This is a genomic window from Citrobacter sp. Cpo040, assembly GCF_030332915.1.
Taxonomy (GTDB): Bacteria; Pseudomonadota; Gammaproteobacteria; order Enterobacterales; family Enterobacteriaceae; genus Citrobacter; species Citrobacter portucalensis.
Window position 1 is genome coordinate 284,090 of record NZ_JAOWGX010000034.1, and the last position, 230,686, is coordinate 514,775.

Sequence of the window (230,686 nt, forward strand, 5' to 3'; positions counted from 1 at the left end):
CCATGCAGCGGGGCTGGCACGATGATTGTTTCACTGGATAATCTTTACCATTCTGAGTTCTCTTTTCTTCCTGCGAGAAGCGAAAAAGGCGATCTTGAATTCGTCGATATCATCACCAGTTTCGCCAGTGCGCATGGGGATGTGCGTATACCCACCGAGCTGGTCCTACCTCGGATGTCAGACGACGAACAATGTCGTTTATTTGTAGAAAAACTAGAATTAATCGAAACGTGCCAACATTTTTTTATTCAGCGAAAAGTATCCGCCTGGATTAATTTAACGCCAGCAGTTGCTAATACTTTATTATCAGATACTGAACTTGCTTCACAAGTTGAACGATTTTCATTTCTGGAGCTGACTATTAATGAAAGCTATCCGGAGTTAAACAAAGGTAAAGATAATCCAATATTGGCCGCACTTGCTGCGCGATTTCCATTAGTCCTGACAAACTATGGTTCTGGCGGTATATCAACCCGGGCAATTTTTGACGGCCTGTTCAAACGCGTCGTGCTGGATAAAAACTTTGTTCAACAAAGGATTGCACATATTTCGTTTGAACCGTTTATGCGGGCTATTCTGGCGCAACTATCGCCCAGCTGTGAGTCAATAATCATTAGCGGAATTGATACACAAGAGATGCTGGAGCGCGTCTTGCCTGTGGGATTTAGTGCCATGCAGGGAGGATTGTGGCCTGCGGTGCCTCCTGCGCAGATAATTTCGCTCGCTAAGATATAACCCTTTTATTTGCTGGTGTTTAACAGCCTATTAACAGTCTACACTAGAGGCAGGAGGCCCTATGACCCTGTCTTTTACCACTCGCTGGCGTGATGAACTACCAGCAACCTATACCGCGCTTTCACCCACCCCTCTGAAAAACGCGCGCCTTATCTGGCATAACGATGCGCTGGCGGAGCAATTAGCAATTCCTGCGGCGCTATTTGATATTCCGACTGGTGCAGGCGTTTGGGGCGGCGAATCGTTGCTTCCCGGGATGTCGCCTTTAGCCCAGGTTTATAGTGGGCATCAGTTCGGTGTCTGGGCTGGTCAGCTTGGCGACGGACGTGGGATCCTGCTGGGCGAACAACAGCTCGCGGATGGTTCAACGTTTGACTGGCACCTGAAAGGCGCCGGACTCACGCCGTATTCCCGCATGGGGGATGGGCGTGCCGTGCTGCGCTCGACCATTCGTGAAAGCCTGGCCAGTGAAGCGATGCATTACCTGGGAATACCGACCACGCGGGCATTGTCGATTGTCACCAGCGACACGCCGGTTTATCGCGAAACGGTCGAAGCAGGGGCGATGCTCATTCGCGTGGCGCAAAGCCATATGCGGTTTGGCCATTTTGAGCATTTTTACTATCGCCGAGAGCCGGAAAAAGTGCGCGAGTTGGCTGACTTTGCGATTCGCCATTACTGGCCGCAATGGCAGGAAGAAGCCGATAAGTATCAGCTGTGGTTTAACGATGTTGTCACGCGTACTGCGACGTTAATCGCTGACTGGCAGGCGGTAGGATTTGCACATGGTGTTATGAACACGGACAACATGTCGATTCTGGGTCTGACGATGGATTACGGTCCATTCGGTTTTCTTGATGATTACGTGCCTGATTATATCTGCAACCACTCTGACAACCAGGGGCGATACAGTTTCGATAACCAACCGGCTGCCGCGTTGTGGAACCTGCAACGTCTGGCGCAAACCCTGTCGCCGTTTATCCCGGTCGAGGCGCTAAATGATGCGCTGGACAGTTACCAGCTGGCGCTATTAACTCGCTATGGTCAGCGGATGCGGCAAAAGCTCGGCTTCTTTAGCGAGCAGAAAGACGATAACGAACTGCTTAGCGAACTGTTTAGCCTGATGGCTCGAGAAAGAAGCGACTATACGCGAACGTTTCGCATGCTCAGCGAAACGGAGCAGCACAGTGCGCAATCTCCGTTGCGTGATGAGTTTATCGACCGCGCAGCATTTGACGACTGGTTCACGCGGTATCGCTCGCGCCTTCAGCAAGACAATATTGCCGATGCAGTCAGACAAACACAGATGAAGGCGGCAAATCCGGCGATGGTATTACGTAACTGGCTGGCGCAACGGGCGATTAGTCAGGCAGAGCAGGGGAATTACGCCGAACTGCATCGGTTGCACCAGGCGTTGCGTACCCCGTTTGCCGATCGCGATGACGACTATGCCAGCCGTCCACCTGACTGGGGCAAACGGCTGGAAGTGAGTTGTTCAAGCTAAGGGGCCAGAAATACCTGCGGGGAGGCGTTGGCCGGATGCTGGCCAACGTGTACCTGAGCACCGTACCAGCGCTTCAGATCATCGGCCTGTAACACAGTTTCCGGTGTTCCCTGCGACACCAGCCTGCCGTTGTGCAGCAGCACTATTCTGTCTGCCCACAGTGCGGCGAGGTTCAGATCGTGAAGCACAATGCACACATGCAGCTCACCCGAAGCGGTTAGCGTTTTTAGCATGCGCAACAGATGCTGCTGGTGGTAAAGATCCAGCGCGGAGGTCGGTTCATCAAGGAATAACCAACCGCGAGGCGCACCGTTGTACCAGAGTTGCGCCAGCGCACGGGCTAACTGCACTCGCTGTTGCTCGCCGCCGGAAAGCGCGGCGTATTGCCGGCCTGCCAGAGGCGTACATCCGGTCATCTCCATTACCTGTGCAATAAGCCCAGGTTCCGGTCGTTGGGTCCAGGGCGCGCGACCCATCGCGATGACGGCCTCTACCGGCCAGTCAAATCCCAGTTGCGTTTGCTGACGCATTACCGCCCGGTGTCGCGACAGCATTTGGGTAGGCCACTCCTCCAGCGGTTTGCCCGCCAGCACGCAGCGCCCGGTAGCCGGTTTCAGAAAACCGGTCAGCAAGCGTAGCAGAGTGGATTTCCCCGCACCGTTTGGGCCGATGAGCGCCACCAGTTCACCTTTTGTAAGGGCGAGTGATACGTCGTCGATCACCGCTCTGCCAGCTACGTGATAGTGAAGCCCTTCAGCGATGAAATGTTCAGCCATGCGGTCCTCGCTGACGAAAAATAAGCCATAAAAACCACGGTGCGCCGAGAAGACTGGTCAACAGACCGACCGGCATCTCCGCAGGCGCAACCGCCGTACGGGCCAGCGTGTCGGCAATCAGCAATAAAAACGCGCCCGCCAGCACGGAACCCGGAATAACGGCCCGATGGTCTGAGCCGAGCCACATACGTATTAAATGTGGGATGACCAACCCGATAAAGCCAATCACGCCGCTTACCGCCACGGCTGAGGCAACCAGTAATGCGCTACAAAGCAGCAAAATACGCTGGATTGTACGCACATCAACGCCGAGATAATGCGCCTCTTCCTCCCCCAGCTGCAGAAGATTCAGCGCCGGAGCAAGTCGCCAGATGATCAGCACTGTCGGGATTGTCAGTGAAGTGACAGCCAACAGTGTGGACCACTGCGCGGCCCCCAGACTTCCCATTCCCCATAGCGACAGCTGGCGCAGTTGCGCATCATTACTGACCCACGACAAAACGCCAACCGCCGCCCCACAGAGCGCGTTAATGGCAATGCCGACCAGCAGCAGGCGTGAGAGTGAACCGTCGCGCTGTTGGCTGAGGATAAAAATCACTACCGTTGCCGCCAGCGCGCCGAAAAAAGCGGCCAGCATTGGAGCATACAACATCAGCAGCGCGGGCAAGGAGACAGGCAGCACCACCCACAGGGCCACAGCGCAGGCGGCGCCGCTGCTTATTCCCAGTAATCCAGGGTCTGCAAGTGGATTGCGAAACAGCCCCTGCATCACGCAGCCAGCGAGCGCCAGAGAGCCGCCAATTACCAGCGCCAGCAGGACGCGGGGCAGACGAATCGTGAGCCAGATTTGACGCAATGCCTCATCGTCATCACGCCAGAGCAGACTTACCGGCAGGCGCAACGCGCCAAAACCGGTAGCCAGAACCGTCATTACAAGCAGCATCAATGCCAACATCCACAACGAACAGGTGATCCGCCGGGACATCAGGGCAATTGCTCCGCTTTAGCACGAAGCTGCAAAATAGCCTGTGGCGTGCGAACGCTGAAGCCCAACAGCGCCATATCGTCAACCTGCAACACCTGTTTATTCCTGCCGGCAGGTGTTTGCGCAAGTCCTGGTAGCGCCCACAGGTTTGCCTCGCCACCCATCGCCTTAACACCTTCTTGTGAAATCACTACCAGATCGGGCTGGCTGGCAATGACGCCTTCTTGTGACAGCGGCTGATAGCGATTAACGCCCTGCATCGCGTTGCGTAGACCAGCGGCACGAATCGCCGCATCGGCTCCGGTTTGCTGGCCCGCCGCCATCGCGGTCATCCCACCATGATTGAGAATAAACAGCACACGTTTATTAAGTTCAGATGACGGGAGCGTCGCCAGTTCCTGACGTAACGTTGCGCGCAGCGTTTCGCCGTCGGCCTCCCGATGGGTAGCCTCGGCGATAACCCTAACTTTTTCATCAATCGCGTTAAGATCGTTGCTTGCTGGGATCGTGACAACCCTGACGTTGCTCTGCTCGATCTGTTTTAACACCAGAGAAGGCTGCGCCTGCGCGCTGGCAAGGACCAGCGTAGGGCGTGTGGCAAGGATCCCTTCTGCGTTGAGCTGGCGCAAATAACCAACATCAGGTAACGCGGTTGCCGCAGCAGGCCATTGGCTGGTGCTGTCTCTCGCCACAAGGGAGGGTTGTGCTCCCAGTGCGTATACGATCTCGGTGACATCGCCACCGAGGGCAACAACTCGTTCCTCGGGTGCAGCCAGTGCGGCGAAGGGCAGCAGCGCGATCAGGGCCAGCAGTTTTTTCATGCGGCCAGTCCTTTCGGCGTTAGCGCGTCAATCTGTGTGCGCCATTGCGTCTGTTCCGGCTCGCCTTCCGTACGTTGACCATACAGTTGTGCGATTTGCGTACCGTCGGCAGCAAACAGTTCCAGACTGGTGACGTGACCATCGGCGGTCGGTTTGCGCGTTACCCACGTTTCGGCCACGCTCTCTTCCAGCAGATGCAGGGTAAAGGTTGGGTTGAAGATGTTTAGCCAGCCTTTCATCGGTACCAGTTTTTCAATCACGCCGGTAAAAATCTGTACACAGCCGCGATTACCCACAAAAACCATAATTTCGTTGCCATCCTGACGCGCGGTGTCGAGTAACTGCGCCAGTGCGCTATTAGAAACCTTACAGGCCAGATCGTCGCCCACCAGATTAAACGCTTGTTGACGGGTGAGTTCATGGCGTTTCAGCAGACCGAAGAACTGGTGGACATCGGTCATCGCTCGCCACTCTTGATCGACGGTCTGCGCATCGACCGTGACGGCGGCAGGCGCAGAATTGTTGGCGGGTTGCAGTGCCAGCGGCGGGTTTTCTGCAAAGATGAAACGGGTCAGCAACGCTGCCCATTCCTCAACGAGGGTATTTTGCGTGGTATAGACCTTCAGCAGCGCATCTCCCTGATGGTCGAAGAACTGAATGCTCTGACGCTCACCATGGGCGGTTGTTTCGCTGATATGAAAGGTACTGGCCCACTGATTCAGGAACAGACGCAGATCGAGGGCGCGCGGATTGAGAACCAGTCCGACATGACCGTTGAGGTGCTGATTGGTAAAAGCACCTACCTGCTCATGTACTGCGTATTCATTGCGGCAAATACATTTGGTTTCGCCAACTGCTTCCAGTGCGCTGAGAATTTCACGCACTTCACCACGTAAGCGCCAGGCGTCGTGACCGACGCGAGCAAAGGTCAGTTCGGCTTCGCTAATATTCATCAACCCCGCAATATCACGTGCGTATTTGCCAGGATTTTCTTTCTTCAGTTCCAGCCAGCGTGTGTAATGATTCATTGTCTCTTCCTTCCAGATTGCGGCCCCGGCGAACCGGGGAAAAGTGATTACCACTGATAACTCACGAAAATTTTGCCATTACGACCATCCTGCGGAATGCCTTGCGGTGACCAGTACTCTTTGTCGAAGGCGTTGCCCAGTAGCAGCATGGTGGTCATGCCTTTCAGCGCTTGTTGGCCCTGATAGCTCACGTAGAAATCGTTTACCGCATAGCCGGGCTGTTTAGCGTAGGTGCTGCTGATATGCGTTGAACGGTCAGCAAATGTCCCTATCCAGCCGACAGAGAAACCGCTGTGCGCAACCGGCACATTCAGTTTGCTGGTGACGGTGTCAGGGTTAATGCTGGAAATGTATTCGCCGGTGTCAGTATCTTTTCCGCGTGTGCGGTTATAGGCCATGTCGAGGCTGAACAGGTCGGTGGAATATTTCGCCATCACGTCCCAGCCCCAGATTTTGGCGTTGGGTACGTTATAGGACGTGGTTGTCGCAGCGGCGAAATCGACGCTGGTGGAGATGTAATCTTTCGCTTTGGTGTCGAAATAGCTGGCTTTAAATTCGAGCGCGTCGCTCGCCATCAGAAGATCGTCAAAGCGCAGGCCAAATCCGTATTCCCGTGTTTCGTTGGTTTCCGGGCGCAGGTTAGGGTTCGGCACCCAGTAGTTGGTGTAAAAACGACCAATCGAAAAGTGTTTCGCATCGTTATACATCTCGCCCATAGTCGGGGCACGGAAAGCCTGAGCGTATGAACCGAACAGCATCAGCCAGTCAGTTGGCGCAACCGTTAATCCGGCGCGGGACGACCATTTATCGGCATCGACATCTTCATAGCCGTCGCTGCTGCCGCGATAAGAGTCATAACGGGTACCGCCCAGCAGCGTAACCGGCAGGTCGCGCAGGGTGATTTCATCCTGTAGCCAGCCGGAGCTGAAATCGATCTTAGCCTCCGGGAAGCCAGTTGTTGCTCCTCCCGGTTGTTGTTCCTGACGATAGTATTCACCGCCGTAGGTCAACAAGTGAGATGCAAAAGAGTCGGTAAACAGGCGGCTGCGGTTGTCGATCTTCCCGCCTTTGGTGGTTTGCTTGCGAAATTCGCCAGTGTTATCTGCGTTCTGAGCATTAATGCGCGCTTCGGACCAGTAGATACGGGCGTCAGCGTTCAGCCAGTCATTGTCCGCCGGAGCGAGCGAGTAGGTCAGCTGTGCATCTCGCTGGATCGTTGAACGGTTGGTCATCGGATTGCTGGCATCTGCCGCGCTGGTCTGCGGGTTTTTAGGTTCCCGGGCGTCATTGTTGTAGTAACGCAGCGAACCGGCCAGCGTCTGGGCGCTGTCAATTTTCCAGCTACCTTTCGCCAGCATATTATTAATTGCTTCGTCATTCGGCGCAGTAGTACCGTCACTCTGGCGTAAATCACCGCGATCGCGGCTGGACCAGGCAAGCAGTCCGTCCAGCGTATCGGTACGGCCATACGTGCTGGCACCCATGCCGAGACTGTGATCGCCGGTCGCCGCGGTACCGAACACGCGATAACCACTGTTTTGCCCGACTTCCAGTAGATCTTTGGCATCTGCAGTGTCATAGGCGATCACGCCGCCTAGCGCGCCGCTACCGTACAGTAGTGCGGAAGGGCCACGCACGACTTCGATGCGTTTGATAAGCGCCGGGTCGAGGAAGGTACTGTTCAGGTGTCCGGTGTCGGTTCCCTGGCGAACGCCGTCAACCAGCACCAGAACGCCGCGTCGATCATACCCGCGCAGATTCACGTCCTGGCCGTTGGTACGGCCCGTACCATCAAGGGTCAGGCCCGGAACCTTACGTAACAGGTCGGCAGCTGAGCTGGCGGTTTGGTTTTCTGGTGCAGTGGCGTCAATGACGCTGACCATCATCGGTGCTTCAAAGGCGCTACGGGCATTGCCGGTGGCGGTAACGGTCATATCCTCGACCGCCGCATAGGCGACGGCGGGCAGGTTACCGATAATCGCCAGCGCCAACAGCGATGGGCGCAGGGAAGCGGTGTGCAGGTAAGGCATAGCAACTCTCCATTAGGAAATCGAAAAGCGCTGGCTGCCTGGGTATGACCTGGGTGGCTGGCGAAATGTGTTGTTTATTTAGTCAGAATGAGTTTTCCGGCTTGTGTCTGGCGCAGCAGGTAGTGCTGACCATCATGTTCTATGATCACGCGTCCTTCGTTACCAAGCAGGGTTTTACTGTCAATTCGTCGGTCGTTTGGCGCGACGGAAGGCGGTGTTTTGTCTTTTGCAGGCGTTGCCGTTGTGTTATCCATACGTGACATAGTGTTTAAAAATAACAATCAATGTAACAATGATAATCATTATCATCAAACTGCAAATTTGCGGCAAGCGTTTTTGTGAAATAATTGTGACGAGAACGTTTTTTGCGCAATAAGAAAGGGAAAAACAAGGGATTAGCGCCGGGCAAGCTGATATTGCCCGGCGAACAGCATTAAAAACGGCTATCAACCGCAGAGGCGAGTTTTTCAACCAACAGTTCGGTATCTTCCCAGTTCAGGCACGGGTCGGTAATGGACTGACCGTAAACCAGCGGCTGGCCGCTAACGATTTTTTGCGTACCTTCACGCAGGAAACTCTCCGCCATAATCCCGGCAATCGCCGTCGAACCATTGCGAATTTGCTGGCATACATCATCACAAACGTCCAACTGACGGCGATGCTGCTTCTGGCAATTGCCGTGGCTAAAATCGACCACCAGATGCTCAGGCAGGGAAAATTCGTGCAGGGTATCGCAGGCGGCAGCAATATCTTCAGCATAATAATTCGGCTTTTTACCGCCACGCATGATGATATGCCCGTAAGGGTTACCGCTGGTCTGGTAAATGGTCATCTGGCCGGTTTTATCCGGCGAGAGGAACATGTGACTGGCGCGGGAGGCGCGAATCGCATCGACGGCGATGCGCGTGTTGCCATCCGTTCCGTTCTTAAAGCCGACCGGGCAGGAGAGCGCGGAGGCCATTTCACGATGGATCTGACTTTCGGTGGTGCGCGCGCCAATAGCTCCCCAACTGATTAAATCGGCAATAAACTGGCCGGTCACCATGTCGAGGAATTCAGTCGCCGTGGGGACGCCCAGTTCGTTGACCTGCAACAGCAGTTTTCGCGCCAGTTCAATACCGTGGTTTACACGATAACTGCCGTTCAAATCCGGGTCGGAAATCAGGCCTTTCCAGCCTACGACGGTGCGTGGTTTTTCAAAATAGGTACGCATCACGATTTCCAGACGCGCCTGGTGCTTAGTGCGCAGCGCCTGTAATCGTGTCGCGTATTCCATCGCGGCATCAAGATCGTGAATCGAGCAGGGACCTACGATCACCAGTAAACGGGGGTCTTCACCATTTAAAATTTTTTCTATCCGACGTCGGGAGTCCGTAACATGACGGGCGACGGAGGATGAAACAGGATGCCGTTGCGCAAGCTCTGCTGGAGTGACCAGGTTGTCAATACGCGCAGTACGGAGTTCATCGGTTCTGTTCATTACTTGTCTCAGAAATTTGTTGCTTCAACGGCAGGACTACCGGGAAGTGATGTACATCACAATATCACACTCATCCTGCCTGGTGGCGAGCATAATAACAAAAAATCGAACCAATGCACTAGCATTCTAGTACATGCGACGATTCAGTCCCATGATATCGAGGATCTTGGTAGCAATCTCTTCTACCGAATAATTGGTACTGTTCAGCCAAGGGATCTGGTTTTTCCGGTACAGCGCTTCTACCTCAGCGACTTCCATACGGCACTGACGCAGCGAGGCGTAACGGCTGTTCTCACGGCGTTCTTCGCGGATGGCCGCCAGGCGCTCAGGGTCGATAGTCAGACCGAACAGCTTATGCTGCAACGGCTTGAGGGAAGTGGGCAGTACCAGATTATCCATATCATCGGCAATAAAGGGGTAGTTGGCCGCGCGGATACCAAACTGCATGGCCAGATACAAACTGGTCGGGGTTTTGCCGCAACGGGAAACGCCGAGCAGGATCACCTGCGCCTGATCGAGGTTGCGCAACGAAATACCGTCGTCGTGGGCGAGGGTGTAGTCAATGGCAGCAATGCGCGCGTCGTACTTGTTGAGGTTACCGGGATTCAGACCGTGCGTGCGATGGGCGATAGGCGTAGGGTCGAGTTTCATCTCGTGTTGCAGTGGGGCAACCAGCGCCTGCACGATATCCTGACAAAATCCTTCGCTTTGCAGAATGATCGAGCGAATTTCCGGCAGGACGATGGAGTAAAACACCAAAGGGCGCACGCCAGTTTGTTGGTAGATCGCGTCAATCTGGTCTTTAACCGCGCGCGCACGACTCTCATTTTCCACAAACGGCAGCGTAATGCTGCTGATCGTGACCGGAAATTGCGACATCACCGCGTGACCCAATACCTCGGCGGTGATGGCCGTACCATCAGAAATATAAAATACGTGGCGATCAACAGCATTATCCATTTTGCTCATCCTGGGGCAGATATAATTCTCTGAAAGCATAAATTAAAATTCGCCAGAAGCGAATATTGCTGCATCTATTTTATAAAATGAAACGGTATTTTTATATTTACTGAAAAGTACATTTCATTTTTCGGAACAAATGTTTATACCGGTCTTTTTTGTGGTGATCCCGTGTGGCTCGCGGGTTTGCGCAAATGCGGAAACAATCTGAAAAAATAAAAAATAAAGTTGCTTGAACGATTCACCGTTTTTTTCGCCGGAGTAAATATGCCAAGATAATTACGCAAAATTGAGTTTCCTAACCTCGTTCATATATAAGGATTGTTCGATGTCCAACAATGGCTCGTCACCGCTGGTGCTTTGGTATAACCAACTCGGCATGAATGATGTAGACAGAGTTGGAGGCAAAAATGCCTCCCTGGGTGAAATGATTACTAACCTTTCAGGTATGGGTGTTTCCGTACCGAATGGTTTTGCAACGACCGCCGATGCGTTTAACCAGTTTCTGGACCAGAGCGGTGTAAACCAGCGCATTTATGAGCTGCTGGATAAAACGGATATCGACGATGTCACTGAGCTTGCGAAAGCCGGGGCACAGATCCGCCAGTGGATTATCGACACTCCTTTCCAGCCCGAACTGGAAAATGCCGTCCGCGATGCCTACGCGCAGTTGTCAGCGGACGATGCCAATGCCTCTTTTGCCGTGCGTTCTTCCGCTACCGCAGAAGATATGCCAGATGCGTCATTTGCCGGTCAGCAGGAAACCTTCCTCAACGTCCAGGGATTTGATGCCGTACTGGTTGCCATCAAACACGTATTTGCCTCGCTGTTTAACGACCGCGCGATCTCTTATCGTGTTCACCAGGGCTATGACCACCGTGGCGTCGCGCTCTCTGCTGGCGTTCAGCGGATGGTACGTTCTGACCTCGCGTCCTCAGGCGTAATGTTCTCCATCGATACCGAATCCGGTTTCGACCAGGTTGTCTTTATCACGTCCGCCTGGGGCCTGGGCGAAATGGTCGTGCAGGGCGCCGTTAACCCGGATGAATTCTACGTGCACAAACCGACCCTGGCGGCTAACCGTCCGGCGATCGTCCGTCGCACAATGGGATCGAAAAAAATCCGCATGATTTACGCGCCGACCCAGGAACACGGTAAGCAGGTGACCATTGAAGATGTCCCGCAGGAACAACGCGACATTTTCTCCCTGACTAACGAAGAAGTGCAGGAACTGGCTAAGCAGGCGGTGCAGATCGAGAAGCACTACGGTCGTCCAATGGACATCGAATGGGCGAAAGACGGCCATACCGGCAAGCTGTTCATTGTTCAGGCGCGTCCGGAAACCGTGCGTTCTCGCGGTCAGGTGATGGAGCGTTATACGCTGCATGCTCAGGGTAAAATTATTGCTGAAGGTCGCGCCATCGGCCACCGCATTGGCGCGGGTCCGGTTAAAGTCATTCATGACATCAGCGAAATGAACCGCATCGAACCAGGCGACGTACTGGTTACCGACATGACCGACCCGGACTGGGAACCGATCATGAAGAAAGCGGCAGCAATTGTCACTAACCGTGGCGGTCGTACCTGTCACGCGGCAATCATTGCCCGTGAACTGGGGATCCCGGCCGTGGTGGGCTGTGGCGATGCGACCGAGCGCATGAAAGATGGTGAGAAGGTAACCGTCTCCTGTGCCGAAGGCGATACCGGTTATGTTTACGCTGACATGCTCGACTTTAGCGTGAAGAGTTCCAGCGTAGAGACCATGCCGGATCTGCCGTTGAAGGTGATGATGAACGTCGGTAACCCGGACCGGGCTTTCGACTTCGCCTGTCTGCCAAACGAAGGCGTCGGCCTGGCGCGTCTGGAATTTATCATCAACCGCATGATTGGCGTACACCCGCGTGCGCTGCTGGAGTTCGATGACCAGACGCCTGAGCTGCAAAATGAAATTCGCGCCATGATGAAAGGTTTCGATTCTCCGCGTGAATTCTATGTCGGTCGTCTGACGGAAGGGATCGCGACGCTGGGTGCGGCGTTTTATCCAAAACGCGTCATCGTGCGTATGTCGGACTTTAAGTCCAACGAATATGCCAACCTGGTCGGCGGTGAGCGTTATGAACCGCATGAAGAGAACCCGATGCTGGGCTTCCGTGGGGCGGGCCGTTATGTTGCCGACAGCTTCCGCGACTGCTTCGCGCTGGAATGCGACGCAGTAAAACGTGTCCGTAACGACATGGGCCTGACTAACGTTGAAGTGATGGTACCGTTTGTACGTACCGTTGCCCAGGCGAAAGCGGTGGTGGAAGAGCTGGCACGCCAGGGGCTGAAACGCGGCGAGAACGGACTGAAGATCATCATGATGTGTGAGATCCCGTCTAACGCCTTGCTGGCCGAGCAGTTCCTCGAATACTTCGACGGTTTCTCCATCGGCTCAAACGACATGACGCAGTTGGCGCTGGGTCTGGATCGTGACTCTGGTGTAGTTTCTGAACTGTTTGATGAGCGTAACGACGCGGTGAAAGCACTGCTGTCGATGGCGATTCGTGCAGCCAAGAAACAGGGTAAATACGTGGGTATTTGCGGCCAGGGACCTTCTGACCACGAAGACTTCGCAGCCTGGCTGATGGAAGAGGGGATCGACAGCCTGTCGCTGAACCCGGACACCGTCGTACAAACCTGGCTGAGTCTGGCTGAACTGAACAAGTAATATCATGCCTTATCCGGCCTATTCAACGTAGGCCGGATAAGATGCGTTAGCATCGCCATCCGGCGCTTTATCCTGTAATACTCTCCACGCTCAAACGCTGAATAATATCCTGACGAAGCTGGTATTTTTGTACTTTACCGGACGCCGTGCGCGGTAATTTCTCCACGATCACAATGTGCTCAGGGTATTTGTACTTTGCCACTCGCTTGCGGCTAAAAAAGGCCACCACTGATTCCAGCGACAACGAATGATGTGGAGGTTTTAGGACCACGTAAGCACACGACCTTTCACCTAAACGTTCATCCGGCATCGCGACAACACAGGCATCGTGAATGCGAGGATGCTGCAATAAAATATCCTCAACTTCGCGGCTGCTGATGTTTTCTCCACCGCGGACAATGATATCTTTTTTCCGTCCGGTGATTTTGATGTACCCCGCATCGTCCATTCGGCATAAGTCGCCGCTGTAATACCAGCCGTCTTGATCCAGCGCGCGGGCGGTGAGTTCGGGTTCATCGAGGTAGCCCATAAACACATTGGGACCACGCGAAGCTTCTTCACCTTCTACCCCCGCGGGCAACGTATTGCGTGCTTCGTCGACCACTTTAATTTCGACGCCTGCAGCAGCATATCCGTCGGTATTCATCATGCGAGAAAGCGAATCATCGAGATTGACCAGCGCATGCGGTGAACTCTCTGTCGAGCCATAAATGCTTAATAATTTTATGCCGAGCTGCTGGCAGTCACGGGCAATCTTTTGTGGAATGGTTGTGCCCCCACATAAGAAAAAGCGTAGCGATGAGAGGTCGCGTGGCCGTTTTTCCATGCTACACAACATGTCGTAGACGAAGGGCGTTGCGCCGAGCACACAGGTACAGTGTTGTTGCTCCAGCAGTTCAAGACAGGCGATTGGGGTGAAAATGTCTAACAATACGCTGCGTGCGCCGATTAAAAACGGTGCGGTAACGCCATGCAGAAAACCGGTAGCGTGTCCCAGTGGTGCGGGCATCAAAAACACATCCTGCCAGGTGAGATTGAGGCGGGCACAATAGGCGCGCTCGCTGGCAAGGATGTTGTTGTGGGTCAGCATTACGCCTTTTGGCATTCCCTCGGTACCGGAGGTAAACAACACCGCCGCCAGTTCATCGGCGTGAACATTAATCGTCTGGGTTAAAGGCGGAGCTAAAAGCAGTTGACTGAGCGCCAGCGAGGTAGTTGCCGGAGCCAGTTTATCCACGGCAACGATCTGTTGCAGATGCGGCAACTGGTTTTGTAAGGGGAGGATCAGATCGACCGGTCGGGTTTGTTTAAACAGCGTCGGTGCGAAAAAAATCTTCGCTTTGCACTTATTCAGCACCCATACCAGCTCTGCTTCACGCCACGCTGGCAGCAGCGGTACGGAAACGGCCCCGGTTTTCAGGCAGGCCAGGTAGATAATCGTAAACTCGCACCAGCCCGGTAACTGGAAGGCAATGCGATCGCCGGGTTGAATACCGCAGGCTAAAAACCAGGTTGCCAGACTGCTGGCCGCGCTGTCGAGTGCAGCATAGGTGTATGAAGCGCCATGGTTATCAACCACGGCGATTTTATCTGGCATGGCTCTGGCAGTTTGGTTCCAGTAATCGCCAAGCGAAGCATCTCCCCATAAACCCTGTTGCCGCCAGACTTCGCGGCGTTCGGCGTTAAACGTTAGTGTGATACTCATGAAGTTATTCCCAGGATGATTTCGGCATACATCTGACCGGATGGCCGGCGTGGCCGATCCGGTGTACTACAGGCAAAATCCATTAGCCGTAGCGAAAATCAACGCCAAATGTTCCGACCGGATATTCCCATTGGTCGAGGATTGTGTCGCCGCACAGTACTCGACACGTTCCGCACTCCAGGCAACCAGCAGAATCAAAATGAATGTTTCCACTCTCGTCCTGCTTATACAGCCCGGCGGGGCAGGCTTTCAGCAGCTTGCGAAATTCATTAAGGTCTGGATGTTCGGCCAGGATGATGTGCGGGTGGCCTTCATCGACATTGAATTTATTGACGCCCAGTTTGACGTCAACGTTAACGGTATTGTCCTGATTCATAGTGCAGTTGCCCCCTTGATACCGTCTTTCAGTAAGTTCATCAGCCCGATTTGTTTTGCGTGGGACATAATCATCTTGCGAACCGGTTGATTTGGACGTCCGTCAACGGTGAACATATCGCTCATGATGTCGGCCACCATACGCGGATACTGAGTGAACAGCCGTGGGTTTTCCATTAACGCCGGGATCTTGCGAAAATGCTGTAAATCACGCATCACACAGCCCTGTTCGAGCGCGCGCTTGTAGCCCATCAGGCTGCTGGCAGAGAAATCCTGGCGTTCTTTTGCTGCAATAGCTGTTTGGGCAGCGGCTTCTGCGGAAGCGATGGCCAAATCCATACCTCGCACCGTGAAACCCAGGTTCAAACAGAAACCGGCGGCATCGCCCACGATCATCACACCGTCATCGACCAACTTTGGAACCATTGCCAGACCGCCTTCCGGCACCATATGCGCGGAATATTCCAGTAGTTCTCCACCGGCAATCAATGGCCGAATAGTTGGATGTTGTTTAAAGTCTTCCAGCATTTGTGGAATGCTTTTTGTGGCATGGGCAATATCCCCCAGACCACACACCAGACCCAGAGAGATGGAGTCCTGGTTGGTATACAAAAATCCGCCTCCCATCAACCCATCAGACGGTGAGCCTGCAAACAGCCAGGCCGCGCCTTCATTACCTGAAAGATTGAAGCGATCTGCAATGACCGCTGGAGGTAAGCCGATCAGCTCTTTTACGCCAACGGCATAGTGATGTGCAGAAGAGGGCGGAACCATCCCCAGGGACCGCCCCAGCATAGAGTTGACGCCATCGGCAAGGATGACAATATTGGCTTCCAGGATATCGTCACCGGCCTGGACTCCGGTGACCTTATTACCTTCGCGGATTAGGGCATCGACGCGCACGCCGGGGATGAACTGCACGCCAGCTTGTTCCGCCTTATCCATTAGCCATGGGTCAAGTCTGTTACGCAAAACGGTATACGAATCCTGCGTTGGTGCGTCAGCTTTTTCACGATGGAAATCGAGAGTGACGGCGCTTTCTTCGGTCAGAAAAGAGATTTTTTCGCGGGTGACTTTACGCTCGAGCGGCGCTTCCTGCGCGAACCCCGGCATGATGCGCTCAAGACTATGTGCATAGAGTCTTCCGCCGGTCATATTTTTACTACCTGCACTGTTTCCGCGCTCGATGACCAGTACGTCCAGTCCGGCCTGAGCCATCACGTAGCCTGCAACCGTACCCGCCACGCCAGCACCGACCACAATGGCATCAAATTTTTCATCTGACATGCTTTATGCTCCCTTCCCGCTGCGAGGGCAGCGGGATATGTGCGTTAAATGTGGGGGTTAGCGGCTGAGATGCTCGATAAGAGCCGGAACGACTTTGTAGATGTCGCCGACCAGTCCGTAATCGGCGTAATTGAAAATAGGGGCTTTCTTATCTTTGTTGATGGCGACAATGACTTTCGCGCCGTTGCCGCCGACCATATGCTGAATTTGTCCTGAAATGCCGAGGGTGAGGTAAAGGTCCGATTTCAGTAACACGCCAGAAACGCCGATGTAGCGTTCGCGTTCCATCCAGTTTTCGCCTTCGGCAATCGGTCGTGAACAACCCACTTCTGCACCCAGTACAGATGCCAACTGGTGCACCATATCCAGATCGTTTTGCGCAACCAGGCCGCGGCCCACACCCACCACACGTTTGGCTTTGCTGAGATCCACGCTGCTCACGGATTTGGCGCGACGTTCCTGGCACATAATTTCATGGTGCGGTGCGATGTAAGGTGCAGAGACTACAGGGCAGGTATGTGAAGCATTAGCCTCTACCGGTTCAAGTACGCCTAGGGCAAGGGTGATAATTGCCTGAGTTGTTTTGATTTTTTCTTTGCCGAATGCCAGGCCACCGTACATACGGTGTTCTGCGAACAGTGAGCCATCATCAAGCGTTACCGACGTGGCGTCATTTACCATCGCTGCATTGAGCTGAATACTTAACCGCGCACCAAGGGATTTAGCGCGTTTAGTAGCTGGCATCAGCAATAGCCCGGTATGTTCTTGTATCAGGGCGGTGATGGTCTCGGCAAAATTTTCAACACGCTGTAAACCAGAGGTTGCTTCAAGCACGACTATCTCATCGGCACCCAGAGGTTTAACCTGATTGACCTGTTCGTTGCCTTGTACAATAAGGTGCACCTGTTCACCCCACAGGCGTGCGCCGGCCATTAATTCTGCATAGCGTTCTACGTTATCGCTGAACACCCATACGTTAGCTAATTTACTCATGATAATTTCTCTCCGTTGGGCTTAGTTCAGGGCTTTTTTCAGATGCTCAGCCAGCTCGGCGATGGCTTCTGCTGAGTCATTTTCCAGAATGATGTGCTTACGTTCTGTTTGTGGCGGAACGGTGAGGCTCACCAGTTCTGCTAACGGTGAGGCAGGTGTCCAGCCAATATCGCTGGCTTGCCACGGTGTGACCGGTTTTTTACCTGCGCCCAGAATGGCTTTCATCGAGGGAATACGCGGCGTGTTGATATCCGAGGTTACGCACAGCACGGCGGGGAGCGACAGTTCAATCACTTCAACTTCGTCTTCCAGCGTACGTTCAACCACAATGCGATCGCCGTTACGTTGGATGTTGCTGACGGCGTTAATCACTGGAAGTTGTAAGAGTTCGCCAACCAGTAAGCCAACCTGCTGGGCGTAGATGTCTCCAGACCCTTCGCCGAACAGCATCAGGTCGAATTCAATGTTTTTGGCCGCGCAGGCCAGCGCCTGAGCCGTGTCTCGCGGTAATGAATGCTCCAGTTGGGGATCCTGCACCATAAACAAACTGTCCGGCCCGCGGGACAGTACGTCTTTACGCACTTTGGAGTTTTGCAGTAGCGAGCCGCCAACCGTTAAGGCGACAATTTCATCACCTTCCGCACTAAGTTGCGTCGCGGCCTCTATTGCATTCAAATCAAACTGACTGATTTTGGCATCGGCCCGGTCAAAGTTAAGCGAACGTTCTGGGGTAACAACAATGTCCTGTTCTTCAGGCACCAACTTAAAGCAGGTTATTAGTTTCATGGCATCTCCAGTGATTCTCGTGTGGATGATGACGGGGAGTGACATCATCAACAGTAGGGAAAATTGACTGAAAATAGTGTGCGGCAGAGGGGGACCGTTTTCGACGGGGCAATCTGTTTTCATTCCCAACAATCTTGCAAAAAAAAGGACTTTAGGAATGCTGAATTTATGAACGTAAAGACGACGTCGGGTGTTAAAGTGATAAATATGGAAATAAAATCGAGACGTTTTTTTGAGAAATGGATCATATTTTTATCCGTTTCTGCACGCACTTTGTTTCTGGTGTGTAAATTATTATTGCTGACTTAATAACATTTATACTTTCCTGTTATTTTAAAATAAAAAAATTTGCGCGAGCAGCGTGCTGAAGTTGGTGGTGTCATCTTGCAGACGACGCAAATAATTTTGTTTCGCCTGGACAGAATAACGTTGTATAACATCATCATCGTTTTTACTTTTCAATATTAACTATCCGCAAAATTACTGCCTTTCGGTGGAGGTTGTCATGTATCAACGCTGTTTTGATAATGCCATGGAGACCCTTTTTGAACAGGGAAAAACCCCGAGATTTTCGCGATTCGTCATCAGTGATGATCCTAACTGGGAGTCGGGCCATCATGTTCATGACAATGAAACAGAGCTTATCTATGTAAAAAAGGGTGTCGCGAGACTAATTATCGACTCTTCGCTGTATGTCGCACATGCGGGTGACATCGTGGTGATAGAGCAAGGGCGGTTACATGCGGTTGCTTCCGATAGCAGCGCGCCTGCAACCACTTACACCTGTGCGCTCTACGGTTTTCGTTTCAACGACTGGCAGGAGAACCAACTCTTGCAGATGCACTCGTGTCCGGTTATTAGCGTTAGCCAGGGCAAAGAGGTTATTAAAAGTATCTTTAATGAACTGAGTGTTATGATCCCGCAGAGCAAGAATAACCTGACGTCTTCCGCTTATGACGCCTTTGCTTATGCATTAACCGTTTTATATTACGAAAACTTTAAAAATGCTTATCGTTCTGAGCAGGGATATATTAAAAAAGATATCTTAATTAAAGATGTGTTGGTTTATTTAAATAACAACTTCCGAGAGAAAATTACGCTGGAACAGTTGTCTAAGAAATTTCGAGCCAGCGTGAGCTATATCTGTCACGAGTTTACTAAGGAATATCGTATTTCGCCGATTAATTATGTGATTCAGCGGCGAATGACAGAGGCAAAATTTGCCCTGACGAATACGGAGTCCTCGTTGGCAGAAATTTCATGGCGGGTAGGGTATGAAAATGTCGATCACTTTGCCAAACTCTTTCAGCGGCATGTGGGTTGTACTCCCAGCGATTATCGTAAGCAGTTTAAAAATAATCTTGTAGAACAAGAATGTTTGATGCCAGAAATATGATTCACCTGGCACGTGCCGGATAACGCATTTGCGCTATCCGGCAAGCATTACTGCTTACTTATTCTGATAATCTTTCAGGATTTGGCGACCCGCGACGTAAATCATGATTTCATCTGTACCACCGCCAATGCGTTCACAGCGGACATCACGCCAGAAGCGGGAAACGCGTGCTTCGTCGGTGTAACCCAGTCCACCCATAATCTGAATGGCGTCATCAATCACTTCCATTGCAGTACGTGCACAATACAGTTTTGCCAGCGCTGCACTGGTGCGCAGAGACTGTTCCTGATCGGCCTGCCAGGCGACTTTTAACACCATATTGCGCATGTTATCGATTTTAATCGCCATCAGCGCCAGTTTTTCCTGGATCATCTGATTGTGACCAATTGGCTTACCGAATGCGATGCGCTGGTTGGCGTAACGGGCGGCATCTTCGAAGGCGCATTCAGCAAAACCGGTACTGCGTGCAGCGTTGATCAAACGTTCCATTTCGAAGTTGTACATGACGTTGAGGAAACCCATGCCTTCCTCTCCGACCATATCGCTTTCGTCCACTTCGACGTCATCAAGATAGACTTCGCAGGTGCTGAGCATATGCCAGCCGATTTTATGCAGCGGATTAACCTTAATGCCGGGTTTCTTCGAATCGACCCACCACAGCGTAAAAGCTTTTTTCGGATCTTTTGGCTCCGGATCGCGGGCCAGTACCAGCATATATGGATACTCTTTCGCGCCGGTGATAAAGGTTTTTTGCCCGTTGAGATAGACCTTACCATTTTTGCGAGTGTAGCTGGTGGTCGCGCTGTTGTTGTCGGAGCCAGCTCCCGGTTCGGTTAATGCCAGCGCATACGCTGGATCGCCCGTTTCCATGGTGCTTTCTGCGGTCTTACGCAGCTGTTCGGCGGATCCAAAACGACGCATACTGTGAATACACTGACCGTTAGTGATCAAAAAAGCGGGTGCGCCGCATTTTGAAACTTCCATCAGCGCCAGCATCTGTGTGACGTAATCCGCCGGGATGCCACCAAACTCTTCCGGAACGCCCAGCATCGAAATACCGTTGTCCGCCAGGGCACGCATAAACTCTTTTGGGTAGGTCGCCGTCTGATCGCAGGTACGGAAATATTCTTCCGGGAAATTGCTGGTAATCAGTTCTCGAATACTGGCAAGTAGCAGTTCTTGTTCTTCAGTTAAAGAAAAGTCCATCATAGTACTCCTTTTAATTGGCGGCGTCGGGTAACACAAAACCCATCGAGGCATCGATAAATAATCTTTCGTCCATCAGTTTCAGATTTGGCGAAATAATTGGCGTGAAATCCATCTTGTCCAGAATGTCTTCCTGTAAAGAGACTCCCGGTGCAATTTCGATTAAATGAAGACCATCTGCTTTTAACGTAAATACAGCGCGTTCGGTGATGTAACGCACATCAAGTCCTCGTTCGAGGGCAATTTTTCCGCTGAAAGTCACTTCAGGCAATTCGTTGACGAATTTTTTCACCCGACCTTCCTGCACGATATTTAACTTACCGTCCGCAACTTCCGTTTTCAGACTTCCGGCAGTTAACGTGCCGCAGAAAATAATTTTTTTGGAGGTGGCGCTAATATCGATAAAACCGCCGGTACCCATGATTTTGCCATTGAATTTGTGTACGCCGACGTTGCCGTGGCGATCCACTTCAGCAAAACTTAAATAGCACACATCCAGCCCGCCACCGTGATAGAAGTCAAACTGGGAGGTCATATCCAGAATGGCGCGGGTGTTGACGTTGGCACCGAAAGCAATACCTTGAGAGGTGATGCCGCCAATCGGACCCGTTTCGACTGTCAGAATAAAATCGTCAGCACAGCCTTCTTCGCGCGCGACGAGGCCAATGCCATCGGCAATCCCTACGCCAACGTTGCCGACAGCACCTTTGCGCATTTCAAACAGGGCGCGTCGGGCCACCAGTTTACGCTGATTGAGCGGCAGGGGAGTTTGCTGGCTGTCATCGAGAACAAAATCGCCAGAGATAAAGCGGTTAACCGGCGCGCCACCGTACAGTTGCGTTTGGTCGGGGTCGATGACCACAATATCGACCAGATAGCCGGGAATACGCACCGATTTCGGATGCAACGTGGCTTTCTTCACCATCTTTTGCACCTGCATCATAACGATGCCACCGTTATTGTGTACGGCCTGGGCAATCACCAGTGCATCAAGATACATCACTTCATCTTCAAAGGTGGCGTAGCCTTCACTGTCGCAAGTGGTGGCGCGAATAAAGGCGATGTTTGGCGCAATGGCTTTGTAATACAGGTACTCTTTGTTATCAATTTCCACCAATTTGATCAGATCTTCGGTGGTCACTTCATTCAGCTTACCGCCCTGTTGGCGAGGGTCAACAAATGTACCGATGCCGATATCACTAAGGATCCCTGGCTGGTGAGCCGCCGATGCACGCAGGGTTTGGGTTAATACGCCCTGAGGATAGTTATAGGCGGAAATTTTATTTTGTTCAGCCAGATCGGAGATTCGCGGTGATTGTCCCCAGTGGCCGCATAATGCCCATTTGACTAAACCTTCCTGTGCCAGTGGACTAATTCCCCGGCCGGCACGGTCACCCAGACCTGTAGGACTAATCAATGCTAAATTTCGTGGTGACTGAGAAATTTTATATTTTTCAGCCAGTGCGTTAATTAATGTTGTTGCTTCGAGAATACCCCCGCCTGCACCTAATACACAAAGAGTTGCTTCATCAGGAATATAATTGACTGCATCTGCAGCGGATAATACGGGTACCCGACCATCTATACGATTTGGCCTTGAAAATTTCATGTGAACTCCAGATTATATGCGTGCGACTACCTGTCGCTATATTCGACAATAATATTGTGAGTTATTTAATAACGCTTAATTACCGGCCAGATATTCGTGGTTAGACGAATATCTGGGGTAGGGCATTACTGATATTTATATGGATATATCTGTAATTAAGCCTGATGCAATATTGTCAAAACAGTACGCAGGTCGGTGACCGAAATTTGTCCTGGTGCGGAGGCTTTTTTTACTGCCCCAAAGGTTGCCGCTGAACCGAAAACCTCACCAGACAAACGTGAAATCACCCCTGTTTTAGCCATCGACATGGTGATTATCGGGCGATCGGCATAGCGTTCTTGCATTTCCAGCGTGGCACTAAGCAGCGTCAGAACATCCGTTTTATTTTGCGGCATCAAGGCAATCTTCGGGATATCTGCGCCCAGCTCCTGCATTTTACGCAGGCGCTGGACAATCTCTTCCGCGGCTGGTGTCTTATGAAAATCGTGATTAGACATAATCACAAAGACATTTTTCGCGTGCGCATGCTCGACGGTCGCTTTGACCAGTTCGTCACCGGTAAACAGTTCCAGATCGATCATATCCACCAGACCGCTGTCTACCGCCGCGCGGTTAAGTGCAATATAGTGCTCGACAGACAGAGCCTGTTCACCGCCTTCTTTGGCGCTACGGAAGGTGAAAAGCAGTGGTTTGTCAGCCATCACATCGCGGATGGTGCGCGCAGCTTCCAACACAGCCTCAATGGAAGAGACATCGGTGAAATGGTCTACGCGCCATTCCAGAATGTCGAAATCCGCTTTGCGATAGGCCAGTGCTTCGCTTTTTACCGTTGCGATGTCTTTACCCATCAGCGAGACAATGATCTTCGGCGCACCCTCGCCAATAACGAGGTTTTTTACGGTTACGGTTTTCATTGATTACCCTTTAACTATTGTACAAATGCTTGCCTGTCAGGCGGCAAAACCCATAACCTGTTTCACATACTCCAGTGGGAAATCTTTCCCGGTCCAGAGCTTGAACTGTTCAGCCCCTTGCCACAACAACATGCCGTAACCATCAATTGTTTTGCAACCAGCACTTTGTGCCTGCTGCAATAATTTGGTCATATGCGGGTTGTAGACGCATTCGGTTACCAGCAGTTCCGGACGCAGCAGGGAAGCGTCGGTCACGAGAGATTCATTTTCCAGCGGCTTCATGCCGACTTTAGTGCCGTTGGTCAAAATATCTGCGCTGGCAAGTGCGTCAGCAAAAGCCTGGCGATCGGCGAGATCGATAACGGTGACCACGCAGTCGGTGTTTTCATTGACGCGTTTGGCAAACTCCTGCGCTTTGGCAAAAAACTCATCCTGGCGGTTAAAGAGTTTAATTTCTTTGATGCCTTCAATCGCTGCCTGTGCACCAATGGCCGTCGACGCACCGCCTGCGCCCAACAGTACCATGGTTTTACCTTTGATATCGAAACCACTTTCCTTAATTGCACGAATATGGCCTGTGCCATCGGTATTGTAACCACGCAGGTAACCATCATCATTGACGATAGTGTTAATTGCGCCGACCAGCTTGGCTGCAGGCGTTAATTCATCAACATACTCACATGCCAGCTGCTTGTTGGGCATTGAGACCCCGGTACCCCGCATCTTTAAGGCCTTCAGCCCGGCAATGGCATTAGCAAACGTTGAGTTATCAACTTCAAATGCCATGTAAGTGAATGACAATCCCGCTTTTTCTAATGCCTTATTTTGCATTTCAGGCGACAGACTGTGTCTGATAGGGTAGGCCATCAAACCAATCAGTTCATATTTTGCAGTTACGTCCATTTAATACTCCTTCTAAACAATTTATTGAAAATAACGCTCGCCCAACCGCACATCATTTTTGGGGATATCAAATACGCGGTAGTAACGAATAAAGACGATGATGGCGGTGACAAAAGCCAACAGAGCAAATGCAAGGTCCAGCAAAATAATGTATTGCAGACCAATGTTAGAGAGGTATCCGGTGATTAATGGGATAATAAAGTTGGCTACGCCACCCATCATCATATAAATACTGGTGACTTTGGCTTTGCTCTTGGGAAAGAACTCTGACATCACCGAGACACCGAGCTGTAAAATACCGCCAGCGGCAGAGAATCCAATGAGAAATGAACCTGCGTTACATACCAGCGGAGATGGGTATAAATAAATGACGGCTGCGGTGATGGTTGCCAGTCCGGCGTTAAATACGTTTGCCCAAATAGGTCGTACCCATTTTTTCAACAGTGCGGCAAAGATAAATACGCAGACCAACGAACCCATACTGTAGTAAGAGATTGTTTTTAATGCGTCGGATTCTGCCATACCGGCAAAGGCCATCGCATATTTCGGCATCCAGACCACGATGACGTAAAAAGTCGAAAAGGCAGCAACACCAAACATGACGGATGCCACACCTTCCAGCCAGACCAATGGTTTACTGTTCATCTGTGGCAGATCTTTCGCGATGCCGGCATCCACCATCTGGCTGGGGAAACGACTTTTTAGCAGCATCAGGGTAATGACTACAAACAACGCTCCCGGGATAATGACCGCATAACCGTACCAGATATGGTTGAGCAGCATGGTGCTGACGACGATGGGGTAGATCATCTGCCCAAACGAGACCATAGCTTTCACCAGGATAACGGCTGAGCCAGAGGCTTTAGGGAAGCATTCCATTAACGCCGGGTACCCACCGGTATCCAGTGCCGAGTTTGCCACGCCAACGCAAACGGCCAGAATAAAGGCAATCATCAGATTAGGGCTGGCGGGAATACCGAAGAAGAACAGTATATAAAGAATAGCCCCTAACAGAATGATAGCCCGACGACCAAATTTATCTGAGAGCACGCCAAAGAATAAGATGCTCACTAGTCGCCCCAGACCAATGCCTGAAATTAAATAGGCAATTCCTGCATTGTCGGTGGAAAACTTTTCTGCAAGAGAGGTCATATTTTGCGCCAGTGTAATGACGCTAATGCCGTGTAGGAAATAACTTAAATAAATACAGGTTATCGCCAAAAGAAATGGCGTATTAAAGGTCTTGCTTTGAGACATTTTCACAACTCCTTGCGGATTTTAAAATTGTTCTGTGCTCGTCGATATTGTTTAAATTGCGGCGACCTTGTAATTAATATACCGGGCAGCAGCCACAGAGCCTACATAGCATGGCGTTTAAGTTACCAGGTATATTGCATAACACACTGTGAAATTGAACTCTGCCAGCCGGTGTTTTGTTGATGTTTTAAAACATATGCCAATTATTTTGCAGAAGGGGGGAACAATATTGCATCCACGCTATTCTACGGCTTGTACCATTTTTAGCTGATGCTTTGACGCGATGTGGCTGCGATAACCAATAAACAACGCCAACAGGAACCCAACAGCGGCTATACCAGTATCAAACCACATGATGTGAGCAATACTGGTTTCTGAGAGTTTTGCTGTTATCAATGGAATGGTGAAGGTCGCAATGCTGCCCGCGCTGTAGTAAATCCCGGTCGCTTTGCCCTTCGCATGCGGAAAGCGTGCGGCCATGAGCGTTAAACCGATTTGCACAACGCCCCCAGCGGAAGAAAAACCGATGACAAACGCAAAGATAATGACCACGTAGGGTGTCGGATGCAGACAAACCATCAACAGTGCGGCAAATGAGATAAACGTATACAGCATCAGCATCGATGTCGCGCGTTCTGCTTTTCGCGCCAGCGGGGCGGTGATCAGCACGCACAGTAGAGAGCCGCAGGTATAAATGCTTAACAGTTTGATAGATAATGTATAGGACATTCCTGCGACAAACTGTCCGTATTGCGCCAGCCACTGGCTTACCAGGTAAAATGTTGCCATTGCGATGTAGCCGTATAGGGTGTAACTGGCAAGGTCGAGCAGGGAGCAACGATGTTCAGGTTGTGCGGTTTCTCGTTCAGCAGGTTGTGCCCGGATGACGGTATGAGGCCCGGGGTGTGGCGGAAACCGACAGCGAAACAAAAACACGCCGTTGAGTATCATAACGGCAGCCGCCAGCAGGAAGGACCAGCCAAACCAAAGTTCGCTCCACACCAGCAGGCTGATGATCATCGGCAGCAGGAACTGACCGCTGGAGACGAAGGCTTTTATCAAAATATTGGCTGTGCTGGGGGAACGGGGGAATGCCTCCATCAGGCTGGGATAGGTTCCGGCATCGAGAAAACTGTTTGCCATTCCTGCTAAAAAACCAAAAGCATAGGCAAGAAAAATACTGTGAGTATTGATGATGCCAATAAAGAAAATCAGGTAGCAGGTCATACCAAGGATAATGAATGGTCTGCGACCGTAGCGATCGGAAAGCATCCCTGCCACTAATAAAACGCTTAAGCGGCCGATACCGAGTGAGGAAATAACAATCGAGACGCCCGCAGCATTGGTTTGCCACTGTTGTTCCAGCGAAGACATATTGAGGCTCATCAGAATGACCCCCATGCCGTGCACCAGGTAATTTAGGTACAGCCCTATCGCAGTGGAGAAATAGGTGTTTTTCATAATGTGTTACTCAGCGAAGAGGCTAAATAGGTATGGCGTTGCAATCTCTTAACACATACGCTCGAGATCGTGAGCATAGAGTTCAACGGCAGCCGACTGATAGATTTTCCAGTCGAGAAAACTATCGTGGTGATAAACCGCCTGAAAAGCGTTCAGATCGGGGAAAAAACGCATGGTGTTATTACCGATACGATTATTTATTTTGTCGATAATTGCATTAATTCTTAACTTCCTCCTTGCTTTCATTTCTGAACAAATGCGGATGATGTCTTCTGGAATTTCTCTTTCACCCTTTTCCCATTGCTGCCAGGCGGCAACATTGTTATCGCGCGCGATATACCTGGCGCTTTCTTCCACCGTCATAGCAAAAATATGGCGGATCGCCTGTAGTTCTAATGCGTTCATTATTTGGTCACTTCATAAAAGACGGTGGAATAGTAATAACATTGCTGTGGATATTTCTGCTTGAAGAGAGTCACAGTATTTTGTGCAATATTATTTGTTGTACGCCGAAGGAAGAGGAGGTGTGTTGCCCGGAAAGGCTGGAGGATTGGCTGTGTGAAGGACAAAAAAAGCCCATCGTGGGAGATGGGTAACCAGAGATAACGAGGCTTACAGTGAAAATCTAGAGATCATGAGGCTTAGCTATGAACACAAAAATTGCACACTTGCAGCACTCCGTAAAGAAAGGATACTTGTGGCGTCAGCGGCACGGCAAAAACACGATAGAGATTGCCTTTCAAACGACAGAGCCTGCGAAGGCAATAGCACGTTGTGCAATGCTAACAATCCGCTTCCTTCAACTGCACCCTAAGCGTGTCTATCAATAACCCACCCAATTCCACCCTTTGTTTTTACACTCCTTAGAATCTCTTACAGAAAATCATAGCAAGAACAGGGCTTGTCGGTTCGGATGTGTAGTTTATGGTAATCTACAATCACCTATACATATCAATGTGTTAGCCTTCTCTCCGTCTTGAGATTGTATTACTGTTGTATGTTAAGCCTGTTCAGGCCTCACCATTGCCTGTGCTACATGATAATTCTGGTAGAATTGCTATATCCCTTATGTATCAAGGTCTTGGGCTCATCTTGTGTGCTTGCTGTGTGCTACCACCATCAGCTTTGTATTCTTTCTGTTCTATTGTTTCCGTGTTGGCCTTACAGGCGGCCTGAAGCTACGAGGGGGCTTAGAACTTATAGGGAGGCTTGTAAGAGTAATAAGGAGATTTATAAGACTATGAGGGAATTTATAGGGCTTTCCCGGCTGCAATTAATGGATGGTTTATAAGGATTGGCTTAGTCTGTAACACCATCTTTTCTCTTTTCAGTGCCTGTCAAAGGAAGAAATAAGGCTATAAGTGTGTGATTTGTCTGTAAATAACTACGCGATGCCCACATATCTACCGTATACCTTGCCTGTTATCTTTCAGCTAGTTAGCAGAGCTAACACACGTCTACAGGCTGCTTCTCTATCGCGTAAGTGGTAATAACTACCTAGTAAAAAGAAACATTAATAAACATATTTCACACATGTTATATCCGTTATAACTTCCGTGTAATTGTATACGGTGAATTAAGAAATGGACTCTGATTAGAAGGTGTGAAGGGATTAGTAACTTAATAAATTCTTAATGTATTTGTGCTGAATCTGTGCCTGTTGGTTTACACGAATATACATTAGGAGTTTAATTGCAGCCCATTTCATAGGCTTTAGATTTGGCCTATTTTCCATCACTATTTTGTAGTGGTGTTTGTGTTATATAGATAATAAAGGCATTCAGAATGAAGCGTTTTTTACTCACGGCTATTATTGCGGGTTTACTAGCTGGTTGTGTTAATGACATTCCTAGTAAGTATGACCACTCTACTGTTAATGGTTCCAATATGACTAAAGCAGAGTTGGTAGCAAAGCTTGGTATCCCTAGCAGAACAATGAAAGTAGATGAACATATCACCACCTATCAGTGGGACAGTAATCAAGGTAGCTCATCTGTAGGCCACTCTCAGAGTAACTCTATTGGTGGTGCTTATGGTGAGTCTCAATATAACTATGGTGGTGAGGTTGATTCCGCTGCTATTGGTAGTAGTTACACTGTAGGTGATAGTACAGGTGATGTTACAACTCACGTTTGTGCATACTCAGCAGCCATTGATAACACAAGTAATAAAGTAGTATCAGCAGACTTAGTAGGCACTGTAGATAATAAGTGTCTATCACACTTTGAAAACATGCTGACGTTAGATAATGTGGCTGTGACTAAACATAACGATATGGAATCACATGATGCTAACGTCCGAGATTACGCCCCTTGGTGGGTGTTAATGCCATTAGGTGGTTTGTTCGTTGCTATTCATAACCATCATGCTGTAGCAAAAGAACTTGAACCAGTACGATAATAATATAGAGCCTCTTTGATAGAGGCTTTCTTTTAAGGTGATTGTATGCCTAGTGCTAAAATTCAATACTACAGTAAGGAATCTATTAACCTCATCCAGATGAAGAGGGATGATGCTTATATTGTGACAATGGCTAAGAAAGTGTATTACTTTGCTTACTATGCAAAGTTGAGGGCTGTTAAGCAAGCTATCAGAGGCGCTAACCAAAAGAACATTAAAAGCCTTAATAAGATATATAAAGATTTGTTATTTGACCTCAGGCAAGCTGAAGGTTCATATGTGATGGCTGGAAAGGCATTAAAGAACTACAACCAAACTTTATATGTTTTAAAGAGACATGAAAAGTTATTGATGCAATCTGTTAGAGAAAAGTGATTAATAATGAAAAAGATTTTATTAGCTGTTATGGCTTGCTCTATATTGGCTGGCTGTCACTCAGAGAATAAAAAAGATTTTACAGGTGTCTATGTCTGCTGGACTAAAGGCGCTAAAAAAGAATCTGATATAACTCAGAAGCGAGTATTAACCATCTATGATAGTGGTGCTCATGCTCTGGATAATAACGGGGTGCATCTTTCTTTAGATTGGGCTAACGCTCGTGATGATTTAATAAATTCACCTGATAGACAGAATGTGTATTTGCAATATGAAAAAATGGTTGATTCTGTTTCGCTAGATTACAATCTGACTTTTGATAAGGGTGGTAATATAACTGCAATGGTGCAGAGCACTGATATCAGTAATTCAGCTAATAGCACTTTATATCAGATGGACTGTGAACAGGTGAGCAAATGAAAAAGGTATTAATAGCGGCTATCGCCTGTGCTCTGCTCTCAGGCTGCACCAGTGGAATAGCAGCAGCTACACCAGAGCAAGTACAGAGCCTCGTGGCAAGCGAACAGGCACACGCCAACTTAACACTTAACACCAGAGGGACGAGAGAAGATGCAGCAGGAAGCCGCACAAGCCGCTACAGCGAATGAGGAACGTAAAGCAGGGGAACGGGAACAAATAGAAGATGCCCGTAGAGCCTGTGAAGCTGTTCACCCTCTGCTAGCTAGTGATTGTGATTAAAACGCTGCTAGTGACTACCTGATGGGGGGCAATGTGAAGAAGTTGATATTAGGTGTTTTACTGTTGTCTGCTTTTGGTGCTAATGCTGCTGACCTGACATATATAACTAAAGCAGATTGTGATAATGGCTATTCCGCTATCTACTCTGAGAATATAGCTAATGAACAAGAGAAGATAGTGATAATTCATAACAATAAGGCAATAGCCCATAAAGAAGGATTTGATATTTCTTCTTCTGTAACTGAATTGGATGGTGTTAAACATCTTCAAGAAGTAATAATGATGAATAATGCAAATAATGCATCTTATGCTCTTGTTTATGAATTTCTCTATAACGAGCCGGATAATGCGGTAGATAAAGGTGTTATTCAGGCTACTTCAAATGGCGTAACGCAAGTAGTAGTTCAATGCAACATATCAACTATTTCACCAGAGTAATTTAAATTGAAAATTCTATTAGCAGTGTTATTAGTATGTCTGTCAGGTTCAGCTTTTGCTTGTCCTAAAGGTGAACACCCCCACGGCGGTTACGGTAGCCACCATAGAGGGGGTTGGTGTTCTTATGATAATGGGAACTATTAAATGTTTAACCCTGAAATAAAATATCAGCCACGGCGTTTACCCGTTGAACAAAGAATAGAAAGATGTAGAGACAGGATAAAGGTAATAGAACACGAGCTAGCAAAAGAACGCCGGTTACTATCTCTCCTATTTGAAGAGGAAAGGCTAGCTGCTTTACCACCTGAACCTGTATTAAAAAGTCAGTCTATGACGCCTAAATTCATAGGTGCTGAAAAGGATGCAATGATTCTATTAGAGGAATGCAGGGAGACAGCACAATCATTAGGGTTAGATGCTACTATCTCTGATAAGTGGAGCAAGCACTATCCTGAAGCTAAGAGACAGGGGGTTTATATGGATGTAGCATATAAGGCTAACTTTTGGTTAGAACAATTGAAAGCTACTAAACGTTGATTAACATGAACGGCTGACCCTGGCCCAAAATCAATGCAGTGCTAAATCAGAGATCTTCGTCTTTTTGCAGGCTCCGGATAAATTCAGCCGGAGTCATGTCATTTAATGATGAATGTGTCCTCTCATGATTATATTCTCTGCGCCACTTCTCGAGTTTATCCTGCGCATCTTCCAGCGACAGGAACCAGTGAATATTCAGGCATTCATCCCGCAGGCTTCCGTTAAACGATTCAATAAACGGGTTATCTGTCGGTTTTCCGGGGCGGGAGAAGTCCATCGTCACACCGTGTTCATACGCCCATTTATCCAGACTTTTCGAGATAAACTCGCTACCGTTATCTGTTTGAATACGTACCGGCAGACGATTATCCAGCACCCGCAGTGCTTCCATTACCCGGACCACATCTTCACCCTTCAATGATTTTCCGGCATGGATCGCCAGGCATTCCCGACTAAAATTATCCACTACAGTCAGCGCCCGGAAGCGCCGTCCATTAAACAGACTATCCGACACGAAATCCATACTCCAGCACTGATCGATGTACGTCAGGGACGGACGCTGCTGACGGTGTGCCACACTGATTATGCCTGCGGGGATGTTTCCTGCGCAAATTCAGGCCTTCCAGACAATAAATCCGGTGTGTTTTCTTATAGTTAATTAGCCAACCTTCTCGTTGCAGCAGAACGTGAATGCGCGGACAACCGTAGCGTATTCGTGTTTCCGCAATTTCCTTGATGCGCAGCGTTATTGTCCGATCGTCACGCCGACTCTGCCAGTGGTAGACAGTTCTGCTCTGCATCAGCAATCCGCATCCCCGACGGACGCTGATACGGTATGCCTCTCGCAGGAAATGTACCGCCTGGCGCTTCTGAGCCGGCCTCAGAACTTTTGCTTCAGTACCTCCTGCAGCATCTCCTTGTCCAGACTCAGATCAGCCACCAGTTTCTTCAGCCGCTGATTTTCATCCTCCAACTGCCGCAGACGCCGCAGCTCGGTCACGCCCAGACCGGCAAATTTTTTCTTCCAGTTATAAAAAAGTGGCCTCAGAAATACCCATCTTTCTGCAGACTTCCCCGACGCGGGTGCCGGTTTCGGCCTGTTTCAGTGCAAACGCAATCTGTTCTTCGGTATAACGGGTCTTTTTCATGGCAATGCGCCTCTCAGTGAGATGGAAGAAAGACCGAAGACTTCAGTTTAGCCTGGTACTGTTTTCAGGGAGAAGATCACCCCGTGAAGTGATTTATGATTAAAGTTAGTTTTGTTTTTGGTTAAAAAATGAACATGTGAGTGCTTTGGAAAATTACTGTAACACTCACCTGATTTACGCTGGTAGCACACAAATGGTACACAAACGGCACACAGGTAATCGCATACCCTCAACGTGCTACATCCCTTAAACGCCGCCATTGCTGGTTCTGGTGCCAAAATCAGGACAAAAAAAAGCCCATCGTGGGAGATGGGCAAAGACTACACACAGCAATTCGTTGTTTCACTCAGGGGATTTCCATGCTTATAAATCAATGTGTTGATCTAAAGCCATGAGCTAATAGTAGGCATAGTGATTTTTTACGTCGATCAGATTCATCTCAATAGTTTAAAAACTGTAAAGAATTTGCGACACAAATGATTATTTAAAGAAGGGCGAGGTTGGGTCTAATCCCGCAAGAGGGAGGATTGATTAGTATTGTTAAACAATCAGGCGGCGCTGCCGCCTGATGTTGGATTACTTATTGCGTTCGATTTCAGCAATTTCTTCGAGGATTTCATCCGGATTGGTACCTGGCGCAGGGGCTTCGTTTACCCAGGCGGAGAACAGACGCCAGGAAACGGCCAGCACTACTGGACCGATAAACAGACCAATCATGCCGAAGGCAATCAGTCCGCCGATGACCCCGGAGAGAATCAGGATCAGTGGCAAATCAGCCCCCATACGAATCAGCATTGGTCGAATTACGTTATCCAGTGTTCCGACCACGCCGCTCCACACCAGCAGCACTGTGCCCCAGGTGGAATCCCCCGTCCAGTATAGCCAGATAATGGCCGGAATCAGCACTGGCAACGGCCCCAGTTGCACCAGACAAGACAGTATCATCAATACCGCCAGCAGCGTGGCGTAAGGCACGCCGGTTACCGCCAGACCAATACCCCCGAGCACTGCCTGCACCAGAGCGGTGACCACAACGCCCAATGCGACGGCGCGAATGGCTTGCGCAGCCAGCAGAATGGCAGCATCGCCACGTTTAGAGGCAAGACGGCAGGCGAAGTGACGAATACCTAATGCGACCTGTTCACCGCGCCAGTACAATAGGGCACTGAACAGCAGCATCAGACCACAGTGCATCATAAAGCGGCCGATATGCGCGGCCTGACCGACAAACCAGGTGGTGGTGGTACCGATATAAGGACGAACTTTGGCCATAATGGCCGAACCGCCCATATCCAGTAAACTGTGCCATGCGCCATACATCTTGGCACCCACCAGTGGAATGCTGTTCAACCATGCCAGATCCGGTAGCGTCATATCACCTGCGGTTACGGCATGGATCAGCGGCCCGCTGCCATCGACGATACTGTTAACCAGCAGCGCGATAGGGATGATGAACAACAGCACTAACAACAGTGTCATCACCAGTACGGCAAGTGAACGACGTCCCCAGAGCAATTTTTGTAAGCGTAGCAGGATAGGCCAGGTCGCAATGACAATCGTGCCTGCCCAGGCAAAACCGAGGATAAAGGGTTGCACAATCCAGAGACAGGCCACAATCAGGATGGCTAAAAACAGCACCGATAGCAGCACTTGTGCAATATCCCTGGGCTGACGGAAATTTACCATAAATACTTTTCACCTTTGTCTTTGCGCCAGAACGTTGACGCGACGTGAACACGTTAATCACACTCTATAATGATGAGCAATTTCAGCGGTTTTGAACAGGCGGATTCTGCCTGTAAATCTGCTGAGCGTATTAGAAAAAAATGTGATACAACAAACAAAGCAACACGCAAACGATTAAATTCACAACACAGACCGCAGGAAAGGGTCACTATAATGATTCCACAAATTTCTCAGGCGCCAGGTGTCGTTCAACTGGTGCTCAATTTTTTGCAGGCGCTGGAGCAGCAAGGATTCACGGGTGATACGGCAACGAGCTATGCCGATCGTCTGACAATGTCGACGGATAACAGTATTTATCAGCTGCTTCCTGATGCTGTCGTTTTCCCTCGTTCAACCGCAGATGTGGCGCTAATCGCCCGTCTGGCGGCAGAACCGCTATTCTCTTCGTTGATTTTTACCCCGCGCGGCGGCGGCACCGGGACTAACGGTCAGGCGCTGAACCAGGGCATTATTGTTGATATGTCCCGCTATATGAGCCGCATTATTGAAATCAACCCGCAAGAAGGTTGGGTGCGGGTAGAAGCCGGGGTGATAAAAGACCAGCTTAACCAGTTTCTGAAGCCATATGGCTATTTCTTTGCCCCGGAATTATCCACCAGTAACCGGGCAACGCTCGGCGGGATGATCAACACCGACGCATCCGGACAAGGTTCGTTGGTTTACGGTAAAACCTCCGATCACGTGCTGGGTATCCGCGCGGTGCTGATGGGCGGCGATATTCTTGATACTCAGCCAATGCCGGTCGAACTTGCCCAAACGTTGGGTAACAGCAATACCACGATTGGCCGTATCTATAAGACCGTTTATGAGCGTTGTCGCGATAACCGACAGCTGATCATGGATAAATTCCCGAAACTTAATCGCTTCCTGACGGGTTACGATCTGCGGCACGTCTTTAACGATGAGATGACCGAATTTGATTTAACCCGCATTCTTACCGGCTCTGAAGGTACGCTGGCGTTTATCACCGAAGCCCGCCTTGATATCACGCCACTGCCCAAAGTCAGACAGTTGGTTAACGTTAAGTACGATTCGTTTGATTCGGCGTTGCGTAACGCGCCGGTGATGGTGGAAGCGCGCGCATTGTCGGTAGAAACCGTCGACTCCAAAGTACTCAATCTGGCGCGTGAAGACATCGTCTGGCACTCGGTAAGCGAACTGATTACCGATGTAGCGGATAAAGAGATGCTGGGCCTGAATATTGTCGAGTTTGCCGGTGACGATGAAACCTTGATTAATTCGCAGGTCAGCGCACTCTGCGAACGCCTGGATGGGTTAATCGCTCGTCAGGAAGCGGGCGTTATTGGCTGGCAGCTATGTACTGAACTGGCGGGCGTCGAACGAATTTACGCCATGCGCAAAAAGGCTGTCGGTCTGCTGGGCAATGCAAAAGGTTCTGCGAAGCCAATTCCGTTCGCCGAGGATACCTGCGTTCCTCCGGAGCATCTGGCTGACTATATTGCCGAGTTTCGCGCGCTGCTCGACAGCCATGGTCTGAGTTACGGCATGTTCGGCCACGTGGATGCTGGCGTGCTGCACGTCAGGCCGGCTTTGGATATGTGCGACCCGCAGCAGGAAGTGCTGATGAAACGCATTTCCGATGATGTCGTCGCGCTGACGGCAAAATATGGCGGTTTGTTGTGGGGGGAGCACGGGAAAGGTTTTCGTGCGGAATACAGTCCGGCGTTTTTCGGTGATGAACTGTATCGTGAACTGCGCAAAGTGAAATCGGTGTTTGATCCGCAAAACCGGCTCAACCCCGGCAAAATCTGTCCACCGGAAGACGTTGATGCGCCGATGATGAAAGTGGACGCGGTGAAACGCGGAACGTATGACCGTCAAATCCCGCTGGCCGTACGCCAGGAGTGGCGTGGGGCAATGGAGTGTAATGGCAACGGGTTATGCTTTAACTTCGATGCGAAAAGCCCCATGTGTCCGTCGATGAAAATCAGTCTTAACCGTATCCATTCTCCGAAAGGGCGAGCTACGCTGGTACGTGAGTGGCTGCGTCTGTTGGCCGATCGCGGGATCGATCCTATGCAACTGGAAAAAGAGCTACCGGAGAAACGCGCCAGTTTACGCACGCTGATTACCCGTACCCGCAACAGCTGGCATGCACGCAAGGGCGAATACGATTTCTCGCACGAAGTAAAAGAGGCGATGTCAGGTTGCCTGGCGTGTAAAGCCTGTTCCACACAGTGTCCGATTAAAATTGATGTGCCGGAGTTCCGCTCACGCTTCCTGCAACTGTACCACACGCGTTATCTGCGCCCGTTGCGCGATCATATGGTGGCGACCGTTGAGAGCTATGCACCGCTAATGGCGCGGGCGCCTAAAACGTTTAACTTCTTCATCAATCAGCCGCTGGTGCGAAATCTGGCTAAAAAGCACATTGGAATGGTTGATTTACCGCTGTTGTCTGCGCCGTCGCTGCAACGCCAACTGGTGGGGCATCGTTCTGCCAATATGACGCTGGAACAGCTCGAATTACTCAGCCTCGAGCAAAAAGCCCGCACGGTGCTGGTGGTACAGGATCCGTTCACCAGCTATTACGATGCGCAGGTGGTGGCTGATTTTATACGTCTGGTAGAAAAACTGGGTATGCAGCCGGTACTGCTGCCGTTTTCGCCAAACGGCAAGGCGCAGCACATTAAAGGCTTTTTAAACCGTTTTGCCAAAACGGCGAAAAAGACATCCGAGTTTCTTAACCGGGTAGCGAAGCTGAATATTCCGATGGTGGGTGTTGATCCGGCGCTGGTGCTTTGTTATCGCGATGAATATAAGCTGGTGCTGGGAGAACAGCGGGGTGATTTCCATGTGCTGCTGGCCAACGAATGGTTATCAAAAGCTGTGGAAACACAGCAGTCAGTCGCTGTTGGCGGTGAACCGTGGTACTTCTTTGGCCACTGTACCGAAGTGACGGCTTTACCGGGCGCGCCTGCACAATGGGCGGCTATTTTTGCTCGCTTTGGCGCAAAGCTGGAGAACGTCAGCGTGGGGTGCTGTGGTATGGCTGGCACTTACGGTCACGAAGTGAAGAATCACCAAAACTCATTGGGGATCTATGAGTTATCATGGCACCAGGCAATGCAACGATTGCCACGTAACCGTTGTCTGGCTACAGGGTACTCCTGTCGCAGCCAGGTTAAACGCGTTGAAGGTACGGGCGTTCGCCACCCATTACAGGCACTGCTGGAGATTATAGGATGATCTGGAAACGTGAAGTCACACTCGAGGCGCTTAATGCCATGGGTGAAGGAAATATGGTTGGGTTGCTCGATATTCGTTTTGTGCACATTGGCGACGATACGCTGGAAGCTACGATGCCGGTGGACCATCGCACCAAACAACCCTTTGGTTTGTTGCACGGCGGTGCATCCGTGGTGCTGGCGGAAAGCATTGGTTCGGTAGCTGGGTACTTGTGTACTCAGGGTGAGCAGAAAGTGGTGGGCCTGGAGATCAACGCCAACCATATCCGTTCTGCACGGGAAGGGCTCGTCAGGGGCGTATGTCGCGCGTTACATACAGGTTCTCGTCACCAGGTGTGGCAAATAGAAATCTTCGATGAGCAGGGGCGATTGTGCTGCACGTCGCGTCTGACGACCGCAATTTTGTGATGCATATTGCTTTTGGTCATTATCTGCACAGGGAATGGTGTTATACTGTGCAGGTTTTGAACACAAGCGAGGATGATATGTCTACCCAATTAGACCCTGCCCAACTGGCAATAGAATTTTTACGTCGTGATAAAACCGATCTTTCACCGGCTCAGTACCTGAAAAGGCTGAAACAGCTTGAGCTGGAGTTTGCAGATCTGTTGGCGCTCTCTTCCACTGAACTGAAAGAAGAGATCTATTTTGCCTGGCGCATGGGCGTTCATTGATTCCGGTATGCTTATCGTAACGAAACCCCGACACGCGTTCGGGGTTATTTTTTGCCTTAAATCTTTATTACCACTTCATCTCGCCGCTGTTAACTTTTGCACTTAGTTCCAGCGAGCTTACGTCTGCAAGGCCTGGCCATGCTGCCGTCATTGTTTTAATCACATAATCCGATCCTTTTTTCGCCTCTAGCGCCTGCTCAAACGACTGCAAATAGTCCTGGGTGAAGCGAATAGCTTTATCACCGGTTGGGCGGTCGCCAATGTAATGACCCGGTACCACCTGAGTGGGCTGTAAGCTCTGCATTTCGCTCAGTACGCTACGCCATGCACTACGTTGTTGTTCAGACTGTGTGTCCGCCGTCCAGACGTGAATACCTGAAGCCACGCCTGTGCCGCCAATAATGGCTCGATTCGCCGGGATCCAGATATACGCTGCATAATCGTTGGCGTGACGCAGTTCCAGCGTTTCGTCATCAACCGTGAACTGCGTTTGCGTAGTCGCCTGCGGAACGGTGAGCGATGTTGGTGCGCCGTCCTTCATTTGCGGGCCCCAGAACTGCAGCTTGGCCTCTTTGGTGGCGCGGATATGGTCTACCACCTGCGGCGTTGCCAGGACTTTTACCTGTGGGAAGGCCTCAACGATGGGCTGCAAACCAAAATAGAAATCCGGATCGCCGGAGGTGATCACAATAGCCTTCAGCGTTTTACCGCTGGCTCGAATGATTTGCACCAGTTGTTCGCCATCTTTGGTACTGAACTGGGCGTCAAACAAAATCGCCTCTTTTAGGCCAGACACCAGCGTCGAAGAAACCGGGAAAATAGCCTTATCCTGTGGATTATAGACGTCCAGCTGTAGCGGCGCGGCGAAAGCTGAAGACGCAAACAGAGGTAACAGCAGGGCCAGAGTTTTAACTTTCATACCAGGTAACCTTGTGCAGGAAATTGTCTTTTGATAGTTCCCGTATTTTAAGGATATTCGGATCTGTTAGAATTCCCTCATTAGGACATGCTGAGTTTCATAAAACGATCGGATGGGAACAATGGACAGAGTGATGGCGGCAACGGTATTCAACCATATCTGTGATTTGGGTAGCCTGAGCGCAGCCGCGCGTGCGTTGGGGCTTTCCCGTCCGATGGTCAGTCGTTATCTCGACGAGATGGAAAAATGGGCAGGCGCAAGGCTTATCCATCGCTCATCGCGTCGTTTGACGATCACGCCAGCGGGTGAAGAGGCATTAGTGAAAACACGTTCTCTGGCGCAACTTTCGCTGGATATTGGTGCCGCCAGTGCCGCGCAAATTCCCTCCGGCACGCTACGTGTAGCCTGCGCCCATTTTACCGCGATGCATATTCTTGCTCCGGTTCTGCCGACGTTTATGGCGCAATATCCGCAATTACGTATTGAGGTGGAGATCAATAATCAACCGGTAAGCCTTGTGGGGGAACGCATCGATGTGGCGATCCGCATAACAGATAATCCAGAGCCAGGGACTATTGCCCGTCGGTTGGGCGACTGTAAATCGGTGCTTTGCGCGTCTGCAGATTATCTGCATCAACATGGCACACCTGAGACAATCGACGATCTCACACGGCACAATTGCCTGTACTACAGCGGTTTTGCCGGACAATCCTGGCACTTTTTGGATCCTCAGGGGCAGTCTGTCTCCGTTGCAATCAAAGGGAATTTGAGTGCAGGGATCTCTTCGCTGCTCTGCGAGTCGGCGGTGTCAGGAATGGGGATCGCGTTGGTGCCAGAGCTGGAGGCGCGGGAAGGGCTGGAGCAGGGAAAGCTAATTCGATTACTGCCAGAACTTCAACCTAAATGCCTGCCGATTTATGGTTTATACCTTTCACGTGAACATCAACCCGCAGGGCTACGCCTGCTGCTGGACACGCTCAGTGAGGCACAGCGTTAAATATGTGATTGAACGCGTTTATAAAATAGTCAAACCGCAATTAGTGTTAAAAAAAACTAATCGGTGTATGAGATTCTTCTTATCGCCCCTTCAAGAGCTAAGCCAATATGAGTGCCGGAGATAAGCGCCGGATGGGGCCGGAACCCTTAAGCCTGCCAGCAAGCAGACTTAAGGGTTTTTTGTTGTTTGTTTATTATTTGAATTGTTTTTCCCTACCTTCATCCCCACCTATCCCTTAAATAGACATTTTCTATACATCTTTTGTCATTTGACCTGACTGCACGATTGGATTTTCATAATCCATTGTTAATCAATGCATTGAACATAATAATCCATCCCTGTAAACCCTCGCTGCAGGGTCTATGCTTAGTAAAAGTAGTCAGAAAGGGCGATTAACCCGAATGCCCCTGCTGTTGAGGGGTTGAAGTGATAATCATTATCACTAACATGGTGTTATAGCTTAAAAGCTAGTGACTCGAGGTAACTCTATGGAATTGCATTCAGGAACATTTAACCCGGACGATTTTGCCTGGCGTGGGCTGACGTTAACGCCAGCGGCTGCGGCGCATATCCGTGAACTGGTGGCAAAGCAACCTGACATGTTGGGTGTGCGTTTAGGTGTGAAGCAAACAGGGTGCGCGGGATTCGGTTACGTGCTGGATACCGTCCGCCAACCCGAAAAAGACGATCTGCTGTTTGAAACGGAGGGCGCCAGACTTTATGTGCCGTTGCAGGCGATGCCGTTCATTGACGGTACAGAAGTCGATTTCGTTCGCGAAGGATTAAACCAGTTATTTAAATTTCATAACCCGAAAGCCCAGAACGAATGCGGCTGTGGCGAAAGTTTTGGGGTATAGGCGGTACTATGTCTCGTAATACTGAAGCAACTGACGATGTCAACACCTGGGCTGGCGGGCACCTTAATTACAAAGAGGGCTTCTTCACCCAACTGCAAACCGATGAGCTGGCAAAAGGGATCAATGAAGATGTCGTGCGCGCGATTTCGGCAAAACGAAATGAACCTGACTGGATGCTGGAATTTCGCCTGAATGCCTTTAAAGCGTGGCTGACCATGGAAGAACCACACTGGCTTAAAGCGCATTACGACAAACTGAATTATCAGGAGTATAGCTATTACTCCGCACCTTCCTGCGGTAACTGCGATGAAACCTGTGCGTCCGAACCGGGAGCGGTACAGCAAACGGGCGCGAATGCATTTTTAAGCAAAGAGGTTGAGGACGCATTCGAACAGCTTGGCGTGCCGGTACGTGAAGGCAAAGAAGTGGCGGTTGATGCTATTTTCGACTCGGTATCGGTAGCGACCACCTATCGCGACAAACTGGCGGAGCAGGGCATTATTTTCTGTTCGTTCGGTGAGGCCATTCACGATCATCCTGAGCTGGTAAAACAGTACCTGGGCACGGTTGTCCCCGGCAATGACAATTTCTTTGCCGCGCTGAATGCGGCGGTGGCATCTGACGGCACGTTTATTTATGTACCGAAAGGCGTACGTTGCCCAATGGAGCTGTCGACCTATTTCCGTATCAATGCGGAAAAAACCGGGCAGTTTGAACGCACCATTCTGGTTGCGGATGAGGGCAGCTACGTCAGCTATATCGAAGGCTGTTCAGCCCCGGTGCGCGACAGTTACCAACTACACGCGGCGGTGGTGGAAGTCATCATTCACAAAGATGCCGAAGTGAAATACTCCACGGTGCAAAACTGGTTTCCCGGCGATGGCAATACGGGCGGTATTTTGAATTTCGTCACCAAGCGCGCACTCTGCGAAGGCGAAAACAGCAAAATGTCGTGGACGCAGTCGGAAACCGGCTCGGCCATTACCTGGAAATACCCAAGCTGCATTTTGCGTGGCGACAACTCGATCGGCGAATTCTACTCCGTCGCGCTGACCAGTGGACATCAGCAGGCCGATACCGGCACCAAAATGATCCACATTGGCAAAAACACCAAATCGACCATTATCTCGAAAGGGATCTCCGCCGGACACAGCCAGAACAGTTATCGCGGCTTAGTGAAAATCATGCCGACCGCTACTAACGCCCGCAACTATACCCAATGCGACTCGATGTTGATCGGTGCGGATTGTGGGGCACACACCTTCCCGTATGTGGAGTGTCGTAACAATAGCGCCCAGCTTGAACATGAAGCCACCACGTCGCGTATTGGTGAAGACCAGTTGTTTTACTGCCTGCAGCGCGGCATCAGTGAAGAGGATGCCATTTCGATGATCGTGAATGGTTTCTGTAAAGACGTGTTCTCTGAACTGCCGCTAGAGTTTGCTGTGGAAGCGCAAAAACTTCTCGCCATAAGTCTTGAGCACAGCGTCGGTTAAATTTTAAGGAAAGCACATGTTAAGCATCAAAGATTTACAGGTCAGTGTGGAAGATAAGGCGATCTTGCGTGGGTTGAGCCTTGAGGTTCGACCCGGAGAAGTTCACGCCATTATGGGACCAAACGGTTCGGGGAAAAGTACGCTTTCCGCAACTCTCGCTGGACGGGAAGACTACGACGTCACTGGCGGAACGGTAGAGTTCAACGGCAAGGATTTACTGGAACTGTCGCCGGAAGACCGGGCCGGTGAAGGGATCTTTATGGCATTCCAGTATCCGGTGGAAATCCCTGGCGTCAGTAACCAGTTTTTCCTGCAAACGGCGCTGAATGCGGTGCGGAGTTACCGTGGCGAAGAGTCGCTGGATCGATTCGACTTCCAGGATCTGATGGAAGAGAAAATAGCGCTGCTGAAGATGCCGGAGGATTTGCTCACGCGCTCGGTAAACGTCGGTTTCTCCGGCGGTGAGAAAAAACGTAATGACATTCTGCAAATGGCCGTGCTGGAGCCTCAGTTATGCATTCTTGATGAGTCAGATTCCGGGCTGGATATTGATGCGCTGAAAATCGTTGCGGATGGCGTGAACTCGCTGCGTGACGGGAAACGCTCATTCATTATCGTCACTCACTATCAGCGGATCCTGGACTATATCAAACCCGATTTTGTTCACGTTCTCTACCAGGGGCGAATTGTGAAGTCCGGTGATTTTACGCTGGTCAAACAACTGGAGGAGCAAGGTTATGGCTGGCTTAGCGAACAGCAGTAACGTGCTGCAACAGTGGCATCATCTGTTTGAGACGCAAGGGGAGACACGCTCACACCATGCGCAGCAGCACTTGCAACAGATGCTGCGTCTGGGGCTGCCAACGCGTAAACATGAGGACTGGAAATACACGCCGCTGGAGGGATTAACCAACAGCCAGTTTGTCAGTCATGTCGCTGAGATAACGTCAGCCCAATGTGCAGCGTTGTCGCCGACAATTGATGCTGTACGACTGGTGTTTGTTGACGGGCAATTCTCTCCGACGCTCAGCGACAGTACAGACGGTAGCGGTTTTGATATTACCATTGACGATGCTCGTCAGGCGCTGCCAGCAGCTATCCAACCGGAAGTGTTTTTGCACCTTACCGAAAGCCTGTCCCGTAGCGTAACGCACATTCAGGTGAAGCGTAACCTACGCCCCGCGAAACCGCTGCTGCTGCTGCACATAACCCAGGGGCTGGCGGGCGATGAGGTGAATACGGCGCACTATCGCCTGGAGCTAGCGGAAGGCGCAGAAGCCACCGTCATTGAACACTATGCCAGCCTCAGCGAGCGTCGCCATTTCACCGGCGCACGCTTAACGATGAACGTCGCGGCAAACGCCCATTTGCGCCATATCAAACTGGCGTTCGAAAATCCGTTTAGTCACCACTTCGCGCATAATGACATTCAATTGGGCGCGGATGCTACTGCCGTTAGCCACAGTTTCTTGCTTGGTGATGCGGTATTGCGCCATAACACCAGTACGCAGCTTAACGGTGAAAACACCACGCTTCGGCTGAACAGTCTGGCGATGCCGGTGAAAAATGAAGTCTGTGATACACGGACCTGGCTTGAGCACAACAAAGGGTATTGCAACAGTCGCCAGCTGCATAAAACGATTGTCAGCGATAAGGGACGAGCGGTCTTCAATGGTCTGATCAACGTCGCCCAGCACGCCATCAAAACCGACGGTCAGATGACCAACAATAATTTGTTGCTCGGAAAGCTGGCGGAGGTGGATACCAAGCCACAGCTCGAAATTTACGCCGACGATGTGAAATGCAGCCACGGGGCGACGGTAGGACGGATCGACGACGAACAGATGTTCTATCTGCGTTCGCGAGGGATCGGCCAGCAGGATGCTCAACACATGATTCTCTATGCGTTTGCCGCTGAGCTGACGGAAGCCCTGGGCGATGAAACGCTGAAACAACAGGTACTGGCACGGATCGCCCAACGCTTGCCGGGAGGCGCAGCATGACATTTCCCATTGAAAAAGTACGGGCTGACTTTCCGGTCCTGACGCGTGAAGTGAACGGTTTACCGTTGGCGTATCTGGACAGCGCTGCCAGCGCGCAAAAACCCAATCAGGTGATTGATGCCGAGGCCGAGTTTTATCGTCACGGCTATGCGGCGGTCCACCGCGGTATTCATACGCTGAGCGCCCAGGCCACGGAAAAAATGGAAAATGTGCGCAAGCTTGCCTCGTTGTTTATTAACGCCCGCTCAGCGGAAGAGCTGGTGTTTGTTCGTGGTACGACGGAAGGCATCAATCTGGTGGCGAACAGCTGGGGCAGCAGCAATGTGCGAGCGGGCGATAACATTATCATCAGCGAAATGGAGCACCACGCCAATATTGTGCCCTGGCAGATGCTGTGTGCCCGCGTAGGGGCAGAGCTGCGCGTTATTCCGCTCAATGCCGATGGTACGTTGCAGCTGGAGACGCTGCCGACGCTGTTTGACGATCGTACGCAACTGCTGGCGATTACCCACGTTTCTAACGTGTTGGGTACTGAGAACCCGTTATCGGAAATGATTGTGCTGGCGCATCAATACGGCGCAAAAGTGTTGGTGGATGGCGCACAGGCGGTGATGCATCATCAGGTGGATGTCCAGGCACTGGATTGCGATTTTTATGTTTTCTCCGGGCATAAACTCTATGGACCAACCGGTATTGGCGTTCTGTATGCCAGAGAGTCGCTGTTGCAGGAGATGCCACCCTGGGAAGGCGGTGGTTCAATGATTGCGACGGTGAGTTTGAGTCAGGGAACAACGTGGGCTAAAGCCCCCTGGCGTTTTGAAGCCGGAACGCCAAACACCGGAGGTATTATCGGACTCGGCGCGGCTATTGAGTATGTTTCAGCACTGGGGCTTACTGAAATCAGCGAATATGAACAGTTCATGATGCGCTATGCGTTGGAGCAACTGGCGGATGTGCCGGATTTGACACTCTACGGACCGGATAACCGCCTGGGTGTGATTGCATTTAACCTTGGTAAACATCACGCCTTTGACGTCGGCAGTTTTCTTGATAACTATGGAATAGCCGTGCGGACGGGGCATCACTGCGCTATGCCGCTGATGGCCTACTATAACGTTCCTGCTATGTGCCGGGCGTCGATTGCAATGTACAACACCCATGAAGAAGTGGATCGCCTGGTAACGGGCCTCAAGCGTATTCATCACTTACTGGGCTAACAGGGAGGCGTTATGGCTGCGCTACCGGATAAAGAAAAGTTGTTGCGTAATTTTCTGCGTTGCGCTAATTGGGAAGAGAAATACCTGTACATTATTGAGCTGGGTCAGCGTTTGCCGGAATTAAACGACGACTTACGCTGCCCGGAAAATAGCATCCAGGGATGTCAAAGTCAGGTATGGATTGTTATGAACCAGAATGGCGAAGGGATTATTGAATTACAGGGCGACAGTGATGCGGCAATTGTGAAAGGACTTATTGCCGTGGTATTCATTTTGTATGATCGCATGACGGCCCAGGATATTGTGAATTTTGATGTGCGTCCGTGGTTTGAAAAAATGGCGCTCGCACAGCACCTCACGCCGTCTCGTTCACAAGGGCTGGAGGCGATGATTCGGGCTATTCGCGCCAAAGCCGCAACTCTTAGCTAAACTGATAAAACACGTTAACTTTCAGACCGACTTGAAAGCGTTCGTGTAAGGCAACGCAGTGACTCGTAAGCCGGATTGGGCGCTCGCCGCCGTCCGGCAAGAACGCCAGGGGGGTGAGTGAGTATGAAACGCGCGTCTGTTATTACGTTAATGCTAATCGGCGCTTACAGCGCTATTCAGGCCGCATGGGCGGTCGATTATCCTTTGCCCCAGGCGAACAGCCGCCTTGTTGGGCAAAACCAAACCTACACCGTGCAGGAAGGCGATAAAAACCTACAGGCGATAGCCCGTAAGTTTGATACCGCTGCCATGCTGATCCTTGAAGCCAACAACACTATTGCCCCCGTACCTAAACCCGGAACCCTGATTACTATTCCCTCACAATTACTGCTGCCGGATGCACCACGCGAAGGCATTATTGTGAATCTGGCGGAACTGCGTCTGTACTACTTCCCGCCGGGAGAGAATATTGTTCAGGTATTCCCAATTGGTATCGGTTTGCAGGGGCTGGAAACGCCGGTAATGGAAACCCGGGTTGGGCAGAAAATCCCAAATCCTACCTGGACCCCTACACCAGGCATCCGTAAACGCTCTCTGGAGCGCGGCATCACATTACCGCCTGTTGTACCTGCCGGGCCAAATAACCCGTTAGGACGCTTTGCACTGCGTCTGGCGCATGGAAACGGTGAGTATCTGATCCATGGCACCAGCGCGCCGGACAGCGTGGGCCTGCGTGTGAGTTCTGGTTGTATTCGCATGAACGCGCCGGACATTAAAGCACTGTTTGCTCAGGTCCGCACAGGCACGCCGGTCAGGGTGATTAATGAGCCGATAAAATATTCGATTGAGCCGAACGGCATGAGGTATGTCGAAGTGCATCGACCACTGTCGCCGGAAGAGGAACAAAACGTCCAGACCATGCCGTATGTGCTGCCAGCCGGCTTTACCCAGTTTAAAGACAATAAAGCAGTGGATAACAGTCTGGTGGAAAGGGCGTTGTATCGTCGCGCAGGTTATCCGGTCACCGTCACTGCCGGGCAAGCATCGGTCGCGAGCAATGGGCCAGAAGTGAAGTCTGCGCAAAATGGCGTGCCGGGAGGAGATGCTGAGGTGCGCGCTACGCAATAACAGGGAAGGGGAATTCAGAGCAAAAAAAATGGCGCACAATGTGCGCCATTTTTATTACACAGATACTATTACTTGCGGTATTTAGTAGCTGCGTTGTCCAGACGCTGGTTAGCGCGAGCTGCGTCATCTTTAGCAGCCTGAACGTCGGAACGCATTGCGTTCACGTCGTTGCTCAGCTGGTCAACTTTAGCGTTCAGAGTCTGAACGTCAGAAGACAGCTGATCGATTTTAGCGTTGCTGGAGCAACCTGCCAGCAGAGTAGAACCCAGGATTACCGCGCCCAGTACCAGTTTAGTACGATTCATTATTAATACCCTCTAGATTGAGTTAATCTCCATGTAGCGTTACAAGTATTACACAAACTTTTTTATGTTGAGAATATTTTTTTGATGGGAATGCACTTATTTTTGATCGTTCGCTCAAAGAAGCATCGAATTGTGCAAAAACGGCTAAAAACCCGAGTGAAAACAGAAAGCTTCCATCGGATTCATCTTAGATAATCACGGATTAGATAGTGAAATCCGATTTGATTTTTTATTAATTGTGGCTATCGATAAAATAAAAAAAGCGCCACCAGGGCGCTTTTTTAAGCAAATTAATTCGCGATGGAATTATTACAGCACGTGAACGGATGCGGTGTTGGTGGTGCCGCTCGGAACCAGTGCACCAGAAACCATAACCACAACGTCACCTTTTTGAGCCAGACCGCTTTCCAGAGCGACTTCTTTACCCAGACGATAGAAATCATCGGTAGAGCTGATTTCTTTAACCACCTGTGCAACAACGCCTTTGCTCAGCACCAGCTGACGCGCGGTAGTTTCGTTGGTGGTCAGCGCCAGGATGGTGGCATCCGGGAAGTATTTACGTACTGCGCGAGCGGATTTACCACCCTGGGTTGCGACGACGATCAGCGGCGCGTCCAGTTTTTCAGCAGTTTCAACCGCGCCACGGCAAACGGCTTCGGTGATGCGCAGTTTGCGGCTGTCGTTGTTGAAGTCCAGACGGCTGGTCATCACACGGTCAGTACGCTCACAGATGGTCGCCATGATGGTAACGGCTTCCAGCGGGTATTTACCTTTTGCAGACTCGCCAGACAGCATTACTGCGTCGGTACCGTCGAGGATGGCGTTCGCTACGTCACCGGCTTCAGCGCGGGTCGGACGCGGGTTTTTGATCATGGAGTCCAGCATCTGGGTCGCAGTGATAACGACTTTACGTGCACGGATACATTTTTCGATGATCATCTTCTGCGCGAAGATAACTTCTTCAACCGGGATCTCAACGCCCATATCGCCACGCGCAACCATGATGCCGTCAGACGCTTCGAGGATTTCATCGAAGTTGTTCAGGCCTTCCTGGTTTTCGATTTTGGAGATGATCTGGATGTTTTCGCCGCCGTGCGCTTTCAGGTGCTCACGGATTTCTACGACGTCAGAACGTTTACGGATAAAGGATGCAGCAACGAAGTCAACGCCTTGCTCGCAACCGAAGATAAGGTCCTGTTTGTCTTTTTCAGCCAGGGCTGGCAGTGCGATGGAAACGCCCGGCAGGTTAACACCTTTGTTTTCGCCCAGGTCGCCGTTGTTCAGCACTTTACAGATAACTTTGTTACCTTCGATGGCGGTAACTTCCATGCCGATCAGACCATCGTCAACCAGAACGGTGTTGCCGACAGACAGATCTTTAGTGAAGCCTTCGTAAGTTACAGCAACGATTTCGTTGTTGCCTACGACAGATTTGTCGGTGGTGAAGGTGAAGGTCTGGCCCGCTTTCAGGGAAACGTCGTTACCGCCTTCCAGTTTGATGGTACGGATTTCCGGACCTTTGGTGTCGAGCAGGATTGCGGCTTTCTTGCCGGTTTTGCTCATAACGTTGCGCAAATTCTTGATGCGCTGACCGTGTTCTGCGTAGTCGCCGTGGGAGAAGTTCAGACGCATGACGTTCATGCCCGCGTCCAGCATTTTGGTTAACATCTCTTCGGATTCGGTTTTCGGACCGATGGTGCAAACAATTTTCGTCTTTTTCATGACAGTCTTAGTCTTTAAGTTGAGAAGGATATGGAAATCTGGCTCCCATCGCGCACGGATGGGAAGCTAAACCTGAGTTACGAAAGTTGTGATGCCTCGCTCTAAGGATAGGTGACATCGAAAAAGCGTGCAGAGGAATGTGTGCTTGTGTTTCAGCCCAACGGGATGGTGAGTTCTGTAGTCGTTGAGTTTTACAGGTCAATGTGCTGAAACCATTCAAGAGACAATTGGCGCGCATTATACGCTGAAAATTATCAAAAAGGAAAATGGAAACAGCGTTTCAAAACACTTCTGTGCAGTTTTACAAAAATTATTCATTAATTTGTTCATCGGTATGGATAAAGAGGTTATTCGGCGTTGCGATTTGTTGCGCAACAAACAGCATTTAACATCTCGATGGCTACGTTTTATATCGTTGACGTCGATACAGTACTATATTCCTAAAAGTTATATCAAATTCGTTTTAATTCATTTTAAAAGCCAATTCCACTGATTACACTCGTTTGGACATCCATACTGCTAAACAGCTAAAAGCGCTAGCAGAAGAACAATAAGCAGCAGCGGATACCTAAACGACATGATTGTCCTGAAAAATATTTCGAAAGTGTTTACGCCAGGCAGGCTTGCCATCACCGCTGTCGATAACGTCAACCTGACGGTTGAACAGGGGCAGATTTACGGCATTATTGGTTACAGCGGGGCAGGTAAAAGCACCTTAATTCGTTTGCTCAATGGTCTCGAAAAACCAACCTCCGGCAGCGTGACGATTAACGGCCACGATATCTCGGCCGCCAGTGGGGAATCGTTACGCCAGGCGCGACTGAAAATCAGCATGGTGTTTCAACACTTCAATTTGCTGTGGTCGCGGACCGTTAGCGAAAACATTGCGTTCTCTATGCAAATCGCCGGTGCGTCCAAAGCGTCCATCAAAGCACGGGTTGCTGAACTGATTACGCTGGTTGGGCTGAGCGGTCGTGAAAATGCGTATCCTTCCCAGCTCAGCGGTGGGCAAAAACAGCGTGTAGGAATTGCTCGTGCGCTGGCGAACAATCCAGATGTCCTGCTGTGTGACGAAGCCACCTCGGCGCTGGATCCGCAAACTACCGATCAGATCCTCGATTTACTCCTCGATATAAACCGTCGCTTCAAATTGACCATTGTGCTGATCACTCATGAAATGCACGTGGTACGCAAAATCTGCGACCGCGTCGCGGTAATGGAAAACGGCAAGGTCGTTGAGGAAGGTGATGTGCTCAGCGTCTTTACCCATCCTCAGCAGCCTATTACCCGACAGTTTGTTCGTCAGGTGAGCCAGTACACCGAAGAAGACGAGTTTAATCCGCAGCTGGCAAGCGAGTTGGGTGGGGTGGTTATCAAATTAACCTTTACCGGGCAACGTACCCATCGGCCTGTGGTTGGGGAATTGACCCTGCGCTATGGCCTGCCGTTCAACATCTTGCACGGCAAGATGACGCAAACCGCACACGGCGTGTTTGGTCAACTCTGGGTGCATGTGGTGGCCTCTGAGGAACAATTGAACAATATTTTGGCCGACCTGCGCCAGAGCGACATTGAAGGCGAGGTGATTCAACATGGCTGAAGAACTGTTTCCCCATCTGAAGTGGGATCAACTGTTAGCGGCAACCCAGGAAACGCTGTATATGACAGCTCTTTCGGGGGCGGCGACCTTTATCCTGGGCATCGCGCTTGGCCTGGCATTGTTCCTGACAGCGCGCGGCGGATTGTTCCCTAATCGTGCGGTATATAGTGCTATTTCACTGGTGGTGAATATCTTTCGTTCGATCCCATTCATCATTTTGATCGTGCTGCTGATCCCGTTTACCAAAGCGATGGTAGGCACCATTCTCGGCGCCAATGCCGCGTTGCCTGCGCTGATCGTGGGGGCCGCGCCGTTTTATGCACGTCTGGTCGAAATCGCTCTGCGTGAAGTGGATAAAGGCGTTATTGAAGCGACGCGTTCGATGGGCGCACGGCTGAGCACACTTATTTTTCGAGTTTTACTGCCGGAATCCTCTCCTGCTCTGGTGTCCGGGATCACCGTGACGCTAATTGCGTTGGTTAGCTACAGCGCGATGGCAGGGGTAATTGGTGCCGGTGGTTTAGGGAATTTGGCCTATCTGGAAGGATTCCAGCGCAACCACAGCGACGTCACGCTGGTGGCGACGGTGACGATTTTGCTCATTGTCTTCATCATCCAGCTTTGCGGCGATGTGATCACCTCTCTGTTAGATAAACGCTAATAAAATACGGAAACCATAATCATGAAAAAATCACTGACGTTACTCGCCGCAGCAACCTTAAGCGCCCTGAGCTTTGCCTCCTGGGCTGATACTCTGACCGTTGGCGCGTCTAACGTGCCGCATGCGGAGATCCTTGAACAGGCCAAACCGATTCTGGCGAAGCAGGGGATCGATCTGGAGATTAAACCGTTCCAGGATTACATTCTGCCGAACACTGCGCTGGCTGGCCGTGAGATTGACGCCAACTACTTCCAGCATATTCCGTACCTGAACAGCGTGATTAAAGACCATGCAGGCGATAAAACGTATGACTTCGTCAGCGCCGGAGCGATTCACATAGAGCCGATTGGTATCTATTCGAAAAAAGTGAAATCACTTAAAGATCTGCCGGAAGGCGGCAAAGTCATCATGCGTGACGCGGTATCTGAGGAAGGCCGTATTCTGTCGATTTTCGAAAAAGAGGGGGTGATCAAGCTGAAGCCGGGCGTGGATAAAGTAACCGCGCGCATTAGCGATATCGTCGAAAACCCGAAAAAGCTGAAGTTCCTGCCAAACGTGGAAGCCGCGCTGTTACCGCAGATGTATAACAACGACGAAGGCGATGCGGTGGTGATTAACGCCAACTACGCCATCGATGCCGGGCTGGATCCAGTGAAAGATCCTATTGCCGTTGAAAGTGGTGAAAACAACCCGTATGCCAACATCATTACCGTGCATCGTGGCGACGAGAAGAAAAAGGATATCGTAGCGCTGGTTGATGTCCTGCATTCAAAAGAGATCCAGGACTGGATCCGTACTAAATATAAAGGTGCGGTGATCCCGGTAAACAACTAATCTGCTTTTTGCCGGGTGGCGGCAGTGCTTTATCCGGCCTACGATGTCCTGTAGGCCGGGTAAAACGCGTTCGCGATGCCATGCGGCACCAGAGCTACACTCGCTCAATTCTCGCTGGCAACCCCTGACGCACCGACGCACCCGACACCCAGTCAAGCCAGGTATTGGCTACCTGTCGGGTTGGGTCCGCAAAACCCAACTCGTTGAGATTAATCCCCGACTTAATCTGCTCATCAAACGCCATCGGCTCACCGTCGAGAGTATGCTGTGCCGCACCCATTTCTTTATGTCCGTAACCATGTTCAATGGCGATGACACCCGGCATGACGCCATGCAGCAGGCTTATCTGCGCTTGCGCCTGACCGCCTGGGGTAGTGATACGCACGATATCGCCGTGTGCTAAACCATATAGCTGACCATCTTGTGGATTGAGCGCCACCAGATTAACCGGCTTCAGATGATGAAGGCGTGGGATCACCGCCGTGGCGCTGGACATGGTATTGGATTTGAAGGAAATCAGTTTCAACGGCCACTCTTGTTCCGGGAACAACTCCTCGACCGCACGTCCATCTGACAGACGTGATGGATACCAGGCCGGGCAGCCGCTGTAGCGCTCGCCAGTAATCGCATGGCGGTGCGCGGCGACGTTCGCATTCCAGATTTGGAGCGGTTTTTCCCAGGCATTGCCGACGCGGTTATCAACTCGCCCGCTGTTGTCCGGCGCAAAGCGCCCGCCGCGGGAGTAGATAAACCCCACTCGGCTGATTTCATCGGTTTTCAACGTTTGGGTCATCACAGGCATGATCCGCTGGACCCCGGTCAGCGCTATGTCTTCCGGCTGTGCTTCAGCAACCGGAGCTTTGCCCATAAACGCTATATTGGCCGCGAGACGCAGGTAGTAATCTTCCGCACGGTTCAACGGATAGTGATTACCTTGCGGATCGGTAATTGCATTGTCGCCGAATCCAGGTAGCCCGATGCGCTTTGCCACTGCGATACAGAAAGACTCCATCGAGGCCGGTTGACCGTCAGCCGTGAGGCTGGTCGCCGATCTGACAACTGGCCAACGCGCGGTGGTGGCTTTGCTGGCCACGCCCGCCCACGGAGCGCTGAATCCCCAGCTTTCGAAGTTGTGGGTATCCGGCACGATGTAATCTGCCAGCGCCGTGGTTTCGTTCATAAAGGCGTCAATGGCAATAAACAGCGGCAGACGAGCAGGCTCCTTGAGCTTTTCTTCCGCCACGCCGCGTAACCCCGCAATGCCGTAAAACGGGTTGGTCATGTTGGAGATCCAGGCTTTCAGCGGATAAGGGTAACCTTCAAGCGCCGAGACGAGGAGTTCGGTAAGCTGACCGGCGACAAACGGATACCACGGCGCTTTAGCCGGGAAGGGCGATTGCCCGGCAGCCACCTTATTGCGGTACTCTTCCGAAGACTCATAAGCGGTTTTACTGCGCGCGATGCTTAACCCTTTCGGTTTTACCTTCCCGGCGAAGCTGTCCATGTTGTAGCGCGGACCGTCGGTGGCGCCATTAAACTTGCCGCCGCCGACGAACACGCCGCCTTCAAGACTAAGGTTGCCAATCAGCGCATTGAGCATCATCACCGACCAGGCGTTATAAAATCCATTGCCTGCCATCATTCCGCCGTGCGTGATCACCGCCGCTTTACGACCGTGGCGGGTGAATGCGTCGGCCAGAGCGGCAATGTCTGCTTCTGACACCCCACACTGCTGGCTGTACTGCGTTAGCGACAGTTTCTCTGCGGACTCACGCAGACACTGGAAGCTGCTTTTTACCGTTACTGTCTGCCCGTCGGCCAGCGTCACTTCACGGGTAACAAACAGCTGAGCGCGCGGGCAACTGCTGGCGGCGACAATCTCACCGGCCTCGTTGACGACCACCGGCTCCTGGGCTGCGTTTGCACTCAGATGGGCGAGGGTCAGGTGTTGTCCGGCAAGCGTTGGAATTTCATCGGTAATCACCAGATGCGTTGCATTAGTCCAGCTTTTTTCTCCTGCCTGCTGCATGGCCTGCACGCCGGGAATGGCGAGATAATCAGCGTTATAGCGTTGTTTATCGATAATCCAGCTTATCATCCCCATTGCCAGCGCGGAGTCGCTTCCCGGTCGTACGGGCTGCCAGTGGCCGCGATCGTCAGCCAGCACCGTGGTTAATGGCAGGGCTGGCGCCACCACAACATAGCGGAAGTCGTCACGTAAACGGGCGCTGGCCAGCTGGCGGGCCTGGCGCTTAAACGGGTTGCCGGATTGCGCCGGAGAGGTGCCTATAAACAGTGCGAATTCGACGCTATCCCAGTCGGGTTTTACGTGGGTATTTTTATCCAGATCGCCCATTAACGCACCTGAACCGGCCCGATAGGCCAGACCGCAGTAAGCGCCATGAGCGCCGAAGTTTTTACTGCCGAAACTGTTCAGTGCGAAGCGACGTAAAAAGGTATCACGTCCTTCATCGCTGGTATTGGTGACCAGCAGTTGATTGGATTTTGGGCCAAAGCCGGGATGTTTCGCATCAAGCGGTGTAGTGGGATCGTGGATGGCTCTCAGACCATCAACGTGGCCTTCACCAAACAAATCGCCACCTTCCACCACCTCTTTGATCAGCTGTTCGAAGCTGATGCGCTGCCATTTTCCTTCACCGCGTTTACCGACGCGCTTCATAGGCTCCAGAATACGTAGCGGGCTGTACAGACCTTCGAGTAAGGTTGCACCACGGGCGCAGGCGGTAGAACGTGCGTCAAGACCTGACTCCCCGGTCAACTGTTCCATTGCCGTGGCAAAGGGGACAGAGGCGTCTATATGGTGCTCGTGCGACAACGGATGATAAGGGTTGCCCGCAATGCGCAGCACTTTGCCTTGCTCAGTGTCAACGCGAACCCGTACACCACACTGCGTCCAGCAACCAAAGCACTGCGTCATCGAGATCACCTGCTGCGGGTTTTGCTGCCAGTGAGGCCGGGCGTTGGCTTCGGGGATGAGCGCGTTGGCAAAAATGCGGTCACGGGTAATTTTGCCCGAGGTTCCGTCCAACAAACCGTCTATCGCGCGCTTTGCCACATCCCGATAACTCAGGCCAAAAGTCACCATGCCACCTACGGCAAGGCCGACTTTAAGCCACTGACGACGGGTTAAATTAGCCATGTTGCATTCTCCTTGCGATCGCGTTCAGGGCTTCACGAACAATAATAATCAGTGCTATCCACAGGCCGAAGGTACCCACAATAGCCAGCCAGCCATCGGTGCCGCCGGGCAGGGTATAGGGATTAAACTGCGCGTTAAATTTCGGTACGGTCTGCACCTGGATGAGTAACGTCCAGCGCATTAGCCAGCACAGCGCCATAGCGCTAAAAGCGAGTAATATGCGCAGCGGTAGCGATAAGGGGTAACGTACAACCAACCCGCAAAGAGCAAGCGAAACAAGCCATAGCGCAACCCAACCGATAGCGTAGTGTTGTGCTGAAGAGGCAACATCCAGCCACTGACGGATAGCCGAACCGGAAAGCGTATTCCCACTCGCCCAGATCGCCACCACGATAGCCAGCGCGATCAACGTGACCATTTGCCCCCACGCTAGCTTACGCGGTAGTGCGTCCTTGCTATTTGTCGTGGCAATAAGCAGGGCAAGAAATGTTTGCAGTGCGCTGAGGAACATCGCAACCGGAAAGGCGTAACTGAACCAAATGGGACGCGCCTGTACCACCGACACTTCACGGCCGGTGTAAACCAGCAATCCGATGGCGGACAGCGCGCTACCAAGTGCTAACCATTTTGTGACGCTGTAACTTTTTAGCGTTAGCCGTTTCACATGCTGCGCCAGAAACCACAGACCTAAAAAACCGGTAAACAGCGGTAAAAACAGCGCGCCCCACGGCATCCAGGACCATGGCGTCGGATACGCATAGAAGTGCCAGACGCGGGCGGTTTGGTGTAGATCAGCGGTCAGCGCCAGCGGCGCGGTAATCGCGCAGGTCAGGGCGATTAGCAGCGTCAGATTCTCCAGGTCTGCCGTTTCTTTTTTGCGCCAGTGGAGAACGCATGCGAACAGCGCGGCGCAGGCGGCAATGCCGATGAAAAAGAAATATTGTACGGCCCAGGGTAACCAGCTTACGTCCTGGGGATGGGCCAGAACCTCGTCGATAATCAGTGAATGGTTCATTTAAACCTCCTGCCAGAGAGCGGGTTGAGCACGTCCCATCAATGGGGTAACAAACGCCTCATCCAGCCCCAGATAGAACACGTGAGGAGACGTACCGCTTTCCGGCTTCAGGACTTTGATGGCGTCATGGTGCTCATGCAGCATTTGCGAAATGCGGCTGTGCGGATCTTTAATATCGCCAATGATGCGCGCGCCGCCAACGCAGGATTCCACACAGGCCGGGAGCAGCCCCGCTTCGAGGCGGTGAACGCAAAAGGTACATTTATCGGCGGTTTGCGTTTCATGGTTGATGAATCGCGCATCATAAGGGCAGGCCTGCACGCAATAGGCGCAGCCCACGCAGCGTGTGTTGTCGACCACCACAATGCCGTCTTCGCGTTGGAAAGTGGCTTGTACCGGGCAAACGGGCACGCAAGGGGGATTATCACAATGGTTGCACAGTCGCGGCAGCAGGGCGTTGGTAACGCTTTGCTGGCCTTCAATCTGTACTTGATACTGGTTGACGAGGGTACGAAATTCGCCCTGTGGCGTCTGGTTTTCAATGGCGCAACTGACGGTACAGGCCTGGCAGCCGATACAGCGTCGCAGGTCAACCAGCATGGCGTAGCGATGCTGTTGTGAGCCTTCGTGGCGTTCAGGCGAAAAGGGAAATTGCGCCTGAGCCAGCGGAACCAGTGATGCGCCAGCGGTCAGGACGCCCAGTCGCTGGAGAAACTGCCGTTTACTGCTGTCCATATTTTCTCCCGTCACGATGCAACAACGAAACATTGGTCACGCCGTTGATTTGCGTGTGATGAATAAAGAATCTCAATGATTTACAGTGTAAAAATCGTGACGGGGTATACTCTATTGTGGTTAACCACATACCCGGCTTGTTGTTGATCTAAAACAACATAATTGACAGGGATAATTGAGTGGGACGCAACGTAGTAAGATGTCTGACGGTACTGGCGTCGCTGTGGATGCTAAGCGGCGCGGTCAGGGCGCAGACATGGAACATTGGCGTTTTGGCGATGCGCGGGGAGGTTTCTACACGTAATCACTGGCAGCCGCTGGAAACCTTGTTGAATCAGCAAATCCCCGGTGAGCAGTTTCATATTCAACCGCTGGACCTGCGGCAGATGCAGGAGGCGGTGAATCGTGGAACGGTACACTTTGTGGTCACCAATCCGGCGCAGTTTGTCCAGCTTAACAGCCGCTCAGCGCTACGCTGGCTGGCGTCGTTACGATCCACCCGTGGTGGGAAAGCCACCAGTAACGTGATTGGCAGCGCCATTCTCGTCAGGCGCGACAGTGGGTTAACCTCCGCACACGATCTGATCGGCAAAACGGTTGGCGCCATTGATGCTCAGGCGTTTGGCGGCTATTTGCTGGGATATAAAGCGCTCAGTGATGCCGGTCTGCGCCCTGAACGTGATTTACGTCTGACGTTTACCGGATTTCCCGCCGATGCCTTACTCTATTTATTACGTGAAAAAGCCGTGCAGGCGGTGATCGTGCCGGTGTGCCTGCTGGAAAAAATGGATGAAGAAGGCCTCATCCGTAAAACCGATTTTATGACCGTGTTGAATCATCCGACTTCAATTCCCTGTTTAACCAGTACGCCGCTCTATCCGGACTGGTCATTTGCCGCACTACCTGCAGTGAGTGACGAGCTGGCCGATCGCGTCACGCGGGTACTGTTCAATGCACCGCAAAACGCGACGTTTCGCTGGGGCGCGCCCGCCTCGACCCGTGAAGTAGAAGCGTTGCTGCGCGACGTCCGACAGCATCCGCAGCAGCGTCAGCTGTGGCTGGATGTCAAAAGCTGGTTTATTCAACACCGACTGGCGATGGGGGGCGTGGTCATCGTATTGCTGTTGCTTACGCTCAATTACATCTGGGTGATGCTGTTGGTTCGCCGACGTGGCAGGCAGCTGGAGCGAAACAACGTGTTGTTGCACAAACAGGAACAGGCGCTGGAGACTGCCCGCCAAATGAGCGTGCTGGGGGAGATGACCTCCGGTTTTGCCCATGAACTCAATCAGCCGTTGTCTGCTATCCGTCATTATGCCCAAGGCTGTCTAATTCGCCTGCGTGGTCAGGATGAGCAGCATCCGTTGCTGCCCGCGCTTGAGCACATAGACGCCCAGGCACAACGAGGAGCCGATACGCTGCGCAATCTCCGACAGTGGGTCAGCCAGGCACAGGGCAATCCGGTACTCTCCGATGACTGGCAAGCCATCAACGTTCACGATGCTATCCATCACGTCTGGCAATTACTGCGCATGCCCCAGCAATTCCCGGCAGTAACGCTGCACACGCAGGTTAGCAAGGCGTTAACGTTGATGCTGCCAAGCGTTCTTCTTGAGCAGGTGCTGGCTAATCTGGTACTCAATGCCGCCCAGGCAGGCGCTACGACGGTATGGTTTAGCGCCCTGCACAAGGATGGTGGCGTGTGTATTCAGGTGCAGGATAATGCCGGAGGCATTGACGAGGCTCAGTTGTATCAGGCGTTTCAGCCGTTTATGACCACCCGTAAAGAAGGTATGGGACTAGGACTGGCAATTTGTCAGCGACTGGTGCGCTACGCAAACGGAGATATTGAGATCAAAAATCAGCAGGCCCCGGACGGTAAAGCGGGGGCGAGAGTGACATTGTATTTTAAGCCAAATCAGGAAGGAGGCCGTAGTGGCGATAATTCATCTGCTGGATGACGACATTGCCGTTACCCAGGCCTGTGCGTTTTTATTGGAAAGTCTGGGATATGAAGTGTCTTGCTGGGAGCAAGGCGAGAAATTCCTCGCCGAGGCAAATCTGCACCAGGTGGGCGTACTACTGCTGGATATGCGTATGCCGGTACTGGATGGGCACGCTGTGCATGAAATCATGCGTCAGAAAGCAAGCACGCTGGCGGTGGTCTTTCTCACCGGGCACGGCGATGTGCCGATGGCGGTTGAGCAAATGAAACGTGGCGCGGTCGATTTTTTGCAAAAACCCGTGTCAGCCGTGCCGCTTCAGGCAGCATTAGAACATGCCTTGCAGGTCTCGGCAGCGGCGTTCTCGCGACAAGAGATCATCTCATGCTACCAACAACTTACGCCAAAAGAACGGGAACTGGCGCATCTGGTAGCAAAAGGGTTAATGAATCGGGAAATTGCTGATGCCATGAATATTGCCGTGCGTACGGTTGAAGTGCACCGGGCGCGGGTGATGGAAAAAATGCAGGCAGGAAGTCTTGCTGAGCTCGTTAATCGACTTCAGAGAATTCAGTAGAATGATGACATTTATTTGATTTTCATTGAATTTTGTCTAAATCCTCAGAGTGATATATGCTGTTGGTTTGAGTTAATGACGAGCGGGCAAAAATGGGAAATCAGACGAAAGACGACGAGTTGTACCGTGAAATGTGCAGAGTAGTCGGTAAAGTAGTGCTGGAAATGCGCGATCTGGGACAAGAACCTAAGCATATCGTCATTGCGGGAGTACTGAGAACCACCCTTGCTAACCAGCGCGTGAAGCGCAGTGAGTTAGAAAAACAGGCTATTGAGACCGTAATTAAAGCATTGGCCGGTTAATTCATAAAAAGAGGACCGCAGAAATTTTTTGCCGTCCTCTTATTCTCGATACGTTAATCTATCAATCTATATAATTTATCTCCGTTAATAATTGGTTGTAGAGAACTATAAATCGATATGTATTTATTTATATATCGGTGGCCGTACAGTATTATATTTGAGAGAGGGTTCACAAATATTTGTAATTTAAATAGGCTGCTATTTCACTCTATTTCTTAATGATAATAAATCTCACTCCGCATTAATTATATCCCTTCCGTTTTTTAATTGATGACGATCAAGACTATGCATGCTGAATAACCACATTATTTCTGCGCCTAACCCTAAAGGATTAGATTCATTCAGTTTAACCACCGTCATTTACGCCATCAGGTTAGGGCAAAAATTTACGTGTTGTTGGCAACATTAACCGCCCGATATGGCTTGAGCTGCGCTGGTTTAAATTAGCCTGGATGTGTTGCTACCACAGCATTTGCGAAGAGGATGCGAAATAAATGAACCAGGTTGATCGTCCATTTTTAGATTGTGGTTTAACGCGACTAGAATTCCTGCGGATATCAGGGAAAGGACTGGCGGGATTAACGATTGCCCCCGCGCTGTTATCCCTATTTGGTTGTAAGCAGGAAGATGTCGATAGTGGGACCGTGGGGCTTATCAATACGCCGAAAGGGGTTCTGGTGACCCAGCGAGCCCGCTGTACAGGCTGTCACCGCTGTGAAATATCCTGTACTAATTATAACGATGGTGCCGTAGGGACCTTCTTTTCCCGGATAAAAATCCATCGCAATTTCTTCTTTGGCGATGATGGCGTCGGGTCCGGTGGTGGGCTGTATGGCGATTTAAACTATACCGCTGATACCTGCCGACAATGTAAAGATCCGCAGTGCATGAAGGTCTGCCCAATTGGTGCAATTACCTGGAAACAGGAAGACGGTTGTATTGCGGTGGACCATAAACGCTGTATTGGCTGTAGCGCGTGTACCACAGCCTGCCCGTGGATGATGGCGACCGTAAATACCGAAACGAAAAAGTCCTCAAAATGTGTGTTATGCGGGGAATGCGCCAATGCTTGTCCGACTGGAGCATTAAAAATTATCGAGTGGAAAGATATTACTGTTTGATAGATAACAGGCATACCTGATTCGCGCCATTAATTGCCAAAAATACTGCAGTTTTAGATCAAAAAGCTGCCTGAAGAATGGCGGGTATATCTATTAAACCTTCTTGCAAAGGAAAACATGATGGCTAATGGTTGGACAGGTAATATTTTACGGGTCAATCTCACCACGGGTAATATCACCCTTGAAGATTCCAGTAAATTTAAAAAATTTGTCGGTGGGATGGGCTTTGGTTATAAAATTATGTACGACGAAGTCCCGCCAGGCACCATGCCTTTTGATGAAGGGAATAAACTGGTTTTTGCCACCGGACCATTGACGGGGTCAGGCGCTCCCTGTAGCTCCCGCGTCAATATCACCTCCTTATCGACGTTTACCAAAGGTAACTTAGTCGTAGATGCCCATATGGGCGGTTTCTTTGCTGCACAAATGAAATTCGCCGGTTACGACGCCATTATTATTGAAGGCAAGTCCGCATCACCGGTCTGGATCAACATCAAAGACGATAAAGTCAGCATCGAAAAAGCCGATTTCTTGTGGGGCAAGGGGACTCGCGCCACAACCGAAGAGATTTGCCGGATTACCAGCCCTGAAACCTGCGTTGCCGCTATTGGGCAGGCGGGTGAGAATCTGGTGCCACTGTCCTGCATGATCAACAGCCGCAACCACAGCGGCGGTGCAGGTACGGGTGCGGTGATGGGTTCTAAAAACCTGAAGGCCATTGCGGTAGAAGGGACCAAAGGCGTCAACATTGCCGATCGTAAAGAGATGAAGCGTCTCAATGACTACATGATGACCGAGCTTATCGGCGCCAACAACAACCACGTTGTGCCAAGCACCCCGCAGGCCTGGGCAGAATACTCTTCGCCAAACTCGCGCTGGACAGCCCGTAAGGGACTTTTCTGGGGCGCGGCAGAAGGGGGGCCAATCGAAACCGGTGAAATCCCGCCGGGAAACCAAAATACGGTGGGTTTCCGTACCTATAAATCGGTGTTCGATCTGGGTCCAGCCGCAGAAAAATACACGGTCAAAATGAGCGGCTGCCATTCATGCCCTATTCGTTGTATGTCGCAGCTCAATGTCCCGCGGGTGAAGGATTTTGGCGTGCCGAGTACCGGCGGCAACACCTGCGTGGCGAACTTTGTTCACACCACCATTTTCCCCAATGGCCCGAAAGATTTTGACGATAAAGACGATGGGCGAGTTGTAGGGAACCTGATCGGATTGAACCTGTTTGACGATTACGGTATCTGGTGTAACTACGGCCAGCTGCACCGTGACTTTACCTACTGCTATTCGAAAGGCGTCTTTAAACGCGTGCTGCCAGCCGCAGAGTACGCGGAGATCCGTTGGGATCAACTGGAGGAGGGCGATCCTAACTTTATCAAAGATTTTTACTATCGACTGGCGCATCGCGTGGGGGAACTCAGTCATCTTGCGGACGGTTCGTATGCCATTGCTGAACGCTGGGATTTGGGCGAAGAGTACTGGGGTTATGCCAAAAATAAACTGTGGTCGCCGTTTGGTTTTCCGGTCCACCATGCAAACGAAGCCTCGGCGCAGGTGGGGGCGATCACCAACTGTATGTTTAACCGTGACTGTATGGCGCACACCCATATCAACTTCATCGGTTCCGGTTTGCCGCTGAAATTACAGCGCGAAGTGGCGGGTGAGTTATTTGGGTCGCAGGACGCCTACGACGAAACCAAAAACTATACCCCAATCAATGCCGCCAAGATCAAATATGCCAAATGGACGCTGCTGAAAGTCTGCCTGCATAACGCGGTTACGCTGTGTAACTGGGTTTGGCCGATGACGGTTTCACCACTCAAGAGCCGCAACTATCGCGGAGATTTGGATCTGGAAGCGAAATTCTTCCAGGCAGTCACCGGTGATGAAACCACGCAGGCGAGTCTGGACCTGGCCGCTGAACGCATCTTTACCCTGCATCGTGCCTATACGGTCAAACTGATGCAAACCAAAGATATGCGTAATGAACACGATCTCATCTGCTCCTGGGTGTTTGATAAAGATCCGAAAATTCCGGTCTTCACCGAAGGCACCGACAAGATGGACAGGGAGGATATGCGCCAGTCACTGACGATGTTCTATCAGGAAATGGGCTGGGATCCCGAGTTGGGTTGCCCAACGCGTGAAACCCTGAATCGACTCGGACTTGAAGACGTGGCAGCCGATTTGGCTGCGCAGGATTTGTTGCCAGCGTAAGGAACGCGAGATGACTAACGTGAGCAACGTTCAGGCACCCGTTGAGGCGCTTCCTGACGAGGTTGATAGCCAAAAGAGACACTGGCTACAGGCGTTTCACCCGCCGGTCGAGCGGGTGACTGCGCCGCAGGTTCAGGAAGCCGCCAGCCCGGAGTCGATTGTGGCAGATTTTATCCGCCAGCATTCGGCATCGGGGCACCTGGTGGTGCGCAGCGTGTTTCTGCAGCCACCTTATTCGGTTCCTGAAACCGATCTTAGCGCGCTGCTGGATACGCTGTGCCAGGACGCGAATGACGCGGATATCACCCGTGTGCAGGGTGCGGAAGATGTCTATTTCTACTCAACGCAAACCATGACGGCAAACTACGCCGACATGTGCGTGCAGGTGGTGGAAAACGACATCTGTCGTGCGATTGCCGAGGCGGTACGCTTCGACGGTCGTACGTATCCTCGCCCCTATAAGGTCGCCATGTTGACGCAACCGCCGTACAGCTTTGAGTCTCAGCAGATTTCAGCGGCGCTCACGGCCATGGAAACGCACCCTGATTACGCAGATATACGTACTGTGGAATCGTCAAATGCGGAGCCTTATTTGTTCAGCGAACGTTTTATGAGTTATGGCAAAGCGTACGGCCTTTGTGAATGGCTTGAGGTTGAGCAGTATCAGAACCCCTGAAATATTCAGGTTGATGTCATGGAATGTGTGGACGACCACTGTCACAGCATTAGAGGATAACCCGATGTCCTTCACCCGACGAAAATTTGTCATTGGCATGGGGACGGTGATTTTTTTTACCGGCCCAGGTCAAAATCTGTTAGCGAGTACCAGGAGCCCTAAAGCCGTTCGTTACGTCATGATTCACGACGAATCACTGTGTAACGGATGCAATATTTGCGCTCGTGCATGCCGGAAAACCAACCATGTACCTGACCAGGGCAGCCGTTTGTCGATAGCGCATATTCCGGTAACCGATAACGACAACGAAACGCTGTATCACTACTTCCGTCAGTCCTGCCAGCATTGTGATGATGCACCTTGTATTGAGGTGTGTCCGACCGGTGCCTCCTGGCGAGATGAGAACGGTATTGTGCGAGTAGATACGTCTTGCTGTATTGGCTGCAGTTACTGTATTGGCGCGTGTCCTTATCAGGTGCGCTATCTCAACCCGCAAACCAAAGTGGCGGATAAATGCGACTTCTGCGCTGAATCTCGGCTGGCGAAAGGTTTCCCTCCGATTTGTGTTAACGCTTGCCCGGAACATGCGCTGATTTTCGGTCGTGAAGATAGCCCGGAAATTCAGACCTGGTTGCGAGAAAACAAGTATTACGAATATCAACTTGCAGGCGCCGGGAAACCCCATCTGTATCGTCGGTTCGGTCAACATTTGATTAAAAAGGAAAATGTATGAACGCGTCGCAGAATGCCGAACAGTTTCACGCCCAGCTTGCACAGTATGTTCCCCTGTTTTCACCGGACTACTGGCCTGTGTGGTTAGTCGTTGCCGGGTTAATGCTGGTGGGAATGTGGCTGGTGCTGGCGCTTCACGCCATGCTGCGCTTTCGGGCGGCGCATAAAGCGTCGGCAGGGCACGGTGAGAAGGTCTATTTATATTCGAAGGCTGTCCGCCTGTGGCACTGGTCGAATGCACTGTTATTTCTGTTGCTTCTGATCAGTGGCCTGGTCAATCACTTCTCTGCCGTTAGCGCACCGGTAATGAAAAGCCTGCTTACCGTTCATGAGGTCTGCGGCTTTTTGCTACTTGCCTGCTGGATTGGTTTTGTGCTGATCAACCTGATTGGCGGCAACGGACATCACTATATTATTCAACGTCAGGGCTGGATCGCTCGTGCGCAAAGACAAACTCGTTTTTACCTGTTTGGCATTATGCAGGGCGAGTCACACCCATTTCCGGCCTCACCTCGCTCTAAATTTAATCCGTTACAGCAGGCGGCCTATGTTGGCGTGATGTATGGTTTGTTGCCACTGCTACTGATCACTGGATTGTTATCGCTTTACCCGGTAGCTGTCGGCGATCTGTTCCCCGGAGTGCGTTACTGGCTGCTTCAGGCGCACTTTGCGCTGGCAATAGTCAGTCTGTTTTTCATTTTTGGGCATCTTTATCTCTGCACTACGGGGCGCACGCCGGGCGAAACCTTTAAGTGTATGGTGGATGGCTACCACCGGCATTAAGCGATGATGATTACGCGAAGTGACTTACGGGCCTGGCGTGTTGGGCCCGTCATGTACCGCTGGTTTCTACGTGCGTTTCCCGCAGGAGGAAGCTATGCCGATGTTCATCGTGCGCTCCAGCGGGAAGGGTATACCGATTGGGCAAATAGCCTGGTGGAATACGGCTGGTTAAAATGGCGGGAAGAGGCGAGTTTTGCTCAGCAGGATATTGACGCAATGGGGAATATTTCCTGTGAGCAAGCCGCGGGGGAAACTAGTCGTCCGTTGGCGAGTGCGGAAGATTATGCCCGATTTAGCTGTGCGGGTGACAACGTTAAAATTGCCAGCGCCGGGTATGCTGCACAGATCGCCTGTGCCGGTTACAGCGCACGGATTGGCTGTGTAGGCTATAACACGCATATCGGCAGTTCAGGCGATCGCGGGCGAATAGCGATTGCGGGAAACTCGGCGCGTATCAGCAGTGTGGGCGACGGAACGCGTATCGCCAGTACCGGCATGCGCGTACGTATCAGTTCGCTCGGCGACCGAAATCGGATTGCCAGTAGCGGTGATTTAACCCAACTGGCCTGTTTTGGCGCAGAGGCGAAAATCGCTAACTGCGCGGACAATATCCACATTATTGCCAGCGGAGAGAACGCTGTTGTTGCCAGTACCGGTGCTGTCGACTCGATAATTCTTGGTCCCGGCGGATGTGCGGCGCTGGCTTATCATGATGGCGAAAGAATGCGTTTTGCGCTTGCCGTTGAAGGGGAAAATAACATTCGGGCGGGCGTGAAATATCGGCTCAACGAAGACCATCAGTTCGTGGAATGTTGAGCCGAGAGGTCATTTTAGTGCGAATCGGCGCTGGGTGATTTTTTCAAGGCTAAAGCACAGCAGGTAATAAACCAGCCCGGTAAAGATAAAAATGGCGGCGGGGTAAATTTGCACCCGGCTGTTAACCTGACCGGCAACTGTCGTGAGTTCCGGCACGTTAACGATAAACGCCAGTGACGTGTCCTTCAGCAGCCCAATAAAAATCCCTGTCAGCGACGGTAGTACGTTACGCAGCACCTGCGGCAGCAAGATAAGCCACAGGGCCTGATCCGGGCGAAAACCCTGAACGACTGCCGCTTCATATTGCCCGCCAGGCAGTGCGCTAATTCCAGCATACACCGAGTGCATCACCGAGGCGGCGGTGAACCATGCCAGCGCCAGCGTCACGGTAACGGCACCGGGCAGATCGCTTCCGGTCAGCATGGGTAGCAAATACCACATCCAGAAAATCACAAAGATGAGCGGAATGCCGCGAATAAATTCCGCCCAGATAAACAACCCGTTGCGAACCGCGCCCGGAAATCGCCAGGCACAACAGGCAAGAACGATCCCGCCAGGCAGCGCCAGCAAAGCCGCACCGATAGCCATCAGCAAAGTGAGCAGGACGCCACCGGGTTGCCCCTCAGCTACACGTCCCCACAGGAGATAGTCAAGATTGTCGGTAATGACCGAAACATTAGCGATCATGCAGTATGCTCCTGACGCTGAAGATGCGCATTCTTATCTTTGACGATTTACCCGACGCAGACTGCGGGCCAAGACGGGTAAGCAGCATACCCAGAACGATGCCGGTAAACAGATAGAGTGCAGTGCCAACGGCAAAGGCTTCCAGCGCGTGCGCGTTGTAGCTCTCAATTTGCCGTACCTGGTAGGTGAGCTCAGCAAATCCAATACCGCTGGCAAGCGAGGAAAGCTTCATCAGGTTGAGATATTGCCCAACAATCGGTTGCCAGGCGTTTGCCAGCCCCTGAGGCAGCAGAATGTGACGAAATATCGCCCAGGATGAAAACCCCTGCGCCACGGCAGCCTCGCGTTGTCCGGCAGAAACAGCCTGTAAACCCGAAGCGATCTCTTCGACCAAAAATGCTGAGGTAAATACCCCCAACCCCCATGCTGAACAGATAAATTCCGGCGTTAACCACCAGACATCACCCGGCAAAATTGACCATGGATGATCGGCATTGATAAAGCTAATGACGTTACGGGGTAGCCAGTTCCAGGCGGCAAAATACCAGAACATCAGTTGCACCAGTAAAGGCGTGTTGCGAAACACCGAGACCCACACCCCGACCATCGCTTTAGCGAGACGATTGCCCGTCAGGCGCAGGCCGATCAGTGAGATGGCAATGAGCGTGGCGAGCACAATACCTGCCAGCGTCACCCAGAGCGTGGTGAGAAAACCGGAAATTATCCATTGCAGGGGTTGCCCGCTCAGCACCCCCTGCCAGTCCATTGCATGCATTATGACGATGACTCCTGGTGTAACGGGTCGAGCACTTTTTTCAGGAAACGCTGGGTTCTCGGGTGCTGTGGTCGGAGGAAAAAATCCTCAGGCGCGGCCACTTCCAGAATATCGCCACCATCGATGAAAACCACCCGATCGGCAATTTCGCGGGCAAAATGCATTTCGTGGGTCACGACGATCATGGTGATACCGCTGTGGGCCAGATTTTTCATTACCTGTAATACCTCGCCGATCATTTCCGGATCCAGCGCGGAAGTGGGCTCATCAAACAGAATAATTTGTGGCGACGAAGCCAGTGCGCGGGCGATGGCCACGCGCTGCTGCTGCCCACCGGACAACTGCGCGGCATAGGCGTTGGCTTTTTCCGCCAGTCCCACTTTTTCCAGCAACTCAAGTGCCCGACGATCCGCTTCCGTCTTCTTCCAGCCGTGAACATATTCCAGCGCCAGTGCGATGTTCTGCAGCGCAGTCAGGTGCGAATAGAGATTGAATTGCTGAAATACGAAACCGATACGGCTGCGTAACTGGCGTAATGCCGCCCCGCGCAACTGACTAATCGGTTTACCATCAATGAAAATTTCGCCACCGCTGAGCGACTCAAGCTGGTTGATAAGACGTATAAGAGTGGATTTTCCTGAGCCGGAAGGCCCCAGAATAGTCACCACTTCACCAGGTTCAACTGCCAGGCTGACGCCGTTAAGTACGGTATGAGCGTCATACTGTTTAAACACATTGTGCAGTTTGACGCTTGCCTGACCCAATTGGGTAGAATCCGCAGCTGAAGCTGCGGAACGATGAAAAAGAGCTGAGAGCATATTACTGGGCTTCTATTTTAAAGGCGCGGGGCTGCGGATTTTTGGTTTCAGGGCCGAACCACACATCATAAATTTTTGCTGCCTGACCGGTAGACTCCAGCTTCAAAAGTTCATCGTTGACGGCTTTTAACAGCGCGGGTTCGCCTTTTTTCACCCCCACGCCGATCTCTTCTTTGCTCAGCAGGTCCGGCAGAATTTTGAAATCAGCTTTATCCGGCGCAGCGCCTAATAAACCGGCCAGAATCGTACTGTCCTGGGTAATGGCCTGAACATTGCCGTTGCGTAGCGCGGTTAACGCCAGCGGGATATCGTCGTAGGCCAACACGCGCGACTGCGGGAAGCGCTGATGTAACGCCTGCTCACCGGTAGTCCCTTTTACTGCACCGATTCGCGCTTTGCCGTATTCATCGAGCTTATCCGGAGATTTTGCTGGCACAAGGAACTGCTGGCCGGTAACAAAATATGGGACGGAGAAATCTATTACCTGCGCCCGTTCAGGTGTAATCGTGATATCCGCGACGATTAAATCAGCTTTACCGGATTGTAATAACGGAATGCGGTTTGCCGGATTGGTCGCGACCAGTTCCAGTTTTACACCCAGGGATTTGGCCAGCGCTTCTGCAAAATCGACGTCGTAGCCGACAATCTTATGGGTTTTGGCATCAACTGAACCGAACGGCGGATTGGCGTCGAATGTCGCCACTTTGACTACGCCTGCGGCTTTGATATCGGCCAATTGGTCGGCCTGAGCCTGCGAAACGCTAATGCCAGAGGCCAGTAGCACGCTGAGTGCCAGAAGTGTTTTTTTAGCGCTGTGAATTTTCATTGCCATCATTGTATGAAATCCCTGTAGTTTTTGGTTTGTGCTTTTTACGCTCCCATAACTTACGGTTGGGACAAAATAAGAAAAAATTCTTATCTATATACAAAATGTTATTAGTGAAGGATGTGTTAATAGCGGGTGAAAATAATGCATGAGTGAAAGGTAAAATCGTGCATAAGCCTGGTAATAATTCGCATTTGGTTTTTGTGTGAGAGCACGCTTGAATAAGGTTGAGCTGTGCTAATGTCCAGAAATGCTACTGGAATACCCTCCGGACCTGTACCATATGTCACAACAGGTCTGGAGTGGGGATAAGCATGCTGCGTGATAATTTTAATGATCTCTATTATCTCATTATCGTTGCCCGCGAGCGGAGTTTTACGCGGGCTGCGGCAAAGCTCGGGGTCTCGCAGTCAGCGTTAAGCCATGCGATACGTGGACTCGAAGAGCGGCTGGATGTACGGCTTCTGACCCGCACCACGCGCAGCGTTGCGCCGACCGAAGCCGGAGAACGGCTTATCAACAGTATCAGCCCGCGTTTTGATGACATTGAAACAGAGCTGCTGGCATTAACCGATGTTCGTCAGCGCGTGGCCGGTAACATTCGCCTGACGCTGGGCGAACATGCATTGCAATCTACCGTCTGGCCCGCGCTGGAGCCGTTTTTGCAGGCTTACCCTGATGTGAATGTGGAAATGACCATCGACAATAGTCTGACGGATATTGTGACTGGCCGCTATGACGCGGGTATTCGGCTCGGTGAGCAGGTGGCAAAAGACATGGTCGCCGTCAGAATTGGCCCGGACTGGCGTATGGTAGTGGTGGGGTCACCGGCGTATTTTGCTCGTCATGGTAAACCACTCACCCCACACGATCTGCAAAACCATAACTGCATCAACATGCGCATGCCGACGTTGGGCGGGCTATATGCCTGGGAATTTAGCAAAGGCGGACAAGATTTGCGCGTGCGGGTTGAAGGGCAGCTTATTTTTAACAATCTCCCCCCACGGATTAGCGCAGCGATTGCTGGAATGGGGCTGGCTTTTGTGCCGGAAGACACTGTCGAACAGTCGGTGACTGACGGTGCGCTGGAAAAAGTGCTGGAGGACTGGTGCGAACCTTTCCAGGGCTATTATTTGTACTACCCCAGCAGAAAACAGCATACCGCCGCCTTTGCCCAACTGATTGAGGCCTTACGGTATACGGGTTGAAGTGGGTGGGGTTAACAGGCGATAAAAAACCGGCATTGCGCCGGTTTGGAAATCAGATTTTGCAGGCGTCGCCGCAGTCATTATCAGCAATAATTTCCTGCGCTTTCTTGTCTGCATCTTCCAGACGTTCAGCGTTACGCTCTTGCGCTTCTTCCAGTCCATCAAAGACCAGATTATCGAGATCAATTTCCATCATTCACCTGCTCAGGTTCAGCGTTTAACATCACGTTATTATATTGCAAAAATGTTGCTTAACAGCAGCGATTCTTGCTACTTAGCATCATCCCTAAATCAGTTGCGTATATTTTTCCGGCAGCGTGGCCCACAAATGGCGGTTTGCCGCGCTAAGTATTATATCGCGCATGCATTCACGCGCCGTAACGCCCTGGCGCAGGCGTATGGCTTCCAGTAACAGGCGATGCTGCTCTACGGCGTGTTCTGTTTCCCGCACTGATGACTCCTGCGTCTGTTTAAACGACAGCATCATGGCTGCTGAAAGTGCGTTGCCAATCGACATCAAAAATGGGTTATGACAGGACTTGAGTAGTGCGGTATGAAAGGCTAGATCGCCTTCCTCAAATAGCGCAATCTGATCCTGCTGCTGTCCGCGCAACATCAACGTCCAGGCTTCTTCAATGGCAGCCAAATCGCGGGCTGTCGCGTTGGCGGCGGCCAGAAAGGCGGCGTTAGGCTCAAACATCAGGCGCGTTACCACCAGTTGCTCCGCGACATCAGGTGAAATACCCACTTCCTCCATCCAGCCCAGCACGTCCGTATCCAAAAAACTCCAGAGTTCGCGCGGATTGACCGTACTGCGCCGCTTAGCCTGGATGGACAGCAAACCTTTTGCTGACAGGACATGCAGCGCGTTTCGTACAGAGGTCCGAGATGCCGAATATTGCACGGCAAGCTCATTTTCGCCGGGGAGCATCTCCCCATCGCACAGGGTTCCGCGGATGATTTTCATCGCCAGATCGCGAGTGATCGTTTCAGAGATGGTGGCCAGGGAGGTCGTCATAGTCTGCCTTGAAAATTTGAGAGTTCCTCATTGTACGCACAAAACAAAGCGTTACGAATACAAAACAACAATTCTTGTCCTTTCAGATAGTGAAAAAAAACGTTTTATTTCACTTCACGATCGCGCTCACAGATCGCTCTGGTAAAATTAACTACATTCTTGTCATACAAGATTTGATGATTGAGGCTACAAGATGAAAAGGGAGTGGATCGCAATCGACTGGGGAACGTCGAATTTCCGCGCATGGTTAATGGCAGGGGATGATGTACTGGACAAACGCAATGCCAGCTACGGTCTTCTTCACGTCGAGCCGGGGCAATTTGATGCGACGTTAAAAATGTTACTTGGTGAGTGGATTGCTGAGGGAACGCCAATGGTTGCAATGGCCGGGATGGTGGGTTCGCAGCAGGGCTGGTATGAAGTTGACTATTGTTCGTTACCCGCCAGTGCCGATAGCTTGCTTGCGCACAGCAAAAGTTTCATGACCTCCTGGGGCAGCAAAGCATGGATTTTCCCTGGATTGCGTAAATCCCCTTCTGGTGACATGCCTGATGTAATGCGCGGTGAAGAGGTTCAGCTTCTGGGACTGTCTTTACTCGAAGACATCGATAATTTCCATGCGATTCTACCCGGCACACACAGCAAACATGCCCGGATGCAGCAGAGACAGATCGTTGATTTTTCGACTTATATGACCGGTGAGCTTTTTCAGGTGCTGATTTCGCACTCGCTGCTTGGTCGTGGTCTTCCTGATGCGGCGGCTGATGACAGCGCATTTTTACTCGGGGTGGAAGCATCCCGACGCCACGCGGCGCTAAGCCAACTCCTTTTTTCTACCCGAACGCTGCGTCTATCGGGTGAATTATCTGCTGAATCAGTCAGTGACTATCTCTCCGGTTTACTGATCGGATTGGAGTTTTCCACTGACAACATCAGTCCTGTCTGGCTGGTGGGTAGTGCGGCATTAACTCGCCGCTATCAGATGGCTGCCAACGCATTTGGTATTCAGACACGCTGCGTCGAGGGCGATCGCTGTTTTATCGCCGGAATGCAGTCTCTTCAACAACGTCTAACAGAGAAACGCTATGGATAGTTTTGACTTTGCCACGATGTGGCAGAAAACGCCGCTTCCGATGATCGCGATTTTACGCGGTCTGAGGCCAGAGGAAGCAGCGGAAATTGGTGATGTATTGCTGGAGGCGGGCTTTACCTGGCTGGAAGTACCGCTAAATTCACCGCGCGCGTTGGATTCTATCTCGCTGCTACGCGAACGCGTCGGCATGCGTGCTATCGTCGGCGCGGGTACGGTACTGACGACAGAGCAGGTTGATAGCGTCGTCGATGCGGGCGGGCAGGTAATTATCTCGCCAAATATGAATCCCTCGGTGATCCGCCGCAGCAGAGATCGAGGGGCTATCAGTTTACCGGGCGTCGCCACGCCGAGCGAAGCGTTTACTGCCCTGGACGCTGGGGCCAGCGGTCTGAAATTTTATCCTGCGGAAATGATCTCCCCGGACATACTGCGGGCTATGTGCGTGGTATTACCGCCTCACGTAGTTTGTATGCCGGTCGGTGGTGTTTCTGCCGAGGCGCAACAACTACAAAGATGGTGCGAGGCGGGCGCGAAAGGTTTTGGCTGCGGCGGAGGTTTATACCGCGCGGGCACAGAGTGCGAACAGGTTCGGCATAACGCGTTGGCCTATGCTCAGGCATGGCAACAGGTTAATAGCAGAGCGCAGTGCCAATAACAACTTAAGAGGCTGAAAGATGAATACGCGTACCCTCGATATTGAAAATAAAAATGCGGTTTATCGTAAAGTGACCCGACGGCTGATCCCGTTTTTAATCCTGTGTTATTTTTTCGCATATCTCGATCGTGTAAACGTGGGCTTCGCCAAACTCCACATGCAGGATGCGCTTAATCTTAGCGATACAGTGTATGGAATTGGCGCAGGTATCTTTTTTATCGGTTATTTTATTTTTGAAGTACCGAGCAACTTGTTGATGCAGCGTTTTGGTCCCCGTTTCTGGATTGCGCGCATCATGGCCAGTTGGGCAGTGTTGTCGGCACTGACGATGTTCGTTACCACGCCAACACAGTTTTACGTAGTGCGTTTTTTGCTTGGCGTAGCAGAGGCCGGTTTTTTCCCGGGTATTGTTTACTATTTAACCCTGTGGTTTCCCTCATGGCGTTCGGCGCGCACACTCGGGCTGTTTATTCTGGTGACACCGTTATCCACTATTATCGGTAGCCCGCTCTCCGGACTGATCCTGAAAATGTTTGAAGGTGTCGGCCATCTGCATAACTGGCAGTGGTTATTCCTGGTAGAGGCTATCCCTTCATTCCTGCTGGCCTTCGTGGTGCTGCGTTATCTCGATAACGACGTGAAATCGGCGAAGTGGTTATCTGATGATGAAAAAGCGTTGATTGAGCAAGATCTACAAAAAGATCTGCTTGATAAAGTCGCCGCTAACGCGGGAATGCCGCAGCATAGTTTGTCCGCCATGTTCCGTAATCGCTTCGTCTGGCTGCTGGCGCTGATTTTCTTCAGTTTCAACATTGGCTATTACGGTATTAATTTCTGGCTTCCGTCGATTATCAAAAGCTCTGGCGTACAGGATGATTTTGCTATCGGTCTGCTGGCAGCGGTGCCCTATATCTTCGGTGCGGCCTGCATGTTGTGGAATAGCCGTCACTCCGATCTGAAACAAGAACGCCGCTGGCACATTGCGATTCCGGCGATAGTCGGGGCCATTGGTCTGACGTTCAGCGCGCTAAATGAAGGCTCCACGTTCTGGATGATGGCATGGATTTGCGTAGCAATGTCCGGCACGTTATCGCTGATTCCCACCTATATAAGCCTGCCAGGTACATTGCTTTCCGGTACGGCAGCGGCGGCAGGTATCGCGTTAGTGAACTCTATTGGCAATCTGGCTGGCTTCTTTGGCCCAACCGTTCTTGGCTGGCTGAAAGACACTACCGGCAGCACCAGCAGCGGACTGTATATTCTGGCGGGGTTTCTGGTACTTTGCGCACCGCTTATTTTCCTCATTCCGGCACGGTTGATTAACCCTCGCGATCGTCAAGCCATGAAACCGGCAGAAAATAACGTATTAACGAAAAGAGGTCATATATGAGCAGTTGTGGCAGCGGGTGCGCAGGTTGCGGTGGCGAACACTTCAATCCGATCCTCAGTGGTGATGACGGTGCTTTAAAGCGCGCCTTGTATAAATCGATGGGTCATACGGACGAGCAGTTGCGTCGTCCCGTAATTGCTGTAGTGAATAGCTATACCAATGCGACGGCAGGACACGCCAATTTGAATGAACTGACCGCGCATGTGTTAAAAGGCATTGATGAAGCAGGCGGAGTGGGGATGGTGTTTGGCACCATTGCCCCTTGCGACGGTATTGCCGAAGGACACCTGGGTATGCGCTATATTCTGGCGGCACGCGAAATCATCGCCAGTTCGATCGAAGTAATGATGCGGGCCCACCGCTTCGATGGCATGGTGTTGCTGGGATCGTGCGACAAAATTGTCCCCGCTATGCTGATGGCTGCTGCGCGCCTTGATCTTCCGGCTATTCTGGTGAACGGTGGGCCAATGTATCCTGCCGAATACAAAGGTAAACACTGGGATGGCAATATCGTCACCGAAGCGATTGGCTGGAAACGTCGCGGTGAAATTGATGAGGCCGAGTTCCGTCATATTGAAGATATCGCCGAGCCGGGGCACGGCTCCTGTACCATGTACGGTACCGCTAATACGATGTGCTGTATTGCGGAAGTGCTGGGTATGAGCTTGCCTGGGAGTAGTATGCTGCCCGCAATTTCACGCGAACGCCGCGAGTGCGCCTTTGCGACAGGAATGACCGCGGTGGATCTGGTAAAGCGCGGTGTGAATGCGCGACAAATTATTACACGCGAATCCATCCGCAATGCGATGGCCTATCTGTTGGCGACGGGCGGCTCCACCAACGCCATTCTACATCTGCAGGCTATTTATTATGAAGCCGAGCTGGGTCATCTGCCGCTGGCCGAATTTGATGCGCTGAGTCATCAGGTACCCCTGGTTGCTTCGCTCTATCCGGCATCGGAATACGATATGATCGATTTTTGGGAGTCCGGGGGAGTTGCGGCAGTTGAAAAAGAGATCGCTAATTTACTGGATCTCAATTGCCTGACGGTTAACGGACAGAAAAAAGGGGAATGGTTGATGAATGTTCCCTCTACTCGACGCCCGGAAGTTATCCATACTCTGGCCATTCCGGTACGTAATGAGTCAGGGGTTGCTGTCCTACACGGCAACCTGTCACCGATGGGTTGTGTAGTGAAACCCGCTGCTGTTCCGGACCATTTAATGATCTTCACCGGGCCTGCGGTGGTGTTTAACAGCGAAGATGAGGCCGTTGAGTCAATTCTCTCCGGTGATATTCAACCGGGTAGCGTATTGGTTCTGCGCTATGAAGGACCAAAGGGCGGACCGGGTATGCCGGAGATGTACAAGCCGATGAAATTCCTTGAAGGAATGAATCTCTCTGACTCCTGTGCGTTGATCACCGATGGGCGTTTTTCCGGTTCGAACCGCGGGTTGTTTGTGGGACATATCTCTCCAGAAGCCAGCGACGGAGGCGTTCTGGCACTGGTGGAAACAGGTGACTCAATCAGTATTAATATTCCGCAGCGAACATTGACGTTGAATGTAGCGGATGCCGTGCTGGATGAGCGTCAAAAAGGCTGTCATCTGGTGCATAAAGAGGTACCTCGTGGATTCTTGCGACTTTATCGTCGTTGGGCGTTACCGGCGGCGCAAGGCGCGGTACTGGCAGACAGAGAGGATTTGTCATGACAACGGTTACAAAGATTCAGGGCGTTAATCCCATTGTTGCAATGCCGTTTACGCCACAGGGTAAAGTCGATTTTACGAGTTTTCGCCGTCTGCTGGCCCACCTTTCGGACGTGGGTGTTAACGGACTGACGCTGTTTGGTATTGCCAGTGAGTTTCCGAAGCTCGACGACAGCGAACGGTTGCAGTTGGCGGAAATTTTTATTGCTGAATTAGCGAATAAAAGTGTATTTCGTGCACTGTCGGTCACCGATCACAGCACCGATCTGGCTGTTCGCCGTGCGCGGCGCTATCAGAGTATGGGGGCCGACGCACTGATGCTGCTTCCGCCATTCTTCCTGCAGCCGTCTCTTGCCAGCGTACAGGCGCATATCGCGGCGGTGCTGGAGGCTGTGACCATTCCTGTAATGGTGCAGTACGCGCCGGGAGAAACTGGATTTCCGGTCACTGCAGTTCAACTAGCTGAGATGGCTAAACGCTATCCACATGCAGTGTTTAAGATTGAATGCAATCCGCCAGTGGAGTACACCCGTGAGTTTCTACAGTACGCACCAGAGGCTCATGTGCTAAACGGTTATGCCGGTTTGTATATGCTTCAGATGCTTGAGGTAGGGGGCAAAGGTGTAATGCCTGGCTGCTCGTTTAGCGAAATTTATGTGCGAATTTATCGTCACTGGCTGGCAGGGGAACATCAACAGGCGGTGCAATTACATGAGGCGTTATTACCATACATTCAGCGCTGGATGCAGCACTGTGAGTATATTATCCAGGTTGAAAAGACAATATTACAACGACGCGGGATTATTGCTGATGATTATTGCCGCAAGCCGGGGTGGTCATTAACGAATGACGATGTAAACCACATTGATAGTTTTATTTCACAGTTCAATTTGTCGGCATGAGTAATTTGCAATAGAGGTATGAGCAAAACGTTTTAACCGTATGCTATGCACCGGATCGAACATCTTGATCCGGTGCAACTGTACTATGCCTTAAAGCATCATTTCTGTGTCTTCACCGCCACTCACATCAAATTTAATTGTTAATCATCTGTTTCTGTTATCTCGTAACCATCCGATTTTGTAGTAATGTGATGCGCGATAATTTTTAACAAATCTGCGACAAATTCACTATACATATAACTTAATATCTTTTATACATTAATTGTTCAACCCTGCGACTATTCCACAAAAGAGAAAGCAATATGGAACAGACACCTGATAAGAAAAACGATAATTTTCAAAAAGATGGCAAAGAACAGTTCAATCGCTCGATCGGTCTTATTTCAAACTTTGCGTTGGGTTTTACCTACCTGTCGCCGCTTACCGCCGTCTATTCGCTGTTTGCGCTGGCCGTAACGCTGGCGGGGCCGCCCGCAGTATGGTGGATTTTAATCGTCGCATGTGGGCAACTTTTGGTTGCATTGGTGTTTGGTGAGGTCGCTTCCCAGTATCCGATAACCGGCGGGCTTTACCCCTGGGCCAGAAGGTTGTGGGGCAAGAAGTATGCGTGGATCGCCGCCTGGATCTACCTGTGGGCTCTGGTGGTCACCATTACGTCGATCGCGGAATATACATCAACGTTTGTTGAATCACTCTTCCACTATGGTCAGACGCCGGCCACGATGTTGGTGACTTCCGTCCTGCTGCTGCTGTTGATGATGGCCGTTAATATGTCCGGGACTAAAAATCTGGCCCGGGTGGCGAAAATTGGTTTCTGGTGTGAAATTGTCAGCGTGATCGCGCTGGGGATTTATCTGCTGATTTTCCACCGTTCGCAGCCGTTCTCTGTGATTTTTGACTCGATGGGCGTGCTGGCTCATGACGGCAGCTACTCCACCGCATTTATGTCTGCTGCGCTGATGGGGCTGTTTATGTTCTTTGGCTTTGAGGCCTGCGGTAACGTTGCGGAAGAGGTGCAGAATCCAAGTAAAAAGATCCCGGTGGCGATGATTTTAAGCATCGTATTCGGCGCGATTTCCGCCATTATTTCTGTTATGGGTTATTTGCTGGCATCACCGAATCTGGTCAGCATCGTGAATGGCAAAACGTCCGATCCGATCCCGGCAATCCTTAATGAAGCTCTGGGCGAAACTGGCGCGACTGTCTTTATCGTCGTTGCAATTATCGCCATGTTGTCGTGCATTTTGTCTCTGCAGGCTGCGTTAAGCCGTCTTATCTTTTCTTTCTCCCGCGACAGAATGCTGCCGGGAAGTGAATGGATGGCCAAAATCTCTAAAAATGGTGTTCCGGATAATGCCATGGTCGTCAGTTGCCTGCTGCCAGTGATCATCTGCGTTTGGGTTTATTTCCAGCCAGATAACCTGTCGCGTATCACCGCGTTTGCTGTTATCGGGATTTACATCTCGTTCCAGATGGTTGTGCTGGCCGCGCTGCGTCAGCGTCTGAAAGGCTGGAAACCGGCGGGAGAGTGGACCATTGGCGGTTGGGGCGTAATCGTGAATGTGCTGGCGTTAGCTTACGGATTGTGCGGGATCTGGTTACTGGCGCAACCGGCAGACAGCAGCGACTTCATCGATCGTTGGACGGTTCTGTTCGGCCTGGCGATTGTTGTTGGCTCGGGGCTTATTTATATGTTCCTGACCCGTCCGTTTGGTCGTTCAGCGGCGCCGGAAAACGACGCCATTGCGTACGCCAATAAGCTCAATATGGGGCAGGATAACTAAAAACTCAGGGCCTTCGGGCCCTTAGTTTTGATAGTGATAAAGGATAAAGTAGTCGCTCTGATACACAACGGTACTGTTTGCAGGTGACAGCAATTCACCCACGCGAAAACGTGGCCAACTGGAGAAAATGATCCTGTTTTCCAGATTAGTCAGAATCACATAGTCAGGATGGGCATAGGAAAGCAGTTCGGCTTCTATCTGACTGACCAGCAGATCGACCGCGGCAACACCGAGAAACTGATCGTTGTAGTAGACCGGGACGGCTGACGTTAGGGTATAGGAGATATTGCAAATATAGTCGACGTAGGGACCGTGGATATAGGCTTTGCCAGCCGGAGGAGAATGCTTAAACCACTCAAAGGTTCTGAAGTCCAGTCGTTGTTGCGTGGCCTGATCCAAATCCAGATGCGCCTGGCTCAAACCATTGTCTTTCTTATACCACCACTCCAGCAACCAGTACTCTTTTGTGGTTGCGGTACTCTCAATATGGCTGGCGAATCCCGCCCCTGAGCAGTAATGGTTGTTATTGAGCGTGCGCTTGATGTGCTGTTGAACGGTGGATCTGACTGAGGGGTCGAGAACGACCTCGGCTGAGGCCTTTTGTACCCCTGAAATCGCCTCATGGATGCTCCTCGCCAGCGCAACGGTAGAATCTACGGTAGAAACAGTAATGTCATCAATTTTACGAATTAATGCGCTTAGGGATGTCGAAGAGCTCATTGTCTGTCCTGCCTTCACTGATTGTCAGTTCGAGTTATATTTCAGCTTTTTTTCAATAAGGTAGTAGGTAAACGTGTCGATGATCCGCGTGGCAAACTGTACTGATTCTGCCTCGTTGTGAGCAGCCAGCGCATCGGCCAGCGCCGAATAAAGCGCGATAATTTCTGCATGAATACTGTCTGTGCGATAAAGTATCGCCACCAGCGATGCCCATTCAGCCTGAACCTGCAGCTCCTGATTGGCCAGTCGCGCTGAATGCGAACTGGCGGCAATCGCCAGCAGACAACGCATATCGGCCTGGGTCATTAGCTCAGGTGAGTTTGCCTTTCTGAGCACCTCGACAAACTCGCGAAATTTGGCGATATCCGCACCGGTCATTCGCCGGGAAGCCAGCCTCGCGCTATGGCTAATAATGGCGCAATGCATTTCACCCAGATCGGACAGATAATCCGTACTGATCGCCTTGAACGGATGCAGGGCGCTATTTTTGCTATCGATATTTTCGCAAACGAAGCTCCCGCCATTACGACCACGAACCGTATGGATAAGATTATTAGCCCGAAGCGTGTTTAGCGCTTCTCTGATAGTGATATGTGAGACACCCATCATCTTTGCCAAATCAGTTTCGTTGGGGAGCTGTTCTTTTGGCTCCAGCAACCCCGTGATAATGGCATTTGAAAGGCGTTGGACTATCTGGTCTGAACGACTGACCTGCCCGATAGGCGCAAATATGACCGCGTGAGTAATCATAATCTTTTCTGTACTCAATTCCCTGAAACAACGACCATTTTTAACACATGCCCGTCGGGCAAGGAAGGTAAGAATGGCCGAGTTATTTTACATGCCTGGGCGCAACGTCACTGCACAAGCGGATGTGTGTCCCGATAACCTTATGATGAGCTGGGCGTAACGCGTCAGCTGGCAATAAAAAGCCTCATCCTGCAAATGTGAAAATTAAGTTAAAAATGCGAGGCTTATCATAGTGTCAATGTTGCGCATTTGAAAAAATTTTACAATATATATATTACATAAGATTCTTTATGTATTAATTGGCAGGAGACAAACGTGAAAACCCTGAAGCATTTTATTAATGGGCACTATGTAGCAGGCAGTAGCGAAGATAGCTTCGAACTGGTGAGTCCGGTTGACGGTGAAACGTACGCAATATCTCCCAACGCTAACGAGGCGGAGGTAGAGCAGGCTTACTCAGCAGCGGAGGCGGCGTTTAGCATCTGGCGAAAATCGACGCCGGCACAGCGGCAAAAGGCGTTATTGCGGCTGGCCGATGAGATTGAACGCAACGTTGAGCGACTGGTAACCGCGCAGAGCCAGGAAACCGGTCAGCTTCGCCATTTTATTGAGAAAGAGGAGATCGCGGCATCTTGCGATGCCATCCGCTTTTTTGCCGGTGCAGCGCGCTGTCTTGAAGGAAAGGCGGCCGGAGAATATTCCGCAGGATTTACTTCAACCATTCGTCGTGAACCGCTGGGTATTGTTGGGCAAGTGACGCCGTGGAACTACCCGTTCATGATGGCGGTGTGGAAGATTGCACCAGCGCTGGCGGCAGGCAACACGGTGGTGTTAAAACCAAGCGACACCACGCCAGTTAGTACGCTGCTGTTGGCTGAACTGGCCGCACCGTTGTTCCCGAGAGGGGCGTTTAACGTTGTGTTGGGCAAAGCCAGCACTGGTTCGCTGGTGGTTTCAAACCCGAAGGCTTCATTGGTTTCTATTACCGGTTCGGTCCGTGCGGGTTTGCAGGTTGCGGCTTCGGCGGCGGCAAATCTGACCAGAGCACACCTGGAATTGGGCGGGAAAGCGCCCGCAGTCGTGTTCGCCGATGCAGATATGGACAAGGCGATTGCGACGATTACCACAGCAGGCTTTTTCAATGCCGGGCAGGATTGCACAGCGGCTACGCGGATTCTGGTAGAGCAATCTATCTACGCTGAGTTTCTGGAAAAACTGATCCAGAAAACAAAAAGTATCAAATTTGGGCCGCCAGAAGATCAAAATGCACTGTACGGCGCATTGAATAGCCGGAATCAGCTGGAGCAGGTGAAAGGCTTTATTGAGCGTTTACCGGCACATGCAAAAATTGAAACCGGTGGGCGCGCAGGATCTGGTCCAGGTTTCTATTTTGAGCCGACGATCGTCTCCGGATTACATCAAAATGATGAAGCTATTCAGTATGAAGTATTTGGCCCACTAATGACTATTCAGTCGTTTTCTACTGACGAAGAGGTACTACACAAAGCGAATGATGTGGAGTATGGTCTTGCCGCCAGCGTCTGGACCAGTAACCATGGTCGCGCCCAACGCTTCAGCATTGACCTCGATTTTGGCACGGTGTGGATTAACAATCACATTCCTCTGTGCGCCGAAATGCCGCATGGCGGGTTCAAAAAATCGGGGTACGGCAAAGATCTCTCATCTTATTCACTCGAGGAATACACTCGGGTGAAACATATCATGTGCGACATTTCTGAATAGAGAGGATTACGATGAAAACATTAAAAATCGCGGTGCTTTCATTAGTGATGTTCTCGGGCTATAGCCTGGCAGAAAGTACATCGCTGAATACGGTAAAAGAGTATATGGCAGCGTGGAATGCGCATGATGCTTCACGAGCCGCTCAATTTCTTGCTGATGATGCGGTTTATTATGATGCCGCCGCGGGAGAACCGATAAACGGCAGGGAAAAAGCAGAAAAAGAGGTTATCGGCGCTTTTATTAAGGCGGTTCCAGATCTTAGCTGGAAAATGGTTGGAAAACCCGTCTACGACGAAGATACCGTGGCCTTTCGTTGGGAATTTTCAGGCAAAAATAGTGGTGAATGGGCAGGGAGTCCGCCGACAAATAATCCGATCAAATTTGAAGGCGTCAGCTATATTCATGTTAAAGCAGGAAAAATCACCTGGCAGGGTGATTATTATGATTCTAAAAAACTGGATGAAGAGTTAAAGCCAGTGAAGTAGTTGGCTGTACCCCTTTATTAATATGAAGGGGTATCTCTCTTATTTGTGTCGTATTAAAGGCAGTGTGTAGCAATAAGGAAAAAAGTTAATGGCAATTACCAGACGTGATTTTCTCAACGGCGTCGCGGTGACTATTGCGGCGGGACTTACCCCGCTGGAGTGGGTCAGGGCGGCAGGAAAGGGAAACGCATTTATAGATGGAAATTATTATCCTCCTGCGCTGACGGGGCTACGGGGTAATCATCCTGGATCGTTTGAAATGGCGCATGCGCTAGGTCGCGAGCATAAACATTTTGATTTAAACGCTCTGCCCGTTGAGGAAGAGTACGATCTGGTGATTGTGGGTGGCGGTATTAGCGGGTTAGCTGCCGGTTGTTTTTGGCGTCAAGTTGCCGGGCAAAATAGCCGGATCCTGATCCTCGATAACCATGACGACTTTGGTGGACACGCCAAACGTAATGAATTTACCAGCTCGGGTAAGAAATTACTCGGTTATGGTGGCAGCGAAGCATTCCAGTCACCTGCGCATAATTTCAGCCCTGAAGTACAAAAGTTGATGGAAACCGTGGGCGTCAGTGTCACGCGGTTAAAAGAGAGTTTTGACGTAAACTTCTACCCCGACTGGCAGCTCAGTCGCGGCGTTTTCTTCGACAAGAAGAATTTTGGCGAAACCAAAATCGTCAGCGGCGATCCGGGCCGCGCGGTATCTGATGATATTCCGCCGGACAGGCTCAATGGGCGTAAAATTGAAGACTTTATCAATGATTTTCCGCTAAGTGAGAACGACAGAAAAGCGCTGATCGACCTGCACGTCCGGCCCGGTGATTACCTGCCGGGGATGACGGTCGATGAGAAAATGGAATGGCTGGATACCCACAGCTACAGTGAATTTTTGGCAACAAAAGTTGGTTTGAGCAAAATGGCGCTGCTCTATTTCCAGCAGCGTTCCAACGACTTCTTTGCTATTGGTATTGAAGGTATTTCCTGTAGCGATGCCCGTGCGTGCGCCTTACCCGGCATGGAAGGGATGGGGTTACCGCCGCTGGACGGTGAGTCACTGGCCGACCTCGAAGAGCCGTATGTTTACCACTTCCCGGACGGTAACGCCGGGTTAGCCCGTCTGTTAGTCAGATATATGCTGCCGGATGCGCTACCGGGCAACACGATGGAAGACTCTGTCCTCGGCAGACTACATTACGAAAAGCTGGATCTGCCGGAAAACACCACGCGCCTGCGCCTGAACAGCACGGTGATTAATGCGGCCAACGTGCAGGATGGCGTGGCGGTGACCTATCTGCGTGACGGTAAAATGCACCGTGTGCGCGGTAAGAACACCATCATGGCAGGTTATAACATGATGATCCCGTATCTGGTGCCTGAGATGCCGGAACAGCAGCAGGCGGATCTTAAACTGAACGTGAAGGCACCGCTGGTGTACACCAACGTGGTGGTCAAAAACTGGCAGGCGTTCAAACAGCTTGGCGTACATGAGTTTTATTCTCCGGCGGCACCTTATAGCAGGGTCAAGCTCGACTATCCGGTCAGTATTGGTGGGTATCAACATCCGGCCTCCCCGGACGATCCGATGGTCATTCATATGGTCTATGTGCCGACCTATCCGGGTAGTAACCTGTCGGCCAGAGAGCAGTTCCGTCTGGGACGAGCCTATTTGCTGGGGACCACCTTTGCGGCGCATGAGGAGATGATTCGCTCCCAGTTGCAGGAGATGTTTGGCTCAACCGGATTTGATAATCAACGCGATATTGCCGCCATTACGGTTAACCGCTGGGCGCATGGCTATGCGTACTACGCCAACTCGCTGTTCGATGATATGGATAAGATGCCAGAAATTATCGAACGGGCGCGTAAGCCAGTCGGTCGCATTGCCATCGCTAACTCCGATTCTGACTGGAGTGCTTATGCCCATACGGCAATCGATCAGGCATGGCGTGCGGTTAATGAACTCAAGGATATGGGGTGATCTATGCGCAATGTAACCATTCTCGCCGCCTGTTTATTTACTGCTTCGGTTTCCGCTGCTGAATCTAACGGTGAATACATCGCGCGAATTTCAGACTGCGTCGCCTGTCACACCGCTGAAGGTGGTGCGGCGATGGCGGGGGGCAAAAAGTTTCCTACTCCGGTGGGGGATATTTATTCGACCAACATTACCCCAGACAAAACGCAGGGTATTGGAAATTATTCTTACGAGGATTTTGAAAAAGCCGTACGGCAGGGGATTGCCAAAGATGGTCATCCGCTCTATCCGGCTATGCCTTATCCCTCCTATGCAAAACTTTCTGACGAGGATGTTAAGGCGCTGTATAGCTATTTTATGCATGACGTCACGCCGTCAGCACAGCCCAATAAAGAGAATGCTATTCCGTGGCTACTCTCCGCCCGCTGGCCGCTGCATATCTGGAACTGGCTGTTTACCGACGCGCCAGTGTCGGCTGTAGAGGGCGCGAAAACGGATGATAATGCTGCCATGGTAAAACGGGGTGCTTATCTGGTGGAAGGCCCCGGACACTGCGGTTCATGCCATACCCCGAGAGGCATGGCGATGAACGAAAAAGCGTATACTAATGCTGATGCCGAATACCTGAGCGGCGCGATGATTGACGGCTGGTATGCACCGTCGCTGCGCGGCACCGGTATGTCTGAGCAGGAGTTAAAATCGCTGTTGCTGACCGGTAAAAGCAAGCATGCCGCGGTTTCAGGTTCGATGGCTGAAGTCGTCACGCAGAGTACACAGTATCTGACCGACGAAGATGCCACGGCGATCGCCCAATATCTGTTGAGCCTGAAAAGTGCGAAGCCTGAAACGGTACGTGCTGCGGCGACTACAGCATCCTGGTCGAATTCACCTGAGGCGGGCAAAGTGACCTATAACCGCTACTGTTCAACTTGTCACGGTCTGGAAGGGAAAGGTACGGATGATAACGCGCCTTCTTTAGTTAACAATCCACTGGTGATGGTTGATGACCCGACACCGCTGTTCAGAGTGATTGCCCACGGCGCAGAAACACCGACAACGCGTGGCAGCGTCTCCTTTAAGATGCCTGCCTACGGTGGCTTGTTAAGCGACAACGAAATGCGCGACGTGATTAACTACGTGCGTAAAAGTTGGGGTGAAGGGAATAGCGAAGTAAGCCAGGAAGACCTGGCTGGCGTTAAAAAAGCGTCACATTAAACAGTATGCCGGAGAAGGTGCTTGCACCTTCATCCGGCAGTGCTTACACGGTGTTTACCCTGATAATATCCACGAGTCGGGTAAACGCCGCCGTCATTTCATGCTCTTCAATACTGGCAAACCCCAGCAGCAGGCCGCTGCGTTTCCCTTCATTTACGTAATAGCGTGACAGCGGGCGCACCAGCAACCCTTGCGCATTCGCCTGTTGGGCAATGACCGCATCATCGCTCCCGGCGGGTAACTGTAAGATCATATGCAGCCCGGCGTTGCTGCTGAAGGAACCAAGAAAATGTTCACCAAGTTGGCGGCTGATAAGCTCTACCAGCATCTGGCGACGACGACTGTATAGCTGACGCATTTTCCGAATGTGTGCCGCGTAATAACCCTCGCGAATAAACTCCGCCAGTGCGGCCTGAATCAACAGATGCCCACCACGATAGAGGTCGTTATGAACCTTTTTCAGCGGAGCGGCTAACGATTTAGGTAGCACGACATACCCGAGTCGCAGTGCGGGATAGAGTGTCTTACTGAATGTCCCGATGTAAATGACCGGTGTCTCTTCTTCCAGCCCCTGCAAAGAGGGAATCGGCTGGCCGGAAAAGCGGAACTCACTGTCGTAATCATCTTCCACTATCCAGCTTCGCGTTTCACGTGCGCGAAAGAGAAGTTGCCGGCGGCGGCTCAGACTCATTACCGAACCGAGTGGGTATTGATGTGACGGTGTCACAAAAATAAGTTTTGGCGGTGTTTCACCTGCATCCGGCGGGACCATGCCTTGTTCATCAACCGGAATAGCCGAAAAATTAACGGCATTGATGCGAAGAATATTTTTGATTCCCCAGTAGCCCGGTTCCTCAATCCAGGCGTGATCGCCAGGGTTGCATAAAGTCCGGGTCACCAGATCCAGGGCCTGGTGAATACCTTCAGTAATCAGAATTTGCTCCGGTGAGCACCGTACGCCGCGAGCGGTGCGCAGATAGTCTGCCAGTGCTTCTTTTAGCTCATTCACGCCGCCTGTGGCATCGTAAGTGAGATACTCCGGGCGCAGTCGTCTTGCCAGCCTGTCCTGAATTTTCTTGAGTACCCGGTGCGGGAAATGCTCTACATCAGGTACGCCTGGAATAAATGCCCCCCACTGGCGGGGACTGGCGCTGGCATTACCTAACAGCTCAAGGCAGCGGGCGGATAAACGGGTGTGATCTTCCTGAGCGGCAGTAACAGGCTCTTTGTCAGGACGCAGGTCTAGATTGTCCAGCACGCTGTCGGTCACAAATGTGCCGCTGCTGGTACGCGCGGAAATATACCCTTCAGCTTGCAACTGTTCGTACACCCGCAGGACGGTATTGCGCGATAGCGTCAGCTCTCCTGCCAGGTCACGCGACGGAGGCATTCGGGTGGCCGGTTTCAGGCTACCTTCGAGGATGCAACTACAAATGGCGGCATACAGGCGGCGATGTAGTTTTTCGTCAGTCTGCTGATTAAATGCATGCTTGATCACATCTCCGGCAAGTGAACGCATTTGGATCCTTAAAATAAAACGATTTGGCTCTCGATTAAAGTACCAGACGGCGTCTAAATTTAAAGGGTAATTCAACCGAAATGTATTAATGGACAAGGTGTAGAGAATGAACAATAAAAACCTGCAACAACGTCGTCTGGATGCCACCCCGCGTGGCGTGGGTGTGATGTGTGATTTTTATGCTCAGTCGGCAGAAAACAGCACAATTACCGATATCGAAGGCAATCAGTACATCGATTTTGCCGCCGGGATTGCCGTGCTGAACACCGGACACCGCCATCCTCGCCTGGTGCAGGCAGTCGAAGCGCAACTTCAGGCTTTTACCCATACGGCTTATCAGATTGTCCCGTACGAAAGCTATGTGTCTTTGGCTGAGAAAATCAACGCCGTTGCGCCAATCGACGGCAAGCGTAAAACCACATTCTTCACTACCGGGGCTGAAGCGGTAGAAAACGCGGTGAAAATTGCGCGCGCGCATACCGGCCGTCCTGGCGTTATCGCATTTGGCGGTGGTTTTCATGGGCGTACTTACATGACGATGGCGTTAACCGGCAAGGTGGCACCCTATAAAAAAGGTTTCGGCCCGTTCCCAGGCTCTGTTTACCATGCGCCGTATCCTTCTGAATTGCAGGGTATTTCCACGGCGGATTCCCTAAAAGCGATTGAGCGTCTGTTTAAAGCCGATATCGATCCAACCCAGGTTGCGGCGATTATTTTCGAACCCGTCCAGGGCGAAGGGGGCTTCGTGGTGGCACCGCCAGAATTTGTGGCTGCCATCCGCCGTATTTGCGACGAGCATGGCATCGTGATGATCGCTGATGAAGTACAAAGCGGGTTTGCCCGTACGGGTCAGCTGTTTGCGATGGATCATTACGCCGATAAAGCGGACCTGATGACCATGGCGAAAAGCCTTGCGGGCGGCATGCCGTTGTCAGGCGTCGTGGGCAAAGCCGAAATTATGGATGCGCCTGCGCCAGGTGGTCTGGGTGGAACCTACGCCGGAAACCCGCTGTCGATCGCGGCGGCCCATGCGGTGCTGGATATCATTCGTGATGAGCAGTTATGCCAGCGTGCGGCGGCTCTCGGTGAACAGCTGCGCGCCGCTCTGACAGATGCACAAGCAGGGTGTCCTGAACTGGCCGAAGTGCGAGGTTTAGGCTCTATGATTGCTGCTGAATTCTGTGATGCAGCGACAGGAGAACCCAACGCTGCCGCCGCACAACGCGTGCAGAAGAAAGCCCTTGAGCAAGGATTACTGCTGCTGACCTGCGGTCAGTATGGCAACGTTATTCGTTTCCTTTACCCGCTGACAATTCCGCAGGATCAGTTCGCCAAAGCGCTCGATATTATCAAAGCAGCAACCAAGTAATTCGTTAGTTGTCATTTACCCAAAGCCGACGGTCGTCATCACCGTCGGCTTTATTATTGTTGGCATAAATTGATCTTCCTCGTGTGTAGCGCGGTATTTATCGCGAATGGGTTGCCAGGCCTCTCGTTATATAATTTAATACATATCGTTTTTACTCCTCTATTCAGATGGTATCCCATGTTAACTTTCCGCTCTTTTGTGCTGGTTTGCGCCAGCATGTTGTTTGCGTTTTCTGCTCAGGCCGACCGAACGATCACCGATCAGCTTGGTCGACAGGTCACGATTCCTGACCACGTGGACAAAGTGGTCGTGCTGCAACACCAGACGTTGAATATTCTGGTCCAGCTCAATGCCCAGCAGGACATTGTTGGTGTGATGTCGAGCTGGAAAAAGCAGCTCGGGCCTGAATTTGCGCGCTTTATGCCGACGATTACTACATTGCCGACGCCAGGCGATCTCACCAGCGTGAACATCGAAAGCCTGTTGGCGATTCATCCGCAGGTGGTTTTTGTCGCCAACTATGCGCCCGCGGAGATGATCCAGCAGATTCAGAACGCCGGTATTCCGGTCGTGGCTATCTCGTTACGCAAGGATGCCACCGGGCAACAGAATAAAATGAACCCGACCATGGCCGATGAAGAGCAGGTCTACAATGAAGGGTTGAAGCAGGGTATTCGCCTGATCGCTGACGTGGTTGGGCGCAAACCGCAGGCCGAAACGTTAATCGACTACGTTTTTGCCGCGCGGGCAAAATTCAATGCGCCGGTTGCGACAATCCCGGATGAGCAAAAAGTCCGTATTTATATGGCTAACCCCGATCTGATGACTTACGGCTCCGGGAAGTACACGGGATTGATGATGCAGCACGCGGGGGGATTAAACGTGGCGGCTGCCAGTGTGAAAGGTGCCCGTCAGGTTGCGCTGGAGCAGGTATTAGCGTGGAACCCGCAGGTGATTTTTGTCCAGGATCGCTATCCGCAGGTGGTAACTCAGATCCAAAACGATCCGAACTGGCAGGGGATTGATGCGGTGAAAAATCATCGCGTCTGGTTGATGCCTGAATATGCCAAAGCCTGGGGCTATCCGATGCCGGAAGCGTTGGCGATCGGTGAACTTTGGATGGCCAAAAAACTGTATCCGGATGCCTATAAAAACGTGGACGTTGATGCGCAGGCCAAGGACTACTATCAACGTTTTTATCGTGTGAACTGGCAGTCTGATGCAGCTAAGTAACCGTATTTTGCCCCAGCAACCGCTCTTAATCGTTGTGGTCCTGTTGCTGGGCGTCAGTTCGCTATGCCTCGGACAGTATCCGCTGTCGTTAAGCGAGGTGTTTCACCACCTGACACACTATAGCGACGCTGAAGGAATAGGCAGCCAGGTTATCTGGACGGTCAGGCTACCGCGTATTTTGATGGCACTGCTGGCGGGGGGCGCGCTTGGGTTATGCGGCGCGACGCTGCAAGGGGTATTTCATAACCCTCTGGTCGACCCGCATATTATCGGCGTGACGTCGGGGGCGGCTTTTGGTGGAACACTGGCCATCCTGCTCGGTCTTTCGCCCTGGCTGATGATGGGATCAACGTTTTTCTTTGGTCTGACAGCGTTGATCCTGGTGTATGCCATTGCTGCGTTACAGGGGCTGGAGAATACGCTGGTATTGATTCTGTCGGGTATCATTTTGAGCGGTTTTTTTGCCGCGCTGGTGAGCCTGATCCAGTATCAGGCTGATACCGAAGAGACGTTACCTAATATTGTGTTCTGGTTGCTTGGCAGCTTTGCGACGGCCAACTGGCATAAAGTGCTGCTGTTGGCGGTTCCGGTCGGTATCGCCGCGACGGTTTTGTACCAGCTACGCTGGCGGATAAACCTGTTGTCGCTCAATGACAAAGATGCCAGAGCACTGGGTGTAGCGGTGGTTCCTCTGCGACGCAGTGTTTTGGTGTGCTGCGCATTTTTGGTCGCTGCTCAGGTGGCGGTCAGCGGCAGTATTGCCTGGGTTGGATTAGTGATTCCGCATCTGGCGCGTTTGCTGGTGGGGGTTGATCATCGTCGTTTACTACCGTGCGCCTTCTGGTTGGGGGGCGGATTTATGATTGTGGTGGACGATATTGCTCGCACCCTGATGCACGCGGAGATACCGTTGGGGATTATTACCGCATTGTTCGGCGCGCCGTTGTTTGCTTTCTTACTCATTCGTACCAGTCGTCGGGAGAAATCATGATACCTGCCGCACTGCGTGTAAATCAGCTTACTTATGGGTATCGTACACCGCTATTTGAGCCGCTAACGTTCTGTTGCCAGAAAGGTGAGATCTGGGCCGTGCTGGGACGCAACGGCTTGGGTAAAAGTACACTGCTCGATACGTTAACCGGCACGCTGCCTGCTTTAGGCGGGAATATTGAAAATAACGGTGGGATAGGGATTGTGGCACAGCATAGCCATCTGCCGTTTCCGTACACGGTCAGCGACGTGGTGCTGATGGGGCGAGCACAGCACGTGAAGCTGTTTGCGCAACCCAGTCCGCAGGATCAAAAAAGAGCAATGCAGGCGTTAGAGCAGTTGAATATCGCGCATCTCGCCTCCAGCTCATTTGGCTCACTTTCTGGCGGGCAGCAACAGTTGGTGATGATTGCCCGGGCTCTGGTGACGGAGTGTCAAACGCTGTTACTGGATGAACCGTGTTCCGCGCTGGATCTCGCCAATCAGCAGGTGGTGCTCCAGCTCATCAGCGATCTGGCCCATCAACAGGGATGCAGCATTCTCTTTTCGACCCACGATCCGCTTCATGCGTTACAGGTTGCTTCCCATACTTTGCTGCTACTCCCTGAAGGAAAATGGCGGGCAGGGCCCACGAACAGCATTGTGACGGAGGAGAATTTATTCCTGGCCTATGGCTTAACGCTGAGAAAACTCAGCGTGGAGAACTACCAGACGCCGTTTATCGCACCGTTGTTTTCTATTCGTCGTTAAGCGTTAAGAATCCGGCGGCGCTAAGAAATTCCTGCCCGCCGCGGGAGAGTATGAATTCAACCAGCGCCATGACTTCATTGGATGCATCAAGCACCGCCAGTTGGTATTCGCAGCGAATATTGTGCTCATCGGGAATAGCCACGTAATGTACGTCGGGCATCGCGCGCAGCGCGTGTGCGTAATGCGCGTAACCGATAAACAGATCGGCCAGTCCCTGGCGCAGTATCCAGGCACTCGCCAGTTCACCTTGCGGGATTTTTATCGTATCACGACCACCCACCAGCGGGATTGCCCGTGCGCGAAGCTGTTGCCCGAGTCCTGCTTCCAGTACATCCATATTGTCGAAAAATGCCCAGGTATAGTCTCCGGAAGGGTCGCAGCCGGGCGTTGATGTACCTGGTCGCAGCGTTGGGTCGCGGAGTAAATCCAGCCAGACACCGGTTCGGTTGCTGACAAGGCTCAGTTTGTTCCAGCAAAAAGTGTGCGTAGAGAAGGCAATATTACGTGCTAACAGGTTTTGCGGATGTTCCCGGTTAGCGGAGGCAAAGAGCGCACACGGTTCTCCCGCTTCAATACGTTCACGCAATAAACCGGCCGGACCATATTCAACCTTAACGTCTATTCCACTCATGCGCGTGAACTGGCTTATCAATGGCGTAAATGCAGGGCGCAAACTGCCTGCGGCTAACAGGAAGATGGAAGAGGGCATGGTATCCGATCTCTGGCGAATGACATTATGCGAAGAAGATGAATGATACGCGTTGAGCATGGAATTTAGAATGATTTAGCGCAGTGCTATTGAATCATCAAGGGAAATGATAAAACTGACGGATACAAACTGAAGATAAAAAAATAGTTTTGAAGTTAAATAGCACCAAATCAAAGGGATATGATTTGGTGCGTCCGAGTGGACTCGAACCACCGACCCCCACCATGTCAAGGTGGTGCTCTAACCAACTGAGCTACGGACGCAAAATGGTGCGTTCAATTGGACTCGAACCAACGACCCCCACCATGTCAAGGTGGTGCTCTAACCAACTGAGCTATGAACGCAACGTTGTAGGTGACAACGGGGACGAATATTAGCGGCACAGACCGAATGAGGCAAGAGGGAAATAGCATTTTTCTTCCTGATCTCACGCGATTGCAGAGTAATTAAGCAAGTTGATTATATTTTGTTGATTTTGCAGCGTGTTTTTTATTCAGACAGCGAACTGGGGCATACCAGGGACGGTTTGAATTACAGAGGCGCTCAGACTTTAAGCAATGTAAGGATGGTGGTTTCTATTTTCTCTGGGGTAGTGAAGGGGGCAAATCGCTTAAGCGGCTTGCCGTCACGCCCGATCAGGAACTTAGTAAAATTCCACTTGATCCGCCCACCCAGCACGCCGGGTAATTCGTCTTTCAGGTAACGAAATACCGGGTGCGTAGCGGCACCGTTGACTTCCACTTTCTCAAACATCGGGAAGCTCACACCGTAGTTGATGTGACAGGTTTGCGCGATTTCGTCGGCTCCACCGGGCTCCTGGTTACCGAACTGGTTGCAGGGAAAACCAAGCACCACCAGACCCTGCGCGGCGTACTTCTTGTAGAGCGCTTCGAGGCCTGCATATTGTGGAGTGAAACCACAATGGCTGGCGGTATTAACCACCAGAACCAGTTTGCCAGCGTAGTCAGTCATACAGATGGGCTGGCCATGCAAACTGGTGGCAGTCAGTTGATGAAAGGGGGCCATGCCAGAATCCTCAAATAAGATAGCATTACTCATGTTGCCCGCGAGTGACAGGCTTAGCTGCGTATCTATTTATTATGATCGCAACTGCAGGATTAATAAACTTGCCATTGGTGCAGGGCAAAAATAGAAATTCTCTGCGGTTCGGTTATGGACATTCCATAATTTATATTAACCAACCTGACGAGCGTTCCATTCGTCGCGCGTGATTTCCCAAAGTTCAGAATCCAGCAAACCGCTGACATACTCTTTCTTTTCCGTCTTGATAAGCCGCATGCCGCTACTGTCTGAAATACGTTTGGAACGGATATTGAGAGAGGCTTTCGGCGCACGCAATACCGTCTTATTTAACGTATTAAACCAGTAATCCGTAGCGACATTACTGGCCTCACGCATAAAACCCTGCCCCTGATATTCCGGAGCTAACCAAAATCCACGGTTATTATCCTCAACGTCATAAAGGCAAATTAAACCTATGAGAGCGTCAGGGGCCTCACGGAGTCTGATAGTCCAGATCCACGCAATCCCTTTTTCCATATCAGGCAGGGCAACGTTATTGACGTAATTCTCCGCACCGTTATCAGGATAGGGCCAGGGTACTGAGGAGACCATATAGCGAACTATCTCCCAGCGGGGATAAAGCACCTGAATCTGCGAGGCATCTTCGGCTTCTAATGGTTTTAACAGCAAGCGTTCCGTATGGAGTATTGGTATTTTCATATGCACTTTTCCTACTCGATCAAGATAAGAGGATCAATGTGGGGAGGATTTTGAAAAAATATTAATAACCAGAACCCCAGCACAAATAAGAAGCATACCTGCGATCGCCGGAAAATCTAGCTTTTGCCCACTTACCAACCAGCCCAAAAGGCTGATTAATACGATTCCAGCACCTGACCAAATTGCGTATGCAATACCCGTTGGAATGGTCGACAGGGTCTGGGAGAGAAGATAAAAGGCTGTGCAGTAGCACACAATAGTCGCTACAGATGGCCATAGGCGTGTGAATCCGTCAGAGAACTTCATCAGAGTTGTACCTATGACTTCAGCTACGATGGCCCCGGCAAGGAAAATGTATGAATTCAAAATCTGACCCCATGTGACAATCTAAAGCAAATATCGTATCACAAAGGGTTGGGGGAGTTTGAACACAGCAGTTATCCGCCCAAGACTTCGAAGCTGCCGTACTTAACTCATAGCGATTAGATTTCCGTTGGTGAGTTCTCCTGCCAAGAGCAAAAGAAAACTCCGGCTGATAATGCGATGGACATATCCATACAACGCAGATCTGTTTGGGCAAGTCTTGATGGGGATGTCGTTTCCTTGATAAACATAAAACCATGCTTTTCGTAGAAAGTTTGCGCGTTTGGTGTTGAGGTCAAGGTTAACTGTTTCAGCCCTCTTTTAATCGCCTCATTACATTTATAGATTTATCATGAAACGGTTTCGTTTCAACATCGTTGTTTTACAAAAGAGGGAAGTCCATTACTGGCACGGAGTTGACAAGTTACCATTATGAGCAGTGAGCAGATAATCGACTCTTGATGAGTCGATTATTCAATGCAAACGGGGCATAGTAATTCATTCAGTACAGGATTATGCAGCTCAATCAATCGACACAAAATAATTGTAAGGTCACAAATATGACGCCTACATTGCAAGGATCTCTTGTCACGCTCCGTCCTCTGCTTGAGACAGATGCTCAGCTATTGATTGATGCGGCAGCGGATGGGGAACTCTGGTCTCTGCCATTTACGGTAGTTCCGTCTGCTGACACCGCAGATTTGTACATTCAGAAAGCCCTCAAGGGGCAGATCGAAGGCACAGTCATGCCGTTTGCTGTAACGCTTTTGTCCGATCAACGTGTCATTGGATCAACACGTTTCTGGAAGATTGATAGAGAAAACCGAAAGCTCGAAATTGGTCATACCTGGTATTCACAAAGCTGGCAAAAAACAGCTGCAAATACCGAGAGTAAACTGTTATTGCTGCGGTACGCCTTTGAGCAACTGAAGTGTGTTCGCGTTCAGTTTACGACTGATGTATTGAATGAGCGCTCGCAGGCTGCCATTCTCCGTATTGGTGCGATCCAGGAAAGCATCATCAGAAATGAACGAATTATGCCTGATGGTCGAAAACGTACTTCCATACGGTACAGCATAATTGATGATGAGTGGCCGCAGGTTCGGACCAACCTTGAGCACCGCCTTTCCAGCTACAGGAAAGAGAAATAACTCGAGGTTTTGCGGACAGAAGGTCTGCTGTGAGCGAACAGCGGTCGTTACCGACACCAGCGGATTTTCATTAATGTAGCACTTCAAATTGGTAGATAACTTGAATCAGGTTCGATTTCGTCACTACATATGGAAAATAAAGAGTTGATGTATAATTATTTTTTCTGATGTTAATTCATTCTAACCTGAGCTCCAGAAATCATTCTTAACGACGAAAGGCCATACAATGAATATCGAAGCATTTGCTTTTGGCACCACCAACTGGGGTGAAGTCGAAAAAACAGAACATCCTGGGGAAACAGGCATAGCCTACTGGCGCACACAATTTTTTGGCCACAAGCCGAACCAAATCCGTGTGCGAATGGTTGAATATACCCCAGGCTACCTTGCGGATCATTGGTGCAGTAAAGGTCATGTCCTTTTATGCCTGGAGGGAGAACTCGAAACACTGCTCGCAGATGGCCGCAAATTCACTTTAACTGCGGGGATGAGTTATCAGGTTGGTGATAACGCAGAACCACATCAGTCCAGAACGGAGACAGGAGCAAAACTCTTTATTGTGGACTGACGGATTCGTCGTTGTTGCGTTTGCGATGTCCGCTCCTGGTTCTGAGCAGTCGTATGAGGAGGTACTGTTTTTCACGTGAGATTTGAATAGTTGAAGGCCATAAGTACTGATGATGAGAGGCTTGAATAACCTGTGTGGTTTTGGAGTGGTTTTACCCCACTTGAAGCGTGATTTTGGGGGCATCTTTAGGAGCAGGGACATAAAAAGGGACACATTAATAGCTGCTATAACCCGCTATCAACTGTCCCTGAGGTTGTTTATCGCACTGATTTATAAGTATTTTTAGTTTTTAAATGATTATATTTTGTTAATTTTGCAGAATGCTATTTACTCAGGCTGTGCGCCGGGCGAGTCGCACCTGATTGTTAAACTGCGTGATGTTTTGCATTCCTACGTGCTGGAGTCACTTAAATAATTACACAGCAACTTCCATAAGTAATGAGCAGCCGGTGTAAAACGATGATCGGAGCTACGCAATATATGCCACTGACACTCTCTGGCAATATGATGATCAATCGGTATTGCCGTCAATTCCCCAGGATAAGAATTTGCATTAGCGGTTTGTTCTGTCATAAAAGCAATCCCCAGTCCCGCACGGCACAGAGCTATTGCGCTGGTAAACAGATTACAGCAGTAGGATGGCCTGAACATAATCGCTTCATCGCGAAACATCGCAGTGAGATATCGCTGAAGCCCAAAATTGTCATGCATAGCAATCAGGCGATGCCGGGAAAGTTCCTGAAGCGTTACTTTCTTTAAACCAGAAATAACATGATCCTTCCTGACAATGGCACAAATGGCTCCCCGGTTATAGCTATATCGTTTAAGTGCCGGTTGCCCAACGGGACCAAATCCCACGGCCATATCCACTTCACCTCTTGCAATGAGTTCCATCGACGTTTCCATGTTGCCAGAAGTGATATCTACAAACACATTCGGGTAGATTTGGGCAAAATCGCTCACGACGTGGGTAATGATTTCCTGGACCATCCCTTGTCCAACGCGCAGCGTAACTGTCCCTCCACGCATATGGCGCATATCGCTGAGTTGCCGCTCAAGTTCATTGCGTTTTTGTTGAGTAATAGCGTAGTCATCAGCCAGTAATCTTCCCGCCTCGGTGAGGACAACGTTACGTCCTCTTTTCTCCAATAATGGCAGCTGTATTGTTCTTTCCAGAAGAGAGATTTGGCGACTGACAACCGAAGGGTTAAAGCCAAGGATGTCGGCGGCTCTGCGGATCCCACCGTACAATCCGACCATATATAAATAACGGATCGCTTTTTCTGGATAGGTGCTCAATGTCATGTTTTTGCCATTATTGTTGACCTGAAAGCAACAATAATAGCATAGGAGCCTGATTCTTTTTCAACCGGGATTCATCACATACTAATGCTAAATACCTATGCGGAGAGTGTGGCAATGAAGAGCGTTGTTAATTACTTACAGAAACATACTGACCTTATCATGGAAGATATCAGCGATTTGGTACTGGCTGAGTCTCCTTCAACTGATAAAGCTGCTGTTGACCACTGTGGTGACGTTTTAAAAGCTATTTTCGAAAAGCGTCTGGGTATACAGGCTGAAACTGAAAAACAGACACATTACGGTAACCAGTTAAAATTTGTTCTGGGAAAAGAGGGCCCGCAAACCACAATTTTGGGGCATTTTGATACGGTCTGGGATAAAGGGGTACTCTCACTTCGCGAAGAAGAGGGGAAATGGTATGGCCCGGGGATCCTCGATATGAAAGCCGGGATGATTCAGTCTATCTGGGCGGTTCGTGCGTTAAAAGAGAGCGGGCAGCTCGGTGGTAAGCGCATTGTTTTCCTGTGCAATAGTGATGAAGAACTCGGAAGTCCAAGTTCGAAGGAATGGATTATCCGTAATGCTACAGGATCTGAGCAAGTATTGGTTGTTGAACCGGCGACAACTCATGGTGATTTAAAAATTGCCCGTAAAGGCACTGGCCGCTACCGCATTGCTATCACAGGTCTTGCTGCGCATGCAGGCAATAATCCAGGTGAGGGGGTTAGTGCTATTGAGGAAATGGCTTTTCAGATCCTCAAATTGCGAGAGTTGAATGATCCTGAGCGCGGTACCACCGTTAACGTTGGTATTGTACGGGGTGGCAGTAGGGTCAATGTCGTCGCGGATTCTGCCGAATTAGAAATTGATACCAGAGTGGAAAATCAGTCAGAAGCTGCACGGATCCATGATGCTATCACCCGTTTGACACCTCATTTGCAGGGTAGCCAACTCAGGATTGAAGGAGGGCAAACTCGCCCACCGATGGAACGTTCTTCAGCTTCCGAACAGCTATTTGAAAAAGCGCAAAAGATTGCGGAAATACTGGGCATTACGATTACCGCTAAATCGGCTGGAGGTGGTAGTGATGGAAACTTCACCGCGGCGTTAGGTATTCCTACATTAGATGGCCTTGGTGCGACAGGAGCCGGTATCCATGCGCTCCATGAGCATATATTACCCGAAAATATCGTTACCAGAACCGCATTGGTTGCTGGAATGATGCTTAACGATATTAATTCTGATGATGGGGCATAATTTTAGCTAAATACATCATGCACACTCAACGACATTATTGTTTGTTATCCTCATGTAACCACTGTGGCTATATGGATTATTGATATCTTGACGAATAAATAACAGGAAATATCCATGAGTGCTTTTATTATTGCGATAGTTATTACTGTCGTTGCGGCTTGGTTAATTATCAAGAATTACCAGCCGCAAACTGTTTTGCTGTTAGCGGGGCTTTCCTTGTTAACAATTACAGCCATTTTCTACCCTGAAAAAAGTATCTTATATGGAAATGCAAAATCCACAGGGTCTGTCTGGATTGATATATTTGCTTTTGTAAAAGGTTCATTATCAACGCAGGTAGCAGGGATCGGTTTGATTATTATGGCGGCCGGTGGTTTCGCCAGCTATATGGATCATATTAAAGCTTCAAAGGCCATGGTTGATGTCTGCATTCGGCCGCTGGAGACTTTAAAAGCACCTTACCTGATCCTTGCCATCGGCTACATTTTTGCGCAATTGCTCCATGTTGCCATCTCCAGTGCAGCGGGCCTTGCAATGTTATTGCTGGTGACATTTTTCCCGGTCTTGGTTCGACTTGGGGTAAGTAAGGCTGCTGCCGCGGCCATGATTGGCATGTGTGCCTTTATGGATCTTGGGCCGGCCGTTGGCACCGCGAACTTAGCTGCTGAATATGCTGGCATGGAAACAGCACTGTATTTTGCTCATTATCAGATGCCGGTAGCTGCGGCGGTGATGGTTGTCGTTTCTATATTAATCTATTTTACGGCGAAATATTTTGACAAAAAAGATGGACATGTTGTTGCGTCACAACGTGCTGTGCCTCCCGAGATTGCTGAAAAAGATGACGCGCCAGCACCTAAGTTCTACGGGTTATTGCCCATTTTTCCTGTCGTTCTGGTACTGGTGTTCAGTCCGTTGGTTGTTGATACCATTAAAGTAGATGTCGTGACTGCAATGGTTATCGGAACTATTGTCGCCTTTATTTTTGAGCTATGTGTAAAACGAAACTTTAAAGAGTGCTGCAAAGGAGTACAAGTCTTCTTTAAAGGTATGGGGAGTATGTTTACCAGTATCGTTTCATTACTGGTATGCGCCGAAATTTTCGCACAGGGATTACAAAAAATTGGTGCAGTGGATTATTTACTCGATGCGACACATAACGCTGGCTTTGGTTTCACCAGCATGACGATTGTAATGGCATGTTTGGTCGGGGTAACGGCCGTACTGACAGGGTCGGGGGTTGCAGCCTTCTTTTCATTTGCCGGTATGGCGCAGTCTATTGCAACAAAATTTGGTATGAACGCCGTACATATGCTTCTGCCAATGCAACTGATGGCTGGGATGGGACGCGCAATGTCGCCTGTTGCCGGTATTATTATTGCCGTCAGTAAATCGGGTGAGTGTTCCCCATTTATGATCGTGCGCAGAACGGTCATTCCGGCACTTGGTGGAATCATAACTATGCTAATCGCTAATACGCTAATTTCCAGTATGTAAGAGTAACTGAATACGGAAGGTTTTTATCTGGATGAACACTATGTTAAATGAAAATGTAGATAATTTGCTCTATATTCCTTACTCAGGTTCTGTTCTACTCGAATCTCCTCTTCTTAATAAAGGAAGTGGTTTTAGCGAAGAGGAACGAGTGATATTCAATCTGGAAGGGTTGCTACCCAATGCAGTTGAAACAATTGAAGAGCAATCCCATCGAGCATATCGCCAGTTTAGCGATTTTAAGTCTGCTATTGCACAGCATATCTACCTTAGGAACATTCAGGACACTAACGAAACACTATTCTATTATCTGGTGAATAAACATTTAGCAGAAATGCTACCTATTATTTATACACCTGTTGTTGGCCATGCATGCGAACATTTTTCTGATATTTACCGTAGGGCCAGAGGGTTATTTATCGCATGGCCGGATCGCCATAAAATCGATGATATATTGCACAATGCCACGAAACAGCATATTCGTGTCATCGTCGTCACCGATGGTGAACGGATCCTGGGACTTGGGGATCAAGGTATTGGCGGCATGGGGATTCCAATCGGCAAACTGTCTTTGTATACCGTCTGCGGTGGTATAAATCCGGCAAATACATTACCCATTCTGCTGGATGTTGGAACCAATAATTCTCAACTGCTAAATGATCCTCTTTATATGGGATGGCGTCACCCAAGAATTACCGGGGAAGAATATTTTGAGTTTGTGGATATGTTCATAAACGCGGTTAAACGTCGATGGCCTGAGGTCCTACTGCAATTCGAGGATTTTGCTCAGCAAACGGCACTTCCTCTTTTGGAGCGATACAGAGATGAGATGTGCTGTTTTAATGACGACATCCAGGGAACTGCTGCCGTCGCGCTAGGATGTTTAATGGCGGCAAGCTCAGTCTCCGGTCGTTCATTATGCGAGCAAACAGTTGTATTTCTGGGGGCCGGATCGGCTGGTTGCGGTATTGCGGAGCATATTATTCAGCAGATGATCGCTGAAGGCTTGTCTGAAGTGGAAGCTCGCGCCAGAATTTATATGGTGGATCGGTTCGGATTGTTGACTGATGACCAGGCAAACCTTCCACCTTTTCAGCGACAACTGTCACAGCCTCGAACGATCGTCGAAAGCTGGGGTGTGGAAAGCGAAAAAATGACGCTGATGGATGTTGTTTGTCACGCACATCCTACGGTGTTGATAGGTGTTACCGGCCAACCAGGCTTGTTTAGCGAAGCTATTATTAGGGAAATGTACAAGTACTGTAAGCTCCCAATAATCATGCCGTTATCCAACCCAACTTCGCGGGTCGAGGCGAGGCCGGAAGATATTATTGAATGGACAGATGGAAACGCCATTGTTGCAACGGGAAGTCCATTTAATCCCGTAATATACAAAGGGAAGGAGTATCCCGTTGCACAATGTAATAATGTTTACATCTTCCCTGGTATTGGTCTAGGGTGTCTGGCAAGCCGCGCCACACGAATTACAGAAAATATGTTAATAACGGCAAGCCGAACGTTAGCCTCTTTTTCGCCAATGAAAAGCAATAAAGATTCTCCATTATTACCGGATATAAATAATATTCAGGAGGTAACAAAGGCCATTGCCTTTAGTGTTGGTATTGCAGCGCAACGCGATGGCGTAGCCATTCGTATACCGGAGGAATCATTACGAGGCAAAATTGACGAGATTTTTTGGCATCCGCAGTATCGTCAATACAGACGGACCTCATACTGACGCTAATCAACCTCCTCTCTGGAGGGGGATTGACGCCACTCATCGATAGGGAGGTTGGATTTTGACACAATGCATCTTATTCTCAACGCAAGACACCCTTGCTGACCGATGGCGAAGGTCATGGGATATTAACCCGTTACTCAGGGAAGGCAGCAATGACAGATTATTGGTGGAAAGACCTGGTTGATCGTAATAACCAGTGGCAAGGGTTGGAACTGATCTTCAAAGAAAATCAAAGAACTGAGCCAGCGATGGAAATGCTCAGTGGCCATTTTGGGCGTATGGCATTGCAGCTCGCCGGAGAGCCGTTATTCTGGGCTTCAATGCTTGAAGATCATTCCGGCGTTTGGCTGGTTTTTAATGCAGATCATCCACGGAGCCAGGAGATATTACCTGCGGTAACTTCTGAAGATATTGAACGGATAAAAGCCAAAGGCGAGCAGGTGCGGATCGGCGAATGGTGCCGGTATTTTGTTCGTCAGTTAATGAATGCGCCAACACCATTACTCTCACCGCAGCGTTGGTTGATAAGACCGATGTTACCGATTCAATGTTCATCGCGCTATTCCAGTCCCCAACCCATTGCGTTAGAAAACTGGCGTTTCTCAGCGCCAGAAAGCACTGAAAATATTAACTGCCAATGGACGCTGTACGTTGAAGATTTCCCTGATCTGACGCAGCCGGAAAACGTCAGATTGGTTGACTGGTGGTGGGGCGGTTATTTGCTGCGGGGGCGTTATGCCATTCAACCCAATACGGGGAGATTAAAATGGTGGCGTAAAAAATGCCGAGAGGGGACGTTGCCGCCGATACTGGTCTGGTATATCGCCGGATTAGGATCTTATGTGATCCTTGATGGGCATTATCGATTACAGGCGGCGATCGAAGAGCAGATCCCCCCTTTATTTCTGGTGTTGAGCGAGCTTAATGAAACGGAATATCCTGCCGATGCTGCCCATCAGGCGCGTATCGTTCAGTCGCTGGAAAAGCAGCTGGCTAACAACCCCAATTACAGTGTCAATGCGGTAAATCAGACGCTGATTAGTCTCTATGACAGACGATATCTTTACGCGTCAACGCATAGCCGCGCTACTCTCGGTGAGGGAACCCAATGGGCTACGGAGGTGGAACGTTATCTGCAAAAACATCATCTTGATGCGTATCGGGACAAGATTTTTCAGCGGGTTAAAGGAGATTGATTTTTACCCTAAATTTTTTCGATAAAACGCGAGCCAGCTTCTGATAACTCCCGGCGGTGGCATTCAGACGGGAGTCATCGTTACTTATCGCTCCTGTTGCAACTCGATATCAGAACACCGGCAAACCCAGTCCTTGCTTCACTTCTCTTAATGTCTGCTGCGTAATCTCGTGCGCCTGCTCGCTTCCTTTTTTGAGCATCGCCATCAGCATGCCTTTATCCTGAATGTAGGTTGCACGCCGCTCGCGCATTGGCGCGATGAGTTCTTGCAAGCACACTTCCAGCTCGTTTTTGCATGTCCGGTCACCCAGTCCACCCCGTTGGTAATGCGTTTTCATTTCCGCCACTTTTGCTTTATCCGGATGAAAAGCATCGAGGTAAGTGAATACCATATTGCCGTCTATTTGCCCTGGGTCGGACACTTTCAGATGATTAGGGTCGGTGTACATTGCGCTGACCGCGCGGTGAATGGTTTCTTCGCTGGCTGACAGGAGCAATGTGTTACCAAGCGATTTTGACATTTTGGCATTTCCGTCGATCCCTGGAAGGCGGCTGGTTTCACTCAGCAGCGCTTTGCAGTGCGATAGGACGGGGGCCGGTAACAGGCTATTCATCTTATGCACTATCTCATTAGTCTGTTCAATCATTGGCAACTGATCGTCGCCGACGGGAACGACTTCGGCTTTGAAGGCCGTAATATCTGCCGCCTGACTGATGGGATAAACCAGAAAACCAACCGGTAACGAGCGGGCGAACCCTTTCTGCGCAATTTCGTTTTTGACCGTAGGATTACGCTCCACGCGAGCCACGGTGACGATGTTCATATAAAGCGCGGTTAACTCTGCGAGAGCAGGCAGTGCAGATTGCAGACAGATGGTGGTAAGTGACGGGTCTATTCCTGCGGCAAGATAGTCGGCAAGTACTTCGGGAATATTGTTGCGGATCTTTTGCGGTGTGCTGCCGTTATCGGTTAACCCTTGTAGGTCAGCCACCAATATAAACTGCTGATAATCGTGTTGCAGCGTGGCGCGCTGGCGCAATGACCCCACATAATGGCCAAGATGCAGCGGGCCGGTGGGACGATCGCCAGTGAGGATGATGGTTTTATTGTTCATGTAAGACTCCTTAGTCATAAAACCGAAAGGGGTCTCTAAATGCAAATAACCGCCTTTCGGCGGTTATTTAAAATGAGGAAAACACATTCTGACCGCCTTTAAGAAGGCAGCCACCACAGGTTGTGATTAAAACCGTTGATATCGTGTTTTGTGTTCATCCAATTAACATACCACCTGGCGTAGAGGTAAAGCAATGCCCGAAGTGCTGGCTCATATCAGCTCGCTTCCAGCATGCCAAAGCTCACAATGCGCGAACGACCTAACTCTTTCGCGCGGTACAGTGCGACATCTGCGGCGCGTAACAGGTTGTCGCTCTGGGCATGCTGCGGGTAACTGGCGACACCTATAGAGACATCCACGTGTCCAATATCGGAAACGCCAAAGCGCAGCGACAGTTCGCGTACGCCGTTGTAGATTTCCGTAGCAAAGCGGTTAGCGGCCTGTTCATCCGTATTGGCCAGCAGTACCAGAAACTCTTCACCGCCGTAGCGGAAGGCCATGCCGCTGTCGTGGACAACGCGCTGAATAGTCGCAGCGATACTTTTGATTACGCTATCGCCTGCCTCATGGCCAAAGCGGTCATTAATACTTTTAAAATGATCGATATCGATCATCAGGCAACTGATCGGTTCTTTGTTACGCACTGCCTGGCTCATCTGGGTACGCAGTGTATCTTCAAGATGATGACGGTTGCGCAGTCCGGTTAGCGGATCGTAGAGCGCTTTCTCCAGCAGGGCGTCACGCAGACGCTGGTTGGCTAATGCGAGGCCGAGTGCTTCTGCCATCAGCTCCAGATATGCACGGGAGGGGGCGGAATGATCGCTAAGGTTCTGGAATGAGAGCAGGCCGATGGCTTCGCCCTGGGCAATCAGCGGGACGCACAGAGTGTGGTGCTGGCATGACTCTGGCAGATGGTAGCAGGCGATATCGGGTTCACCTTGTACCGGAGGATGACTCTGGCCGCGGCGCACAGCCCAGCATTCGTCCGGGTGGAACGCATCCGCTTTACCCTGCGGAGAAAGCCATTGTGCAACGCAGCGCATTTGCCAGGGTTCCTGGTCCAGTATGTAAAGCCGCCCGGCAATACCTGGAGCAATATTCGGTGCAAACAGCTCTGCCACATTGATGACATCGGCAAAACTCTCGCAACCCTGCAGACGTTGCGTCATGCGCGCCAGCAGATCGCGGATTGCCCAGTCTGCATCTCGCTCTTTCTCCAGTCTCTGACGCGCCAGACCGTTCTCGCGAAATATCCGGATCGCCTGTGCCATGTCGCCTATTTCATCTATCTGGTTAAAACTGGGCGTCTCAACGGCATAATCCTGCGATGCGAGACGGTTTACGACATCGCTCAAACGCACGACGGGGCGCAGGACGCGACGCTTTAAAATGAAACCGAGAACGAATAAAAACAGCAGCGCCGTCAGACCGACCATCACTTCAGAGGCCGTCCGCAGCATGCGGGATGACTGGGTTGCATCTTCAATCGTATTACGTACGCGGTTATCGAGCAGTTGGCGGAAATGATCTATCCGGTCCTGGGCGCGTTCCAGTTCCTGTTCATAGCTTTTCCCATAGAGCAGGGCAATAGCCTGCGACTCTTCTGCGCGCGCGATGCTGGCAAACGCCGCAGCTTGCTCGTCCTGCAGGGCATCAACAATCTGCAGCCCTTCGTGCAATAGCGCCAGCTCTTCATCCGTTGCTCCAAGGTCCTTGAGCTTCGACAGACGATGCTCAACAGCTTTCAGGGACGTTTCTTTCTGACGGTAGGCGTCAAGCACCTCAGGATCTTTTGCAATAACATAGTCGCGTGCCAGGTCGGACAGCGACCAGGCATCGAGTTCGACTTCTTCGGTAAGTTGATCGAACTGATAACGCTGTTCTACCACCTGGCGTTCTGTGTTATCGGCGCTGGATGCCATCAGCATGACAACGCCTGAAGCGATGGTCAGGCATACCGTCGCGCTATAGGCCCAGTTGGTGATTGTGGCAATTCGCACTGATTAGTTCCTTCTGCGACGATTAATGAATACGCATGATTGCAATTATAGGAAACGCATGATTTTGCGTGAAAATAAAAAAGGCGGTCCCGAAACCGCCTTCTGTTATCGTCCTGCAATCATAAATCTGGAGGATTTTTTCCTTCTTCCATAAAGGCTTCGTCGATTCCTTCCACGTTACCTTCATGGTCACGCCCGGAAAACAGGTTCCAGCAGGTTATGAATAGTGCAGCAATCAGGGGGCCAATCACAAAGCCGTTAATGCCGTAGATCTCCATGCCGCCGAGAGTGGTAATCAAAATCAGATAGTCCGGCATTTTGGTGTCTTTACCTACCAGCAGCGGGCGCAGGATATTGTCCACCAGCCCAACGATAATCACGAAGAAGCCAACGATAAACAGCCCTTGCCATAGCTGGTGGGTGGCGAACAGGAATATTGCTGCAGGTACCCAGACGATCGCTGAGCCCACGGCAGGCACGAGGGAGAGAAACGCCATCAACGCCCCCCACAGAACGCTGCCGTCGATATCCACAATTGCAAACGCGATGCCGCCAAGAATACCCTGAACCAAAGCGACGACCGCCGTGCCCTTAACGGTTGCCCGCGTCACGCCGACGAATTTGGCAAACAGGTGCTGTTTGGCAAAATCAGAAAGGGGTAATGAGTCCAGAATCTGGCGCACCAGATACGGTCCATCCTTCAGTAAGAAGAACAGCAGATACAGCATGATGCCAAAACTGATAGCAAAGCCGAATGTGCCTTTCCCGATCAGAAATGCACTGCCAGCAAGGTACTGCCCGCCTTGCAGCACGACATCGGACAGTTTTTTCTGGATCTGCGCGACATCATCCAGATTGTGTTCTGCCAGAAATCCTCTGGCCCAATCAGGAAGGTACGAAAGAATAGAAGTGACGACTTCCGGGAACTGCGTGTCATTCTGTTGCAGTTTGGTGTATACCACGTTCAGTTCAATGGCCAGCGATGACAGGATTACCATCAGCGGGATAAAGACAATCAGACAGATAATGGCGATGGTAATCAATGATGCCAGCCCGTTGCGTTCGCCAAGCGCGCTACGCAGTCTGTTTTTTACCGGGTTAAAGATAGTCGTTAATATCGCGGCCCACAAAATGGCGGAAAAGTAGGGGGACAATACATCGAAGAACGCCCAGGTCACGAGGGCAAGTATGAAAATGAAGAAACCTTTAGTTAGTCCGTTAAATCGCATTAGTGAACCCTGTAATGAGAAACAGTCCCGACTATAGAACCGTTCAGGGGATTTACCAACTTTAGCAGCAGATATTTAGAATAAAGATGTTGCACTAAGGCTACATTCTTATTGTCCTTGCTTCACTGGCGGGAGAGCTATCCTCGCCTCCGAAATCAATTTCTCCACTGCTTCAAGAGGGATACTCTCTTCGTAGCAGGTCAAAAAGAAATCTTGTGTAACGTCAGAATAGAAAACTTCAGCCACTTGCCGTAAAGGAGATGTCTCACTGACAGATAATTCCAGATACATGCCATCACGTAGCACATCGCTTCCTCGCCTCAGTTCAAACTTAATCTTAGACATATACGAATTCCTTCTTTTCAACGATACTCTTATGTCTTGACTTCAAATAAGCAGCGTTATTACAGCTCTTCAGGCAGATTTAAAATCAACGTCGCATAATTTTTCGATATCCAAACTGCACCTTAATCAGTCCGGCGCATGGCAGACAGCCTCAATATTATGGCCATCAGGTGCAATGACAAATGCGGCATAGTAGTTTTCACTATAGGAACGTAAGCCAGGTGCTCCGTTATCCTGGGCTCCCGTGCGCAAAGCAGCATTGTAAAATTCATCAACTTGCTGCCGGGTTTTTGCGACAAACGCCAGATGCAGAGGAGCCGGCTTGTCATTCGTCTGGAACAGACAAAGTGAAACATTCTCGGAGCCCATTTCAACACCGTAGCTTGGTGTGCCTTCATCGATGAGTTCTACGCCAAGCGGCTGAAGCGCGTTGAGAAAGAAAATTTTACTTTTTTCGTAATCACTTACACCGATTTTCACATGATCGAACATTCTTTATTCCTCATGAAGATATGAACAAATAAAGAGTATATAAAGAGATTGAAGTCGCATTCACGTAAGAACCTGTCAATGTGATGAACATCAATTTAGAGATCTATATATCTACAGTACCTGCCTTTGCTGTTTTAATTGGATTCTTTGATTGCCTGGTTTGTATCCCGCCTAAATATTCATTAGGAATGGCACGATTATGGGGGATACTTACACTTGCATCTATCAGTTCAACTCACAGCAGATAACTTACGCTATGATTTAATAGTGAAACCGTCATTTTTTCCCGAAAAGGGTCGTCAATTAACGAGGGGGTCGCTATGAACACTCAGCCTGTCATCGGGATTAGTGGATGTTTAACTGGTTCAGCCGTGCGATTCGACGGTGGGCATAAACGGATGGGGTTTGTGATGGACGAGCTGGCTCAGTGGGTGACTTTCAAACCTGTCTGCCCAGAGATGTCCATCGGTTTGCCTGTACCACGTCCCGCTTTGCGTCTGGTTCAAACCGCCCAAGGGAATGTCCGCATCTGTTTTAGCCATGAGCCTGGTGAGGATGTAACCGATAAAATGTCCGATTTCACCAACTCATATCTTCAGGGACTTGGTGGCCTCTCGGGTTTTATCGTCTGTGCTAAATCACCGAGTTGCGGTATGGAAAGAGTGAGACTGTATGACGAGAAGGGAAATCGTGGGCGAAAAGAAGGGACTGGTCTGTTTACTGGCGCGTTAATGGAAACCTACCCGTGGTTGCCAGTCGAAGAAGATGGCCGCTTGCACGATCCGGTGCTGAGGGAGAACTTTGTCGAACGCGTGTTCGCATTGCATGAGCTTAATAGGCTGCGGGCCAATGGTCTTACTCGCCATGGCTTACTCAACTTTCACAGTCGCTATAAGCTCCAGCTTCTGGCTCATCACCAGGCCGGTTACCGGGAAATCGGCCCATTCGTTGCCTCGCTTCACCAGTGGGATGATTTGGAGGCTTTTTTTGTTGTCTATCGTGAAAAGCTCATGACGATCCTCAAAAAGCCCGCCTCACGGAAAAATCACACCAACGTATTGATGCATATCCAGGGCTACTTCCGCGAACAGTTGAACACCCGCCAGCGCGGAGAGTTACGTGACGTTATCCTCAACTATAGCGGTGGGCTGCTGCCAATATTGGCGCCTCTGACGCTACTCAAGCACTATCTGGCTGAATACCCAGACAGCTATCTGCTTACCCAGAACTATTTTGATCCTTATCCGAATGATTTAGCGCTACGGTTGATGATCAAATAGTCTGAGAGCGATTCAACCGTTTCTGATTTTCTCATCGATACAAGGCTGAGGTTTACCAAACAGATATCCTTGGGCGAAATCGCAGCCCAGCGCCTGAAGGCTTTTTAGTTGTTCCTGCGTTTCAACACCTTCAGCAACAGCCTTCATATTGAGGGATTTCGCCATGCCGGTGATCAGTTTGATGATATTAAGCGCATCTTCCTGTGTGGATATTGAATGGACAAACGACTTGTCTATTTTAATTTTATCGAAGGCAAGCCTGCTCAGGCGCGAAAGGGAAGAATATCCGGTACCAAAATCATCGATGGAGATTTTTACACCCATGGCTCTGAGTTTATTAAGTGTATTCATCGGCGTCGTACTCTCAGTGAAGAGAGAGGATTCTGTTACTTCCAGTTCAAGACGATCGGCTGGGAGTCCAGTTTCTTTCAGAATAGACAGTACGATACCGACAAAGGCTTTGCTGCTTAGCTGGACAGGAGAGACATTCACTGAAATTTTAGCCGGAACCGCCCAACAAGCCGCTTCCCGGCAGGCAATTTCAAGCACAGCTTTCCCCATCTCATTAATCATTCCGGTTTTTTCAGCAACAGGAATAAAGTTATCCGGCGACAGGAGGCCCTTTAGAGGATGGAGCCAACGAATTAGGGCTTCATAGCTATAAATTTCCTGGCTGAAGGAGTCAACAATGGGCTGATAATAAACCACGAATTCTTTGTTCACTATTGCCAATGCCATATCATGCTCAAGCGTTCTGCTTTCTTGTAGCTTTTCTAACATTCGTTGTCGGAAGACTTTTATCTTACCAGAGCCTTCACCTTTGGCTTCATAAAGGGCCAGATCGGCAAATTTATAAAGATAGTCGGAACGACGTTCAGTGTCTGAGATAACAATGCCAACACAGGTGGTTATGTTGATAATCGTGTTATAAATAGTGTAGGGCTGGCTGATAAAGTCACATATTTTCTGGGCGCGCGAAACGGCGTGGCTTTCTGTCAGGCCGCTTGAGAGAAACGCAAATTCATCTCCACCCAGGCGATACAGCGTATCCGAGGTAAGGCTCATCGAAACCAGTCGGTCTGATATCTGGCGTAGCAACATATCACCGGCATCATGACCATACGTATCATTTACCTCTTTGAATCGATCTAAATCAAACAACATCACAGTCACAGAATCGTGATTTTTTTCTGCTCTCTCAATTGTTTTATTTAAATCGCTCCAGAATAGCTGACGGTTATTCATCTCGGTAAGAGAGTCATGGTAGACGTCATATTCTAGTTTAGCATTCTGCATTTGCAGTTTTTCTTTAGATTTCTGCAGTTCTTCGGCAAGACTCTTGACCTGCAGGTGCGCCCGCAGAATATTTCTGTTTTGATAGAAAATGAGCACGCCCAGAATCGCACTCAGTATTATCAGCAGCACAGAGGTTGCAGAATAAATATAGTACAGCGTCTGAATTTTTTGGTTGGCGTTATTGATCGAGTTAACATCTTTGTTTAACGCACCAGATGAAAGACGACCCAGTGGCGCATCCAGAGTATGCATTTTTTTCAGATAAGCCTGGAGTGCTGAACGGTTCATTTTTTCTAGATTAACATCCAGAAAATTAAGGGTATTTTCAAGTTTTACCGCCAGTTCACGGTGAGCTATATTGCTTTCGATGTAGCGCCCCAGGTCACCTTCTTTTATCAAATCACTCTGGCTAAGCATAATGTCGAGGCGCATGCGTACATCATCGAGATTCATCGTATCATCGATAGTGTAAAGACCAAGCAACGATTCAAATCGGTAATATTGTGATACCAGCTGAGCAGCAGACCAGGAATCGGTGTAGTGAGTCAGTTTCTGTAACTCTTGTTGCCGTTCATGCACGAGGAAAGAGATATACCCGGTAGATATAAAAAGAAAAAAGATGATGCCAGCCAGTATTCTGTTCATGATGTTCCTCTGAACGCTTACTCAATATCCATACTACTGACCTGCCATGCAGACCTTGAATAATAAATCTGATTATTCAGTTCTGGCATGCTGTCATAGGGGTACACAATGAATAACGGGCCTTTGTCACGGATGCGCATATATTTTCCGTTGATTTTTAACGCAAGGATAGCATTGTATTTTTTGAAATCACTAAGAGGGATAACGGTGGTGTAGTCATTGAGCGCAGTGACCTTAACAACAGAGCCGTTCGCCCCGACATAATCCATGAGCTTTTGTAGCGGAATACCCGTAAAGGTAGTGCGTCCATTATACCAGGGGGAAGTGGTCTGGAAACTGACCATGCCCAGCTTCTCAAGGCTGGCGGTATCAAAAATGGCTTTCCCGTCTGCATTTGTATTTTCAATATTACCCGACAGCGTTAAAAGCACTTTACCGGTGGGCCTGGAAAGTTCACCTGCCCATAGCTGGGTGGAGAGTACAAAGCTTACCAACATGATCATTAACCGCATTCTTACCTCACCAATCAGCCGGATGTTAAAGAATTATAATTTAGATATCACGCTATTTATATATATTGCATGGGTATTATTGGTGTAATAACTTCAATAGCTTTTTAACTCTTTTAAATCAGTGAGTTAGTTGTCGCTTGTTCTGCTGTGGTGCATTAAAAATGCTGGTGTGTTATTTGAGTAAAGCTAAATTTCACTATGTATGTACAAAAATAAATCATCTATTTACTCAGTGCCAATAAATACGCACGAAAATAAAGGTTTATTTTTTCACTGCAGCTGGATTTGGTTGTTTACTGGTGGGTAACTATATCGGGCACGAAGCCGCTTTTAGTGGAGCGGGAGCGCTTCGTGTCGGGAATCAAGGACAGAAATTCTATACGCGGCAAGTGTGGTCTATCTGAACCCGTTTATTCTCTCGCCTAAGCTGACTGGCGAGCATACAGATAGGCGGTGGCCCTCGATACGCCCAGATGCTGCGCTACTGTGTCCATAGATTTGCGTACGTTCAGCAAACCGTCCTGGCGTAATTGTTGAATCAGCAGCTTACGGTCTTGAGGTTTAAGGGCTCGGGCCGTCGTCGCGCGTTTAGCGGCAAAGTCATCAATACGCTGGCGGATGACTTCATTACTGCCGGGATCGATATGTTCCTTAATGGGGGAATTTTCAGTTTCAGTAAAACGCGCAAGAGCACTCTGCATACCACGGAACAGCGTCATATCGACATTCAGGCAAAGTGCCGCTACGTATTTGCCGTCTTCGTCCTTGATGCCAATGGAAGTACTTTTCACCGGACGGCCATCGGCAAACTGATTACTGTAGTTCGCAATGATGCTGGGAAAGTCAGGTGATGCGATTCTCGCCAGGCCAAGCTCGGTTGCTGGCTGGCCAGGTTGACGTCCGGAAAGATTATTATGGATGGACAAAATGGCATGTTCTGGATTTTTGAGGTCATGAACCACCACTTCGCAAAACGGAGAGAAGGTCTCACTCAATCCCCTGGCGATAGTATCAATTTGGCTGAGAAGCGAGTTATTGTCGGTTTTTGGCATGCCAGTCTCCTGCGGTGATGTCTGTTGCCATGATTGCGAGCAGTTTACAGTGACCTGGGAGCGTTTTTCCAGACAGGAGTGTAAAGACAGTAAAAGTAGGGTATCTGCATGGCAGATACCCTGTTTATCATCCGGCCAGAAATTCACTGTAGCGACTGATATCCACGTTTCCACCGCTGATGATAATGCCGATTTTCTTGCCGCGAAGCTCAGCTTTACGCGCTCTGGCGGCAGCAAAACCCAAACACCCGGTCGGCTCAACGACGATTTTCATGCGTTCAGCGATAAATTTCATTGAGGCGATTAACTCAGCGTCTGAAACAGTCAGAATATCGTTCACGTTTTGCTTGATAATCTGAAACGTATAGTTCCCGAGATGTTGAGTCTGGGCACCGTCAGCAATGGTTTTGGGCGTATCGACATGAACTATTTTGCCGCTACGAAACGACTGTTGACCATCGTTACCCGCCTCAGGTTCGACACCATAGATGATGCAGTCAGGAGACAGATGTCTGGCCGCCAGGGCGGATCCTGAGAGCAGGCCGCCACCGCCCAGACACACGAAAAGGGCGTCTAACTGACCCACCTCTTCAATTAGCTCTTTTGTGGCGGTGCCCTGGCCTGCGATCACGTGCGGATGGTCGTAAGGGGGGATCAGCGTTAACCCCTGTTTCTCTGCCAGGTCCCGACCAATTTTTTCACGATCTTCAGTATAGCGATCGTAAGTTACCACTTTTCCGCCATAGCCTTTCGTCGCCGCAACTTTGGCCGCCGGGGCATCATGCGGCATGATAATTGTTGCTGGAATACCCAACAACTTTGCTGACAGGGCAATGGCTTGCGCATGGTTGCCGGAAGAAAATGTCACGACGCCCGCAGCGCGTTGTTGTGGCGTGAACTGGCGTAGCGCATTCATAGCGCCGCGAAATTTGAAGGCGCCCATTCTCTGGAAGTTTTCGCACTTAAAGAAGACTTCCGCGCCAAATTCTTCATTTACCGTTCGGGAGGTCATCACCGGCGTTTTGTTGGCATAATCTGCGATGCGCTCTGCCGCAGCGGCAACATCGTTATAATCAGGCAGTGTCATTTCAGTCATTGTTGTTCACCTGTATGTTGTTAAACGTCACGCTTGCGGGGCCAACGCAATAGCTTCAACTTCCAGCGCAAAACCATAATGAAGTTCCGCAACACCTGCTACTGCACGGGATGGACGGAAATCACCGATCCACTCTCCATAGATTTTGTTAAACGTCGGCCACTGGTTCATATCCGTCACATAGACGCGAACAGACACCAGATGCTGACGCGATACCCCAGCACCAGCCAGACAAGCATCAATATTCTTGAGTACCAGCCGGGTTTGATCTTCAAAAGAAGCATCCGCTTTTTTCTCGCCGTCGAAAGTGACCGGCAACTGCCCGGAAATGAACACGAATCCGCCAGCCGTTGTACTGTGCGAGTAATGACCTGCTGGCGGGAAGCTTCCAGCAGATGAGTTCAGTGTAATGTCCGCGGTCATATGAGAATCTCCAGTCGCAGTTTGTGATTCATTTTGTATAAAATAATACTGTTTGTATTATTTTATACTCCTTCATAGTTCGTTCGGCCAGCGATAGTTTTCGCTAACGCTGATTTTGTGAACTACTGCAAACGTGGCACAGGCTAAATCACTGTCCTGGAGCGGTGACGGGGATATCGCTGTTGAAAGGGGAAAGCAGGGGGAAATGAAGAAACGCCCCGGGAGGGGGCGTCTAAGGCAAAAGTTTAGCTGATATGACCGTGGTTAATTTTACTTAGCGGTTCATTGATATCGAAGATTTTGAACGTTACTTCCTCCACACCCAGGTGCTTCAGGCGGGCGGTATGCTTTTTGATATAGGTCTGAGCGGTGTCTTCGTCCTGGAACAGGTAGATGCCTCCCGCTTCGTGATTTGCTTCGTTCTCGGTCCAGATTTTCCAGATGAACCCCGGCTCCTGGTTGATTGATTCTGCCAGTTCAACGAGCTGATTCGACATCTCAGCCCCAAACGGACCATGAAAATCAAAGTGTATCTGCACGAGTTTGTTCGACATAAATCCTCCATGGATTGGTTATTGCGGGTAAGGCTGCTAGCGCAGCAGCACTTTACCGGTCAGATAAGTTATCGCCTGGCCACTGATATAAACACGCGTTCCTGCTAACTGACAGCGTAAATCCCCGCCGCGTTCAGAGACCTGGCGCGCCAGCATCTGTGTTTTATTCAGTTTTGCAGCCCAGTATGGGATCAGCATGCTATGTGCCGAGCCTGTGACTGGGTCTTCCGCGACGGCTTCACCCGGGCAGAAGAAACGGCTGACAAAATCGTATTTCCCGTCACCCGGCGCGGTGATACACACCATTTTCCCCAGCGGAAGCATGGCGTGGATGTTGGGGCGCACAGCCTCAACCTGCTGTTGATTTTCCAGCACCACCATGTAGTCGCGTGCCACGCGCACCTCTTTGTATTCGGTGATGCCTAATGTTTCCAGCAGTAAAGCAGGTGGCACGACAGATTCGCTTTGCCAGGCCGGAAAATCAAGCGTCAGCCATTCACCGCTGCGCGTGACCGTCAGCGGTCCCACAAAGCGGGTGGCAAATTGGATTTTCGTTTCCGGGTAATTCAGATGTTCAAAGATGACATGCGCGGCGGCAAGCGTGGCATGTCCACAAAGATTGATTTCTCCCTGAGTGGTAAACCAACGCAGCTCAAAACCATTCTCATTGGCGACAAAAAAAGCGGTTTCTGACTGGTTATGCTGCTGCGCCATCTTTAATAATGTTTCATCGGGCAACCAGTCCGTGAGCGGACAGACTGCTGCGGCATTACCGCTAAACGTCGTGGTGGTAAAGGCATCCACCATGTAAAAATCGATTTGTTGCACAGAGTAACCCTCTCATCGCACTCAGGATAAATCACACTCTACCATGCCAGTCATTGTGTCAGCGCCCCGATTCGCCACTGCGGTGAAAATTCGTTATCATCCGTGCCCACACTTCATTCTGGCCGCCTGATGTCTACGATCCTCGATACCTTTATTGCCCCGCCTTGCCATGACGAGATAGAGACCCTCTATCAGGACGAGCATCTGGTGCTCATCAATAAACCCAGCGGACTGCTTAGCTTGTCGGGGAGAAATCCGCAGAATCTCGATTCGGTACATCACCGCCTGGTACAGATTTACCCTGGCTGCACGCTGGTACATCGGCTAGATTTCGGCACTTCTGGGCTGATGGTAGTCGCTCGTAACAAGGCTATCAACGCTGCGCTTTGCCAGCAGTTCAGCCAGCGTACGGTCACTAAGGTGTACAGCGCGCTGTTATGCGGGCATCTGGAAAACGACGAAGGGGTTATCGATGCAGCGATTGCTAAAGACCCGGCGCTGTTTCCATTGATGTCAATTTGTGCTCTCAACGGCAAACCCGCACGCTCGCGCTATCAGGTTGTCGAGCGTTTTTATCATCGTCAGGAAGAGGGGACGTTGCTCCCCTTGACGCGGGTGCAACTGACCCCTGAAACCGGGCGCACCCATCAACTACGGATCCATTGTCAGCAGTTGGGACATCCTATTTTGGGGTGCGATCTGTACGGTGGACGTCTGCTGCCGGGGACTGAACAAACGTCACGGCTGATGCTACATGCCAGTGAACTGCATTTCAGGCATCCCATTAGTGAAGCGTGGATGAACGCTAAAAACGCCAGCCCCTTTTGAGGCGAAAAAAACCGCCTGGCGGCGGCTTTTATGAGGTTATCGCGCAGCGCGTTGTAAAATAACCGCTGACGGCTGGCGTTGTAGAAACCGCATCCGCAGCATCATCAGTATCGCCGCTGAGGTCAGGCCGATAATAAAGCCCATCCAGAATCCCGCCGGTCCCATCCGGTCAACTACCAGATCGGTAAGCGCCAGAATATAACCGCTCGGCAGACCCAGCACCCAGTATGCCGTAAAGGTAATAAAGAAAATGGAACGCGTATCTTTATAACCACGCAGGATCCCGCTGCCAATAACCTGGATAGAGTCCGAAATTTGATACACAGCGGCCAGTAACATGAGCTGAGCCGCCAGGGCGACAACTTCCGGGTTATTGTTATAGAGCAGGGCAATATGCTCGCGGAATGTCACGGTGAAAATTGCCGTTACGACCGCCATGCACACACCAACACCCAGACCCGTTCTGGCTGCGGTTTGCGCATCCAGCGTGGAACCCTGGCCCAGACGATAACCGACACGAATGGTGACGGCGGCAGCCAGAGACATTGGCAGGACGAACATTAACGAGCTGAAGTTCAGTGCGATTTGGTGTCCGGCTACGTCGACAATCCCCAGTGGAGAAACCAGCAGCGCGACCACCGCAAACAACGTCACTTCGAAAAATAACGCCAGCGCGATAGGTAAACCCAGCTGTACCAGACGCTTCATTACTGCGGTGTCAGGTTTCTGGAAACCACGCTCATTACGGATATCGCGCATTGAACGCGCACGTTTGATGTAAGAGAGCATGGCGATAAACATCACCCAGTAAACCGCTGCTGTTGCCACACCACAACCCACGCCACCCAGTTCCGGCATGCCTAAATGCCCATAGATGAAAACATAGTTAACCGGAATGTTCACCAGCAGGCCGAGAAATCCCATCACCATCGCCGGTTTAGTCTTGGCTAATCCTTCGCACTGGTTACGGGCTACCTGGAAGAACAGATAACCCGGTGCGCCCCACAGCAGGGCACGCAGGTAGCCAACGGCTTTATCCGCCAGTGCCGGGTCGATGTTATGCATGGAGCGAATAATGTACCCCGCATTCCATAGCACAACCATAATCAGCACGGAGACGCTGCCCGCCAGCCAGAATCCCTGACGTATTTGATGAGCGATACGGTCGCGGCGTCCGGAACCATTGAGTTGCGCAATTACCGGCGTTAACGCCAGCAGTAGTCCGTGACCAAACAGAATGGCCGGTAGCCAGATGGACGTACCAATGGCGACTGCCGCCATATCCGTCGCGCTGTATCCGCCCGCCATGACGGTATCAACGAATCCCATTGCGGTTTGAGCGATTTGCGCAAGAATCACCGGAATTGCCAGAGCTAATAACTGACGCGCTTCACTTACATACTTTTGCACGTGTACACCACTATATTGTTGTTATTTGAGAGACTAAAAAAGCCGCCTTATATGGCAGCAAGGAGAAAAAGCAGGGGAAATTTCAGTCTATTGTAGCGAGGAATACGTAATTCTCCAGTGAAAAAACAGGCGCTGGTGGCGCATTGCTGGCAACCTGAATTTCCACCTGCTATTGTGCTGTGCAGAGATGTCTTAATTGAGTTCAGGAGTAGGAAGTATGTTTACGGGTATTGTGCAGGGCACCGCAAAATTGGTGTCCATTGATGAAAAACCAAATTTTCGTACGCATGTTGTGGAGTTGCCTGAATATATGCTGGATGCGCTGGAGACCGGTGCATCGGTTGCCCACAATGGGTGCTGCCTGACGGTCACCGAAATTAACGGTAACCAGATAAGCTTCGACCTGATGAAAGAAACGCTGCGTATCACCAACCTGGGCGATCTGAAGGTTGGAGATTTGGTTAACGTTGAACGTGCGGCAAAATTCAGTGATGAGATTGGCGGACATTTAATGTCGGGCCATATTATGACCACTGCCGAAGTGTCGAAAATTCTGACCTCGGAGAATAACCGTCAGGTGTGGTTTAAAGTCCAGGATCCGTCGCTGATGAAATATATCCTGTACAAAGGATTTATTGGTATTGACGGTATCAGTCTGACGGTCGGTGAAGTGACGCCGACACGTTTCTGTGTGCATTTGATCCCGGAAACGCTGGAGCGTACGACGCTTGGCAAGAAAAAGCTGGGCGCACGGGTTAATATCGAAATCGATCCCCAAACGCAGGCGGTGGTTGATACCGTTGAGCGTGTCCTGGCGGCGCGTGAAAGCGCCATCAGCAACATAACGGGCGAAGCGGGAGCCTAAGCCTGAGAGTAAAGCCCCCGTTGCTACGGGGGCGAAAAAGATTAGCGGGGAACGCGCAGACCGTGTTCAACACCGCGGGAAAATACCACCTGCCATAGCTGAATATCTCGAGCACGAAACGCCCCGGCGCAGGCGTTCAGATAATAGCTGAACATCCGTTTGAAACGTTCGGTATAGTTATCGGCGATTTCAGGCCAGGATCTCATGAAACGCTCGTGCCATGCCATCAGCGTCGTGTCGTAATCCGCGCCAAAATTATGCCAGTCTTCCATCACAAAATGCGGTTCGCTGGCGTTGGCAATCTGGCGAACTGACGGCAAACACCCGTTTGGGAAGATATACTTATTGATCCACGGATCAACGTTATTGTCGGTCTTTTTGGATCCGATGCTATGCAGTAAAAAGAGACCATCCGGTTTTAAATTACGATCGACCACCTCAAAATAGGTGGCGTAGTTCTTCGGTCCAACATGTTCAAACATGCCGACGGAGACAATGCGGTCGAATTTGTCGTTCAGGTCGCGATAATCCTGCAGCAAAATGGTGACATCCAGCCCCGCGCAACGTTCCTGTGCCATTTTCTGCTGTTCTGCCGAAATGGTCACACCCACCACGCTCACGCCATATTGCGATGCCATAAACTGGGATAAACCACCCCAGCCACAGCCAATATCAAGCACCCGCATTCCTGGCTTCAGTTGCAATTTTTCAGCAATCATTTTGAGCTTCGCCTGCTGGGCAGATTCCAGAGTGTTGGCATCTTTCCAGTAGGCGCAGGAATACTGCATATAGGGGTCAAGCATGCGGGTAAAGAGATCGTTGCCCAAATCGTAATGTTCTTTGCCGACCATCCACGCACGTTTTTTGGTCTGTAAATTGAACAGGCGAGCCGTGGCGATACGTAGCGTATCTTTAAAGTGGCGGGGGAGTTGGTTTTCAAGACCGGCGCGCAAGACTTTACTAAAAAACATGTCCAGCCGGTCGCATTCCCACCAGCCATCCATATAACTTTCACCCAACCCTAACGATCCTTCCTGCAATACGCGTTTGAAAAAATCGGGGTTCTTTACTCGAATATCAGCCGGTGCAGGGCCATTAATAGCAATACCTGCACGGCTCAATAATTCATTGGTAATGCGGTACCAGTCATCATCCGGTACGCTGACGTCTTCTATACATGATGAACTCATAGCTTCTCCATCACTGGTCGGTGATCAGAACCTTAAAACAGCGTAGACGCTTTTTTGGGCTTTGTGAGAAATCTCACGGAATTAATCCGCGAATCTATAATCCGACGTAGAACAGAGGAAGGGAGAAACCCTTGCCGAAAAGGCCATCCGTGGTAAAACGGGAACGTTCTTGTCCCCGTTAACGCATTAAAATTATCGTTTTTTTAACAACTGTAAATCAGTATATGCCTGAATTTTTGACGATTCAACCGATAATTGTTAGCGGGCTAACTAAATGCCCGCAACCATTATTAGTGCGACTCTCCGTGGGCAACTTGCGCACGATCATCTGTTTGCGGGGCGTCAGTTTTCTGCGATTGCATTTTGTAACCCACTGCAGCCAGCAATACTGTTGTCAGCATAACGCTGGTGGTGGTGAGCAGCGGGGTGGCAATCAACCAGGAAACGACAAGGCTTGCCAGGAAGCATAAACCCAGTTGCAGCGTATTCTGCAATGCGGCTGCGCGTCCCGTGGCCTGTGGGAAAGGGCGTAATGCCTGCGCGACAACGATAGGGTAGATCGCGCCGTTCGCAATCGCCATAACGCAGAATGGGATCAGGATTTCAGCCAATGCAACATGATGAATAAAGCCGGTCGCCCAGGTGCCTACAACGCTGAAGGCATACAGAATGAGTAACCAGGGCAGCAGCTGACGACCCTGCCATTTTTGCAGCGCTGCACGACAGCCGTAACCACCAATTAAGAAGGCGATAGTTTGCGGAACATAGCTCAGACCAATCACCGCTGGGCTATAACCCATTTCGCTGAGGATGAACGGGGAACCCGTCAGCCATGCGAAAAAGCTCGCGGAACAGGCGGCATAAATCAGCACGTTTCCACGGTAAGTTTTCGAGCGCAGCAAGGTGGCGAAAGTCAGTTTATCCTGGCTGTCATCGCGCGCTTTAGCCGTTGGCTTTAGACGCAGAGCCGGAAGCATCAGAATCAGAGTAATGGCAAACAGAGTGGCAAAAATGGCCTGCCAGGAAAAATGTACCAGGATCCAACTACCTAATAGCGGGGCGAGTGCAGGAGATAACCCGACCAGCGGCATAATAGTGGCAAAGATGCGGTTTACTTTTTGTGAAGGATAATAATCGGTAACCAGCGCTTGCCAGATAACCGATGCCGCACAGACGCCAACGGCCTGAACAAATCGCAGTACCAGCAGACCAGTGGCGTTTTCAACCCATAGCATGCCCAGACTGCCCAGTGCGAAGATAGATAAACCCAGCAGCAAAATAGGCTTGCGGCCATAGTGGTCAGAAAGCGGCCCCCACAGCAGTTGCGCGACGGCAAACCCCGCTAAGAACAAGCTCAGGCTGGCGCTGACGGCAGATGCAGGTGTTTGCAGATCGGACTGAATAGCAGCAAAGGCGGGTAGATACATATCCGTTGCCAGAAAACCGAGCACGCTAAGACCTGCCAGCCAGACTAAAAACCCTTTCCCAGGTTGCATCATCATTTCTCTTTTTTAGCAGTAGAACAATGCCGCTGAGTGTAGTGAGTGTAATTCTCGCTGTGAAACGCTAATATTTGCTTACTGATTTCAAATTTTTTGCAGGCAGAATATGTGGTCGGAATATTCACTTGAAGTGGTTGATGCGGTTGCGCGTAACGGCAGTTTTAGTTCGGCCGCGCAGGAGCTGCACCGTGTACCTTCGGCGGTAAGCTACACCGTGCGCCAGCTGGAAGAGTGGCTGGCGGTGCCACTTTTTGAGCGACGCCATCGGGATGTGGAATTAACGCCTGCCGGGGCATGGTTTTTAAAAGAAGGCCGCTCTGTTATCAAAAAAATGCAGATCACGCGCCAGCAATGTCAGCAAATTGCCAACGGCTGGCGCGGACAGTTGGCGATCGCCGTCGATAACATTGTCCGCCCGGATCGTACCCGACAGATGATCGTGGATTTCTACCGTCACTTTGATGATGTGGAGTTGTTAGTTTTTCAGGAAGTGTTTAACGGCGTGTGGGACGCACTGTCTGATGGGCGTGTGGAGCTGGCCATCGGGGCCACACAGGCCATTCCGGTCGGGGGGCGCTATACCTTCCGCGACATGGGAATGCTGAGCTGGAGCTGCGTGGTAGCCAGCCATCATCCACTAGCGTCAATGCCTGGACCGCTAAGTGATGACACGTTGCGCAACTGGCCGTCACTGGTGCGCGAAGATACCTCCCGAACATTGCCGAAGCGTATTACCTGGCTGCTGGACAACCAAAAGCGCGTCGTCGTGCCGGACTGGGAATCTTCTGCGACCTGTTTGTCCGCGGGATTGTGCGTGGGCATGGTACCGACGCATTTTGCCAAGCCGTGGATCGATAGCGGTAAATGGGTTGCGCTGCAACTGGAGAACCCTTTTCCTGATGCCGCATGCTGCCTGACATGGCAGCAGAACGATACGTCACCGGCATTGAGTTGGCTGCTGGACTATTTAGGAGATAGTGAAACGTTGAACAAGGAATGGCTGCGGGAGCCAGATGAGACTCCCGCACAACAGGCTTAACGGCGGTAATCGCGGAACGGACCGTCGGCAACGGAGCGACGCTCAACCAGGCGCGGATGCACCTCGATAGACTGTGACTCTTCACGTTTATTCACGATACGGTCTAACAGCATGTTGAAGGCCGTTTCACCCAGTGAATCCTTCGGCTGGTGAATGGTCGTCAAGGCCGGCGTGAAGAAGCGGGCGTTGCGCACGTTGTCGTAGCCGATGAGTGAGACATCCTGCGGTACGCGCAGTCCCATTTCGTCAGCGGCGCACAGCGCACCCATTGCCATAATATCGCCACCGCAGAAGACCGCGGTCGGACGATGAGACTGCGACAGAATTTGCTGCATGGCGCGGTAGCCGGATTCAGGCTCAAAATCGCCCTGGACAATCCAGTTTTCAGGCACTTTAATCAGCGCTTCTTCCATCGCTTTCATAAAGCCAGCCAGACGCCCGGCCCCGGTGTTACGTTCCATTGGGCCAGGGATCACGCCAATCTCACGATGACCGCGTTCTACCAGATACCGGCCCGCCATGTAACCGCCTTCGAAGGCGTTATCAATGACCGTATCAGTAAAGTCGGCTTTTGCTTCGCCCCAGTCCATGACGACCATCGGGATATGGCGATACTCTTCGAGCATCGAAAGCAGCGACTCCGGATACTCAGAACACATCACCAGCAGACCATCAACGCGCTTTTGCGCCATCATCGACAGATAAGCCTGCTGTTTTTCGAGACTGTTCCATGCGTTACCCAGGATCAGGGTATAGCCTTTCTGGAAACAGTTTTTCTCAACGGCTTCGATAATTTCGGCGAAATAGGCCGCTTCGCTGCTGGTCGCCAGCAAGCCGATAGACTTGGTGTGATTTACCTTCAGGCTGCGGGCAACTGCGCTCGGAGAATAGTGCAGTTCTTTGATTGCTGCCCAGACAGCATTACGTGTTTCTTCCGCGACAAAGCGCGTCTTGTTAATTACGTGTGATACGGTTGTAGTGGAAACGTTTGCTCGCTTCGCTACATCTTTAATTGTTGCCATTACATCTCACTCCAGACCATATCCTAAGCTCCTGAGAATACTCCAGGTAAACGTTTGCCTTTACACACCCTTATCGCAACGTAAGGGTTGCGGCACGCCGGGAAAACGACACGGAACGTCAGGAAGGGGTCAATGGCCGGTACGCTAATCAAGTAAGCGTGGAATTTTGTCTGATCTTAACGAAAAGGGGAAGAGTTAAAAGCAGTTATCAATATAAATCGTGAGAGATTTTTGCTTTCAAGTGTGTAAAAATGCGCAATATCACTTTTTGTGTGGGAATAAAAAGGAGAAAACTTGATGAGCACCGATCTGAAATTTTCGTTAGTGACTACCATTATTGTTCTGGGTTTGATCGTCGCGGGTGGTCTGACCGCAGCGCTGCATTGATTTCCCCGAGGGAGTTAGCTCTCCCTCATCCCTTCGACTCGTTTTTCCCCTCCATTGTTTGCGAATAAGCAAAAGTCTTTTGCAGTTTTGTTAACTTTATTAATTTTGCGATCAATGTCATGCTTTTGACTCTTATTTTATGTCGTGCCACGGCTCGACGATATGGAGTCGAAATATGAAAATCAATTACCCTTTACTGGCGCTGGCAATCGGGGCGTTTGGTATTGGCACCACCGAGTTTTCGCCAATGGGGTTGTTGCCCGTCATTGCCAAAGGTGTGGACGTCTCGATTCCGGCGGCTGGCATGCTGATCAGCGCTTATGCAGTAGGTGTGATGGTAGGTGCACCGCTGATGACATTGCTGCTGTCTCATCGTGCGCGACGTAATGCTTTGATATTCCTGATGGCGATTTTCACGCTGGGTAATGTTCTTTCGGCTATCTCGCCGGATTACACCACGCTGATGCTATCGCGTATTTTGACCAGTCTTAACCATGGAGCCTTTTTTGGTCTCGGTTCTGTGGTTGCAGCCAGTGTGGTACCCAAACATAAGCAGGCCAGCGCCGTGGCAACGATGTTTATGGGGTTAACCATCGCCAATATTGGCGGCGTTCCGGCGGCGACCTGGCTTGGTGAAACCATCGGCTGGCGCATGTCGTTTATGGCCACTGCGGGGCTGGGTGTCATTGCGATGGTCAGCCTGTTCTTCTCATTACCCAAGGGTGGAGCAGGAGAGCGCCCGGATGTCCGCAGCGAACTGGCGGTGTTGATGCGCCCACAGGTGCTGTCGGCGTTACTGACTACCGTACTGGGTGCAGGGGCGATGTTCACGCTGTATACCTACATCTCGCCGGTTCTGCATACTATCACTCATGCTACACCGGCATTTGTTACCGGGATGCTGGTGTTGATAGGCGTTGGCTTCTCGATCGGTAACTATTTTGGCGGCAAACTGGCTGACCGTTCAGTCAACGGTACGCTGAAAGGCTTTTTACTGCTGCTGATGGTTATTATGCTGGCCATTCCTTTCCTTGCGCGTAATGAGCTGGGAGCGGCGGTCAGTATGGTGGTCTGGGGCGCGGCGACGTTTGCGGTCGTTCCACCGTTGCAGATGCGTGTGATGCGCGTTGCCAGCGAAGCGCCTGGATTATCATCGTCAGTCAATATTGGCGCGTTTAATCTGGGGAACGCTCTGGGGGCTGCGGCCGGTGGGGCGGTGATATCTGGCGGCCTGGGCTACAGTTTTGTACCGGTGATGGGGGCGATTGTGGCGGGTCTTGCGCTGCTACTGGTGTTCATTTCCGCAAGAAGACAGCCTGAAGAGGCTTTCACTACCGCGAATTAATGCAAAAACGCAGAAGGAAGTCCTTCTGCGTTATCTTTTTTATGCTGCGAAGTTCTTCGCAACAAATTCCCAGTTCACCAGTGCCCAGAAATGTTCCAGGTAGCCTGGACGGGCATTGCGATAATCGATGTAGTAGGCGTGTTCCCATACGTCAACGGTCATCAGCGGCGTCGCGTCGGTGGTCAGCGGAGTACCTGCGTTGGAGGTGGAAACGATAGCCAGTTTGCCATCCGTTCCTTTAACCAGCCAGGTCCAGCCAGAACCGAAGTTTTTGATAGCGGCATCGGTGAACTGCGCTTTGAAATCTGCAAAGCTGCCAAAGGAGGCGGCAATTGCATCAGCCAGTTTACCGGTCGGTTCACCACCTGCGTTTGGTGCCAGGCAGTTCCAGTAGAACGTGTGGTTCCATACTTGTGCTGCGTTATTGAATACACCGCCTTCAGAGCTACGAACGATCTCTTCCAGTGATTTGCCTTCAAACGCCGTGCCTTTAATCAGATTGTTCAGATTGGTCACGTAGGTTTGATGGTGTTTGCCATAGTGATATTCCAGCGTTTCGGCAGAAATGTGCGGTGCCAGAGCATCTTTGGCATACGGTAATGCAGGTAATTCAAACGACATTGCTTCTCTCCTTATTATTTATATTGAGTACACACAATAGCCTCATTGTGAGTAAGGATAGGGTAGCAAATTGAAAGGTTATGCAAAAGAAGAACTTACCCTACAGCATGTTCTGTAGGGTAAGTTTTTAGCGAATTGTTTTTGGCGTCATTACCCGACGAGCGCCCACATAGTGGCGCTGCCAGTAATCTTCGCTCAGAGAGGTGATTTGAATTTCCTGCCCGCTGCGCGGTGACTGAATAAACTTACCGTTGCCGACGTAGACGCCGACGTGATCGGCTGTTCCGCGACCCTGGGTACGAAAGAATACCAGATCGCCATTTTTCAGTTCGCCACGTTCAATTGGTGCGGCATCACGCAGATGGTACATTTCATTCGCGGTACGCGGAATGCGGAACTTCACCAGATCTTTATAGGCGTAATAAACCAGACCGCTGCAGTCAAACCCGGTTCTTGGCGAGGAGCCGCCCCAACGATAAGGTTTACCGATTTGGTTCATCAATGTGGACATAGCGGTTTTAGTAGCTTTCTGCACTTTCACTTTATGTGCGTCAGCAAGCGTAGTCGGTGCAGTGGTTTTCACCTTCACGCAGCGTGGTTTATGACCTTTGCGCGGTGTGCATTTTTCCGTCCAGGTAACGGCTGCGGTTTGTGCTGCGGCAGTTTTACCACGGCGATTTGCAGTTTTAGTCGACTTTGCCGGAGTGGCTGTGCGTTTTTTAGAAGAGGAAGCGGTTTTGGTGCTGGTTTTGCTGGTGGTCTTTGTCGCCGTTTTCTTGCTGGTCTTTGTTGTTTTTTGGCTGGTTGTTGCGCTTTTCTTTTTATCTACCGTCTTGAGTGGGTGAGTACTGGTAGGTGTCGTCCTGGCCTGCTTGGAAGCATGAGCCATAGGCGTAAAAGGCAGTGTAGTAAAAAGCAAAGCACAGAGCGTGATCGAGATTCGGTTTATCCGCGCCACTGAGCAGTCCTCTGGTAAGGCAGGTCTATCGTGCCTGCGTGTGATTTTCAAAACTTGATGATTCTAATCTATAGAAAGAGGGAAAGTTAATAGCTTTTTTTGTTTAAAACTATGTTTCGTAACCGACCGCAAAAAAAAACAGCAATTAACGTTTGAGTTGGTGAACGGATAATCAAATCCACATGTTTGAAGGGGATAAGTGAGATTGTGAATGCAACTTTTAGCGTCAGGGGATAAAATAATAACGCGTAATGAAAATGTTATTTTCCGTTGCCTGTCTGACCCGTTACAATGTCAGACTACTGCCGTAAAAGAAGTTTAAGGAAGCAAGATAATGAGCACCACTATCGAAAAAATCCAGCGCCAGATCGCTGAAAACCCGATTCTCCTGTACATGAAAGGTTCCCCTAAACTGCCAAGCTGCGGTTTCTCCGCACAGGCTGTGCAGGCGCTGTCAGCCTGTGGTGAACGCTTTGCTTACGTTGATATTCTGCAGAACCCGGATATTCGCGCCGAACTGCCGAAATACGCAAACTGGCCGACCTTCCCGCAACTGTGGGTTGATGGTGAGCTGGTTGGCGGTTGTGACATTTTGATCGAAATGTACCAGCGCGGTGAGTTGCAGCAGCTGATTAAAGAAACAGCAGCGAAATACAAAACCGAAGAGCCGGACGCTGAGTAATACCAGCAGAAGTAAAAAAGCGACCTGAAATGGTCGCTTTTTTTATGTCGCCGTTACGCTTCTTCAGGCACGGGAAGAGGCCAACCGCCGAGACGTTTCCAGCGGTTAACGATTTCGCAAAACAGCACGGCCGTACGTTCGGTGTCATACAGCGCCGAGTGCGCCTGATTCCCGTCAAACTCCATTCCCGCCGCCAGGCACGCTTTTGACAACACAGTCTGCCCCAGTGACAGGCCGCTTAATGCCGCCGTATCAAAGGTGACAAATGGATGGAACGGATTACGTTTGAGCGAGGCGCGTTCTGCCGCCGCCATCATAAAACCGTGGTCGAACGTAGCGTTATGCGCCACCATGATTGCCCGATTGCAGCCGCTGTCTTTAATGCCTTTACGCACCATTTTGAAGATGGCATGCAAAGCATCATATTCGCTGACCGCACCGCGTAGCGGATTGTTAGGGTCAATACCGTTAAAGGCGAGCGCTTCCGGTTGCAAATTGGCACCTTCAAACGGCTCTACGTGGAAATGTAACGTCGTGTCCGGCATCAGCCAGCCTTGTTCATCCATTTTCAGTGTGATGGCGGCAATCTCAAGCAGCGCATCGGTTTTGGCATTGAACCCTGCGGTTTCGACATCAATGACGACAGGATAAAAACCACGAAAACGGTCACACAGACCGGAAAGTTGAGCGTTATCGGACATCTGGGTCTCTTAATACGGGAAAATTGCAGCGCGTATTATGGCAAAATGATGAGTATAAAACTATGGGCACAGACGATCTGCGCCCGAGGGGGTGATTAATCGCCCAAGCCGCGCCCGGCGTCTTTCTCTTCGATCAACTCAATTTTGTAGCCGTCCGGATCTTCAACGAACGCAATCACTGTGGTGCCGCCTTTTACTGGACCTGCTTCACGCGTTACGTTACCGCCATTCTGGCGAATACGTTCACAGGCTTCAGCCGCGTTGTCTACGCTCAGGGCGATATGGCCATAGGCAGTACCCAGATCATACTTGTCGACACCCCAGTTATAGGTCAGTTCGATTACTGCTTCACTGGTTTCAGGACCGTAGCCGACAAAAGCCAGAGAGTACTTGTATTCAGGGTTTTCGCTGGTACGCAGCAGCTTCATGCCCAGCACGTTGGTATAAAACTCGATGGAACGCTGCAGGTCACCCACGCGCAGCATGGTATGGAGTAAACGCATCTTTTTCCCCTTCGAAAATGGCTAATACATTCAAAATGTTGTTTTAGTATAGCGGCGTTGTTACGCCGCTATCAATGGCAGAACGGAGATTGTGACGTTAGAGGGTAGGATAGTCGGTGTAACCTTCCGCGCCGCCGCCGTAGAAGCTCTCGGCACGTTGCGGATTCAGTTCTGCTTTGCGTTGCAGACGCGCCACCAGATCCGGGTTAGCAATATAGGCGCGACCAAAAGCAACGGCGTCGATCAGACCTTTCTCGATCAGCGCTTCTGCTTTTTCTGGGGTGTAAGCACCAGCACCAATGATAGGGCCGTGGAAGCGCGCGCGCACTTTTTCGCGGAACGCATCGGAATACGGCTCGCCACCGGCCCAGTCCGGCTCAGACATGTGCAGGTAAGCGATTCCACGCTTGCCCAATTGTTCAATCAGATACAGCGCATCGGCTTCTTCGTTCGGACCATTGTCTACGTTCTGGAAAGTGCCAATCGGGGAGACGCGAATACCAATGCGATCGGCACCCCATTCTTTAATACCGGCATCAACCACTTCCAGCACCAGACGCGCACGATTTTCGACGCTGCCACCGTATTGATCGGTACGCTGGTTAGACGTTGGCGACAGGAACTGGTGCAGCAGGTAGCCGTGGGCAGAGTGCAGTTCAACCATATCGAAACCCGCTTCGCGCGCATTTGCTATCGCCTGACGGAAGTCATTAACGATGCCCGGAATCTCTTCAGTTTCCAGCGCGCGTGGCATTGAGGTATCGGCACGCGTTGCCAGGCCGTTTTCATCGCGCAGCGAGGTGCGGGTTCCAGCGCTAATCGCAGAAGGTGCAACTGGAGCTTGACCGTTTGGCTGCAGACTGGCGTGAGAGATGCGTCCAGTGTGCCACAACTGGACAGCAATATGACCTTGCTCAGCGTGTACGGCAGCAGTGATTTTCTTCCATGCGGCAATTTGCGCTTCGCTATGTAAGCCGGGTGCTCCGGCATAGCCTTTCGCCTGTGCGGAAATCTGCGTCGCTTCGCTGATGATAAGCCCCGCGCTGGCGCGTTGACGGTAATACTCGGCCATCAGCGGAGTAGGGATGTCGCCAGGCTCAATACTGCGCAGACGCGTCAGTGGCGCCATAAATACGCGGTTTGCTGCCGTAATAGCACCCACTTTCAGTGGGGAAAACAGTTTTTCAGATGACATGTGGCACTCCTGAATAGACCGGTCGTCTAGTAATAAAGAAAATAAAAACGCCTGTTAAACGGCAGGCGTTGTGATGATGTTTTTAACGTGCGCCAGCGCGTTTTCCAGCGGAGTGGCGCTACGAGAAATCTTGGCCTGCAGGTTTGCGCCAAGCCACAGCGCATACAGTACCTGCGCCTGCTGTAACGACTCGCCAACAAAGGACAGACAATGGCTGGCCTGACCTTTCTCCAGCGCCTGCGCTAACAGCACAATAATGTGCCGCGCGCCTTTATCCATCGCAGTGCGCATATCTTCTGACAGATCGCACACTTCGGCAGACAGTTTTACTGTTAAACAGCCGCTAATAATGCCGTGCTGACTAAACTGATTCAGGGTTTCCTGATAGTAGGCCAGAATGCGGTCGCGATAGTTTCCCGCTCCCGTATCAAAGTGCGTAGCCAGTCGCCGATGATAGGCCGCATAGTGGCGTTCCAGCATCGCGACACCGAACGCTTCTTTAGAGCGAAAATAATGATAAAACGAACCTTTGGGTACTTCAGCGGTTTTCAGTAGTTCGCTTAAACCCATGCCGGTGAAGCCGCGCTGCATACACAGCAGTTCGCCAGTCGCCAGCAGATGTTCGCGTGTATCGTGTTCAGTGATTTTGTTCATGAAAAGGAGTGTAATAGACCAGTCGGTCTAATGCAATAGCGCTTGCGAGAAATTCAGTTAACGTCTTCAATAAGTATATCAATCTTATTAAAGGAGGGGATGTGGCCGAACAGCTGGAGTTTTTCCCCGTCCAGAGCCCATGCCGTGGAATATGTCAGTCTGACGAACGCGGCTTTTGTCGTGGCTGTTTTCGCAGTCGGGATGAGCGTTTTAACTGGCAAAAGATGAGCGATACCCAAAAGCAGGAAGTGCTGCGGCTTTGTCGTCAGCGCCTGATGCGTAAATTACGTGCAAACAAAGCCAACCCTTCGGAAGAACCGCAACAACCTTCACTCTTTTAAAAGCGTAATTGCGTATACTCGAGGCACATTCACTTAAAAGGAAGCTGCTATGGTTCAGCGTATTACTATTGCGCCGCAAGGCCCGGAATTTTCTCGCTTTGTGATGGGGTACTGGCGCCTGATGGACTGGAATATGTCCGCGCGCCAGCTAGTCAGCTTTATTGAAGAGCATCTGGATCTTGGCGTGACCACCGTCGATCACGCCGATATTTACGGTGGATACCAGTGTGAAGCGGCGTTTGGTGAGGCAATGAAACTGGCTCCGCATTTGCGTGAAAAAATGCAGATTGTGACTAAATGCGGGATCGCGACGACGGCGCGCGCGGAAAATGCGCTGGGCCACTACATCACCGACAGTGCACATATTATTGCCAGTGCAGAAGAGTCGCTGAAGCTGCTGGCGACCGATCATATTGATCTGCTGCTGATCCACCGTCCCGATCCGCTTATGGATGCTGACGATGTCGCCGACGCTTTTAAAAAATTGCACCATAGTGGCAAAGTGCGTCACTTTGGCGTCTCCAACTTCACCCCGGCACAGTTCTCATTGCTGCAATCGCGTCTGCCGTTTACTCTGGCGACCAACCAGGTAGAAATTTCACCAGTACATCAGCCGCTCCTGTTGGATGGTACTTTAGATCAACTGCAACAGCTGCGCATTCGCCCGATGGCCTGGTCCTGTCTCGGCGGTGGTCGCCTGTTTAATGATGATGCTTTCCAGCCTTTACGTAATGAGCTTGCTGTGATCGCTGAAGAGTTGAATGCGCAATCTATTGAGCAGGTGGTATACGCCTGGATTTTACGTCTGCCGTCTCAGCCGCTGCCGATTATTGGCTCAGGAAAAATAGAGCGCGTACGTGCTGCCATTGAGTCTGAGTCGCTGAACATGTCTCGCCAGCAATGGTTCCGCATTCGTAAAGCGGCGCTGGGTTACGACGTACCCTAATCGCGTTTTTGGCGCATCTCCGTTCAAAATTGTGTCACTGGTTTACACTTAACAATCAGACACCTTTTGGACGGAGGTCTTATGAAGCGTTTGAGTTTGGCCATCATCACTCTACTCGCCTGTGCAGGTGCGCAGGCTGCCAGTGAAGAAAAAGTGACGATGAATCTGGTCACGTCGCAAGGCGTCGGCCAGGCGATTGGTACGGTCACTATTGCTGAAACCGCAAAGGGGCTGGAGTTTACGCCCGATCTGAAAGCGTTGCCGCCAGGTGAACATGGCTTCCATGTGCATATGAACGGCAGCTGCCAACCCGCGATTAAAGAAGGGAAAGCCTCAGCCGCAGAATCGGCTGGTGGCCATTATGATCCGCATCAAACCGGCAAACATGAAGGCCCGGAAGGTGCAGGTCATATGGGCGACCTGCCGCTATTGGTGGTGAATAACGACGGTAACGCCACAACGCCGGTCGTTGCGCCGCGGCTTAAAACGCTCGATGAGGTTAAAGGTAAGGCGCTGATGATCCATGTGGGCGGCGATAATATGTCCGATCAACCGAAACCGCTTGGCGGTGGCGGAGCGCGCTACGCCTGTGGTGTTATCAAATAATCAACGACTGAGAGTGCCCGGCGGCGGCGCCTGTTCGAGTTGTGAAAGCGAGCAGTGTAGCCGCCAGACCAGTGCCGACAGTTCCTGCGCAGCGGGTTGATGATGGTGGGCAAGCGTATCGCAGATGCGCTGTAGCTCATTCAGCGTGGCATTAAGTGGTCGTTGCTGGACGCCACGTTCGCTCATGACATCGCGCAGCAGCGAGATACACACGTCCCTGACGCGAGCCAGCGGATCGGAACGCGCCTCCCAGGTGCGCAGTTGCCACACCACGTGCGAGCAGTTCAGCAATACGACCCCCCAACGTAGTAACCAGCGTCGCGCCAGCGCATCCTGACTGTTGCTGAGCTGGCTGACGTAATGATAGGTCAGCGATTCAAATTCGTTTTCACTCAGTGATGGATGTCGGCTGAGCTGATCGACAAAATCCCGGCGCAGGGCGCGAATATGGCGGCGACTTTTCCGTGCATCCGATCCGGGCCGCAGAATGGCGAAGGCCAGCCATGACAGCGCCACGCCGGTGATTTTCGCCATATTGTCATTCAGGAAATCAGCAAAATCATATACCGGCGGATTGGTCACCGCGATAAACGAACCCATAAATACAATCAGCTGCCCCCAAAGACCTGCCAGGGCAGGCATTTGTAGCTTCAACAGTTGCATGGTGGTGAGTAGTGGGAAGAGAAAGAGAATAAACTGCCAGAGGTCGGAAATTTGCACCATCAGGCCAAACTTAACCACAAAGCTAAATAGCGACAGTAGAACCAGCGTACGCATCAGCAAAGAAAGCGACTTGAACGGTGTGGCAACGGCGGAATACAGCACACTGCTGATCGCGGCGAGCGTGAGTGCGCCAGAGCCTGATTCCCATTGTGCACCAATGCTCCATGCGCCGATAAGCATCAAAGTGCAGAACGTACGCAACCCGCTCCAGATAGCTTCCGCATTATCGGTATGACGGGCAAGTCCCGGCGTGCGGGCGATATTAATACGCTCGGCGGTAACACCATTTTCCAGTAAATGCAGATAATGACTGCTGCGCAGGTAGAGCCGACAAAAATAACGCAGTCGTTGCCAGAAGGCGACGTGTCGATAGTCGCGGGCATCGACGGGCCGCAGCGGGGCAATAATACATGCGACGGTGTAGCTATTCGCATTGGATTTTATTAGTTCGCTGAGCAACTGCTCGATGATTTCCCGGGTGTTGGACGGGGGATTAGGCCAGTTCAGCAGCATCCTGCGCAGACTGGAAATCACGCTGGTCATCCGTAACTGCTGGTGCAACAGCGAATTGAGCAAAGCATTCTGGCGACGAAAGCGGTAATGACTCCAGAATGCCTGAATACGCAGCAGGTTCATGGTCAGAATCTGCCCGATAACACCTTCATGGGCTGTGCGAATGGCATCCGTGGTTTCTGGTTGCCAGAGTAGACTGGCATGTTCCAGTAAACGTGAATGCATGTTTTTCAATGCAGTCAGTAACGTGGTGCCATCGGAGGTGCTGGGCAGGATCATCATCATCACGCCGCCACACAGGATACCGACGATGACTTCACACACGCGTGCCTGCGCGATATCCCATAACTGCGTAATTTCCACGGTATTGACCATGGGAAACGCAATGATCGCCGCCGTATAACCCGCCAGTTGAAAGGCGTAGGCAACGTTATTGGTGAAGTGCGCGCATGCCCAGGTACAAAAACCGATCCACACTGACATGCTCAGCAAAAACAGCCACGGCTCATTGAGAGTATGACCGGCAATAATCAATGCGGCGGTGGCTCCCAGTAGGCTACCCGCCACGCGACCCAGACTTTTGCTGATAACCCCGCCAACGGTGGGAAAACTAACCACCGCCGCCGAGGTCATCGCCCAGTAGGGCTCGTCCAGATTCAGATAATAAGCAAAAGTTAACGCCAGACACATCGCAATGGTGTTACGCAGCGCATAACGCCACTGTGCCGCTGTGGCTTTAAACCACGGCAAATTGCCTGGTGTCAGGCGGGGCAGTTTCATTTACGCTGGCCGATGGATACGCTGCAGGTTGTACCTGACACAAGCGTGACCTCCCGCGGCAAGGCGTCGAATTCGATGCGTACCGGGACACGCTGCGCCAGACGCACCCACGGCACGTTGGGTTTGATGTCGGGAATCAGGCCGGAATCACTTTCCACACTTTGATCGTAGATGGCACGGCCAATACTGGAAACGTGACCCTGTAACTTTATATTGCCGCTGTAGAGCGTAATCGTCGCCGGTGCGCCTTCTCGAATATGGCGCAATTTGGTTTCTTCAAAATACCCCATCACATAAAAAGAGTGACTGTCGACAAGGGCAAACAGGGGCTTACCGGTTGAGGCGTAATCACCGGTACGGGTAGACAGGTTTGTGACCCAGCCCGCCACGGGGGATTTGACCACCGTTTGCGTCAGTTGCCACTGGGCCTGACGCAGACTGGCTTCTGCTGCTTCAACGCTTGCCTGCATGGCTTTCACGTTGAGATTTGCGGTATCCAGATCCTCGGCTGAGATGTAATTTTGCGATAAATGACGGCGGCGGTTGGCTTCGTTATTGGCTTTCGCCAGGTCAGACTGCGCTTTTGCCAGTTGCGCTTGCGCATTCAGTTCAGCAATGTGAAATGGCGTCTTGTCGATAATAAAAAGGACATCGCCTTTATTCACAAACTGGTTATCTTTTACATAGAGTTCGCTAATGCTGCCTGACACCTGCGGCGTGATGCTGACCTGCTCAGCGCGTACTTTGCCATCACGTGTCCAGGGCGACTGCATATAGTAATTCCACATCCACCATCCGGCGAAAACTGCGATTGCAGCGACTATAATAGTGGAGAAGTATTTAACGGTTTTAAGCGACATAATCACCACGCTATCAGCATAACAAAGGCCAGACATACGCAAAGCGTAAAGAGTGACAGATCCATTAGCAGGGGATGCCAGATTTCGCCGGAGTAAATCCAGTCGCGCAGCAGGCGATGAACAACCAGCCAGAGAATAAATCCTGCTACAATCGCCTTGAAAACAGGAGGAAAGTAGACAGATGCGCCGATCATTAAATCTTGTAGGGGCAATCCTGTTGCATTAAACATAAACTTCACGGGCAAAATCCTTGGCGGAAGAGAGCATTGCTATAGGTTTAGCAAAAAAGGGACAATGAGTCTCCGTAACGCATAATGTCTGAAAAAATGTCAGCCGGTAAGCAAATTTGGCAATACATTTGTTTTGGGAATACAAATGCTGCACACTATTCTAAAATCAGCACAATAACTTAGCAAGCTAATTATAAGGAGATGAAATTGGAATCGCCATTAGGTTCTGATCTGGCACGGTTGGTGCGCATTTGGCGTGCTCTGATTGACCATCGCCTGAAACCTCTGGAGTTGACGCAGACGCATTGGGTTACGCTGCACAACATTCATCAGTTGCCGCCGGATCAATCGCAGATTCAGTTGGCTAAAGCGATTGGCATCGAGCAGCCTTCGTTGGTACGTACGCTTGACCAGTTGGAAGAAAAGGGACTCATTTCACGACAGACTTGCGCCAGCGATCGTCGAGCTAAGAGAATTAAACTGACAGAGAAGGCTGAGCCGCTGATCGCTGATATGGAAGCGGTGATCAACAAAACACGTGGAGAAATTCTGGAAGGGATTTCAGCTGAGGAAATTGATCTGCTGATTAAGCTGGTTGCCAAACTCGAACACAATATTATTGAACTGCAGTCACAGGGTTGAAACGATAAGTTACGTGTGGCCAGAGCCTGACCACACGTGAATTCGATTAGCGTGGAGACACGGTAACCTGGCTGCCGTTGTTAGCCATAACAACGCGCTGGCCGGCTGAAAACTTGGTCGCACCCTGTTTCTGAACCACCATGATGGTATTACCATCATCCTTACGGATTTCCAGTTCCACACCCTGGGTTTTATTCATCGCACCTTGTACGCCCTGACCCGCTACGCCACCGGCAACTGCGCCTGCAGCCGTCGCTAATGAACGACCCGTACCGCCGCCGACGGTGTTACCAAGGAACCCGCCGAGTACCGCACCACCAATAGCACCAATCACGTTTGCGTCATCGCCACCCTGGATTTGCACCGGACGAACATGAACAATCGTACCGTAGGTAACGTTCTGAACTTGTTTCGCTTCGGATGCGGTATATACGTCGCCTGAAAGGCTGTCATTGTTAACGCAACCCGCTAAAGATACGCCCATTAATGAAACAATCAGCACACGTTTAATCATTTACAAATCTCCTTTGTCACCACGAAACGCTAATAAAGCACCCTTCATGGCTAAATTATATGGCATTTGTGAGCCTGAGGTCACATGTTCTACTGGAACAATATGAAAATCTTAACCGAAATCGGATCAACCGAGTATAAACGAATCATTCATGTAATTGATGTAATTAAACGATCATTGTAATGATTAGCCACCAAAAATCATTAAGGAAGCATGGCATTAGTCGACACTTTATGGTTGAGTGTCAAGGCTAATTTGCTTAAAAGGATGACCTATGAAATCGGGCCGTTTTATCGGTGTAATGTCTGGAACCAGCCTTGATGGCGTCGATGTTGTGCTGGCGACAATAGATGAAACGATGGTTGCGCAGCAGGCGAGTCTGACCTGGCCCATCCCCATTCATGTTAAACAAGCGATACTGGATATCTGCCAGGGGCAGCAGCTTACACTTTCTCAGTTTGGTCAGTTAGATGCACAGCTCGGTTATCTATTTGCTGAGGCGGTGAATGCGCTGTTGGCGCAAGAAAAATTGAAACCGCAGGATATCGTTGCGATTGGTTGCCACGGGCAAACTGTGTGGCATGAACCGAACGGTGCTGCGCCGCACACGCTGCAAATTGGTGATAACAACCAGATTGTCGCGCGTACCGGGATAACCGTAGTCGGCGATTTTCGTCGACGTGATATCGCCCTTGGCGGGCAGGGTGCACCGCTCGTTCCCGCGTTTCATCAGGCACTGCTGGCACATCCAACGGAACGGCGAATGGTGTTAAACATCGGCGGGATTGCCAATCTGTCTCTGCTTATTCCGCAACAACCCGTTCGCGGATACGACACTGGGCCGGGCAATATGCTGATGGATGCATGGATCTGGCGGCAATGTGGCCAGCCCTACGACAAAGATGCGCAGTGGGCTATTTCAGGAACGGTGATCCTGCCGTTGCTACAAAATATGCTTAACGATCCTTATTTTTCCGCGTCTGCGCCGAAAAGCACCGGCCGTGAGTATTTTAATTACGGCTGGATAGAGCGTCATCTGGCGCAGTTTCCGGGAATTAGCCCACGAGATGTGCAGGCGACGCTTGCCGAACTGACGGCAGTAACCATTTCAGAGCAGGTCTTATTAAGCGGCGGCTGTGATCGACTCATGGTATGTGGTGGTGGCAGTCGTAATCCGCTGCTGATGATGCGTCTGGCGGCATTATTACCGGGTACAGAGGTTACCTCTACCGATGAAGCTGGGATCAGCGGTGATGATATGGAAGCGTTAGCCTTTGCCTGGCTGGCGTGGCGAACGCTGGCCGGATTACCGGGAAATTTACCTTCTGTGACGGGGGCGTCAGAGCCGAGTGTTTTAGGGGCAATTTATCCTGCCAATCCACGAACTCAGAGTTAACTGAAATTATTCAGCGCGGTATGCCGGTAAACTAAGGATATTAGGGAGGGTGCCATTACCCTCCAGGACCAGGAAAGTCTTCAGGATATGGCTATGAAAAAACTGTTGTTAGTGTGTCTGCCCGTACTGCTTAGCGGTTGTAGTGTGTACAACCAGTTTGTCGAGCGTATGCAAACGGATACGCTTGAATACCGCTGCGACGAAAAACCGCTGACCGTGAAGCTGAACAATACCCGCCAGACGGCAAGCTTTGTTTATGATAATCAGCTATTGAACCTCAAACAGGGCGTGTCGGCATCAGGTGCACGTTATACCGATGGTATCTACGTATTTTGGTCTAAAGGCGACGAGGCAACGGTCTATAAACGAGACAGAATTGTGCTAAATAACTGTCAGTTACAGAACCCGAAGCGTTGAGATTTTCACCTGGGCGGCGCACAATAGCGTCACCCACTGACAATCCGTAGCCCAACATCATGTCTGATAACGACGAATTGCAGCAAATCGCGCATCTGCGCCGTGAATACACGAAAGGCGGTCTTCGCCGCCGCGATCTTCCCGCCGAACCCCTTGCGCTGTTTGAGCGCTGGCTGGGGCAAGCCTGTGATGCCAAACTGGCCGATCCCACCGCAATGGTCGTTGCGACCGTCGATGAAAATGGTCAGCCGTATCAGCGTATCGTGTTACTCAAGCATTATGATGACAAAGGGCTGGTGTTCTATACCAACCTTGGTAGCCGTAAGGCGCATCAGATCGAGAAAAATCCACGCATCAGCCTTTTATTTCCCTGGCATACGCTGGAACGGCAGGTGATGGTGATCGGCAAGGCAGAGCGTCTTTCCACACTCGAAGTGGTGAAATACTTCCACAGTCGCCCACGCGATAGTCAGATTGGCGCCTGGGTCTCAAAACAATCCAGTCGGATCTCCGCGCGCGGTATTCTCGAAAGCAAATTCCTCGAACTGAAGCAGAAGTTTCAGCAAGGGGAAGTTCCTCTGCCCAGTTTCTGGGGCGGCTTTCGCGTGAGTATTGAACAAATGGAGTTCTGGCAGGGCGGTGAAAACCGTCTGCACGATCGTTTTTTATACCAACGCGAAGATAACGCGTGGAAAATTGATCGCCTGGCCCCCTAAAGATGCAAATTTCTTGTTTTAAGCGCTGGTGCTGATCAATCCGGCGCTTTATTCTATGTTTCTTTCGCATCAGGCGAAAAGTCGTGTACCGGCAAAGGTGCAGTCGTTTTATACATGGAGATTTTGATGGCAAGCAGTAACTTGATTAAACAATTGCAAGAGCGGGGGCTGGTGGCCCAGGTGACGGACGAGGAAGCGTTAGCAGAGCGACTGGCGCAAGGCCCGATCGCGCTCTATTGCGGCTTCGATCCTACCGCTGACAGCTTGCATTTGGGGCATCTGGTTCCATTGTTATGCCTGAAACGCTTCCAGCAGGCAGGCCATAAGCCTGTTGCACTGGTAGGTGGCGCAACCGGTCTGATTGGTGACCCGAGCTTTAAAGCCGCCGAGCGTAAACTGAATACCGAAGACACCGTGCAGGAGTGGGTGGACAAAATCCGCAAACAGGTTGCACCGTTCCTCGATTTCGACTGTGGCGACAACTCGGCGATTGCTGCGAACAACTACGACTGGTTTGGCGGTATGAACGTACTGACTTTCCTGCGTGATATCGGCAAACACTTCTCCGTTAACCAGATGATCAACAAAGAAGCGGTTAAGCAGCGTCTGAACCGTGACGATCAGGGGATCTCCTTTACCGAGTTTTCTTACAACCTGCTGCAGGGTTATGACTTTGCCTGCCTGAACAAACTGCACGGCGTGGCACTGCAGATTGGTGGTTCTGACCAGTGGGGTAACATTACTTCGGGTATCGATTTAACCCGTCGTTTGCACCAGAATCAGGTGTTTGGTCTGACCGTTCCGCTGATCACTAAAGCTGATGGCACCAAATTCGGTAAGACGGAAGGCGGCGCAGTGTGGCTGGATCCGAAGAAAACCAGTCCGTACAAATTCTACCAGTTCTGGATCAACACCGCCGATGCGGACGTTTATCGCTTCCTGAAATTCTTTACTTTCATGGACATTGAAGAGATCAATGCGCTGGAAGAAGAAGATAAAAACAGCGGTAAAGCGCCGCGTGCCCAGTATGTTCTGGCCGAACAGGTTACGCGTCTGGTTCACGGTGAAGAAGGTCTGGTCGCGGCAAAACGCATTACCGAAAGCTTGTTCAACGGCAATCTCAGCGATTTGAGTGAAGCAGATTTCGAACAGCTGGCGCAGGATGGCGTGCCGATGATCGAGATGGACAAAGGTGCCGATTTGATGCAGGCGCTGGTGGACTCCGAGCTGCAACCTTCTCGCGGTCAGGCACGTAAGACCATTGCGTCAAACGCGGTAACCATCAACGGTGAGAAGCAGTCCGATCCGGAATATTTCTTCCAGGATAGTGATATCCTGTTCGGGCGCTATACCTTACTGCGCCGTGGCAAGAAGAACTATTGTCTGATTTGCTGGAAGTAAGATTGAGTTAGCAGGGGCGTGGGAAACTACGCCCCTTTATTTTTTCAGGGTTGTGGTAAGTAAAATGAAGAATATCCTCGCCATCCAGTCCCACGTTGTTTTTGGTCATGCGGGCAACAGTGCAGCAGAATTTCCGATGCGTCGTCTTGGCGCAAATGTCTGGCCGCTGAATACCGTTCAGTTTTCAAACCATACGCAGTATGGCAAATGGACCGGTTGCGTTATGCCGCCGAGCCACCTGACTGAAATTGTTCAGGGCATTGCTGATATTGATAAACTCCAGACCTGTGACGCAGTACTGAGCGGCTATCTTGGCTCAGCAGAACAGGGCGAGCATATTTTGGGTATTGTTCGCAAAGTAAAAGCGGCAAACCCGCAGGCAAAATACTTTTGTGATCCGGTGATGGGACACCCTGAAAAGGGGTGTATTGTCGCACCCGGAGTGGCGGAATTTCATGTACGCCATGCGCTCCCGGCTAGTGACATTATTGCCCCGAATCTGGTTGAGCTCGAAATTCTGTGCGAGAATGCGGTGAACAATGTCGACGAGGCCGTTGCAGCAGCGCGTGAACTGATCGCTCAGGGACCAGAAATTGTACTGGTGAAGCATCTGGCACGCGCAGGTATCAGCACCGACCGTTTCGAGATGCTGCTGGTCACCGCTGAACAGGCGTGGCATATCAGTCGTCCGTTAGTCGATTTTGGCGCACGTCAACCGGTTGGTGTGGGTGATGTGACGAGTGGCTTGTTGCTGGTGAAACTGCTGCAGGGCGCATCTTTACAGCAGGCGCTTGAGCATGTAACTGCGGCGGTGTACGAAGTGATGATTGCCACTAAAAATATGCACGAGTATGAGCTGCAGGTTGTGGCCGCACAGGATCGTATCGCGAAGCCTGAACACTACTTTAGTGCAACTCAGCTGTAATTAATGCCCGATGGCGCTCACGCTTATCGGGCATATTTTAGCTGTAGGCCGGGTAAGTGCCACCCGGCAACAACTATTAATTTAACCCTTCTGCTTTCAGCGCTGCGGCAACCGCCGGGCGTTCAGCCATTCGCGCCATATAGGCGTCAATATTACTTAATCCTGCCATATTCAGCTTAACCGCATAGGCCCAACGCAGTACGGTAAACAGATATGCGTCGGCGATGCTGAAGCGCGGGCCGCAGATCCATTGGTTATCTTTCAGCGAGTCGTTCACATACTGCATTTTTTTCTCCAGCAGCGCGCGAACGGTTGGCTTGAAGTCTTCCGGCGTATCGGGACGGAACAGTGGCGTAAAGCCTTTATGCAGTTCAGTCGCAATGTAGTTAAGCCATTCGATGGTTTTGTAACGGGAGAGGCTGCTGGTAGGGGCAAGGAGCTGGCGGTCTGGCACACTGTCCGCCAGGTATTGCATGATGGCAACACCTTCGGTAAGTAGCGTACCGTCATCCAGCAGCAGTGCGGGAACTTGCCCTTTTGGGTTTACCGCGAAAAAATCATCGCCATTTTCCAGACGTTTCTTCATCAGATCAACACCATCCAGCGTGAAATCTTTACCGCTCTCACGAAGTGTGATGTGGGAAGCGAGAGAACAAGCGCCCGGTTTGTAGAACAGTTTCATCGGTAACTCCTTTTGGCTGAGGTATATCGTATGGTAGTGCTACCTCAGGCAAAAAAAAAGCCGCTAACAACAGTTAGCGGCCTGAAAATGAGTTTCCCTGAGAATTACGCTGTCGCGGCCTTAGAGGCTTTCTCATTGACGTCATCGTCCTGAGTCATACGGTTCAGTTTCGGAGCCGTCAGCAGCATCAGAACAGCGATAACAGCCGTCGCAACACCAATCTGCAGGAACACACGACCGTAGACTTCAAGGGACATCAGTGGGTCAGTCACGTTCTCTGGTACAGCCATCATGTTAGCGACGTAGCCACCGATGATGTTTGCACCGGCAGTGGTCAGGAACCAGCTACCCATGATGAAGCCCATCAGGCGCTGCGGAACCAACTGTGCCACCATTGCCAGACCCAGACCGGAGATCATCAGCTCACCGATACTTTGCAGGCCGTAGCAGATAATCAACCAGTTAACGGAAACGATGCCCGCATCGGTAGCGAATTTCGCGCCCAGCGGCAGGATCAGGAATGCACCGGAACACAGCACCATACCAATCGCAAACTTGGTCGGCATCGGCAGGGTATCGCCCATTTTGTTATAGATAGCGGCGAGGATTGGGCTACCAATGATGATCCAGAACGGGTTCAGTGCCTGGTACTGTTCAGGTTCGAAAGCAATGCCAAGAATAGAGTGCTCAACGTTACGAATCGCAAAGAAGTTCAGTGAGGTCGGCATTTGGCTGTACAGCACGAAGAAGATAATCGCTTCCAGCATCAGGATGAAGGCGACGATCATTTTACGACGCGCAGCACCGTGCATGGTGAAGGCTTCTTTACCGAAGATGAACACGATACCCAGCGCAATGACGCCCAGAACCATACGTGCGATCTGCTGGTTGTGCAGCAACCAGGTTGCAATCGCGATCAGTACCACAACGCCAGCAATGGTCAGCAGCAGGTTACGGAAGTTGATCGGTTCAAAGTCCGGTTTAGAACCGTACTGTTTAACCCAACGCTGGCAGAATGCGAAGTTAACAACGGTAATCAGCATACCCACGACGCTCAGTGCGAACGCGGTGCTCCAGCCGTAACGCGCAGCTAACCATGGCGTTGCCAGCATAGAGAAGAATGAACCGATGTTGACGGACATGTAGTACATGGTAAATGCACCATCAAGACGCGGGTCATCTTTGGCATAGCAGGTAGAGAGCAGGGAGGATGGGTTTGCTTTAAACAGGCCGTTACCGACCGCGATGGCCGCCATGCCCATATAAACGATACCCGCATCGTGGCCTGACCATGCTACCAGCGCATAACCGATGGCCAGCACAACGGCACCCAGCATAATGACACGTTTTGTTCCCAGAACTTTATCACCTAACCAGCCGCCAATGGCAACCAGACCGTACACCAGAGCGCTAAAGGACGAGAAAAGGGTGATGGAATCCGCTTCTGACATACCCAGCTGTTTAACCAGGTAGACGGCCATAATCCCTTGCAGGCCGTAATAACCAAAACGTTCCCACAGCTCAATAGAGAAAATGAGATAGAACGCTTTTGGTTGTTTGAAGGCGTTTAAACTTACGCTTTCTGTTGGTTTATTGTTTGCAGTAGACACTTTTACCTCTTTTTTTACATCCCATATCAACGGGGGTGTTCAGGTACGTGATGAGTCAAGTTCATCCGTCCGATTGTTATAGTGGGAGGGGAAACGGCAAGTAATGTTCACTATCTTGACCCTTCAGACAAGTGGTTTGTAATAATCTGTTACATATATCATGACTGGTGAAAACGTCGGGGCTGTGAAATGTTATCTAGCGTTAAATTTCTTCATTTCTAAAATGGCAGATTTTTACACTGTTTAATCACCGCCAGAACCGCAATGTGGCGATATGTTCTGCTATTTAAGGTTGAATCCAGTGATATAGGCCATTATCTGAAAAATAGGCAGTGTAATGTTTTGTTTAGAAACTGTGCAGTTGGGTCATCTAATTGTCACCTTAACTAAAAAATAAAAATTTATTAACATTGTGTTGGCTGGATGATCTGGATCACGTATAGATAGAAATTTCTTTTGCTAAAAAAACGATTAACCTGCTCAGGTGTTAATTAACAAGAATATTGCATTAGATATGAGCAATTGGATGGCATCATTGTCGGGAAAATAAACGCTGGGGAGTGCATAACTAATCGTTATGTATGTAAGGGGCGAGGAGGATGCCCCGGCAGCATTAGATATCGACTTTCTCTTTGAATTCGCAGAGATCTTCAATAATACAGGAACCACAGCGCGGCTTTCTGGCGATGCAGGTGTAGCGGCCATGAAGAATTAACCAGTGATGGCAATCGACTTTAAATTCACTGGGTACGACTTTCAGCAGCTTCTCTTCAACCTGCTCGACGTTTTTACCCGGGGCGAATTGCGTGCGATTACAGACGCGAAAAATGTGGGTATCTACGGCGATAGTGGGCCAGCCAAAGGCGGTATTTAACACTACATTAGCCGTCTTTCGCCCAACTCCAGGGAGAGCTTCTAACGCAGCACGGTCTTCAGGCACTTCACCATTATGTTGCTCCAGCAGAATGCGGCAGGTTTTAATTACGTTTTCCGCTTTGCTGTTAAACAAACCGATTGTCTTGATGTAGGACTTAACACCTTCAACACCGAGCTCCAGCATCGCAGCAGGCGTATTGGCGACGGGGTATAGCTTAGCCGTCGCTTTATTGACGCTGACATCGGTCGCTTGTGCGGAGAGCAAGACCGAAATCAACAGTTCAAACGGCGATGCAAAATTAAGCTCGGTTGTCGGATGCGGGTTGTTATCCCGCAGGCGCGTCAGTATTTCCAGACGTTTTGCTTTGTTCATTACGCATTCCCTGTTTCACCCGCGGGACTGTCCACGACAGCCGCCTCGGCACGACGTTTCTTCATTTTCTCATCAATCAGATACTTCACCGCCAGCATCAGACCCAGGCCAATAAACGCGCCCGGTGGCAGCATGGCCAGCAGAAACGGCGTATCAGTATGGAAGATCTCAACGCGCAAGACTTTGGCCCAGCTACCCAATAAACCGTCTGCACCATCAAACAGTGTACCGTTACCAATTATTTCACGCAGCGAGCCCAGAACAAACATGGCACCTGTTGCGCCCATGCCGATGGAGAAACCATCAAGTGCGGATAGCGCAGGGCCCTTTTTGGCGGCGAATGCCTCTGCACGACCAACAACAATACAGTTGGTCACAATCAGCGGGATGAAGATGCCCAGAGACTGATACAGGCCGAAGGCGTAGGCATTGATCAACATCTGTACCGCACTCACCACGGAGGCGATAATCATGACATAAATCGGAATACGAATTTCTGGCGGTGTCCAGCGGCGAAGGGCTGAAATTGTCAGGTTGGTCAGCGTCAGGACGAGCGTAGTCGCAAGTCCAAGCCCCAGCGCGTTCGTGGCGGTAGAGGTGACGGCCAACAGCGGACACATCCCGAGTAGTTGCACAAGCGCGGAGTTATTTTTCCATAACCCCTGGACAATCACGTCTTTAATTTCGCTCATGGTTATTCTCCACAGGCGCTAAGTTGAGGGAGTTGCGCAGGCAGCGTCTGCGCATACAGGCCGGCACGTTTAACCGCGTTAACCACCGCACGAGGTGTAATGGTTGCGCCAGTAAACTGGTCAAAGTCGCCGCCATCTTTTTTCACTGCCCAGTGAGAGGTGTTATCCGCAGAAATTGTTTTACCGCTAAAATGGGTGATCCAGTCGGACAGTCGCAGTTCGATTTTATCGCCCAGACCAGGCGTTTCATGGTGTTCGGTAACCCGCGTACCCAACACGGTACCCGTGAAATCGACACCCACCAGCAGTTGAATCGCCCCGGAATAACCATCTGGCGCCGTAGCTTCAAGAATCGCAGCAACAGGACGATCGTCCTGGCGGGCAATATATACACGGTGCGTACCTTTGCCTAACGCCGGCGCATTGACCAGATAACAACTTTCAGACAAGTTATTATTGTAGCGATTGCCAGGCAGAACCTGATCGAACAGCGTTTTTTGCTGTATCGCGGCCTGTTCATCAATGGTTGACTTGGTTAATTGATTGATTGCTGCGGTTAACCCCGTTGAGCCCGCAGCAAACAGCGCCAGTGTAATACCGTGTTTACGAATCGTTTTCAGCATATCTAGTCCTTAGCGATGTCCGTACACGCGAGGGCGGGTGTAATAATCAATCAGGGGAACCGTGATATTTGCCAGCAACACGGCAAAAGCCACGCCATCAGGATAACCACCAAAACTGCGTATCAACCACACTAACAGGCCCGCAAGCGCGCCAAAAATCAGACGACCACGGTTGGTTGTTGATGCTGTAACGGGATCGGTAAGAATAAAGAACGCACCTAACATCGTCGCGCCGGAAAGCAAGTGCAACTGAGGCGATGCCAGTGAGTCTGGCGAAAAAATCCAACCTAAAGTGGCGCAAACAGCGAGCGACAGCAGGAAGCTAACCGGGATATGCCAGCGAATCGCTTTTTGCCATAACAGCACGATACCACCAACCAGCCAGGCAAGGTTCACCCACTGCCAGCCAGCGCCTGCCAGCATGCCGCTGTAGATCGGGTATTGCATCACCTGCTCAACGGTACGTCCGGCATGCAGGGATGTCTTAAAGGTATCAAGAGGTGTTGCCTGACTGATACCATCAATACCCATACGCAGCGAATTCATATCCCCTCCGCTGGCGGTATGCCCGTTAAAGATAACGTTCAGGGCGTCAAAGAAACCAGGCACCGTGGCCGCAATTTCATGCGGCGGCAACCAACTGGTCATCTGTACCGGAAATGAGATGAGCAGCACGACATAGCCAATCATGGCAGGGTTAAACGGGTTCTGCCCGAGCCCGCCATACAGCTGTTTCGCAATGATAACCGCAAATACCGTGCCTAATACCACCATCCACCATGGCGCGAGGGGCGGAATACTGACGGCCAAAAGCAACCCAGTGAGTAACGCAGAGTTGTCTTTTAAAATTGCCACAATGGGTTGTTTACGCAGTTTAAGCACACCCGCTTCGGCAGCAATAGCGCTGATGGCAGCGAGAACGATCTGGAACAACGTGCCCCAGCCGAAGAACCACAGCTGAGCGGCAATCCCCGGCAATGCAGCAAGTAACACCAGCATCATGATACGCGACGTCTGGCGCTGGTTATGGGTATAAGGGGAGCTTGCTATTCTGAATACCATTTATTCCTCGTTTACAACCTGCTGCTGTGCGGCTTTCTTTGCCTGAGCGCGTGCGATGGCGGCCGCGACGGCGGCTTTACGTGGATCAACCGGCTCGGCTGTTTCGGCTACCGCCTGCTGCTCTAGCTTGCGGGCTTTGGCGCGGGCGATTGCCGCTTCGACGGCGGCTTTACGTGGATCAACCGGCTCGGCTGTTTCGGCTACCGCCTGCTGCTCTAGCTTGCGGGCTTTGGCGCGGGCGATTGCCGCTTCGACGGCAGCTTTACGCGGATCAATCGGTTCGACTGTTTCTGTTACCGCTTCTTGTTTAAGTTTGCGGGCTTTGGCGCGAGCGATTGCCGCTTCCACGGCAGCTTTACGCGGATCAACGGGCTCGGTTGTTTCTGTTACCGCCTGCTGCTCGAGCTTGCGAGCTTTGGCGCGGGCGATTGCCGCTTCCACGGCAGCCTTACGCGGATCAACCGGTTCGGCCGTTTCTGTTACCGCTTCTTGCTCAAGCTTGCGGGCTTTGGCGCGGGCAATTGCCGCTTCCACGGCAGCTTTACGCGGGTCTGTACCCGTGCTGCTGCCTTCACTTTGCGGCGGGTTTTCCTTACGGGAAGCACGAGCTTGCGCCTTACGCGCCTCGCGTGCGGCAATCACGGCGCTATTGTCAGGTTTTTTACCTGCCTGAATGACCACCGGTTGCAGCGCCTGAGCCTGCTTTTCTTTTACGCGAGCCAGCGCGGCGGCAATGGCATCATGATCTTTGGCCGCCGGCTGAGCAGCGGCGCTCTTATGGCGTTCAAGACGTGCTGCTTTTTCACGTTCAAGGCGCGCCTGTCGGGCTTCAAACCGAGCTTTTGCTTCTGCGGCGCGCTTTTCTTCCTGACTAATGGCGTAAATCTCGGCTTTTTCCTGACGGAAATACTGTACCAGTGGAATATTGCTTGGGCATACCCAGGCGCAGGCACCGCATTCAATACAGTCGGCGATATTGTGGGCCGTCGCTTTGTCGTGCTGTTGCCCTTTACTGAACCAGTAAAGCTGTTGTGGCAGGAGATCGGCCGGACAGGCATCGGCGCATGCGCTACAGCGAATGCAGCCTTTCTCTTCTGGCGTTTCACCCATTTCACTGGCAGAGGGGGCCAGAAGACAGTTGGTTATCTTCACCACCGGGACATCCAGCCACGGCAGCGTAAAGCCCATCAGCGGCCCGCCCATAATCACCATCTGGTCGGCGGAAGGGCAGAAGCCCGCATCGTTGAGCAGATGACGAACCGGCGTACCTAAACGCGCCCAGACGTTGCCCGGACGACTGACTGCTTCACCTGTTAGCGTCACGACACGTTCGGTGATCGGCTCTCCGTCGATTACTGCACGTTTAATTGCATAGGCGGTTCCGACGTTTTGCATCAATACGCCGATATCAGAGGAGCGTCCGCCGTGGGGAACCTGCTTGCCGGTCAGGATTTGTGTTAACTGCTTGGCCCCGCCGGACGGGTACTTGGTGGGGATCACGCGTAGGCTAATGTCGTGTGAATCAGCCAGCACCGCGCGCAGCATAGATATTGCCTGCGGTTTGTTATCTTCGATACCCAGGAGGATCTCGCGTGGCTGAAGAATGTGCGCCAGGATGCGGATACCTTCGACGACCTGAGCGGCACAGTCCTGCATCAGGCGGTCATCTGCCGTAATGTACGGCTCGCATTCGGCGGCGTTAATGATCAGCGTTTCAATTTTATCTCCGCCGCCCTGCAGTTTAACGCCGGTGGGAAAACCTGCGCCACCCAGCCCGGCGACGCCGTACTGATGAATACGCGCAATCAGCTCTTCCCGGCTGTGGGAGCGATAATCGGTCCAGCCGTCTCGCTCAATCCAGCGATCTTCGCCATCGGCGTCTATGATGACGCTCAACTCAGCCAGTGCCGAAGGATGCGCGGTGGAGTGCGGGGCAATGGCAACAACGGTGCCTGATGTTGGCGCATGGACTGGAAGCATTTTGCCTCGTCCGCGGGTTAAGGGCTGACCACGCAGCACGGTGTCACCCACGTTTACGCACAGTTCACCCTCCGCACCAATATGTTGTTTCAGCGGAATAACGAAACGCGGCGCCAGCGGAACCTGTCGCAACGGCGTTCCGTTTGACTGGGTTTTCATTTCTGGTGGATGAATGCCGCCATCAAAGTCCCAGATTTTATTTTTTCTGAATGCAGAGAATAACTTAAACATGTTGTTCCACGGGAATGATGCGCACAGGGATGGTGTTTAAATCCCATTTCCAGCTATCGGGTGTCTCGGCTACCGGGCGTAATTCAATACATTGCGTCGGGCACGGGTCAACGCACAGGTTGCACCCGGTGCAGAGATCGCTCATTACCGTGTGCATGGCGCGGGTCGCGCCCACGATGGCATCGACCGGGCAGGCCTGAATACACTTAGTACACCCAATACAGTTGTTTTCATCAATGACCGCCAGCATTCGCACCGGCGTAACGTCTTGTTCATCGCCATCAATAGGCTGCGGATCGACATTCAGCAGGGCGGCAATTTTTAACATCACCGCTTCGCCGCCGGGGGCGCAACGGTTAATTTTTTCACCCTGAGACCCGATCGCTTCAGCGTAAGGATGACAGCCCGGATAGCCGCACTGGCCACACTGGCTTTGCGGGAGAATTTCATCAATTTTCTCCACGACCGGATCATCTTCAACGGCAAAACGTCGTGAGGCGTACCCCAAAATAGCGCCGAACGCCAGACCCAGTAGACTCACTGCGGCAACGGCAATCCAGATAGCATTCATTACAACTTCACCAAACCACTAAAGCCCATAAAGGCCAATGACATTAAACCAGCGGTAATCAGCGCAATCGCATTGCCGCGAAACGGCGCTGGGACGTCCGCCACGGCGAGGCGTTCGCGGATCGCGGCGAACAGTACCATCACCAGCGAGAAGCCGACGGCGGCGGAAAAACCGTATAGCGCCGACTGTAAAAAGTTATGGCCGAGGTTGATGTTCAGTAGCGCCACACCTAACACTGCGCAGTTAGTGGTGATCAGCGGTAGGAAGATCCCCAGCAGGCGGTACAGCGCAGGGCTGGTTTTGCGCACAACCATTTCGGTAAACTGCACGACGACGGCGATAACCAGAATAAAAGCCAGCGTGCGCAGATAGATGAGATTGAGCGGAATTAGGATCCAGGTATCAATCAGCCAAGCGCAGATGGATGCCAGTGTCATGACAAACGTCGTGGCAAGGCCCATGCCCATTGCGGTTTCCAGTTTTTTGGAAACGCCCATAAACGGGCAAAGGCCCAGAAACTTCACCAGTACAAAGTTATTGACCAGTACAGTTCCGACAAACAGCAGCAGGTAATCAGTCATTTTTCGGCCTGAAATAAAAAGCCGCCTATTATCTGACAATCTTCAACAGGCGACAACAGGTTAACTGTAGGGTTATTACGGGTTCACAAACGTCGATTTAACGCGCTGCGATCGTTTAAAGTAGGGCACCAACAGTGCTGCAGCCAGTAATGGGAACAGCAGTTGGCGCACGGCAAAAGCGTCTGGGACGGGTGAAAACGCAAACGCTTTAATCGCCAGCAACACGGAGATCAGCAGCCACAGAATGTAATGCTTAGGCACACAGGCTCTGCGTTTGAAAAACGCAATCGTCAGCCACAGTGTGTAATACCACATGGCGATCGCGGTAATAAAGGAGACGCCCCATAACAGCAAATTGGCCGTACTTTGCTCACCCAGCGTTTTGAAGGTTTGTGGTGTAGCCAGCGCAGTGACATAAAGTAATAACGCCAGCGAAGCGCTCAACAACGCGACTAACAGCCAGGCCAGTGGCCCAAGTAGCCAGCCTCCGATACGTTGTGCCGGTGTTGTAGTCATCTCTTCTCCAGGTTTACGCGCGCAATCAATCATGCCATTCATTTTGGGGCAATTATTATAAAGCTTTTAACGTTGAGCGCTACTTTCTTCTTTATTGCACGTAATGCCAGACTGATTTAGGTACCTGACCAACATCAAACAGACGACCTCCGGAGATAAGCTCCGCACGGCGATGGTCTGCGGCCCGGTACATATTGATAATGTCGTTATCGTCGGTGAGCGTGTAGTTAAGATGGTCGAACAGTTTTTCCAGACTTTCGAGCGAACTGATTTTGCGGAATTTTAATAAGTAATCCTGAACGGTCATAAATGCAGATCCATATTAATAAAATAATACCAACGGAGTAGAAAATATAAAAATAAACAACGAGCACAGGTAAAAGCGCATTTACGTGCAAATGTAAGAAGAGTGTTCATACCTGTGAAAAATCAGGCGCTATGCGCGTCTTGAGCAAGGGTAACGCGCTTAGCGATCGCTGGCAATATGCAGCGGAGCGGGACGCGGCGTAATTCGCTTTTTTTGACAGAAAGCGATCTTTTACCGGCAGACCCTGCAACTACCAATGTTAATTGCCGGGCAATAAAAGGCTGCTGATGCTTATTTCTTCTGCACTGCCGCAACGGGCTCTGGTGGCTGGTAATTGTCAATATGATTGGCAACACCCAGCAGGATCACGGAGACGGCGAGAACAATCCAACCTGTTAATTCAATAAGACGATTCATTACTGATGACATTTGCTTTGATTTATCCATAAACACAGGCTGCAAATGTTACTAATCTCTCATTAATACAGCAAGATGATTGGGAACGTTTTCTACCTCTTTTTCGCTGCAAGTTAAGCATAAGTGGCATATGTTTGACTTAAGTTAAAAAACAACCTTTGTAGCGCAAAGGTTATTAAACTATTGAGACGTTGCAAGGTATGGTGTGAAATAGGTCAGTCCTGAATTGAGAGGCAATAACATGAGTGACAACATCCGCGTTGGGCTAATTGGCTACGGTTATGCCAGCAAAACCTTCCATGCCCCACTGATTGTGGGCACGCCGGGTCTGGAACTGGCTGCAGTGTCCAGTAGTGATGAAGCAAAAGTGAAAGCAGACTGGCCTACGGTGGCGGTTGTTGCTGAGCCTAAGCATCTTTTTAACGATCCAAATATCGACCTGATTGTGATCCCCACGCCAAACGACACGCACTTTCCGTTAGCGAAAGCAGCGTTGGAAGCGGGCAAACATGTGGTTGTTGATAAGCCCTTTACCGTGACACTGTCACAAGCACGTGAGTTGGATGCGCTGGCACGTAGCCTGGGGCGTGTGTTGTCTGTATTCCATAACCGTCGCTGGGACAGTGATTTTCTGACGCTGAAAGCTCTGCTGGCGGATGGTGTTTTGGGTGAGGTAGCGTATTTCGAATCCCATTTCGATCGTTTCCGCCCACAGGTTCGTGACCGTTGGCGTGAACAGGGCGGTCCGGGAAGCGGTATCTGGTACGATTTAGCACCGCATCTTTTGGATCAGGCGATTAATCTGTTTGGTTTGCCCGTCAGCCTGACGGTAGACCTGGCCCAGTTGCGTCCGGGCGCGCAGGCGACGGATTACTTCCATGCCATCCTGACGTATCCGCAGCGTCGTGTGATCCTGCATGGCACCATGCTTGCTGCTGCAGAATCGGCCCGTTATATTGTGCACGGATCGCGTGGCAGCTATGTGAAGTATGGCCTTGACCCACAGGAAGAGCGTCTGAAAAATGGCGAGCGCCTGCCTCAGGAAGACTGGGGATATGATATGCGCGATGGCATATTGACCCGATTAGAAGGCGAAGAGCAGGTTGAAGAAACCTGGCTAACCGTACCGGGCAACTATCCGGCGTATTATGCTGGCATTCGTGATGCGCTAAACGGCAACGGTGAAAACCCGGTACCGGCGAGACAGGCTATCCAAATTATGGAGCTGATTGAGCTGGGTATAGAATCTGCGAAACATCGTTCGACGCTGTGCCTTGCCTGATTAGGTAAATGGCGCAAGGCGATACCTTCCTGGCATCGTATCCGGCCTACAATGAAAACCAACGTAGGCCGGATAAGCGTTAGCGCCATCCGGCACTTTACCTGTTACGCTGCGGAGACTTTCTCGCGCAAGGCTCGTTTTTCTTCGTTACTCAGGAATGCCATTTCCAGACCGTTGATTTGGGCCTGACGTATCTGTTCGCGCGTTAACCCTGCCGCGGGTGCGGCAATGGTGTACTCGTGAATAATATCCACACCCTGAACAGCCGGGTCGTCCGTATTCAAACTGGCGATAACGCCATGCTCAAGGAACGTTTTCAGCGGATGGTTCGCTAGTGAGGCAACGGTGCTGGTCTGAATGTTTGATGTCAGGCAGGATTCGATACCGATACGGTGCTCGGCGAGGTAATCCATCAACGCACGATCTTCAACGGCTTTAACGCCGTGGCCAATACGTTCAGCGCCTAGCTCTTTAATGGCCTGCCAGATGCTTTCTGGTCCCGCGGCTTCGCCCGCATGCACGGTAATACGCCAGCCGGCGTCGCGTGCCTGGTTGAAGTGAGACAGGAACAGGCTGCCCGGGAACCCCAGTTCGTCACCGGCCAGATCCAGTGCCGTAATATGGTCTCGGTGGGCTAACAGCGCATCCAGTTCCTGCAGACAGGCGGCTTCGCCGAAAGTACGACTCATAATGCCAATTAAGCGAGCTTCGACGCCAAAGGTCTTGCAACCCTCGCGTACGCCTGCGATGACGGCTTCAACCACACCTGCAACCGGGAGCTGATGCGCCATCGCCATGTAGCCAGGGGAAAAACGCAGTTCAACATAGTGCAGACCGTTACGTGCTGCATCCTCAATATTCTCAAACGCCACGCGACGACACGCATCCAGCGAGGCCAGTACCTTTACGCCCCAGTCGAGCTTGGATAAAAAGCTCACTAAATCTGGCTCAGTTGATGTGACTTGCACATGAGGGATCAGCGTTTCCAACGTTTGTGCCGGAAGCGTTAAGTTGAACTGACGACCCAGATCAAGGATCGTTTGTGCACGGATGTTACCATCAAGGTGGCGATGGACGTCGGTCAGGGGGAGGGAAGTATCAATCATGGTCGCACTCGTGTATTTAGGTAAAGTGCAGGCCATTATACAACAGAAAAATGTTCCTCTAAAAACTTTAAAAAAAGCAGTGCAGAGTTCGGGGTTATGGGGAAGCAAGTATCGCCAAATTGTTGACCATGCTGTTAGCGCACCAACAGAGTAGTGTTCCGACTCCCTGATCCTTGAGACCGTATCACGATGCTTATGCCTTGCGGTGGTAAGACGGGCGTAAAATAATCAATAACGCATTTCCTGCAGCATGTGTGTAATAAGAGGATTTCATTTTTTAAGATTTTTTACCTCGTTTTTATTTAATTACTACCTGTCAGTGTTATTTTATTCAGATATTTATTGAGTAACATTGCTAATAGCGAAAAATGGACACTTTCCAGTTTATGAATGTGCTGCGAAGTATGTTATAAAAACACAATAACTACTGAGGGTATTAATAAAGTGAAAAGTGTAAAGCTAATTGTCAGTACAATGTTCTGTGGAAGTTTGCTGCTGGCAACTGCGCCTGCGCATGCGGCGTATAAAGCGGATGAAACGCATGTAATCCAGTTTAAGAAAGGTACAAGTGGTGCAGATATCAAGGGGACAATTACGGGTGATAAAACAAAAGATTATACGTTTGTCGCCAAAAAAGGGCAGACCATGCAAGCAGTTCTGAAAAGCGCCTGGCCTCATCCTTTCATGAGTATTATTGCACCGGGCGAACAATTCATTTTTGATGGCATGATGAGTGGTGATACTTATAAAAATACGCTGCCTGCCAGCGGTAAATATACCATCAGAATATATCAAAAAGGCGCGGCGAAGGATGAGGGGAAAACCAACGCATTCCAGCTGCACATGAAAATTACCAACTGATCATGAGGAAAAGATCGCCCAGGTGGTGATCTCTTCCTTTGCTATTAAACTTCTTCGCCAGAATAAGCCACAACGCAATTACGGCCTCGGTTTTTTGCCATATACAGGGCGCGGTCTGCGCAATCAGCTAGTTGTTCGGGGGCTGAACGGTTGTCAACCGAGGTTACGATACCCAGGCTGATGGTGATGATGCGTGGAAAATCACCTTTAGTCGTGGCCTGAGTTTGTTGTTCTACGTGTTTTCTGATTCGCTCTGCGATGTTAAATGCTGCATCAGCGTTAGTTTCAGGTAGCAAAATAGCAAACTCTTCTCCGCCAATACGCGCCACGATGTCGTTACGCCGACTCAGTCGCTGCATAATTTCTGACAGTTTAATTATCACTCTGTCACCCTGCAAATGTCCCCAGGTGTCATTGACCGACTTAAAGAAATCAATGTCGCAAAAGACAATGCTCAGGGGGTTATGGGTCGCTGTCATTTTAATCTCATTGCTGAGTGCGTTATAAAAATAGCCACGGTTGAAAAGTCGGGTCATCGGGTCGCGGACTGAGTTTTCATAGGATAATTCATAGGCCTGACGTGAGGCTTTGTAGCGCTTGAAAATATCAGACATGAGCACGATCATCACGGCCATTGCGCTAAGGCACTCCAGGCCTCTGGCTAGATACCATCCAGCGGAGTCTATATGCGTGTACTTCAGTATAATGATGACACTTAACAGATTGCTCAGGGCAACCAGTGACATACTTACCCAAAACTGTGTTTTTAGCCGGGTTAATTTTGCCCCTAACAACATAATGCTGGTCCACAATATGATCAGGATATAAATAAAACTCCCACGCCAGGGGCGCAACCATTCGAATGTATCTGTATCAACTAACTGAAAGGCGATTGGCGTAACGCGAATGGAATAGAGGGTAGCCATTACCAGGTGCACTACGCTCCACACGTAAGTTGCATAAATTATTGTTTTGCTGCATTTTCCTTTTTTATGCTTGAATCTGTACAGATAATATGTAGCAAAAAACAACCCCGTAATTAACATATTTCTCATAAAATATAAAACAGCAATGTCGTTGTAGATAACACCGGGGAGGCCGTTTTTATAAAAATAAATATAGAGGGCAAGAAATAAAAAAAGACCCGAGCAATAGAATGCGCAGGCCAGGGGTAAAAGATATTTTTTGCGCCGATAACTCATGTAATTCATCGTCATAAAGCACCCAGTCTGAATGTGCAATACACCAGCAAAGGTTGCAATAACCGGGTAAAAAGAGAGGCTATAACGCTGATTACTAAAAGGGATATACCAAAGAAAATGGATGTCGTTAGGGACAGGAGTAAAAAAAAAGTTAAATTCTTTCTGTGAATGTTTATTTGTGTTGTATTCATGATTTTTATGTATATAAAACAGCGCTATATTTCGGCTATCTTCTCAGCTTTGTATTTTGTCTTTTTGATTTTTATTGCTGTTGATTTTGACTGGCAGGAAAAGTCAGGGAGGAATTGGTATTAAAAAAACGATAAAAAACAGATTTGTTTTTTTATATAAGGAGTTGCGCAATGAGTTCTTCATTGCGCAAGACTATTTAACGTATTGTGCGGATGGCGTTAATCAACCCCTTAACGCCTTTTTCAAGTTTGGAACGTGGACATCCGGCATTGAGGCGCACAAAACCGCGTCCTTCTTCTCCGTATGTGTATCCGGGCATGATGGCGACTTTCTGCTGATGGATGAGTGCTTCCTGCAGTGCGTGGTCATCAAGGTTGAATGGACGCAAGTCAATCCATGCCAGATAGGTGGATTGCGGAACCTGCCAGTTCAGTTCGGGGAATGCGTCATTCAGCTCGTGCGCGATGTAATGCAGGTTACTGGCAAGATAATCACGCAGCGCATCAAGCCAGCTAGCGCCCTGTTGGTAGGCTGCGATATGTGCGCTAAGCGCGAGCACTGCAGGTGAGGAAAGACCATCCCGACCCTTTAACGCACTGAGGTAATCGTTGCGACTCTTCTCATCCTCAATAATCCCGTAAGCCCCGGTTAATGCCGGAATATTGAAGCTCTTTGAACCGGAGGTGAACAGCGCCCAACTGTCGCGCGCGACGTTACTCCACGGGATGTGCGGCTGGTCTGCCCATACCATATCCATATGGATCTCATCAGAAATGACTTTTACACCGTGGCGCTGACACAGTTCCGCCATGGTTTCCAGTTCATCGCGCGTCCATACCTTACCGGTTGGGTTGTGCGGGCTGCAAAGCAGGAGAATTTTGCTTTCAGGCCGGGACAGCGCTTTTTCTAGTGCAACCATGTCGCAAAACCAACCGTCAGCGCGTTTTTCAAGTCCGACAGCGCATACCTGACGCTGATTACCTTCAATCGCTTTGTAAAACGCGTCGTAAGCCGGCGTATGAATAACCACCGCATCACCCGCAGAAGACCACTGGCGGATCAGCTCCGATACCATATAGATGACCGAGGGGCCATAAACCAGCGACTGAGGATCGATTTGGGTATTATGACGCGATAGAAACCAGTGGCTAATCGCCGCCAGAAATTCATCATTTTTCCAGCGACTGTAACCCAAAACGCCATGTGACAGGCGCTGAGCCAGCGCCTCCAGAATGCAGGGGGCGGTGGCAAAATCCATATCGGAGATGGTGAACGGCAGCAGGTCGGCTGAACCAAAACGGTCGGCAACGTAATCCCACTGGGTACACCAGGTACCATGCCTGTCCACAACTTTTGAAAAACCAAACATATTGTTGTCCTTAAGCCTGTACGGTGTTCATCAGAACTGCGATCTCGTCTTTCACTGACTGGACCTGCGGACCAATAACAACCTGAAGATTATGCTGATTGAGTTGCACTACGCCAATGGCGCGATTGTCCTTCAGTGCCTGTACGTTCACAAGCGACATATCCTTCACTGACAAGCGCAGACGGGTAATGCAGTTATCAAGGCTGACAATGTTTTCCGCACCGCCCAGCGCCGCCAGAATGGCAGGGACGTTGTAACCGGATTTACCCGGTGCTCCCGCCATGACTTTTTCGATATTGCTGGCAATTTCGACGTCCCGACCCGGGGTCTTGAGATTGAAGCGTGTGATGGCGAAACGGAAGATCACGTAGTACACCGCGAACCAGATTGCAGCCACGACAGGGACCAGATACCACTTGGTAGAGAGCCCGTGCAGAATGCCGAATACCACAAAGTCAATCAGGTTACCGTCCGTGTTACCGATGGTGACGCCTAACACAGCCATCACGGTGAAACCAAGACCGGTCAGCAGGGCGTGGATTACATACAAAACAGGGGCAACGAACAGGAATAAGAACTCGAGTGGTTCGGTTGTACCGCCGATCACGCAGGCAATGAGACCAGAAATTAACAGCCCTTTAATTTTATGACGATTTTCAGGGCGAGCACAGTGGTACATAGCGAGCGCTGCCCCCGGCAAACCCCCGAGGAACGCCGGCATTTTACCCTGCGACAGGAAGCGGGTTGCGCTTTCAGAGAAACCTTGTGTTGTCGGGCAGCTCAGTTGAGCCTGGAAAATAGTCAGTGCGCCGCTCACGCTGTGACCGCAGACTTCCTGCGTGCCGCCAGCTTCGGTGAAGCGAATGAGCGCCACCAGAATATGATGCAGACCAAACGGCAGCAGCAGACGTTCACCGGTACCAAACAGCATTGGACCAAATTCGCCCGCGCTGTTGATGATGTGGCCGAGCCCGTTAATGCCCATGGCGAAAACCGGCCAAACCAGGGGAATGACCAGGCCGACCAGTCCCATCACCACCGAAGAGATAATTGGTACAAAGCGGGTACCGCCGAAGAACGCCAGTGCATCCGGCAGGCGAATGTTGTGGAAACGTTCATGCAGCATCCAGACGATGATCCCGGCAATAACAGCGCCGAGGATCCCGGTGTCGATCGACTGGATCCCCAGGATATTCTGCACGTTGTTGGCCTTCAGGATCGCGGCATCGGTGGTAGGCAAGATACCTTTCGCGGTTAACCAGAAGTTGACGGCAAGGTTCATCACCGCATAACCAACAAAACCGGCAAATGCCGCTACGCCTTTGTTCTCGCGGGCCAGGCCGAGAGGTATGGCAATACAGAACATCACCGGTAAGAAGCTAAACGCAAATGAGCCTACTTTGCTCATCCAGGTAAAAATAGCCTGCAGTACCGGATTACCCAATGCCGGAATCAGCGTTAAGACATCATGACTACTTAACGAGCTGCCGATCCCTAACATGATCCCGCAGAATGAGAGCAGAGCCACGGGCAGCATAAAGGTTTTGCCCAACTGCTGGAAAAATTCCCATAACGTAATTTTTGGTGTGGTTCTCGTCGTCATCAAACGACTCCTCGTAAAAGCTAGCTGACTAATGATGGCGAGAAGATAAAACGTTTTACCTAATTTTAGTGCGGTATAAATCACATTATCGAACGATAATAGGGCGTATAAATATAAGTGATTGATAAAACGTTTTATCCGTCACGTTATCAGGGAGTTTTCCGTTTTTATGGCTATAGCCAAAAAAATAACCATCCATGATGTTGCGCTGGCCGCGGGCGTTTCGGTTAGTACCGTCTCATTGGTGCTCAGTGGAAAAGGCCGTATTTCATCCGCGACCGGCGAACGGGTGAATGCCGCTATTGAGCAACTGGGGTTTGTGCGTAATCGCCAGGCATCAGCGCTGCGTGGCGGCCAGAGCGGGGTAATTGGTTTGATCGTGCGCGACCTTTCCACCCCGTTTTACGCCGAGTTGACAGCGGGTCTGACGGAAGCATTAGAAGCGCAGGGGCGCATGGTTTTTTTATTACATGGTGGCAGAGATGGCGAACAGCTGGCGCAGCGTTTCGCTATGCTGCTTAATCAAGGGGTTGATGGTGTGGTGATCGCCGGGGCTGCCGGCAGTAGCGACGACCTTCAACAACTGGCCGCCGATAAGGGGATTCCGGTAGTGTTTGCGTCTCGGGCCAGCTACCTGGATGACGTTGACACCGTCAGGCCTGACAACATGCAGGCAGCGCAATTGCTGGTTGAACATCTGATACGCCATGGGCATCAGCGCATCGCGTGGTTGGGGGGGCAGAGTTCTTCATTGACCCGTGCAGAGCGTGTCGGCGGCTATTGTACGACATTGCTAAAGTATGGTTTACCGTTTCATAGCGACTGGGTGCTGGAGTGCTCATCCAGCCAAAAGCAGGCCGCAGAGGAGGTGACTGCGCTGTTACGTCGTAACCCAACGATCAGCGCAGTGGTGTGCTACAACGAAACCATAGCAGTTGGCGCCTGGTTTGGCCTGATGAGAGCAGGGCGTCAGAGTGGTGAAATTGGCGTAGATCGCTACTTCGAACAGCAGATCTCGTTAGCCGGGTTTGCCGATGTAGCGGAAAATGCACTGGACGATATCCCCATTATTTGGGCCTGCACGCCCGCGCGTGAAATGGGTTATACCCTTGCTGAGCGCATGCTACAGCGCATTGGGCACGATGATGGTCATTCACGTAACTTAACGCTTTCCGCCCGGCTGGTGGTGGCAAAATAAAAAAGGCCCGATAAACACACGGTTATCGGGCCTGTTGTCACGCGTATTTACTGTTGCGGAATAGCCGGGACATCCGGCTCGCCGAGAGAAGGCATACCGAACATACCAACAAACTCATCCAGCGACATTTTTTGTCCGTTTAACGTAACCTGGCCGTTTGCATATTGCAGGCTGGAGCCGATGACGTTGTCCTGCATCGTTGTAATACGGAACATCTGACCCATTGCCGCCAGGCCATTCACCTGTTGCTTCGCCAGATCGGCCGCTTGCTCCTGCTGATAGCCTTCAATTTTGGCAATCTGCGTCATGAACTCAGTCGCCATATCAACCGGAATCGTCAGCTTAGCATCCAGTGATTTGACCGAACGATCCACTTCCTGAGCCAGCGTTTGTGGTTCCTCAGTATTTGCTGTCGGATCTTTTAGCAGCAGTGACAGATTAAATGCGGTTTCACCTTTTGCATTTTTCCAGCTCAGCGGGGCAATGGTGATAGCCGGCTCGCCTTTCATCAGAATCGGCAGCGCATTGAAGAAGGCTTCAGTGACTTTTTGCTGATAAAGCTCAGGATTTTGTACCACATCAATCTGCGCCATCAGTGCCTTGGTTTGGGCACTATATTGCTGACTGAACTGGTGTAGTGCTTCACCGTCAATCTGGCCAACTTTCAGCGTCAGTTTACCGCTACCCATATCCTGACCCTGCAATTTCAGACTGTTCAGCGTGTAATCCAACTGGCTGTTGACAGTTTTACCGTCGTTGATCAGATCGGATTTACCATCAATACCCATGCCTTCCAGAACCGCCAACTCTTTACCTTCGACGGAAATCGACAGTTTATCGAGTGACAATTTCTGGTCGCCGATGCGCTCACCAAAGCTGGCAATACTGCTGGAACCCTCAGTTTTCAGGTTATTGAAAGTCATTTGTACTTTCTGGTCATACTCGTTGACCGCATTGACCACACCGCTTTGCGCATTGCCTGTCAGCGAGACAGCATTACCTTCTTTGTCTGCTGTAAACTGGAATTCCCCGCCGCTGAAGGCTACTTTTTCGTCGCCTTTCTCATAGTTCAGTGGTTTGAGGGAGAGATCGGAACGGGTATCGCCGCTGTAGCTGATACGGGAGTTAATGACAAATGGCGACTCACCTTTGGCAATATCAAACAGCGGTTTGGTAACGTCGTTATTGACCAGTGTCGTTTTCACGGAGGCCATAGCCGGGACCAGATTCAGTGATTTCAGTTGCGCCAGCGGGAATGGACCGTGATCGACGGTTTCATTCAGGACGATACTTTGCCCCGGTTTTAGCCAGGAATCTGCCTGCCCGGCGATTGGTTTCACCACCAATTGCAGTTGGCTATTGAACACCCCGCGCTGGTAGTTTTGATAATTCAGTTCAATGCCCGCCTCAGGGGAGAAACGTTTTAACTGATCGTTTGCCTGTGTCACCATCTCGGCGAGATGCGTTTCAAGTTTCTTACCTGTGTACCAGGCGCCGCCCGTCCAGACGATACCCAGCGCAACCACCACACCCGCAGCTACCAGCGATTTTTTCATTTCGATATCCATAAAATAAAACCAGGCGTTTGAAGACGCCTGGAGGAGTGACATGTCTTTAACTCACTACAGCTTAGCAAGAGTTGTTAAAAATATCAGTATCTTGCTATAGCTTGTTATAAACCCGGGCTAAACGACCTGCGCCACTGATGTTAACCGGCGATTCATTCGCGCCAATAAAGGCCGATTCACCCGGTCGCAGAACCAGACGTTGCTCGCCTTTGCTCAGCACGGCTTCACCCTCGATGCAGAACAAAATGGCCGCACTTTGCTGGCTGATATCTGCGCCACTGGTAGTAAGCTCATGCAGGGAGAACGCAAAATCGTCAACCGGGATCGGGAAGTCCAGTTCGCCATCAGATTCAACCGGCGTGGTCAGTAACTGGTTTGCTGGCTTGGCGACAAACTTCACGTTGGCGACCAGTTCCGGGATATCAATATATTTTGGCGTCAGTCCGGCGCGCAGCACGTTGTCCGAGTTAGCCATCACCTCAAGCGCCACACCTTGCAGGTAAGCGTGCGGGGTTTCGGCAAATAAGAACATAGCCTCGCCTGGATTGAGTTTCACCACATTGAGCAGCAGCGGGGAGAAAAGCCCACTGTCGTTCGGGTAGACGTCAGCGATCAGACGGATGGTTTGCCAGGGTTCACCCTGCTGGCTGTTCAGCGCCGATTTCAGGATCGCTAACGCATGGGATTTCTCCTCATCCTGCATATTCAACAAGCTGGCGAAAAGATAGCTCAGACGTTCCGCACTCGGTTCTTCCAGGAAATGTGCAATAGCCGGATGTGCGGCGGAAACGGGTTGTAACAATGAAACAATGTCAGAGAACTCGCGGAATGCGTTCATCGCCAGGAAAGGCGTCAAAGCAAATACCAGTTCTGGTTTGTGGTTAGGATCTTTGTAGTTGCGCTCGGCGGCATCCATCGGGATCCCCGCGGCGTTTTCTTTGGCAAATCCAATTTCAGAATTGTGTTTGTTAGGATGAACCTGAATCGAAAGCGGTTGAGCAGCGCAGAGTACTTTAAACAGGAAGGGCAGTTCACCAAAACGTTGCGCTACGGCTTCGCCTAGCAGTGCGGATTTATCGTGCTCGATAACGTCGCGCAGAGCAACCGTCTGACCGTCAGCGCCCAGAACCTGCGAACTGCTTTTCGGATGCGCGCCCATCCACAACTCAGCCATCGGTTGCTGAGTGGGGTTGGCAATGCCATAGAGTTCCGTTAACGCCGTTTTACTTCCCCAGGCGTAGTTCTGCACTGAGTTGATGAGTTTTTGCATTATCAAGCCCTGTTTCAATGTTGAATTTTCTACGGCTATTAAACCAAGAAACCCTGAGGGAAGTAACCTGCACATGTAAAAAGTCGTACTTGTCTCAGTTTTTGTTAAAAAAATGTGTAGGATATGGTGACTCGCTTTTAATACCCTGAGTAATTCCGGTTGCAGAAAGCTCTTCCTTCTACAACCGGATCTGCGGCAGGGAAGCAGGGCAATGGAACATCTGCCCAGAGAATAACCAGACCGAGCAGTAAGTGAGAGCACAATGTCAAACAAACCCTTTCATTATCAGCATCCTTTCCCCCTCAAAAAGGATGATACCGAATACTATCTGCTGACCAGCGACTATGTCTCTGTTGCCGAATTTGAAGGGCAAGAGATTGTTAAAGTTGCACCGCAAGCCTTAACCCTGCTGGCTCGTCAGGCCTTTCATGATGCGTCGTTTATGCTTCGTCCCGCACATCAACAGCAGGTAGCTGATATTCTGCGCGACCCGGAGGCCAGCGAAAACGACAAATATGTGGCCCTGCAATTCCTGCGTAACTCTGACATCGCGGCAAAAGGCATTTTGCCGACCTGTCAGGACACCGGAACTGCGATTATCGTGGGTAAAAAAGGTCAGCGTGTCTGGACCGGTGGGGGGGATGAGGAGGCGCTGGCACGAGGCGTCTATAACACCTACATCGAGGACAACCTGCGCTATTCACAAAACGCAGCGCTGAATATGTATAAAGAGGTGAACACCGGTACCAACCTGCCAGCACAAATCGATTTGTATACCGTCGACGGCGATGAATACAAATTCCTGTGTATTGCCAAAGGTGGTGGTTCGGCGAACAAAACCTATCTGTACCAGGAAACCAAAGCGCTGCTAACGCCGGGCAAATTAAAAAATTACCTGGTTGAGAAAATGCGTACGTTGGGCACTGCGGCTTGTCCGCCGTATCATATCGCGTTCGTAATCGGTGGAACATCGGCAGAAGCCACGCTGAAAACGGTCAAACTGGCTTCTGCAAAATACTACGACGAACTGCCGACAGAAGGTAACGAACATGGTCAGGCATTCCGCGATGTAGAGCTGGAAAAAGAGCTGCTGATTGAGGCGCAGAATTTGGGGCTTGGCGCGCAGTTTGGTGGGAAATACTTCGCGCATGATATCCGCGTGATCCGCCTGCCGCGTCACGGCGCGTCGTGTCCGGTTGGTATGGGTGTTTCTTGCTCAGCCGATCGAAATATTAAAGCCAAGATCAACCGTGAAGGTATCTGGATCGAAAAACTGGAACATAATCCTGGCAAATTTATACCGGAAGAGCTGCGCCAGGCGGGAGAGGGCGAAGCGGTACGCGTTGACCTCAATCGTCCGATGAAAGAGATTCTGGCTCAGCTTTCCCAGTATCCGGTTTCCACGCGTCTGTCGCTCAACGGTACAATTATCGTTGGCCGTGATATTGCGCATGCGAAACTGAAAGAACGTCTGGATAACGGTGAAAGTTTGCCGCAGTATGTTAAAGATCACCCGATCTATTACGCAGGTCCGGCAAAAACGCCGGAAGGTTATGCCTCTGGTTCGCTGGGTCCAACCACTGCCGGACGTATGGACTCGTATGTTGACCAGCTTCAGGCCGCTGGTGGGAGCATGATTATGCTGGCGAAAGGCAATCGCAGCCAGCAGGTGACCGATGCTTGCCATAAACATGGCGGCTTCTATTTGGGCAGTATTGGCGGCCCCGCCGCGGTGCTGGCTCAGGGCAGTATCAAGAGCCTGGAGTGCGTGGAATACCCGGAACTCGGGATGGAAGCCATCTGGAAAATTGAAGTAGAAGATTTCCCGGCATTTATCCTGGTAGATGACAAAGGCAACGATTTCTTCAAGCAAATTCAGACGTCGCAGTGCGCACGCTGCGTTAAGTAACGTCAGCCGCCCTTCGGGGCGGTTTTTTTTACCGCACGAACCACCAAACGACAGTTTTATCCTCGTTAATACTCATAAGACCAATGCAAATGGGCAATGTCGAAACATAACCTAATCAACTGTTAATGTAAGGAGCAGGTAATGGTAACGGTACGCCGCGAGAATGATTCAATGGGGGCGATTGATGTTCCTGCCGATAAGCTTTGGGGCGCGCAAACCCAACGTTCGCTGGAGCATTTTCGTATCTCTACGGAGAAAATGCCGGTCTCGCTGATCCATGCGCTGGCGCTGACGAAACGCGCCGCGGCAAAGGTTAACCAGGATCTGGGGCTGCTGGCGGAGGATAAAGCCAGGGCTATTATGCAGGCTGCAGATGAGGTGTTGGCAGATAAACACCGCGATGAGTTTCCACTGGCCATCTGGCAAACCGGCTCAGGCACGCAAAGCAATATGAACATGAACGAGGTGCTGGCAAACCGGGCCAGCGAATTGCTGGGCGGCGTGCGGGGGATGGAGCGAAAAGTACACCCCAACGATGATGTCAATAAAAGCCAAAGCTCGAACGATGTCTTCCCGACCGCAATGCACGTTGCCGCATTGCTGGCGCTGCGTAAATCTTTGATCCCAAAATTAAATGTGTTGACTAAAACGCTCAGTGATAAGTCCCACGCTTTCGCCGATATCGTTAAAATTGGTCGTACACATCTGCAAGATGCAACTCCACTTACGCTTGGCCAGGAGATTTCCGGCTGGGTAGCAATGCTTGATCATAACCTCAGACACATTGAAAACAGTTTACCGCATGTGGCAGAACTGGCGTTGGGGGGAACCGCGGTAGGTACCGGACTGAACACTCATCCCGAATACGCCCGCCGGGTCGCGGATGAACTGCGGGTCATTACCTGCGCGCCGTTCGTTACCGCTCCGAATAAATTTGAAGCGCTGGCCACCTGCGATGCCCTGGTTCATGCCCACGGAGCGCTAAAAGGGCTGGCAGCGTCGCTGATGAAAATCGCCAACGATGTACGCTGGCTGGCATCTGGCCCGCGCTGTGGGATTGGCGAAATTTCAATTCCGGAAAATGAACCGGGCAGCTCGATCATGCCGGGTAAAGTCAATCCTACCCAGTGTGAAGCGCTGACTATGCTTTGCTGCCAGGTGATGGGTAACGATGTCGCCATTAATATGGGCGGGGCGTCAGGTAACTTTGAGCTCAACGTCTATCGACCGATGGTCATCCACAACTTCCTGCAGTCGGTACGCCTGCTGGCGGACGGTATGGAAAGCTTCAATGAACATTGCGCGACGGGAATCGAGCCCAACCGTGAACGAATAGATCAACTGCTCAATGAGTCGCTGATGCTGGTGACCGCGCTCAACACCCATATCGGTTACGATAAAGCGGCTGAAATTGCCAAAAAAGCGCATAAAGAAGGGCTGACGCTAAAAGCCTCCGCTCTGGCGCTGGGATATCTAACCGAAGCGGAGTTCGACAGCTGGGTACGTCCGGAGCTGATGGTTGGCAGCATGCGGCCAGGCAGTTAATCCGCAACGTACAGGTGCAGCCGGGGAATAATCAATCTCAACGGCTGCGCCTGAGGTTTAAAGCGATGCTGAACGTTATCGGCATCGTAATTCAGTAACTCGCCGATATCCGGTACGGTCATACCGTTGTCGTTATTAAGCAGTGCAATTAGTGGCGTCGGGCAGGCATATTGCACCTGTTTTTGCTCTCCTTTGTACCAGACTCGGGCAATAGGCTGCACTTTTACCGGCCTTTTAATTTTCAGGCGGGCCTGCTGCGGTAAGGCGGCGATATCCTGATATTCGCGTTCAAGCTTCGCCTGCCATTCTTCACGTGTCCAGGGATGTACGCTGCGCGGTGAGGTCAGGCTTTTTTCCAGTTGCTGCAGTACTTCATCGCGTTTCAGGTTTTTAATAATGTGCTTGTTAGCCCAGCCGAATCGCAGGGTGGCAGGATCTCTGACAACGGTGAGCGTGCGATAGGCGTTCAGTGTAATCAGCCCCGGCAGGTGGCGATGCACCCATTCGAAACGTGCTGCCGGCGCCAGCCCTGATTCTACTGTAACAATGCGCTCGAAGGTGGTTTTCAACTGGTTTATACGCTGGACTTGTTCTTCCAGAGCACATTTCCCCGCATTATCAACCTGGTAGCACAATACACCCGGTAGGCGGACGGCCGCTTTGCTGCTGCGGTTTTCGGACTGCTGCTGAATAAACAGGTGACGGTAATGACGCAGTGCCAGCGCTTCAGCCTCTTTACCTAAATGCTGCTTAACATCAATGTTTTGCAGAGGGGCATGCTCTGCCTCTTTGACCACTTCCGGTAACGAGAATACGCGGGCAATAAGCAGCGTCTGCTGCAACAGGTTTTCGTTCAGAAGCGCCAGTTCTTGTTCCATCTGGCGAAAGGTGCCGTTCAGGCGGTCAACGAGATCGTAACGGGCCATAGATTTACCATTTTAGTTACAACATACTTTTTTATAACACAACATCCACCGCCTGGCCACCGAGCAGAATAGGTCAGGCAGCCGAAATTTCAGGAATGTTATGCCAGACGGGCCAACGGAAAGTAAACCGGGCGCCGCCAAGTTCACTTTTATCACAGACGACCGTCCCTCCCATAGCCAACGCTATTGAGTGGACGATGGCTAACCCAAGCCCACAACCCCCGGTCGCCCGATCACGGCTGGGATCAAGGCGTACAAACGGTTCAAAAATCTGTTCGCGAGCGTCTGGTGCAATGCCGGGGCCGTCGTCTTCCACTACCAGCGTGGCTTGATTGCCGTTCAGCAGCAGACTGGCTTGCACTGTAGACTGGCAATAGCGCAGGGCATTGTTCAGCAAATTATCCAGGACCCGCTCCATCAGGCGCATATCCAACGCGCCGTAGTCGCCAGTTTCGAGATGACGTAAGTGCACCTCACGGTCAGGATTCACGCTTTGCACATCCTCCAGATGGGTGGTTAACCAAGCAGGCAAGTCCGGTACACTGAGCTTCAGTTCATTTTGCGGGCGATCCAGGCGGGCGTAGGTCAGTAACTCTTCGATCAACGCTTCCAGTTGGCCAATATCACGATTCAGAGCCTGAGATTCCTGCTCGGTGAGGTTATCACTCATTTCCAGCCGGTAACGTAAACGTACCAGCGGGGTACGAAGCTCATGGGCAATACCATCGATGAGCTGTTTTTTACTGGCGATCAGCGCATTGATATTGTCGGCCATTTGGTTAAACGCTACGCCCAGGCGCTCAAAGCTGGAACCGCTGTCAAAATGAAGGCGTTCACTCAGATGACCTTCACCAAAACGTTGTGCGGCGGATTCGAGTCTGAGCATTTCCTGCCAGTGCGGGCGCATCCAGATCAGTACCGGGAAGGCCAGTGAGATAGCAATAAACGCCATCAGCGCGATGTCCAGCAAGCGCATTTGATGAAGAAAGTAGAGGTAGGGAACCGGGCCGACAGCCAGCACGTAATGGCTGCGAGGAATGCGTTGAATAAAGGTATATTGATCGTCAAGTGCCACAATATCGCCTTCGCGCAAACGCTGCATGGTTGGGGCATCCAGTGTGTATTTATTCAGCGGTTCAACGCGCAGGTCAAATGAGAGGTTTAAATCCATCTCCTTCAGCGTCTTACCCCAGTCGCGTGGCGGGATTTCACGTAGTTCACTGCGCATCAGGTACAACGAGCTTTTCATCAAATCGTCGAGCGACTGTCTGCCTGCGCGTTCTGCGGTGAATTTGTATACCAGACCGACCAACAGGGTCATCACCAAAAAGCAGACAAACAGCAGGAGGTAAAACTGCACAAACAGTTTCTTCATAAAAAATCACCGAACGCTCAATAAGTTAGCGAGTGCACGTGTCCCTCAGGGAAAAAAGTGGGCACAGCGGTATCCGCCGATGCGTGGGTTCAGAAAGGTTCTCCGATCACCATCCGGCGTGCTTGTCCACGCAGAGTACACTGTATATCTCTTTTCTGCATTCTTATGGCTCCTACGGGCGCGGAATGACCTTTCGCTGGATCACGCATTGCTTTCTACGCTGTAAGTTAATCAAAATCGGGATGGGGTTGTTCTGGCGTATGTCACGACCGCACCTAAAAGGTTACTTCGTTTCTCAACGTAGATGGTGTTGTTATATTCGTAGTTCCCTTCGGGATAGCAAATTCTGATGTTAGTCCCGAGATCCGGATCGTCAACATCAGCCCCCGAACAGCTTTTAGAACTTCCTGTAGCATAGACGTATGTGGCGGTATAGGACGAGGGGACACCCGGAATGAACCAGGTTATCGCCATAACCATGATCACTGAAAACAGCACCATGGCAATGCTGATGCCACCAAATAATTTCAGATAGGTTTGGAAGGGACTTTTTTTCATTATCCCATTACCTACCAAAAATAAGGTAATTAACAATGACACTGCCAGAGAAATAAGCATGAGGTATTTGGATGTGAGCGGGTAGAGAAATGTCACTCTGTATATCGTTACCTTCCACCAATAAAAGAGAAAAATTGCGCCGAGAGATGAGACGGTAACAAAAAACAAATATGGATATGAGTATTTTCTCATCCTTGTAGCTCCAGAACAATTTCTCCATTTGGGTTTAATAAATTACCATTTGTTTTGAATAATGAAAACGGCTCTCTTGTTTGAATTGTTAGGTACGCCGCAGACCAGAGAATTTGCGCTATCTTTGGGGATATAGGCATAATAAAAAAATGGATATTCTCACCCGTGGCAGGGATGACTGACCTTGCGTATAATGCGTGCCTATACTTCCTGAAAAGTGCTGTGACTGAAAATATGAATCTCAATCGCTGCTGTTATTCGCTACTCATTTTCGCAGCGGTCGGCTGCATTTTCACCGCTTATCCTCTTGTTATATGGTTTCTACTCGCCAACGTTTTGACGTTGCTGTTATACGGCGTGGACAAAATGGCGGCACGCAAGGACTGGCGCAGAGTGCCGGAATCCACATTGCTGGTGTTTGGCGTTGTGGGCGGGTGGGGCGGCGCGATAGCGGGTCAACAAATCTTTCGCCATAAAACACAAAAGCAGCCTTTCAAAACCTACTTCATTATCAGTGTGATAGTCAGTATTTCTGTGATGGGCATGATTTATAAGCTATATCCATTTTTACTTTCCTGAGCATGGTTGGTGAATAAACTGCCGGTTTATTTGAGGCAGGAAATATATTTTTCACCTGAACGGCGCACAATTTCATCGGCATTTTGCGTAATATCTTTACCTTCAAATGCGCCGTAAAGTTGCTTAAATTTCACTGTTCTCAGGCGTTGGATGATGTCGCTGACGGTGGCGGCTGGCAACGGTAGCATATTGGGGTAGCTCCACATAAATGAGACTGCATGGGCACCTGGTGTAACTTGAACGATGTCGCCAGAAAGCACGACGCCTTCGTCACGCGCCCAGTGCAGGACGCAGCCGCCAGCAAAGTGCCCGCCGAGACGTATCATCGTGACGTCACGGGTTAACTCAATGGTGTCGCCATCCCAGAATCTAATCCACGGGCTGTCGCGCATTACCCACCTTCTGTCGCTGGCATGAAGGTAAATCGGCGCGTTAAATTCCGCAGCCCAGTCCTGCATGGTGGTGTAGTAATGAGGATGCGAAATCGCGATAGCCTTAAGGCCGCCAAGGGACGTTATTAGCGTTTTTGTGGCATCGTCGAGCGTGGCAATGCAGTCCCACAGAATATTTCCTTCTGGGGTACGCACAAGAAACGCGCGCTGATCAATTGCAAAATCAGGAACGGTGCGGATGCTGAGGAGAGTACTGTCGTGTTGCTTCCACTTATTTGTATGCGATGCACACAGGGTGTCAAAATCGATCCATTTCTGCCCGCTTGTGGGGACATATTGACGTTCATCCAGGCAGATATCGCAATGTTCCGGATGGGCGCCAGTTACCTCATAGGATGTTCCACAGGTTTTGCATAACGTGATCATCGTGTCCTCCTCATATACCGAACACAGTCAGCATGGCACACAGATACACAGGATGTGCCTGTTAGTGCTCTACCCGATAAGTCAGTGATGATGGAAGTGGGGGTTGTGGCTCAACCAAAAGAAAACAGGAATAATGCCGACACGGATCCTTTTGATTACCATCTTCCAGAGAAAAATGAGGATATTGTTTGGAAAATCGTCTGTTCAACACCTGGCTCAACCGTTGGGGGCTCACTCCAGATGGTGAACCGTTTGAAACTCACACATCGCAGCTTTTACCTGTGGTGGTGGTCAAGAACGGTCAGAAAGCCATACTAAAGATCACCGACGATGACAGTGAACGGATCGGCTGTGAACTCATGGTCTGGTGGAACGGAAATGGCGCAGCGAAAGTACTTGCTCATGCAGTAGGGGCGATTCTGCTGGAACGTGCGACAGGGACAGGGTCTTTAGCGGACATGTCCTGGACTGGCAACGATGCGCAGGCCTGTCGCATTATTTGCCATGCTGCCAGTAGACTCCATCTCTCCCGAAATGCGTCTACGCCTGCGTTAACACCTCTGCACCATTGGTTTCGCGATCTGGCGCCTGCCGCGAAAAAGCATGGCGGTATCCTGACGCGTTGTGATTCGGTGGCAAACGTACTGCTATCTTCACCCCATGATGAAGTCGTATTACATGGCGATCTACACCACGGCAATATTCTTGATTTCGGAACGAGAGGATGGCTGGCTATCGATCCCAAAGGGCTGGTGGGCGAGCGTGGCTTTGATTATGCCAATATCTTTACTAACCCCGATCTTGCCGAACCTACCAGATCTGTCGCCATTCTGCCGGAAAGATTCACGCAACGAGTCAACATTGTGTCTGAAATCGCCCGCATTGAACGGCTGCGTTTGCTGATGTGGATTGTTGCCTGGTGTGGGTTGTCGTCCGTCTGGTTTCTGCAAGAGGGTGACAGCGCAACGGTACCTCTGCGTATTGCGGAGCTAGCGATAGCGGAACTTGCTTCAGGTGGTTATCAACTTTGATCTACGACACTGGGTTAGTAATTCTTAAGAGTTATCATTAGCCTGGTAAACGTTGTATTAATCAATCAATGAACGGCGGTATGGTGTGTTGTTTAGCTCAAATTTAGCTGGCGGGAAACAATGAACGCATTGTTTTCATTATTAAAAAAACGCCCGAATATTCTTTTGTTGATGGTCTTACTCATCGGGGCAAACATCGTGGCGTGGCTGTGGGCTTTCACCGCGTTTAGCAACAACACGTCATTACTGGCGCTGAGTCTAATCGCGTGGTGCTATGGTTTGCGCCATGCCGTAGATGCCGATCATATCGCCGCGATAGACAGCGCTACGCGTAAACTCATGCAGCAGAAAAAACGTGCCCTGACGACGGGGGCCTGGTTTTCTCTGGGACACTCCACCATTGTGGTGCTGGCCAGCATTGGCATTGCGCTGACTACCAGCGTGTTTAAGCAACATATGGCATGGTTTCAGAATGTCGGCGGTCTGATAGGAACTACGGTCTCTGCCGTATTTTTGCTGATTCTGGCTACCATCAATCTCATTATTTTCTACCAGGTCTGGAAGGCATTCCGCCATCTTAAACGCACCGGTACTTACGATGGCACCACGGAAGACATTACAGTTTCAGGTCCTCTGAACTGGCTTTTCCGTTCAGCGTTTCGGCTGGTAGGTAAAGACTGGCATATGTATTTTGTCGGCTTTCTGTTTGGTCTGGGTTTTGATACCGCTACTGAAATTTCTCTGCTGGGAATTTCTGCTTCAAGCGCGTCGAGCGGTATGTCGGTTTGGTCAATTCTCGTGTTCCCGGCGCTGTTTACCTGCGGTATGGCGTTAATTGATTGTCTCGACAGTATTCTGATGGTTGAGGCCTACGGATGGGCGTTCAATAAGCCGCAACGCAAGCTCTATTACAATATGACCATTACCGGGACTTCCGTGATTGTTGCGCTCTTTATCGGCGGACTGGAGGCGCTGGGGCTTCTCTCTGACGCGTTTTCGCTACAGGGCGGTTTGTGGGATACCGTCAGCGATTTGAGTGACCATATGGGGAATGTCGGATTTGCGATTATTGGCGTCTTTATCGGCTGCTGGATTATCTCCGCCGTAAACTACCGTTGGAAAAAATACGACGGACTGACGTTTAGTTGACACAAAAGAAAGCCTTCCAGGAACAGGAAGGCTTTGATCTTTTTAGGACTGACTAACTCGCGTTCACGGGGTGTGGTTTTTCAGCACTCTTTTTCAGGAGCCTGTTAGCCAGCACGCCAGACATCATCGAACCGTTCACGTTTAATGCCGTTCTGGCCATATCGACGACAGGCTCGATAGCAATGAAAATCCCCACCAGCGCGACCGGGAAGTTCAGCGTTGAAAGGACGATCAGCGCAGCAAATGTTCCGCCACCGCCTACACCCGCTACCCCAATAGAACCCAGCGCAATCGCAGGTAGCATGGCGAGCAAAAAATGTACTGATAGCGGATCAATCCCAATTGTTGGAGCAATCATCGCCACCATAATAGCCGGATAGATCCCGGCACAGCCGTTTTGACCCATGCTGGAGCCGAATGAAGCTGCAATATTAGCAATGGTGTTTTGCACGCCAAATTTTTCTTGTGCGGAAATAGCCAGTGGAATAGATGCTGCACTGCTGCGTGAAACAAATGCAAAGGTTAAAACTGGCCAGACAGTTTTAAAATAGTGAACGGGATTATTACCGCTCAGAACCAGTATCAGTGCGTGGACGATAAACATCATCAGAATCGCAAGGTAACAGGCAGCAATAAAGCCTAACAGACTGGCAAATTGTTCAAATCGATACGCGGAAAATACGCCTGCCATTAATGCCATCACACCATAAGGGGTGAGGGCAATAACGATACGCACCATTTTCATCACCCAAATCTGGATAGCGTTAATGCCAGCACTTAATTTTTCACCTTCTTGCGGGGCGTCTTGTTTGACCTTTAATAATGCCACGCCGGCAAGCAGGGTGAAGATAACAATGCCAATGACAGAAACGCTTCTGGCTCCTGTTAGATCGAGGAAGATATTCGTTGGGATCAGAGATGTAACTAGTTTAGGTAGTGAAATGGCGGCAGTTTTACTCACATCGTCTGCCGTCAGTGTGGACTGCATATGAACAAATGCACTGGCGTCCAGACCTAATACATGCGCAGTCAACAGCCCAATAAAACCGGCAATCATTACCAGACAGAGCATGCATCCGACGATGGTTAACGACATTTTCCCAATGCCAGCGCTGTTTTCGAGCTTATTAATGGCTGAGAGAATAGAGATGAAAATCAGCGGAACCGCAACCAGCTTCAGTAAATTAACATAACCGTTGCCGATAACATTATACCAGTCGATAACTGTTTTACTTTCGTCAGCAGCAATGAGATGCAGGGATAAACCGATAATGGCACCCATAAAAATAGCGATGAAGACGCTTTTTGAAAGAGAGTGACTTTTTTGGTTGATTCTAAAAATTGCCCATGAACAAACCAAAAAGAACGCGATATACGCGAGCGTTACGAACATATTGTAGCCTCTTGCCTCATTCAGCACCTGAAATGCCGGAAAGAGTTTTGTTAGTGCGAAAAAAACCTATGAACCATAAGGGTTCAGGACCGCGACGGATTATAGGGAGGGGGGAGGGCTACAGCCACACAAAAAGTGTGGAACGGCGTCGGATGATGTTTGTATGCCTGTTCTGTAGACGATTTTACGTGACGGTGTAACGTATTGTGAACAATCCAGCCGACCAATGAGATCGGCCCGGTAACATTACTTCTGTGGCGCGTCGTCCCAGGCGTGCGGTGCGAACAGATAACCTTTGTTGCGTACCGTTTTGATTCGATAGGGTTCAGTCGCGTTATCAAGCAGTTTTTTGCGTAACCGGGAAATCGCGACATCGACGCTGCGGTCCATGCCGTCATAACTTACGCCACGCAGGTTCTTTAGCAATGCATCACGGTCCATAATCTGCCCGGCATGGGTTGCCAGCTCCCACAGTAATTCAAAATCAGCGGTGGAAAGAGAGATTTGCTCGCCGCCGAGCAGCACGGAGCGGTTGGTGGGATCGATAGTGAGTGTGCCAAAACGCAGCGTTGTGTGCGGTGTGATGGTTGCCGCCTGAATGCCTTTAGACTGGACTGAGTGTTCATTCTGGCGCAGGTGCAGGCGCAGGCGAGCCAGCAGCACAGCGGGCGGTGTTGTCTTCAGGATATAATCACAGGCACCCATTTCCAGCGCCAGGATATGGTTCATGTCGCTGTCCAGCGAGGTGAGCAGGACAATCGGGCCTTGCCATCGCCCGCGTAAATCGCGGCAGATAGTCATCCCGTCTTTTCCCGGCAGCATGATATCTAATAACACCAGATCGGGTTGAACTTGCAGAATTTTCTCCTCGGCCAAATCACCACGAGGTTCAAGGATAACCTCAATATCATGCCGGGCCAGATAGGCTGCAATCAGTGAACCAACTTCGGGATCATCTTCAACAAATACGATGGTGTTCATATCATTCATTTTGAATATAAAACGCCAACATACACCGCCCAGGTTTTTCCTTCCATTAATCTTTTCTAAACAAGAACGCTTCCGTTATGCTAGGGGCTGATGTTACTGGTGTGTTAAGGCAGAGTGATGGGACTCGTTATAAAAGCGGCGCTCGGTGCGCTGGTGGTGGTGTTGATTGGTTTGCTGGCAAAAACAAAGAATTACTATATTGCTGGATTAATTCCACTGTTCCCGACGTTTGCGTTGATTGCCCACTATATCGTGGCCAGTGAACGAGGGATCGAGGCGTTACGTACAACCATTGTATTTAGCATGTGGTCGATTATTCCCTATTTTGTCTACCTTGTTTCACTGTGGTATTTCACCGGGTTTATGCGCTTACCCGTCGCGCTCGGCGGTGCAGTAGTGTGCTGGAGCCTGAGCGCGTGGTTGCTGATCTTTTGTTGGATCAAACTGCACTAACGCAGATGACGCCCGCCATCAAGGGCAAAACTACGTCCGGTGACAAAACAACTGGTTAGGAGATAGTCAATTAAATCAATGACCTCTTTTTCGCCTGGTGCGGTTTTCATCAGTGATTTGTTCAGTGCCTGCTGGCGATACTCTGCATCGTCACCCTCGTTAAACAGGATAAGCGAGGGGGCAATCGCGTTCACTTTCACCTCCGGTGCCAGTTTGCGCGCGAACGAGCGGGTCATATTATCCAGCGCCGCTTTGCTGGCAGCATAAGCAATGTGCTTGTCGCTGCCACGCTCAACAACATAGTCCGTGAAATGGATAATGTCGCTGGCTGCGTGCCCATGACCGCGTAGCAATCCTTCCAGCGCGTGGTTGAGCAGGTAGGGCGTATTGACGTGGATCTGCATCATGCGTGACAGTACTTCGCTAAGCGGTGTGCCCGGTTTTTCGGCGACCCAGGCGCTGGCATTATGCACAATGGCGCGCAAGCCATCCGTCTGTGCTTTGACCTCATCAGCAAAGGCCAGCACACCTTCATCCGTGGAAAAGTCAGCCGGGATACAAATCGCCCCCGCTTCTCGCAGGCCGTCAATGGCAGGATAGTGAGTACGGTAGCTGACAATAACTGGCTGTTTTTGGTTCAGAAAGTGCCATGCGACGGCGAGGCCGATACGACGACCACCTCCGGTGATAAGAATTGGCAAAGGGTTTTTTTTACCCATCGTAATCTCCATATGTCGCGAACGATGGGTATAACGTTACCCCATCAGCATCCAGGTAGCCGGCACAGCAGCAACAAGCAGCAGGCCGATCAGCGCCATTTCCTGGCGTTTTAATACGTTTTCATGCGTGTGCGTTTTACGGGCATAAAGGAAGACCAACAGTCCTGGCGCATACAACACCACAGACAGCAGTAGGTGCATCGGACCTGACGCATACAATAACCATATGCCATAAAGACTCGCGCCGATACCGACAGCCTTATGAATCGGACGGGTGGCAATTTTTAACAGAAATGCGCCGACCAGCAAATAGGGCACCAGAATCATCTCTGAGGCGATAGTCAGTAACGTATTGTAGTCGGAACCTGTGAGCCAGATCAGCACAAGGCAGATTTGTACACAGATGTTGGTTAGCCACAGCGATGCCGATGGCGCTCCCTGTGCATTCTGTCGTGCAAAAATACGCGGAAATGCTTTGTGCGTGGAGGCGAGGAACGGCACTTCCGCCGCCATAATCGTCCAGCTTAAATAGGCACCGCATACGGAAACAATCAGACCCGCGGCAATAATAATTTCGCCCCATGGCCCCATCATTTTAACCATCAGACCGGCCATTGATGGATTGCGGATCTCCGCCAGTTCTGGCCGCGCGACAACGCCGAGAGATAGCAGGGTGACTAACAGGTAAACGCCCAGTGCGGCGAGTACAGCCAGCAACGTGGCGCGACCTACATCGCGTTTATTTCTGGCGCGGGCAGATACCACCACCGCGCCTTCCACACCGATGAAAACCCACAGGGTGATGAGCATGGTGTTTTTGACCTGCTCCCAGACAGGCACGCCTAATGCGACGCCGGTGAAATCGAGAGTAAAGGTGTCGAGCTTAAACAGCATGAACGCCAGCACGATAAACAGGCCCAGCGGCAGTAGTTTTGCCAGAGTAGCGACCAGGTTAATGCTGGCCGCGGTTTGTACTCCTCGCAGCACCAGAAAATGGACTACCCATAACAGTACCGATGCGCCGACAATCGACTGCCAGGTATTACCGTCGCCAAACAGACGTAATTCTGGTGTGTCGGTAAAGAAACTGAGCGCAGAGAAGACGATGACCAGATACGAAACGTTAGCGATAACAGCGCACAGCCAGTATCCCCACGCAGAGCAGAAGCCAATCAACTCGCCGAAACCTTCACGTGCATAGGTGAAGATACCGCCGTCCAGTTCAGGACGGATACGCGTCAGGATCAGCATGGCAAAGGCGAGCAAAAGAATACCCGCACCGGTAATCGCCCAACCAATCAGTAATGCAGCCGGGCTGGCTACTGCCGCCATATTTTGTGGCAGGCTGAAAACGCCAGCGCCGAGCATTGAGCTTAAAACCAGCGCGGTCAGTGCGCTCAGACCCAATTTCTTTTCCATTTGTATCCAGTTACAAAAACGAGAGTGAGAGAATAATTATTTTGGCAAACCGCATAAAAATGGTGAAAGCCACTAAGGCGCGGGATTTTACGGAGAGAAGAGAACGCATGCAATGGGGATAGAGAGATTTGTGACTAATAGTGTGAAAAGTTGTCTTAATAGTGCTGTTTTTGTTTTGTCTGGAAACAGAACTGCGCGAAATTATCAGGTCTACAAGGACTGTAGACCTGATAAGGCATTGGGTATTACTTATACAGATCGGCGCTGATTGTCACGTTGTTACCACGTTCTGACCACTGGCGGGTAATGTGATAGTACTTCGCGCCTTTCTTCGCTGCGCGTTTTGCTACCTGATAAGAGACTTCCGTCATGTTGCCGTAGTTACCGGTGAACTTGATGCTGTCGAACGGTACCATCATGGCGGCGGTCGCTTTGTTCAGCTCTTCAACCTTGGTTCCGTCCGGCAACGTGACAGTGTAACGTCCGCCTTTGGTGGATTGCGTTTCGAAGAAGCGGCCAACTTCAGCACTCGGAGAAGCGGTAGTTGCTACGCCCGGGATCTCAACTTTCTTCGCGGCTTCGCCACCTGCTGCTAATGCGGCACGACCAGCATCTGAATCTGCTGGGATCGCATCAGGGCTTTGAACAACGCGTTTTTTCGCATCAGCTTTATAGATGAATGCAGTAATACGCTGGTTGCCGCCCTGGTTGGCATCGACCTGACGCACGATATAGAAGGAGTAAGCGCCTTTCTCTTTCGCTGCTTTGGTGATGGCATCGTTTACTTCAGGCTGGCTACGGTAGAAACCCTGTACCGTTACGGTGTCGTAAGGTTCTATCAGAACGGCCTGGTCTTTTGGCAATTCCATAACGCCGTTAATGACACGGTTTTTTGACGCTTCCGCTTTTTCAGCGTCGGCTTTATAGACGTCGGCAACAACGCGCCAGTTACCGCCGCTGCCAAAATCTGAGGTATCAACAACATAAAAGGAGGCTGCACCGTCTTTATCTGCACGGCGTGAAACGGCAGCAACCGCGTCACCGATAGCATTAAAACGGCCGGTGACCACAATGCGGTCATAGGGTTTCAGGGCAGCCGCTTGCTCCGGCGTCAATTCTGTCGCTGCATTTACAGAAAAAGCAGTCGCAGAAATAAGTGCGGACGCCAGGAGAGTGTTCTTAAGCTTCATAAAAATAATCCTTCGCCTTGCGCAAACCAGGTACTGGTATTGTTATTGACTAGAAACGTCGCTGATTATTGCATTTAAATTGCGTCAGTGTCTGCGTCAATTTTCACTCATCGTGCCACCTGGCGTAACAACATCGATAACATTTTGTGATATGCCGAATATTTCGGCGTTTGGTGACCAAAACTGATAAAGCAGTTGAATTCCATAAGTTAATTTAATGTTAATTAATTGTTTTTAGCAGGTGGGTAATCATGTTTTGCCGCTTCGCTTGAGCGAATTATCAGCCTTTGTGGGCTATTTTTAGGGCATTTTATCTGTCTGAGGTTCGATTCATCTCTATTTCGCGAATTTCATAATAAATACTGTTTTTTGGCGCTAGATCACAGGCGTCATTTTCAGTAGGTTATACAGAGTTTGTTACTGTTTTATTTTATTGAGGTAACACTGACCTCTCTCGAGAGTGCGCGCATGCCTCGTGCGAACATTGATAAACCATCATCATAATTACAGATGGAAGGGAACATTATGCGAATTGGCATACCAAGAGAACGGTTAACCAATGAAACCCGCGTAGCAGCCACGCCGAAGACCGTTGAGCAGCTGCTTAAACTGGGTTTCAGCGTCGCGGTTGAAAGCGGTGCAGGTCAACTGGCGAGTTTTGACGATAAAGCGTTTGTACAAGCAGGCGCAGAGATTGTTGATGGAAATGCAGTCTGGCAGTCAGAGATCATCCTGAAGGTCAATGCGCCGGAGGAGGCGGAAATTCCGTTACTCAATCCGGGCACGACGCTGGTGAGTTTTCTTTGGCCCGCGCAAAACCCTGAACTGTTGCAAAAGCTTGCAGAGCGCAACGTGACAGTTATGGCGATGGACTCTGTGCCGCGTATTTCGCGTGCGCAGTCGCTGGATGCCTTAAGCTCGATGGCGAACATCGCCGGGTATCGCGCTATTGTTGAAGCCGCCCATGAATTCGGTCGTTTCTTCACTGGCCAGATCACCGCCGCAGGCAAGGTTCCACCTGCCAAGGTCATGGTGATTGGTGCGGGTGTGGCAGGTCTTGCGGCGATCGGTGCGGCAAACAGCCTGGGCGCTATCGTGCGTGCTTTTGATACCCGTCCGGAAGTGAAGGAACAAGTGCAGAGTATGGGCGCAGAGTTCCTTGAACTGGACTTTAAAGAAGAAGCGGGCAGCGGCGATGGCTATGCCAAAGTGATGTCCGAAGCGTTCATCAAGGCCGAAATGGAACTCTTCGCTGCGCAGGCGAAAGACGTCGACATTATCGTTACCACTGCGCTGATCCCGGGCAAACCGGCCCCGAAACTGATCACCCGTGAAATGGTCGATTCGATGAAAGCGGGCAGCGTGATTGTCGATCTTGCCGCGCAAAACGGTGGTAACTGCGAATATACCGTGCCTAATCAGGTGACCACCACCGAGAACGGTGTGAAGGTTATCGGTTATACCGATCTGCCTGGCCGTCTGCCAACGCAATCTTCCCAATTGTACGGCACGAACCTCGTCAACCTGCTCAAACTGTTGTGCAAAGAGAAAGACGGCAATATCACTGTCGATTTTGACGACGTGGTTGTGCGTGGTGTCACGGTAGTTCGTGATGGTGAAATAACCTGGCCTGCGCCGCCTATCCAGGTTTCTGCTCAGCCGCAGGCTGCGCCAAAAGCCGCACCTGCGCCGAAAGAAGAGAAAAAACCTGTCTCTCCGTGGCGCAAATATGCGCTGATGGCGCTGGTAGTGATTTTGTTTGGCTGGCTCGCCGACGTCGCACCGAAAGAGTTCCTTGGTCACTTTACGGTGTTCGCGCTTTCCTGCGTGGTGGGTTACTACGTGGTCTGGAATGTGTCACATGCGTTGCATACTCCGCTGATGTCTGTAACTAACGCCATCTCGGGGATTATCGTGGTTGGGGCGTTATTGCAAATTGGCCAGGGTGGCTGGGTGAGTTTCCTGAGCTTTATCGCGGTGCTTATTGCCAGCATTAATATTTTCGGTGGCTTCACCGTGACTCAGCGCATGCTGAAAATGTTCCGGAAAAACTAAGGGGTAACATATGTCTGGAGGATTAGTTACAGCTGCATACATTGTTGCCGCGATCCTGTTTATTTTTAGTCTGGCGGGGCTTTCGAAACACGAAACCTCTCAGCAGGGTAACAACTACGGTATCGCCGGGATGGCGATTGCGCTGATTGCTACGATTTTTGGTCCGGATACCGGCAACGTTGCGTGGATCCTGGTAGCGATGATCATCGGCGGCGCGATTGGTATTCGTCTGGCGAAGAAAGTCGAAATGACCGAGATGCCGGAGCTGGTGGCAATTCTGCACAGCTTCGTCGGTCTGGCTGCGGTACTGGTGGGTTTCAACAGCTACCTGTATCACGATACGGGCCTGGAGCCGATTCTGGTGAACATTCACCTGACGGAAGTGTTCCTGGGTATCTTCATCGGTGCGGTGACCTTTACCGGTTCTGTTGTGGCCTTTGGCAAACTGCGCGGCAAGATTTCCTCTAAACCGCTGATGCTGCCGAATCGTCACAAAATGAACCTGGCGGCGCTGGTTGTTTCTTTCCTGCTGCTGGTGGTGTTTGTTCGTACCGAAAGCGTGGGCCTGCAGGTTCTGGCACTGCTGGTGATGACCATTATTGCACTGGCCTTTGGCTGGCATCTGGTGGCGTCCATCGGCGGTGCGGATATGCCGGTCGTTGTGTCAATGCTTAACTCCTATTCAGGATGGGCGGCAGCGGCGGCGGGCTTTATGCTGAGCAACGATCTGCTGATCGTTACCGGTGCGCTGGTCGGTTCTTCTGGTGCGATCCTGTCTTACATTATGTGTAAGGCGATGAACCGTTCATTTTTCAGCGTTATTGCGGGTGGCTTTGGTTCTGACGGTTCTTCTACCGGGTCTGATGAAGAAGTTGGCGAACATCGTGAGATTACTGCGGAAGACACAGCAGAAATGCTGAAGAACTCGCACTCCGTGATCATCACCCCAGGCTACGGCATGGCAGTGGCTCAGGCACAGTATCCGGTCGCGGAAATCACTGAGAAACTGCGCGCGCGCGGCATCAAAGTGCGTTTTGGTATTCACCCGGTAGCAGGGCGCTTGCCAGGTCATATGAACGTGCTGCTGGCGGAAGCCAAAGTCCCTTATGACATCGTGCTGGAAATGGATGAGATCAACGATGATTTCGCCGATACCGATACCGTGCTGGTCATTGGTGCCAACGACACGGTAAACCCGGCAGCGCAGGATGACCCGCGCAGCCCGATCGCCGGCATGCCGGTGTTGGAAGTGTGGAAAGCGCAGAACGTAATTGTGTTCAAACGTTCAATGAACACCGGCTATGCAGGTGTGCAGAACCCGCTGTTCTTTAAAGATAACACCCATATGCTGTTTGGCGATGCCAAAGCCAGCGTGGATGCGATCCTGAAAGCGCTGTAATTGCCAGTAAAAGTAAGACGGCCTCTGCGGAGGCCGTTTTTTTAAACATCCAGTTTACGCTGGGTGATCCATTCCACACGAGCCGGATCGCGATGCGAGAAGAACGCACTGGTTCCGCTGTCCATCGCGGCAATTTGCGTCATCTCTTCCGCCGTTAGGGCAAAGTCCAGCACCTGAATATTCTCGGCCATCCGCGTTTTACGCACGGTTTTCGCCAGCGAAATAATCCCACGTTGATAAATCCAACGCAGCACGACTTGACCAACGCTTTTGCCATATTTTTCACCAATAGCCGCTAAGACTGGGTTCTGAAACAGGTCATTGCGTCCTTCAGCGAACGGTGCCCAGGCTTGCGGTTGAATATTCCGGCTCTGCATCCAGGCCACGGCATGCGGCTGCTGATGAAAAGGATTCACCTCAATCTGGTTAACGGCTGGAATAATGCGATTGAAAGCGATTAAATCCGCCAGACGATCCGGATGAAAGTTACTCACGCCAATCGCGCGGATTTTCCCTTCTTCATATAATTCTTCCATCGCGCGCCAGGCACCGTGTACATCGCCATAGGGCTGATGAATCAAATAAAGGTCAATATAATCCAGTTGAAGCCGTTGCAGAGAACGTGCGAATTGCGCCTTTGCGCCTGCATAGTTGGTATCCTGTAACCACAGTTTGGTAGTCACAAAAAGCGCCTCGCGGGGGACTCCGCTTTGCTTAAAAGCATTGCCGACCTGAGTTTCATTCTGGTAGGAGGCAGCGGTATCAATCAGGCGATATCCTGTATCAATGGCATCCCGTACGGCTTGCTCACATTCGCTGGCATCGGTCATTTGATAAACGCCAAATCCGAGCAGGGGCATCTCAACACCGTTATTCAGAACTGTTGTATTCATAGAGGTCTCCCGAGCATCATCGTTGTATTGGCTGCAGATTAGCAAATCTGTGTTGATACGATTAGTCTGTGAAATTCGCATGAACCTATGAGTAGTATTCATTTCTGGCAGGATATTATTGGAAGTGCATCACAGAATAAGACGCATATGATTTCACTATTCATGATTGCAATTCATAAACTCATGCTGTTTTAACCGTCTAATCGCAGCAATACGTTGTAGATATACTGCGACCTGACTTTTTAGAACATGACAGGGCACTATGCGTACACGTGAACATGCCTCGCCGGTAGCCACCGCAAGCCATACCGGTCTTACTTTTATTTTGATCCTCAGTGGCCTGATGGCCTTTACATCGCTTTCTACCGATATTTATCTTCCAGCAATGCCGACGATGGCCGAGGATTTACATGGCAATGTTGAGCTGACGATCACCGGTTTCTTAATTGGTTTTACTATTGCACAGTTGATTTGGGGGCCGATTAGCGATCATATGGGGCGGCGTAAGCCGCTGTTTATCGGCATGGTGCTATTTATCATTGGTTCCGCAGGGTGTGCGCTGTCTACAAGTATTACGCAAATTGTTTTCTGGCGGGTGTTTCAGGCGCTTGGTGCCTGTACCGGGCCTATGCTGGCGCGAGCGATGATCCGCGATCTCTTTGCACGTACCCGTGCGGCGCAAATGCTCTCGACCCTGGTGTTGGTGATGGCGATTGCGCCAATCGCCGGGCCATTGATTGGCGGGCAAATTATTCGCCTGAGCACCTGGCACTCTATTTTTTGGCTGCTGGTGGTGATTGGTGCGCTGATGTTTATCTCCTTAAACTGGCTGCCCGAAACATTGCCGGAAGAGAAGCGGGTGAAAGCCTCTTTAGCTGGTGCATTTCGTAATTACCGCTCGTTGTTAACCAATGGGCGTTTTATGCGCTATACCCTGAGCCTGACGTTTTATTACGTCGGTGCGTACGCGTTTATTACCGGGTCACCGTTTGTTTATATTAGCTATTACCATGTTGATCCACAGCATTACGGCTGGTTGTTTGCGCTAAACATTATCGGTGTTATGGCGATGAGCGTGGTTAACCGTCGTCTGGTTCAACGACATGCTCTGGAACAACTGCTGAAATATGCGACGATGCTGGCGGCGCTGGCCGCAGTGGCGCTCGCACTGCTGGTTAAGCTGGAGTCAGGCGGAATTGTTGCCATTATCGTTTCCATTTTTCTGCTGTTCTCGATGAATGGCATTATTGCCGCGACGTCGACTGCCGCGGCGTTGGACGCGGTACCGAACATTGCGGGTTCAGCTTCGGCGCTGATTGGCGCGTTGCAATACGGCAGCGGTATTATCTCATCGTTGCTGCTGGCCGCCTTCAGTGATGGTACGCCCTGGACCATGGCGTGGATAATAGCGCTATTTACGCTGTTAAGCGCCGTTTTGGCTTTCCGCGTGAAACGATAAAGGAAATGCTCCGTAATGGCGGGGCGAAAACTCATTCTTTGTTCAGATCGCTAAGCAGTACGGCAATACTTTGACCGCCGTTGGTTTGCTCTAGCGCGATTTTCACGATGATGGTCAGCGGCACAGAAAGCAGCATCCCCACGGGACCGAGCAACCAGCCCCAGAAGATTAACGACAGAAATACTACCAGCGTGGACAGCCCCAGCCCGCGGCCCATGATCCGCGGCTCGAGGATATTCCCGAATACCAGGTTGATGACCAGATAGCCTGCCAGAACCACCAGCGCATCGTAAAGACCGCTGAATGCCAGCACCTGAGCAATAGGGGGAATGGCCGCCAATACAGAACCGATATTAGGGATGTAGTTCAGGGCGAAGGCCAGTAATCCCCAGACAAAGGCAAAGCGCACATCCAATGCAGCAAGCATGCTCCAGGCGACCAACCCGGTCACAATGCTGATTGCCGTTTTAAGCACCAGATAGTGGGAGACGCTGTCGATGGCGCGTTGAATCGCCGCCATACCTTCAATGGGGCGACTCATCATTTGTTTGAGTTTGTTGGGCAGTTGCGGTACTTCCAGCAGCATAAAAACTACCGTCAGTAGCAGTAAAAATATCGATGACATAGCATTTGAAAGCTGCGCCAGTAAATTGGTCACCAGCGTCATTGCCGCGTTCGGATCGATATATTTGACGAGCTCGTCCACGGAAACGCCGATCCCTGCGCGTTGTAACCATGGTTCAAGATTTTTCAGTGGGATAACCAGTGAAGAGCGATATTGCGGTAGCGTTCGCGCAAGTTCATTTAAGGATGTACCTAAATACGCCAACAGCAGCACCATTAACATTACAATAATAACGATAAGCAATGACACCGCAATTACGCGCGGTATGCGAAGCTTGGCCATCCGCTGCACCACGGGATTGAGCACAACGGCTATAAATAACGCCAGAATAAAGGGGACGATGATATCTGCGGCAAAGCGAATACCGCTCAGGATGATAACCAGCATGCCCAGCATAATGACTATTTTTAGACCGTTAAGCGTGATGATCGGTTTCGCCATGTGTATTCCCGCATTTTTCATTTTTGAATCTGCATAATAATGTGATTTGCGTCGAGCCGTTATAACAAAAATCAAACGGGGCAGGTAAAGAAGTGAAAAGACTTTGAGTTCGTCTTGAAGCTATGATACAAATCATCTGTGTTTAACTACCGAGGACAATTATCATCCGCGATGATGAGAAGCAACACTGCGGATAATTGTAATATTATGGACAATATGTTCAGGATGTTTTTGCGTTTACCTACACTTCTTCGTACCTCCTCCACTTTCTTGCTTGCGGGTGAGCAACACTGGCGCAACGCGCTTTAGTCCCTTCTTCTGCCTGAGCTGGCGCTGTGCGCTGAGCTAACTAATTTTATTTTTTGGTTTACTGCATGCAGTAGGCCTAAAGGACTATATTCTCAAGCAGGAGAAGCATCATGTTTTACTGGATATTATTAGGTCTGGCCATCACGGCTGAAATTACTGGTACGCTGTCAATGAAATGGGCAAGCGTTGGCCATGGTAATTCAGGCTTTATTTTAATGCTGGTAATGATCGCCTTATCATATATTTTTCTTAGTTTTGCTGTTAAAAAAATTGCCCTTGGTGTGGCCTATGCCTTGTGGGAAGGTATCGGTATTTTATTTATTACGCTGTTTAGTGTGTTGTTATTTGACGAAACCTTGTCCACGATGAAAGTGGCTGGACTGGTCTCGCTGGTATTAGGCATTGTGCTGATCAAGTCTGGTACTCGAAAACCTGCCAAAACGAGCAAAGAGGTGACCCATGCAGCAGTTTGAGTGGGTTCATGGTGCCTGGCTTGGCATGGCCATCGTGCTGGAAATAGTCGCTAACGTCTTTTTGAAGTTTTCTGATGGATTTCGCCGCAAGATTTATGGCGTGCTGTCGCTGGCTGCCGTGTTAGCGGCCTTTAGCGCGCTGTCGCAGGCGGTAAAGGGTATTGACCTTTCTGTTGCCTACGCCTTGTGGGGCGGATTCGGGATTGCCGCGACGTTAGCGGCTGGTTGGGTGTTGTTTGGTCAGCGCCTGAATAATAAAGGCTGGATTGGCGTGGCGCTGCTGCTGGCCGGAATGGTGATGATTAAACTTGCCTGATATCCGTGCTGCCCGTTAATGCGGGCAGCATATGTTACTCCTGCGCCAACTCTTCCAGCTTATCGCGAAAACCGGTCACGGATATGGCGCGATTATCGGCTCGCCAGCGATCTTTTGCCGCCGGAGCGGAGCTTTGTACGCCAATCAACTGCCAGCCTGAATCTGTCTTAAGCATCAATGGTGAACCGCTGTCGCCCGGTAGCGTGTCGCACTGGTGCGACAAGACGGTATTCTGCGCCCAGCCGGTCACCACGCAATCCTGATGGGTGTACAAATCGTCCAGATGATCTTCCGGATAGCCCGACTGTGTGACTTTACGATCGGCGGTTTTCAACGCCGCGGTTAACGCCGCTTTATCACCTTCAAATAATGGTAGGGGCGTGATTCCGGAAGGCGGGTAACGCAGCACCACTAGACCAAAATCCCACGGGGCTGCTGATGGCGGCACAATCCAGCCATCGCCATCGGCTTTCAAACGCTTACCGAGTGAGGGATCAACCCGTCCTTCGATTCCATGGATTTCATAGCGCCAGACACCCTTTTTCGACACAAAGCGTAACGCGACGGCTTTATCCGGTTTGCCTTTCGGTGGAGCGAGCAAGCAGTGTCCGGCAGTCAGGGCCAGATGCGGTGAAATGAGCGTGGCGGTACACAGATTACCACTGGCGGTTTCCAGTTGTCCGATAGCGTCCCACGGTGATTGCGTTGGGTCCGTTACTTTCGTGCGATCGTCATGACCAAAAAACAGCGTTTTTATGTTTTCTGCTTCAGCGGTGGTCGTTGCTGGCTGATCCGCATGCGCAACAACAGGAAAAAAACAAATTGAGCCCAGTAATACAGCAATGGTTTTATGCATATCACACTCTGGTGGGGAATTATGATTATAAACAGCAAACCCTCAGTTAATACTATAGACGGGACGGCGAGAAAGTGGGAGTAAAATCAGATAACTACACTCAGGAAAGATAAAAATGCATGGCAATGAGGGCGCAAATTATCAGAGTAATAAGAATGAACTCAAAGCGGTAATGTGACACCATTTTACCCTCCGAAAGGCGGCGCTACATCAGGTCGATCTAGCGCCGTATGCTATGGCGTGGGGGACGCCATAGTAACTACAAATGCGTTATGCTGCAGGTTGAGCTGCTGGTTTAGCGGTGTCGTGTTTTACGGCTTTTTTGGTGTGTTTTTTAGCAGCCTGAGCTTTCTGCTCTGGCGCTTTTTGTTCTACAGCCGGTTTAGTGGTGGATTTTTTAGCGTGTTTCTTGGCAGCCTGCGCTTTCTGCGGCGCTGCTTTGTGCTGTTTTTTATGATGCGTGGTTTTTGCCGGCGCTGCTTTGGTGGTTGCAGCAGCAGTCGGAGCGGTAGTAGCAGTTGTTTCAGCAGCAAAAGCAGCAGAAGACAGACCCATAGCAGCGGCAACAACCAGAGCTAATACTTTTTTCATTCTCATACCCTCGATTTGGTTTTTCATTCAACCCCACTGCGGGGCCGTTGAAATAACTATATCGCTGTAAACACAGGGCTTCCGTGAGTCATTGGTTTCGGCGTGTAACGATATGTACAATGACTCACGGTATGAGATTACAAATAGCGGGATTCCAGATGAGAACGGAAATAACGGCTGCTGAGCGGCTCCCCGGTCGCCTGGGTAATAAGCTGTTCAGTAGTAAAGCGGCTGCCATGCTGCCAGATGTTCTGACGTAACCACTCAAACAGAGCACCGAACTCACCTTGGGCAATAGACTGATTCAAATCAGGCAATGCGCGGTTAGCGGCACTGAACAACTGCGCTGCATACATGGCGCCTAATGTATAGGAAGGGAAGTAGCCAAAGCCGCCGTCAGTCCAGTGAATATCCTGCATACAACCGTTACGGTAGTTTCCGATCGTTGACAGCCCCAACCAGGCCTGCATTTTCTCGTTCCACAATGCAGGGATATCATCCACTTCAATATAGCCATTAATAAGCGCACGTTCGATTTCATAACGCAGGATCACGTGAGCGGGATAGCTTACCTCGTCAGCATCAACACGGATAAACCCGGGTTTAACCTGCTGGTTCCAGGCGATGAAATTGCTTTCTTCAAACGCTGCCTGATTGCCAAAGTGGCGCGTTACAGCCGGAATTAACCGCATCAGAAAGGCTTTACTGCGTCCCAGCTGCATCTCAAAGAACAGACTCTGGGACTCATGAATGGCGGTTGAGCGTGCCAGAGCAATAGGTTGCCCAGACCAGCTGCGTGGCAGGTTTTGCTCATAGCGCGCATGACCGGTTTCATGGATCACGCCAAACAGTGCGCTGAGTAATTCGTTTTCATCATAGCGGGTGGTAATGCGAACATCTTCTGGTACGCCGCCACAGAAAGGATGTGCACTGATATCCAGCCGACCAGCGGTAAAGTCGAAACCTAGCTGTGCCATTGTTTCAAGACCCAGCTCTCGCTGTACAGCTGTTGGGAAGGGACCTACCGGGGCGATGAGCGACTGCTGAGACTGCTTTGCCACCACCTTGTTTAGCAGATCGGGCAGCCAACTTTTAACGTCTGCGAAAAGGACATCCAACTGAGCGCTGGTCATTCCTGGTTCAAAGATGTCCAGTAGCGCGTCATACGGCGAACAACCTTTTGCTTCTGCGCGCAGTCGGGCTTCTTCGCGGCTATACTTCACAACCTCTTTCAGGTTTTCGGAAAATCCTTCCCAGTCATTAGCTGGTCGCTGGCTACGCCAGGCATGCTCACAGCGGCTTCCCGCAAGTGATTTTGCTTCTACCAACGATTCGGGCAACAAGGATGCCTGGTGATGCAATCGAGACATTTCGCGCAGGTTCGCCTGTTCTACATCGTTGAGAGCTTCCTGTTGCGCTGCGGCAATCCACGTTGCCACTTTCGGGTCAGTTAACAGTTGGTGCTCAAGCACGCTCAGCTCGGCCAACGCTTCGGCTCGGGCTTTACTGCCTCCTGGCGGCATCATGGTAAACATGTCCCAACTGGCGATGGCCGAAAGGTGGGAGAAGCGAGAGAGGCGAGAGAATAGGTGCGTAAGGGATTGATAATTGGTTCTTTTCTCCATGAGGAAAGCTCTCTTTTAATTGATTCCGAAGAAGGTAGTTTATGACTCTATCTACAAACTTTACACCATCTTTATACACTGGCTTGGTAGACAGAAGAGAAAAAGCTGAACGTTCATTTCTCTGGCAAAGGAGATACAAGAACAAACTGTTACGCATCAGTCTAAGAACCAAAGAGAAGAGGGTAGCTGTTCAGCGTTATGCACAAGTAACCTCTGCTTTCATTCAGCTTAAATCAATAGGAGTAAGTGGTGATGCTCTTCATGCAAGTCTTTGTAATGTAAGGGATAAGGCTGTAGATCAGTATGCTCTAGAAGCCCTCTCAGACGCTCTAGGAGGCTCTGTAAGCGTTTCTAATGCAATGGTACAACACAAGCCTGTAGAAGCCGTCACAGAAGCTCCTGTGAAGGCTGTGAACACTTCTCCACTTCTCTCTGATGTATTAGATGAATGGTTGAAGGAAATGGATGGTGAATGGGCTGAACGTACCAAGAAGCTTAACAAGCGTGTGGCTATGAGATTCATTGAATGGAAGGGTGATGTACCTATCAACACCATAACCAAGAAGGATGTTAGCCAATACAAAGCTTATCTGGAACAGAAGTATGAAGCTCCTAGAACACGTCAGGATGCTTTGATTAAAGCAAGTGGCATTCTTACCTTCGCTGTAAATAAACGTGACTACATAGTGAAGAATCCATTTCATGGAATGTTCTACAAGAATCTTGAGAATACCAATGAGAAAGAGAGTGTAACCAAGGAAGAGCATAAGCTTGTATGCGATAGCCTGAAGGATGAAGAACTCAAATGGATGCTCCATGTCCTCTGGTATACAGGAATGAGGATAGGAGAAGTAATACAACTTCGCGCTAACGATTATCGTGAGATAGATGGTGTCCCTTGTTTCAGCGTAAATACAGAGGATGGAAAAACGCTTAAGACTTCATCTTCTATTCGTGACATTCCAATTCACTCTGACCTGATAGAGATGGGAATCATGGAGATTAAACCAACTTTTCATTGGAAGAAGAGCAACAGTGCTGGAGAACGTATTAATCAGGCATTCAAATCTATTGAGCTTAAACGTACTGCTCACTGTTACCGCTATGCCATGTCAGACCGTCTACGTGAGCTTAGTGACATACCAGACCATGTACGATTTACCTTGCTAGGTCATGCACATAAGACAACCACAGACCGCATTTATCGTAGCAAACAGCCAATCGAATTGATGAAGAATGCCATTGACAGAACATAAGGAGAATAAAAATGTATGAAGCATTGTTTAGAGGGCTGAGTGTTATTTTAGGACAATATGTAAATTGGGGTGTTGTTGGTCATTGGCTCCTATGGATTGTAGGAGTTATTGCAGGACTAGCGATAGCTCTCATTATTCTATCTGCTGTATTTAAGATAGTGTCATATCCGTTCATTCAAATGAAAAGAAAGAATGATTTGTTGGAAGAGATGATAAGAGAGATGAAGAATAAACAATAAATAAGAGAAGGGCGGGAAACCGCCCTTTATTATCACTCAGGTTGTGAGTGCAGTCTGTCCCACTCTTCACCAGTCTTGTCTTCAATGACACTAGACAAAATACGGTTATTTTGTATTCTGCGATAAAGAGTAAGAACCCTTGTGATTGCTTCTTCTCTGGTATCACTCCTCAAAGCAGCTTCAACAGATGATTCTACATCCCACATTGCGCTATTCGTATGGTTCCACGGTTGGTTATGTACAATTAGAGTGGTGATGCTATCGAATGTTGCTGACTGAGATGGGAAGCCTTGAGCGTTTCTTAACATGGTCATTTTATTACCTATCCTTCAAAGTGGATACGACAACTAGGACGGTGAATAGTACGCTGGTAAACCAGAAGTTTTTGATTATGCCTGCTATTTCATAGATGAACATTTTTGTTCACTTATTGGTACATATTTGCATGTGCTAGGTGTTCAATTTTGCACACTCAGAAACGACAAAAGCGCCCCTAACCAACTATACAATGCGTCAGGCTGCTCTTGGTCAGATGTTTATGGTGAAAGGTCAGGTTGATAGACGCTCATTGCTTGATGTTCGTCAGGGTGGTGTTGTTATTGTGGATGAGCCTAACAGTGTTGGTATGCTTCCTCACAATGACATTAGTAATGCGCTACAGGTTCAGTCTCAACGAACAGAGAAACGTATTGGTACTCTTGCCTCTGGTGCTATTGATGACACGCTAGAAGACCAGATGATTCAGGTTAGTGGTGTTGCTCTTAATACTTATATCAACAAACAAGAACAAGGACCGAAAAGCAGGGCTATTGTAATGGCTCAGACAGGGCTTGTTCCAATGTATAAGAAAGTATATCTGCTTGCTCGTGAACTAGAGCATCCTGTTAAGAGTGGTGCTGATGGTTATACATTGTCTGACTTACCAGAGGATTTAGGATTTACTTTCGATACTTCCACTCTCACTGATAAGCAACAAGATGCAACCAACGTTATTCAGGCTATTCAAGCTGCTACCAATTTGAATGGTGGTAGTCGTCCTTCATGGATTACTGATGAAGATGTATATGCTGCTACAAATAATCTGATGTATGCAACTACAGGTAACTCTGATAATTCAGCGTACATTACTGACCCTTCTACTATTAAACCAACAATGGAACAGAAGGTGATGGAAGCTAAGCAATTTGAATGGACTATTCAACAGGGTGATGCAACTAGTGAATTGGCTAACCTGAAGAATGCTGAGCTATTAGCTCAATATCACAAAGAGAATGCTGATGCTGCTTATTCTGTTGCTCAACTGGAAAGCTTGAAAGCTTCTGATGAACAAGCTCGAATTAAGTTTGTGAAAGAAATGGAACAACTTGATTTGCAGAACCAACTGTTAATGCAACAGCTTGGAGTTAATGCAATTGAGACTTCTGTTGATGTTGCTCAGCTTGATTTGAATGCTTCTAAACAGGCACTCGATATGCTTACTCAGCAAGCTGCTTAATATGTCTAATATAAGGCCTCTGGGAGCCATTCTAAGGGGCTTTATATAATTAATAAGGATATGTATGGACTTTACACAACTAGAGCTTCTAGGGGCTATTAAGGCTGTTGAAGCTTATTTAATTACAATGGAGAAGAGTGTTCTCACTTGTACTATGGAACAAACGGTTAATAACAAATACAAGTACAAGGGAGTTAAAGAACTTCTCTCTGCTCTCGCTGATAAGGATGAAGAAGGTAAATACCTGTTCATTGATTTTATGAATAAGAAGGATGATTGATTATGGATGATATGATTGTAGATAGTGTTGAATTTACTCCAGAGATGTTTATGGGTGGCTTTGCTGATGAAGCACCTCGTGAGGTTGTAGTTGATGATATCTCTGACCTGAAGATTCCTAAAGTAAATAAAGAGAATGAAGAAGGTATTGTTGATATTGTTGATGGTGAATGGGAAGACTTCAATAATGACTTTGACAGCATCATTGATGAGACATCTATAGAATATAACAGTAATGAAGGTGAATTGTTTGGTAGTCTTGATGCTGATAAATATGTAGTGGGTGATAAAGAGTTTGCTCGTGAAGATATTGAGAAAGCATTGAATCACTATGAGGTGTTGTCTGATGTGCTCTCTAGTTATGATGCAATGATTGTTGATGTTAACCAGTGGGCAGATAATGAAATTCGTCCTGCTTTGTATGCTGCTATGTCTGACAATGAAGCTGAGATTGCTTATTACAAAAAGATTATAGAATCCACTTCTGACCAATCTCAATTCTATGAAGCATCACGTATTCTTAAATCTCTTGAATCTCGTAAAACTGATAACCAACGTGCATTCATGGATATTCAGAAGCGTGTTGATGCTAAGAAGAATGATATTCGTACTCGTAAAATGTCCGCTGTTAAAGGTGAGATGTTCAGTAAGTATGGGTGGACAGAACAAGACCTGAGTGATGTAGCTGGTTTTGCTAAAGAAAGTCATAACGTTGTTCTGGATAAGCCTGAATACATTGACCTGATTTCTCCCGGTTTCTTAACCATGATGAAAGAAGCGATGCTATATCGTAAAGGTCAGAAAGCTACTTCAGAGAAAACAGAAAGCATTGTTCAGAAAGCTCTTTCAGGTAAACCAACTCGTGCTTCATCTCGTCCTTCTCCTAATTTTGATGCTGCTCGTAACAAAGCTAGAGCTATGGCTAAGAATAATGAACTGTCCACGAAGGATATGTTCAATTTCTTAGTTGATTAATATAAGCAACAAGGAGGTTTAAAATGGGAATGACTAACATGTCAGCTGGAATTAGTGGAGGTGGTGGTAGTTCATCAAGTAGTTCTACCAGTGATAGCACAAACCATAGTTATACTTGGAACAGCTCCATGATTGAGCAGTTTATGAATAGCTATGACCCCGATATTTATTATCAAGGTCATTCTTTAGTTGGTCCTAATTCAGTTATGACTAGCTTGGAGAATTTCTGGACTGACCCTGCTCGATATCAGCAAGCTCAAGCAATTGTGAATAAAGGGAAGGGTATTGCTGGTCAGGGTATGGATATTCTTTCTACTATGGCTGGTTACACACCTGAACAATATATGGATGCTATGACAGGAATGGCTGGAGACATCTATGGAATGGGTAGTGATTGGCAAGCAGGACAGGATGAAGCTATTGAGAATAATGTAATGGCTACTACATACCCTTGATGATGAGATTGAGAAACTTAAAAGCACTACATTCTCTCAGTATGCAAAAGAGATGCTTTCAGAAGAGCAAGAGAAGGTTGATAAAGCCTTTACCAAGGCTAGGAAGGTTGCTACTGCTACAGGTTCTGTGGTGAATAATCGTCTTTCAGATAAATAAGAAGCAAATGAGAGGAGGCAATTGTGCTTCCTTTCTTTGTATACAGAAAAAGCCACCCGTAGGTAGCTAAATTGATTGATTACTCTGAGAAGAGAATATTCACTGTATAAGTATATCTCTTATAAGGCCATATCATCTCTTGACCTTACCAGTGGTCTTTTGACCTGTTCCTGAACGTTAGTGAAGGGAGAATAGGAACTACTGATTACTTATAACTCTTACTGATTAACCACTCCAAATGTTTATGCCACTCCAAACCCCCTGTCCCCCATACAGTTGAGATTTGTAGAACACCTCACATTTGATTACCCAGTCTTTGTCTGGCCTTGGGAGTGATAGAGGAGCACCACTACGTGCTTTCATTCCTATGTCCGGCAGTCAATGTTCATCGTTGACATTAGTTAAATACTATTGGAAATGGGAATCATTCCTAATGAGAGGGCATTTTATCCATTTAGACAGGCTGGACACGGGGAATGTAAACCGCTTGGATGCATTGAGTCTCCCACCATCTCTAAGCAGGGAAGTTTTTATGGTCATTAGTGACTCGTGACCCCGTAAAGTAGCCTTGCTGCTCTACGCCTGTTCTACCGTTCTTCCAGTTAGGCACTACCTGTGTCTTATGTCTCTAGGGATTCCCTAAATTCTGCATCAGGCGCTCTCCAGTTAGGAGTACTAGGCGCGGTCAGTGAACCGAAGGGAAATACTATCACCTCAGAAACCATTTTTGGATTCTGACAGCACTAATTCCTCATTGATATCTATACACTTCCTGGTATTATTCTATCTCCCTTATGCACTATCTCCCTGATTTGCTTGCAAATCTTATCATGGTAAACATGTCCCAACTGGCGATTGCCGAGAGGTGGGAGAAGCGAGAGAGCCGCTGGAACGTGCGGGTGAGCTGATGGTAATTATCATTGTTACTCATTTTTTGTTCTCGTTCTGTTTAGGTGTGGTTAAGAAGTTTACCGTGATTCACTCACTTTTCATAAACACACCTTTGTACCCGGTTTTCCGTAACAGTTTTTTATAGCGAAAAGCCAGCAGAACCACAAAACTGATGGCGTAGATAATAGGGAGCGGTGATAACACTTTTACCGACCACAGATAATGCAGCGGTAGCAAAATGGCGGCCAGGTAGACGTAGTTGTGCAATGTTTGCCAGCGTTTGCCCATTTTACGCTGAGCGGCTTGTGTCGAGGTCAACGTCAACAGGAATAAGATAATCCAACCGGCCATACCCAGCATTAGCCATGGGCGTGAAACCAGTTCACGACCCAACAATCCCAGGTTTTGTATACCCAGTTCCAGCAGAGCATAGCTGGTTATATGCAGTGTGGCCCATGCAAAGCACCATAAACCTAACAACCGCCGGGTACGAAACAACAAAGGCTGCTTTGCATAGCGCGCAAGCGGCGATACCAGCAGGGTAGCCAGCAAAAACTTCAGCGCGGTAATGCCCGTAAAGTGCTGGATATCTTTTCCCGGGTCGGCACCCAACCCGCCATGCTGCGCGGCCCAGAAGAGCCATAGCAGGGGTAAAAAACCGGCGAGATGCAGCAGCACTTTCAGGCCGGTTATCTGTTTTGCAGTCAACCTCACTTAAAAATACTCCCGAAGATCCATGCCCTGATATAACGATGCCACCTCATCGGCATAACCATTAAAAGGTAACGTGGGCTGTCGCTGTACATCGAGAATGCCACCCGAACCGATAAAACGCTCAGTAGCCTGAGACCAGCGAGGGTGATCAACCTGCGGATTTACGTTGGCGTAAAATCCGTATTCATTCGGTGCTGACATATTCCAGGTCGTCGGCGGCTGCTCGCGCGTCAGCTTGATACTGACTATCGATTTAATGCCCTTGAAGCCGTATTTCCAGGGCACGGTCAGGCGTATCGGCGCCCCGTTTTGCGGCGGCAATGCTTTGCCATATACGCCTACGGTGAGAAGTGTGAGCGGGTGCATAGCCTCATCCAAACGAAGACCTTCGACATAGGGATATTTCAACCCACCGCCAATAAAGCGGTCTTTCTGACCCGGCATTTCATCAGGGGCGTAGCGTGTTTCAAAAGCGACGTATCTGGCGTGACTAGTTGGCTCAACCAGCGCCAGTAATTTATGCAACGGAAAACCCACCCACGGCACAACCATCGACCAGGCCTCAACGCAACGCATCCGATAAATACGCTCTTCTAATGGAAAGCGTGTGGTCAGCGCATCATGATCCAAGGTTAAAGGTTTGTTGACCTCACCGCTGATGGTTAACGTCCAGGGATCGGTTTTCAGGCTACCGGCATTGGCGGCAGGATCGGCTTTATCCAGACCAAATTCGTAGAAATTGTTGTAGCCCGTCACCTTGTCTTCTGGCGTCAGTGACAGGCTGTTTTGCCAGCGTTCGGGCTTTGTGAACTCAAGCGCTTTGCCTGCGGGTGCGGGTGGACGATCGTTGCCTTTAAACCAATCCAGCAAATTAGCCTGTGTAGGGGTGGACAGCGTGGCCGCAGCCGCACCTATCCCTAGAGCTTTGAGGATCTGTCGTCGTTGCATAAAAAATACTGACTCGGCTGTAACATCTGCTTCCCGAAGTGGACGTTTTTTTAGCATGACTTTTCCTTCTTATTTTCATGTTAAGGAAAACAAAGCGACGTTTCCCTGTTGATGTCTGACGTGTCTGTAACGACATACTGCTCGCATGCGTATCCCTGGATCCTCACGAAAAGTTAAAAATTTTGTGATAACTTCCGCCCCTTGCCTGAGGTAAGCTTTCAGCACGACGAGAGGGGGATGACACTGATGGCAGGCGCGAAAAAGATATTTTTGGTTGAAGATGACAGCGATATTGCCTCACTTTTGCAGCTTAGCCTAAAGGATGAGGGTTACGAGATTGTTCATGAGGCAGACGGATCTCGTGCGCTTGAACAACTGGAGAAACACGTTTGGGATGCCGTTATCCTCGATCTGATGCTGCCGGGTGTCGACGGGCTGGAGATTTGTCGTCGCATTCGCCAAATGAGTTTTTATTTGCCCGTCATTATCATCAGCGCCCGCACCAGCGAAACGCACCGTGTATTGGGGCTGGAAATGGGTGCCGATGATTATCTGGCCAAACCTTTCTCGGTGCTGGAGTTGATGGCCCGGGTAAAGGCATTGTTTCGTCGTCAGGAAGCGATGAGTCAGAACCTACGTATGGAGGCGGGGATTATCACCGTTCATGGCGTAGAGATTGACCCATTAGCTCGGGAAGTCCGGCTGCATGGTAAATCCCTCGATTTAACGCCGCGCGAATTCGATCTGCTCTATTTTTTCGCCCGTCATCCAGGCGAGGTCTTTTCGCGTCAGGCGCTGTTAGATCAGGTGTGGGGCTACCAGCATGAAGGGTATGAGCATACGGTGAACAGTCATATTAATCGCCTGCGGACCAAAATTGAAAAGGATGCTGCGGAGCCGGAAATTATTCTCACGGTTTGGGGACGAGGCTATAAGCTTGCTGCGGTTAACGCGGAGCATCAGCCATGATTTATCGCCTGTCGCTGAGCCAGCGTCTGACCCTCGTCTTTACCGCCATTATGCTGATTTGTGCGGTTACCGTCAGTGTTGTCCAGATCCGCAGCAGTAAACAGTATGGCGACGCCATGGTGCAAAGGCTCTCGCTGGAGCTGGCGAGCAAGATTGTCAAAAGTGAGTCGCTTATTGATACCAGCGGGCAGATTAATCGCCAGACCTTAAAAGGATTGTTTAATCACCTGATGACGCTCAACCCCAGCGTGGAGCTGTATCTGATTTCACCGTCAGGTGACATACTTGCTGATGCCGCACCGCCGGGGCATATCCAGCGGCAGAAAATTAGCGTACAGCCGATACAGGATTTCCTTAACTCAGATGCGTTGCCCGTCTATGGCAACGATCCGCGTAGCAGCCAGCAAAAGGTATTCAGCGCCGCGCCAGTTTTATATAACGGTGAGCTACATGGCTATTTGTACATTATTCTGCAGGGTGAAGATCTGAATATGCTGGCGAATACCGCCTGGCAAAAAACGCTCTGGAATACCGTTGCCTGGACGTTAATACTGGTTTTATTAGCCGGTGGAATTGCAGGTTTTCTGGTGTGGCGATGGGTGACTAATCCAGTAAAAAGGCTAACCGGACAGGTGGTAAAACTGGAGAAGGACAGCATTGCCGTCATCAAACAATTGGCACAAAAAAATCCCGAACCGGTACCGGAGAATGAAATAGCGCTGCTGAACAATGCGTTTATCGAGTTAGCGCAGAAAATTGCCCGGCAGTGGGATTTATTAGCAGACAGCGATCGTCAGCGCAGAGAGTTTATTGCCAATATTTCGCACGATTTACGCACGCCGTTGACTTCGCTGTTGGGGTATCTGGAAATGCTGTCGCTGAAAGCCGATACGATGACGCCTGAGGAAAACCGGCATTATCTTAGCATCGCGCTGCGCCAGGGGCATAAAGTTCGCCATCTGTCACAACAGCTGTTTGAGCTGGCAAGGCTGGAGCATGGCGGTATAAAACCGCAGCGTGAACGTTTTGCTATTGGTGAATTGATCCAGGACGTGGCACAGAAATTTGATCTCCCTGTTGCCACGCGTCATTTGCAGTTGCACCTTGACGTAACGGGGCCGTTACCGCTGGTGAATGCCGATTTATCGATGATAGAAAGAGTCGTGACGAATTTGCTGGATAACGCTATCCGTCATACGCCTGACGGAGGCGAAGTGCGGCTAAAAGTCTGGCGTGATGAAGACCGTTTGTTAGCCGAAGTGCAGGACAGCGGGCCAGGGGTAGAAGAAGCTGTGCGAGAAGTATTGTTTCAGCGCCCGACCGCGTTAATTCCCCGTGAGCAGCGGGCCGAGCGCGGCGGCCTGGGCTTACTGATCGTGCGTAGAATGCTCGAACTGCATGGAGGAGATATACATCTGGTTAGCTCAACGGCAGGGGCCTGCTTCCGTTTCTCGTTGCCGCTGGCGGATTCTCCTCTGAGTAGTTGACGGTGAAGTTCCGGAGTAAAGAGGGTTTTGGTATTGTACTCATGGGCATTGCGTAAAAGTTGGTAGGTTGTCAGTGATAATGAGAATTTTTATCATGCATAGGTAATTCATCAACTTATCTTCGATGAGCGCAAGGAGATCGTATGTCACAGGATGCCGACAACCTGTATATCGCCAGGACTAAAGCAGTTGCTGGCTGCTTTTCAATGTTTTTACTGATGTTTGGCCTCACGTTTACCCCGTTGTTTTTCCCCGCGAGTCAGGACCTGCTTGCCAAAGGGTTACTTTTTCCGCTGCTGTTTGCGCTGGAATTTATTGTGCTGGTTCCGCTGTATTATTTCTTCTTTAGAAAAAGAGAGGGACTGGGCAAAGGCATTTTCAACGCCAGGTGGTTTGCCATTTTGTTCGCGGGGCTGCTGTTTATTCAGCTTATCCTGCCATTGATTTTGGGTCTCAGACAAACCGAAGCGTGGGTGACCAGCCAAATATCCTTAAGTAGTTATGCGTTGTGGTTATCTACGTTGACCCTGATATTTATCGCGCCAGTTTATGAAGAAATTGTTTTCAGAGGCTGTTTATTCAACGCGTTCCAGTACTGGTTCAATAATAAAACCTGGCTGTCGTCAGTGGTGGTATCGGTCATTTTTGCCATCATGCATACGCAGTATGTGGATCTACGCACGTTGCTGATGTTGTTTCTTGTGTCGCAGGTGTTGATCCTGGCCAGACTGAAAAGCAATGGTCTGTTGATGCCAATTTTGCTGCATATAGTGATGAACGGGACAGTTGTTGCTCTGCAGATGGCGGCTCAGACGTTACAGCCAGGGTGATGAAGGTGATGCCCGGAACCCGGGCATCGCGGATTATACGTGCAGACGATGGTGCAAACGCGCACCGACCAGCAACGCCAGCACCAGCATCAGGGCGATAAATCCGCCCACGCCGTTCCAGCCATAGCTGTGCCAGAACACACCGCCCAGCGTACCGGCAATACTGGATCCCAGATAATAGCTGAACAGATACAGGGAAGAAGCCTGGCCTTTAGCGCGTTTTGCTCGTGGTCCAATCCAACTGCTTGCTACGGAGTGCGCGGCAAAGAACCCGGCTGAAAAGAGCAGCATCCCGGCGAAGATCAGCCATAGCGATGTGAACAGAGTCATCAAAAGTCCAACCAACATCACGCCTGTTGAAAAGAGCATTACCGGGCCACGGCCATAACGAGTGGTCATAGAACCCGCCTTTGGCGAACTCCAGGTCCCGGTCAGATACGCCACAGATAACAAACCTACAACCGCCTGGCTGAGCTCCCACGGGGAGAGCATCAGGCGGTAGCCGATGTAATTAAACAGCGTGACAAACGATCCCATCAGTAAAAAACCTTCCGCAAACAGCAGCGGCAAACCTTTGTCGCGCCAGTGCAAGCGGAAGTTGATAAACAACGTTTTCGGGCGCAGCGACGTAGGTCTGAAATGACGGGATTCCGGTAAGATTTTCCAGAACATCAGTGCAGAGGCAAGGGCAAAACAGCCGATCGCCGCCAGCGCGATACGCCAGTTAAAAAAGTCGGTAAACACACCGCTGATCAAGCGACCACTCATACCGCCAATCGAGTTACCGCTGATATACAAGCCCATTGAGAAGGCGACGAAACTGGGATGAATTTCTTCACTCAGATAGGTCATCCCTACCGCCGCGACGCCGCTCAGTGAAAGTCCTATCAGAGCACGCATGATTAAAATACCGTGCCAGCTGGTCATCATCGTTGAAAGCAGCGTACAACAAGAGGCGAGCAGCAGCGCGGTAACCATCACCGGCTTGCGGCCAATAGCATCTGAAAGTGGGCCGGTAAACAGTAACCCTATCGCCAGCATCGCCGTCGAGATGGAAAGCGAGATACTGCTGCTAGCGGGAGAGACCCCAAACTCGTGCGAGAGCACTGGTAGTATGGGTTGTACGCAATAGAGGAGGGCAAAAGTCGCCAGTCCGGCGGAAAACAGCGCCAGCGTGACGCGCATAAATGGGGATGTTCCGCGTTTGATAAATCCATCCGGCGGGGTAACTATCTGTTCATCAACATCGCTTGTTGGCGCGGTATCGACAGTTGTTGTACGGCTCACTTGAAATCCTTGCTCATTCAATTACGTCTACAGGACCAGCCTTAAGAGTATGAAAATCACAATATTCTGTCTAATATATTAATAATCTCAAATAATATTTTAAAAATATGAATATCGAACTGCGTCATTTACGTTACTTTGTGGCCGTTGCCGAAGAGTTGCATTTTGGTCGGGCGGCGGCGCGGTTAAACATTTCGCAACCGCCGCTAAGTCAGCAGATCCAGATCCTTGAACAGCAGGTTGGCGCCCGGTTACTTGCCCGAACTAACCGTAGCGTGGCACTGACCTCTGCCGGAAAGCAGTTTCTGGCGGACAGTCGGCAGATCTTAGGGCTGGTTAATGAAGCCGCCGCCAGGGCAGAGCGTTTGCATTTGGGAGAAGCAGGGGAATTGCGTATCGGCTTTACGTCGTCCGCGCCGTTTATCAAAGCGGTTTCAGATACGCTATCTCTGTTTCGCCAAAGCTACCCTGCAGTGCATATGCAAACCCGCGAAATGAACACACGTGAGCAAATTGCCCCGCTTAATGAAGGTACGCTGGATTTGGGACTTCTGCGCAATACGCAGCTTCCGGAAACGCTGGAGCGTGAAATCATTCTGCATGAACCACTGATGGCGATGATCCCACGTGCGCATCCGTTGGCGCAAAAACCCGTGGTCACGTTGGCTGAGCTGGCGAATGAGCCATTTGTCTTTTTTGACCCCCATGTAGGGACAGGGTTGTATGACGATATTCTTGGCCTGATGCGTCGCTATGGACTGAAGCCGACGATTGCGCAGGAGGTTGGCGAGGCGATGACTATCATCGGGCTGGTAGCCGCAGGATTAGGGGTTTCTATACTTCCTGCTTCTTTTAAACGGGTGCAGCTGTATGAAATGTGTTGGATCCCGATAGCGGAAGAAGATGCTGTCTCGGAAATGTGGTTAGTGTGGCCAAAGCATCATGAGCAAAGTCACGCCGCACAACGCTTTCGTGAGCAGCTGCTGGCGGCCGTTCAGGCGATTAATTTAGTTTAAAAATGGGTGAAAATGTGCAGTAAATCACAAGGCTAAGTAAAAAGTTGACGGGAGCCATTGAAGTGCTTCACCATAGCCCGCAGATTATTTCGGAGCGCGAAAATAAAGGGAGTAAGTGGTGGTTGCTGATAGTCAGCCTGGGCATATCGATCAAATTAAGCAGACCAATGCGGGCGCGGTTTATCGCCTGATTGATCAGCTGGGTCCGGTATCGCGTATTGATCTCTCTCGCCTGGCACAATTGGCGCCTGCCAGCATTACCAAAATTGTCCGCGAAATGCTCGAAGCGCATCTGGTGCAAGAGCTGGAAATCAAGGAAGCGGGTAGCCGTGGACGTCCAGCCGTTGGGCTGGTTGTCGAAACGGAAGCCTGGCACTACTTATCCATTCGTATCAGTCGTGGCGAGATTTTTCTGGCGCTACGCGATCTGAGCAGCAAGCTGGTGGTTGAAGATTGTCTTGAAATGGCGCTGGTCAGCGAAATACCGTTGCTGGATCGCGTGATAACCCAGGTCGATCAGTTTTTCATCCGCCACCAGCAAAAGCTGGAGCGCTTAACCTCCATCGCCATCACTTTACCCGGTATTATTGATACTGAAAACGGTATCGTTCATCGCATGCCATTTTACGAAGATGTCAAAGAGATGCCGTTGGGCGAAGCGCTTGAGAACCATACCGGCGTGCCGGTGTATATTCAGCACGATATCAGCGCCTGGACGATGGCCGAGGCGCTTTTTGGCGCATCGCGCGGCGCGCGCGACGTCATTCAGGTGGTGATTGATCATAACGTGGGTGCCGGGGTGATCACTGACGGTCATTTACTGCATGCAGGCAGCAGTAGCCTGGTGGAGATTGGCCATACGCAGGTCGATCCCTACGGTAAACGCTGCTATTGCGGCAACCATGGTTGTCTGGAAACGATCGCCAGCGTCGACAGCGTGCTCGAACTGGCGCAGGTGCGCCTGAAGCAGTCAATGAGTTCTTCTCTACACGGACAACCATTAACGGTAGACGCGCTGTGTCTGGCGGCCATGCAGGGTGATTTATTGGCGAAAGATATCATTAGCGGCGTTGGGACCCACGTCGGTCGAATTCTTGCCATCATGGTGAATTTGTTCAACCCGCAAAAGATATTGATTGGCTCTCCGCTCAGCAAAGCGGCAGATATCTTGTTCCCTACCATTGCGGACAGCATTCGTCAGCAGGCGCTTCCGGCTTACAGTCAGCATATAGTCGTTGAAAGCACCCAGTTTACCAATCAGGGGACGATGGCGGGGGCGGCGCTCGTGAAGGACGCGATGTATAACGGTTCTTTGTTGATTCGTCTATTACAGGGTTAACATTTTTTAACTGTTGTACGAAAAATTGCGCTATCTCAAGCTGATCCTGGTCGTCATACCTTAGACTTTCTCCACTGTTTTATTTTCCTGACTTATATTTTCAAAGCATAACGGTGGAGTTAGTGATGCTGAAGCGTTTCTTTATTACAGGTACAGACACTTCTGTTGGGAAGACCGTGGTTTCCCGCGCATTACTACAAGCGTTAGCGTCAGGGGGTAAAAGCGTTGCGGGTTACAAACCTGTAGCCAAAGGCAGCAAAGAGACGCCCGAAGGTCTGCGCAACAAAGATGCACTGGTACTGCAAAGTGTGTCATCTATCGAGCTGCCTTATGAGGCGATTAACCCAATTGCGTTGAGCGAAGATGAAAGTAGCGTGGCGCATAGTGGTCCGGTCAATTACACCCTGTTATCCAACGGTCTCGCAAGCCTCAGCGAAAAAGTCGATCACGTTGTCGTGGAAGGCACCGGAGGCTGGCGGAGCTTGATGAACGATCTGCGTCCGTTATCGGAGTGGGTGGTGCAGGAACAACTGCCGGTGCTGATGGTAGTGGGTATCCAGGAAGGCTGTATTAATCATGCGATCCTCACCGCGCAGGCGATAGCCAGCGACGGACTGCCGTTGATTGGCTGGGTTGCGAATCGCATTAACCCTGGGCTGGCGCATTATGCGGAAATCATTGATGTGCTGGGTAAAAAATTACCTGCACCGCTGATCGGTGAACTGCCTTATCTGCCTCGTGCAGAGCAGCGTGAGTTGTCGCAGTACATCCGCCTTTCAATGCTCGGCAGCGTGCTGTCGGTAGATAGAGTCGTGGCGTAACGTACGCGACAGTACCGATGCCAGGACACAGGCGATCAGTAATCCGGGGAGCAGGCGATACTCCCCGGTCATTTCACAAACCATCAACGTCGACATTATTGGTGCATGCGTGGTAGCCGCCAGCAGCGTGGCCATCCCCGTTAATCCCAGCAAAATGGCAATTTCATCCGAGCCCGGAAGCCATAATCCCCATACCTGACCCAGCAACATGCCCACCGACAAGCCGACAAACAGCGTTGGCGTAAACACGCCACCCGGAGCACCGGATCCACTGCTGGCAAGCACCGCCAGTAATTTGCAGATAAAAATCCCGCCAACCACGGCCAGCAGCGGTGGTGAAAGTAAATATGACTGCACCACGCTGTAGCCATTACCCCAGACCGTAGGCGTGAGCAATGAAAGCAGGCCAACGATCAACCCGCCAAGCGCCAGTTGCCACGGTGGCGAGAGTTTTAAGCGCAAAAATACATTATGGCTGGCGGTCATCAACCACATGAAGAGCGGTCCGCAGATGCCAGCAGCCAGACCGGTGCTGACAATCATAACGTATTCCAGAGCATGTAATTCCCGCGACAGGTGCACGGTATACAGCAGCGCATTGCTGCCGCTAAGCAGATTGGTGGTGAGTAATGCGACTACGGCGGACACCACTACCGGCCCCAGTGAGGCGAGGATCAGTGTGCCAAACAATACTTCGGCAATAAATAAACTGCCCGCCAGCGGGGCATGATAGGCTCCAGCCATACCTGCAGCGGCGCCGCAGGCAATCCATAACTTCCATTCTGTACGCGGGGTAAAGCGTTGAGCAAAGCAGGAGGCTGCCAGGGCCGCCAGTAAAATCATGGCACCTTCACGTCCGATGGCGCTCCCGCTGGCAACGACCAGTAACGATGCCAGCGATTTCACCAGGCTTGCACTGACGTCAAATTGTCCGTCGGTTTGCAGGGCTTCCATATAATCAGTGGGAGCCTGCGGACGTAAACGGTTAAATTTTTGCCAGCCCCACAGTAGTAATCCAGCCGCCAGACCGCCGAGTGCAGGTGTCAGCATACGCCTTAAGGGCGAAAGGTTTGTCGCTGCGTTGACCAGACTCCCTGTGTTGTTGCTCAGAAACAACCATTCGAGAAGTAGCATGGCATGACGAAATCCTGCGACGGCCAGCGCAGCAAGGACGCCAATCAACGCGGCGATCAGCAGGCGGCGGAACATGGCACGCAGGTCAGGGTAAGCATGTAAATGATGCATGAGTGGCCAGACTGGAAAATTCAGACGCTCTATTTTGCGGCTATTAGGTAACAGAAGCAAAAGCTCAGCGTGCGCAACAGGATGCACCACAGGCAGGACGCATCCTACCTGTGACGAAACTAACGGAACAAAGGCTTATCGGCTACCGGGATCAGTAACTGTGATTGCCACTGTGCCAGCGTCAGACGCGCCAGCTCACCCAGCGCCTGGTAGAACGGATGGTCGGCTTTTTCGATAAACACATTAAGGAAGCGCGATGACCATGGGAACAGATGCCAGGCCAGCAGTTGCTCGCACTCGGTGTGGCGTTCGTTCTCGGCAAGCCAGGCCGTCAGCAACAGCAGCGAACCAAAGTGATCTTCTGGCTCATTTTGCTGCATGGCAAACTGGATGCCGTTGTCCCGCATCCACTGGCGTAATGCCAGCGTGGAGTCGCCAAACAACACGTTTTCACGATCCAGCCAGACGGATCCCCATGGCGGAGAAGGGAGCGCATAAGGCCCAACAAACAGACGTTGCCAGGCCTGCGGGAGAGACTCATCGGCATCAGCCTGAAACTGATCGACTAACGGCGAAAGCGTTGTCTTTTCAAGCGGCCACTGCGACTGCCAGCCTTCGGTTCTTAATGCACTGACCAGTGCCGAAGCTTCCGCACTGTCTGGGGCATAATAAAACAGCGCGCCGAGCACACGCGCTGCGGTAGAAAAGTTGTCTCGTTGTGAAAAATGGGTCATGCAAACAATCCTGAACAGTGCGGGTTGCCCCGCACCCGAAAGTTAACCTGCAACAGCCATTCCGACTGTCATATGTAAACCGTAAAACAATCCGCGGCCAATGATTTCACCGACAAGCACCAGAATTAACCCGAGCGCCAACCCGCCAACGGACGGTCGTTTGCGACGGATCAACGGACATATCCAGCAACCCAGACCCGCAGCCAACAGCAGCACACGCCAGACCTGTAAACTGCCGTAGTCGGGAACCAGCGCGCTGGCGGATTGTACCGAACTGTGGATCTCGCCGAGTGACAGTCCCTGCAGCACAATAACGGCCACCGTAACCAGCAGAGCCAATACGCTGATACCGGCGAATCTGACGACGTTAAAAGAAACACCTGCAGCACGCAGCAGCAGAGCGGCAAATAGCGGTCCACTGAGCAGCATCGTCATGAAAAACGCCAGTGTAGTATAGCCGTTATACCAGGTTGGGACGGTGTCTATCTGGTAGACGTTGGTCATCGCAAAGACAAATACCAGGCCCAGCAACATGCTCAATAGCATCCAGGTTTTACCTACCGCTGCGGGCATTTTACCGAGAAACGCCATCAGCCACCACAGGCCACCGACGGCGAAAAACAGCGAACCGCTGGCGATTTCGTTACTTAGCGCCGATGCGCCAATTCTGTTCAGCGAGTTAAACGCGCGCAGCGGCGAACCTAAATGCATAACCGAGGCGAGAAAGGCGATGCCCATTACCAGCCAGAGAAAAAACATACTGCGAACGATACGTTGTTTTGCCAGCTCGTCTTTAGCTGTCAGCCAGCCGCAACCACTGACGATCAGCGCCCCGGCTACGCACTGGCCCAGCACCGTAAACAGTACCAGCGGCCATTCATGCCATCCATTTCCCATATTACACCTCCTTTGGATTAGCCAGAAAACCCGTGGTATCCCCGGTCGGGCGGCAATTGGCGTTTGGTTTGATCACAATATTTGGTTTGGTGAAGTGCGCACCCGGCAGCGGGGCGACGGCAGCCAGTTCACCATGTTTTTTGCGCAGTTCGTCGATGGGGCCAAAATCCAGCGCACGCAGCGGACAGGACTCGACGCAGATGGGCTTTTTGCCGTCTGCCACGCGATCATGGCAGCCATCACACTTGGTCATATGTCCTTTCGCAGCATTGTACTGTGGCGCACCGTACGGGCAGGCCATATGACAGTAGCGACAGCCAATGCATACGTCTTCATCGACCACCACAAAACCATCCTCACGCTTATGCATCGCACCACTTGGACAAACCTTGGTGCAGGCCGGATCCTCGCAGTGGTTACAGGAGATGGAGAGATAGTAGGCAAAAACGTTCTGGTGCCAGACGCCGTTGTCTTCCTGCCAGTCACCACCTGCATATTCGTAAATCCGCCGGAAACTGACGTCAGGAGTGAGGTCTTTGTAGTCTTTGCAGGCCAGTTCGCAGGTTTTGCACCCGGTGCAACGACTGGAATCAATAAAAAATCCATACTGAGTTGTCATGGGTTAGTCCTTAAACCTTCTCGATCTCGACCAGATTAGTGTGCTGTGGGTTGCCTTTTGCCAGCGGTGAAGGGCGCTGTGTTGTCAGCGTATTGACGCAGGCGCCATGGTCAATTTTGTCGCCGGCCATATCGGCATCGTGCCATGCACCCTGGCCCATTGCGCTGACGCCAGGCAGGATCCGTGGCGTCACTTTGGCCGGAATACGAACTTCCCCGCGGTCGTTAAAGACCCGCACCATATCGCCATTTGCAATACCACGCTTTTGGGCATCGACGGGGTTGATCCACACTTCCTGACGACAGGACGCCTGCAGAACATCGATATTGCCGTAGCTGGAGTGCGTACGGGATTTGTAATGAAAGCCAAACAACTGCAGCGGAAATGCGCTGCGTTTAGGATCGTCCCACCCTTCAAACGTGGAGGCGTAGACGGGAAGTGGACTAATTACTTCATCCTTCTGCAACTCCCAGGTGTTGGCAATTTTCGCCAGCCGGCTGGAGTAAATTTCAATCTTTCCAGACGGTGTTTTGAGTGGATTGGCCTGCGGATCGTCGCGGAATTTTTTATAAGCGACAAAATGCCCGTTAGGATCTTTGCGTTTATAGATCCCCATTTTTTTCAGCTCGTCATAAGAAGGGAGCGCGGGGTCCTTGGCCAGCATTTTTGCATACAGATACTGGAGCCACTGTTCCTGAGTACGGCCTTCCGTAAACCGTTGATAGATATCATTGCCAAGGCGTTTGGCGACTTCGCTCATTATCCAGTAGATCGGTTTGCGTTCGAACTTCGGTGACGTCGCGGGTTGAATAAAAATGAGGTATCCCATGTTGCCCGCATAGTCGTTAGGAATGATGTCTTCCTGTTCGACGGTCATTAGGTCCGGCAGCAGGATATCGGCATATTTCGCTGAGGAGGTCATGAAGTTTTCGATGACCACTATCATTTCGCATTTCGTATCATCCTGAAGGATCTCATGCGTTTTATTGATATCTGAGTGCTGATTAGTAATGGTGTTGCCCGCGTAGTTCCAGATAAATTTAATCGGTACATCGAGCTTATCTTTACCGCGCACGCCATCGCGGGTTGCGGTCATTTCCGGACCCCGGGCGATGGCGTCGGTCCAGCTAAAGCAGGATATCTGGGTCTTGATGGGATTATCCGGCAGCGGCATGCGTTCAATCGTGATGGTGTAGGTTGATTCTCGTGCACCGCTATTGCCGCCGTTGATGCCAACGTTGCCGGTCAGGATTGGCAGCATCGCGATCGCGCGCGAAGTCAGTTCGCCGTTAGCCTGACGTTGTGGACCCCAACCCTGACAAATATACGCCGGTTTTGTACTACCGATTTCCCGTGCCAGTTTAACGATGCGCTCGGCCGGGATCCCTGTGACATGCGAGGCCCATTGGGGCGTTTTAGCGACACCGTCATCGCCATTGCCAAGTATATAGGCCTTGTAATGTCCGTTAGCGGGGGCGTCAGCGGGTAGGGTTTTCTCGTCATAACCGACGCAATATGTGTCGAGGAACGCCTGATCGACCAGATCTTCGTTAATCAGGACCCAGGTGATTCCCGCCACCAGTGCGGCATCGGTTCCCGGACGAATAGGGATCCACTCATCTTCACGACCCGCAGCTGTATCGGTATAACGCGGGTCGATGACGATCATGCGGGCGTTAGAACGCTCCCGGGCCTGCTCAAGGAAGTATGTTATGCCACCGCCGCTCATGCGCGTTTCGGCAGGGTTATTGCCGAACATCACCACCAGCTTCGTGTTTTCAATGTCGGAGGTACTGTTGCCGTCATTTGAGCCGTAGGTGTAAGGCATTGCCGCCGCGATTTGTGCGGTACTGTATGTGCCGTAATGGCTCAGGAATCCGCCATAGCAGTTCATCAATCGAGCGACCAGCGAGGCATAAGGGGAGGAGCGAGTAATATTGCCGCCGACAATGCCAGAGGTGTAGTTGATATACACGGCCTCATTACCGTATTTCTGTACGGTATTTTTTAAACTGGTGCTGATGGTATCCAGCGCTTCCTGCCAGGTTATGCGTTCGAATTTGCCCTCACCGCGTTTGCCCACGCGCTTCATAGGATAATTGAGGCGGTCCGGATGATTGATCCGTCGACGGATTGAGCGTCCACGCAAACAGGCCCGCACCTGGTGCTGACCATAAATATCGTCTCCGGTCGTATCAGACTCCACCCATACGACCTCGTCATCTTTGACGTGGAGTTGCAGGGCACAACGACTGCCGCAGTTCACGGAACAAGCGCCCCAAACCACTTTCTCTTCAGCCGGTTGCATTGCCTGTTGTACCGCAGCAGCTGCGGTGCGCATCCCAAAAGGTAACGATAACCCGCCAGCGGCAAGCGCCAACGAACCTATAGCCGAGGATTTCACTAACATCCTGCGGCTAATGCCTCCATATTGCTCAGTATCAGACATAACTCACTCCATTATAGTTATCGCTATATATTAATCTCTACAGCGAAATTAATAGCATGCTAATAATAGAGTGAGTTTACCCATTTATGAGTATGGCATCTTAATGCATATCAAACTGGAGTAACCCTCCGCGTACGGAGGGTATGATTTATTGCGGTTCGGCGACGTGCCCGTCCTGTGCAGGCGAGCTGTTGGCAGGGGCGTTTCCACTGTTAGTCCGGGTGTAGAGAATTTTGTGCGTATCGTTTGCACAATGTCCTACCACCAGTGAATCAGGTTGATCGGCCTGATCGTTGGGGACAATGTTCAGCGTAAAGCTGGACTCTGCGACGCCATTATTGATGATGCGCTGCTCGATATCGCTTTTCACGCGTTCACATGACGCAGGTGCCGCCAGAACCTGTGGGGATGCAACTGCCAGTAAGATCGCGGCAATTCCTGTTACGTATTTCATCATCAGCTCCTTTATGATCGACATAGACTAAGATTAGCATTTCTGGTGTAAATAACTGTATTTGCTAATATGATTGAGAATTATCTTCTTATCCCGGTGAAAAATGTGAAGAAACAGACCCTGTTAGGTTTCCTGTGTGTCGTGCTGGTTGGGTGTGATAACGCCAAAGGGCTGGTTTCCTTTACGCCGGAAATGGCCAGTTTTTCCAATGAATTTGATTTCGATCCGCTGCGCGGGCCGGTGAAAGATTTCAGTCAGACGCTGCTCAACGACAAAGGTGAGGTCACTAAGCGCGTTGCTGGTACCCTGTCACAGGAAGGGTGTTTCGATACACTTGAACTGCACGATATCGAAAACAATACCGGTATGGCGCTGGTCCTGGATGCTAACTACTATCGGGATGCCGAAACGCTGGAAAAAAAGATCCGCTTACAAGGTAAATGCCAGCTAGCGGAACTGCCTGCTGCCGGTGTGGTGTGGGATACCGACGATAACGGCTTTGTCGTTTCCGCCACGGGGAAAGAGATGAAGGTGCAGTATCGATATGATGCCGAAGGCTACCCGCTGGGCAAAACAACCGTCAGTAAGGACAGCACTTTGCAGGTTGATGCTAAACCGTCGGTTGACCCATTGAAGAAGTTAGATTACACCGCGGTGAGCATGCTCAACAATCATCCGTTAGGCAATGTCAAACAAACGTGCAAATACGATGAATACGCAAATCCGATCAACTGCCAGCTTGTTATCGTTGATGAGAGCGTGAAGCCGGCAGTTGAACATCATTACTCGATTGAAAACACGATCGACTACTACTAGTCGTGTTTACTGAGCGGTAGGCGGCAGCAGATTAGGGCCTGCCGTTTTGTGCTCTGCCAGATACTGCTGCTGGAAGATACACATACGAATCGTGTTGCGGTATTGGCCGTTGATAAAGAACTCATGGATCAGCTCGCCTTCCACCATAAAACCGAGTTTACGGTAGATGTGGATAGCCTTTTCGTTCTCTTTATCGACGATCAGATACAGCTTATAGAGGTTGAGCACGGTAAAGCCATAGTCCATTGCCAGCTTTGCTGCCCGTGAGGCCAGACCCTTCCCCTGATATTCCGGCGAAATAATAATCTGGAATTCGGCCCGGCGGTGTACATGGTTAATTTCAACCAATTCCACCAGCCCGGCTTTTTCACCGTCGCACTCCACCACGAAGCGGCGTTCGCTTTGGTCGTGGATGTGTTTGTCATACAGGTCTGACAGCTCAACAAACGCTTCGTAAGGCTCTTCGAACCAGTAGCGCATTACGCTGGCATTATTATCAAGCTGATGGACGAATCGTAAATCTTCACGCTCCAGCGGGCGCAACTTAACACTGAGGGCGCTAGTCATATCGTATCCTTTCAATATCCTTCAAAGTGCAATGATTATGGGGCAACGGTGCGGCCAGTACGGCGGTCGAGGCAGCGCAGGGTGTTAGGTTCCCAGTACGCATTAATATTAGCGCTCTGCTCGCACTTATCACGGCTATCAAAGGCCGTATCGGCTTTGTCCCACTCTTTCTCTGCACGTTTATTGACTTTCTGGCGAAGCTGACGCGTATCGTTCCATTGTTCCTTTTCCATTGCGGCTTGTTGACGACTTTGCGCACTATCTCCGGATTCAATGACCAGTTTACTGGTTTCAGCAAATGCGGAAGAGGTGTACACAGCCGCAGCCAGCGTCAGCATAGCCGTCAGGCACAGGCGTTTGGTCAGTGTAATTTTCATGGTGAATTCCTTTTATGGGAAAGGGTAAAAACGATAAAACAGGGTTAAATTCTACACTATTCCAGTTTGCGGGCATACCCACCCGGTGGATATGGATACGCTAACGAGATTCTGTCGTATCATGGTTAAACCGAAGGTAACTGAATAACATCAATGCTTAAGACCACATTTCTTTTTTTCATCACCGCGTTATGCGAAATTATTGGCTGCTTTTTACCCTGGCTTTGGCTTAAGCGAGGAGTTACAGCCTGGTTGCTGATACCCGCCGGGGTGTCACTGACTTTATTCGTCTGGTTGCTGACACTGCATCCGGCAGCCAGCGGGCGTGTATACGCAGCCTATGGCGGTGTTTACGTGGTGACCGCGCTGCTATGGCTACGTATTGTCGATGGTGTAAAACTCAGTTTATATGACTGGTCTGGCGCGCTGGTGGCGTTGTGCGGCATGCTGATCATTGTGGCTGGATGGGGGCGCGCATAGCGCCTTTTTTGTGATCAAACAGCGTTTTTTTGATCTTTATACTTGTATGGTAGTAGCTCAGTTGAGTAAATTTCCTGCATCACAAGAACAGATGTAGGGAATAAGAAATGAAGATTGTTGGGGCTGAAGTGTTTGTCACCTGTCCTGGGCGTAATTTTGTAACGTTGAAAATTACGACAGAAGATGGGATCACCGGGCTGGGAGATGCCACGTTAAATGGACGCGAGCTGTCCGTGGCGTCCTATCTGAAAGATCACGTGTGTCCGCAGCTTATTGGTCGCGATGCGCATCGTATTGAGGACATCTGGCAGTTTTTCTACAAAGGTGCGTACTGGCGTCGTGGTCCGGTCACCATGTCGGCGATTTCTGCGGTGGATATGGCTCTCTGGGATATCAAAGCGAAAGCGGCGAATATGCCGTTGTACCAGTTGCTCGGCGGTGCTTCTCGTGAAGGGGTTATGGTCTACTGCCACACCACAGGCCATACCGTTGATGACGTAATCGAAGATTATGCACGTCATAAAGAAATGGGCTTTAAAGCCATTCGTGTGCAGTGCGGCGTACCGGGTATGAAAACCACTTACGGTATGTCTAAGGGCAAAGGACTGGCCTATGAACCCGCCACCAAAGGGCAATGGCCGGAAGAACAGTTGTGGTCAACGGAGAAATACCTGGATTTCACGCCAAAACTGTTTGCCGCCGTGCGTGACAAGTTTGGTTTCAACGAACATCTTTTACACGATATGCACCACCGTCTGACGCCAATTGAAGCAGCCCGTTTTGGCAAAAGCATTGAACAGTACCGTTTGTTCTGGATGGAAGATCCAACACCAGCTGAAAACCAGGAGTGCTTCCGCCTGATCCGCCAGCATACCGTCACGCCGATTGCGGTAGGGGAAGTGTTCAACAGCATCTGGGACTGTAAACAGCTTATTGAAGAACAACTGATCGACTATATCCGCACCACCATCACCCATGCGGGTGGTATCACCGGTATGCGCCGGATTGCTGATTTCGCGTCGCTGTATCAGGTTCGTACCGGTTCACATGGACCTTCCGATCTGTCGCCTGTGTGCATGGCCGCCGCGCTGCATTTTGATCTGTGGGTGCCGAACTTCGGCGTACAGGAATATATGGGCTATTCCGAGCAAATGCTGGAAGTGTTCCCACATAACTGGACCTTTGATAACGGCTATATGCATCCAGGAGACAAACCTGGTCTTGGGATCGAGTTTGACGAAAAACTGGCGGCGAAATATCCGTATGACCCTGCATATCTGCCCGTTGCTCGCCTGGAAGATGGCACGCTGTGGAACTGGTAAGGAGTGATTTGCTATGAAAAGTATCGTGATTGAAAAACCGAATACGCTGGTTATCGCCGAACGACCGGTGCCAGAACCCTTAGCAGGTGAGGTGAGGGTAAAAGTGAAACTTGCGGGGATTTGTGGTTCCGACAGTCATATTTATCGCGGTCATAATCCATTTGCACAATACCCGCGCGTGATTGGCCATGAGTTTTATGGCGTGATCGAGGCGGTAGGTGACGGTGTTGACCATTCGAGAATAGGTGAACGGGTGTCCGTTGATCCGGTCATCAGCTGCGGACATTGTTATCCCTGTTCAATTGGTAAACCTAACGTTTGTACATCGCTGGTGGTGCTGGGCGTGCATCGCGATGGCGGTTTCAGCGAGTACGCTGTTGTGCCAGCGAAAAATGCCTGGACGATCCCCGATACAGTGCCTGATGAGCATGCCGTTATGGTGGAACCTTTCACTATCGCCGCAAACGTGACCGGGCAAATTAAACCAACAGAAAACGATATTGCGCTAATTTATGGCGCAGGGCCTATGGGATTGACCACTGTACAGGCGCTTAAGCGTGTCTATAAGGTCAAAACTGTAGTGATTGCTGACAGAATCGATGAGCGCCTGGCCATGGCGAAGCAGTGCGGTGCAGACTGGGCAATCAATAATAGTCAGCACTCGTTGCAAGAGTTCCTTGCGGAAAACGGACTAAAACCGACCATTATCGTGGATGCAGCTTGCCATCCATCCATTTTACAGGAGGCAATCACGCTGGCATCGCCGGCCGCGCGAATTGTTCTGATGGGCTTCTCCAGCGATCCTTGTCAGATTATTCAACAAGGCATTACCGGGAAAGAACTGTCCATTTATTCCTCAAGATTAAATGCGAACAAATTCCCGATTGTGATTGATTGGTTGGTCAACGGACTTATCGATCCTAATCAACTTATTACTCACACTTTTGACTATCACCACGTTACCGACGCAATTGAATTGTTTGAGAAAGATCAGCAGCACTGCTGCAAAGTCTTACTTACATTCAGTGAATAATATAAATAACTGCGAGTAAGTGGTACGCATCTTACCTCTTAGAGATAGCCAATATGAATCAAGAAAAACACGAAAGATCCACGAAAGATCTGGTTAGAGCTGCCGTATCCGGATGGTTGGGTACTGCGCTCGAATTTATGGATTTTCAGTTATATTCTTTGGGTGCCGCACTGGTATTCCATGAAATATTTTTCCCGGAACAGTCAGCCGCCATGGCGCTTATTTTAGCGATGGGTACATACGGTGCAGGATATATTGCTCGTATTGTTGGGGCATTTATATTTGGCAAAATGGGAGACAGCATCGGCCGTAAAAAAGTACTGTTTATTACCATTACGATGATGGGAATTTGTACGACCTTAATTGGCGTGCTGCCAACATATGCACAAATTGGTATCTTTGCGCCTGTGCTGCTGGTGACGCTGCGTATCGTGCAAGGGCTTGGTGCGGGGGCTGAAATTTCGGGTGCGGGCACGATGCTTGCCGAGTACGCGCCAAAAGGTAAACGTGGCATTATTTCCTCACTTGTTGCCATGGGGACCAACTGTGGAACCCTTAGCGCAACGGCCATCTGGGCGGTGATGTTCTTTGCGCTCGACCGTGAGGAGTTATTAGCCTGGGGTTGGCGCATTCCGTTCCTGGCGAGTGTCGTGGTGATGATTTTTGCCATCTGGTTGCGTATGAATCTCAAAGAAAGCCCGGTATTTGAGAAAGTGAATGATGAAGAAAACGCTCCGGCATTAAATAATTCGTCAGAAAATACGCTGGGGGCGATGTTTACCAGTAAATCTTTCTGGCTGGCAACCGGCCTACGTTTTGGACAGGCGGGTAATTCAGGATTAATCCAAACCTTCCTTGCCGGTTATTTAGTGCAGACGCTGTTATTTGATAAATCTATACCCACTGATGCCTTAATGATCAGTTCGGTGTTGGGCTTTATTACAATACCGTTGCTTGGCTGGTTGTCTGATAAGTTTGGTCGTCGTTTGCCTTATATTATCCTGAATATCTCGGCAATTATTTTGGCTTACCCGATGCTGTCAATTGTAGTGGATAAAACGTATAGCCCGGGTGTCATCATGACGGCACTGATTGTTATTCATAATTTTGCTGTATTGGGGTTATTTGCTCTCGAAAATATTACCATGGCGGAAATGTTCGGTGCGCGTAACCGGTTTACGCGAATGGCGATTTCAAAAGAAGCGGGCGGGTTGGTTGCTGTTGGTTTTGGTCCGGTTCTGGCGGGTATTTTCTGCAACATGACTAATTCCTGGTGGCCAATTCTGGTGATGGTCATCGCTTACTCACTGATTGGTTTGATTTCCGCGTTGCTGATGCCAGAAGTGAAAGATCGCGACCTGAGCGTACTTGAGGATGCTGCCGAGGTGAATAAAGCCGCGAAGGTTCGTTGCTCGGTGACTCAGACAAGCTGATACCAGACAGTAGCATGGGCGGATGTACTCGTACGCTGCCCATGCTATTACACAGCTTTACATGATGTCATACCAATCCAAAAAAGCTTAATGCAAATCAAAACATACAACCATACAGGCGTTACTCTGGAACAGTCCTGATTTCATTTATAAGTAGGCCATACCATGCAAAACAAGCTTTTAGCGGCAAAGGCTGCACTTCCTGACTACGATCGTACAAAACTGGTTCCGCGTATTGTTCATCTGGGGTTTGGCGCGTTTCACCGCGCACATCAGGGTGTTTACGCTGACATTCTGGCCGCCGATCACGGCAGTGACTGGGGCTACTGCGAAGTGAACCTGATTGGCGGCGAGCAGCAGATTTTCGATCTGAAACAGCAAGATAATCTGTATACCGTTGCAGAGATGTCTGCTGATGCCTGGACTGCGAGAGTCGTGGGCGTGGTGAAAAATGCATTGCATGCGCAGGTTGATGGTCTGGAAAGCGTACTGGCAGCGATGTGTGAACCGCAGGTCGCGATCGTTTCCCTGACCATCACCGAGAAAGGATACTGCCATTCTCCGGCGACCGGCCAACTGATGTTAGACAACCCAATGATTGCAGCCGATCTGCAAAACCCCAAACAGCCTAAAACTGCGCCGGGCGTGGTGGTTGAAGCTCTGGCGCGTCGCAAAGCTGCGGGTTTAGCCGCCTTTACCGTGATGTCCTGCGATAACATGCCAGAAAACGGTCATGTGATGCGCAATGTTGTCACTGCATATGCCCGAGCGGTGGATATGGAACTGGCCGCGTGGATCGAACAACATGTGACCTTCCCATCAACAATGGTTGACCGCATTGTCCCAGCGGTTACGCAGGAGACACTAGACAAAATTGAACATATCACCGGTGTACGCGACCCGGCAGGCGTGGCATGCGAACCGTTCCGCCAGTGGGTAATTGAAGATAACTTTGTTGCCGGCCGTCCTGAATGGGAAAAGGCCGGGGCGGAACTGGTGGCTGATGTCATTCCGTTTGAAGAGATGAAACTGCGTATGCTCAACGGCAGCCACTCTTTCCTTGCGTATCTTGGGTATCTGGCGGGATATCAACACATTAACGATTGCATGGGCGATGAAAACTATCGTCTTGCTGCACGTGCGCTGATGTTGCAGGAACAAGCACCTACGCTGAAAGTAAAAGGTGTTGACCTACAGCGTTACGCCGATCTGTTAATTGAACGCTACAGCAATCCGGCGCTGCGTCATCGTACCTGGCAGATCGCCATGGACGGTAGCCAAAAACTGCCGCAGCGTATGCTTGATTCCATTCGTTGGCACATTGTGCACGGTAGTGACTTTGCGCTGCTGGCACTGGGTGTCGCTGGTTGGATGCGTTACGTCGGTGGTGTGGATGAACAGGGCCAGGCGATTGAAATTAGCGATCCACTGTTGCCGGTGATCCAGAATGCAGTGCGTAGCAGTAACGAGGGCGAAGAGCGCGTTCAGGCGCTGCTGGCAATCGATGCTATTTTTGGTCACGAACTGCCACAGGTTGAACTGTTCAACCGTCAGGTCACACAAGCGTATCTTACTTTACTGGCTGAAGGGGCGAAGGCGACGGTTGCGAAGTATGCAGCAAAACTGAAATAACGAAGATTATGCTCTATGTCGCCATCTGGCTTGCAACGGCCAGATGGCGCTGTGTTTTCTGGCATTCACACCAATTAGTTCATGCCTAAACGAATCAGCTCGAGGGGGGCGTATTTGCCTTCACATCCTTCGATTTCCACTGTTTTCCCGCGGCGAATCTGCTCAGCGGTCAGGCCATCGGTATCTATCGCTGTAATGCGGCCTGTGAGTCCGGTGTCGCTGATCATGACGCGGCTGCCAGTGGTGATTGCGTTACGGTTACGATCGTATGTTTTCATGGTGTTTTCTCCTCTCCAACTTACCGTCAAAGCCCGTGGGCTTTTAGTCCCACGTAACGGGCGCAATATAAATACGCTTCTCGTTAATGATTTTTTTTGTTTTCGATCAAAATCACAGCTTTTTTTATGCAGTTATGCAGGAGAGGGGAAAACGCAGGAGAAACTCACCCCGGAGTGAGGTGAGCGTAGTATTAATCTTCGCTGAACCAGTCGCTATTTTCCTGACGAATAAGCTGAACGGACTCACCAATTTCCTGAAGATGGAGCATCATTGCGCGCTCGACCGCATCGCCATCATGCTTCTCAAGGGCGGCAAAGATATCGTGATGCTGGCGTAGCAGCATTTCAGGAGGGGAAATATGATCCAGGCTCATATAACGAACGCGGTCAATTGTAGCCTTTATATTCTCAACGGTATCCCAGGCGAGTTGGCACTCGGCGATTAAAGCCAGTTTCTGATGAAACTCATCATCAAGCTGGAAGAAATCATTAATCTGTTTTCGGTCAATTGCGATGCGCTGCTGATGCAAATTCTGTTCAAGCTGATAGCACTGTTGATCGTTGATCAGCGATGCGGCACGGCGTACCACGGCACATTCAATTGCCTGGCGAACAAAACAGCCGTTTTGCACCTGCGACAGCGAAATTTTATTCACGTAGCTGCCACGCTGTGGGCGGATCTGAATCAGACCGTTCTCGGCCAGTTTGATGAATGCTTCTCGTACCGGCTGGCGTGACACATTAAAACGTACGGAAACCTCTTTCTCCGACAGCGGTGTACCGGGTGCAATCAGACAATGCACGATATCACGGCGAAGAATACGGTAAATCTGTTGATTTACTGGCTGTGTAGGGTTGAGCTGCGTTTCTACGGTCATTCATTCTTACTTTTTAGAGAGTTAACCCGGATATTTTATCACTTCTTTCAGGCTATCTATACCCGGCGCAAGGCCGGGCAGAGAAATTAGCTCCGGTGGATACTCAGCCCGGCAAAAGACTGTGTGACAGGCATCATTTCAAGGGTGTTGATATTGACATGAGCCGGTAAAGAAGCCACCCACCATACCGCTTCTGTAACATCTTGCGGAGTCAGCGCCGTGGTATTTTCGTAGGCTTTTTCAGCTTTGGCGTCATCACCTTTAAAACGGACATTTGAGAACTCCGTACCGCCAACCAGACCCGGCTCGATGTCGGTAACGCGAATTGCAGTGCCGTGTAAATCAGTACGTAAATTCAAGCTAAACTGGCGAACAAACGCTTTGGTCGCACCGTAGACGTTACCGCCAGCGTATGGCCAACTGCCCGCGGTAGAACCGATATTGATAATATGACCGCGGTTGCGTTCAACCATGCCTGGCAGAACGGCACGGGTCATATAAACCAGCCCTTTGTTGTTGGTGTCGATCATATTCTCCCAGTCTTCAATGCTGGCCTTGTGAGCAGGTTCAAGGCCCAGCGCCAGACCCGCGTTGTTGACCAGAACATCAATACTGCGCCATTCAGCAGGAAGGGCGTCCAGCATCTCTTCAATCGATGCACGATTACGTACGTCCAGCTGCGCGGTATAGAGGCGGTCACCCAATTCCTCTTTCAGTTCCTGCAGGCGCTCCTGGCGGCGTCCGGTGGCAATAACTTTATGCCCATTCTCAATAAAACGACGCGTAATACACTCACCAAAACCTGCGGTTGCTCCGGTTACTAAAACGATCATCTCACTGTTCCTCAACGCTTTTTATGTAGTACTACCATAGCACGTCATTTCCGTTCAGAGCTATTCCTGCGTAACGCGATTGCGGTTGATTCCTGGGAAGTCTACTCTGGTAAACAAATCGTTTTCAGGAGTGAAAGATGTCGTTAACGAATCCTTTTTTACGTCACAGCACGTTGCCGTACCAGGCACCGCAGTTTGATCAGATAGAGGTGCAGCACTATCGCCCAGCGTTCGATGAAGGCGTGCGGCAAAAACGTGCAGAGATCGAGGCGATTGTGCAAAACCCGCAGGCCCCTGATTTTGCCAATACGTTGCTGGCGCTTGAACAAAGCGGCACGCTGCTCACACGTGTAACCAGCATTTTCTTCGCGATGACGGCGGCACACACCAACGATGAACTACAGCGCCTTGACGAAGAGTTTTCCGCAGAACTGGCGAGCCTTGCCAATGATATTTATCTCAATGGCGCGCTTTTTTCGCGCGTTGAAGCGGTCTGGCAACAGCGAGGTTCGCTGGGGCTGGATAACGAATCATTACGCTTGCTGGAAGTCATCCACCAGCGTTTTGTATTAGCCGGCGCGCGTCTGAATGAGGTCGATAAAGCGAACCTTAAAGCGCTCAATACAGAGTCCGCCACGTTGACCAGCCAGTTTAATCAACGGCTGCTGGCGGCGAACAAGTCCGGTGCTCTGGTGGTGGATGATGCACGTTACCTGGACGGACTTAGCGCAGAGGAAATTGCTGTTGCCGCCGAAGCTGCAAAGGAGAAAGGGCTTGCAGCGCGTTGGGTTATCCCGCTATTGAACACGACTCAGCAACCGGCGCTTGCGGCGTTACGCGATCGCCAGACCCGTGAGAATCTGTTCAACCGCGCATGGACGAGAGCAGAAAACAATGACGCTAACGATACTCGGGCGATTATTCAGCGACTGGTCGAGATCCGGATGCAGCAGGCGAAACTACTCGGTTTTGCCAATTACGCTGCATGGAAAATTGCCGATCAGATGGCAAAAACACCAGAAGTGGCACTGAATTTCATGCGGGCTATTGTTCCCGCTGCGCGAGCCAGGGCATTGGATGAACAGGCCGAAATCCAGAATGTTATCAATCACGAACAGGGGAAATTTAACGTCGAGGCCTGGGACTGGGCATTTTATGCCGAGCAGGTTCGTCGTGAGAAATATGCTCTTGATGAGGCGCAGCTCAAACCTTACTTTGCCCTTGATACGGTGCTGAACGAGGGCGTTTTCTGGACAGCTAATCAACTCTTTGGCATAAAATTTATAGAACGGTTCGACATTCCTGTTTATCACCCGGATGTTCGGGTATGGGAAATATTCGATCACGATGGCGTAGGGCTGGCGTTATTTTACGGCGATTTCTTTGCCCGGGAATCGAAAAGCGGTGGTGCCTGGATGGGCAATTTTGTTGAGCAATCGCAACTCAATGAAACCCGGCCGGTTATTTACAACGTGTGTAATTATCAAAAACCGGCAAAGGGTCAGCCTGCATTGTTATTGTGGGATGATGTTATTACGTTATTTCATGAGTTTGGGCACACGTTGCACGGCCTGTTCGCCACTCAGCGTTATGCCACGCTTTCAGGGACCAACACTCCGCGTGATTTTGTTGAGTTTCCTTCGCAGATCAACGAACACTGGGCGAGTCATCCGCAGGTCTTTGCTCATTTTGCTCGTCATGTTGATACCGGGGAGCAAATGCCGCAGGCGTTGCGGGATAAGATGCAGCGGGCCAGCCTGTTCAACAAAGGTTACGACATGACCGAACTGCTCAGTGCCGCATTGCTGGATATGCGTTGGCACAGTCTGGAAAAGAGCGCGTTATCTCTTTCGGTCGATCAATTTGAACAGCAGGCGCTGGCGGCTGAAGGTTTGGATCTCAAGGCCGTGCCGCCTCGTTATCGCAGCAGCTATTTTGCCCATATCTTCGGCGGCGGCTATGCCGCAGGGTATTATGCCTATTTGTGGACGCAAATGCTGGCCGATGACGGCTATCAGTGGTTTGTAGAGCAGGGCGGATTAACTCGTGAAAACGGGCAAAAGTTCCGTGAAGATATTTTGTCCCGCGGTAACAGTACTGATTTAACTGAACTTTACCGCCAGTGGAGTGGGCGCGATCCCCGAATGGAGCCGATGCTGGAGCATCGAGGTTTGAGCGTCTAAGAGATTATTAGCCAGAATATTGAGCCGGGCGTGATGCCCGGTTTTTTATTATTTTAAAAGATGGCAATTTTTATGGTTTTATATGAAAGCTGACAATAATAGTTATCAACAAATGATGATGAAATATATTCAGGAATGCTGGTTTAATAATGATGATGCCTTTGAATGTTTGATAAGATTAGCGTTCATGTACGGGCAGGTTTCTCAGGTAATTGTTAATGAAAATAGGGGTTCTAATAGCTGTGCTTGTTATGTCCGGATGTGCAGATAGTACAATTGTGCAATCCAGTGTCACTCCGTTTACGCCACATGTTTCACGCTCAAATGCTGAAATCATCGCACGGTATAAAGAAGCGCGTGAATCCGGGTTTTCCCATGGTTCTGCGTATCAATATGCCAGAGGCGACAAAACCTACACATCCGATCAATTAGAGGTGATTGGGCTTAATGAAATGCTGAATGAACCGTTATTGGTTTGACCGCTTTAGTGACAACGCTATGCCACAACAGATGGTATAGCGTAATATCCTGTTAATTATGATTTATTAATTACTATTAAAAAATTTACATAAATTTTCTTTTTTATCGTTAAGATAATTCCATCAGAAACGCTCGAACAGGGAGGGAGAACGTGATGATGAGAAATACGAAGGAAATAGATGCAATTTTGATTGAGTTGAACAAGTCCATTGATGCCCACTACAAATGGTTAGTGACAATGTTCCGCTGCGTGGTGTCTTCAGATGTTACACAGCCGGATATTATGGGTGAAAACTCGCATTTTGTTTGTCGATTTGGACAGTGGCTTAATAATCAATCACGGTACAATGAGGATGATTGTAGTTACGTAAGCAAGATAATCGCCACCCACGAAAAGATGCATTTATCAGGCAAGAAATTGCTAATGGCTATCGTGGAGAATCGTAGCCATTCATGGCATTTCGACAGCTTCCAGGATGCGCTGCTGGCATTTACCTCATCTGTAATGGACTACAAAATATATTTATTGAGTATCCGCAGTAATATCGACGCATTAACAGGTTTACCTGGCAGAAGAATGCTCGATGAGTCTTTTGATCGGCAGTTGCTCGACGCCGAACCGCTTAATCTTTATATATTTTTGTTAGATATCGATCGTTTTAAATACGTTAACGATACCTACGGCCATTTGGTGGGTGACGTGGTATTGCGGGCTCTGGCATCAAATTTATTGTCATGGACGCGATATGATGAGGCGGCGTACCGTTACGGTGGAGAAGAGTTCATTATCATCATCAGAACAAAAACGAACGAGCAGGCATGCCAGGCGGGTTTGCGACTTTGTCGTCTGATTGGTCAGAAAAAAATTCCCTACGCTGAGGGAGAGATCGGTATCACGGTGACGGCAGGCATAACCCGGGTTCAACAGGGTGAAACGCTGGATACCGTGCTTGGTCGGGCCGACAGGGCGATGTATCAGGGGAAACAGACCGGCAGGAATCGCTGCATGTTTATGGATGAAAATGAGCAAATTGCGTTGGTGGACACCAATGACGGAACCTCGTATCCCCTCAGTGCGTGAGTTTTCGAAAAACGCTTTGAGGTAGTTGCGTTTCGTTTAACTTTCATTGGGGTTGTCGATGATAGGTTAGCTGACTATCCGTTATCTTCGCAGGGAATTGCCAGATAGCGTATAAAAGCAAAACACAAATCTATCCATGCAAGCATTTACCGCTGGTTTATCCGGCGGTTTTTTTTATCTGTAAATCAGGAAAAAGGCACAGCGAGTGCGATTCAGGTAAAAAAAATGGCCCCTTGTGCAGCTACGCAACAAGGGGCCGGGTCGGTGCAGGACTATCTCCGTTCATCAATCATCCCATCTGTGGCTAAAATACGCGGCCAGGAAACCGGAAAATAAAATAATTCCCAGAACAGCCATAAAAATATTCATATTACCCAGCATAGTAAATGCTCCTTTATCTGTGAGTTTCCTCTCTTACCTTAAGTTCACCTCGCTTATGACTATAGTAGCAATTCAATCTTAAACAAAGGCTGAACTGTGTGATTATTTCGACTGAAAAGTAAATTTTTGACATGATCACGTCGAATAAAATAAATAATAGTGACGAGACACATTTATCTGCGCACAAACAACCCTGTTTTTAAACCCTGAGACGCTGTTATGACGGTGTGCTGCTGATACAGATTGTTGCACGTTTATAATGCAGAGTTGTCTCATGGTGGTTCAATTTTTCGTTTGATTAATCCTTTGGGCGGGGAAATGTAATACTGATTTATGTGCGTCAGATGCTAATTTATTGATTTTATATGAGGTTTTAATATCTGGCATCGTTTTTGCCTTATCACTTCTGAACACCCTTAATTTGCACCGTTTTGTCTGCCCGGCTGCACCGGAGCTTTCAGCAAGTCTAATTTCAGGAGTGAAACTATGCAGCGTCGTACATTTTTAAAAGCTTTTGCACTTTCTGCCTCTGTTGTCGCAATGGGCGTGAGTTTTAGCGTTCAGGCAGCCGACACCATTAAGGTTGGCATCATGCATTCGTTATCCGGCACGATGGCCATATCCGAAACGCCGCTAAAAGATGTGGCCTTGATGACCATCGATGAAATAAATGCTCAGGGCGGTGTGTTGGGTAAAAAGCTGGAACCGGTGGTGGTTGACCCGGCCTCGAACTGGCCGTTATTTGCTGAAAAAGCAAGACAACTGCTGAGTCAGGACAAGGTGGCGGCAGTTTTCGGCTGCTGGACATCGGTGTCGCGTAAATCGGTTCTACCGGTATTTGAAGAGTTAAACGGTCTGCTGTTTTACCCGGTGCAATATGAAGGTGAGGAGATGTCGCCTAACGTCTTCTATACCGGCGCAGCTCCCAATCAGCAGGCGATCCCTGCGGTTGAGTATCTGATGAGTGAGGACGGCGGTAGCGCGAAACGCTTCTTCCTGCTGGGCACGGATTATGTTTATCCGCGCACGACCAACAAAATTTTACGCGCCTTTTTGCACTCAAAAGGGGTCGCCGATAAAGACATCGAAGAGGTGTACACTCCATTCGGACACAGCGATTACCAGACCATTGTCGCCAGTATTAAAAAATTCGCCGCAGGGGGAAAAACGGCGGTGGTATCAACCATCAATGGGGATTCTAACGTACCGTTCTATAAAGAGTTAGCGAATCAGGGGCTGAAAGCCACCGATGTACCGGTGGTGGCTTTTTCCGTGGGTGAGGAGGAGCTACGCGGTATTGATACCAAACCGCTGGTGGGCAACCTTGCCGCCTGGAACTACTTTGAGTCCGTCGATAATGCGGCCAACAAAAAGTTTGTCGCTGATTACCGGGCGTATGCCAAAGCGCACAAATTACCGAATGCTGATTCGGTGGTGACGAACGACCCAATGGAAGCCACATATGTTGGCCTGCATATGTGGGCGCAGGCGGTAGAAAAAGCCGGAACTACCGATGTGGATAAAGTTCGTGCTGCTATGGCCGGGCAATCCTTCGCTGCGCCATCAGGTTTTACCCTGACCATGGATGCGACCAACCATCACCTGCATAAACCCGTCATGATTGGCGAGATTGAAGGCAACGGCCAGTTTAACGTGGTGTGGCAAACCGACGAGCCAGTCCGCGCCCAGCCGTGGAGTCCGTACATCGCTGGTAATGATAAAAAATCTGAACAGCCTGTGAAAACCGCCAGCAACTGATCTAACGCCCTCCTGCGGGAGGGTAATGCTTTGGAGAACGCTCATGAAAGCTATGCGCTTTATTCGTGGTGTGTTGTTGCTGATGTGGTTTTTGCCGTGGATAGCCCATGCCGCAGATGCTGATACCTTTACCGCCGCCAACCGTGCTCAGCAGGCCGCCTTGCTTGAACAATGGGTGGTGAATCCCGACGTTCAGCGCATCCCGCTGCTCAGTGCGCTACGAGATGAGAACCTGCTGACCGATAACACGAAAAATGCCTTCATCATGAACGGCTCGCACGTACAGCCGTTAGGAACAGCGACAGCCCCAAACGGCGAGCTAAAAAAAATTCGCCTGACTAACCGCCTGCGTAATCTGGTAGCCGGAGCGTTGGCTGTCCATCAGCTTTTAAGTGACAGTGTCACGGTAAGGCTAAAGGCAGCTCGTACATTACAGCGTGAGGCGCAGCCGGGCATGCTGCCGTTTTTACAGCAACGACTGGCTCAGGAGTCAGATGGTGATGTGAAATCCGCACTCGCTATTGCACTGGCAAATCTGCAACTGAGCAGCACCTCGCCGGAGGTCAGGCTTCAGGCAATCGAACTATTAGGGGCGTCAAATGATCCTGAAACTCAGGCGCGCCTGCAGCCATTCACCCGGGCTGAACATGAACCCGATGCCCGAGTGCGTGCTGCCGCTGACGAAAGTCTGAATTCCATCTCGCATCGCATGAAGGTTGGGGATCTTCTAGGGCAGGCTTTCATGGGACTGTCACTGGGTTCTATTTTGCTGCTTGCGGCATTGGGACTGGCGATAACTTATGGATTACTCGGCGTCATCAATATGGCGCATGGCGAGATGTTAATGCTCGGGGCGTACTGTACCTGGATGGTGCAACAGCTGATGGGGCAGTTTTTCCCGCACGGGTTAGCCTGGTATCCGGTTATTGCACTTCCGGTCGCCTTTTTGCTGACTGCGGCAGTAGGAATGCTGCTCGAGCGTGGGGTGATACGCCATTTATATGGCCGTCCGCTTGAAACGCTACTGGCGACCTGGGGTATCAGCCTGATGCTCATCCAGTTGGTGCGTATGACTTTTGGCGCGCAAAACCTGGAAGTCGCCAATCCGGCATGGCTTTCCGGCGGCATTCAGGTTTATGCCAATCTGATATTGCCGTGGAACCGAGTAGTGGTGCTTGGCTTTGCCATGCTGGTGCTGTTCTTCACCTGGCTGCTGTTGAATAAAACGCGCCTCGGGCTGCGCGTGCGTGCCGTGACGCAAAATCGCAATATGGCGGCCTGCTGCGGCGTACCTACCGGACGAGTCGATATGCTGGCCTTTGGCCTTGGTTCAGGAATTGCCGGACTGGGAGGTGTGGCGCTCTCGCAACTAGGTAACGTAGGGCCGGAGCTGGGGCAAAGCTACATTATCGATTCGTTTTTGGTGGTGGTACTGGGCGGCGTTGGACAGCTTGCCGGGAGCGTGGCTGCGGCATTTGGGCTGGGGATCTTCAATAAAATTCTGGAGCCTCAGGTGGGAGCGGTTCTCGGCAAAATCATGATCCTGGTGTTGATCATTCTGTTTATTCAGAAACGACCTCAGGGACTGTTCGCGCTGAAAGGGAGGGTTATTGACTGATGACGATGCCAATGACAATAACGCTGGCGCGTAAAGCGCCGCGTACAACACGCGTGCTGGGTCTGGGCTTACTGCTGGCGTTGATTATTCTGCCGTTTCTTGCGCTGTTACCTGCGGAGCATCCGCTGGCCATATCGGTGTGGACGTTGACGCTGGCCGGGAAAATTCTCTGCTATGCCATTGTGGCCGTTGCGCTGGATCTG

At 50.5% G+C, this 230,686-nt stretch carries 224 protein-coding genes, 2 tRNA genes, 1 other RNA gene and 2 pseudogenes (1 of these 229 only partly in view); 108 read left to right on the top strand and 121 right to left on the bottom strand.

Annotated features, from left to right (window positions below; genetic code table 11):
* The first annotated feature begins 21 nt into the window (after window positions 1–21).
* Together OGX86_RS06165 and selO are read left to right on the top strand one after the other, a co-directional pair.
* A complete protein-coding gene (locus OGX86_RS06165; protein WP_063941497.1) occupies window positions 22–735 on the top strand; it encodes an EAL domain-containing protein in 714 nt (237 codons plus the stop codon).
* Window positions 736–796: 61 nt separating this feature from the next.
* Entirely contained in the window at window positions 797–2,239 is a 1,443-nt protein-coding gene (selO, locus tag OGX86_RS06170; protein ID WP_286639565.1) for a protein adenylyltransferase SelO, read from the top strand.
* Here the strand turns inward: selO and OGX86_RS06175 are convergent.
* The 8 genes from OGX86_RS06175 to ppsR form a co-directional block, all read right to left on the bottom strand.
* Window positions 2,236–3,015 carry a heme ABC transporter ATP-binding protein gene (locus OGX86_RS06175; RefSeq protein ID WP_286639567.1) on the bottom strand — a complete coding sequence of 260 codons (780 nt, stop codon included), beginning with the start codon at window positions 3,013–3,015 and terminating at the stop codon, window positions 2,236–2,238. The two genes, selO and OGX86_RS06175, sit on opposite strands and share 4 nt — an antisense overlap.
* The gene (locus OGX86_RS06180) at window positions 3,008–4,000 is read right to left on the bottom strand and encodes a FecCD family ABC transporter permease (RefSeq protein ID WP_071692179.1); all 993 of its coding nucleotides are present in this window, start codon (window positions 3,998–4,000) and stop codon (window positions 3,008–3,010) included. The genes OGX86_RS06175 and OGX86_RS06180 overlap by 8 nt, the downstream gene beginning before the upstream one ends.
* Complete coding sequence (locus tag OGX86_RS06185; RefSeq protein ID WP_103014606.1) at window positions 4,000–4,821, bottom strand: heme/hemin ABC transporter substrate-binding protein; 822 nt, start codon at window positions 4,819–4,821, stop codon at window positions 4,000–4,002. Before OGX86_RS06185 ends, OGX86_RS06180 begins: the two co-directional genes overlap by 1 nt.
* Complete coding sequence (chuS, locus tag OGX86_RS06190; protein ID WP_286639570.1) at window positions 4,818–5,849, bottom strand: hematinate-forming heme oxygenase ChuS; 1,032 nt, start codon at window positions 5,847–5,849, stop codon at window positions 4,818–4,820. Before chuS ends, OGX86_RS06185 begins: the two co-directional genes overlap by 4 nt.
* Before the next feature lie 47 nt (window positions 5,850–5,896).
* Entirely contained in the window at window positions 5,897–7,879 is a 1,983-nt protein-coding gene (locus OGX86_RS06195; protein WP_286639572.1) for a TonB-dependent hemoglobin/transferrin/lactoferrin family receptor, read from the bottom strand.
* A 74-nt stretch (window positions 7,880–7,953) separates the two neighbouring features.
* The gene (gene hemP, locus OGX86_RS06200) at window positions 7,954–8,142 is read right to left on the bottom strand and encodes a hemin uptake protein HemP (protein ID WP_003832599.1); all 189 of its coding nucleotides are present in this window, start codon (window positions 8,140–8,142) and stop codon (window positions 7,954–7,956) included.
* A gap of 170 nt (window positions 8,143–8,312) precedes the next feature.
* Window positions 8,313–9,359, bottom strand: coding sequence for a 3-deoxy-7-phosphoheptulonate synthase AroH (aroH, locus tag OGX86_RS06205; RefSeq protein WP_003030555.1), 1,047 nt, complete (start codon window positions 9,357–9,359; stop codon window positions 8,313–8,315).
* 126 nt (window positions 9,360–9,485) lie between these two features.
* The gene (ppsR, locus tag OGX86_RS06210; protein ID WP_003832602.1) at window positions 9,486–10,319 is read right to left on the bottom strand and encodes a posphoenolpyruvate synthetase regulatory kinase/phosphorylase PpsR; all 834 of its coding nucleotides are present in this window, start codon (window positions 10,317–10,319) and stop codon (window positions 9,486–9,488) included.
* A 328-nt stretch (window positions 10,320–10,647) separates the two neighbouring features.
* Here ppsR and ppsA point away from each other — a divergent pair, with 328 nt between their 5' ends.
* Window positions 10,648–13,026 carry a phosphoenolpyruvate synthase gene (gene ppsA / locus OGX86_RS06215; protein ID WP_003832604.1) on the top strand — a complete coding sequence of 793 codons (2,379 nt, stop codon included), beginning with the start codon at window positions 10,648–10,650 and terminating at the stop codon, window positions 13,024–13,026.
* A 67-nt stretch (window positions 13,027–13,093) separates the two neighbouring features.
* Here the strand turns inward: ppsA and fadK are convergent, their stop codons facing one another.
* The 5 genes from fadK to OGX86_RS06240 form a co-directional block, all read right to left on the bottom strand.
* A complete protein-coding gene (fadK, locus tag OGX86_RS06220; RefSeq protein ID WP_048226736.1) occupies window positions 13,094–14,731 on the bottom strand; it encodes a medium-chain fatty-acid--CoA ligase in 1,638 nt (545 codons plus the stop codon).
* An 82-nt stretch (window positions 14,732–14,813) separates the two neighbouring features.
* Entirely contained in the window at window positions 14,814–15,107 is a 294-nt protein-coding gene (locus OGX86_RS06225; RefSeq protein WP_003832609.1) for a ferredoxin family protein, read from the bottom strand.
* Window positions 15,104–16,393, bottom strand: coding sequence for an FAD-dependent oxidoreductase (locus tag OGX86_RS06230; RefSeq protein WP_048226734.1), 1,290 nt, complete (start codon window positions 16,391–16,393; stop codon window positions 15,104–15,106). The genes OGX86_RS06225 and OGX86_RS06230 overlap by 4 nt, the downstream gene beginning before the upstream one ends.
* 57 nt (window positions 16,394–16,450) lie before the next feature.
* Window positions 16,451–17,386: an electron transfer flavoprotein subunit alpha gene (locus tag OGX86_RS06235; protein WP_286639575.1), complete on the bottom strand. Its 936-nt coding sequence runs from the start codon at window positions 17,384–17,386 to the stop codon at window positions 16,451–16,453.
* 21 nt (window positions 17,387–17,407) lie between these two features.
* Window positions 17,408–18,172 carry an electron transfer flavoprotein gene (locus OGX86_RS06240; protein WP_020996442.1) on the bottom strand — a complete coding sequence of 255 codons (765 nt, stop codon included), beginning with the start codon at window positions 18,170–18,172 and terminating at the stop codon, window positions 17,408–17,410.
* Window positions 18,173–18,677: 505 nt separating this feature from the next.
* On the opposite strand from OGX86_RS06240, the gene OGX86_RS06245 reads away from it, so the two are divergent.
* On the top strand, window positions 18,678–19,568 hold the full coding sequence (locus OGX86_RS06245; protein ID WP_032943176.1) for an AraC family transcriptional regulator: 891 nt from the start codon (window positions 18,678–18,680) through the stop codon (window positions 19,566–19,568).
* Window positions 19,569–19,622: 54 nt separating this feature from the next.
* Here OGX86_RS06245 and OGX86_RS06250 read toward each other — a convergent pair whose 3' ends face one another.
* The 7 genes from OGX86_RS06250 to OGX86_RS06280 form a co-directional block, all read right to left on the bottom strand.
* Window positions 19,623–20,774: an acyl-CoA dehydrogenase gene (locus OGX86_RS06250; RefSeq protein ID WP_003832619.1), complete on the bottom strand. Its 1,152-nt coding sequence runs from the start codon at window positions 20,772–20,774 to the stop codon at window positions 19,623–19,625.
* Window positions 20,775–20,787: 13 nt separating this feature from the next.
* Window positions 20,788–22,383, bottom strand: a complete 1,596-nt coding sequence (locus tag OGX86_RS06255) for an acyl CoA:acetate/3-ketoacid CoA transferase (RefSeq protein ID WP_286639577.1) — start codon at window positions 22,381–22,383, stop codon at window positions 20,788–20,790.
* 155 nt (window positions 22,384–22,538) lie between these two features.
* A complete protein-coding gene (aroD, locus tag OGX86_RS06260) occupies window positions 22,539–23,297 on the bottom strand; it encodes a type I 3-dehydroquinate dehydratase (RefSeq protein ID WP_048214316.1) in 759 nt (252 codons plus the stop codon).
* 36 nt (window positions 23,298–23,333) lie between these two features.
* Window positions 23,334–24,200, bottom strand: coding sequence for a quinate/shikimate dehydrogenase (gene ydiB, locus OGX86_RS06265; RefSeq protein ID WP_286639579.1), 867 nt, complete (start codon window positions 24,198–24,200; stop codon window positions 23,334–23,336).
* 21 nt (window positions 24,201–24,221) lie between these two features.
* Complete coding sequence (locus OGX86_RS06270) at window positions 24,222–25,457, bottom strand: MFS transporter (RefSeq protein ID WP_032943180.1); 1,236 nt, start codon at window positions 25,455–25,457, stop codon at window positions 24,222–24,224.
* Window positions 25,458–25,697: 240 nt separating this feature from the next.
* Complete coding sequence (locus OGX86_RS06275) at window positions 25,698–26,918, bottom strand: MFS transporter (protein WP_168978328.1); 1,221 nt, start codon at window positions 26,916–26,918, stop codon at window positions 25,698–25,700.
* 48 nt (window positions 26,919–26,966) lie between these two features.
* Entirely contained in the window at window positions 26,967–27,323 is a 357-nt protein-coding gene (locus tag OGX86_RS06280) for a YdiL family protein (protein WP_128316675.1), read from the bottom strand.
* Between the two features lie 1,380 nt (window positions 27,324–28,703).
* Here OGX86_RS06280 and OGX86_RS06285 point away from each other — a divergent pair.
* The 5 genes from OGX86_RS06285 (at window position 28,704) to OGX86_RS06305 (ending at window position 31,367) form a co-directional block, all read left to right on the top strand.
* Entirely contained in the window at window positions 28,704–29,318 is a 615-nt protein-coding gene (locus tag OGX86_RS06285) for a hypothetical protein (protein WP_032943183.1), read from the top strand.
* 45 nt (window positions 29,319–29,363) lie between these two features.
* A complete protein-coding gene (locus OGX86_RS06290) occupies window positions 29,364–29,693 on the top strand; it encodes a hypothetical protein (protein WP_032943185.1) in 330 nt (109 codons plus the stop codon).
* Window positions 29,694–29,699: 6 nt separating this feature from the next.
* A complete protein-coding gene (locus tag OGX86_RS06295) occupies window positions 29,700–30,113 on the top strand; it encodes a hypothetical protein (RefSeq protein WP_032943187.1) in 414 nt (137 codons plus the stop codon).
* A gap of 312 nt (window positions 30,114–30,425) precedes the next feature.
* Window positions 30,426–30,830, top strand: coding sequence for a hypothetical protein (locus OGX86_RS06300; RefSeq protein ID WP_286639583.1), 405 nt, complete (start codon window positions 30,426–30,428; stop codon window positions 30,828–30,830).
* 144 nt (window positions 30,831–30,974) lie between these two features.
* Complete coding sequence (locus tag OGX86_RS06305; protein ID WP_032943190.1) at window positions 30,975–31,367, top strand: hypothetical protein; 393 nt, start codon at window positions 30,975–30,977, stop codon at window positions 31,365–31,367.
* Window positions 31,368–31,413: 46 nt separating this feature from the next.
* Here OGX86_RS06305 and OGX86_RS06310 read toward each other — a convergent pair.
* From OGX86_RS06310 to ydiK, 3 genes and pseudogenes are all read right to left on the bottom strand, one after another.
* Window positions 31,414–32,515, bottom strand: a pseudogene (locus OGX86_RS06310) (IS3 family transposase).
* Window positions 32,516–32,800: 285 nt separating this feature from the next.
* An RNA gene (rprA, locus tag OGX86_RS06315) (antisense sRNA RprA) lies at window positions 32,801–32,908 on the bottom strand.
* Window positions 32,909–33,091: 183 nt separating this feature from the next.
* The gene (gene ydiK / locus OGX86_RS06320; protein ID WP_003832632.1) at window positions 33,092–34,201 is read right to left on the bottom strand and encodes an AI-2E family transporter YdiK; all 1,110 of its coding nucleotides are present in this window, start codon (window positions 34,199–34,201) and stop codon (window positions 33,092–33,094) included.
* Between the two features lie 213 nt (window positions 34,202–34,414).
* Between ydiK and ydiJ the strand changes: the two genes are divergently transcribed.
* From ydiJ to OGX86_RS06335, 3 genes are all read left to right on the top strand, one after another.
* Window positions 34,415–37,471 carry a D-2-hydroxyglutarate dehydrogenase YdiJ gene (gene ydiJ / locus OGX86_RS06325; RefSeq protein ID WP_286639584.1) on the top strand — a complete coding sequence of 1,019 codons (3,057 nt, stop codon included), beginning with the start codon at window positions 34,415–34,417 and terminating at the stop codon, window positions 37,469–37,471.
* Window positions 37,468–37,878, top strand: coding sequence for a 1,4-dihydroxy-2-naphthoyl-CoA hydrolase (gene menI, locus OGX86_RS06330; protein WP_008784603.1), 411 nt, complete (start codon window positions 37,468–37,470; stop codon window positions 37,876–37,878). The genes ydiJ and menI overlap by 4 nt, the downstream gene beginning before the upstream one ends.
* 77 nt (window positions 37,879–37,955) lie before the next feature.
* Window positions 37,956–38,144 (top strand): YdiH family protein, encoded by a 189-nt coding sequence (locus OGX86_RS06335; protein WP_003030540.1) that lies wholly within the window; start codon window positions 37,956–37,958, stop codon window positions 38,142–38,144.
* Between the two features lie 67 nt (window positions 38,145–38,211).
* On the opposite strand, the gene OGX86_RS06340 is transcribed toward OGX86_RS06335, so the two are convergent.
* Window positions 38,212–39,063 (bottom strand): Vmh family MBL fold metallo-hydrolase, encoded by an 852-nt coding sequence (locus OGX86_RS06340; RefSeq protein WP_286639586.1) that lies wholly within the window; start codon window positions 39,061–39,063, stop codon window positions 38,212–38,214.
* 121 nt (window positions 39,064–39,184) lie between these two features.
* On the opposite strand from OGX86_RS06340, the gene OGX86_RS06345 reads away from it, so the two are divergent.
* The 8 genes from OGX86_RS06345 to ldtE all read left to right on the top strand — a co-directional run bounded on the left by OGX86_RS06345 (window position 39,185) and on the right by ldtE (window position 47,190).
* Complete coding sequence (locus OGX86_RS06345) at window positions 39,185–40,060, top strand: LysR family transcriptional regulator (RefSeq protein ID WP_239606402.1); 876 nt, start codon at window positions 39,185–39,187, stop codon at window positions 40,058–40,060.
* 488 nt (window positions 40,061–40,548) lie between these two features.
* Window positions 40,549–40,917, top strand: a complete 369-nt coding sequence (sufA, locus tag OGX86_RS06350) for a Fe-S cluster assembly scaffold SufA (RefSeq protein WP_003832645.1) — start codon at window positions 40,549–40,551, stop codon at window positions 40,915–40,917.
* Between the two features lie 8 nt (window positions 40,918–40,925).
* Window positions 40,926–42,413 (top strand): Fe-S cluster assembly protein SufB, encoded by a 1,488-nt coding sequence (sufB, locus tag OGX86_RS06355; protein WP_020996440.1) that lies wholly within the window; start codon window positions 40,926–40,928, stop codon window positions 42,411–42,413.
* Between the two features lie 16 nt (window positions 42,414–42,429).
* Entirely contained in the window at window positions 42,430–43,176 is a 747-nt protein-coding gene (gene sufC / locus OGX86_RS06360) for a Fe-S cluster assembly ATPase SufC (protein WP_003832649.1), read from the top strand.
* Complete coding sequence (gene sufD, locus OGX86_RS06365) at window positions 43,151–44,416, top strand: Fe-S cluster assembly protein SufD (protein ID WP_286639590.1); 1,266 nt, start codon at window positions 43,151–43,153, stop codon at window positions 44,414–44,416. Before sufC ends, sufD begins: the two co-directional genes overlap by 26 nt.
* Entirely contained in the window at window positions 44,413–45,633 is a 1,221-nt protein-coding gene (sufS, locus tag OGX86_RS06370) for a cysteine desulfurase SufS (protein WP_286639593.1), read from the top strand. The genes sufD and sufS overlap by 4 nt, the downstream gene beginning before the upstream one ends.
* A 12-nt stretch (window positions 45,634–45,645) precedes the next feature.
* Entirely contained in the window at window positions 45,646–46,062 is a 417-nt protein-coding gene (gene sufE, locus OGX86_RS06375) for a cysteine desulfuration protein SufE (protein ID WP_003832654.1), read from the top strand.
* 123 nt (window positions 46,063–46,185) lie between these two features.
* Complete coding sequence (gene ldtE, locus OGX86_RS06380; protein WP_032943210.1) at window positions 46,186–47,190, top strand: L,D-transpeptidase LdtE; 1,005 nt, start codon at window positions 46,186–46,188, stop codon at window positions 47,188–47,190.
* A gap of 68 nt (window positions 47,191–47,258) precedes the next feature.
* Here the strand turns inward: ldtE and lpp are convergent, their stop codons facing one another.
* From lpp to ynhH, 3 genes are all read right to left on the bottom strand, one after another.
* Window positions 47,259–47,495 carry a murein lipoprotein Lpp gene (gene lpp, locus OGX86_RS06385; RefSeq protein ID WP_003029373.1) on the bottom strand — a complete coding sequence of 79 codons (237 nt, stop codon included), beginning with the start codon at window positions 47,493–47,495 and terminating at the stop codon, window positions 47,259–47,261.
* Window positions 47,496–47,804: 309 nt separating this feature from the next.
* On the bottom strand, window positions 47,805–49,217 hold the full coding sequence (gene pykF / locus OGX86_RS06390; protein ID WP_003029366.1) for a pyruvate kinase PykF: 1,413 nt from the start codon (window positions 49,215–49,217) through the stop codon (window positions 47,805–47,807).
* A 7-nt stretch (window positions 49,218–49,224) separates the two neighbouring features.
* Complete coding sequence (ynhH, locus tag OGX86_RS06395) at window positions 49,225–49,419, bottom strand: protein YnhH (protein WP_244293978.1); 195 nt, start codon at window positions 49,417–49,419, stop codon at window positions 49,225–49,227.
* Window positions 49,420–49,794: 375 nt separating this feature from the next.
* Here ynhH and OGX86_RS06400 point away from each other — a divergent pair, with 375 nt between their 5' ends.
* The 3 genes from OGX86_RS06400 to OGX86_RS06410 are packed head-to-tail and all read left to right on the top strand — an operon-like array spanning window position 49,795 to window position 52,312.
* Window positions 49,795–50,817 carry a methionine ABC transporter ATP-binding protein gene (locus OGX86_RS06400; protein WP_063941515.1) on the top strand — a complete coding sequence of 341 codons (1,023 nt, stop codon included), beginning with the start codon at window positions 49,795–49,797 and terminating at the stop codon, window positions 50,815–50,817.
* Window positions 50,810–51,478, top strand: a complete 669-nt coding sequence (locus OGX86_RS06405) for a methionine ABC transporter permease (RefSeq protein ID WP_048214308.1) — start codon at window positions 50,810–50,812, stop codon at window positions 51,476–51,478. The genes OGX86_RS06400 and OGX86_RS06405 overlap by 8 nt, the downstream gene beginning before the upstream one ends.
* A gap of 21 nt (window positions 51,479–51,499) precedes the next feature.
* Window positions 51,500–52,312, top strand: coding sequence for a MetQ/NlpA family ABC transporter substrate-binding protein (locus tag OGX86_RS06410; RefSeq protein WP_003029358.1), 813 nt, complete (start codon window positions 51,500–51,502; stop codon window positions 52,310–52,312).
* A 94-nt stretch (window positions 52,313–52,406) separates the two neighbouring features.
* Here OGX86_RS06410 and ttrA read toward each other — a convergent pair whose 3' ends face one another.
* The 3 genes from ttrA to ttrB are packed head-to-tail and all read right to left on the bottom strand — an operon-like array spanning window position 52,407 to window position 57,222.
* Window positions 52,407–55,472: a tetrathionate reductase subunit TtrA gene (gene ttrA, locus OGX86_RS06415; protein ID WP_286639595.1), complete on the bottom strand. Its 3,066-nt coding sequence runs from the start codon at window positions 55,470–55,472 to the stop codon at window positions 52,407–52,409.
* Window positions 55,465–56,487: a tetrathionate reductase subunit TtrC gene (gene ttrC / locus OGX86_RS06420; protein ID WP_001016644.1), complete on the bottom strand. Its 1,023-nt coding sequence runs from the start codon at window positions 56,485–56,487 to the stop codon at window positions 55,465–55,467. Before ttrC ends, ttrA begins: the two co-directional genes overlap by 8 nt.
* A complete protein-coding gene (gene ttrB / locus OGX86_RS06425) occupies window positions 56,488–57,222 on the bottom strand; it encodes a tetrathionate reductase subunit TtrB (protein WP_341871228.1) in 735 nt (244 codons plus the stop codon).
* Window positions 57,223–57,449: 227 nt separating this feature from the next.
* On the opposite strand from ttrB, the gene ttrS reads away from it, so the two are divergent.
* The 9 genes from ttrS (at window position 57,450) to ydhT (ending at window position 66,395) form a co-directional block, all read left to right on the top strand.
* Window positions 57,450–59,183 carry a tetrathionate respiration histidine kinase TtrS gene (gene ttrS / locus OGX86_RS06430; RefSeq protein ID WP_136392506.1) on the top strand — a complete coding sequence of 578 codons (1,734 nt, stop codon included), beginning with the start codon at window positions 57,450–57,452 and terminating at the stop codon, window positions 59,181–59,183.
* Complete coding sequence (gene ttrR, locus OGX86_RS06435; RefSeq protein WP_000974596.1) at window positions 59,158–59,742, top strand: tetrathionate respiration response regulator TtrR; 585 nt, start codon at window positions 59,158–59,160, stop codon at window positions 59,740–59,742. The genes ttrS and ttrR overlap by 26 nt, the downstream gene beginning before the upstream one ends.
* A gap of 92 nt (window positions 59,743–59,834) precedes the next feature.
* Window positions 59,835–60,044, top strand: a complete 210-nt coding sequence (fumD, locus tag OGX86_RS06440; protein ID WP_003029345.1) for a fumarate hydratase FumD — start codon at window positions 59,835–59,837, stop codon at window positions 60,042–60,044.
* A 494-nt stretch (window positions 60,045–60,538) separates the two neighbouring features.
* Window positions 60,539–61,165, top strand: coding sequence for a ferredoxin-like protein (locus tag OGX86_RS06445; protein ID WP_003029338.1), 627 nt, complete (start codon window positions 60,539–60,541; stop codon window positions 61,163–61,165).
* A 120-nt stretch (window positions 61,166–61,285) separates the two neighbouring features.
* A complete protein-coding gene (locus tag OGX86_RS06450; RefSeq protein WP_136392507.1) occupies window positions 61,286–63,388 on the top strand; it encodes an aldehyde ferredoxin oxidoreductase in 2,103 nt (700 codons plus the stop codon).
* A gap of 10 nt (window positions 63,389–63,398) precedes the next feature.
* Window positions 63,399–64,064: a YdhW family putative oxidoreductase system protein gene (locus tag OGX86_RS06455; RefSeq protein WP_286639597.1), complete on the top strand. Its 666-nt coding sequence runs from the start codon at window positions 63,399–63,401 to the stop codon at window positions 64,062–64,064.
* Window positions 64,065–64,128: 64 nt separating this feature from the next.
* Window positions 64,129–64,797 (top strand): 4Fe-4S dicluster domain-containing protein, encoded by a 669-nt coding sequence (locus OGX86_RS06460; protein ID WP_020996435.1) that lies wholly within the window; start codon window positions 64,129–64,131, stop codon window positions 64,795–64,797.
* Window positions 64,794–65,579 (top strand): thiosulfate reductase cytochrome B subunit, encoded by a 786-nt coding sequence (gene phsC, locus OGX86_RS06465; RefSeq protein WP_136391801.1) that lies wholly within the window; start codon window positions 64,794–64,796, stop codon window positions 65,577–65,579. The genes OGX86_RS06460 and phsC overlap by 4 nt, the downstream gene beginning before the upstream one ends.
* A gap of 51 nt (window positions 65,580–65,630) precedes the next feature.
* On the top strand, window positions 65,631–66,395 hold the full coding sequence (gene ydhT / locus OGX86_RS06470; RefSeq protein WP_394816980.1) for a protein YdhT: 765 nt from the start codon (window positions 65,631–65,633) through the stop codon (window positions 66,393–66,395).
* Window positions 66,396–66,404: 9 nt separating this feature from the next.
* Here ydhT and OGX86_RS06475 read toward each other — a convergent pair whose 3' ends face one another.
* From OGX86_RS06475 to OGX86_RS06490, 4 genes are read right to left on the bottom strand one after another with little or no spacing between them, the layout of a single operon-like run.
* Entirely contained in the window at window positions 66,405–67,082 is a 678-nt protein-coding gene (locus OGX86_RS06475) for an amino acid ABC transporter permease (protein ID WP_003832686.1), read from the bottom strand.
* A complete protein-coding gene (locus OGX86_RS06480; protein WP_286639602.1) occupies window positions 67,072–67,857 on the bottom strand; it encodes an amino acid ABC transporter permease in 786 nt (261 codons plus the stop codon). The genes OGX86_RS06475 and OGX86_RS06480 overlap by 11 nt, the downstream gene beginning before the upstream one ends.
* Window positions 67,857–68,675, bottom strand: coding sequence for an amino acid ABC transporter ATP-binding protein (locus OGX86_RS06485; RefSeq protein ID WP_136391823.1), 819 nt, complete (start codon window positions 68,673–68,675; stop codon window positions 67,857–67,859). The genes OGX86_RS06480 and OGX86_RS06485 overlap by 1 nt, the downstream gene beginning before the upstream one ends.
* Before the next feature lies 1 nt (window position 68,676).
* On the bottom strand, window positions 68,677–69,510 hold the full coding sequence (locus tag OGX86_RS06490) for an ABC transporter substrate-binding protein (protein WP_128316538.1): 834 nt from the start codon (window positions 69,508–69,510) through the stop codon (window positions 68,677–68,679).
* 305 nt (window positions 69,511–69,815) lie between these two features.
* Between OGX86_RS06490 and OGX86_RS06495 the strand changes: the two genes are divergently transcribed.
* On the top strand, window positions 69,816–70,709 hold the full coding sequence (locus OGX86_RS06495; RefSeq protein ID WP_048226682.1) for a LysR family transcriptional regulator: 894 nt from the start codon (window positions 69,816–69,818) through the stop codon (window positions 70,707–70,709).
* 52 nt (window positions 70,710–70,761) lie between these two features.
* On the opposite strand, the gene OGX86_RS06500 is transcribed toward OGX86_RS06495, so the two are convergent.
* Complete coding sequence (locus OGX86_RS06500) at window positions 70,762–70,902, bottom strand: hypothetical protein (protein ID WP_003832695.1); 141 nt, start codon at window positions 70,900–70,902, stop codon at window positions 70,762–70,764.
* 93 nt (window positions 70,903–70,995) lie between these two features.
* On the bottom strand, window positions 70,996–71,727 hold the full coding sequence (locus OGX86_RS06505) for a FadR/GntR family transcriptional regulator (protein WP_286639604.1): 732 nt from the start codon (window positions 71,725–71,727) through the stop codon (window positions 70,996–70,998).
* Window positions 71,728–71,920: 193 nt separating this feature from the next.
* Between OGX86_RS06505 and OGX86_RS06510 the strand changes: the two genes are divergently transcribed.
* The 6 genes from OGX86_RS06510 (at window position 71,921) to OGX86_RS06535 (ending at window position 79,260) form a co-directional block, all read left to right on the top strand.
* On the top strand, window positions 71,921–72,820 hold the full coding sequence (locus OGX86_RS06510; protein WP_048226680.1) for a 2-dehydro-3-deoxygalactonokinase: 900 nt from the start codon (window positions 71,921–71,923) through the stop codon (window positions 72,818–72,820).
* Window positions 72,813–73,475, top strand: a complete 663-nt coding sequence (locus OGX86_RS06515) for a 2-dehydro-3-deoxy-6-phosphogalactonate aldolase (RefSeq protein WP_136391824.1) — start codon at window positions 72,813–72,815, stop codon at window positions 73,473–73,475. Before OGX86_RS06510 ends, OGX86_RS06515 begins: the two co-directional genes overlap by 8 nt.
* Before the next feature lie 19 nt (window positions 73,476–73,494).
* A complete protein-coding gene (locus tag OGX86_RS06520) occupies window positions 73,495–74,865 on the top strand; it encodes an MFS transporter (protein WP_136391825.1) in 1,371 nt (456 codons plus the stop codon).
* A complete protein-coding gene (gene ilvD / locus OGX86_RS06525) occupies window positions 74,862–76,577 on the top strand; it encodes a dihydroxy-acid dehydratase (RefSeq protein WP_136391826.1) in 1,716 nt (571 codons plus the stop codon). The genes OGX86_RS06520 and ilvD overlap by 4 nt, the downstream gene beginning before the upstream one ends.
* Window positions 76,574–77,476 (top strand): dihydrodipicolinate synthase family protein, encoded by a 903-nt coding sequence (locus OGX86_RS06530; protein ID WP_048226674.1) that lies wholly within the window; start codon window positions 76,574–76,576, stop codon window positions 77,474–77,476. The genes ilvD and OGX86_RS06530 overlap by 4 nt, the downstream gene beginning before the upstream one ends.
* 302 nt (window positions 77,477–77,778) lie before the next feature.
* The gene (locus OGX86_RS06535; protein ID WP_003832697.1) at window positions 77,779–79,260 is read left to right on the top strand and encodes an APC family permease; all 1,482 of its coding nucleotides are present in this window, start codon (window positions 77,779–77,781) and stop codon (window positions 79,258–79,260) included.
* A 21-nt stretch (window positions 79,261–79,281) separates the two neighbouring features.
* Here the strand turns inward: OGX86_RS06535 and OGX86_RS06540 are convergent, their stop codons facing one another.
* Both OGX86_RS06540 and OGX86_RS06545 read right to left on the bottom strand, forming a co-directional pair.
* Window positions 79,282–79,980, bottom strand: a complete 699-nt coding sequence (locus OGX86_RS06540; protein ID WP_048226673.1) for a cache domain-containing protein — start codon at window positions 79,978–79,980, stop codon at window positions 79,282–79,284.
* Between the two features lie 24 nt (window positions 79,981–80,004).
* A complete protein-coding gene (locus OGX86_RS06545) occupies window positions 80,005–80,730 on the bottom strand; it encodes a FadR/GntR family transcriptional regulator (protein ID WP_136391827.1) in 726 nt (241 codons plus the stop codon).
* Window positions 80,731–81,045: 315 nt separating this feature from the next.
* Between OGX86_RS06545 and OGX86_RS06550 the strand changes: the two genes are divergently transcribed.
* The 4 genes from OGX86_RS06550 to OGX86_RS06565 all read left to right on the top strand — a co-directional run bounded on the left by OGX86_RS06550 (window position 81,046) and on the right by OGX86_RS06565 (window position 86,151).
* Window positions 81,046–82,473, top strand: coding sequence for a gamma-aminobutyraldehyde dehydrogenase (locus tag OGX86_RS06550; RefSeq protein ID WP_048226670.1), 1,428 nt, complete (start codon window positions 81,046–81,048; stop codon window positions 82,471–82,473).
* 11 nt (window positions 82,474–82,484) lie between these two features.
* Window positions 82,485–82,958 carry an ester cyclase gene (locus tag OGX86_RS06555; RefSeq protein ID WP_032943249.1) on the top strand — a complete coding sequence of 158 codons (474 nt, stop codon included), beginning with the start codon at window positions 82,485–82,487 and terminating at the stop codon, window positions 82,956–82,958.
* An 88-nt stretch (window positions 82,959–83,046) separates the two neighbouring features.
* Complete coding sequence (locus tag OGX86_RS06560) at window positions 83,047–84,939, top strand: NAD(P)-binding protein (RefSeq protein ID WP_048226668.1); 1,893 nt, start codon at window positions 83,047–83,049, stop codon at window positions 84,937–84,939.
* A gap of 3 nt (window positions 84,940–84,942) precedes the next feature.
* Complete coding sequence (locus tag OGX86_RS06565; RefSeq protein ID WP_048226666.1) at window positions 84,943–86,151, top strand: c-type cytochrome; 1,209 nt, start codon at window positions 84,943–84,945, stop codon at window positions 86,149–86,151.
* A gap of 43 nt (window positions 86,152–86,194) precedes the next feature.
* On the opposite strand, the gene pdxR is transcribed toward OGX86_RS06565, so the two are convergent.
* Window positions 86,195–87,670, bottom strand: a complete 1,476-nt coding sequence (gene pdxR, locus OGX86_RS06570) for a MocR-like pyridoxine biosynthesis transcription factor PdxR (RefSeq protein ID WP_048226664.1) — start codon at window positions 87,668–87,670, stop codon at window positions 86,195–86,197.
* A gap of 106 nt (window positions 87,671–87,776) precedes the next feature.
* Between pdxR and puuE the strand changes: the two genes are divergently transcribed.
* The 4 genes from puuE (at window position 87,777) to OGX86_RS06590 (ending at window position 92,012) form a co-directional block, all read left to right on the top strand.
* Window positions 87,777–89,039 carry a 4-aminobutyrate transaminase gene (puuE, locus tag OGX86_RS06575; RefSeq protein ID WP_003832711.1) on the top strand — a complete coding sequence of 421 codons (1,263 nt, stop codon included), beginning with the start codon at window positions 87,777–87,779 and terminating at the stop codon, window positions 89,037–89,039.
* A 177-nt stretch (window positions 89,040–89,216) separates the two neighbouring features.
* A complete protein-coding gene (locus tag OGX86_RS06580; protein WP_136391829.1) occupies window positions 89,217–90,272 on the top strand; it encodes an ABC transporter substrate-binding protein in 1,056 nt (351 codons plus the stop codon).
* The gene (locus OGX86_RS06585) at window positions 90,259–91,263 is read left to right on the top strand and encodes a FecCD family ABC transporter permease (protein ID WP_048226658.1); all 1,005 of its coding nucleotides are present in this window, start codon (window positions 90,259–90,261) and stop codon (window positions 91,261–91,263) included. Before OGX86_RS06580 ends, OGX86_RS06585 begins: the two co-directional genes overlap by 14 nt.
* Complete coding sequence (locus OGX86_RS06590) at window positions 91,260–92,012, top strand: ABC transporter ATP-binding protein (RefSeq protein WP_071446922.1); 753 nt, start codon at window positions 91,260–91,262, stop codon at window positions 92,010–92,012. The genes OGX86_RS06585 and OGX86_RS06590 overlap by 4 nt, the downstream gene beginning before the upstream one ends.
* Here OGX86_RS06590 and OGX86_RS06595 read toward each other — a convergent pair.
* The 7 genes from OGX86_RS06595 to OGX86_RS22800 form a co-directional block, all read right to left on the bottom strand.
* Window positions 91,999–92,721, bottom strand: coding sequence for a substrate-binding domain-containing protein (locus OGX86_RS06595; RefSeq protein ID WP_048226654.1), 723 nt, complete (start codon window positions 92,719–92,721; stop codon window positions 91,999–92,001). The two genes, OGX86_RS06590 and OGX86_RS06595, sit on opposite strands and share 14 nt — an antisense overlap.
* Before the next feature lie 186 nt (window positions 92,722–92,907).
* Window positions 92,908–92,984 (bottom strand) — tRNA-Val (locus tag OGX86_RS06600).
* A 4-nt stretch (window positions 92,985–92,988) separates the two neighbouring features.
* Window positions 92,989–93,065: transfer RNA gene (locus tag OGX86_RS06605), tRNA-Val, on the bottom strand.
* Between the two features lie 199 nt (window positions 93,066–93,264).
* The gene (locus tag OGX86_RS06610; protein WP_008784641.1) at window positions 93,265–93,747 is read right to left on the bottom strand and encodes a glutathione peroxidase; all 483 of its coding nucleotides are present in this window, start codon (window positions 93,745–93,747) and stop codon (window positions 93,265–93,267) included.
* A gap of 168 nt (window positions 93,748–93,915) precedes the next feature.
* Window positions 93,916–94,464, bottom strand: a complete 549-nt coding sequence (locus tag OGX86_RS06615) for a GNAT family N-acetyltransferase (RefSeq protein ID WP_048214290.1) — start codon at window positions 94,462–94,464, stop codon at window positions 93,916–93,918.
* Window positions 94,465–94,497: 33 nt separating this feature from the next.
* A complete protein-coding gene (locus OGX86_RS06620) occupies window positions 94,498–94,830 on the bottom strand; it encodes an EmrE family multidrug efflux SMR transporter (protein ID WP_063941528.1) in 333 nt (110 codons plus the stop codon).
* Between the two features lie 116 nt (window positions 94,831–94,946).
* Window positions 94,947–95,174, bottom strand: a complete 228-nt coding sequence (locus OGX86_RS22800) for a GNAT family N-acetyltransferase (protein WP_122984010.1) — start codon at window positions 95,172–95,174, stop codon at window positions 94,947–94,949.
* A 213-nt stretch (window positions 95,175–95,387) separates the two neighbouring features.
* Between OGX86_RS22800 and OGX86_RS06625 the strand changes: the two genes are divergently transcribed.
* Complete coding sequence (locus OGX86_RS06625) at window positions 95,388–95,978, top strand: GNAT family N-acetyltransferase (protein WP_048227035.1); 591 nt, start codon at window positions 95,388–95,390, stop codon at window positions 95,976–95,978.
* Between the two features lie 226 nt (window positions 95,979–96,204).
* The gene (locus OGX86_RS06630; protein ID WP_048226653.1) at window positions 96,205–96,546 is read left to right on the top strand and encodes a DHCW motif cupin fold protein; all 342 of its coding nucleotides are present in this window, start codon (window positions 96,205–96,207) and stop codon (window positions 96,544–96,546) included.
* Window positions 96,547–96,936: 390 nt separating this feature from the next.
* On the opposite strand, the gene OGX86_RS06635 is transcribed toward OGX86_RS06630, so the two are convergent.
* Entirely contained in the window at window positions 96,937–97,851 is a 915-nt protein-coding gene (locus OGX86_RS06635) for a LysR family transcriptional regulator (protein ID WP_048226651.1), read from the bottom strand.
* Between the two features lie 114 nt (window positions 97,852–97,965).
* On the opposite strand from OGX86_RS06635, the gene OGX86_RS06640 reads away from it, so the two are divergent.
* The 4 genes from OGX86_RS06640 to OGX86_RS06655 all read left to right on the top strand — a co-directional run bounded on the left by OGX86_RS06640 (window position 97,966) and on the right by OGX86_RS06655 (window position 103,539).
* Window positions 97,966–99,108: a M20 family metallopeptidase gene (locus OGX86_RS06640; RefSeq protein WP_136391832.1), complete on the top strand. Its 1,143-nt coding sequence runs from the start codon at window positions 97,966–97,968 to the stop codon at window positions 99,106–99,108.
* Window positions 99,109–99,222: 114 nt separating this feature from the next.
* A complete protein-coding gene (gene dcuC, locus OGX86_RS06645; protein WP_136391833.1) occupies window positions 99,223–100,605 on the top strand; it encodes a C4-dicarboxylate transporter DcuC in 1,383 nt (460 codons plus the stop codon).
* A 40-nt stretch (window positions 100,606–100,645) separates the two neighbouring features.
* The gene (locus OGX86_RS06650) at window positions 100,646–102,340 is read left to right on the top strand and encodes an NAD-dependent malic enzyme (protein ID WP_136392508.1); all 1,695 of its coding nucleotides are present in this window, start codon (window positions 100,646–100,648) and stop codon (window positions 102,338–102,340) included.
* Between the two features lie 155 nt (window positions 102,341–102,495).
* Window positions 102,496–103,539, top strand: coding sequence for a ParB/Srx family N-terminal domain-containing protein (locus tag OGX86_RS06655; protein ID WP_213786279.1), 1,044 nt, complete (start codon window positions 102,496–102,498; stop codon window positions 103,537–103,539).
* A 109-nt stretch (window positions 103,540–103,648) separates the two neighbouring features.
* Here OGX86_RS06655 and trpS read toward each other — a convergent pair whose 3' ends face one another.
* The 5 genes from trpS to OGX86_RS06680 all read right to left on the bottom strand — a co-directional run bounded on the left by trpS (window position 103,649) and on the right by OGX86_RS06680 (window position 108,719).
* Window positions 103,649–104,653 (bottom strand): tryptophan--tRNA ligase, encoded by a 1,005-nt coding sequence (trpS, locus tag OGX86_RS06660; protein WP_048214282.1) that lies wholly within the window; start codon window positions 104,651–104,653, stop codon window positions 103,649–103,651.
* 215 nt (window positions 104,654–104,868) lie between these two features.
* Window positions 104,869–106,653, bottom strand: a complete 1,785-nt coding sequence (locus tag OGX86_RS06665; RefSeq protein WP_213786274.1) for a diguanylate cyclase — start codon at window positions 106,651–106,653, stop codon at window positions 104,869–104,871.
* 119 nt (window positions 106,654–106,772) lie between these two features.
* Window positions 106,773–107,882: an AI-2E family transporter gene (locus OGX86_RS06670; RefSeq protein WP_136391834.1), complete on the bottom strand. Its 1,110-nt coding sequence runs from the start codon at window positions 107,880–107,882 to the stop codon at window positions 106,773–106,775.
* A gap of 108 nt (window positions 107,883–107,990) precedes the next feature.
* Complete coding sequence (locus tag OGX86_RS06675) at window positions 107,991–108,227, bottom strand: hypothetical protein (protein WP_048226638.1); 237 nt, start codon at window positions 108,225–108,227, stop codon at window positions 107,991–107,993.
* Window positions 108,228–108,353: 126 nt separating this feature from the next.
* Window positions 108,354–108,719 (bottom strand): VOC family protein, encoded by a 366-nt coding sequence (locus OGX86_RS06680; protein WP_048214280.1) that lies wholly within the window; start codon window positions 108,717–108,719, stop codon window positions 108,354–108,356.
* Between the two features lie 320 nt (window positions 108,720–109,039).
* On the opposite strand from OGX86_RS06680, the gene OGX86_RS06685 reads away from it, so the two are divergent.
* Complete coding sequence (locus OGX86_RS06685) at window positions 109,040–109,999, top strand: YbgA family protein (RefSeq protein WP_136391836.1); 960 nt, start codon at window positions 109,040–109,042, stop codon at window positions 109,997–109,999.
* 12 nt (window positions 110,000–110,011) lie between these two features.
* On the opposite strand, the gene OGX86_RS06690 is transcribed toward OGX86_RS06685, so the two are convergent.
* From OGX86_RS06690 to OGX86_RS06720, 7 genes are all read right to left on the bottom strand, one after another.
* Entirely contained in the window at window positions 110,012–111,940 is a 1,929-nt protein-coding gene (locus OGX86_RS06690; RefSeq protein ID WP_048226634.1) for a putative bifunctional diguanylate cyclase/phosphodiesterase, read from the bottom strand.
* A 17-nt stretch (window positions 111,941–111,957) separates the two neighbouring features.
* Window positions 111,958–112,452, bottom strand: coding sequence for a putative pterin-binding protein (locus OGX86_RS06695; protein ID WP_048226632.1), 495 nt, complete (start codon window positions 112,450–112,452; stop codon window positions 111,958–111,960).
* Between the two features lie 422 nt (window positions 112,453–112,874).
* On the bottom strand, window positions 112,875–113,504 hold the full coding sequence (locus OGX86_RS06700; protein WP_128316552.1) for a helix-turn-helix transcriptional regulator: 630 nt from the start codon (window positions 113,502–113,504) through the stop codon (window positions 112,875–112,877).
* Window positions 113,505–113,631: 127 nt separating this feature from the next.
* Window positions 113,632–114,600, bottom strand: a complete 969-nt coding sequence (locus OGX86_RS06705) for a threo-3-hydroxy-L-aspartate ammonia-lyase (protein WP_136391837.1) — start codon at window positions 114,598–114,600, stop codon at window positions 113,632–113,634.
* 27 nt (window positions 114,601–114,627) lie between these two features.
* Window positions 114,628–115,023, bottom strand: a complete 396-nt coding sequence (locus OGX86_RS06710; protein ID WP_008784657.1) for a RidA family protein — start codon at window positions 115,021–115,023, stop codon at window positions 114,628–114,630.
* A gap of 245 nt (window positions 115,024–115,268) precedes the next feature.
* Window positions 115,269–115,577, bottom strand: a complete 309-nt coding sequence (locus OGX86_RS06715) for a monooxygenase (RefSeq protein ID WP_008784658.1) — start codon at window positions 115,575–115,577, stop codon at window positions 115,269–115,271.
* A 36-nt stretch (window positions 115,578–115,613) separates the two neighbouring features.
* On the bottom strand, window positions 115,614–116,405 hold the full coding sequence (locus OGX86_RS06720; protein ID WP_136391838.1) for a PhzF family phenazine biosynthesis protein: 792 nt from the start codon (window positions 116,403–116,405) through the stop codon (window positions 115,614–115,616).
* Between the two features lie 129 nt (window positions 116,406–116,534).
* Here OGX86_RS06720 and OGX86_RS06725 point away from each other — a divergent pair, with 129 nt between their 5' ends.
* A complete protein-coding gene (locus tag OGX86_RS06725; RefSeq protein WP_048226623.1) occupies window positions 116,535–117,233 on the top strand; it encodes an RluA family pseudouridine synthase in 699 nt (232 codons plus the stop codon).
* Window positions 117,234–117,269: 36 nt separating this feature from the next.
* Here the strand turns inward: OGX86_RS06725 and mdtK are convergent, their stop codons facing one another.
* Entirely contained in the window at window positions 117,270–118,643 is a 1,374-nt protein-coding gene (mdtK, locus tag OGX86_RS06730; protein WP_008784661.1) for a multidrug efflux MATE transporter MdtK, read from the bottom strand.
* Window positions 118,644–118,860: 217 nt separating this feature from the next.
* Between mdtK and OGX86_RS06735 the strand changes: the two genes are divergently transcribed.
* Window positions 118,861–119,508: a riboflavin synthase gene (locus OGX86_RS06735; RefSeq protein WP_003832752.1), complete on the top strand. Its 648-nt coding sequence runs from the start codon at window positions 118,861–118,863 to the stop codon at window positions 119,506–119,508.
* 41 nt (window positions 119,509–119,549) lie between these two features.
* On the opposite strand, the gene cfa is transcribed toward OGX86_RS06735, so the two are convergent.
* Both cfa and punC read right to left on the bottom strand, forming a co-directional pair.
* Window positions 119,550–120,698 carry a cyclopropane fatty acyl phospholipid synthase gene (gene cfa, locus OGX86_RS06740; protein WP_048226621.1) on the bottom strand — a complete coding sequence of 383 codons (1,149 nt, stop codon included), beginning with the start codon at window positions 120,696–120,698 and terminating at the stop codon, window positions 119,550–119,552.
* A 290-nt stretch (window positions 120,699–120,988) separates the two neighbouring features.
* Window positions 120,989–122,194, bottom strand: coding sequence for a purine nucleoside transporter PunC (gene punC / locus OGX86_RS06745; RefSeq protein WP_032943314.1), 1,206 nt, complete (start codon window positions 122,192–122,194; stop codon window positions 120,989–120,991).
* A 112-nt stretch (window positions 122,195–122,306) separates the two neighbouring features.
* Between punC and punR the strand changes: the two genes are divergently transcribed.
* Window positions 122,307–123,239 carry a DNA-binding transcriptional activator PunR gene (gene punR, locus OGX86_RS06750; RefSeq protein ID WP_003029215.1) on the top strand — a complete coding sequence of 311 codons (933 nt, stop codon included), beginning with the start codon at window positions 122,307–122,309 and terminating at the stop codon, window positions 123,237–123,239.
* Here punR and purR read toward each other — a convergent pair.
* Window positions 123,236–124,261: an HTH-type transcriptional repressor PurR gene (purR, locus tag OGX86_RS06755; protein WP_003832757.1), complete on the bottom strand. Its 1,026-nt coding sequence runs from the start codon at window positions 124,259–124,261 to the stop codon at window positions 123,236–123,238. The genes punR and purR overlap by 4 nt on opposite strands.
* Window positions 124,262–124,558: 297 nt before the next feature.
* Between purR and cydH the strand changes: the two genes are divergently transcribed.
* A complete protein-coding gene (gene cydH / locus OGX86_RS06760; RefSeq protein ID WP_003029209.1) occupies window positions 124,559–124,648 on the top strand; it encodes a cytochrome bd-I accessory subunit CydH in 90 nt (29 codons plus the stop codon).
* A gap of 175 nt (window positions 124,649–124,823) precedes the next feature.
* Complete coding sequence (locus tag OGX86_RS06765) at window positions 124,824–125,993, top strand: MFS transporter (RefSeq protein ID WP_008784665.1); 1,170 nt, start codon at window positions 124,824–124,826, stop codon at window positions 125,991–125,993.
* A 39-nt stretch (window positions 125,994–126,032) separates the two neighbouring features.
* On the opposite strand, the gene sodB is transcribed toward OGX86_RS06765, so the two are convergent.
* Window positions 126,033–126,614: a superoxide dismutase [Fe] gene (gene sodB / locus OGX86_RS06770; protein ID WP_003029205.1), complete on the bottom strand. Its 582-nt coding sequence runs from the start codon at window positions 126,612–126,614 to the stop codon at window positions 126,033–126,035.
* Window positions 126,615–126,741: 127 nt separating this feature from the next.
* A complete protein-coding gene (locus OGX86_RS06775; protein WP_008784666.1) occupies window positions 126,742–127,572 on the bottom strand; it encodes a C40 family peptidase in 831 nt (276 codons plus the stop codon).
* Window positions 127,573–127,906: 334 nt separating this feature from the next.
* Here OGX86_RS06775 and grxD point away from each other — a divergent pair, with 334 nt between their 5' ends.
* Window positions 127,907–128,254 (top strand): monothiol glutaredoxin 4, encoded by a 348-nt coding sequence (gene grxD, locus OGX86_RS06780; RefSeq protein ID WP_003832760.1) that lies wholly within the window; start codon window positions 127,907–127,909, stop codon window positions 128,252–128,254.
* 53 nt (window positions 128,255–128,307) lie between these two features.
* Here the strand turns inward: grxD and rnt are convergent, their stop codons facing one another.
* The 4 genes from rnt to OGX86_RS06800 all read right to left on the bottom strand — a co-directional run bounded on the left by rnt (window position 128,308) and on the right by OGX86_RS06800 (window position 131,307).
* Window positions 128,308–128,955 (bottom strand): ribonuclease T, encoded by a 648-nt coding sequence (rnt, locus tag OGX86_RS06785; RefSeq protein WP_048226615.1) that lies wholly within the window; start codon window positions 128,953–128,955, stop codon window positions 128,308–128,310.
* 95 nt (window positions 128,956–129,050) lie between these two features.
* Window positions 129,051–129,458, bottom strand: a complete 408-nt coding sequence (gene gloA, locus OGX86_RS06790) for a lactoylglutathione lyase (RefSeq protein ID WP_003832762.1) — start codon at window positions 129,456–129,458, stop codon at window positions 129,051–129,053.
* 97 nt (window positions 129,459–129,555) lie between these two features.
* Window positions 129,556–130,653, bottom strand: coding sequence for an alkene reductase (locus OGX86_RS06795; protein WP_032943320.1), 1,098 nt, complete (start codon window positions 130,651–130,653; stop codon window positions 129,556–129,558).
* A 54-nt stretch (window positions 130,654–130,707) separates the two neighbouring features.
* Window positions 130,708–131,307 (bottom strand): TetR/AcrR family transcriptional regulator, encoded by a 600-nt coding sequence (locus OGX86_RS06800; RefSeq protein ID WP_048226611.1) that lies wholly within the window; start codon window positions 131,305–131,307, stop codon window positions 130,708–130,710.
* A gap of 101 nt (window positions 131,308–131,408) precedes the next feature.
* Here OGX86_RS06800 and OGX86_RS06805 point away from each other — a divergent pair, with 101 nt between their 5' ends.
* From OGX86_RS06805 to sodC, 3 genes are all read left to right on the top strand, one after another.
* Complete coding sequence (locus OGX86_RS06805) at window positions 131,409–131,648, top strand: DUF1289 domain-containing protein (protein WP_003832768.1); 240 nt, start codon at window positions 131,409–131,411, stop codon at window positions 131,646–131,648.
* 49 nt (window positions 131,649–131,697) lie between these two features.
* Window positions 131,698–132,594: an aldo/keto reductase gene (locus tag OGX86_RS06810; RefSeq protein WP_048214269.1), complete on the top strand. Its 897-nt coding sequence runs from the start codon at window positions 131,698–131,700 to the stop codon at window positions 132,592–132,594.
* 81 nt (window positions 132,595–132,675) lie between these two features.
* Entirely contained in the window at window positions 132,676–133,200 is a 525-nt protein-coding gene (gene sodC, locus OGX86_RS06815; RefSeq protein WP_048214268.1) for a superoxide dismutase [Cu-Zn] SodC, read from the top strand.
* On the opposite strand, the pseudogene OGX86_RS06820 reads toward sodC, so the two are convergent.
* The 3 genes and pseudogenes from OGX86_RS06820 to OGX86_RS06830 all read right to left on the bottom strand — a co-directional run bounded on the left by OGX86_RS06820 (window position 133,176) and on the right by OGX86_RS06830 (window position 136,315).
* Window positions 133,176–135,216 (bottom strand): annotated as a pseudogene (locus OGX86_RS06820) (FUSC family protein). The gene sodC and the pseudogene OGX86_RS06820 overlap by 25 nt on opposite strands.
* On the bottom strand, window positions 135,213–136,076 hold the full coding sequence (locus OGX86_RS06825; protein ID WP_048214266.1) for an efflux RND transporter periplasmic adaptor subunit: 864 nt from the start codon (window positions 136,074–136,076) through the stop codon (window positions 135,213–135,215). Before OGX86_RS06825 ends, OGX86_RS06820 begins: the two are co-directional and overlap by 4 nt.
* 2 nt (window positions 136,077–136,078) lie before the next feature.
* Entirely contained in the window at window positions 136,079–136,315 is a 237-nt protein-coding gene (locus OGX86_RS06830) for a DUF1656 domain-containing protein (protein WP_003029180.1), read from the bottom strand.
* A gap of 192 nt (window positions 136,316–136,507) precedes the next feature.
* Between OGX86_RS06830 and slyA the strand changes: the two genes are divergently transcribed.
* Window positions 136,508–136,948, top strand: coding sequence for a transcriptional regulator SlyA (slyA, locus tag OGX86_RS06835; RefSeq protein ID WP_008784672.1), 441 nt, complete (start codon window positions 136,508–136,510; stop codon window positions 136,946–136,948).
* A 46-nt stretch (window positions 136,949–136,994) separates the two neighbouring features.
* Here slyA and slyB read toward each other — a convergent pair whose 3' ends face one another.
* Window positions 136,995–137,462: an outer membrane lipoprotein SlyB gene (gene slyB / locus OGX86_RS06840; RefSeq protein ID WP_003029175.1), complete on the bottom strand. Its 468-nt coding sequence runs from the start codon at window positions 137,460–137,462 to the stop codon at window positions 136,995–136,997.
* A 274-nt stretch (window positions 137,463–137,736) separates the two neighbouring features.
* Here slyB and anmK point away from each other — a divergent pair, with 274 nt between their 5' ends.
* The 5 genes from anmK to pdxY all read left to right on the top strand — a co-directional run bounded on the left by anmK (window position 137,737) and on the right by pdxY (window position 142,317).
* Window positions 137,737–138,858: an anhydro-N-acetylmuramic acid kinase gene (gene anmK / locus OGX86_RS06845; RefSeq protein WP_048226609.1), complete on the top strand. Its 1,122-nt coding sequence runs from the start codon at window positions 137,737–137,739 to the stop codon at window positions 138,856–138,858.
* Between the two features lie 87 nt (window positions 138,859–138,945).
* The gene (gene mliC / locus OGX86_RS06850; RefSeq protein ID WP_003029170.1) at window positions 138,946–139,275 is read left to right on the top strand and encodes a C-type lysozyme inhibitor; all 330 of its coding nucleotides are present in this window, start codon (window positions 138,946–138,948) and stop codon (window positions 139,273–139,275) included.
* Between the two features lie 59 nt (window positions 139,276–139,334).
* On the top strand, window positions 139,335–139,991 hold the full coding sequence (gene pdxH / locus OGX86_RS06855) for a pyridoxamine 5'-phosphate oxidase (protein WP_003029169.1): 657 nt from the start codon (window positions 139,335–139,337) through the stop codon (window positions 139,989–139,991).
* Between the two features lie 126 nt (window positions 139,992–140,117).
* Window positions 140,118–141,392 (top strand): tyrosine--tRNA ligase, encoded by a 1,275-nt coding sequence (gene tyrS / locus OGX86_RS06860; protein ID WP_020996426.1) that lies wholly within the window; start codon window positions 140,118–140,120, stop codon window positions 141,390–141,392.
* A gap of 64 nt (window positions 141,393–141,456) precedes the next feature.
* Complete coding sequence (gene pdxY / locus OGX86_RS06865; protein WP_136391841.1) at window positions 141,457–142,317, top strand: pyridoxal kinase PdxY; 861 nt, start codon at window positions 141,457–141,459, stop codon at window positions 142,315–142,317.
* Between the two features lie 76 nt (window positions 142,318–142,393).
* Here pdxY and gstA read toward each other — a convergent pair whose 3' ends face one another.
* The 12 genes from gstA to blr all read right to left on the bottom strand — a co-directional run bounded on the left by gstA (window position 142,394) and on the right by blr (window position 152,838).
* Window positions 142,394–142,999 (bottom strand): glutathione transferase GstA, encoded by a 606-nt coding sequence (gstA, locus tag OGX86_RS06870; RefSeq protein ID WP_003832787.1) that lies wholly within the window; start codon window positions 142,997–142,999, stop codon window positions 142,394–142,396.
* Between the two features lie 104 nt (window positions 143,000–143,103).
* A complete protein-coding gene (dtpA, locus tag OGX86_RS06875; RefSeq protein ID WP_020996425.1) occupies window positions 143,104–144,609 on the bottom strand; it encodes a dipeptide/tripeptide permease DtpA in 1,506 nt (501 codons plus the stop codon).
* A gap of 613 nt (window positions 144,610–145,222) precedes the next feature.
* Window positions 145,223–145,858 carry an endonuclease III gene (gene nth, locus OGX86_RS06880; RefSeq protein ID WP_048226601.1) on the bottom strand — a complete coding sequence of 212 codons (636 nt, stop codon included), beginning with the start codon at window positions 145,856–145,858 and terminating at the stop codon, window positions 145,223–145,225.
* On the bottom strand, window positions 145,858–146,550 hold the full coding sequence (locus tag OGX86_RS06885) for an electron transport complex subunit E (protein WP_008784678.1): 693 nt from the start codon (window positions 146,548–146,550) through the stop codon (window positions 145,858–145,860). The genes nth and OGX86_RS06885 overlap by 1 nt, the downstream gene beginning before the upstream one ends.
* Window positions 146,551–146,552: 2 nt before the next feature.
* Window positions 146,553–147,173, bottom strand: coding sequence for an electron transport complex subunit RsxG (gene rsxG / locus OGX86_RS06890; RefSeq protein ID WP_008784679.1), 621 nt, complete (start codon window positions 147,171–147,173; stop codon window positions 146,553–146,555).
* Window positions 147,174–147,182: 9 nt separating this feature from the next.
* Entirely contained in the window at window positions 147,183–148,235 is a 1,053-nt protein-coding gene (gene rsxD, locus OGX86_RS06895) for an electron transport complex subunit RsxD (RefSeq protein ID WP_008784680.1), read from the bottom strand.
* Window positions 148,236–150,446, bottom strand: coding sequence for an electron transport complex subunit RsxC (rsxC, locus tag OGX86_RS06900; protein WP_136391842.1), 2,211 nt, complete (start codon window positions 150,444–150,446; stop codon window positions 148,236–148,238).
* Window positions 150,439–151,017 carry an electron transport complex subunit RsxB gene (gene rsxB / locus OGX86_RS06905; protein ID WP_032943340.1) on the bottom strand — a complete coding sequence of 193 codons (579 nt, stop codon included), beginning with the start codon at window positions 151,015–151,017 and terminating at the stop codon, window positions 150,439–150,441. The genes rsxC and rsxB overlap by 8 nt, the downstream gene beginning before the upstream one ends.
* The gene (gene rsxA / locus OGX86_RS06910; RefSeq protein WP_003029144.1) at window positions 151,017–151,598 is read right to left on the bottom strand and encodes an electron transport complex subunit RsxA; all 582 of its coding nucleotides are present in this window, start codon (window positions 151,596–151,598) and stop codon (window positions 151,017–151,019) included. Before rsxA ends, rsxB begins: the two co-directional genes overlap by 1 nt.
* Window positions 151,599–151,673: 75 nt before the next feature.
* The gene (locus tag OGX86_RS06915) at window positions 151,674–152,114 is read right to left on the bottom strand and encodes a DUF2569 domain-containing protein (RefSeq protein ID WP_020996422.1); all 441 of its coding nucleotides are present in this window, start codon (window positions 152,112–152,114) and stop codon (window positions 151,674–151,676) included.
* A 91-nt stretch (window positions 152,115–152,205) separates the two neighbouring features.
* Window positions 152,206–152,421 (bottom strand): transcription modulator YdgT, encoded by a 216-nt coding sequence (gene ydgT / locus OGX86_RS06920; RefSeq protein WP_008784684.1) that lies wholly within the window; start codon window positions 152,419–152,421, stop codon window positions 152,206–152,208.
* A gap of 291 nt (window positions 152,422–152,712) precedes the next feature.
* Entirely contained in the window at window positions 152,713–152,838 is a 126-nt protein-coding gene (gene blr / locus OGX86_RS06925) for a division septum protein Blr (protein ID WP_003029134.1), read from the bottom strand.
* 241 nt (window positions 152,839–153,079) lie between these two features.
* Here blr and OGX86_RS06930 point away from each other — a divergent pair, with 241 nt between their 5' ends.
* Window positions 153,080–154,120: an oxidoreductase gene (locus OGX86_RS06930; RefSeq protein WP_048226595.1), complete on the top strand. Its 1,041-nt coding sequence runs from the start codon at window positions 153,080–153,082 to the stop codon at window positions 154,118–154,120.
* Between the two features lie 104 nt (window positions 154,121–154,224).
* Here the strand turns inward: OGX86_RS06930 and add are convergent, their stop codons facing one another.
* Window positions 154,225–155,226 (bottom strand): adenosine deaminase, encoded by a 1,002-nt coding sequence (gene add, locus OGX86_RS06935; protein ID WP_048214260.1) that lies wholly within the window; start codon window positions 155,224–155,226, stop codon window positions 154,225–154,227.
* A gap of 444 nt (window positions 155,227–155,670) precedes the next feature.
* Here add and OGX86_RS06940 point away from each other — a divergent pair, with 444 nt between their 5' ends.
* Window positions 155,671–156,087 carry a hypothetical protein gene (locus OGX86_RS06940; protein WP_048214259.1) on the top strand — a complete coding sequence of 139 codons (417 nt, stop codon included), beginning with the start codon at window positions 155,671–155,673 and terminating at the stop codon, window positions 156,085–156,087.
* Between the two features lie 44 nt (window positions 156,088–156,131).
* Here OGX86_RS06940 and OGX86_RS06945 read toward each other — a convergent pair whose 3' ends face one another.
* From OGX86_RS06945 to malX, 3 genes are all read right to left on the bottom strand, one after another.
* Complete coding sequence (locus tag OGX86_RS06945; protein WP_286639640.1) at window positions 156,132–157,304, bottom strand: GGDEF domain-containing protein; 1,173 nt, start codon at window positions 157,302–157,304, stop codon at window positions 156,132–156,134.
* 373 nt (window positions 157,305–157,677) lie between these two features.
* Window positions 157,678–158,850 (bottom strand): MalY/PatB family protein, encoded by a 1,173-nt coding sequence (locus OGX86_RS06950; protein WP_136391843.1) that lies wholly within the window; start codon window positions 158,848–158,850, stop codon window positions 157,678–157,680.
* 10 nt (window positions 158,851–158,860) lie between these two features.
* Window positions 158,861–160,453, bottom strand: a complete 1,593-nt coding sequence (gene malX / locus OGX86_RS06955) for a maltose/glucose-specific PTS transporter subunit IIBC (RefSeq protein ID WP_048226592.1) — start codon at window positions 160,451–160,453, stop codon at window positions 158,861–158,863.
* A 169-nt stretch (window positions 160,454–160,622) separates the two neighbouring features.
* Here malX and OGX86_RS06960 point away from each other — a divergent pair, with 169 nt between their 5' ends.
* Window positions 160,623–161,651: a Mal regulon transcriptional regulator MalI gene (locus OGX86_RS06960; protein WP_048226587.1), complete on the top strand. Its 1,029-nt coding sequence runs from the start codon at window positions 160,623–160,625 to the stop codon at window positions 161,649–161,651.
* 47 nt (window positions 161,652–161,698) lie between these two features.
* Here OGX86_RS06960 and OGX86_RS06965 read toward each other — a convergent pair whose 3' ends face one another.
* Together OGX86_RS06965 and manA are read right to left on the bottom strand one after the other, a co-directional pair.
* Complete coding sequence (locus OGX86_RS06965) at window positions 161,699–163,207, bottom strand: YdgA family protein (protein ID WP_048227032.1); 1,509 nt, start codon at window positions 163,205–163,207, stop codon at window positions 161,699–161,701.
* Window positions 163,208–163,313: 106 nt separating this feature from the next.
* Complete coding sequence (gene manA, locus OGX86_RS06970; RefSeq protein ID WP_136391844.1) at window positions 163,314–164,489, bottom strand: mannose-6-phosphate isomerase; 1,176 nt, start codon at window positions 164,487–164,489, stop codon at window positions 163,314–163,316.
* Between the two features lie 262 nt (window positions 164,490–164,751).
* Here manA and fumB point away from each other — a divergent pair, with 262 nt between their 5' ends.
* On the top strand, window positions 164,752–166,398 hold the full coding sequence (fumB, locus tag OGX86_RS06975; RefSeq protein ID WP_136391845.1) for a class I fumarate hydratase: 1,647 nt from the start codon (window positions 164,752–164,754) through the stop codon (window positions 166,396–166,398).
* Between the two features lie 141 nt (window positions 166,399–166,539).
* Entirely contained in the window at window positions 166,540–167,943 is a 1,404-nt protein-coding gene (fumC, locus tag OGX86_RS06980) for a class II fumarate hydratase (RefSeq protein WP_136391846.1), read from the top strand.
* On the opposite strand, the gene tus is transcribed toward fumC, so the two are convergent.
* The 3 genes from tus to OGX86_RS06995 all read right to left on the bottom strand — a co-directional run bounded on the left by tus (window position 167,940) and on the right by OGX86_RS06995 (window position 170,994).
* On the bottom strand, window positions 167,940–168,869 hold the full coding sequence (gene tus, locus OGX86_RS06985; protein WP_267447737.1) for a DNA replication terminus site-binding protein: 930 nt from the start codon (window positions 168,867–168,869) through the stop codon (window positions 167,940–167,942). The two genes, fumC and tus, sit on opposite strands and share 4 nt — an antisense overlap.
* A 73-nt stretch (window positions 168,870–168,942) precedes the next feature.
* Window positions 168,943–170,244: a two-component system sensor histidine kinase RstB gene (gene rstB, locus OGX86_RS06990; protein WP_032943359.1), complete on the bottom strand. Its 1,302-nt coding sequence runs from the start codon at window positions 170,242–170,244 to the stop codon at window positions 168,943–168,945.
* 231 nt (window positions 170,245–170,475) lie between these two features.
* Window positions 170,476–170,994 carry a hypothetical protein gene (locus tag OGX86_RS06995; RefSeq protein ID WP_048214250.1) on the bottom strand — a complete coding sequence of 173 codons (519 nt, stop codon included), beginning with the start codon at window positions 170,992–170,994 and terminating at the stop codon, window positions 170,476–170,478.
* A 234-nt stretch (window positions 170,995–171,228) separates the two neighbouring features.
* On the opposite strand from OGX86_RS06995, the gene OGX86_RS07000 reads away from it, so the two are divergent.
* Entirely contained in the window at window positions 171,229–171,573 is a 345-nt protein-coding gene (locus tag OGX86_RS07000; RefSeq protein WP_048216318.1) for a DUF1294 domain-containing protein, read from the top strand.
* Window positions 171,574–171,599: 26 nt separating this feature from the next.
* Here the strand turns inward: OGX86_RS07000 and OGX86_RS07005 are convergent, their stop codons facing one another.
* Window positions 171,600–172,391, bottom strand: coding sequence for an MBL fold metallo-hydrolase (locus OGX86_RS07005; RefSeq protein ID WP_032943363.1), 792 nt, complete (start codon window positions 172,389–172,391; stop codon window positions 171,600–171,602).
* 188 nt (window positions 172,392–172,579) lie between these two features.
* On the opposite strand from OGX86_RS07005, the gene OGX86_RS07010 reads away from it, so the two are divergent.
* Together OGX86_RS07010 and OGX86_RS07015 are read left to right on the top strand one after the other, a co-directional pair.
* The gene (locus OGX86_RS07010; protein ID WP_286639643.1) at window positions 172,580–173,422 is read left to right on the top strand and encodes an aminoglycoside phosphotransferase family protein; all 843 of its coding nucleotides are present in this window, start codon (window positions 172,580–172,582) and stop codon (window positions 173,420–173,422) included.
* A gap of 120 nt (window positions 173,423–173,542) precedes the next feature.
* Window positions 173,543–174,571: a HoxN/HupN/NixA family nickel/cobalt transporter gene (locus OGX86_RS07015; protein ID WP_123267136.1), complete on the top strand. Its 1,029-nt coding sequence runs from the start codon at window positions 173,543–173,545 to the stop codon at window positions 174,569–174,571.
* A gap of 52 nt (window positions 174,572–174,623) precedes the next feature.
* On the opposite strand, the gene OGX86_RS07020 is transcribed toward OGX86_RS07015, so the two are convergent.
* Together OGX86_RS07020 and rstA are read right to left on the bottom strand one after the other, a co-directional pair.
* Complete coding sequence (locus tag OGX86_RS07020; protein WP_048226575.1) at window positions 174,624–175,964, bottom strand: L-cystine transporter; 1,341 nt, start codon at window positions 175,962–175,964, stop codon at window positions 174,624–174,626.
* A gap of 246 nt (window positions 175,965–176,210) precedes the next feature.
* Entirely contained in the window at window positions 176,211–176,954 is a 744-nt protein-coding gene (rstA, locus tag OGX86_RS07025; protein WP_048226573.1) for a two-component system response regulator RstA, read from the bottom strand.
* Between the two features lie 117 nt (window positions 176,955–177,071).
* On the opposite strand from rstA, the gene OGX86_RS07030 reads away from it, so the two are divergent.
* Window positions 177,072–177,407 carry a GlpM family protein gene (locus tag OGX86_RS07030; RefSeq protein ID WP_003832844.1) on the top strand — a complete coding sequence of 112 codons (336 nt, stop codon included), beginning with the start codon at window positions 177,072–177,074 and terminating at the stop codon, window positions 177,405–177,407.
* Here the strand turns inward: OGX86_RS07030 and folM are convergent.
* The 3 genes from folM to ydgH form a co-directional block, all read right to left on the bottom strand.
* Complete coding sequence (folM, locus tag OGX86_RS07035) at window positions 177,404–178,126, bottom strand: dihydromonapterin reductase (RefSeq protein WP_020996413.1); 723 nt, start codon at window positions 178,124–178,126, stop codon at window positions 177,404–177,406. The two genes, OGX86_RS07030 and folM, sit on opposite strands and share 4 nt — an antisense overlap.
* Window positions 178,127–178,162: 36 nt before the next feature.
* Complete coding sequence (locus tag OGX86_RS07040) at window positions 178,163–179,545, bottom strand: amino acid permease (RefSeq protein ID WP_048226570.1); 1,383 nt, start codon at window positions 179,543–179,545, stop codon at window positions 178,163–178,165.
* Between the two features lie 245 nt (window positions 179,546–179,790).
* Complete coding sequence (gene ydgH / locus OGX86_RS07045) at window positions 179,791–180,735, bottom strand: DUF1471 family protein YdgH (RefSeq protein ID WP_079937836.1); 945 nt, start codon at window positions 180,733–180,735, stop codon at window positions 179,791–179,793.
* A gap of 525 nt (window positions 180,736–181,260) precedes the next feature.
* On the opposite strand from ydgH, the gene pntA reads away from it, so the two are divergent.
* On the top strand, window positions 181,261–182,790 hold the full coding sequence (gene pntA / locus OGX86_RS07050) for a Re/Si-specific NAD(P)(+) transhydrogenase subunit alpha (protein ID WP_020996412.1): 1,530 nt from the start codon (window positions 181,261–181,263) through the stop codon (window positions 182,788–182,790).
* Between the two features lie 10 nt (window positions 182,791–182,800).
* Window positions 182,801–184,189 (top strand): Re/Si-specific NAD(P)(+) transhydrogenase subunit beta, encoded by a 1,389-nt coding sequence (gene pntB / locus OGX86_RS07055; protein WP_003832859.1) that lies wholly within the window; start codon window positions 182,801–182,803, stop codon window positions 184,187–184,189.
* A 41-nt stretch (window positions 184,190–184,230) separates the two neighbouring features.
* Here the strand turns inward: pntB and OGX86_RS07060 are convergent, their stop codons facing one another.
* The gene (locus OGX86_RS07060; protein WP_286639646.1) at window positions 184,231–185,082 is read right to left on the bottom strand and encodes an aldo/keto reductase; all 852 of its coding nucleotides are present in this window, start codon (window positions 185,080–185,082) and stop codon (window positions 184,231–184,233) included.
* A gap of 262 nt (window positions 185,083–185,344) precedes the next feature.
* On the opposite strand from OGX86_RS07060, the gene OGX86_RS07065 reads away from it, so the two are divergent.
* Window positions 185,345–186,541 (top strand): multidrug effflux MFS transporter, encoded by a 1,197-nt coding sequence (locus OGX86_RS07065; protein ID WP_286639648.1) that lies wholly within the window; start codon window positions 185,345–185,347, stop codon window positions 186,539–186,541.
* 31 nt (window positions 186,542–186,572) lie between these two features.
* Here the strand turns inward: OGX86_RS07065 and OGX86_RS07070 are convergent, their stop codons facing one another.
* Entirely contained in the window at window positions 186,573–187,607 is a 1,035-nt protein-coding gene (locus OGX86_RS07070; RefSeq protein WP_286639650.1) for an AI-2E family transporter, read from the bottom strand.
* A 138-nt stretch (window positions 187,608–187,745) separates the two neighbouring features.
* Here OGX86_RS07070 and OGX86_RS22805 point away from each other — a divergent pair, with 138 nt between their 5' ends.
* From OGX86_RS22805 to mdtI, 3 genes are all read left to right on the top strand, one after another.
* Window positions 187,746–187,916 (top strand): protein YdgV, encoded by a 171-nt coding sequence (locus OGX86_RS22805; protein WP_087050578.1) that lies wholly within the window; start codon window positions 187,746–187,748, stop codon window positions 187,914–187,916.
* 107 nt (window positions 187,917–188,023) lie between these two features.
* Window positions 188,024–188,389 (top strand): multidrug/spermidine efflux SMR transporter subunit MdtJ, encoded by a 366-nt coding sequence (gene mdtJ, locus OGX86_RS07075; protein WP_165612493.1) that lies wholly within the window; start codon window positions 188,024–188,026, stop codon window positions 188,387–188,389.
* Window positions 188,376–188,705, top strand: a complete 330-nt coding sequence (mdtI, locus tag OGX86_RS07080; protein ID WP_003832870.1) for a multidrug/spermidine efflux SMR transporter subunit MdtI — start codon at window positions 188,376–188,378, stop codon at window positions 188,703–188,705. Before mdtJ ends, mdtI begins: the two co-directional genes overlap by 14 nt.
* Window positions 188,706–188,739: 34 nt before the next feature.
* On the opposite strand, the gene OGX86_RS07085 is transcribed toward mdtI, so the two are convergent.
* From OGX86_RS07085 to OGX86_RS07095, 4 genes are all read right to left on the bottom strand, one after another.
* A complete protein-coding gene (locus tag OGX86_RS07085) occupies window positions 188,740–189,561 on the bottom strand; it encodes a trypsin-like serine peptidase (protein WP_048214237.1) in 822 nt (273 codons plus the stop codon).
* A 100-nt stretch (window positions 189,562–189,661) separates the two neighbouring features.
* Entirely contained in the window at window positions 189,662–189,745 is an 84-nt protein-coding gene (gene ydgU / locus OGX86_RS22810; protein WP_049259791.1) for a small membrane protein YdgU, read from the bottom strand.
* An 86-nt stretch (window positions 189,746–189,831) separates the two neighbouring features.
* Window positions 189,832–190,152 carry an acid resistance repetitive basic protein Asr gene (asr, locus tag OGX86_RS07090; RefSeq protein WP_267451409.1) on the bottom strand — a complete coding sequence of 107 codons (321 nt, stop codon included), beginning with the start codon at window positions 190,150–190,152 and terminating at the stop codon, window positions 189,832–189,834.
* 137 nt (window positions 190,153–190,289) lie between these two features.
* Window positions 190,290–191,777 carry a carboxypeptidase M32 gene (locus OGX86_RS07095; RefSeq protein WP_286639652.1) on the bottom strand — a complete coding sequence of 496 codons (1,488 nt, stop codon included), beginning with the start codon at window positions 191,775–191,777 and terminating at the stop codon, window positions 190,290–190,292.
* Between the two features lie 41 nt (window positions 191,778–191,818).
* On the opposite strand from OGX86_RS07095, the gene OGX86_RS07100 reads away from it, so the two are divergent.
* From OGX86_RS07100 to OGX86_RS07125, 6 genes are all read left to right on the top strand, one after another.
* Window positions 191,819–193,033 (top strand): site-specific integrase, encoded by a 1,215-nt coding sequence (locus tag OGX86_RS07100; RefSeq protein WP_286639654.1) that lies wholly within the window; start codon window positions 191,819–191,821, stop codon window positions 193,031–193,033.
* A gap of 11 nt (window positions 193,034–193,044) precedes the next feature.
* Window positions 193,045–193,272 carry a hypothetical protein gene (locus tag OGX86_RS07105; protein ID WP_286639658.1) on the top strand — a complete coding sequence of 76 codons (228 nt, stop codon included), beginning with the start codon at window positions 193,045–193,047 and terminating at the stop codon, window positions 193,270–193,272.
* Window positions 193,273–193,726: 454 nt separating this feature from the next.
* Complete coding sequence (locus OGX86_RS07110) at window positions 193,727–194,767, top strand: portal protein (protein WP_286639659.1); 1,041 nt, start codon at window positions 193,727–193,729, stop codon at window positions 194,765–194,767.
* 64 nt (window positions 194,768–194,831) lie between these two features.
* Window positions 194,832–195,047, top strand: coding sequence for a hypothetical protein (locus tag OGX86_RS07115; protein ID WP_286639661.1), 216 nt, complete (start codon window positions 194,832–194,834; stop codon window positions 195,045–195,047).
* A 2-nt stretch (window positions 195,048–195,049) separates the two neighbouring features.
* Window positions 195,050–196,021 (top strand): hypothetical protein, encoded by a 972-nt coding sequence (locus tag OGX86_RS07120; protein WP_286639662.1) that lies wholly within the window; start codon window positions 195,050–195,052, stop codon window positions 196,019–196,021.
* A gap of 23 nt (window positions 196,022–196,044) precedes the next feature.
* On the top strand, window positions 196,045–196,476 hold the full coding sequence (locus tag OGX86_RS07125; RefSeq protein WP_286639663.1) for a hypothetical protein: 432 nt from the start codon (window positions 196,045–196,047) through the stop codon (window positions 196,474–196,476).
* 1,135 nt (window positions 196,477–197,611) lie between these two features.
* Here OGX86_RS07125 and msrQ read toward each other — a convergent pair.
* Together msrQ and msrP are read right to left on the bottom strand one after the other, a co-directional pair.
* Window positions 197,612–198,238 carry a protein-methionine-sulfoxide reductase heme-binding subunit MsrQ gene (gene msrQ / locus OGX86_RS07130; RefSeq protein WP_286639665.1) on the bottom strand — a complete coding sequence of 209 codons (627 nt, stop codon included), beginning with the start codon at window positions 198,236–198,238 and terminating at the stop codon, window positions 197,612–197,614.
* Entirely contained in the window at window positions 198,239–199,243 is a 1,005-nt protein-coding gene (msrP, locus tag OGX86_RS07135; protein WP_286639667.1) for a protein-methionine-sulfoxide reductase catalytic subunit MsrP, read from the bottom strand.
* Between the two features lie 189 nt (window positions 199,244–199,432).
* Between msrP and OGX86_RS07140 the strand changes: the two genes are divergently transcribed.
* The 3 genes from OGX86_RS07140 to OGX86_RS07150 all read left to right on the top strand — a co-directional run bounded on the left by OGX86_RS07140 (window position 199,433) and on the right by OGX86_RS07150 (window position 202,472).
* A complete protein-coding gene (locus tag OGX86_RS07140) occupies window positions 199,433–200,155 on the top strand; it encodes a winged helix-turn-helix domain-containing protein (RefSeq protein ID WP_136392510.1) in 723 nt (240 codons plus the stop codon).
* Entirely contained in the window at window positions 200,152–201,642 is a 1,491-nt protein-coding gene (locus OGX86_RS07145) for a sensor histidine kinase (RefSeq protein WP_286639669.1), read from the top strand. Before OGX86_RS07140 ends, OGX86_RS07145 begins: the two co-directional genes overlap by 4 nt.
* Window positions 201,643–201,785: 143 nt before the next feature.
* Entirely contained in the window at window positions 201,786–202,472 is a 687-nt protein-coding gene (locus tag OGX86_RS07150; RefSeq protein ID WP_136391856.1) for a CPBP family intramembrane glutamic endopeptidase, read from the top strand.
* Window positions 202,473–202,505: 33 nt separating this feature from the next.
* Here the strand turns inward: OGX86_RS07150 and ynfM are convergent, their stop codons facing one another.
* Complete coding sequence (gene ynfM / locus OGX86_RS07155; RefSeq protein ID WP_003832886.1) at window positions 202,506–203,759, bottom strand: multidrug efflux MFS transporter YnfM/SxtP(Kp); 1,254 nt, start codon at window positions 203,757–203,759, stop codon at window positions 202,506–202,508.
* A gap of 107 nt (window positions 203,760–203,866) precedes the next feature.
* Here ynfM and ynfL point away from each other — a divergent pair, with 107 nt between their 5' ends.
* The 3 genes from ynfL (at window position 203,867) to bioD (ending at window position 206,935) form a co-directional block, all read left to right on the top strand.
* Window positions 203,867–204,775, top strand: coding sequence for a multidrug efflux transcriptional activator YnfL/SxtR(Kp) (gene ynfL, locus OGX86_RS07160; RefSeq protein ID WP_003836337.1), 909 nt, complete (start codon window positions 203,867–203,869; stop codon window positions 204,773–204,775).
* Window positions 204,776–204,893: 118 nt separating this feature from the next.
* Entirely contained in the window at window positions 204,894–206,114 is a 1,221-nt protein-coding gene (gene mlc / locus OGX86_RS07165) for a sugar metabolism global transcriptional regulator Mlc (protein WP_048226542.1), read from the top strand.
* 125 nt (window positions 206,115–206,239) lie between these two features.
* The gene (gene bioD / locus OGX86_RS07170; RefSeq protein WP_020996409.1) at window positions 206,240–206,935 is read left to right on the top strand and encodes a dethiobiotin synthase; all 696 of its coding nucleotides are present in this window, start codon (window positions 206,240–206,242) and stop codon (window positions 206,933–206,935) included.
* Here bioD and clcB read toward each other — a convergent pair.
* The 6 genes from clcB to OGX86_RS07200 form a co-directional block, all read right to left on the bottom strand.
* Window positions 206,891–208,180, bottom strand: coding sequence for a voltage-gated ClC-type chloride channel ClcB (gene clcB, locus OGX86_RS07175; protein ID WP_048216317.1), 1,290 nt, complete (start codon window positions 208,178–208,180; stop codon window positions 206,891–206,893). The genes bioD and clcB overlap by 45 nt on opposite strands.
* Window positions 208,181–208,299: 119 nt before the next feature.
* Window positions 208,300–208,914: a Tat proofreading chaperone DmsD gene (gene dmsD, locus OGX86_RS07180; protein WP_048214221.1), complete on the bottom strand. Its 615-nt coding sequence runs from the start codon at window positions 208,912–208,914 to the stop codon at window positions 208,300–208,302.
* Window positions 208,915–208,956: 42 nt separating this feature from the next.
* The gene (locus OGX86_RS07185) at window positions 208,957–209,811 is read right to left on the bottom strand and encodes a dimethyl sulfoxide reductase anchor subunit family protein (protein ID WP_286639675.1); all 855 of its coding nucleotides are present in this window, start codon (window positions 209,809–209,811) and stop codon (window positions 208,957–208,959) included.
* A 1-nt stretch (window position 209,812) separates the two neighbouring features.
* Window positions 209,813–210,430 carry a dimethylsulfoxide reductase iron-sulfur subunit DmsB gene (dmsB, locus tag OGX86_RS07190; protein WP_008784727.1) on the bottom strand — a complete coding sequence of 206 codons (618 nt, stop codon included), beginning with the start codon at window positions 210,428–210,430 and terminating at the stop codon, window positions 209,813–209,815.
* A gap of 10 nt (window positions 210,431–210,440) precedes the next feature.
* Window positions 210,441–212,879, bottom strand: a complete 2,439-nt coding sequence (ynfE, locus tag OGX86_RS07195; protein ID WP_286639677.1) for a selenate/tellurate reductase subunit YnfE — start codon at window positions 212,877–212,879, stop codon at window positions 210,441–210,443.
* Between the two features lie 148 nt (window positions 212,880–213,027).
* Entirely contained in the window at window positions 213,028–213,336 is a 309-nt protein-coding gene (locus OGX86_RS07200) for a DUF1161 domain-containing protein (RefSeq protein ID WP_008784729.1), read from the bottom strand.
* Window positions 213,337–213,438: 102 nt separating this feature from the next.
* On the opposite strand from OGX86_RS07200, the gene OGX86_RS07205 reads away from it, so the two are divergent.
* Window positions 213,439–214,149, top strand: a complete 711-nt coding sequence (locus tag OGX86_RS07205) for a YnfC family lipoprotein (protein WP_081365290.1) — start codon at window positions 213,439–213,441, stop codon at window positions 214,147–214,149.
* A gap of 6 nt (window positions 214,150–214,155) precedes the next feature.
* On the opposite strand, the gene speG is transcribed toward OGX86_RS07205, so the two are convergent.
* Entirely contained in the window at window positions 214,156–214,716 is a 561-nt protein-coding gene (gene speG, locus OGX86_RS07210) for a spermidine N1-acetyltransferase (RefSeq protein WP_008784731.1), read from the bottom strand.
* A gap of 35 nt (window positions 214,717–214,751) precedes the next feature.
* Window positions 214,752–215,093 carry a DUF1283 family protein gene (locus OGX86_RS07215; RefSeq protein WP_003032382.1) on the bottom strand — a complete coding sequence of 114 codons (342 nt, stop codon included), beginning with the start codon at window positions 215,091–215,093 and terminating at the stop codon, window positions 214,752–214,754.
* A 153-nt stretch (window positions 215,094–215,246) separates the two neighbouring features.
* On the opposite strand from OGX86_RS07215, the gene OGX86_RS07220 reads away from it, so the two are divergent.
* From OGX86_RS07220 to OGX86_RS07240, 5 genes are all read left to right on the top strand, one after another.
* On the top strand, window positions 215,247–215,573 hold the full coding sequence (locus OGX86_RS07220; RefSeq protein WP_286639679.1) for a YnfA family protein: 327 nt from the start codon (window positions 215,247–215,249) through the stop codon (window positions 215,571–215,573).
* 107 nt (window positions 215,574–215,680) lie between these two features.
* Complete coding sequence (rspA, locus tag OGX86_RS07225; RefSeq protein ID WP_286639681.1) at window positions 215,681–216,895, top strand: starvation-sensing protein RspA; 1,215 nt, start codon at window positions 215,681–215,683, stop codon at window positions 216,893–216,895.
* Window positions 216,896–216,908: 13 nt separating this feature from the next.
* Window positions 216,909–217,928 carry a Zn-dependent oxidoreductase gene (locus OGX86_RS07230; RefSeq protein ID WP_048214216.1) on the top strand — a complete coding sequence of 340 codons (1,020 nt, stop codon included), beginning with the start codon at window positions 216,909–216,911 and terminating at the stop codon, window positions 217,926–217,928.
* Between the two features lie 53 nt (window positions 217,929–217,981).
* Window positions 217,982–219,361, top strand: coding sequence for an MFS transporter (locus OGX86_RS07235; protein ID WP_111465661.1), 1,380 nt, complete (start codon window positions 217,982–217,984; stop codon window positions 219,359–219,361).
* A gap of 165 nt (window positions 219,362–219,526) precedes the next feature.
* On the top strand, window positions 219,527–220,993 hold the full coding sequence (locus OGX86_RS07240; RefSeq protein WP_111465660.1) for a mannitol dehydrogenase family protein: 1,467 nt from the start codon (window positions 219,527–219,529) through the stop codon (window positions 220,991–220,993).
* A 74-nt stretch (window positions 220,994–221,067) separates the two neighbouring features.
* Here the strand turns inward: OGX86_RS07240 and ydfZ are convergent, their stop codons facing one another.
* The 3 genes from ydfZ to ydfG all read right to left on the bottom strand — a co-directional run bounded on the left by ydfZ (window position 221,068) and on the right by ydfG (window position 222,982).
* Entirely contained in the window at window positions 221,068–221,271 is a 204-nt protein-coding gene (ydfZ, locus tag OGX86_RS07245; protein ID WP_003032393.1) for a putative selenium delivery protein YdfZ, read from the bottom strand.
* 191 nt (window positions 221,272–221,462) lie between these two features.
* Complete coding sequence (locus tag OGX86_RS07250) at window positions 221,463–222,149, bottom strand: GntR family transcriptional regulator (RefSeq protein WP_003032396.1); 687 nt, start codon at window positions 222,147–222,149, stop codon at window positions 221,463–221,465.
* Window positions 222,150–222,235: 86 nt separating this feature from the next.
* Window positions 222,236–222,982, bottom strand: a complete 747-nt coding sequence (ydfG, locus tag OGX86_RS07255; protein ID WP_048214214.1) for a bifunctional NADP-dependent 3-hydroxy acid dehydrogenase/3-hydroxypropionate dehydrogenase YdfG — start codon at window positions 222,980–222,982, stop codon at window positions 222,236–222,238.
* A gap of 137 nt (window positions 222,983–223,119) precedes the next feature.
* Between ydfG and dcp the strand changes: the two genes are divergently transcribed.
* From dcp to OGX86_RS07270, 3 genes are all read left to right on the top strand, one after another.
* Window positions 223,120–225,165, top strand: coding sequence for a peptidyl-dipeptidase Dcp (gene dcp, locus OGX86_RS07260; RefSeq protein WP_048226530.1), 2,046 nt, complete (start codon window positions 223,120–223,122; stop codon window positions 225,163–225,165).
* A gap of 218 nt (window positions 225,166–225,383) precedes the next feature.
* Window positions 225,384–225,644 (top strand): hypothetical protein, encoded by a 261-nt coding sequence (locus tag OGX86_RS07265; RefSeq protein ID WP_020996405.1) that lies wholly within the window; start codon window positions 225,384–225,386, stop codon window positions 225,642–225,644.
* A 155-nt stretch (window positions 225,645–225,799) separates the two neighbouring features.
* Window positions 225,800–226,726 carry a diguanylate cyclase gene (locus tag OGX86_RS07270; protein WP_286639684.1) on the top strand — a complete coding sequence of 309 codons (927 nt, stop codon included), beginning with the start codon at window positions 225,800–225,802 and terminating at the stop codon, window positions 226,724–226,726.
* A gap of 285 nt (window positions 226,727–227,011) precedes the next feature.
* Here the strand turns inward: OGX86_RS07270 and mgtS are convergent, their stop codons facing one another.
* Window positions 227,012–227,107 carry a protein MgtS gene (gene mgtS / locus OGX86_RS07275; protein WP_003032406.1) on the bottom strand — a complete coding sequence of 32 codons (96 nt, stop codon included), beginning with the start codon at window positions 227,105–227,107 and terminating at the stop codon, window positions 227,012–227,014.
* A 486-nt stretch (window positions 227,108–227,593) separates the two neighbouring features.
* Between mgtS and urtA the strand changes: the two genes are divergently transcribed.
* The 3 genes in view from urtA to urtC are tightly spaced (at most 43 nt apart) and all read left to right on the top strand, a layout consistent with a single transcriptional unit that may run on beyond the window.
* Window positions 227,594–228,865 carry an urea ABC transporter substrate-binding protein gene (gene urtA, locus OGX86_RS07280; RefSeq protein WP_003832925.1) on the top strand — a complete coding sequence of 424 codons (1,272 nt, stop codon included), beginning with the start codon at window positions 227,594–227,596 and terminating at the stop codon, window positions 228,863–228,865.
* Window positions 228,866–228,908: 43 nt separating this feature from the next.
* Entirely contained in the window at window positions 228,909–230,483 is a 1,575-nt protein-coding gene (urtB, locus tag OGX86_RS07285) for an urea ABC transporter permease subunit UrtB (RefSeq protein WP_286639686.1), read from the top strand.
* On the top strand, window positions 230,483–230,686 hold the 5' portion of the coding sequence (gene urtC, locus OGX86_RS07290) for an urea ABC transporter permease subunit UrtC (RefSeq protein ID WP_048214208.1). 870 nt of this gene lie beyond the right edge of the window; 204 of the gene's 1,074 nt are visible here — the first part of the coding sequence; it begins with the start codon at window positions 230,483–230,485; its stop codon lies off the right edge, out of view. Before urtB ends, urtC begins: the two co-directional genes overlap by 1 nt.

Excerpts from the sequence above, each read along its gene's own strand:
- OGX86_RS06495 (WP_048226682.1), top strand. The coding sequence starts at position 69,816 with ATGCTGCGTGATAATTTTAATGATCTCTATTATCTCATTATCGTTGCC.
- pntA (WP_020996412.1), top strand. The coding sequence starts at position 181,261 with ATGCGAATTGGCATACCAAGAGAACGGTTAACCAATGAAACCCGCGTA.
- ttrA (WP_286639595.1), bottom strand. The coding sequence starts at position 55,472 with ATGGCTAATTTAACCCGTCGTCAGTGGCTTAAAGTCGGCCTTGCCGTA.
- OGX86_RS06710 (WP_008784657.1), bottom strand. The coding sequence starts at position 115,023 with ATGACCGCGGACATTACACTGAACTCATCTGCTGGAAGCTTCCCGCCA.
- OGX86_RS06560 (WP_048226668.1), top strand. The coding sequence starts at position 83,047 with ATGGCAATTACCAGACGTGATTTTCTCAACGGCGTCGCGGTGACTATT.
- OGX86_RS06670 (WP_136391834.1), bottom strand. The coding sequence starts at position 107,882 with ATGCGATTTAACGGACTAACTAAAGGTTTCTTCATTTTCATACTTGCC.
- OGX86_RS07095 (WP_286639652.1), bottom strand. The coding sequence starts at position 191,777 with ATGGAGAAAAGAACCAATTATCAATCCCTTACGCACCTATTCTCTCGC.
- cydH (WP_003029209.1), top strand. The coding sequence starts at position 124,559 with ATGAGCACCGATCTGAAATTTTCGTTAGTGACTACCATTATTGTTCTG.
- OGX86_RS06595 (WP_048226654.1), bottom strand. The coding sequence starts at position 92,721 with ATGCCCTCTTCCATCTTCCTGTTAGCCGCAGGCAGTTTGCGCCCTGCA.
- phsC (WP_136391801.1), top strand. The coding sequence starts at position 64,794 with ATGAACGCGTCGCAGAATGCCGAACAGTTTCACGCCCAGCTTGCACAG.
- OGX86_RS06455 (WP_286639597.1), top strand. The coding sequence starts at position 63,399 with ATGACTAACGTGAGCAACGTTCAGGCACCCGTTGAGGCGCTTCCTGAC.
- sufE (WP_003832654.1), top strand. The coding sequence starts at position 45,646 with ATGGCTGCGCTACCGGATAAAGAAAAGTTGTTGCGTAATTTTCTGCGT.
- OGX86_RS06165 (WP_063941497.1), top strand. The coding sequence starts at position 22 with ATGATTGTTTCACTGGATAATCTTTACCATTCTGAGTTCTCTTTTCTT.
- OGX86_RS06705 (WP_136391837.1), bottom strand. The coding sequence starts at position 114,600 with ATGACTGAAATGACACTGCCTGATTATAACGATGTTGCCGCTGCGGCA.
- ppsR (WP_003832602.1), bottom strand. The coding sequence starts at position 10,319 with ATGGATAATGCTGTTGATCGCCACGTATTTTATATTTCTGATGGTACG.
- ydhT (WP_394816980.1), top strand. The coding sequence starts at position 65,631 with ATGTACCGCTGGTTTCTACGTGCGTTTCCCGCAGGAGGAAGCTATGCC.
- sufS (WP_286639593.1), top strand. The coding sequence starts at position 44,413 with ATGACATTTCCCATTGAAAAAGTACGGGCTGACTTTCCGGTCCTGACG.
- OGX86_RS07030 (WP_003832844.1), top strand. The coding sequence starts at position 177,072 with ATGGGACTCGTTATAAAAGCGGCGCTCGGTGCGCTGGTGGTGGTGTTG.
- dcp (WP_048226530.1), top strand. The coding sequence starts at position 223,120 with ATGTCGTTAACGAATCCTTTTTTACGTCACAGCACGTTGCCGTACCAG.
- OGX86_RS06235 (WP_286639575.1), bottom strand. The coding sequence starts at position 17,386 with ATGAGTAAATTAGCTAACGTATGGGTGTTCAGCGATAACGTAGAACGC.
- cfa (WP_048226621.1), bottom strand. The coding sequence starts at position 120,698 with ATGAGTTCATCATGTATAGAAGACGTCAGCGTACCGGATGATGACTGG.
- blr (WP_003029134.1), bottom strand. The coding sequence starts at position 152,838 with ATGAATCGTCTTATTGAATTAACAGGTTGGATTGTTCTCGCCGTCTCC.
- mgtS (WP_003032406.1), bottom strand. The coding sequence starts at position 227,107 with ATGCTGGGTAATATGAATATTTTTATGGCTGTTCTGGGAATTATTTTA.
- OGX86_RS06450 (WP_136392507.1), top strand. The coding sequence starts at position 61,286 with ATGGCTAATGGTTGGACAGGTAATATTTTACGGGTCAATCTCACCACG.
- ldtE (WP_032943210.1), top strand. The coding sequence starts at position 46,186 with ATGAAACGCGCGTCTGTTATTACGTTAATGCTAATCGGCGCTTACAGC.
- OGX86_RS07020 (WP_048226575.1), bottom strand. The coding sequence starts at position 175,964 with ATGTTCGTAACGCTCGCGTATATCGCGTTCTTTTTGGTTTGTTCATGG.
- selO (WP_286639565.1), top strand. The coding sequence starts at position 797 with ATGACCCTGTCTTTTACCACTCGCTGGCGTGATGAACTACCAGCAACC.
- sufA (WP_003832645.1), top strand. The coding sequence starts at position 40,549 with ATGGAATTGCATTCAGGAACATTTAACCCGGACGATTTTGCCTGGCGT.
- fumC (WP_136391846.1), top strand. The coding sequence starts at position 166,540 with ATGGTAACGGTACGCCGCGAGAATGATTCAATGGGGGCGATTGATGTT.
- OGX86_RS06655 (WP_213786279.1), top strand. The coding sequence starts at position 102,496 with ATGACAGATTATTGGTGGAAAGACCTGGTTGATCGTAATAACCAGTGG.
- sufC (WP_003832649.1), top strand. The coding sequence starts at position 42,430 with ATGTTAAGCATCAAAGATTTACAGGTCAGTGTGGAAGATAAGGCGATC.
- sufB (WP_020996440.1), top strand. The coding sequence starts at position 40,926 with ATGTCTCGTAATACTGAAGCAACTGACGATGTCAACACCTGGGCTGGC.
- dcuC (WP_136391833.1), top strand. The coding sequence starts at position 99,223 with ATGAGTGCTTTTATTATTGCGATAGTTATTACTGTCGTTGCGGCTTGG.
- ttrC (WP_001016644.1), bottom strand. The coding sequence starts at position 56,487 with ATGAACCATTCACTGATTATCGACGAGGTTCTGGCCCATCCCCAGGAC.
- tyrS (WP_020996426.1), top strand. The coding sequence starts at position 140,118 with ATGGCAAGCAGTAACTTGATTAAACAATTGCAAGAGCGGGGGCTGGTG.
- OGX86_RS06515 (WP_136391824.1), top strand. The coding sequence starts at position 72,813 with ATGGATAGTTTTGACTTTGCCACGATGTGGCAGAAAACGCCGCTTCCG.
- OGX86_RS06250 (WP_003832619.1), bottom strand. The coding sequence starts at position 20,774 with ATGGACTTTTCTTTAACTGAAGAACAAGAACTGCTACTTGCCAGTATT.
- OGX86_RS06245 (WP_032943176.1), top strand. The coding sequence starts at position 18,678 with ATGTATCAACGCTGTTTTGATAATGCCATGGAGACCCTTTTTGAACAG.
- OGX86_RS06335 (WP_003030540.1), top strand. The coding sequence starts at position 37,956 with ATGTCTACCCAATTAGACCCTGCCCAACTGGCAATAGAATTTTTACGT.
- OGX86_RS07005 (WP_032943363.1), bottom strand. The coding sequence starts at position 172,391 with ATGATCACGTTATGCAAAACCTGTGGAACATCCTATGAGGTAACTGGC.
- OGX86_RS06530 (WP_048226674.1), top strand. The coding sequence starts at position 76,574 with ATGACAACGGTTACAAAGATTCAGGGCGTTAATCCCATTGTTGCAATG.
- OGX86_RS06930 (WP_048226595.1), top strand. The coding sequence starts at position 153,080 with ATGAGTGACAACATCCGCGTTGGGCTAATTGGCTACGGTTATGCCAGC.
- OGX86_RS06640 (WP_136391832.1), top strand. The coding sequence starts at position 97,966 with ATGAAGAGCGTTGTTAATTACTTACAGAAACATACTGACCTTATCATG.
- OGX86_RS07125 (WP_286639663.1), top strand. The coding sequence starts at position 196,045 with ATGGGAATGACTAACATGTCAGCTGGAATTAGTGGAGGTGGTGGTAGT.
- OGX86_RS06460 (WP_020996435.1), top strand. The coding sequence starts at position 64,129 with ATGTCCTTCACCCGACGAAAATTTGTCATTGGCATGGGGACGGTGATT.
- rsxB (WP_032943340.1), bottom strand. The coding sequence starts at position 151,017 with ATGAATGCTATCTGGATTGCCGTTGCCGCAGTGAGTCTACTGGGTCTG.
- ilvD (WP_136391826.1), top strand. The coding sequence starts at position 74,862 with ATGAGCAGTTGTGGCAGCGGGTGCGCAGGTTGCGGTGGCGAACACTTC.
- OGX86_RS06675 (WP_048226638.1), bottom strand. The coding sequence starts at position 108,227 with ATGTCTAAGATTAAGTTTGAACTGAGGCGAGGAAGCGATGTGCTACGT.
- clcB (WP_048216317.1), bottom strand. The coding sequence starts at position 208,180 with ATGCATCATTTACATGCTTACCCTGACCTGCGTGCCATGTTCCGCCGC.
- OGX86_RS07085 (WP_048214237.1), bottom strand. The coding sequence starts at position 189,561 with ATGCATAAAACCATTGCTGTATTACTGGGCTCAATTTGTTTTTTTCCT.
- rsxC (WP_136391842.1), bottom strand. The coding sequence starts at position 150,446 with ATGTTTAAGTTATTCTCTGCATTCAGAAAAAATAAAATCTGGGACTTT.
- OGX86_RS06700 (WP_128316552.1), bottom strand. The coding sequence starts at position 113,504 with ATGCCAAAAACCGACAATAACTCGCTTCTCAGCCAAATTGATACTATC.
- grxD (WP_003832760.1), top strand. The coding sequence starts at position 127,907 with ATGAGCACCACTATCGAAAAAATCCAGCGCCAGATCGCTGAAAACCCG.
- OGX86_RS06305 (WP_032943190.1), top strand. The coding sequence starts at position 30,975 with ATGTTTAACCCTGAAATAAAATATCAGCCACGGCGTTTACCCGTTGAA.
- OGX86_RS06565 (WP_048226666.1), top strand. The coding sequence starts at position 84,943 with ATGCGCAATGTAACCATTCTCGCCGCCTGTTTATTTACTGCTTCGGTT.
- OGX86_RS07250 (WP_003032396.1), bottom strand. The coding sequence starts at position 222,149 with ATGACCGTAGAAACGCAGCTCAACCCTACACAGCCAGTAAATCAACAG.
- OGX86_RS06635 (WP_048226651.1), bottom strand. The coding sequence starts at position 97,851 with ATGACATTGAGCACCTATCCAGAAAAAGCGATCCGTTATTTATATATG.
- OGX86_RS06490 (WP_128316538.1), bottom strand. The coding sequence starts at position 69,510 with ATGATGGCAATGAAAATTCACAGCGCTAAAAAAACACTTCTGGCACTC.
- OGX86_RS07120 (WP_286639662.1), top strand. The coding sequence starts at position 195,050 with ATGGATGATATGATTGTAGATAGTGTTGAATTTACTCCAGAGATGTTT.
- OGX86_RS07220 (WP_286639679.1), top strand. The coding sequence starts at position 215,247 with ATGCTTAAGACCACATTTCTTTTTTTCATCACCGCGTTATGCGAAATT.
- OGX86_RS06280 (WP_128316675.1), bottom strand. The coding sequence starts at position 27,323 with ATGAACGCATTAGAACTACAGGCGATCCGCCATATTTTTGCTATGACG.
- OGX86_RS06410 (WP_003029358.1), top strand. The coding sequence starts at position 51,500 with ATGAAAAAATCACTGACGTTACTCGCCGCAGCAACCTTAAGCGCCCTG.
- folM (WP_020996413.1), bottom strand. The coding sequence starts at position 178,126 with ATGGGTAAAAAAAACCCTTTGCCAATTCTTATCACCGGAGGTGGTCGT.
- OGX86_RS06795 (WP_032943320.1), bottom strand. The coding sequence starts at position 130,653 with ATGTCATCTGAAAAACTGTTTTCCCCACTGAAAGTGGGTGCTATTACG.
- OGX86_RS06580 (WP_136391829.1), top strand. The coding sequence starts at position 89,217 with ATGTTAACTTTCCGCTCTTTTGTGCTGGTTTGCGCCAGCATGTTGTTT.
- malX (WP_048226592.1), bottom strand. The coding sequence starts at position 160,453 with ATGACGACGAGAACCACACCAAAAATTACGTTATGGGAATTTTTCCAG.
- pntB (WP_003832859.1), top strand. The coding sequence starts at position 182,801 with ATGTCTGGAGGATTAGTTACAGCTGCATACATTGTTGCCGCGATCCTG.
- fadK (WP_048226736.1), bottom strand. The coding sequence starts at position 14,731 with ATGAGTATCACACTAACGTTTAACGCCGAACGCCGCGAAGTCTGGCGG.
- OGX86_RS06695 (WP_048226632.1), bottom strand. The coding sequence starts at position 112,452 with ATGCGGTTAATGATCATGTTGGTAAGCTTTGTACTCTCCACCCAGCTA.
- gloA (WP_003832762.1), bottom strand. The coding sequence starts at position 129,458 with ATGCGTTTACTCCATACCATGCTGCGCGTGGGTGACCTGCAGCGTTCC.
- urtA (WP_003832925.1), top strand. The coding sequence starts at position 227,594 with ATGCAGCGTCGTACATTTTTAAAAGCTTTTGCACTTTCTGCCTCTGTT.
- OGX86_RS06270 (WP_032943180.1), bottom strand. The coding sequence starts at position 25,457 with ATGTCTCAAAGCAAGACCTTTAATACGCCATTTCTTTTGGCGATAACC.
- rspA (WP_286639681.1), top strand. The coding sequence starts at position 215,681 with ATGAAGATTGTTGGGGCTGAAGTGTTTGTCACCTGTCCTGGGCGTAAT.
- rnt (WP_048226615.1), bottom strand. The coding sequence starts at position 128,955 with ATGTCCGATAACGCTCAACTTTCCGGTCTGTGTGACCGTTTTCGTGGT.
- OGX86_RS06540 (WP_048226673.1), bottom strand. The coding sequence starts at position 79,980 with ATGAGCTCTTCGACATCCCTAAGCGCATTAATTCGTAAAATTGATGAC.
- ydfZ (WP_003032393.1), bottom strand. The coding sequence starts at position 221,271 with ATGAAAACATACGATCGTAACCGTAACGCAATCACCACTGGCAGCCGC.
- OGX86_RS07270 (WP_286639684.1), top strand. The coding sequence starts at position 225,800 with ATGATGAGAAATACGAAGGAAATAGATGCAATTTTGATTGAGTTGAAC.
- OGX86_RS06510 (WP_048226680.1), top strand. The coding sequence starts at position 71,921 with ATGAAAAGGGAGTGGATCGCAATCGACTGGGGAACGTCGAATTTCCGC.
- OGX86_RS07100 (WP_286639654.1), top strand. The coding sequence starts at position 191,819 with ATGACTCTATCTACAAACTTTACACCATCTTTATACACTGGCTTGGTA.
- rstB (WP_032943359.1), bottom strand. The coding sequence starts at position 170,244 with ATGAAGAAACTGTTTGTGCAGTTTTACCTCCTGCTGTTTGTCTGCTTT.
- ydiK (WP_003832632.1), bottom strand. The coding sequence starts at position 34,201 with ATGGTAAATTTCCGTCAGCCCAGGGATATTGCACAAGTGCTGCTATCG.
- dmsB (WP_008784727.1), bottom strand. The coding sequence starts at position 210,430 with ATGACAACTCAGTATGGATTTTTTATTGATTCCAGTCGTTGCACCGGG.
- pdxY (WP_136391841.1), top strand. The coding sequence starts at position 141,457 with ATGAAGAATATCCTCGCCATCCAGTCCCACGTTGTTTTTGGTCATGCG.
- OGX86_RS07060 (WP_286639646.1), bottom strand. The coding sequence starts at position 185,082 with ATGAATACAACAGTTCTGAATAACGGTGTTGAGATGCCCCTGCTCGGA.
- OGX86_RS06630 (WP_048226653.1), top strand. The coding sequence starts at position 96,205 with ATGAATATCGAAGCATTTGCTTTTGGCACCACCAACTGGGGTGAAGTC.
- anmK (WP_048226609.1), top strand. The coding sequence starts at position 137,737 with ATGAAATCGGGCCGTTTTATCGGTGTAATGTCTGGAACCAGCCTTGAT.
- OGX86_RS07000 (WP_048216318.1), top strand. The coding sequence starts at position 171,229 with ATGAATCTCAATCGCTGCTGTTATTCGCTACTCATTTTCGCAGCGGTC.
- OGX86_RS06195 (WP_286639572.1), bottom strand. The coding sequence starts at position 7,879 with ATGCCTTACCTGCACACCGCTTCCCTGCGCCCATCGCTGTTGGCGCTG.
- OGX86_RS06175 (WP_286639567.1), bottom strand. The coding sequence starts at position 3,015 with ATGGCTGAACATTTCATCGCTGAAGGGCTTCACTATCACGTAGCTGGC.
- OGX86_RS06405 (WP_048214308.1), top strand. The coding sequence starts at position 50,810 with ATGGCTGAAGAACTGTTTCCCCATCTGAAGTGGGATCAACTGTTAGCG.
- menI (WP_008784603.1), top strand. The coding sequence starts at position 37,468 with ATGATCTGGAAACGTGAAGTCACACTCGAGGCGCTTAATGCCATGGGT.
- OGX86_RS06180 (WP_071692179.1), bottom strand. The coding sequence starts at position 4,000 with ATGTCCCGGCGGATCACCTGTTCGTTGTGGATGTTGGCATTGATGCTG.
- bioD (WP_020996409.1), top strand. The coding sequence starts at position 206,240 with ATGCTGAAGCGTTTCTTTATTACAGGTACAGACACTTCTGTTGGGAAG.
- sodC (WP_048214268.1), top strand. The coding sequence starts at position 132,676 with ATGAAGCGTTTGAGTTTGGCCATCATCACTCTACTCGCCTGTGCAGGT.
- hemP (WP_003832599.1), bottom strand. The coding sequence starts at position 8,142 with ATGTCACGTATGGATAACACAACGGCAACGCCTGCAAAAGACAAAACA.
- dmsD (WP_048214221.1), bottom strand. The coding sequence starts at position 208,914 with ATGACCCATTTTTCACAACGAGACAACTTTTCTACCGCAGCGCGTGTG.
- ydiB (WP_286639579.1), bottom strand. The coding sequence starts at position 24,200 with ATGGACGTAACTGCAAAATATGAACTGATTGGTTTGATGGCCTACCCT.
- OGX86_RS06765 (WP_008784665.1), top strand. The coding sequence starts at position 124,824 with ATGAAAATCAATTACCCTTTACTGGCGCTGGCAATCGGGGCGTTTGGT.
- sodB (WP_003029205.1), bottom strand. The coding sequence starts at position 126,614 with ATGTCGTTTGAATTACCTGCATTACCGTATGCCAAAGATGCTCTGGCA.
- OGX86_RS06715 (WP_008784658.1), bottom strand. The coding sequence starts at position 115,577 with ATGTCGAACAAACTCGTGCAGATACACTTTGATTTTCATGGTCCGTTT.
- ppsA (WP_003832604.1), top strand. The coding sequence starts at position 10,648 with ATGTCCAACAATGGCTCGTCACCGCTGGTGCTTTGGTATAACCAACTC.
- OGX86_RS06810 (WP_048214269.1), top strand. The coding sequence starts at position 131,698 with ATGGTTCAGCGTATTACTATTGCGCCGCAAGGCCCGGAATTTTCTCGC.
- OGX86_RS06950 (WP_136391843.1), bottom strand. The coding sequence starts at position 158,850 with ATGTTTGGTTTTTCAAAAGTTGTGGACAGGCATGGTACCTGGTGTACC.
- OGX86_RS06735 (WP_003832752.1), top strand. The coding sequence starts at position 118,861 with ATGTTTACGGGTATTGTGCAGGGCACCGCAAAATTGGTGTCCATTGAT.
- OGX86_RS07140 (WP_136392510.1), top strand. The coding sequence starts at position 199,433 with ATGGCAGGCGCGAAAAAGATATTTTTGGTTGAAGATGACAGCGATATT.
- asr (WP_267451409.1), bottom strand. The coding sequence starts at position 190,152 with ATGAAAAAAGTATTAGCTCTGGTTGTTGCCGCTGCTATGGGTCTGTCT.
- fumD (WP_003029345.1), top strand. The coding sequence starts at position 59,835 with ATGGGAAATCAGACGAAAGACGACGAGTTGTACCGTGAAATGTGCAGA.
- OGX86_RS06800 (WP_048226611.1), bottom strand. The coding sequence starts at position 131,307 with ATGAACAAAATCACTGAACACGATACACGCGAACATCTGCTGGCGACT.
- OGX86_RS06480 (WP_286639602.1), bottom strand. The coding sequence starts at position 67,857 with ATGCATGCAATGGACTGGCAGGGGGTGCTGAGCGGGCAACCCCTGCAA.
- OGX86_RS07240 (WP_111465660.1), top strand. The coding sequence starts at position 219,527 with ATGCAAAACAAGCTTTTAGCGGCAAAGGCTGCACTTCCTGACTACGAT.
- OGX86_RS07040 (WP_048226570.1), bottom strand. The coding sequence starts at position 179,545 with ATGGAAAAGAAATTGGGTCTGAGCGCACTGACCGCGCTGGTTTTAAGC.
- rstA (WP_048226573.1), bottom strand. The coding sequence starts at position 176,954 with ATGAATGATATGAACACCATCGTATTTGTTGAAGATGATCCCGAAGTT.
- punR (WP_003029215.1), top strand. The coding sequence starts at position 122,307 with ATGTGGTCGGAATATTCACTTGAAGTGGTTGATGCGGTTGCGCGTAAC.
- OGX86_RS06610 (WP_008784641.1), bottom strand. The coding sequence starts at position 93,747 with ATGGCCCCCTTTCATCAACTGACTGCCACCAGTTTGCATGGCCAGCCC.
- trpS (WP_048214282.1), bottom strand. The coding sequence starts at position 104,653 with ATGAACAATAAAACCATCATCCTCACTGGCGATCGTCCCACCGGCCCG.
- OGX86_RS06185 (WP_103014606.1), bottom strand. The coding sequence starts at position 4,821 with ATGAAAAAACTGCTGGCCCTGATCGCGCTGCTGCCCTTCGCCGCACTG.
- OGX86_RS06545 (WP_136391827.1), bottom strand. The coding sequence starts at position 80,730 with ATGATTACTCACGCGGTCATATTTGCGCCTATCGGGCAGGTCAGTCGT.
- OGX86_RS06255 (WP_286639577.1), bottom strand. The coding sequence starts at position 22,383 with ATGAAATTTTCAAGGCCAAATCGTATAGATGGTCGGGTACCCGTATTA.
- OGX86_RS07235 (WP_111465661.1), top strand. The coding sequence starts at position 217,982 with ATGAATCAAGAAAAACACGAAAGATCCACGAAAGATCTGGTTAGAGCT.
- aroD (WP_048214316.1), bottom strand. The coding sequence starts at position 23,297 with ATGAAAACCGTAACCGTAAAAAACCTCGTTATTGGCGAGGGTGCGCCG.
- OGX86_RS06285 (WP_032943183.1), top strand. The coding sequence starts at position 28,704 with ATGAAGCGTTTTTTACTCACGGCTATTATTGCGGGTTTACTAGCTGGT.
- OGX86_RS07185 (WP_286639675.1), bottom strand. The coding sequence starts at position 209,811 with ATGGGAAATGGATGGCATGAATGGCCGCTGGTACTGTTTACGGTGCTG.
- slyA (WP_008784672.1), top strand. The coding sequence starts at position 136,508 with ATGAAATTGGAATCGCCATTAGGTTCTGATCTGGCACGGTTGGTGCGC.
- fumB (WP_136391845.1), top strand. The coding sequence starts at position 164,752 with ATGTCAAACAAACCCTTTCATTATCAGCATCCTTTCCCCCTCAAAAAG.
- OGX86_RS06680 (WP_048214280.1), bottom strand. The coding sequence starts at position 108,719 with ATGTTCGATCATGTGAAAATCGGTGTAAGTGATTACGAAAAAAGTAAA.
- chuS (WP_286639570.1), bottom strand. The coding sequence starts at position 5,849 with ATGAATCATTACACACGCTGGCTGGAACTGAAGAAAGAAAATCCTGGC.
- nth (WP_048226601.1), bottom strand. The coding sequence starts at position 145,858 with ATGAACAAAGCAAAACGTCTGGAAATACTGACGCGCCTGCGGGATAAC.
- tus (WP_267447737.1), bottom strand. The coding sequence starts at position 168,869 with ATGGCCCGTTACGATCTCGTTGACCGCCTGAACGGCACCTTTCGCCAG.
- OGX86_RS07265 (WP_020996405.1), top strand. The coding sequence starts at position 225,384 with ATGAAAATAGGGGTTCTAATAGCTGTGCTTGTTATGTCCGGATGTGCA.
- OGX86_RS07065 (WP_286639648.1), top strand. The coding sequence starts at position 185,345 with ATGCGTACACGTGAACATGCCTCGCCGGTAGCCACCGCAAGCCATACC.
- OGX86_RS06685 (WP_136391836.1), top strand. The coding sequence starts at position 109,040 with ATGAACACTCAGCCTGTCATCGGGATTAGTGGATGTTTAACTGGTTCA.
- OGX86_RS06625 (WP_048227035.1), top strand. The coding sequence starts at position 95,388 with ATGACGCCTACATTGCAAGGATCTCTTGTCACGCTCCGTCCTCTGCTT.
- OGX86_RS07145 (WP_286639669.1), top strand. The coding sequence starts at position 200,152 with ATGATTTATCGCCTGTCGCTGAGCCAGCGTCTGACCCTCGTCTTTACC.
- OGX86_RS06225 (WP_003832609.1), bottom strand. The coding sequence starts at position 15,107 with ATGAATCAGGACAATACCGTTAACGTTGACGTCAAACTGGGCGTCAAT.
- OGX86_RS06885 (WP_008784678.1), bottom strand. The coding sequence starts at position 146,550 with ATGAGCGAAATTAAAGACGTGATTGTCCAGGGGTTATGGAAAAATAAC.
- OGX86_RS07215 (WP_003032382.1), bottom strand. The coding sequence starts at position 215,093 with ATGAAAATTACACTGACCAAACGCCTGTGCCTGACGGCTATGCTGACG.
- OGX86_RS06345 (WP_239606402.1), top strand. The coding sequence starts at position 39,185 with ATGGACAGAGTGATGGCGGCAACGGTATTCAACCATATCTGTGATTTG.
- OGX86_RS06290 (WP_032943185.1), top strand. The coding sequence starts at position 29,364 with ATGCCTAGTGCTAAAATTCAATACTACAGTAAGGAATCTATTAACCTC.
- OGX86_RS06915 (WP_020996422.1), bottom strand. The coding sequence starts at position 152,114 with ATGACTACAACACCGGCACAACGTATCGGAGGCTGGCTACTTGGGCCA.
- ydgT (WP_008784684.1), bottom strand. The coding sequence starts at position 152,421 with ATGACCGTTCAGGATTACTTATTAAAATTCCGCAAAATCAGTTCGCTC.
- pdxR (WP_048226664.1), bottom strand. The coding sequence starts at position 87,670 with ATGCGTTCACTTGCCGGAGATGTGATCAAGCATGCATTTAATCAGCAG.
- manA (WP_136391844.1), bottom strand. The coding sequence starts at position 164,489 with ATGCAAAAACTCATCAACTCAGTGCAGAACTACGCCTGGGGAAGTAAA.
- mliC (WP_003029170.1), top strand. The coding sequence starts at position 138,946 with ATGGCTATGAAAAAACTGTTGTTAGTGTGTCTGCCCGTACTGCTTAGC.
- OGX86_RS06505 (WP_286639604.1), bottom strand. The coding sequence starts at position 71,727 with ATGACGACCTCCCTGGCCACCATCTCTGAAACGATCACTCGCGATCTG.
- aroH (WP_003030555.1), bottom strand. The coding sequence starts at position 9,359 with ATGAACAGAACCGATGAACTCCGTACTGCGCGTATTGACAACCTGGTC.
- pykF (WP_003029366.1), bottom strand. The coding sequence starts at position 49,217 with ATGAAAAAGACGAAAATTGTTTGCACCATCGGTCCGAAAACCGAATCC.
- OGX86_RS06590 (WP_071446922.1), top strand. The coding sequence starts at position 91,260 with ATGATACCTGCCGCACTGCGTGTAAATCAGCTTACTTATGGGTATCGT.
- OGX86_RS06535 (WP_003832697.1), top strand. The coding sequence starts at position 77,779 with ATGGAACAGACACCTGATAAGAAAAACGATAATTTTCAAAAAGATGGC.
- speG (WP_008784731.1), bottom strand. The coding sequence starts at position 214,716 with ATGACTAGCGCCCTCAGTGTTAAGTTGCGCCCGCTGGAGCGTGAAGAT.
- OGX86_RS06555 (WP_032943249.1), top strand. The coding sequence starts at position 82,485 with ATGAAAACATTAAAAATCGCGGTGCTTTCATTAGTGATGTTCTCGGGC.
- OGX86_RS06585 (WP_048226658.1), top strand. The coding sequence starts at position 90,259 with ATGCAGCTAAGTAACCGTATTTTGCCCCAGCAACCGCTCTTAATCGTT.
- ttrB (WP_341871228.1), bottom strand. The coding sequence starts at position 57,222 with ATGGACAGCAGTAAACGGCAGTTTCTCCAGCGACTGGGCGTCCTGACC.
- OGX86_RS06690 (WP_048226634.1), bottom strand. The coding sequence starts at position 111,940 with ATGAACAGAATACTGGCTGGCATCATCTTTTTTCTTTTTATATCTACC.
- ynfL (WP_003836337.1), top strand. The coding sequence starts at position 203,867 with ATGAATATCGAACTGCGTCATTTACGTTACTTTGTGGCCGTTGCCGAA.
- OGX86_RS06520 (WP_136391825.1), top strand. The coding sequence starts at position 73,495 with ATGAATACGCGTACCCTCGATATTGAAAATAAAAATGCGGTTTATCGT.
- rsxG (WP_008784679.1), bottom strand. The coding sequence starts at position 147,173 with ATGCTGAAAACGATTCGTAAACACGGTATTACACTGGCGCTGTTTGCT.
- OGX86_RS06725 (WP_048226623.1), top strand. The coding sequence starts at position 116,535 with ATGTCTACGATCCTCGATACCTTTATTGCCCCGCCTTGCCATGACGAG.
- OGX86_RS06965 (WP_048227032.1), bottom strand. The coding sequence starts at position 163,207 with ATGAAAAAATCGCTGGTAGCTGCGGGTGTGGTGGTTGCGCTGGGTATC.
- OGX86_RS07015 (WP_123267136.1), top strand. The coding sequence starts at position 173,543 with ATGAACGCATTGTTTTCATTATTAAAAAAACGCCCGAATATTCTTTTG.
- add (WP_048214260.1), bottom strand. The coding sequence starts at position 155,226 with ATGATTGATACTTCCCTCCCCCTGACCGACGTCCATCGCCACCTTGAT.
- OGX86_RS06500 (WP_003832695.1), bottom strand. The coding sequence starts at position 70,902 with ATGGAAATTGATCTCGATAATCTGGTCTTTGATGGACTGGAAGAAGCG.
- pdxH (WP_003029169.1), top strand. The coding sequence starts at position 139,335 with ATGTCTGATAACGACGAATTGCAGCAAATCGCGCATCTGCGCCGTGAA.
- OGX86_RS06400 (WP_063941515.1), top strand. The coding sequence starts at position 49,795 with ATGATTGTCCTGAAAAATATTTCGAAAGTGTTTACGCCAGGCAGGCTT.
- OGX86_RS06295 (WP_032943187.1), top strand. The coding sequence starts at position 29,700 with ATGAAAAAGATTTTATTAGCTGTTATGGCTTGCTCTATATTGGCTGGC.
- rsxD (WP_008784680.1), bottom strand. The coding sequence starts at position 148,235 with ATGGTATTCAGAATAGCAAGCTCCCCTTATACCCATAACCAGCGCCAG.
- OGX86_RS07230 (WP_048214216.1), top strand. The coding sequence starts at position 216,909 with ATGAAAAGTATCGTGATTGAAAAACCGAATACGCTGGTTATCGCCGAA.
- OGX86_RS06995 (WP_048214250.1), bottom strand. The coding sequence starts at position 170,994 with ATGAGAAAATACTCATATCCATATTTGTTTTTTGTTACCGTCTCATCT.
- OGX86_RS06960 (WP_048226587.1), top strand. The coding sequence starts at position 160,623 with ATGGCTATAGCCAAAAAAATAACCATCCATGATGTTGCGCTGGCCGCG.
- OGX86_RS06275 (WP_168978328.1), bottom strand. The coding sequence starts at position 26,918 with ATGAAAAACACCTATTTCTCCACTGCGATAGGGCTGTACCTAAATTAC.
- OGX86_RS07150 (WP_136391856.1), top strand. The coding sequence starts at position 201,786 with ATGTCACAGGATGCCGACAACCTGTATATCGCCAGGACTAAAGCAGTT.
- OGX86_RS07200 (WP_008784729.1), bottom strand. The coding sequence starts at position 213,336 with ATGATGAAATACGTAACAGGAATTGCCGCGATCTTACTGGCAGTTGCA.
- OGX86_RS07070 (WP_286639650.1), bottom strand. The coding sequence starts at position 187,607 with ATGGCGAAACCGATCATCACGCTTAACGGTCTAAAAATAGTCATTATG.
- msrP (WP_286639667.1), bottom strand. The coding sequence starts at position 199,243 with ATGCTAAAAAAACGTCCACTTCGGGAAGCAGATGTTACAGCCGAGTCA.
- OGX86_RS06945 (WP_286639640.1), bottom strand. The coding sequence starts at position 157,304 with ATGACGATGAATTACATGAGTTATCGGCGCAAAAAATATCTTTTACCC.
- ydfG (WP_048214214.1), bottom strand. The coding sequence starts at position 222,982 with ATGATCGTTTTAGTAACCGGAGCAACCGCAGGTTTTGGTGAGTGTATT.
- OGX86_RS06475 (WP_003832686.1), bottom strand. The coding sequence starts at position 67,082 with ATGATCGCTAATGTTTCGGTCATTACCGACAATCTTGACTATCTCCTG.
- sufD (WP_286639590.1), top strand. The coding sequence starts at position 43,151 with ATGGCTGGCTTAGCGAACAGCAGTAACGTGCTGCAACAGTGGCATCAT.
- OGX86_RS06485 (WP_136391823.1), bottom strand. The coding sequence starts at position 68,675 with ATGCTCTCAGCTCTTTTTCATCGTTCCGCAGCTTCAGCTGCGGATTCT.
- puuE (WP_003832711.1), top strand. The coding sequence starts at position 87,777 with ATGAACAATAAAAACCTGCAACAACGTCGTCTGGATGCCACCCCGCGT.
- OGX86_RS06445 (WP_003029338.1), top strand. The coding sequence starts at position 60,539 with ATGAACCAGGTTGATCGTCCATTTTTAGATTGTGGTTTAACGCGACTA.
- lpp (WP_003029373.1), bottom strand. The coding sequence starts at position 47,495 with ATGAATCGTACTAAACTGGTACTGGGCGCGGTAATCCTGGGTTCTACT.
- OGX86_RS06240 (WP_020996442.1), bottom strand. The coding sequence starts at position 18,172 with ATGAAACTAATAACCTGCTTTAAGTTGGTGCCTGAAGAACAGGACATT.
- purR (WP_003832757.1), bottom strand. The coding sequence starts at position 124,261 with ATGGCAACAATTAAAGATGTAGCGAAGCGAGCAAACGTTTCCACTACA.
- punC (WP_032943314.1), bottom strand. The coding sequence starts at position 122,194 with ATGCAACCTGGGAAAGGGTTTTTAGTCTGGCTGGCAGGTCTTAGCGTG.
- ydgU (WP_049259791.1), bottom strand. The coding sequence starts at position 189,745 with ATGGTGTCACATTACCGCTTTGAGTTCATTCTTATTACTCTGATAATT.
- OGX86_RS07115 (WP_286639661.1), top strand. The coding sequence starts at position 194,832 with ATGGACTTTACACAACTAGAGCTTCTAGGGGCTATTAAGGCTGTTGAA.
- ydgH (WP_079937836.1), bottom strand. The coding sequence starts at position 180,735 with ATGAAGCTTAAGAACACTCTCCTGGCGTCCGCACTTATTTCTGCGACT.
- OGX86_RS06650 (WP_136392508.1), top strand. The coding sequence starts at position 100,646 with ATGTTAAATGAAAATGTAGATAATTTGCTCTATATTCCTTACTCAGGT.
- urtB (WP_286639686.1), top strand. The coding sequence starts at position 228,909 with ATGAAAGCTATGCGCTTTATTCGTGGTGTGTTGTTGCTGATGTGGTTT.
- OGX86_RS06340 (WP_286639586.1), bottom strand. The coding sequence starts at position 39,063 with ATGAAAGTTAAAACTCTGGCCCTGCTGTTACCTCTGTTTGCGTCTTCA.
- OGX86_RS06615 (WP_048214290.1), bottom strand. The coding sequence starts at position 94,464 with ATGAAAATACCAATACTCCATACGGAACGCTTGCTGTTAAAACCATTA.
- ynfE (WP_286639677.1), bottom strand. The coding sequence starts at position 212,879 with ATGTCTGATACTGAGCAATATGGAGGCATTAGCCGCAGGATGTTAGTG.
- gstA (WP_003832787.1), bottom strand. The coding sequence starts at position 142,999 with ATGAAACTGTTCTACAAACCGGGCGCTTGTTCTCTCGCTTCCCACATC.
- OGX86_RS07105 (WP_286639658.1), top strand. The coding sequence starts at position 193,045 with ATGTATGAAGCATTGTTTAGAGGGCTGAGTGTTATTTTAGGACAATAT.
- rsxA (WP_003029144.1), bottom strand. The coding sequence starts at position 151,598 with ATGACTGATTACCTGCTGCTGTTTGTCGGAACTGTACTGGTCAATAAC.
- ttrS (WP_136392506.1), top strand. The coding sequence starts at position 57,450 with ATGCTAAGCGGCGCGGTCAGGGCGCAGACATGGAACATTGGCGTTTTG.
- OGX86_RS06825 (WP_048214266.1), bottom strand. The coding sequence starts at position 136,076 with ATGTCGCTTAAAACCGTTAAATACTTCTCCACTATTATAGTCGCTGCA.
- mdtI (WP_003832870.1), top strand. The coding sequence starts at position 188,376 with ATGCAGCAGTTTGAGTGGGTTCATGGTGCCTGGCTTGGCATGGCCATC.
- OGX86_RS06230 (WP_048226734.1), bottom strand. The coding sequence starts at position 16,393 with ATGTCAGATGAAAAATTTGATGCCATTGTGGTCGGTGCTGGCGTGGCG.
- slyB (WP_003029175.1), bottom strand. The coding sequence starts at position 137,462 with ATGATTAAACGTGTGCTGATTGTTTCATTAATGGGCGTATCTTTAGCG.
- ydiJ (WP_286639584.1), top strand. The coding sequence starts at position 34,415 with ATGATTCCACAAATTTCTCAGGCGCCAGGTGTCGTTCAACTGGTGCTC.